This window comes from Paenibacillus sp. 01T431 (assembly GCF_056398625.1).
In genome coordinates, this window is record NZ_JBFTPT010000003.1 from 115,343 (window position 1) to 346,028 (window position 230,686).

Below are 230,686 nucleotides of genomic sequence, written 5' to 3' on the forward strand. Positions count from 1 at the left end.
TGTCAGCTCGCTATTGAAGCAGAGGGGCTCGGAAGCGTAGCGCTTAATCTTGCAGCGGATGATAGCAGCATGGCGCTGCCAAGCCGAGCGCTTATGGCAGCTCGTTTCCCGGAGGTCAATGATTTCCGCAAGCCGCTGGAGGGGCATGAAACATTGCTCTGCAATGAAAAGGCTAAACGTCTGCTCAACTGGAAGCCAAAACATCAATGGCGCGATTACGTCAACGGGTAAAGGGAAAGTCGTGTTGAGAAAAAAATTATTCGGTGAACGTTATTTTAGGACCGTTTTGGGGTAAACATGCTTATAAGCGAAAGGAGCTGATGAAGCATGTTAGATAATGAAAACAAGCCGCAGGAGGTTCCTGAGACAAGTCCAGGACAGGAGCCGGAAATTATACCCCCGGATTCGCCGGTAATTAAGCCCGACCAGCCTATTCCGGAAATTGAGCCGCAGACGATCCCGGAAATTAAACCGGAGGTTGAACCTGAGATCAAGCCGGACATTCCGCCTGAGGTTCCACCAAAGCAATACTAGAGTTAACGTTCATATGCAATCAACAATTAAGGCCGGATTTCTCCGTAAAAGGAGGAGCTCCCGGCCTTTTTTTGTTTGTATATTTGTCCAAACACCACAAGTTATGGCTCCATATACTGCTTAGAGAATAGGTTATGGAGGTGTGAAGCAATGATTACGATTAGTTTATGCATGATTGTAAAAAACGAGGAGCAAGTACTGGAAAAATGCTTAAACTCCGTCAAAGACCTAGTTGAAGAGATCATAATTGTAGATACGGGATCAACAGATAAGACAAAGGAAATTGCAGCTAACTACACAAGTCGAATCTTTCATATGGATTGGAATGACGATTTTTCGGCTGCGAGAAATTTTTCTTTCAATCATGCTACTCAAGATTATATTTTATGGCTCGATGCAGACGATTGGCTGCAAGAAAACGATAGAACGAAGCTCAGCTTGCTTAAACAAACGATAGATCCAACTGTGGACTCCGTCAGCATGGATTATTATGTTGGATTTGATCCTCTTGGACAGCCTACAGCTGTCATTCAAAGAAACCGGCTGGTGAAGCGTTCCAAGCAATTTCAGTGGCATGATCCCGTGCATGAATATTTGGCAGTTGAGGGAAATGTGATCTTCTCTGATATTGCTGTGAGTCACGGGCGCGTCCATACAAACTCGGAACGAAATTTGCGTATTTATGAAAGAATGCTTGCGAAGGGAGCCGTTCTCTCCAATCGGCAATTGCTGCATTATGCAATGGAGTTAACCGCTAATGATGATTTTGAAAAGGCAATTGAGATTTATGAAGCTATTATTTCTGATCGCGCAAGCTACTTTGAAGATCAATTGCTAGCTTGTGATCGAATGGCTCATTGTCATCATGAGCTTGGCAATAAAGAGCAGGAGCTGCTTTCTCTTATAAAAACATTCAACTATGATATCCCGCGTGCTGATTACGTATGCCGTATCGCTTATTATTTTCAGGAAAACCATGATTATGAGAAAGCGATTAACTGGTACCAATTGGCACTGAAGCTGGAAAAACCAGAAAAACGTCTGCTTGGCATTAATCACATGGCTTGGACATGGTTTCCCCATTTGCAGCTAGTGGCCTGTTACGGCAAGTTAGGAAAACTAGAGCATGCGTATACGCATAATGAGATTGCTCTTTCGTATGCTCCCACGGATACAAACCTATTAGACAACAAACAATTGCTAGAGAAACGACTGGGCAAAAGAAAGGCTGGAAGCTAGCAGGATCATATGAATTCTACTCTTTGTTTTTTAATAAAACAGCCTGTTTCATCTTTGCTAGACAAGTACCGTCTCTATTAAGCGAATCGATCCATATAATAATGTATTGCTAGAACAACTAGTTTTGTAACCAGCTAAATAAATAGGGTTAGAAGGAGGGAAAAGCATGACTGTTACAAGAGCAAGGAAGGTAAAACAGAGCAGCAAAAGACTTATCTGCAAAGAAGTTGTTTGCAAGCGACCTGTCAGCAAGAAATTGATCTGTAGGCCAGTGAGAAGACGCAAATCTGCGTTCAGAGCTGTTTCTGGAATCGATCAGAATCTTCTTGATGGTACAACTGCCAAAGTTCTTTATCAAGTGGAAGAGCTGGATCTCAACAATGAATACAACCCGGCAAACTCAACTTTCCGTCCAAAACAAAAAGGCGTTTACGCTCTTTTTGCAAGTGTCTTCTTTCAAACGGTTACGGTCACAACCTATACGCTTGATTTGGAGATAAGAGTAAACGGCGTGCCAAGAATTTCAGATCAAGAAGATTTTACAAATACAAGCGGCATTATTGAGGCCAGTGGTCTTGTACAATTGCAGGCTCGTGATCGAGTACAGGTTTTTGCCACCGTTTTGAATAAGAATGTCCAAATCCAGAGCGGTTTATCTACTCGGTTTGAAGGAGCAAGAATAAACTAAAAAAGTGCCTGGGGGTTTCCTCTAGGCACTTTTTTACAAGCTTAGCTAAAGTGAAGTGATTTCCTTCACGGATCGACGAATAATCAGCTCTGCCGGCAAAACGATTTTTTTCCATGGCAGCGCGGCTTCACGCTCTTGTATGCGGTCAACTAGCATTTGCATGCCCATGTAGCCGAACTGATAAGCCTGCTGAGCGGCTACGGTAAGGAATGGTTCTACTTCTGAATAAGGTCCAAGATCATCAAAGCAAACGATGGACATATTGTCAGGAACGCTCATTCCGCGTTCACGGAACAGTCGTAAAATTTCTACAGCAAGCACATTGTTGCCTGCAACGATAGCCGTTGGAGGAGGGGAGAGCTGATCGAACCACTGGCCCATTTCGGTCAAATCGTTTAAAGGACCAAAGCTGGTCTCAAATACATATTTCTCGTTGTAGTCCAGGTCATTGAGCTTCATGCCGTCTTGATAGCCTTGCAGTCTTAATCTCGCACTGGAGATGGAGGAAGAACCATTCACCATCGCTATTGTGCGATGCCCTTGTGAGGCTAGATGCTCAACAAGCCTTCTTGCACCGTCTCTGCTGTCACCAAGCACGATATCGCAATCAATGCCTGGCACCTCACGGTCGAGCAGCACAAATGGCACATTATGCTTGCGCAGCGAATTTAAATGAGGAAGAGAGGGATCGCCAGCAGGAGCGACAAGAACGCCGTCAACGCGAGTCGTCAAGATGGTCGTCACATAATCGGCTTCTTTTTCCAGATTTTCGTCGCTGTTCCCAAACAGCAGACGATAACCCGAACGTTTGGCAGCATCTTCCGCTCCGCGTGCGAGCGTCGTATAGAAAGGGTTCATAATATCAGTTATGAGCAGGAATAGCAGCTTCGTTTGTTGGAGTACGAGGCTTCGCGCCGTTTGATTCGGAACATAACCCAGCTCCTCCATAACACGAGTTACCTTCGTTCTCGTTTTTTCGCTTATTTTACCAGTGTTATTGATAACTCTGGAGACGGTCATAGCGGAGACGCCTGCCTTAGCGGCTACATCATATATTGTTACCATTTCGTAATCCCCTTATGGATAAATCGTAGATTCTATCATACAAAAAAGTAGTCATTGACAGCAAGCCTTATTGTTGTTATTTTAATGTTATCGGTAACATTATTATAACATAATGGAGGTTTTAATATGACAGATACTAGCTTTCGTTTTCAATCAGGGTTTCCAAAGATAGGTATTCGACCAACAATTGACGGAAGAAGAAAAGGCGTTCGCGAATCGTTGGAGGAACAAACCATGAACATGGCAATCGCGACAGCTAAGCTTTTATCGGACAATTTGCGTTATCCAAACGGCGAACCGGTTGAATGTGTCATCGCTGACAGCTGTATTGGCGGAGTAGCTGAAGCTGCAGCCTGTGCGCAAAAATTTGCAACCTCTGGCGTAGGGGTATCGATAACGGTAACGCCTTGCTGGTGCTACGGCACGGAAACGATGGATATGGATGCAAGCATTCCGAAGGCGGTATGGGGCTTTAATGGGACAGAACGCCCAGGCGCGGTGTATCTGGCAGCTGTACTATCGGGTTACGCGCAAAAAGGGCTTCCAGCCTTTGGCATCTATGGTGAGCATGTTCAAGATTCTGGCGATACTTCCGTTCCGTTTGATGTTAAAGATAAACTGATTGGATTTGCGAAAGCAGGCCTGGCGGTTGCTTATATGCGCGGTAAATCGTATTTGTCGATGGGTTCAGTATCTATGGGTATCGCCGGTTCAATCGTAAATGACGCTTTCTTCCAAGAATATCTTGGCATGCGTACCGAGTACATCGATATGACTGAATTTGTACGCCGTATGGAAGAGAACATATATGATACAGCGGAGTTCGAGAAAGCGCTTACCTGGGTGAAGGAGAACTGTATCGAAGGAGCAGATAACAATGCTGCGGATATCCAGACGTCAAGAGAGCGTAAAGATGAGGACTGGGAAACAGTTGTGAAAATGACGCAAATCGCCCGTGATCTGATGATTGGCAACCCTGAGCTTGCCAAACTTGGCTTCGGCGAGGAAGCTGGCGGCCATAACGCGATCGTAGCTGGATTCCAAGGGCAGCGGCAGTGGACGGATCATTTTCCAAACGGTGATTTCATGGAATCCATACTTAATTCATCCTTCGATTGGAACGGCATAAGGGCGCCTTATATGGTAGCTACGGAAAATGACAGCTTGAATGGCGTGGTTATGCTCTTCGGATATTTGCTTACGAATACCGCTCAAATTTTTGCCGATGTCCGTACGTATTGGAGCCCAGAATCTGTGGAGCGGGTCACGGGACACAAGCTGGCGGGTGCAGCTGAGAACGGTTTGCTCCATCTGATCAACTCCGGTTCAGCTACGCTTGACGGAACAGGAGAGCAGACGAAGGATGGCGAACCGGTCATGAAGCCGTTCTGGGAAATATCGGAGGAAGAAGCGCAAAAATGTTTGGCTGCTACGTCATGGCGGCCAGCTTCGGTCGAATATTTCCGCGGAGGCGGTTACTCCTCTGATTTCTTAACGCGCGGCGGCATGCCGATGACAATGTCTCGCATTAATTTGGTGAAGGGCATTGGCCCTGTACTACAAATCGCAGAAGGTTATTCGGTAGAATTGCCGCAGGATGTCCATGACACACTCGACAAACGTACCGATTCGACGTGGCCGACAACATGGTTTGCACCAATCTTGACGGGTGAAGGGGCTTTCGGTTCCGTTTATGAGGTAATGGATAATTGGGGTGCAAATCACGGCTCTATCAGCTATGGACACATCGGCGCTGATTTAATTACGCTCGCTTCGATGCTGCGGATTCCGGTTAATATGCATAATGTTTCGAGAGAACGTGTATTCCGCCCAAGAGCATGGGGATTGTTCGGTACGGCGAATCCAGAGAATGCCGATTACCAAGCTTGTCAAAATTTCGGGCCTATCTACAAATAAATCGGAGGTTTTACAATGAGCAGCACGGACATTCGCAACGAGCTATGCAAATATGCTCGCAAAACAGTAACGAACAAGCTGGTTGTAGGGCCAGGCGGCAATATTAGCGCGAAGTTTGAAGGCAAAATGTATCTTTCGCCAAGCGGATTTGCTCTTGATGAGGTTGAGCCGCATCAATGGGTCGAGGTAGATATTGAGACTGGGGAAATAACAGATATCGGTCTTCGTCCATCATCTGAGGTGCTGATGCATCTATATGCCTATCGTGCTAATCCGGATATTGGAGCAATCGTCCATACGCATCCGCCATATTGCATTGCATTCACGTTAGTTGAGCAGGAGCTTCCAATCATGTTTCCAGATCAAGCAGCGCTCGTTGGCAAGACGGTGTACGTTCCCTATGTGCTTCCGACGACGGATAAGCTCGCTGATGCATACGTAGCGAAAGTAAATGAAGCAAGCTCAGTACTGCTTGGCAACCATGGCTTAGTAACGTCTGGTCGCAATTTACGCGAGGCTTACTATCGTACGGAGGTCGTTGAGGAAAGCACAAAAATTTATTTGATTGCCAAGGCGATTCGTGAGCCGAAGGTGCTGACGACAGAAGAGTTTGAAGAGATCGCATCGCTGGAGAGCGAAGCTTACCGCATCGAATTACTGCAAAAGATGAAGTGAATCGATGCCCATTCGTGAAGCGCCAGCTTTAGTTAAAGGAGGCTTTAAGCATGACGAAGCTTGCGACTGTGCTCGCGTTTGATTTGGGCGCAAGCAGCGGCAGGGCGTTAATCGGCGAGCTGCTGCTTGATAAGGCAAGCGGTCAGCGCTCGCTGAAGGTGACGGAAATTCATCGTTTTCCGAATCAGCCGGTGGCTGTACACGGCCATTTGCACTGGGATATTTTACGCCTGCTGCAGGAGCTGAAGTTTGCCATTCGCAAAGCCTTTCAAGAAGGCTACGCTCCGCAAACGTTCGGCATTGATACATGGGGCGTAGACTTTGGGCTGCTCGATGATAATGGCGAGCTGCTTGGCAATCCATATCATTATCGTGATTCGCAAACAGATGGAATAGTAGAAGAGCTGCTCGAACGGTTTGGCAAAGACCGGTTATATGAGCAGGGCGGCTTGCAGTTTATGCCCTTTAATACGATAAACCAGCTGTATGCGATGAAGAAAGCGGCATCGCCGAAGCTTGCGGCAGCTAGAACGCTGCTGCTAACGCCTGATTTGCTTGCTTATTTCTTAACAGGCGTGAAGGTGTGCGAGTTTACGATGGCGACGACTACGCAGCTATACAAGCCTAAAGAACAGCAATGGAATATAGAGTTAATGGATGAGCTGGGCATTCCGAATCGGTTGTTTCTTGATCCCATTCATCCGGGTACGAAGATTGGGCAATTAACGGCAGAGGTTTGCGCCGAGCTGGATGTCCCTCCGATTACAGCCGTTGCTGTTGGAACGCATGATACCGAATCAGCGGTTGCAGCTGTTCCTGCGGATGGTGAATCGGGCTTTGCTTATCTAGTTTGCGGAACATGGTCGCTGCTTGGGACCGAGCTTGCAGGTCCAAACGTCTCAAGAGAAGCGCAAGATCTTGATTTCTCTAATGAAGGAGGCGCTCAGGGAACCTATCAGCTGCTCAAAAACATTATGGGACTTTGGATATTGCAAGAGTGCAAACGGGAATGGGAGGAGCAGGGGAACGATTGGACGTTTGCAGAAATCGTGACGCAAGCCGAAGCCGCTGAGCCTTTCCGCAGCTTTATCCATCCCGACGATCCGATGTTTTTTGCTCCTTCCGGCATGATCGGGCGCATACAAGCTTATTGCGAACAAACGTCCCAGAAGGTTCCTCAGTCTATTGGTGAAATTACACGCTGCATTTTGGAGAGCTTGGCATTAAGGTATCGGCAGGCGCTGGCTCAAATGGAAGAATTGACGAAGCAGCATTTTGATGGCTTGCATATGGTTGGCGGTGGCATTCAGAATAGGCTGCTTTGCCGCCTAACGGCTAATGCCATTGCCCGTCCGGTTTGGACGGGACCAGTAGAAGCAAGTGCGATTGGCAATATGCTCATGCAGCTCGTCGCGCTAGGCGAATGCGGCAATCTTCAAGAAGCAAGGAAGCTTGTAGCAGCATCGTTTAAGGTAGAGGAATTTGCTCCTGAGCAGCAGAATGAGTGGGATCATGCGTTCGAAGCTTATGAGCGTGTTGCTAGAGTTAAATAACTCATATGATTATATCGATACTGGGAGGAGGAGGTTAGCATGCTGATTGGGATATCGAAACTGATTTCTCCAGAGCTGCTGAAGGTGCTCAGCGAAATGGGACATAGCGACGAAATCGTGATTGCCGACGGCAACTTTCCCTCTGCAAGCCATGCAAAGCGGCTAATTCGTGCGGATGGGCATGATGTGCCAGCGCTGCTTGACGCTATTTTGCAGCTGTTCCCTTTAGATCAATATGTTGAGAAGCCAGCGGCGCTTATGCAGGTGGTTCCGGGCGATACGGTTGAAACCCCAATTTGGGAGCAATACCGCTCGATTATCGAGCAGCGTACCGGTCTATCGGAGCCATTTGAGCAGGTCGAACGTTTTGCATTTTACGAGCGTGCGAAGCAGGCTTATGCGGTAATCGCTACAGGCGAGAGTGCGCTTTATGCCAATCTTATTTTGAAAAAGGGCGTTATTTAAAAATAGCCGACTAATTATGCAACATATTATGGCTTCATATTTGGAGGCTGCCTTCACGGTTAATTACCGAGGGCAGCCTCTTTCTATCTCTACAACTAGACAGCAAGCCAGCCATCTACTATGATTTGTATATGAAACCGCTCTCATAAAAATATCCTATTTTGTCGGCAGGAGGAAAATAGGTTGCGCAAATCGATCATTGTTAGCTTGTTTGCAGTGTGCTTGGTCATCTTGTTTTTTACGCTGACCTCCATGGTCAAAGTGTTCTCCTCCGAATTGATTGAACCGGCATTGACGGCAGAGCAGCACAATAGCTACCGCCTTGTCCTCATAACGAGGGAGCTGGATACCCCTTTTTGGGCGAAGGTGGAACGAGGCGCTAAAGCTGCAGCAGAGCAAAATGGTGCAAGTCTCGAGGTATGGGGGACATATGGCACAAATCGGGATGATTTTCTGAAAAATATTGAGGTTGCGATTGCTTCTAAAGTAGATGGAATCATCGTGCAGGGGCTTGATACAGACGAATTTAAAAGTTTAACAAAGGTGAAGGCGGCAAGTAGAGGTATCCCCGTCATAACCGTAGCAAACGATGTGCCGATGAACGAGAGTTTGCGCAGAACGTACGTAGGCTCGGATCATTTGGAAGCGGGGAGCATGATCGCGCGGCAGATGGTGTCGGATATGGGCTTTGTGGGCAAAGTGATTTTGATGGTGTCGGATCGACAGGAATACTTCCAAAGAACGCGCTTAACGGGCATATTGAATGTACTGAACGCCTACCCGAAGATTATAACCAAGATTGTAGCTGCAGGAGATTCCCGTGAGGATGTGGCGGCGGCAACAAATGAACTGCTTAATGAGGAGCCGGATGCGGATGCGTTCATCGCCGTTTCGGCGAATCATGCGGGTTCGATTATTCAGGAAATAAGCAAGCGAATGCGAGTGGACAACTTTTTTATCTATTCGTTCGATGATTCACCGGAGACGCTTACTTTGATGCAGCAAGGAAAGATAGATGCCTTAATTGCGCAATCCCCAGAGGCGATGGGCGAGGAAAGTGTAGCTCTCATGATCAAATGGCTGACAGGCGAGCAGGTTCCGCTAAACCCTGACGGTTATTTCACAGATATTCGTGTCATGCGGGCGGAGGATGCCAAATGAACAGCATTCAGCGTAAAATATTGACGATGTCTTTAATTGTGCTGTTTATAATGGTTACGATTTGGATGGTGCTCACCTACTATAATCAGAAGACGCAGGAGCAATACAATGATATTTTACAGCGTTACTTGCGCATGAATGAGGTGACTGATCGCAGTCATCAGACGATTACGGCATTAAATGATTATTTGCAGAAGCCAACAGCACTCAAGCAGCAGACGCTGAATCAAAGCAAGGAAAACATAATGATGGCAAAGCAGCAAACGATAAGCCTTCGAAATAAGGATAATACGTTTACGCTGACGAGCTTCATCAATATGATTGATAGCTTGGTGGCGTCGGCGGATTTGTCAGTCATGTTTTTGGAGCAAGGCAATGGGGAGCAATCAGCTGAGAAATTTGAGGAAGCGACCCGCATCGACAAATACATAGCAGAAACCACAGTAACGCTCATCGACAAGGAAGTACGGACGTACGATGCTTTTTACCGCGGCATTATCGAACAAAGCGCGGAGCTGAAGCGGCTTGGCATATGGCTGCTTTCACTCATCACGATTATGCTGCTGCTGTTTACTTATTGGTTTTCGCTTAGCATTACAAGACCTATCCAGAAGTTGACGATAGCTGCAAAAGAATTATCGCGCGGCAGATTCGATAAGCCTATAGCAGTACACTCCAACGATGAAATTTCATTCCTCGCCAAAACCTTTGATCGCATGCGGATCAATATTAACAATCTCATCTCCGAGATTCAGCAGAAGGCACAGCTCGAAAGCGAGCTTCAGCAGAATAAGCTGCTCCTAAAGGAAAGCCAGCTTATTAGCCTCCAAAGCCAGATTAACCCTCACTTCTTATTCAACACCTTAGATATTTTATCCAAAAAAGCATACCTAGACGGCTCGGAGGAAACGAGCGATCTGATTGCCAACGTAGCAGGCTTGCTTCGTTATAATTTGCGACGACTAGACCGGGCAGTCACGCTTGAGGAAGAGCTGTCTGTCATATTGAAATACATCGAAATTCAAAGCGCGCGTTTTACAGATCGGCTTAGATTCGTACTGGAGGTGGATGAGAGCTGCCTGCAGCTGCTGCTGCCCTGCTTAACGCTTCAGCCCATTATCGAAAATGCAGTCATCCATGCGGTTGAGCCGCTTGAGGATGGAGGCACGATTTCACTTCGCATCTATGAGAAGGATAATCTTGTTCTCATTGAAATTGAGGATGACGGCACAGGCATGACGGCGGAGAAGGCCAATCATATTTTGACAGAAGGCGGAAATGCGGATGGCGTAGGCCATTCAACGGGGATCGGCTTCAGCAACGTAGTGAAACGGCTGCGGTTGTTTGTCGGTGACGACGACGTTATAGAAATTAGAAGTGCGCCGCAAAAGGGCACGAAGGTAACGATAAAAATGCCAATCGTAGGGAGTGCAGCTGAGCATGCTGAAATTGTTAATCGTTGACGATGAGCAAGTAGAACGGGAAGGCTTGCAGGCTATTTTGCAAAAAGGTTTTCCTTCTTGTCAATTTATGCAAGCAAAAAATGGGGCTAGAGCCATCGAGACGGCAAGCGAGTGGCAGCCTGATCTTATCTTGATGGATATCAAAATGCCCGGCGTTAACGGCATCGAAGCAATCGAGAGAATCTCGGTGTTTCTGCCTTCGGCCAAATTTATTATGGTCACCGCATACGACACGTTTGACTATGCAAGGCAGGCTATTAAGCTTGGGGTTAAGGATTATTTGCTAAAGCCAAGCAAGGCAAGTGAAATCACAACAACCATTGGCAAGGTCATAGAGGAGATTATGCGTGAGAAAAGCGAGCTTGCGCTCAGGCAATACGAGGAGGAAGCGCTTAGGAAAGTGATGCCTATTGTCGAATCAGATGTCGTGACACAGCTGCTCTTCGACCATGTGCATGATGTCCATATCGACGATATGCTGAGGCTGCTTGGCAGAGAGCGGACAAGCGAGGCATTTGTAATGCTCGTCATGCTGCCAATCCATTCAACGTCAGAAGTTCTGTATGGTGAGATTAAAGCGAAGGTGAGACAAGCTGGAAGCGGCTGGGTAGGCGCGATGTCTGCGCGGCAAATTCCAATCGTCATTTTTCGAGATGCCAGTAAAACCTATCGAGCTCAAGCAGCTTCGCTTGTCCAGCAGTTTTTACTGCTGCGGCAGCGCGAAGTTGGCGGAGATTTATTTGTTGGAATCGGAGATTCCTATAAGGGCTTAGAAAACGTGAAGTTGTCATATCAAGAGGCTTTGCTTGCAACGGCAAATGCCTCGCTTCCAGCGAAACATCAGTTTTATGGTGAAATTGAATCGCGCAGTCCCTTTGCGGGCGGGTATCAAGATAAACAGACGGAGAAACAATTTGTTGATCATATTCGATTAGGGAAATGGGATGTCGTACGCAAGATGGTGATGGAGCTAATTGTCGTCCATGATCAGCATCATGCTTCCTTGGAGCAATCTGCCCAATGGGTGCTGGAGCGATTGTGGATTATAGCCCGTGTCGCAGAGGAGATGGGGATCGAAGTGGAGAAGCCGTTATTTTCGTTCCAAGTGACGCAGTATCAGCAGCTGCGTACAGAAACGGAAAGCTTGCTTACTAAGCTGATCGAAGGTATCGTCACTCATCAGAGCAGAGTACAGCCCGATGCGGCTTTGCAAATGAAGCAGTATATCATTGAGCATTCAGAGAAGGATATATCGCTGGAGCTGATGGCGCAGCGATTTGGCTTAAGCCCTTTTTATATGAGCAAAATGTTCAAGGATCAGGAAGGCATGAATTATATCGATTTTTTAACCGAATGCAGAATTGAGAAGAGCAAGAAGCTGATGGCTGATCCCGATCGAAGCTTAAAGGAAATTACTTATGAGATTGGCTATAACGATCCTAATTATTTCAGCAAGGTGTTCAAAAAGGTATGCGGAGTATCGCCGACCGATTACCGTAGAGCCATCCTTGGCAAAAGAGCCTAAGCAGGGCTGTTCGCCTTAAAAAAATGCAGACGATAGCAAAAGAGTACTGGAAGATGGCGGCTCTCTGCTTCCAGCGCGATGTTATATTAGAAATGTAAGCATTTACATTTTTTATAAAAGGGAGCGAAGAAAATGGGGAAACGGTTTACAAGAGGCGGGGTTGTATCGCTTGTACTAGCTCTAGTCATCGTAATTTCGGCATGCTCTAGCGGCAATGGAAACAATGGGAATGCGGGGTCCAAGTCAACCGATAAAGAAGCAACAACAAAAACGAACAACGTAAAATCAGGCGACGACAAAATTGTAATCGGCCTTTCACTCGATACGCTGCAAGAGGAACGCTGGCAGCGCGACCGTGATTTGTTCATCGCAGCAGCCGAGGCGCTTGGCGCTAAGGTAGAGGTGCAAGCAGCAAACAGCGATGACGCGAAACAAATTTCTCAGGCAGAAAACCTAATAAGCCAAGGTGTAGATGTGCTGGTCGTCGTCCCTCATAATGCAGAAGCAACGGCAGCGATTGTAGAAAAGGCTCATGCGGCCGGTATTAAAGTGCTTGCTTATGATCGTTTAATCAAAAACTCTGATTTGGATCTATACATCTCCTTCGATAATGAAAAGGTAGGCGAAATGCAGGCTGAGGCGATTATTAAATTGGCTCCAAAAGGGAAGTTCGTATACATCGGCGGTGCCGAGACGGATAATAACGCCCATTTATTTAAAAAAGGCGCATTTAATATTTTGCAGCCGCTCATCGACAGCGGTGACATCCAAATCGTATTCGATCAATGGACGAAGGATTGGAACCCAGCTAACGCGCTGGCTAATATGGAGAACGCATTAACTGCTAATGATAACAAAATCGATGCTGTAGTCGCAGCGAATGATGGTACAGCAGGCGGTGTTATTCAAGCGCTTGCAGCGCAAGGGCTTGATGGAAAAATACCTGTTTCTGGCCAAGATGCCGAGCTTGCGGCAGCACAGCGTATCGTTGAAGGAACACAAACGATGACGGTATACAAACCAATTAAGGATTTGGCTGAGAAAGCGGCCGACCTTGCAGTGAAGATGGCCAAAGGCGAGGATGTAGGCGCTGATAAAACAGTTAACAATGGTAAAATCGATGTGCCGTCCGTGCTGCTTAATCCGGTAGCTGTAGACAAAACGAACATGGATGCTACCGTCATTGCAGACGGCTTCCATTCCAAGGACGATGTTTACAAAAACGTGAAGTAGCTGCTTGACCAGGTAAAGGGGAAGAAGCGGGGTGCCAAGACGCTCTTCCCCTCTTTGCCATTTACGGAGGTGAGGAAGGAATGACGGCGGCATTAGAAATGCGTAATATTACGAAGCAATTTCCTGGCGTTAAAGCGCTGAACGACGTGACCTTTTCGGTGAAAAAAGGAGAGGTGCATGCACTGTGCGGTGAGAACGGAGCAGGCAAGTCGACGCTCATGAAGGTATTGAGCGGTCTATACCCGCACGGCACCTACGATGGGCAAATACTCATTAACGGTGAAGAGAAGCGCTTCGATAAAATAAAGGACGCGGAAGAAGCGGGCATTGCAATCATTTATCAGGAGCTTGCTCTAGTGAAGGATTTATCGATTGGCGAAAATTTATTTCTCGGCAAAGAACCGGCGGTATTCGGAATTATTAACTGGGAGCGCGTATTCAAGGAGAGCGAACGGTGGCTGAAAGAAGTCGGCCTTCTCGATGTGAATCCAGAGCAATTGATCGGCGGCCTTGGCATCGGCAAGCAGCAGCAAATCGAAATTGCAAAGGCATTGTCCAAGAAGGCGAATATTCTTATTCTCGATGAACCTACAGCTGCTTTAACGGAGCAGGAAGTTGATATATTGCTTAATATTTTGCGTGAGTTTAAAAAACGCGGCGTTACTTGTATTTACATTTCACATAAGCTTAACGAGGTGTTTGCGATTGCAGATACCGTTACGGTACTGCGGGATGGTCTGGCGGTTGGCACATACGACGTGTCTGATGTGAATGAGGATAAAGTCATTTCACTGATGGTTGGACGCGAGCTCAAGGAGCGATTCCCGCGCGTGGAAGCAAAACCCGGCGAAGTCATGCTCAAGGTGACGGATTATACGGTTATGAATCCAGAGCGGCAAGGCAAAAAAGTGATCGATCATTTAAGCTTTGAGGTGCGTAAAGGTGAAATTTTAGGCATTGCCGGTTTGATGGGAGCGGGGCGAACGGAGCTGGTCATGAGCTTATTCGGCTCTTATCCAGGTCAAAGCAACGGATTGGTTGAGATTGACGGGAAACCTGTAAAGATTAAGCATACGCGGCATGCTATAAAAGCTGGACTGGCGCTCGTTTCGGAGGATCGAAAAAAGTATGGGCTTGTTCTTGGCATGGATATTAAAAGCAATGTCAGTCTAGCAAGCCTTGCAGCTATATCCTCAGGCGGGGTGCTTCGCCCTAATGAGGAGATTGCGGCAGGCAATCAATACTTGAACTCTTTACGAGTGAAAGCGAATTCAGTGGAGACGATTGTAGGAACTTTAAGCGGCGGCAATCAGCAGAAGGTCGTACTCGGCAAATGGCTGATGACGAATCCGAAAATTTTAATTTTGGACGAACCGACGCGGGGCATCGATGTTGGCGCCAAATTTGAAATTTATAATATTATGAACGAATTGCTTATGCAGGGCGTGTCCATCATTATGATATCGTCCGAACTCCCAGAGCTGCTAGGCATGAGCCACAGAATTATCGTCATCGCAGAAGGAAAGCAAACGGGTGAGTTTAAGGCAGAGGAAGCAACGCAAGAGATGATTATGACGGCTGCTACGGGAGGAAAAGGACGATGAGCATGAATCAAGAAACGGTGATAAGCCAGACAAAAACGAAGCAGCGGCCGCAATGGCTGAAATTTGACGCACGCGCATACACGATGATCGGGGCATTAATATCGATTTGGGTTTTATTCTCGCTGCTGCATGACCGGTTTCTATCGCCGACGAATATATCAAACTTGTTTCTACAAATGTCGGTTACTTCTATACTGGCTATCGGAATGGTGCTCGTCATTGTCGCAGGGCAAATTGACTTGTCGGTTGGATCCCTTGTCGGCTTGACGGGTGGTATCGCAGCAATTCTCAACGTGTGGTACGAGTGGAATACGATACCAGTTATTTTAGCTACCTTAGGTGTGGGAGCGGCGATCGGTTTTATTCAAGGCTGGATTATCGCTTATCGGGCAGTGCCGGCGTTTATTGTGACACTCGGCGGGATGCTCATTTTTCGGGGTATTTTGTTTGGTACAACCGGCAGCGTTACGATTGCTMCGCTAACGCCATCGGTGAAAGCGATTGGTCAATCTTATGTGGGGGATATTATCGGATGGATATTTGGCATTACTGCTTTAGCTGTTGCGGGATACCTTGTCATGCGGAAGCGAGCAGCAAGAGCTAAATTTGGTTTTGATGTTGAGCCGTTTGCCGTCAGCGTGCTGCGATTAGGCGTCATTGGTGCCATTGTTATTGGTTTCGTTTATTTAATGAACAGCTACAAAGGTATTCCTGTTCCATTTGTTATGGTTATTGTGCTGGCGCTTATTTTTACGTTTATATCAAAAAATACGACCTTTGGCCGTCAAGTATATGCGATTGGCGGCAATCCGGAGGCTGCGCGATTATCAGGCATTAATATTAAGCGCCGCATATTGCTTGTGTTTGTTCTCTGCAATACGCTAGCAGCCATAGCTGCACTAGTGCTGACTGCTCGCTTAAATGCAGCAACAATGAGTGCAGGTCAGAACTATGAGCTGGACGCCATTGCGGCATGTGTAATCGGCGGAACGAGTTTGATGGGCGGCACGGGCACCATCGTTGGCGCGATTATCGGAGCTCTCGTAATGGCCAGCTTGGATAACGGGATGAGCTTAATGAATCTTGAATCCTTCTGGCAGTATATCGTAAAGGGCGGCATACTGATTCTTGCGGTGTACGTCGATATTTACACGCGGCAGCGCAAGAAGGTTTAAGTGTGAATTCAGGTAATGAGCTAAGCTTGAGCATCAGGGAGTTTTGCTGGGAAACCGTTTCTCCCTGATGTCCTGCTAATCTATCATTTGAAATATTCCTCGCGCAAAAGACTGTAATAAGCGATGTCCTCATACACATCCCACTTTAGAAAATGCTGGCGGAAAGTGCCTTCGTATTGCATGCCATTTTTTTTCATAACGCTTGATGAGGCAGGATTTTTTGTCATGGCAGCTGCAACAATTTTATTAAGTGCAAGCTCCTCGAACCCAAACTGTAAAACTCGTTTGACGCCTTCCGTAACATACCCCTGATTCCAGTACCGTTTGCCTAACCAATAACCAAGCTCAGCTCTTTTATGATTATTATTTATTGTCATGCCGATGCTTCCCATAAACGTATGGTTTCCTTTATCGATCAGAGCAAATGTGTAGCTTGTCCCTTCTTGATCAATCTCAGCGCGACGGGCAATAAAGGCAGCAGCTCCGCCTTCTGGATAAGGATAAGGAATATTTAGAGTGGTGCTTGCAACATCAAAATCGTTTATTAGCTGCTGTAATTCCTCGGCATCTCCAGTCTCAAATGGTCTGAGTATTAATCTGTCGGTATGAAATACAGTCATAGCATGCACCTCCAAATTGTAAATTTAATTAAGTATAAAGAAAAATATGGAAGTTGCAAGGGTTTTTTATTGATTATTTAGAGCGATACAGCATTCGAAAGGCTTTTGGTTTCGTGCTCGTGTGTTTCGTGAAGCAGCGAACAAAATAAGGAAAGGAGCCGAAGCCTGTTTCTTCAGCTATTTTGCCGATAGGTTCATTCGTGTGGATAAGCAGCCGCTTCGCTTGCTCAATACGGTGGCGCGTGACGTACTCAAGGGGAGTGCACCCAAATGTTTTTTTCATACAAATCGCAATATAATTGGGGTGAAAATGCAGCTCCTCTGCCATTTTCTTATAACTAAGCGGGTCTTGATAGCTGCGCCGGAGGAACAGAGCGGTTGCTTCGGCAATTTGCAAATAAGGACTATCCACCGCCGATTGATTTTGATCCTGAAGCAGCTGGAGGAGGATGTGAAAAATTTGCTGCTGGGTCCACCGCGATTGGGCAGAGGGCTGCTCCTGCAGTTTCAGCAGCTCGCGTATTTTCTCTTCAATGGCATGAGGGACAAGCAGCCGCTTCTGCTTTGGAAGCTGGAAAGGGAAATACTCGATCGGAGCAAAGGGCTGCCCCTCCTGTGAAATGGAGAAAGGCAGCCGTTCATGTGATTCACTCCAATCACCGACCGTTTGAAAGTGCAGCCAATAAAAATGGGTTTCCTCGGTGCAGGGCATAGTCGTTCGATGAGAACGGTCAGGTCGAAAAATAGCATAATGGCCTGCCGAAATATTGAACTCCTGTCCTTCTTCCTCCATATATAAACTACCGCGTGTTACGTATATAAGATCGAATACGCCAATGTTTGAACGATCAGCATGTCTGCCAAGTATAGGATAAGTGTCCTCGCCGCCATGAATGAAATGAGGCATGGGGGGACAAATGAATTGTAACATTCAGGCTTCACTCCTTGCTTAGTCATTACGGGATAATCATATGCGATGATTGCAGTTTGAGTAAAGATGCGATAAAACAAAGATGTTGTGATTGGATAAAAAGTGGTTGAGATCAGCTATCCAATCGGGCAAGTCCAACATGGTATATTCGGTATGCATTCATCATGGCATGAAGGAGTGGTACAGAAGCATGGGACAATTACATGAAGCATTTGGGGCGCTGCCGCTTGGCAGCATTAAGGCGGAAGGCTGGCTGTATAATCAGCTTCGAATACAAGCGGATGGACTTACGGGTCATCTGGAGGAGCATTGGGCGGATGTAGGCCCGAACAATGGTTGGATAGGAGGGGGAGGAGAAAGCTGGGAGCGCGGTCCCTATTATTTGGACGGGCTGCTGCCGCTTGCGTATATACTGGGCGATGAGAAGCTGATCGCGAAAGCGAACCGTTGGATAGAATGGTCGCTCGCCAGCCAGCAGGAGAATGGTTTTTTTGGGCCTGCACATATTACGACGGTTAATAATGACCTGGATAAGAAGCAGGACTGGTGGCATTTCATGATTATGCTTAAGGTGATGATGCAATATGAGGAGGCAACGAGCGATGAACGAATCGTTCCATTCCTTAGCAAATTTTTCGGTTATGTAAGCTCGATTATCGAAGAGCAGCCTTTGCGCGGCTGGGCGAAGTCGCGCGGCTCCGAAATGCTGTTATGTATTTTATGGTTATATAAGAAGACGGAAGATGCCGAGCTGCTCAAGCTGGCTGATATTGTTGCCAGTCAAACACTGGATTGGACAGATATTTTCCATGACTTCCCGTTCTGGAGAAAAGTAGAGCAATGGGATTTTCGAACACATGTTGTAAATGTGGCGATGGGTATCAAGATGCCAGGCATCTTATATGAGCTGTATGGTGAGAGTGTTCAGCGTGATGCGGTTCATCGCGGCATAGACAGCTTAATGACTCATCATGGGCAAGCGCATGGCATGTTCTCCGGCGACGAATGGCTGTCGGGTACACATCCGAGCCAAGGGGTTGAGCTTTGCGCAGTCGTTGAGTATATGTATTCGATGGAGCAGCTTACTCGGATTTTTGGCGAAGGGCGATTCGGTGATATTTTGGAGAAGGTGGCGTTCAACGCGCTGCCAGCTACGATTTCCAAGGATTGGAGCGCGCATCAATATGATCAGCAGGTGAATCAAATTGTTTGCAATGTAGCGCCTAGAAATTGGAGCAATGGGCCAGATGCCAACCTATTTGGCTTAGAGCCTAATTTTGGCTGCTGTACATCAAATATGCATCAGGGATGGCCGAAGTTTGCTTCTCATCTGTGGATGACGGATGCAGCCGGAGGTTTGGCAGCGGTATCGTATGCTCCATGCCATGTCCAGACGTCAGTTGCAGACGGCGTTGCAGCTGAGGTGCGAGTAAGAGGACAATATCCGTTCCGTGATGAAGTGACGATAGAGCTAGTGCTTGAACGTTCCGCTACTTTTGCTATTTCGCTGCGTGTGCCGGAATGGTCCGTCAATTCGAGCCTGCTTGTGAACGGTGAAACTATTGTTTTAAACCCAGTAAAAGGTTACGCGCGAATTGAACGTGAATGGCAAGACGGAGATAAGCTACTGCTGAAGCTGCCTATGGAGGTTCGTACCGTTTCGCGCAATTTGTACGCAGTAAGCGTAGAACGTGGACCTCTAGTCTACGCTCTGCCGCTGGTGGAAAACTGGCAGCTGCTTAGGCCGCGTGAACGGTTTCATGACTGGGAAATATACCCGGGTTCTCCATGGAAGTATGGCCTGCTTGCGGACACCAGCTTTGAGGTAATGGTGAGCGAAGATGCGATTCCCTATCAGCCGTTTGATGCGGCTGCTGCGCCAATCCGCTTGAAAGCAAGCGGCAAGCTTGTTGCAGAATGGCGGATGGAAGGCAACAACGCGGGAACTCCGCCTCTCAATCCGGATACAGAGGGTCAGCCGGTGACTGAGCTGGAGCTGGTGCCATATGGCAGCGCGAAGCTGCGAATCGGTGAATTCCCGCTGCTTGGAGAGCGAAAGCCGGTTATTCGGAGATAAGCAAAGTGAGATCGAGCTTTACAACAAAATGGCGGTGCAGGAGTTGTTTCTGCACCGCCATTTTTCTATTAAGGCTATATTTTATACTTATTTCTCCATCATCATTTTTTCTTGAAAAACGCATTGAAAAGTTCAGCTGTTTTTTTCTGGTCAGGCGAGATAGAGAAAAGAACAAAATCTCCGTTGCGCAGGATTTGATAGTTTAAAGCTTGTTCGTATTGATCTTGCACATAGGTTTCGAATACTTTTTGCACAGCCTCGGCACGTTTCTTGAACAGAGCTTCAATGTCGGAAAAGTCTTTCTCTGACTTGAGCTGAACGACGGAAAACTCTCCAGCTTGAATCATTATCATCGGTTGATAGAAAATGCCGTCAATCAGCATCGTTTCCGGGTCTATGCCATAGCTGTCTTTTATTCGTTCGCCCTCAACTTCCGAAAGCGACCCAAGCCCTGCATCGGCTTTTATTTTGGCTGCGATATCAGCAACGGTGACCGCACCAGATGGATTGCCTGGATCTGGTTTCGTCGTCGGCTTCGGTGTAGGAGACGGCGTAGCAATCGGCAGGGTGGATGGCTTCGATGTAACCGTTGGTTTAATGATCGGCTTCTCGGTTGGTGTCTCAGTGTTTGGCTTCTCAGTCGGTACTGGAGAGGCTGGTTTCTTGGTCGGCTTTATGGTTGGCATAGGTTTAGCTGAGGCTGCAGGTTTCTTCGTTGGTTTCGCAGTCGCAGCAGGTTCATCAGTCTTTGCTGGTTGTTTAGTTGGTGCAGGTGTGGCCGTCTCTACAGCATCCGTTGGAGCTGTGGTGGCTGTCGGCGCTTCAGTAGTTATATCCTCAGTCGCAGTAGGGAGTGGTGCCTCGGTAGGCTTGTCCGTTGCGGTATTTCCACCTGATATTGAAGAACTGCTCTCATCATTATTTAATGGTTTGCCGGCGCTGCTGCAGGCAGCTGTAATGACCGTTATGAGTATAACCATGGATATGACGGAGAAGTATTTCGTTTTAAGCATAAACATCCAATTATCTCCTTTAATCATCGTTGTAAGTAAGACGCAGGGAAAGGCCAAAAGGTTGCTGTACGCTCATCTGCCGCTATTGCAGCTTACGTGCCTGCGAGGGGGTAATCCCTTTGTACTGCTTGTATAGCTTCGTAAAATAGTTCGGATTCTCACAGCCTACCTTTGCTGCAATTTCAGTAATCGTATCATTGCTTTCGCGCAGCAGCCGCTCGGCTTCGTTCATGCGATTGACATTGACATATTCGACGAAGGTGCGTCCTGTCAGCTTTTTGAACAGCTTGCAAAAATGATAGGGATTGAGGCTGACTTGCTTGGCGGCCTGCTCAATCGACATTTTTTCGCGAAAATCAGATTCAATACGCTGAATGAGCAGCTTGAAGCGGTCGCGATTGACAAAGTATGGTTCCGCCGGCATGCCTACCAGCTGACGCTCGATGAAAGTACGGGAAAGAAGCGTAAATAGAGCATACAGCTTTGATTTGACGATAAGCTGATAGGCTGGCGGTTTGGCAATCAGCTCGGTAATTGCTTCTTCCAGCAGCGAGTAATGCTGAAGACAGGACTCATCCTGCTCGGCCGGCTTTACGGGATAACGAAGCCTACCCTCCAAGTAAGGCGCAACAAACTGCGCATGCAGCGGATCATGCACCCAATCATTGAAGAGGGAAGCGTTGAAGACGATACAATCATAATAAATATTGTCGTAACCCAGTGCATAGCCGACATGAAGCCCGCCGCCTGGGATGAGCAGCACTTCTCCTGGCTTGACGACAAATGGACGGCTGTCGATATGGAAGAGAGCATTGCCTTCTCTCATGATGATAATCTCGAAATGCTCATGCCAGTGTAAATAAAGGAAACATTCATTTGGCGTTACATTATAGGCACGGTTTTGGAAGAGCTGAAATGGATACGCTTTTTGCTCTAGACGCGTATTTTCCCATAGCTCTTTCGGATAGCTCATCTACAGCACCTCCAACACAAGATTCGACTAGTATTGCGCAAGATTGTATAGAGAAATATGCAAAACTCCTAGTTATAATGAAGTTGTTGAGAATACTATAAGCCAATATTGGAGTGATATACAAGGATGAATAACAAATTGAGAATTGGAACGCTTGTCGGCGGAGGGAATGCGGATCAGATCATTCCACAAATCGTAAAGCACGGATTTGAATCGTTCAACTTAACTTTCTGGCAAACGACTGGTGAAACAGATCTTGTGGAGATGGCTAAACGGGTAAGAGCGCTCGCAGATGAACATGACTTTGTGGTTCCAGCTGTAAGCGTTTTCGGAAACCCGCTAACGGGAGAAGGAAACAACGCAGATACGCTTGCGAGCTGGGAGCGTCTGATTGATCATGCGCATCTGTTTGGAGCTGATATTGTATCTGGGTTCACAGGCCGCTTGACGAATCAACCGATTGACGAGTCCATTCCGAAATTCAAGGAAGTTTTCGGGGAGCTCACACGCAGAGCAGCGGATAAAGGTGTACGGATTGCTTTTGAAAACTGCGATATGGGCGGAACCTGGGCGACAGGCGATTGGAATATTGCCCATAACCCGGCAGCCTGGGAACTTATGTTTAATGCGGTGCCGCTGGACAACATCGGATTGGAATGGGAGCCTTGCCACCAAATGGTCAGCTTAATCGATCCGATTCCGCAGCTGCGCAAATGGGCGAATAAGGTGTTCCATGTGCATGGCAAAGATGCAACAATTGCATGGGATATCGTGAAGGAGCACGGGGTACACAGCAAACAGCAGTTTGTATGGCACCGTACACCTGGTTTTGGCGATACCAACTGGAAAGATATTATTACGATTTTGAGACAGAACGATTATAAAGGCACTATTGATATTGAGGGCTGGCATGATCCTGTTTATAAGGACGAGCTGGAAATGACGGGACAAGTACATGCGCTTAATTATTTGAAAAACTGCCGCGGCGGCGATTTTGTACCTAATCCGGTATAGAAAATAATAGAGTTCAAAAAAGGAGAGAATACAATGTCGATTAAGCATCGTGTAGTTATTGCCGGCTGCGGAGGCATGGCGAACACTTGGGTAGACTACGCCAAAGAACGGGAAGACACTGAAATTGTCGGGCTTGTTGATATTAAGGAAGAGTTTGCGCAAGCGATGGCTGAACGCAAGGGGCTTAATTGTCCAACTTTTACCGACATCAAAAAAGCGATCGCGGAGACAGATGCTACGATCGTATTCGATGTGACCATTCCTGCAAGCCATTATACAATCAGCACGACGGCTCTAGAGATGGGCTGCCATGTCTTCGGAGAAAAGCCGCTTGCAGAATCGATGGCTGATTGCAATGCAATCGTACGTATTGCTGCCACGTCGGACAGAACACATGCCGTAATGCAAAATCGCAGGTTTGACCCGCGCATTCGTGCATTTCGGCAATTGCTTGAGGATGGCACGATCGGCAAACCAGGTTTTGTAGGCGCAGACTTTTTTCTAGGCGCGCATTTTGGCGGGTTCCGCGATGCGATGGACAGCCCATTGCTGCTGGATATGGCGATTCATACCTTCGATCAGGCGAGATTTATTATTGGTGCTGATCCTGTTTCTGTCTATTGTCATGAATTTAATCCTCCAGGCTCTTGGTATGCAGGCAATGCCAACGCGATCAGTATCTTTGAGATGTCCGACGGCTCCGTATTTAATTATCGCGGATCTTGGTGCGCGGAGGGGGCGTCCACAACATGGGAGGCTACTTGGAGAGTAACTGGCGAGCATGGTACAGCGATTTGGGAAGGAGATAACAACCCATATGCCGAGATCGTGGTTAGCGGCGATCAGAGTGGGAAATTCATACGTGACTATAAACGAGTAGAATCCCAGCTTCCTGAAATGGAAAATACGCATCATAAAGGCTGTTTGGACAATATGTTCGCTTCGCTTGAGGCAGGCAGCAAGCCGGAAACGGATTGCAGCGACAATATTTATAGTATGGCGATGGTTCTGGCCTCACTTGAGAGTGCAAAAACCGGTCAAAAGGTACAAATTGCTGGTTTTATGGAAGCAGCCGCAGGCAAATAAATCATAGGTGAACAAAAGAGTGACTCCTAGCTGATGCAGCTGCGGGGTCGCTCTTTTATTTTGCATAAATGTCCGAATTCATTAAAAAAAGACCTATATTTCTAAATACGAACGATAGTCGTTTTTTCTACAATTGGAGGTGAAAACGGAAAGAGGTGAAGGACCATGGGCACCGATTATGTGCTGCATATGAAAGGAATTAGCAAATCGTTTCCTGGCGTCAAGGCGCTTTCAAATGTTGATTTTGGTCTCAGGAAAGGCGAGATCCATGCGCTCATGGGAGAGAACGGCGCAGGAAAATCGACGTTGATTAAAGTAGCGACCGGCGTGCACAAATGGGATGCTGGAGAGGTGTTGCTAGCTGGCAGGACGATAGCTCCAAAATCTCCGCTGGAAGCACAGCGGCTTGGCATAAGTACGGTATATCAAGAGGTCAATTTATGCCCAAATCTTAGCGTGGCTGAGAACATTTATATTGGTCGTCATCCAAGAAAACGCGGATTAATAGACTGGGAAAAAATGTACAACGACAGCGAGCGGCTGCTGGAGCGTCTAGACCTTGCGATTGATGTTAAGCAAACCTTATCGCATTATTCGGTCGCTATTCAGCAAATGGTAGCCATTGCGAGAGCTGTTGATATTTCGAACGGTATTCTGATATTGGATGAGCCTACGTCAAGCCTTGATGCGAATGAGGTTAAACAGCTGTTCAAAGTTATGCGCATTCTAAAGCAAGAGGGCATGGGCATCGTATTTGTTACTCATTTCCTAGACCAGGTATATGAAGTAACCGACCGGATTACGGTGCTGCGCAATGGGTTGCTCGTCGGCGAATACTTAACGAAGGATCTGACCAAAACAGAGCTTGTGTCCCATATGATTGGCAGGGAATGGAGCGTAGAAGAAGCAACAGGGAAAAAGGCAGTAGAGCGGACGGCTGGCGAAAACTTTTTGGAGGCCAGCTCGCTTGGCAAACGAGGCAGTATTAATCCTATCGATCTTCAGATCGGGAAAGGGGAGGTGCTTGGTCTTGCAGGACTTCTTGGCTCTGGCCGAACAGAAATTGCTAAGCTCATCTTTGGCATCGACAAAGCGGATGAAGGTAGCTTGACCATTGACGGCGAGCTTATTTCTTCGATGTATCCGCAGAAAGCTATTCAGAAAGGGCTTGGATTCACGCCAGAGGATCGCAAAGTAGCAGGCATTATAGGAGAGCTTACCATTCGTGAAAATATCGTCTTGGCGCTGCAAGCCCGTAAAGGCCTCTTCTCATTCATACCGCTGCGCAAGCAGAAGGAAATCGCCAATCATTACATTGATTTGCTAAAGATTAAAACGCCAAGCGCGGAGCAGAAGATTGAAAATCTAAGCGGCGGAAATCAGCAAAAGGTTATTTTGGCGAGGTGGCTTGCTACGCAGCCGAAGCTGCTTATTCTGGATGAGCCGACACGCGGAATCGATGTGGGTTCCAAGATGGAAATCCGCAAGCTCATTCTTGATTTGGCGGCTACAGGCATTTCGATCCTCATCATATCGGCGGAGCTTGAGGAAATTGTTCAATGCTGCAACCGGATTATCGTTTTACGCGATCGGATCAAGATCGGCGAGGTCGCCGGCGCAAGCATGCGCGAGAACATTATTATGGAAATGATTGCGAAGGGAGCGGAAATGTATGGCGGGTCTGACGGGATTGGCGCGTAGTTTAAGCAAGCAGAAAATCATTTGGCCGATTCTGGCACTCGCTGTATTGTTTCTTTTCAATTTGATCGTCATCCCTGATTTTTTTCGAATGGAATGGAAGGACGGTCATTTATTCGGCAATTTAATTGATATTTTGAAAAATGGATCGCCGCTCATCATTATTGCTATTGGCATGACTCTAGTCATTGCTAAAGAGGGAATTGATATATCCGTAGGATCAGTTCTCGCTATTTCGGGGGCTATCGCGGTATTTATGCTCGATGGTTATCCACTTTGGCTTGTCATTCTAGCGGGGGTATTTGCAGGATTATTATGCGGCTTATGGAATGGGATGCTCGTTGCGATGATTGGCATTCAGCCGATGGTGGCTACCTTAATTTTGCTGACGATTGGCCGAGGAATCGCTCAACTAATTACGAGCGGGCAAGTGCTTACGACTAACGATAAGGCGTATCAGTTTATTGGAAAAGGGCATTTGCTAGGGCTGCCATTTCCGCTGTTCATTGCGATGGCTGTATTTTTACTCGTATATCTATTCAAAACGCGTACCGCTTTCGGACTTTTTCTAGAGGCTGCCGGCGGCAATAAGACAGCGAGCAGCTATGCGGGTATACGTCCTAAAGTAATCTTCATGACCGCTTATACGATTACGGGCATTTGCGCAGGTATTGCTGGCATTATTATTAGCGCAAACGTAGCAAGTGCCGATGCGAACAATGCTGGACTGTGGATAGAGCTGGATGCTATTTTAGCTGTCGTAATTGGCGGAACCTCGATGCGTGGCGGACGCTTCTACCTTGGTGGAACGATCTTCGGAGCCTTGTTCATCCAAAGCTTAACGACGACGATTTATTCTTTGGGTGTCGAGCCTTCCAGCATTTTGCTCGTTAAAGCGGTTGTTGTTATTATCGTCTGCTTGATTCAATCCGACTTATTCCGGCAGTCATTCAAATTGGTGAAAAAGAAGGTGGCGGCATAATGAAGCTGATTTCTCTGAAAATTAGCCATAACAATATTATTGTATTGGCTACGCTGCTTCTTTTGTTTATTTTGTATGGATCAGGTGCTGCGCTTTACAAGGGCTTTTTCTCCATGCAAGTATTTTTGAATCTATTTATAGACAACGCCTATCTCATTATTGTGGCTACAGGCATGGCATTCGTCATTATTAAAGGCGGCATCGATTTATCCGTAGCTTCGGTCGTTGCGCTGATCAGCATGGTGTCGGCGTCACTCTTCCAGCATGGGGCAAACGCGCTTGTTGTAACGATCGTTGCTCTCGTCATTGGTACGCTGTTTGGGGCAGGGCAAGGGTATTTAATTCAGCGCTTTCAGCTGCATCCTTGGATTGTCACGCTGGCGGGAATGTTCCTCGCTAGAGGGATTAGCTTCCTCATCAGCACGGAGAGTATCGTTATTAGCAATTCGGTTTATGTGAAGCTCTCCCAATACAAAATTTATTTGTGGGGCGATCATTTTATAACGATTAGTGTCGTCATTGCGATTGCCGTTGTTATCGCTGCTCTCCTGATTGGGCGGTATTCCTCCTTTGGCAGGGCGGTGTATGCGATTGGCGGCAGTGAAAAGTCCGCTGTTTTGATGGGGCTGCCTGTTGCTCGAACGACGATTCTTGTATATACCTTAAGCGGTTTGTTCTCTGCAATTGGGGGCATCGTGTTTACACTCTATATGCTGTCGGGCTATTCGCTGCATTTGATGGGTATGGAAATGGATGCCATTGCGTCGTGCGTTATTGGCGGTATTTTGCTCACTGGCGGATTTGGTTATTTGATCGGGCCAACGCTCGGCGTGCTTTGTACAGGCATTATACAAACGATCATTATGTTTCAAGGGACGCTCAGCTCTTGGTGGACGAAGATTACTATTGGATTTTTATTGTTTCTTTTCATGGCTTTTCAACGAATTATTGTGATGAGAAAAGAAAAAAACGCTTTGCCAGCTTCCAAAAATAAACCGAAATTTGAAAATAAAGTCGTTAATTTGTAAATACAGAACATTTGCAACATTTGTATATTGAGAGTGTAGCCAATACAAGTTCGATAGGGAGGAAATAAGAATGAACAGAAAGAAACCGTTTATCGTCACGATGCTAGCTGCGATTATGCTGGTAGGCTTGATTGCCGGTTGTGGCAACAACAGCAATAATGGGGGCAACAAACCAGCAAGCGGAAATGCAACAAACAAGCCAACAGAGAATGCGGCAACGGAAGCACCACCGGAAGCGAACAAGAAGCTGGTTGTAGGATTCGCGCAAATCGGTGCGGAAAGCGGCTGGCGTGATGCTGAGACCGATTCGGTTAAAGCAACATTTAGCGAAGATCCGAACTTCGAGCTTAAATTCTCTGACGCACAGCAAAAGCAAGAAAACCAAATTAAAGCGATCCGTACGTTTATCGCCCAAAAAGTAGATGCCATTGGACTTGCGCCAGTCGTAGAATCAGGCTGGGAAACGGTATTGAAGGAAGCTAAAGATGCGAATATTCCAGTGTTTTTGCTAGACCGCGGCATTACAAAAGGCAATGAGGACTTGTATGTATCGTTTATCGGTTCCGACTTTATTCTCGAGGGTCAAAACGCAGCGAAATGGATGATCGATGAGTTTGGCGCTGGCGCTCAGGTCAACATCGTTCAATTGGAAGGCACAGTAGGTGCAAGCGCAGCGAATGACCGTAAAAAAGGATTCGAGGATGCGATTGCTGGCGAAGCCGGCTACAAAATCGTTTATTCCCAAACAGGCGATTTCACTCGCGCCAAAGGCAAAGAGGTCATGGAAGCTTATTTGAAAAAGGATAAAAACATCCAAGTTGTCTACGCACATAATGACGATATGGCGCTAGGCGCGATTCAAGCGATTGAAGAAGCGGGCTTGAAGCCAGGTACAGATATTAAAATTATAGGCGTTGACGGCATTAAAGCAGCTTTTGAAGCGATTGCAGAAGGTAAAATGAATGTAACTGTAGAATGTAATCCATTGCTGGGACCACAGCTGAAGCAAGCGATTCTCGATTACAAAGCTGGCACCACTCTCGAAAAATGGATTAAATCGGATGAGGACGTTTATTTCGGCCAAAAAGCAATCGATGCGCTGCCAAATCGCAAATATTAATCGTTATGGCAATTGAAGATAGGTAAATTACGAGACTGCAGAAGAGGAAAATCTCTTATGCAGTTTCGTTTTTCGCATTTCAAAGGAAATGATCACTATTTGATGAGGACGGATTGAATGTTTATGCTAAGCGGTTTATTTGCGAATCGTAGTATCCGTTTCAAGCTTTTATTTTATTTCGTCATCATTATTTTATTTTCAATCGCTGCGCTCAGCATTCTGGGCAGCACCTTATACAAAAATGCTATTGAAGAGGAAACGAACGCACATACGGTGCAAATGATGGATCAGGTAAAAAACCACATTGAAGTATACATAAAAGAAATGGATAACATTATTTATTATTTGTCGCAGGACGCGTCGGTCATCGAATTTATGAGAAGGTCGAATAACGAATCAGGGCAGCTGAAGCTGCTGGATTCTAAGGTGAGGAAACTTCAGAGGGTCTATATAGAGAAGCATGTAGAAATTGCGGGAGCAATGATTGTGAGCCGCAACAACCAATTCGCAAGCAGCGGCTTAGAGCCGATTACGAGAGATTTTATGACGGAAGAGCAGTGGTATAAGAAGGCAGCTCTTCAGCCGGAGCATATTCATTTGTTCAGCCATCCGATTGGGAGAAATATTAGAGCAGAGCAAAATTTAAGCGCCGATCAGGTGCTGTCATTCGTGCGGGCCGTAAAGGACCCGTTGACCGGCCAAGTGCTTGGCGTTATTTTGATCGATATGAAATTAGACATTATTCAGGCGATCGTAGAATCGGTATCGCTAGGGAAAAGCGGCTTTATTTTTATTATGGATGAGAATGGCGGTGTCGTGTATTCGCCAGTCAATCCGATTGTGTACCGCATTTCGGGCGATTGGATGGAGGGGCGCTCTGGCAAAGTCATTCGCCAAGTCAATGAGCTTGAATACCAGATGATCTATAATACCTTTCCAGAGTTTGATTGGCGAATCGTCGGCGTGTTTCCGCTTAAGGAGTCGCTTCAAGTCGTTGCGGACATTCAATTTTATACTGTTATTATTGCGCTGGTCACGCTGCTGCTGGCCTTTATGGCATCGTGGTATTTCACGAATGCGATCGTTCGTCCTGTTGGGAAGCTGCGCAGTTTAATGAAGAAGGTAGAAGAAGGCGAGCTTCATCTGCGCTTTCCTAGTAAAACGAAAGATGAGATCGGACAGCTGGGCAATAGCTTTAACCATATGGTGCAGGAAATTGATAATTTGATTCATCTCGTTTATTTGGAGCAAAGGGAGAAACGCGAGGCCGAGCTGAAAATATTGCAAGCGCAAATTAAACCCCATTTCCTCTATAACACGCTGGATACGATTCAGTGGATGGCACAGGACCGGGATGCCGATGATATCGTCGATATCGTTGTTGCCTTAACTCATCTCTTCCGAATCAGCCTTAGCAAAGGACGAGAGGTTATTCCGCTTAGCGACGAGATTCAGCATGTGGAGAGCTATTTGATTATTCAAATGGCCAGATATGAGGATAAGTTATCCTTCGAGATCGACATTCCGCAGGAGCTGCAGACGCTAAGCGTGCTCAAAATCATTTTGCAGCCGCTCGTCGAGAACGCGATTTATCATGGCATCAAAGAAAAGCTGGCTAAAGGCACGATTCGTATACATGGCTTTACAGAAGACAATAAGCTGGTTCTCGTCGTTGAAGATGACGGCGTTGGGTTTGAAGCGGAGCGGCTGATTCTGATGAATGAATCGTTTCATGCTATCCGGCAAAGCGGTGAGGATCGAGGTTATGGATTGTACAATGTGAATGAACGAATCAAGCTGTCATATGGCTCTGGTTATGGTCTTACCATTGAGAGCGAGCGGGGACAAGGCTCCAAAATCGTGGTAAAACTACCGTTAATGGTTGGATAACTTGAAATGGCTGGGGGTATGGAGATGTGGAAGCTGCTTATTGCGGATGATGAGCCGAAGATTCGCAGAGGATTAGCCAAGGTGCTTCCTTGGGAGGAGCTTGGCATAGAACTGGTAGGCGAAGCCGAGAACGGCTTGCAAGCGCTTGAGCTTGCGGAAGAGCGTAAGCCTGATATTTTGTTTGTTGATATTTGCATGCCATTTGTTGACGGGCTGGAGTTCATTGAGCGGCTGAGGCAAACGCTGGAACGCAGCATTGTCATTGTTATTTCAGGACATGATGAGTTTCGTTACGCACAGCAGGCCGTAAAGCTGCATGTATTTGAATATATGCTCAAGCCTGTAATGAAAAGCAAGCTGGAGACTGTTGTACGCAAAGCAATAAGCGAGCTTGAGCAGAAACGAGACAAGGAGCAAAAGCTGGAATGGATGGATCAGCAGCTCAAAACCAATTCCGTCGCGATTCGGGATACGTTTTTGTTGAAATGGCTGGAAGGCATTATTGCGCCTGAGGAAATTCATAATCAGACCGCCTTCCTAAGACTGGGCTGGGTAGATGCTGTCGGCATGATCGCCTTTAAGGTGATTCAAAACGTGGAATCCGGCAAGGCGATGCGCGTGTGGGACCGCGACCTTCTGGAGTTTGCTTTGAAAAACATTACAGAGGACCTGCTTGCTGGCAATGGAGCAGGCAATCATGTTGTGCTTAACGATAAGAAAGGCCAAATCATCGTCATGGGCTGTATAGAAAGCTATAACGAATGGCTCAAGTTAGGACAGAAAATTCAAGATAAAATGGAAGCGCTTCTTGAAAAAACGATTATTTTTGAGCAGCAGGCAGTGGAGAGTATCGAAGAGTTTCCGAAGCTGTACCGTACGTTGTCAAGAGAGCTTGGCAGCAAAGGCAGCTTGTCTCCGATCGTTATTTTGACGAAAAAATTTATTGATCGTAATTTCTACATGCCTTCGCTGACGCTTGGCGATGTCGCTGAAGGTGTGCAGGTGAGTCCTACTTATTTAAGCAAGCAGCTGAAGCGGGAGCTTGGCCTTTCATTTATCGATTATTTGACGGAGGTTCGAATTCGGAAAGCGATTCAATTGATGAGCGATCCCTTGTTCAAAGTGTATGAAATTGCGGAGAAGGTAGGGTATAGCAGCCAGCATTATTTCAGCAGCGCCTTTAAGAAGGTGACTGGAACCTCGCCGATGGTCTATAAGAAAGGGATACGTTCATGATTGGAAGAAAGGCAGCAGGTTTTCTTATCCTTTGCTTGATTTTTGTGGCTTTGGTAGTATGGACGCGGGCATGCGTAATGAACGAGAAGATAGTGAAAAATGACAGCGGATACAATTATTTGATCGGGGTGTCCCAGCCCAATTTGAGCGAGCCTTGGCGCGTGGCCATGAATGAGGAAATTCAGCAGGAGGTCAGCAGGCACTCGGATATGCGGGTCATCTTCACCGATGCCGCGCAAAGCAGCGAGCAGCAGGCGAAGGATGTGAAGAAGCTGGTTGGATATGGCGTCGATCTGCTCATCATATCGCTTGATGATCCAGTAGCTCTCACACAAACGGTAAGCTCCGTTTACGAGAATATTCCTGTTATCGTGCTCGGAAGAGGCGTGACAGGGTATGATTATACGCTTTATGTCGGTACGGACGATGAAATGATCGGCAGAAAAGCTGGCGAATTTGCAATGGAAACGCTGGGTGAGTCGGGCGGTAAAATTATTGAAATGCAAGGGCTGGCCGGTTCACCGACCGTTGAAGAACGCAGCAATGGATTTCGAGAAGCGATTCATAATTCCAAGCTTAGCATCGTGCAGACGATGAATGCGGATTGGCAGCGCGATCGAGCGGAGGATCTGCTAACGGATTGGTTAAAGGATCAACCCGAGGTTGACTTAATCTTTGCCCATAATGAAGCCATGGCGTTAGGCGCATATCGTGCAGTACAGAAGCTTGATAGGAATGATATTAATATTATTGGCATCGATGGCGTCAATTCTGAAAACGGCAGCCTGCAGCTCGTCTCGGAGAACAAGCTGACAGGCACTTTTACAAGCCCCCCTGGCGGCAAGGAAGCGATTCGTTATGCGGTCGATATATTGAATAAAGAAAAGGGAATTCCCAAAAAGGTTATTTTGCGCAGTCAGAAAATAACGAATCAACTGGAGGGGAAGGGTGAGCCGCGCGTTACGCATTCACCAGCGCCAACGCTCCAAGAGGCACAATCTCCGATTGTATTAGGGTTTGCACAGGTAGGTACGGAAAGCGGCTGGCGAATCGCAAATACAAAGTCGGTGATTAATGCGGCAAAGGAAGCAGGCGTGGAGCTGCTCTATGAGAATGCGGAGCAGTCGCAGGATAAACAAATTGAACTGATTCGGCAGTTTATAAACAAAAAGGTGGATGTGATCGCCTTCTCACCGAAGACGGAGACCGGCTGGGAAGAAGTATTGAAGGAGGCGAAGGAGGCAGGAATTCCAGTCATACTGTCTGATCGTGAAGTGAACGTAAGCGATGATACGCTGTGGACAGCTTACATCGGTTCAGATTTTCGCGAGGAGGGCAGAAGGGCGGCAAGATGGTTGATTCAAGAGGGAGAGGAAGGACGAAGCTATCAATTCGTCGAGCTGCAAGGAACAGCGCACTCTGCGCCAGCTGTTGGGCGTATGCAAGGGTTCAAGGAGGTTATCCAAACCGATAAAAACTTCACCTTGCTTGAATCATTGCAAGGCGACTTTACGAAGAAGAAGGGCAAAGAGCTGATGGCGGCGGCGCTGAAAAGGCATGGCTCTGCGATAAACGTCGTTTATTCCCATAATGATGATATGGCTTTAGGCGCTATTGAGGCCATTGAGGATTTTGGCTTGCGGCCGGGTAAGGACATTACGATCATCTCTGTTGATGCAACAAAGTCAGCTCTAAAAGCTTTAAGTATCGGAAAGCTTAACTTTGCAGTTGAATGCAACGCGCTGCTTGGTCCTCAGCTCATGAAGGCTGTTAAGGATTTGTCAGAGGGCAAAGAGCTTCCGATGAAGATTATTACTGCGGAAGGCGTTTTTACGCAGGAATCTGCCAAAATGGCGCTAGCAAGCCGTGAATATTAATAGAAGGAGAGACTGTTAAAGTTGACAAGGTATGCCATCAAGAGCAGAATAAAAATATTACACTACGAAATGAGGCATAGCCCATGTCAAACCTTATTGATAGAGTGCAAAAGCTAGCAGCAGGCTTTGATGAAGAAACGTTGCGAGCGATTGAAATAAACCCTTTGCTTGTCGAAGCGGGTGCCCTTCAAGCGGTAGCTCCATATATAAAGGAAAAGCAGTATAGTCAGGTTGTTATTGCTGCGGATGCGATTACATACAGCATTGCTGGGAAACAACTTGAGGAAGCCATTGCAGCGCAAGGTGTTTCTGTTCATGTGACGATCATAAAGGCGGACCGTCAAGGCGATGTCATTGCGGATGAAGCATCGATCGTGCAGCTCTTATTGGACATTCAACTGCGCAAAGCACAGGTAGTCATTGCAGCAGGCTCGGGAACGATACATGATATTTCTCGTTATGCCGCTTATACAGCGGGCATTCCCTTTGTATCTGTTCCGACTGCGCCATCTGTTGACGGCTTCAATTCCAAAGGAGCGCCGATTATAATTCGCGGCGAGAAGAAGACGATCGCGGCCATTGGCCCCGATGCGATATTTGCTGATTTGGAAATCCTCGCAGCGGCGCCAGCAGTCATGGTAGCTGCTGGTTTTGGCGATATGCTGGGAAAATATACATCGTTATTTGATTGGAGCTTTGGCGCAGCTGAAGGCGGTGAGCCCTATTCAGAAGAGGTTGCTGAAATTACGCGTATTGCACTTAACAAATGTGTAGAGAATGCTTCTTTAATTGCTACCCGGGACCAGCAAGGCATTCGCATACTTATTGAAGCGCTTATTGAGTCCGGCCTTGCCATGCTCTTATTCGGTCAATCGCATTCGGCGTCCGGATCAGAGCATCATTTGTCGCATTTCTGGGAAATGGAATATATTCGCCTTGGCAAAAGGCAGCTGCTGCACGGTGCAAAGGTTGGCGTAGCCTGCGCGGAAATTTCCAAGCTATATCACCAGCTTGCTGCTGAAGAAGAAGGTCTAGCTTTTACAGCTAATCCTGAGAAGGTACGGGAGTCCATTGCCGCACTTCCGGATGAAGCCCAAATTAGAGCGTGGCTAAAGCAGGTTGGCGGTCCGACAACGACGGAGGAGCTCGGGGTCGATACGGAGCTGCTCACGGCAAGTTTGCAGAAAGCCCATCTCGTTAGGCCAAACAGATATACGTTACTAAGCGTGTATAATTCCATTTAAGCAAAAAACGGCTCCATCCTTTGAAACAAGGATGGAGCCGTTATTATTTTGGAGTGATTTAATTTAGAAGTTGAAATTATCTGGATCTGGGCCAAAACGGTGATCTTGGTTAAGCGCGCTGATTTGAGCCATTTCCTCAGACGTTAGCGTGAAATCGAAAATATCTCCATTTTCTTTAATGCGTGCCGGAGTAATCGATTTTGGTATCGTAACGACCTCGTTTTGCAGATCCCAACGAAGCACCACTTGAGCAGGCGATTTGCCGTATTTGGCAGCAATATCAGCGAGCACGCTTTGATCCAGGTTTCCTTGCATAAGCGGGCTCCAAGCCATTAGCTGAATGCTGCGGCTCTTGGCAAAAGCGTGAAGCTCCGTTTGTGTAAGAAGCGGGTGGTATTCCACTTGATTGACCATAGGAACAAATTCACCTGCTGTAATGACATCCTGTAGATGATGGATTTGGAAGTTGCTCACGCCAATTGCACGTACATAACCGTCACGGTAAAGCTTTTCAAGCGCGCGCCAAGTTTCCAAGTACTTATCCTTTACAGGCCAGTGGATGAGCAATAGATCAACAACTTCAATGCCAAGTTTCCGTCTGCTGTCTTCAAAGGCAGTCAGCGTGGAATCGTAGCCTTGATGAGCATTCCAAATTTTTGTCGTTACAAAAATTTCGTCGCGCGCGATCCCGCTGTTGCGAATACCAGCGCCAACACCCTCTTCATTATTGTAAGCTGCTGCTGTATCGATGCTTCTATAACCAGCTTCAATCGCAGAGGCGACCGTTCTTTCCGCTTCGCCATCATCTTTCACTTTCCATACGCCAAGACCAAGCCAAGGCATTTTTACACCGTTACTTAATGTGGTATGTGCTGTTAGGGCATGAGTCATTTATCGTAACCTCCAGTTAAAGTGATAATTCCAAAATAGCTTTAACATCTTGTTTTTCCAAACGCTTGAATGAACCAATCGTGCCATAACGTACAGCTTCCTCAGCCATGCGATCCAGTTTGTCGCTTCCGATCTCGAAGTCGGCAAGACGTGACTCAGCACCAATTTTCGTGAAGAAATCACGAGTGGCTTGAATGCCTTCAAGAGCGATTTCGTTGTCTGATTTTCCTTCTGGATTCACATTCCATACACGAGTTGCATATTGAACGAAACGATCCACCCGCTCTTCATAAACGTACTTCATCCAGTTCGGGAAAATAACAGCCAAGCCTGCGCCGTGCGGAATATCGTAAATGGCGCTCACTTCATGCTCAATGCCGTGCGAAGCCCAGTCATTGCTCATGCCAACGCTGATAAGACCGCCATTCAAAGCCATCGTACCACACCACATAAGGTTCGCGCGAGCAGCCGCATCCTCAGGGTTTGCAAGAGCTAGCTCAACATTCTCAATTACCGTTTGCAAAATGGACTCGCAGAAGCGCTCCTGCAGCGGAGTATTTGGCGTTAAGCTGAAATATTGCTCGAACACATGTGACATGATGTCCACAGCGCCGTTAACGGTATGGTTGCGAGGAACCGTGTACGTAAGCGTAGGATCGAGAATCGAGAACGCCGGATACGTATGCGAGCTGCCAAAAGCACGCTTTAAGTTTTCTTCCCAGTTCGTAACGACCGAAGAGCCGTTCATTTCCGAACCTGTTGCAGCCAGTGTCAAAATCGTACCAAGCGGAAGCGCTTTTTGAATAACAGCTTTGCCTGTAAAGAAATCCCATACATCGCCTTCATAAGGAACACCTGCAGCGATAGCTTTGGCTGCATCAATAACGCTGCCTCCGCCAACGGCTAGAATGAAATCAACGCCTTCCGCGCGGCAAATGTCGATCCCTTTTTTGACGGTAGTTAAACGCGGGTTTGGTTCAATATTAGGAAGCTCGTGCACTTTGATGCCAGCTTCTTGAAGAAGGCTTACGGTTTGATCGTACAAGCCTGTTTTTTTGACGCTGCCTGATCCGTAAACGAGCAGGACCGTTTTGCCGTATTTGGAGGTTAATTGGCCTACTTGCTTGGCTGTACCTTCACCAAACACAATATGAGTTGGATTAACGAATTGAAATGAGTTCATCTTAATTCCTCCTAAAACTATTTAGATAACTAAAAAGGTAACTAAATATCTTTTGAGTTATGTATACGCCGTTTATTTTAGTGAATTCTACTCCATAAGTCAAGGTGGAGCAGGGAAGTGTTGAAAGGATAACTTTTTAGTTATATAATGATTTGAAATTAGCTAGAGACAGGGGAAGCAGCAATGGAAATTGAAGTGAGCAGCCGCAATATGAAGTTTCTTGAATGCTTCTCATCACACACACGGGTCAAAATGATTGAATTGCTAGGCGTGCAGCCTATGAATATAAAAAGCTTATCCGAGGCGCTAGATATAAAGTCTCCTATCGTTACAAGACATATTCATATGCTGGAGGAAGCCGGCATTGTTCGCAGCGAAAGCGTGGCGGGCAAGCGCGGCATGCAAAAGATATGCCATCTCCAGCTGTCGCAGGCGATGTTGGTTTTTAAGAGTGAACCCGTCACGGACGAAACGAAGCGTTACTCGGTTTCACTTCCCGTGGGACATTATTCATCGTACCAAATTAAACCAACCTGTGGACTGGCATCCGATACTCAAATGATCGGGATGTGCGATGATCCACGTTATTTTGCCGATCCAGAGCATGTCCATGCCAAAGTCTTATGGTTCGGTTCAGGATTTGTGGAATACCGTATACCTAATTATATGGTGAATAACGAAATGCCAGAGTCGCTCGAAATTGCGATGGAGATCTGTTCGGACACGCCTTGCAGCGTCAACCACCTGCCATCGGATATTGCTTTTACGATTAACGGTGTCGGTGTTGGAACGTGGACGTATCCAGGCGATTTTGGAAGCTCACGAGGGTTGTATACTCCCGAGTGGTGGCATAAAAATATTCAGTATGGATTTATGAAAACGATTCGCGTCAATCAGCAAGGATCTTACATTGACGGGATAAAAGTATCTGATGTTACGATTGGCGAGCTAATGCTCGCTTATGACAAAGAAATTTTATTCCGCATCTCATCCAGCACAACGACGAGAAATTGCGGCGGCGTTACGCTGTTTGGCAAAGGATTCGGGAATTATAACCAAGATATTGAAGTGACGCTGCGCTGCCAGTAAGGCATGCTGCGTAGTGTATATAATGAAGAGATGCCCCTTTAGGTTTTTTACAACCTTGAGGGGCATCTTTTTTTGTTTGTCCACTAAGTACATGCTTGCTGCCCGTAACTGTGGGAATAGCTTGTTTAGTCAAAAAAATAAAAAGAAAACGACAAATATACATTTTTGTTTGTGTTTGAAATAATCGTATTCAAACAGAAACAAATGTGATATGATCGATTCAAACAAATACAAAACATCATTCGGAGGTATATCCATGGTACAAAGTTTGTGGGAAAACGAAAAAGCATCGCAGTTGGAAGGCGGATTGGCTGAGCTCGTATATCGCTCCAACATCATTGGTGCAGATCGCAGAGTTTGCAATTACGGCGGCGGCAATACGTCTAGCAAAACAATCGTAAAAGATTTCCGCGGTCGCGACGTTGAAGTGATGTATGTGAAGGGCAGCGGTTCGGATCTTGCTTCTATGAAAGCAGGCAATTTTACTGGACTGCGGATGGATGATATCCGTCCATTATTTGAACGTGCTGAAATGCCGGACGAAGAGATGGTTGCTTACCTTGTCAACTGCATGATCGATTCGAAGCACCCGCGTGCGTCAATTGAAACGCTATTGCATGCTTTTCTTCCATTCAAACATGTGGATCATACACATCCCGATTCTATTATTAGCTTGTGCTGTGCGGATAACGGCAAAGCGCTTGCGAAGGAAATTTTCGGCGACCGTTTCGTCTGGGTTCCTTATGTACGTCCAGGCTTCAATCTCTCCAAAATGATTGCCGATGGTGTTCTTGCCAATCCAAATGCCGAGCTAGTGCTGATGGAAAAGCACGGCCTTGTTACTTGGGGCGAGACAAGCGAGGAATGTTACGCACAAACGATCAAAATCATTTCCGAGGCAGAGGCATTCATTGAATCTCGTTTTGACGAGGCTTCGTTGTTTGGCGGCGTGAAATACGAGGTGCTCGAAGCCGATGTTCGCAAAAGCGTAGCTGCACAGGTTATGCCTACAATTCGCGGCGCAGTGAGCGATGCGAAGAAGATGATTTTGACATTTGACGATGAAGCGGATGTGCTTGCATTCGTAAGCGGGAATAATTCTCCAACATTATCGCAGGTCGGCGCTGCATGCCCGGATCATTTGGTGCATACGAAGGTTGTTCCATTGTTTATTGACTGGAAGCCAAATGCAGAGGATATCGATGGTTTGAAGGCGAAACTATCAGAAGGAATCGCTGCATACAAAGAGCAATATAAAGCTTATTTTGAACGCAACAAAAATGAAGGCGACGTCATGTTTGAAGCAGCGCCTCGCGTAATTCTAATTCCGGGTATCGGTATGATCAACACCGGCAAGAGCTGGGCGATGGCACAAGTGAGCGGAGCGCTATACCACCGTGCGATTGCCGTGATGCGCGGCGCAACAGCATTAGGTGATTTCGTATCGCTTAGCGAGAACGAGTCGTACAACGTGGAATACTGGCCATTAGAGCTATACAAATTGTCTCTTGCTCCAGCTGAAACGGAATTTTCACGCAAGGTTGCTTTCATTACAGGCGGCGCTGGCGGTATCGGAAGTGAAACAGCACGCCGTTTAGTATCAGAGGGTGCGCATGTTGTGCTTGCAGATCTTAATCTTGAAGGCGCGCAAAAGGTTGCCTCAGAGATTAACGAGAAATTTGGCGAATGCCGAGCAACAGCAGTGAAAATGGATGTAACGAGCGAAGAGCAGGTCAAAACTGCTTATGCAGAGACAGCACTTGCTTACGGCGGCGTGGACATTATCGTAAACAACGCTGGTCTTGCGACTTCAAGCCCATTCGATGAGACATCGCTTAAGGAATGGAATTTGAATATGAATGTGCTTGGAACAGGTTATTTCCTGGTCGCTCGCGAAGCGTTTAAATTAATGAAGCAGCAATGCATTGGCGGCAACATGGTGTTCATCGGATCGAAAAACTCTGTGTACGCGGGTAAAAATGCATCAGCTTATAGCTCAGCCAAGGCGCTTGAAGCTCATTTGGCACGCTGCATCGCAGCTGAGGGCGGCGAATTCGGCATTCGTGTAAATACGATTTTGCCGGATGCGATTTTGCAGGGGTCGGCGATTTGGAACGGCAGCTGGCGCAATGAACGTGCAGCGGCTTATGGCATTGAGCCAGATCAGCTGGAAGAATACTACCGCAAGCGCACGACGCTGCTCGTCAACATTTATCCGCGCGACATCGCAGAGGGCATTGCATTTTTTGCCTCCTCCAAAGCAGATAAAACGACAGGCTGTATGTTAACTATTGACGGCGGCGTACCCGCTGCATTCACCCGTTAGGAGGTTAGGCGATATGATCCAAGGGAGAGGCGAGAAATCTTGGTATATACCGGATGGTTATATACCGCCAGACAGCACGGGAACGCTTACCAGCCATGAATCGATATGCGTGTTGAATTGCTCCACCGAAGAAGCCATTATTCATATTACGATTTATTTTGAGGATCGCGAGCCGATGGAAGATATTCAAGTTGTTGTTCCTGGCAGACGAACAAACCATATACGCACCAGCACATTAATGAAGGAAGGGGCGTCGATTCCAATCGGCGTTCCTTACGCCATTGAGGTGCTGAGCAATATTCCAATCATTGTACAATACAGCAGATTAGATTCGACGCAGGCAGAGAATACGTTGATGTCTACGATGGCTTTTCCAATCAAATAGGTTGAAAATATAAATGAGAGGGTGTTCCATAATGACTGATCGCGCTTATACGTTTTTTGAGGAGCAGCAGAAAGAAAGAGGCATTAACATTGAAGAGGTAAAAGCAAAATTGAAAGCGCTCAAAATCGAAACACCTTCATGGGGCTATGGTGATTCCGGTACTCGTTTTAAGGTATTTCAGAAGGAAGGCGTGCCTCGCAATCCGTTTGAGAAATTTGAGGATGCTGCACAGGTGCATCGTTTGACAGGAATCGCTCCGTCTATCGCTATCCATATTCCTTGGGATAAGGTAGAGGATTACGGCAAGCTTAGAAGTCATGCGGAAGATCTTGGACTCTCGATTGGAGCGGTAAATCCGAATCTATTCCAAGATGAAGACTATATGCTTGGAAGCGTAACGAATTCCGATGCTGCAGTGCGCCGGAAAGCGACTGATCACTTGCTTGAATGCGTGGATATTGCCAAGGAAACGGGCTCGCGTGAATTTAGCTTATGGTTCGCCGACGGTACAAACTATCCAGGTCAAGGACATATCCGCAAGCGTAAAGCTTGGATGCAGGAAGCTTTGGCCGAAATGTATAGTGCAATGACTCCGGACATGCGTATGCTCATTGAATACAAATGTTTCGAGCCGGCGTTCTACCATACGGATCTTGCCGACTGGGGCATGGCTTACAACTTGGCGCAAAAGCTAGGGCCGCAAGCGGAAGTGCTTGTTGATACTGGCCACCATCTGCCAGGCGCAAACATCGAGCATATCGTTGCTTATTTGCTGGACGAGAAACGTTTGGGAGGTTTCCACTTCAACAGCCGCAAATATGCGGATGATGATCTCATTGTAGGTTCTGTGAATCCTTATGAGCTGTTCTTGATTTTCTATCAAATCTTGAGTGCTGCAGGCGATGCGGATGCTGCTGTTCGCGGCAATGCAGAGAGCATTACTTATATGATTGACCAGTCGCATAATATCGAGCAAAAAATCCCTGCCATGCTCCGCTCCGTCCTGAATGTGCAAACCCAGCTGGCAAAGGCGCTRCTCATTAACCATGATGAAGTAAATGATGCTGCTGAACGCAATGATGTTCTTGGCGCTGAGGATGCTGTGCGCCGCGCATTCGAATTCGATGTTACACCGCTTTTGCACACGATTCGCGAAGAGCAGGGCTTGCCGCATGATCCAATGAAAGCATACCTAAGCAGCAGCTATGGCAAAGACATATTGGCGAGAGGCAAGGGCGGTGCCAGCTGGTGACCATCCTTGCTTACGATCTCGGAGCAAGCAGCGGAAGAGCGCTGCTTGGCAGGCTGAATAATGGCAAGATCGAGGTAGAGGAGCTGCACCGGTTCTCCAATGATCCGGTGCAGGTCGGCGATCGACTGCACTGGGATATTTTGCGACTGCTTCATGAGTTAAAGCAAGCGCTGCTGCTAGTTAAGCATCGCGATATTACGCTGGACAGCCTTGCGATTGATTCTTGGGCCGTTGATTTTGGCTTGATTGGAAGTAATGGGGAGCTGCTTGGCAATCCTTATCATTATCGCGATCATCATACTGATGGCGTAATGGAGCAGGTAGTAAAGGAATTGACGGCAACGGGGATATTTGCGAAGACGGGTATTCAGTTTCTGCCGTTTAATACGATTTACCAGCTGGCTGCTTTGAAGAAGGCAGATTCACCGCTGCTGCGGGATGCCAAACATTTTCTAATGATTCCGGATTTGCTCCGTTATTTTTTGACGGGTGAGAAATATAATGAATTTTCCAACGCAACGACAACTCAGCTGTATAACCCTGTTGCAGGCAGCTGGGACGAGGAACTGATTCGCTCGATTGGCATTTCGCCGGAACTGTTTGGTGAGGTTGTACAGCCAGGGGCGAAGGTTGGCAGCTTGCGAGCTTCCCTTTGCGAGGAGCTTGGCATAGAGTCCGTTCCTGTTTATGCAGCAGCGGAGCATGATACGGGCTCAGCGGTTGTCGCAGTACCTGCACTTGAAAAGTCATTTGCTTACTTAAGCTGCGGCACTTGGTCGCTTATGGGTACAGAAGTCGACGAGCCAGTCATTAATGAATTGTCGCAGAAGCTGAACTTTACGAACGAAGGCGGCGTTTATGGCACGTATCGTTTGCTGAAGAACATTATGGGGCTGTGGATTTTGCAGGAATGCAGACGTTCATGGGAGCGGGCAGGAATTTCTTATACGTTCCCCGAATTAGTAAAGCTTGCCGAAGAAGCTAAACCATTCGCTGCGTTTATTGATCCGGATGATCCGTTGTTTTTGCACCCGGGTGATATGCCTGCTAGAATAACGGAGTATTGTTTGCGCACAAGGCAGACGGCACCTGCTGATACAGGGGCGATTGTTCGGTGTATTTTGGAGAGCTTAGCCTTGAAGTACCGAAATGTGCTAGAGTTAACAGAGCAATTGTCTGGTCAAGCGTTCAGCGGTTTGCATATGGTTGGCGGCGGCATTCAAAATACGCTGCTTTGCCAATGGACTGCAAATGCGATTGGCAAGCCGGTATGGGCAGGACCCGTGGAAGGAAGCGCAATAGGCAACATGATTGTGCAGTGGATTGCCAATGGTCAGCTTGCTGACATTTGGGAAGCGCGCAAAGTGATACGCGAGTCATTCCCAGTTGATGTGTATGAGCCAGAGCAGCATGAGGCTTGGGAGAGCGCATATCGTGCTTTTAAAGAAACAACAGGAATCGCTTAAGCAGCGAATACAAATATAAGTAAGAAAGAGGTACGTTATGCTGGTCCATGAACGATACGATAAAATTGTACAGCTGGTAAATGAGAGAGGCAGCATCCGGGTTACGGAGCTGAGCGAGCTATGTCAGGTGACCGAGGAAACGATTCGGCGTGACCTTGACCGCTTGGAGCAAGCCGGACGTTTGCGCCGCTCCCATGGCGGTGCGGTTAGCGTAAAGGATCAGCAGCCGGAAATTCCGTATTTCGAGCGGGAGATTACGCATGCGGAGGAGAAAAAACGAATTGCTGTGGAAGCGATTAAGTTGATTCAGCCGAATGAGCGTATTTTGCTTGATGCGAGCTCGACGGCTTGGTATATGGCGGCAAGCATGCCGGATATTCCTCTAACGGTGCTAACCAACTCCATCAAAGTTGCGATGGAGCTGAGCAGCAAAGAGAAGATTGAAGTGATCTCGACGGGCGGCATTTTGGCTTCGCGTTCATTGTCCTATGTTGGTCCGTTAGCCGAGCGTTCTCTTGATGCATATCATGTGGATAAAGCATTTCTCTCCTGCAAAGGTGTTCATTTGGAGCGCGGCGTAAGCGAGTCGAACGAGCTGCAAGCACGCATCAAGCACAAAATGGTAGGTATGGCGGATCAAGTTATTCTGGTCGCCGACTCCAGCAAGTTCGGCGTTCAAGCATTTACCCATGTGGCGGATTTAGATGATGTGGATGCAATCATTACGGATGAGCGGCTGCCGGCAGCGATCTTATCACAGCTTAAGGAAAAACAAATTTCCGTTACAACGGTGTAGAGCATAGATGGCGCTGGCTTCAGTAGAAGCGCAGCGCCATTATTGTTGTATAGTATAGGGTTACTACTGGCGAAAGTGAGCTGTAAGAGTTTATATGTTCTTACAGCGGTAAAAGAGGCGTTTCTGAGTGTCAGTTAGCACCAATAGGCGCTTATTGAGCAAATTTAATTGGCAGGTTACCTACGAAAGAATGCTGTAAGCGCATATGTGTTCTTACAGCGGTAAAAGTGGCGTTTCTGAGTGCTTGTAAGCACATATAGGTGCTTATTGTGCAACTTAACTGGCTGGTTACCTACGAAAGAATGCTGTAAGCGCATATGTGTTCTTACAGCGTTAAAAGTGGCGTTTCTGAGTGCTTGTAAGCACATATAAGTTCTTATTGAGCAATTTAACTGGCAGGTTACCTACTAAAGAGAGCTTTAAGCGCATATGAGTTCTTACAGCGGTAAAAGATGCGTTTCTGAGTGCTTGTAAGCACAAATAGGTGCTTATTGAGCAATTTAACAGGCTGGTTACCTACGAAAGAATGCTGTAAGCGCATATGTGTGCTTACAGCGGTAAAAGATGCGTTTCTGAGTGCTTGTAAGCACAAATAAGTGCTTATTGAGCAACTTAACAGGCTGGTTACCTACGAAAAAATGCTGTAAGCGCATATGTGTTCTTACAGCGGTAAAAGTGGCGTTTCTGAGTGCTTGTAAGCACCTATCTATGCTTATTGAGCAACTTAACAGGCTGGTTACCCACGAAAGAGAGCTTTAAGCGCATATGTGTTCTTACAGCGGGAAATGTGGCGTTTCAGAGTGCTTGTAAGCACATATAGGTGCTTATTGAGCAACTTAACAGGCTGGTTACCTACAAAAGAATGCTGTAAGCGCATATGTGTTCTTACAGCGGGAAATGTGGCGTTTCAGAGTGCTTGTAAGCACCAATAGGTGCTTACAGAGCAACTTAACAGGCTGGTTACCTACGAAAGAGAGCTGTAAGCGCATATGTGTTCTGGCCGTAAAAGTTACATTGTTGAGAGTCTGTAAGCACCTATATGTGCTTACAGAATACAGCGGCAGTTTGGTTACCTACGAAAGAGAGCTGGAAAGCGCATATGTGTTCTTACATCTAAAACATTTATCACATAAAAAATTTTCACCAAACTTGTCTGACAACCTGATATTATAGAGGTATAAGTTACGAAAGGGGTGCGGGTATGAAGGTCTCATTATTTATTACTTGCTTAAGCGATGCGTTATATCCAAGGGTCGGCGAAGCGATGGTGCGCTTGCTGGCAAAGTACGGTGTTTCATTGGAGTTTCCGACGGTGCAAACCTGCTGTGGACAGCCGGCCTACAATAGCGGCTATTGGAAGGAAGCGAGGGAGTCTGCCAAAACGATATTGGATGCGTTTGAAGACAGCGACTTCGTTATTTCACCATCAGGCTCCTGCACGGGAATGATTCACCATTATCCGAAGCTGTTCGAGGATGATCCGGTCATGCTGAACCGGGCCAACAAGCTTCAGAGCAAGTCTTATGAATTCACACAGTTTCTGGTGCAGGTGCTTGGCGTTACCGATGTTGGCGCTGCATTTCCTCATAAAGTGACCTATCATCCTTCCTGCCATGGCAGTCGAATTCTTGGTGTAAAGGATGAGCCGCTTGCGCTTATTCAGAATGTGAAGGGACTTGAGCTCGTACCGCTCCCATTTGCTGAGGATTGCTGCGGTTTTGGCGGAACATTCGCTGTCAAGATGGCTGATATTTCTGGAGCAATGGTGACGGAGAAGGTCGATCATGTGCTGGAGACGGAAGCGGAAGTGTTGGTCGGGCTAGATATGGCTTGTTTACTCAACATTGCTGGAAACCTGCGTTATCGCAACGAACCCGTCCGTGTTATGCACTTGGCTGAGCTGCTATATGAAGGGGTGAAATAAGATGGCTGTCGTGAAAAAGGAAGCTACAGTAAAAGCAAGAGCGGATATTGCCCTCAACGACGAATTTTTGCGCAAAGCGGTGCGATTCACTACAGAACGGCTGCGCAATGGGAAGAAAAAAGCGACTGACGAGCACGGGAATTGGGAAGAATGGCGGGAGCGGGGCAGACAAATTCGTCTCCATACGATCGCGCATTTGGATTATTATTTGAATCTGTTTGTGAACAATGCCCGCGCAAACGGCGTTCATATTCATTTTGCGAGTACGGCTGAGGAAGCGGTCAAGCTGACGTTAGACATAGCAGAGCATGCGAATGCGAAGTCGGTCGTCAAATCCAAGTCAATGGTTTCAGAGGAGCTGCATCTTAATCATGCGCTTGAATCCATTGGCGTTGAAGCGGTAGAAACCGACTTAGGCGAATATATTATTCAGCTTGCAGGTGAAATGCCATCCCACATCGTCATCCCAGCCATTCACAAAAACCGTTATCAAATCGCTGAATTGCTCTCCAAAGAGGCGGGCTATACGCTGCCGCCGGATACGACGGCGCTTGCAGGCTTCGTTCGCAAAAAGCTGCGCGAGAAGTTTTTGGAGGCTGAGATCGGCATGACCGGCTGCAACTTTGCGATTGCGGAGACGGGATCGATGGTGCTTTTTGAAAATGAAGGCAATGCTCGAATGGTGAGTACCGTCCCTAAAACGCAAATTACGTTGATGGGTATGGAGCGAATCATTCCATCGTGGTCTGATCTTGAGGTGATGGCTACATTGCTGCCGCGCTCGGCAACAGGACAAAAGCTGACGATGTATATGAATGGCATTACAGGCCCGCGCCGCTCCGAGGATGCAGACGGCCCGGACGAAATGCACATCATTATAATTGATAATGGCCGTTCTTTGCAGCTTGGCGATCCGGAGTTCCAAGAGCTGCTCAATTGTATTCGCTGCGGTGCATGTCTGAATGCTTGTCCGGTATATCGCCACATTGGCGGTCATGCTTATGGCAGCACGTATAGCGGACCAATTGGAGCCGTGCTTACGCCGTCCTTGAACAAAAACATCGCCGAATGGGATGATGTCGCCAATGCTTCCAGCTTATGCGGCGCTTGCTATGAGGCATGTCCGGTCAAAATCCCCCTTCATGATATGCTTGTTTATTTACGCAGACGCAAGGTGGAAAGTGGAAATGGCAGCAAAATGGAGTCCATCGGTATGCAAGGCTTCGCCACCGTTATGGGAAATTCCTCGCGACTTGGCGGGGTACTGCGACTCGGTAAGCTCGGTCAGAAGCTCGTTGTACGAAGCGGCGTCATTAAGACGAAGCTTGGGCCGCTAAAGGGCTGGAACACCTATCGTGTGACACCTAGCCTGCCGAAGGAATCGTTCCGTGATCGCTGGGATACGCTTGATCAAGAGCTGAAGCAGGGTCTAAAACAGATGGAGCCGTCGATGCAAAATCGGATGGAGGAGCTTGTACGTAATCGTGAGCATGAGGAGAAGCAAGGTAAAGGAGGACATGGTCATGGCTGAGACACATAAACAATGGCTGGAAAAGCTTGAAGCCGATTCAAGGGCGAAACAGGAGCTTTTTATGAATGATATTGCGGCTAAGCTGAGACATCCGCGAATGACACATAAGCCGCAGCATCCATTTCGCGGAGCTCCCGATTTCTGGAACTCATTCGAATGGCCGGAAGAAGAGCGAATCAAACAATTTACAGACAATTTTCTTTCAGTAGGCGGTCATGTAGCACGTCTTCCATCGATGGATGATGTGAAATCCTTTATCGTTTCCAAAGCGGAGGAAATGAGTGCTAAATATATTATTCGTCAAAACCAGCCAGAGCTGGATGAGCTCGATCTTGAAGGCGCTTTGAAGGATTCGCAGGTATCGGTGTGGAATACGGATGTTGAGCAGCATTGGCGCGCTCGTGCAGCTGAAGCAGATTTTGGCATCGTGATCGCGGATCATGCTGTTGCCTATACGGGTTCGGTTACCGTATTATCAGCTCCGAATAAAGGGCGGTCCGTCAGTTTGCTGCCAACCGTACTTATTATTATTATCCCGATTGAACGTTTAAAAACGAGGCTTGGCGAAGTGCTCGTGACGTTTGATGAAGCGGGACGCGAGCAGCTGCCAGCAGGTATTCATTTTATTACTGGCCCAAGTCGCTCATCCGATATTGAGAATGATTTGACTATCGGTGTTCACGGACCAGGCATCGTGTATGCGCTGTTAGTCGGGTAGCTGTAAAGTAAGGTAGGAGAAGCGGCTTGACGTTGTTAGAAGGCAGTGCATGCCGTTTAAGGTTGGAGGTGAGAGGTTATTGCGTCATTAGAAGTAGAGAAGCTGTCAAAACGCAATCATTACGAGGAAATTACCGAGCAAGTGAAGCGTCTTATTATAGATGGCAAATTAAAAGTAGGAGATAAGCTTCCATCTACGAAACAAATGTCCGAACAATTTGGGGTAGGGCGATCGACTACCCGCGAAGCGCTGAGCGCACTTAAAGCGATGGGCTTGATTGAAATTCGGCAAGGAGGCGGTTGTCGCGTCATTCGCAGCGTACCGATTGATATGGAGCTGCCGGAGCTAGCGTCTCTTCGTATGAACCGAAAGACGGTGCTGGAATTACTGGAAGCTCGCGAATCTCTTGAGGTTTCCAATGCTGCAATCGCGGCTGTAAAGCATACGGATGAGGATCTTAAACAGCTGAGCCAAATTATCGATGAGATGGAGCGTGCCGCTGGTGATGAGTCCGAAGGTGAGAGACTGGATCTACGATTTCATCTCACGCTTGCCAATGCGACCCATAACACGATCATGGTACGTTTGTTCGAATCGATTATGAATCATATCGAAACAGCTATCCATGACATTAGGCGGGTGGAGCTTTATTCGAGCGCGGCTGTAGCGGAACGACTTTATAGGGAGCATTCTACAATAGTTGAAGCGATTGCGAAAAAGGACCCTGAGCTTGCAGCTGAGCGAATGAAGCAGCATTTGAAGCATGTTGAGAGCATCGTGCTGAAGCATTTGGGAGAGGGCTAGTTGAAGGAGAATCCTTGAATAGCATGCGATAAGATGTTTTTCAATAGTACTGTCGGCCAGTCAACATTTAAAAAGCCCGATTTCCGCACATACCATCATTATGGCTGTCGGAATCGGGCTTTTTTTGTTATTCTGCTATTTTATTGTAGCCAAGTATTTATTAATGAATGCTTTGGCTTTGTCTGGATTTTTGCTATCGACTCTGATGCCGATAATCATGTTTTCTTTGTACAGCGGAAGCTGGTTGACTAGTGCACTCTTGCTGAGGTCAATTCCGTATACATGCTCTTGTGTATCCTCGTCGGTCTTAAGCTTCTTCGAAAGGCTGTCAGTCATGTGCGGCTTGAACACTCCGTTAACATCGTCGTCTAGCTTCATAAGCATTCCCTGTACGCCGATCCAATCGAAAATGCTCTCATCCATAATATATACATCCGGATGCTCAGTAGCTAGTACGAGCACTGCTTTCTGCATATAGGCAAATTGCGATTGCTGGTCTTTAGGGACAAACGTAAGCGTAGAAACAAATCTTTTCCATTCGGGAAACGCTGTCAAAAGAGCGGTTTCAATCGGCTCTTTCTTAGGCGCATCATCCTTCAGCATGTAATTGCCCATAAATGAAACGTTTAAATCGACGGGCGGCAAATTAGCGAGCCGCTCTTGTTCTTCACGATAGTTCATGAAGCTGATTACACCATAAATAATAAGTGCTACCGCAGCGATGGCTCCGAGCGTGTGAAACTTGTAATAGCGCCAGAAATGATCCATTTTCTGAGCTTGTCCAGCCATCTTCTTGTATTTACCGTACTCTTGCTCGTTGAAGGCATCGGTTAGCTTGCGATCCTCGTACTCTAGAATCAGTCGATATGCTTTCGTAATCGTTGCAAAAGATTCATCCGCATCCCCCGCGTTATCCTTCTGCAGCTGTGCTCTGGAGCGTGATTGACGCATAAGTGTCGTATAACGCTTCTCCACTTCCTCTTTGGCCGCAAGTTCTGGCAGCCCCATCGTTTCATAGGCTTGTTTTAACTCGTCCACTTGTGTCACCTCAATTAGTAAATAGCTCCTATATGATTCCTATCTATTAGTATACGGAATTCCACGGGTAACGCAAATTTTGACGAATTTATTCGTATGGAATTTTTCTCGTATGCATAACTAGTAGAGAGCCATCGAGTGAAAAAGATAATGCACTGCGCTCTTTCATAAGGCAATCAAACGCAGGTGGACTGAATTTTGAACAAAAACCCCTTCTATTTAACTTCCTATCTTGTCGTATTTTGATATTCTAGAATGACATAAATAAACCGTTAGGATGGTGCCTTCATGACTGTTTCGCTTAAGTTTGATTTTGGGATCGGCAGCGCTCCCGCTTCACCATATATACAAGTACTGCCGAATACGATCTATAACAAAGATGCAGGCTACGGTTTTGAGTCAACCCTGCGTATAAGCTCACGGAATAGAGAGGAGGCGGATCGTCTTCGCGGAGCTTTCTGTATTCCACTTGAAGCCGCGTTTGTTGTTGATCTGCCAAATGGCTGCTACACGATAACAGCTACGATAGGCGATGCCATTGCTCCAACCTCTACTACTTTAAAATATGGCATAGGGCGCATAGTGCTGCACAAGGCCGTTACATCAGCAGGACAATATGCGGTGCACAGCTTCACCGTCAAAGTAACCGATGGACGGCTGCGGCTCGCCTTCTCAGGAGTAGCGCCGCGAATTAATGCACTTCAGATTGACGAGGCGAAGCAAGCGACGACGATTTATTTGGCGGGAGACTCAACCGTAACCGATCAAGATACGTTCCCATATGCCGGATGGGGGCAGATGCTTCCGCTTTATTTTAAGACGGATGTAGCGATTGATAATCATGCCATGTCGGGAAGAAGCTCACGAAGCTTTATTAACGAAGGGCGATTGGCAGCAATCATAGAGCAAATAAAGCCGGGCGACTATTTATGGATTCAATTCGGACATAATGACGAGAAGCCGGATGAAGAGCGGGCAACTGAACCGTTTGGCAGCTTTAAGGAGATGCTGGCCGTTTATGTAGAGGAATCAAGGGCACGCGGTGCAAAACCTGTATTAATTACACCGATGCATCGCCGCAAATTCGACGAGCAAGGCAGGATTATCGATACTCATGGTGATTATTTGCTCGGAATGAAGCAGCTTGCGGCAGAGCTGGATGTTCCGCTGATCGATTTGGCTGCAAAGAGTAAGGATTTGTATGAGCGTTTGGGAGACGAGCCCTCTAAGGCGCTGTTCATGTGGGCTTACCCGGGGGAATTTATTCATTTTCCTGATGGCGCTCAGGACGACACACATTTTCAAGAGCTGGGCGGCATTCAAATTGCTGGATTAGTAGCAGAAGGCGTGCGTGAGCTCGCTTTATCGCCGCTGCTTTTATATTTAAAGGGGCGTTAGAAGCGGCAGCGGTGGTGAAGCTAAATAGCTGAATTGACATACGAAGAGGCTGTTCCACATGTAGATAAATCTACTTGAGGAGCAGCCTCTGTAGCTTCTTTTATGCTGAGAAACGATGGATGATGGCTGGAATTTCACGTAAATCATGACATATCGCATCTGGAAATTTAATCGAGAGGTCATTGCTCTTCAAAATCGTTCGCATCCCTAATTCGTTCGCCGGAATAATGTCAGCCTTGAGATTATCGCCAATAAAAACGGACTGCGCAGACGAAGAGCTTAAATTAGAGAGCGACAATTGAAAAATAGCATGATCAGGCTTTCGCAAATTGACCGCACCTGAAATCACAATATCATCAAATAGCTCCATAATACCGAGAGCTGTTACTTTATTTCTCTGATAAAATTCCCTGCCATTCGTAATCATGCCTAATTTATATCCTCGCTGCTTTAAGGAGAGAAGCATTTCATTCATGCCGGGAAACCCGACGCTGTACTGATGAAAGTGATTGTTTAAATCATCGAGCAGCGGCGTAAATAGAGCATCTTCAATCTTGAAAAATCCGATTAACTCGTTATAAACATCTTCTTTGGGTATGAGCCTATTATTTAATTCAGTAAACTTCGCTATAAATTCATCTCTGTCTGCAATGAAGGTATGGAGTGCAAAACGTTCATACTGATACTTTGCAAAGTTGATCAACGATTGGTTTTTATCAAGCAAGGTCTGGTCTAAGTCAAAGATTATCGTATCAATGGTGCTCAATGAATCACCTCCGTCTGTTCTTGCGAAACAACATCGTATTTATTAGGTGGGGTTTAATAGATCGCTATGCCTTCCATTTCATAAGGGTAATCCATTTGTTTTTTAATACTTTTCACCTCATGCTCTTGTAAGAAAAAACCGATGATGTAAAGACCCAAGTCAATCGAGGTGGCGACTCCTCCGGCTGTAATGACATTGCCGTCCCGTACAATTCGCGAGCGAATAACCTCTTTGCAGTAGGGCTCTAATAAATCATAGGCGAACGGATGGGTGGTCGCGTTTTTATTGGTCAGATAACCAGCAGCTCCAAGCAGCAGCGATCCTGTGCAAACCGATACGATATACTCTGCCTGCTGAGCCTCCTTTATCCAAGCGGTGAACGATTCATCAAACCTTAACGCTCTTGTTCCAAGTCCACCGGGAATGAAAATGAGGTCATATTGCGAGAGATCCGGCTTGACTTGATTGACTTTAATCGTCATGCCAAGCTCATCCGTAACCTCATCCTGCAGCCCACAAATATCCCAAGAGAACTCTTTTGTTGATTCGTAGTACTTCAAGCGAGTGATGACATCATAGAAGCCGACAAAATCCAAAAAAGTAACGCCATCAAATAAAATAAAAGCTATTTTMATCGATGCAGCACCTCTTTTCTTTATTGCAATAATATTACAAATATGGACTTCGGTATAGATTAAAGTGTCAAAAAAGCGGATCGAAGGCTCGATTCTAATTCTCTTATCGACTACAATAGCAAAGACGATATTGTAGTATAAGTGAGGGAAATCGATGTTTGATCCAACTGTTTATGAAAATTTGAAAGTAGTCTTTGAGAATCAGCTCTATGATTTGGATACGCTCGACCGGAAAATTGATATTATCAACCGGGTAGATCGTCTAGAGCTGGCGGTTATGTCGCGAGAATTTATGCTGGAGTTTAAGCTTGCTGAATATGCAGGGGTGTCTGCGGAAATTCAGCTGACTGCTTCGCTTAAGGATTTGGCGGCGGAAATATTAGAGCTGACGGGCGAGACCCCTGCATGCTCGCTTCGAATTCGTTTCTTCATGGAAGTGACGGATGTCACAACGCAGTGCAGCCAAATTAAGCAAGTCATGCAGCGTATTTGGGAGCCGGATATAGAACCGACACAAACGATAAGCTACCTTTTTGGCACGGAGCTGCCTACCTATTCGAATGTAATCGAGCTTGGCTTTAGTCGCAAAATAGGCGAAGAGCAAATGGAGGATATTCCGGAGCTGATTAATTATGTCCTTAAGACATTGATGAAGCTGAAAGAGATTGCTGGATAGATGTTTTTTTATATTCCAGTCCTCTAAGTTCCTAATATTTACAGTGAAATACTGTCTGTTTCTTTAAGCATGAAGCTATGCTATAGTACTTGTGAATGAACAACTGAAGAAGAAACTCCGAAGCTGTTGTCTACGGACAATTCTAGCTCTCGGGAGAGGTTCGCGAACTCCCTCTATAAAAAACTATGCGAAACGATTGTCCCATTAGGTGACATCGTCGTTTTCGCGTTCGGCGCGAAGCGGGTTTTTAACGCTTCGCGCCGTTTCTTTGGTTTTTTATGTACATACGAAGGAATTCAAGCGATCTCGGTCTTCTCACATCAGAGAGGGAGATGCAGCATGAAATCAGAAAAAGCGATCGTTGTGTTTAGTGGCGGTCAGGACAGCACGACCTGTTTATTTTGGGCAATGGAACGATTCGCGGAGGTAGAGGCCGTTACATTCAACTATGGACAGCGCCATAAGCTTGAGCTGGATTGCGCGGCGGCTATCGCCAAGGAACTTCAGATTAAGCATCATATTCTTGATATGTCCCTTCTTAATCAATTAGCACCCAACGCACTCACAAGAGACGATATCGCGATTGAGCAAAAAGAAGGAGAGCTGCCTACAACTTTTGTTGATGGCCGCAATCTCTTATTTCTTACGTTCGCAGCAGTGCTTGCAAAGCAGCTTGGTGCGAAACATATCATAACAGGCGTATGCGAAACGGACTTTAGCGGATATCCGGACTGCCGGGATATATTCGTAAAGTCGTTGAATGTGACATTGAACTTGTCAATGGACTATCCGTTTGTGATCGATACGCCGCTTATGTGGCTGAACAAAGCCGAGACATGGAAGCTTGCGGATGAGCTGGGCGCCTTCGATTTTGTCCGTGAACGCACATTGACCTGTTATAACGGGATTATTGCGGATGGTTGCGGCGATTGTCCCGCTTGCCAGCTTCGAAAGAATGGGTTGGACGAATATTTAGTCCAGCGCATGTAGGGTGAAGCGATGATGCAGCAGATTTATCCGGCCGCACAGCATAGCTATAGTTATGAGCTTAATAAGGATTTTCACTTTGCTGCTGCTCACTTCGTACCGAGTGAAGAGGCTGGAAAATGCCAGCAGCTTCATGGCCATACGTATTATGCGAATGTAACAGTTGCAGGCGATGAGCTTGACGAGGCAGGTTTTCTTGTCAACTTCGCCATAATTAAAAGGTTGATTCATGATCGTTTTGACCATTCTTTGCTTAATGACGACAACGAACACTTTAGCAATGTGTTGCCCGATCGTTTTCCTACGACTGAAGTGGTAGCACGAACGATTAGCGACATCGTTCAGCGCCATTTGGATGGTACTGTAAATCGTCCGCAATGCGTTCAAGTCTTTTTGCGTGAAACGCCGACGAGCTATTGTATTTATCGTCCGAAGCGGGAGGCGGTCTAATGATGAAATCCAATAAACGAATTCCTGTAATGGAAATATTCGGCCCTACGGTCCAAGGAGAAGGTATGGTAATTGGCCGGAAAACGATGTTTGTTCGTACTGCTGGCTGCGATTACAGCTGCTCTTGGTGCGATTCGGCATTTACTTGGGACGGCAGCGGCAAAGAAGATATTCGCATGCTGACAGCATTTGAAATGATAGAGCAATTAAAAGAAATAGGTGGAAATGCGTTTGAGCATGTGACGATTTCCGGCGGCAATCCCGCACTGCTCCCGCAGCTGGGTGAATTTGTTGATGAGCTCCATAAACAAAACATCAGCGTTGCACTGGAGACACAAGGGAGTCGTTGGCAGGACTGGTTTTGGTCGATTGATGAGCTCACTTTGTCGCCTAAGCCGCCGAGCTCTGGCATGAAGACAGACTGGTCGAAGCTCGATGAAATCGTGTCCAACCTGAATCGGAAATCAACTAGTTTTTGCTTAAAAACAGTCGTTTTCGACGAGGATGATCTAGAGTACGCGACATACGTTCACCTCAGGTATCCAATGGTTCCATTTTATTTGCAGGCAGGCAATGGAAACTTGCAGGAAACAGAGCCGCAGCTCATGCTTCCTTATTTATTGGAGCGTTATGAATGGCTGATCGAGAAGGTTATGCCGAATCAGGATTTAAAGCGGGTGCACGTTCTGCCGCAGCTTCATACATGGGTATGGGGCAATAAGAAAGGCGTTTAATTCAAAACAGCTGAGAGAGGTGGAAACGAGCATGGAAGGAAGAAGCAAAGAGGAGCTGAGCGGTGTGACGCTGCTAGGCAATCAAGGAACACAATATTTGTTTAACTATGCACCGGAAATTTTGGAGGCCTTTGATAATAAGCATCCGAATCGCGATTATTTCGTGAAATTTAATTGTCCGGAATTTACGAGTCTTTGCCCGATGACGGGACAGCCGGATTTTGCAACCATTTATATATCATATATTCCAGGTGACAAAATGTTAGAGAGCAAGTCGCTTAAGCTGTATTTGTTCAGCTTCCGCAATCACGGTGATTTCCACGAGGATTGCATGAACATTATCATGAATGATTTAATTGCGCTGATGAGTCCAAGATATATAGAAGTTTGGGGCAAATTCACACCTCGTGGCGGCATATCCATCGATCCGTATTGCAATTATGGCCAGCCTGGCACAAAATATGAGCAAATGGCTGAGCATCGTCTCATGAATCATGATTTGTACCCAGAGAAAGTGGATAATCGTTAATTTAGAATTGCAGCTCAAATTAGTAAAAGAGATACATTTATGATAGATTTTTCTGAATTGCCCGACTAAGGTCTAGGTGAATTTCATCCCTGAAGTCCATTTCAATTATTCTATTAAAGTCTATACTTAGTTTAGAGTTATTAGAGAATAGGTGGACAAACGATGATTAAAAATGCGATTTGTATGTCTGTACTGCTTTGCACCATAGCATCTGCATTAACGAACTTTGGAGTATCTCCCGTTCGAGCGCTTGCAGCTCCAAGCGCGTCACAAGCTGAATATATTAGTATAGATAATATGATTGAGCCCTTCTTGTTGCAGCCAAAGCAGGATGAAAAGGCATGAAGGCTGTTTTAACACAAGCCTAAACTTGCATGAAAGCATGACTAATTAGTAAACGCCGCGACCTATATGGAAGCGGCGTTTGCTGTTTCTAATAGAATACAATCAGCTCAAGCGCTGTCTGTCCCTATAAGCAAAATGATTGGTTGGGCCATGACCGCTCCCAATCCCCAGCTTATCTTCAATAGCGGCTTGAATGAAGGCTTTGGCAGTTCTTATAGCTTCAAGTACAGGTTTGCCTTGAGCAATTTCTGCAGCAATCGCAGCGGAGAAAGTGCATCCAGTGCCGTGAGTATGCTTAGTGTCGATACGTTTGCTTTCCAAATATACAAATTGTTCTCCATCGTAGATGAGATCAACGAGCGGTTCGCTGCTTGAACCGTGGCCGCCCTTAATGACAACATAGCGGGAGCCCATCTGATGCAATATTCGGGCCGCTTCCTCTCGATCGCTTAACGTCCGGATCGGGATTCTTGCGATAAGCTCAGCTTCTGGAATGTTAGGAGTCGTTATAAGCGCGAGCGGCAGCAAATACGTAATCAGTGTCTGAATAGCTTCTTGCTGAAGCAGAGATGAGCCGCCTTTCGCCACCATGACAGGATCAATGATGAGATTATGCCAGTTATATTGCTTTACTTTCATTGCAACGATCTTTATAATCTCTGCGCTGAACAGCATGCCTGTCTTAACTGCGGATGGCTCCAGATCCTCGCCGATCGAATCGAGCTGGCAGCTAACAGCCTCAGCATCCAGCGGGTAGATGCCCTGAACGCCAAGCGTATTCTGCGCAGTCACTGCGGTAATAACCGACATGCCGTAGGTGCCGAGCTCTTGAAATGTTTTTAGATCAGCTTGAATACCTGCGCCGCCGCCGGAGTCCGAGCCTGCAATCGTAAGTGCTTGATATCTTCTCATCCGTGCATCTCCTTCGAAAGAGTAGAATTAATTTACAAGTTTGAAAAAGCATCCTCAGCCTTTATATTGTCTGGCAGCAAGTCGTTATCGACGAGCCAATCCCTAACATTAGACCAAGAAGCAGGCTCCTGATATCCAAATGATTGCTTCCCTGCATCCATGAGAGGCAGAAGAATGTCCAAGCTTTTTGTCTCGATTTCTTGATCGAGAGGGGAGGTCTGGTTCTCATGCTCAAATAAAATCGACAACGATTTTTGTTTATTTTCAGCTACAAATTGTTGACCCTCCGTAATGGCTGCGATGAAGCTTTTGAACAACACCTGCTTCTCAACTAGTCCTTGATCACTTGCTACAAGCACAAGCTCGTAATAATCTGGCACGCCAAAATCAGTTGGGTTTATCGCCGTCATGGGATGCCCTTCCTTGGCAAGCAGCAATTGCTCATGATTAATAAATCCGCCGATGATCGCATCTACTTTGTTGGTTGCTATAGCCGGAATAAAGGAAAAACCAACGTCAATCATTTCCACATTTTGCGGGTCGCCGCCGTCATGCTTAATCATGGTGCGCATCATTGCTTCATAGAGTGGGATGGAGGAGAAGCCGACCTTTTTACCAACAAGGTCCTTGGGTGATTTGGCGCTTCCGCCTTCTGGTACCATTAGATGATTAAGCGGATGCCTGACGATTGCTGCAATGGATTTAACAGGAATATCCTCGCCGCGAGCCATCAATACCTGTGGCTGGTAGCTGAGCGCCAAATCAACCTTGCCGGCAGCCACTAGCTTCAATGCATCATTCGTATCCGCGGGCATTTGAATGTTGACCTCTAAACCATGCTTCGCAAAATAACCGTTTGTTTGAGCCGCATAGAGGAAGGAATGCACCGCATTTGGATACCAGTCGAGCATAATGCTAATAGTCTGAGGATTTTGTTTTGCCGAAGTGTCCTCGGGTTTGTTTTCAGTGGGGGCTACGTTGCTACTGCACCCGTTAAGCACGAGCAGCAGAGAAGCAAGCATTGGAATTATCCATTTCATTTTTGCTTTGATGATCATGTATTGAACCTCTTTCTCTTTAGTATTGATTTCTCCAATAGGACAATGGAAGCAAATAATAAGATGCCAATGAGGGATAGCAGAAAAACGGATGCAAACATGGAATCGGCGTTCAAATTGCTGGACATTCGGCGGCTATAGTAGCCTAGGCCTTCACTGCCTCCAAGCCATTCACCGATGGTGGCGCCGACAACACAATAAACGATCGATAACTTAAGTCCTGAGAAGAAGGACGGTAGGGCGATGGGGACTTGTATTTTTCTGAAAATACCCCAGCGCGTTGCTCCCATTGTGAGCAGCAGCTCTTCATATTCGCTACCGCTTTTCTTAAGCCCGTCATAGGTGCTCACAACGATAGGGAAAAAAGCAGTCAAAAAAACAACAGCGACCTTGCTCCAAATCGTATAGCCAAACCACATAATGAAAATTGGCGACAGAGCGATAAGCGGGATGGTCTGACTGATGACGACAAACGGGTACAGCGCCTTCTCCAGTATTCGGAAAGTGTGCATGCCTGCTGCGAGCGTAGTCCCAATAATAATCGACAATAGAAAACCGAGGGACACTTCTTTAAGCGTAGCCAGCAGATGGTTGCCAAGCAGCAGATGGCCATCTTCGATTAATGCCTGAGCAATTGAGCTAGGTGACGGCAGTATGTAGGGTGGAACCAATCCGAGCTGTGCGACTGCTTGCCAAACGAGCAGTAAGCTAAAGAGCAGCAGTATAAATAGTCCGTAATGGCTCAGCCACTGGTTAATTAGAGGTTTGCGCATGCAGTCTTCGCTCCAAATCTTGCCGCAGCTTGATGAAGTCGGGTTCATAATTTTGCTCATAATGTCTTGGTCTCGGCAAAGGAACGACTATTTCCTGTATCCCTTGCGCCTCGTTAGCTGCACTTGGCAATAAATAAATGCGGTCGCTCAGCAATATCGCTTCCTCAAGATCATGTGTGATAAAGAGTACTGTTTTTCCAAGGTCGCTCCACAGCTCTAGCAGCCACTTATGCATACCGCGTTTGGTCATGGCGTCAAGCGCGCCAAACGGTTCGTCCAGCAGCAGCAGCTCTTGTCCGGTTACTAGCGTGCGCAGAAAAGCTGCCCGCTGTCGCATGCCGCCTGACAACTCGTCAGGGTAAGCTTGTTCATAGCCTGCCAGTCCGAAGCGCTCTAGCAGCTCCATGATTTGGATCGTGTTATAATGGGGATTGCTGCGTGTCAGCTCAAGTGGAAGCAGACAATTGCCGAGTATTGTTCTCCATGGCAGAAGAAGATCCTTTTGCGGCATATAAGCAATCTTGCCGAGACGATTGGGGGCAGGCTTGCCATGCAGCCTAATTTCACCTTGGCTAGGCTGAAGCAATCCGGCCATGAGCTTAAAGAGAGTGCTTTTGCCTGACCCGCTAGCACCGATGATAGAGACAAACTCACCTGAGTAGGCTTGAAGCGAAAGATTAGACAGTATAGATGTTTCAGCAAGCTTGTCGTAGGTGTAGCTTACTTGGTGAAGTGAGATTATAGCTGTAATACGCATCCCTCCGTAAACAAATAAAGACCCACCCATTTCCGAGGGGAAATGAGCGGGTCTAACGATCACACAAGGCTTGCGCGCATGAATGAATGCTTTGCTGCTCCACTTCCCTCCGCTGGAATGATCCAGATCAGGTTCCAAGGGTCCGGAGCAGATGCTCCATCTCAGCCGTTAGGCTCCCCTAGTGAAATAAATAGGTTTATATGCAATTTGTATTTTTTCTACTATAGCATACACTGGATAGATGTAAACCATAATTATCCGAAAAGGCGTTGGACAAATGAAAAATTTACTCGTAACGGGCTACCGAGCGCATGAGCTTAATATTTTTAGCCAGAAGCATGAGGGCATTGTTTATATAAAAAAAGCGCTGACAGGCAAGCTGGTTCCGCTTATAGAAGATGGGCTTGAGTGGGTGATTACCCCGGGTCAATATGGCGTAGATTTGTGGGCGTGCGAGGTCGTCATTGCGCTGAAGGAAATATATCCTCATTTGAGACTTTCAATTATTTCGGCATACAGCAATCCGGAAGAGAAATGGAAGGATGATAAAAAGGAGTTTTATCAGCAGGTTTTAAAAGGGGTCGATTATTACGCTTCGGTCAGCAACCAGCCGTATAATGGCATTTGGCAGTTTACGGCTAGGGACGAGCTGCTGTTTCGGAAAACGGACGGTATTCTGCTCGTTTATGATGAGGATGCAGGCGAGGGCAGCCCCAAGTTTTTTAAAGAAAAAGCGTTAAAGAAACAGCAGGCTGAGGGCTATGGTTATTTCAGCATAAGCTCGGAGGACATTCAGAGCATTGCGGATGATGACAACCTGTATTCGGAAAATTAACGATGCATGGGAGTTGAGTAAGAGGAGTTTATTTCATGCTGGCAGGCAGAGACCTGTCAGCTTTTTTTATGCGCAAGCTGACTGTTTGTATTTTCGAGATTATTGTGTTTGACAAATAATAGGTGGCGTATTATTATCTGATTAGATAAACATCTAATTAGATGTAAGTTAAATTTGTTTGGTGGAGGAAGAGGTGGCGAACGGTGCAATTAGATAAAGTGGTAGCCTATCATAAGGCATTATCCGATCCGACGAGAATTAAATTGTTGATTATGCTGGCTGAAGGTGAGCTTAACGGACAGGTGCTCGCAGAGAAATTAGGCGTGACGCCTGCTACGATTACGCATCATGCAACCAAATTAAGAGAGGCCAGCTTAATTAATGAACGCAGAGAGAAAAATGCGATTTATTTTTCGTTGAACCATTATTTTATTAAGAGCAACGCTAATGCGGCGGCGGAGCTCATTTATCGGAATGCAGGTGCAGAGAAGGGAGTGGACAACATGGAGGATAGCAATAAGAAACTGAAGGATTCAGTCATTCGCAACTTTTTTACAGCTGAGGGTAAGCTGAAGCATATGCCGGCTCAGCATAAGAAAAAATTGATCGTGCTTCAGCATATGGTTTCTCATTTGACGAGAGGGAAACAGTATACAGAGAAGGAGATTAACGAATTTATCAAAGGTTATCATGATGACTTTGCGACCATTCGCAGAGAGTTCATCATGCACCAATTAATGTTTAGAGAAAATGATATTTACGAATTGAATCCGCAAGAAATATGGGCGAAGTGGGAGATTCTTTCGTAAGCGGAAGTTGTTTTTGATAATAGCGGACATCAGATGCCTTATTTGCTTTATTCCTCTTCTATTGGCCGTGGTTGCGGACATGAAGGCCGTTATTTGGCTATAATCGTTATAAAAGGCTGCGATTTCTGCCAAATAACGGACTCTATGTCCGTTAGAAACTAATTTGGCCGTTAATATTGCAAATAAGGGCTTCTATGTCCGTTAAAAGTAAATATGAACTCATCGAGCGGTGATTGTGCTTACGCGTCATAAAGGAAAAGTAATTTTTTTATCGAATGTAGTAACTTCTGAAGGATATCTGAAAGATAAAGTACATAATAAGAGTGGATTACAAAAGGAGCGAATACATATGGCGTTGGCAGAAGGTACTAAAGAAAACCCATGGAAATTAAAAACACCCCCTCAGACATCTGAATATGAAATGTATAAGGATGAAAAAGATGGTAAAGAAATTTTAGTATGCACAGTTGGGAAGACGGTCTTGCATTATGATTTCCGCTGCATTGATGACTTAAGCGCGATGCTCAAACAACATGGTGACTGGATTGAGCTTGGCAGCGCCGATGAGCAGAAGCCTGCTAAAGAGGGTACTGTTGAAGCATGGGGACGCTCGTCTGAAAACCCGATTGGCGGCTGGTATGGATTGAAAAAAGGGTTGCGCGGCAGATTCGGAATGTATCTTCCACCATTAATGGAGAAGCTGGGACTTGCAGAAGTAGAGCATAATCCAAGGAATAATCGGATGAAGTCCATTTAATCGCAGTGGTGTGAAAACTTGAAATGGGACGAGAACCATACAATCCTATTGTGAATGATTATTGAGTTCGAGTGATTGGCTGCCGCAATGGCAGCTTTTTTTTATTGTAAGAGTGATTGAGAACTTACAAATATTTGTATATATTTATTTAAAAAGAATGATTAGGAGGGTTATTCCTTGACATCCTCACATTTGAAACCCGATAAACTAAAACCCGGAGATACCATTGGAATTGTTTCACCATCCTCGCCGGTTGCTTTTTATTGCCCTAACAGATTGAATCGTGGAATAAATGCTTTAGAAAATATGGGATTTAAAGTAATTACAGGACAGCATAGCAGGAAGAGAACAGGTCACACGGCTGGCAGCCTAAATAATCGTTTGGATGATTTTCATCATATGATTCGAGACCCGGATGTAAAAGCAATTATTGCTACAATCGGGGGATACAATTCACATCAACTGCTTGAAGAATTAGATTATTCGCTCATTAGCAGCCATCCAAAAATTATAATGGGGTATAGTGATATCACTGCACTTCTAGCAGGCATACATGCGAAAACAAATCTTATTACATTTATGGGACCCGCTATTATGCCGCAATTTGGAGAATTTGGTGGACTCATTGATTTTACATACCATTCCTTTGTAAGAACGCTAATGAAAGATACACCAATAGGAATGATTGACTCCAGCGATCATTGGACAGAGGAACATTTAAGCTGGGACATTGACGATTCACGCCCAAGAGCGACCGCCCCTAATACAGGCATGAAGATTTTAAAGCCAGGGCATGCGAGAGGGCCTATACTAGCTGCGAATATGGGTACACTTCTCCTGCTGGCAGGTACACCTTATTTACCAAGCTTCGAGGGCAAAATTTTGTGTCTAGAAGACGATGAGAGTGAGCAGCCAAGTACAATTGATAGATATGTTACACAATTTCGACAGATGGGTATTTATGATCAAATTTCCGGTCTGATTATTGGAAGATTTCATTCAAATGTAGGATTTAATGAAGAAGATTCATTACAAGAGTTGCTGCAAAATGCAACGAGAGGATATGATTTTCCGATCATATATGATGCGGATTTTGGCCACACGGACCCTATGATTGTACTTCCGAATGGTGTTATGGCAAGTTTGCAAGCCACTGAGGAACGAGGGATACTTTTTTCGATTGAAGAATCCGCCGTGCAATAATAAAATCTACTATATGTCATTTATTTAAGTACATGATATTGTGAATATTATTTTGGACAGAAATCAGCTGCTGTTTTAAACTAGAATAGAATTCAAACGATAATTTGGAGGGTAAAATATGAAATTAGATAATGAAAAAGAGATCCTGACAATCGTTAATTCAGATGTTACAGCTTCCAGCTTCAAAAATGTTCGGGCGGAACAGGTCACGCTTAACTGTTGTAATCTTAGCGGTATGAATATGAATGATGTGAATTTAACGGGATTACATATCTCCGATGCTAATTTGAGTGAGTTTGTCATTGACGGTGCACAGTGGGGCGGAGCCCATTTTCGCAACATTGGATTCGGTAATCCAAATCAGCCTGATGTTGAATTCAACAGAACACCTGTACAATTAACCAATTGTAATTTACATCAAAGCGTGTTTACGGATTGCAATTTGAAGAATGCTAAATTGGACAACTGCGATATTTCTGGTTTAACTATAAACGGAATTGATATCGAAAGTTTAATTAAACAGTTTAAAGCTATGGAGCAAAAATAAAAATAAAGCAACTTTATCCAGCGAGGCACGATCACTTAAAGCCGTAAAAAGTTCGCCAACAAGGCAGCCTTTTGCGGTTTTTTTTAGAATCAATGGGATGAGTTTTGCTAGTAGGAGTTGTTCACGATTTAGAAGTATCAGTAACGGACATAGAGGACGCTATTTATGCAGTTAACGTACAATCGGTTTGCTAACGGACATAGGATACGTTATGGCTGTGAAAAGGAGCATAAATATAAATTTTGAAGCTGAATAAGGTCCTCTATGTCCGTTAGTTTGCAAAAAAAGGTGGAAATGTGGCAAATAGAGTACCTGATGTCCGTTAGCAAAGCAACATTGATCTAAATTGTCACGTCTCTATAATATCTGATCGAAAAATAGGAGGAGAGCAGCTATTCGAAACCATATTTCAACTGCTTTGCCGATTCATTTGTTGGCATGGGCAATGATTCTTGCGGCAATGTTATTTGATCCATTTCGTTGGTTTTTAAACCCCATCGTTAATAACACTCCAGCATTTTTAACTGTTTCAAGATGGTTGGCTCAATCATTATTCATAACGGGCCTAATCGGCTTTTCCATATATAAGTTAAGAACGAGCCCCCAGCTCTCAAGAAAAGATTTGAATGTAGTTTCTGTACATGTTTTATTTTCTATTGTTCATATTACAGTCGTTAGTGCGGGTATTTTTATAGCGGTCGGCTTTGAAGATTTATAGTAAATCACTATCGTACATAAGCAAATAGATGCTGCGAATTAAATGTATTTCTGTATGAAGGCTGCCGAAGGGCAGTCTTTTTGTATTGTTAGGTCGGCCTGATTGAGCAGAAAATGATGACTAAATAAAGCCGATATTTCGAGTACTACGTAATAGAGCTACACGAATCCATAAATCTCTTATAAAGTGGAGTAATCGAAGGTAAGTTAATGATGGAAGGAGAGATAACGTTGAGTATAACGTCCAATAAAGATGGTTTTGAGCTATTGGCATGCCTGCCTATGAAAGAGGATGAGCTCAGAGAGGATGTACCTTTGGCGGGATCATACGCGGTAATCAACTGTGGCGAGCGATTTCTTATTTGTTTTAACAAATGGAGACAACAATGGGAAGTACCCGCAGGGGGAAGAGAGGAAGGGGAAACACCGAGGGAATGTGCAAGCAGAGAGTTATTCGAAGAAACATCACAAATCGTTAATGACTTCGAGTTCATCGGGTTGATAAAAGTGAAGAAGCCCAGTGGAGATATCAAATATAATCCCATTTATTATGCTAGTGTAGATAAGCTCGTCCCATTCCAAGCAAATGAAGAAACTGAGCAGATCGTACTTTGGGATTTAATTGAAGAAATTGGTCATATGGACGAAGTCGACAAAGCAGTTCTTGAGTGGTGCAAGGTTATCTCTGCTAAAGGTAAAAACGAATGAAATATTGTATGACAAAATAACGATGACAACCGAGCAAAGAAAAACTTAATAAATAAAATATATTTATTGACACTTTCATTTTTTAGCTGGTATACTATGGAACATTACACATACCCGATTAAAAACATCGGAATTAGAAACATGGAGGCAATGTTCATGAAAAACACAAAAGCATCATACACAAAACTGCTAGTAGCACTCCTCTTATCTTTCTCTGTTATCTTTACACAATCAGCAGCCTTTGCGGCTCCGTCTGAAGCAGCGGCATTAAAGGAAGATGGCGCAGCGCAGTATAAGCAGTTTTTGAAAGAAAAATTTAATGTCAGCCTCTCCAGCAAAGTGACGAAGGGTGAATTCATTGAAGCAGTAGCTGATATTCTTGGTTACGAGCCATCAGGCAAAGAGGTCACTTTCTCCGATGTAAAGTCAGATAACAAGCTTTATCCGGCAGCGGCGGCTTTGTATGAGAAAGGCATTTTGTCTGGCCCGGCCATTCAAGGCGATCAAGTGCTTACAAGCGCTGTAGCGATTTCCATTGCGGTAAGAGCAGCAGATTTGAAGGAGCTTGCTTATACATACCCGGCTGTTAAAGTAAACAAAGTACTAACGAAGCTGAACGTTAAAAGCAGCGTGCTTGGCACAAAAGGTGCGCAAGAAGTTGCAGCAGCAGTAGATACTGGCTTGCTGCCAGCTGAATTTTACACAGGCTTCAAACCAAAAAATGCAGCAAGCGATCAATTGATCCACACGCTGCTTGGTAAAGTGCTTATTACAAAAGGTCTTTACAAAAAGTATATCGGTTATGTTAACGACAACGATATTTTCCAAAAGCTAAGCAGCGCTTACGAAACTTCTGATATTATCGATGCGCCAAAGCTGCAAAAGCTGGTAAATACTGCTTTGGAGCAAAGCTTGATCACAGGCTACAACATCAAGGACTCCCGTTTCAATGCTAACTTCATCGATTCTTTGTCTCTGATTTACGGTCATTCCGATTTTAATCATGCGATTCAGCTTATTGGTTTGCTTCGCAGTGAAGGCCTAAATGCGAAAGTGCAATTTGAGCCAAAAACATCCGCATTTATTTTTCTAGCAGAATGGGGCAACCCTGGTCCAAACGTAGTTAAAATTGCAAATGGCAACTATATTTCGTATTCCAAAGAGTATGACCTTGAATTTGAATTTGCAACTGCGGCAGATAAAGCAGCTTTCCAAGATGTTGTTCTAGCTTATGCGAAGAAAGATGAAGAGGACCAAGCAGGACTTATCGTTGCTTCATGGTGGCAGCCGCTTTACTACTCACAAACTGCACTGAAGGATTATGAAATTATAACGAACAATTTTATTACAGATCCAGACAGCCCTTATACAGTAAACCCGTTCTCGCTTAATGAGGATTCTGCGAAGGTCGTTGCAGGATTTAAAGCCATTGATCCTAATGTCAACATTACGCCTACTCAATTTTGGGTAGATAAGCCATTCTTTAGATATTTGCATAACGAAGCGGCTTAATAAGATTATTTGGCAAAATAGTTACGATGAAGCAGCCCTGACCATCATTGATGGTTAGGGCTGCTTTGTGTTATCGTTCAAGAAAAGGAGCTGGTATTTGATGACTGCAATTGCGCATGCTTTGGAAGCAAAGTTCAGGAAGCACGCCAATCCGGAGACGGCTCAGCCTATGGAGGCTTACATGCGCGGCCAATTTATTTTTCTTGGCCTAAAGACTCCAGAGCGAACGCAGCTGCTGCGCGAGTTTTGGAAGTAAAATGAAAAGCCAAAGGGCGAGGAGCTGCTGCAAACGGCAGAGCAGCTATGGCAGCTGAACGAGCGAGAGTTCCATTATGTGGCGATGGGTTTGATGGAAAGATACAGCAAAGAGGCCGAGCCTTCACATATCGACAGGCTGGAGCGGTGGGTAACGACCCATTCTTGGTGGGATACCGTTGATTTTCTGGCAGCGCATTTAGTCGGCAGTCAGCTCTCGAAATATCCGGAATTAACAGCGGAGTATACGGAGCGCTGGATCGATTCAGATCAGATGTGGCTCCGGAGAACTGCTTTGTTGTTTCAGCTTAGGTACAAGCATGATACGGATACAGATCGGTTATTTGACTACATACGCCGCACGAAGGACGAAAGCGAGTTTTTCATTCGCAAAGCGATCGGCTGGGCGCTTAGAGAATATGCAAAAACCGATGCAGCCTGTGTGCATCGGTTTGTAGAAGAAACGCCGCTCTCGCCGCTTAGCAAGAAGGAGGCGTTAAAGCATATCGTTTAGCTTAACGTCGATTTGACTCATCAAGCTGCTGCTTTGAAGAGAAATAGTACAGCCACGATGCTGCAATGGCGAAGGCGGCAATGACGCCCATTCCCCAAAATATATTTGAAAATGCGCGGCCAAGCGGAACATTGCTTTGTGCCGCGAGAACGATACCGCTAATCGCTACGCTGAAAGCACCGCTAATGAATTGCGACAGCTGGAATAAGCCCATTCCAGCACCTACATGCTCACTTGGTAAAATTCTTGACAGCTCGTTCGAAACGCCCGAGTTTAACGCGGAGAAACTAACGCTCATCACGATATAAATTGCCATGACAACGTAGATGGATTGATCCGCGAACAAGGCGAAGGAAACAGCAGCGAGCAAGAGAAAGCAAGGAGTTAGTCGAAGCAGCAAGCTGTTGCCGTGTTGATCAATGATTTTTCCAATGCGATTGGAGGAAAGCATAGCTACAATGGCTCCCGGAAAAATAATGAGACCTGCTTGACCTGGTGTCAGCTTGAACAGGTGAATCAGCACCTGAGGCAGCAGAAAAAGTGTAGAAAAATTGTTAATGTAAGATACGACACCAAGTGTAATCAGACGAATATACCTTTTATTGCGGAACAGAGTAGGCTGAACAAAAGGATTTACTGCACGATTAATCCGTATCCAGAATAAGATTAGTGCAAGTATTCCGCCAATAAGAGCAATTAAGAAATGGTTCGTAATATAGAGCAGAACTCCTGTGGAGCCAATTCCGACAAGCGCGGCACCGAGAATATCGAAGGACCCCTTGTTCGATGGTTCAACCGGCAGCAGTCGATAAAACACAGGAATGAGTAAAAGTGAGATTCCGGTAACGATAAACAGATCGTTCCAGCCTAAATATTGTGTTATAGCACCGCCGATGACGGGGCCTAGACCAAGGCCGAGTGACGCAGCCGAAGTAATAAGTGCCATGGATTTGCCCCGGCGAGCAAGTGGAATGAATCGTGTAATGAGCACGATGGTTAAACTAAGGACGGAGCCCGCTCCGCAAGCTTGAATCAGGCGCGCGACAAGCAGCAGTACATAATGATGACTAAAATAACCAAGCACAGATGCGCCGCCCATGGCGATTAAGCCAATCGTGAGCAGCAGACGAATCGGAACAAAGTCAGAGAGTCTGCTGAAGGTAATCGATGAAATGGCAAATATAATGGAATAACCCGTTATGATCCATGAAGCTGCCGATGGGGATAGCATAAACTGAGCCGTTACTTGGGGCAAGGCCAGATTAAACATCATCGTATTCATGATCACAATAATTACGGTTAAACCTAGCAGCGGGATAACGAGACCGTCTCTAAAGGCGGGCCGCTCCTCGGTGAATACGGGTGGGACAGTAACAGCGGCACTGTTTCTCATATAGAACCTCCAAAGTTGTCTCTTTATCTATTTTCATTGTACGAATATTATCGTACAATGAAAATATAGCATGAGCTATGGTATAATGCAATAAGTACTTAATGAGAGAGGTGCGAATGCCTTTGAAAATATTATTCCATCCCAATCGTGAGGATATTGAGCTTACTTCTGTTTTATATGCATTAAGTGATCCTATTCGGTTTAGCATTGTTGTCGCTATTGTTAAGCATGGCGAGCAGTCCTGCGGCCACTTTGATCTTCCTGTCGTAAAGTCTACAATGACGCATCATTTCCGTACATTGCGTGAAGCGGGTATAGTGAATGTTAGAAAGCAAGGCACCCAGCATTTTTTGACGCTGCGCACAGAGGATCTGGATGCTCGCTTTCCAGGCCTGTTAACGGCCATTCTTCAACCGGCTTCTGTATAGACGAAAGTAAGGACTATTTCTTTTCTCGCCCATATACGCTAAAATAAGGCTGTACTTTGGCAACGAGAGAAGGAACAACTGTGGGTACACGCAAAGGCTTAAAACTTCGATTCGTCTTGGGACTGTTCGTAATCGGCTCTGTTATCTTAACCGCCATCATCGGCGGTTATTTTGCATGGACGACAAATAAGACTTCACTAACGTCGGGTTATTTGGAAAGCAATTATCAATATGCGCAAAAGCTGTCCTCTAATACGAAAGAATTATTGGATATTATTGGGAACAATGTTGATGCCATAGCTGCAAGAGCAGGTATACAAAATATATCGCAAAAGGAATTGGATAGCTGGTACGATGCGAATGAGCAATATTTTAATGCGATTATCATTGTGGATTCCAATCGTAAAGTGATGTTATCTAGTTTTTCAAGCGGAGGAGTCAAGGCAGGGGCAGTGCTGAACTCTTATGCATCGAAGCAAGCGGTTGAACAGAAAAGACCGCTTATTTCAGAGCCTTATGTGGGGACAACAACGAACCAGCTTCTTATGCTAATTTCTTCACCCATATTCAATGAACATGGCGAATATGAAGGTTTTGTAGCTGGAACCATTTATTTGAGCGAGAGCAACGCGCTTAGCAAATTGCTCAACGAACATTTTTACGGAAACGGATCTTACGTCTACGTAGCAGATAAGCAAGGCCGCCTTATTTTCCATCCGGACCATCAGCGAATTAATGAAATAATTGCTTCAAATGAGGTTATTAATAAGGCGTTAGCTGGCCATAGCGGATCGCAGGAGATCGTTAATTCAAAGCAGAATCGTTATTTTGCGGGTTATGCGAACGAGTCGATAACCGGTTGGGCCATCGTAGCACAAACGCCTGCTTCAATTATTGATAAGCCGTTAAATGAATTGATATGGAGTATACTGCTGCAATTTCTCCCGTTATTTATCGTAATCCTGCTGCTTGCGTGGTATGTTTCCCATTTAATATCGAAGCCTCTATTTGAACTAGCTGCTTTCTCAGAGGAAGCGATTTTATCAACAAAGGCGATACGTTCCAAAATGCCCAAAACAAATTCTTACATCTATGAAGTGAGACAGCTTAATCAAAGTATAAATAACCATTTTAATTTACTGAACAAGGAAATTCGATTGGATGGGCTTACGGGACTTGCGAATAGGAAAACATTTGATTTGACCATTCAGGAGTGGATTGCCGAGGATATACCGTTTGCGCTTATACTGCTGGATGTTGACCATTTCAAAAAAATTAACGATCAGCACGGGCATCTTATAGGAGATGAAGTATTAATCTATACAGCTGCGCAAATAAAAGCATTTTCCAGAAGTCACGATCTTAGCTTCCGCTACGGCGGTGAAGAGTTTGGCATACTGGTTAAGCTAGGAAGCATTCCTACGGCAACCAATATTGCGGAGCGGCTTAGAGAAGGAATCGCTGCTGGCGCGAGTCCGACTGGCAGTCCAATCTACGTTTCAATCGGCATTTCAATGTCGAGTGGGAAGGCGAAGGATGCGAAGGAAATAATTGAAATGGCGGATCAAGCGCTTTATCGCTCGAAGGAAACAGGCAGAAACCGAACAACGGTTTACGACAATAAGCCATTAAGCGGACGAGAGGATTAGTTGTTCGGTTAAGGCTGCTCTGCTCCATACGCCATTCATCCTAAATAGAAAATCATACTGGTTTGTTTAACAGTACTCTAAAGCAATATAACGTTCCCCACATATTTGAACTAATTGCAGTAGAGCTGGGCGTCGCCTCAAATTCGCCGCCATATGTGAGTCCTGCGGATTCGGCGGCGCGTTTGAGCTGCTGCAAGTCAACGGTCGGATAATCGAAGGTTAGCGCGATCTGGCCTCCTGGTTTCACTGTTCTTGCGAATTCTTTTAAGCTGAGGTCCTGATCTACATGTCTTAGATGCTCAAGCACAGAAATACAGAAGATGATGTCAAAATAATTATCCTCATAAGGAAGGTCAGTTATACTTGCCTGAGCATATTGAACCTTGGACCAACCCTGGTGGTTGGTTATTAACTGGAGAGCTGGCTGTCCTACGTCCTGAATAACTTCCTGAGAAATAGCCTCCCACGAGCTAATGCGCGCATCGAAATCGCAAGCATGCACTTCCTTGCAAACGCCGCCCAAATAAAATTTTAATGGGTGCGAAATGCCGCAGGCTGCATCCAGTACGATATCATTTGGTGAAATGAGCGTTCGGCACCATTCATACTCATAGGGACGGCTCCACCAGGTTTCAGGCAAAGGATAGATAAGCGTATCTATCCTCGGATCAGTCGATGTGAAGAAGCGTGCTTCTTCGCGGCTGTGTTCATTTGGATTTAACATGCATTATTTTCCTCCCGCAAACGTGATTATATGGCAAGTTCACATGCAAGGCTCATTTTTCAAGCTTATGATGCAAGGGGAAGATTATGTATTTTACGTGTTTGTATGATGGGAAAAGGGGTTGAATAGATGGGTGCGTCATTCTCATTTCAGACGTTTCCGCGAATAGAGACGGATCGTTTTATTTTGCGAAAAACAGAGCAGCGGGATGTGCATGAATTGTTTGAGCTCTATTCCAATGATGATGTTGTCAAATATACACCGCTGCTGCCTTTCTCGGCAGAAGACGAGGCATGGCAGGAAATGAATTGGCATTTGGAGATTTACACTCTACAAATAGGCATCAGATGGATAATTGAAGAGAAGAGCTCGGGTAAAGTAATCGGCACCTGTGGGTTTTTACATTATTTGAAGGAGCATGCGCGTACGGATTTAGGTTATGATCTATCTCCAAGCTACTGGCGGAAAGGGATTATGAGTGAGGTAGCGGCTCCCATTATCGCTTTTGGCTTCAACAGCATGAAGCTGCATTGCATCGAGGCAAAGGTAGATCCGTCAAACACTGCATCGATCAACTTGCTCTGTAAGCTCGGTTTCAAACAGGATAGTCAGCCAAGGGAATTTGAGTTTGAGGATGGGAATTTTATTGAGCTGCTTGTATTTACGATGCTGCGCAAGGAGTTTGAATTATTGCACGCACGTTAGCGTCTTTCGCAAAGGACGTTTTCATCGTATAATAGGAGGAAGCGAGCCGCAGGAAGCTAAATGTATACTTGCTCGGCGGTGCTGCTTTATAATACTTTTTTTGGGAGGCATTACTAATGTCTATTAGCAAGGCGAGAAAAGCAAGGCAGAAGCTGGCGCAGCAAGGGCGCATGACGCCGGATGCACTGCGGGGCAGCTGGCTGGGCGTCAATCCAACGATCAAACGTACACCTACTTTGCAGGAGAAGCAGGCGAAGCTGAATAAGAAACACCGAAGGAATCACGCGAATTACAGCGATGGTTCCTTTTGTATTTATAGGGGTTGTTTGGTTTGGGAGAAGCAGGTTAGCTGCCTTTGAATTTCGTGATTTTACTATGGTAATATGAAGACGTACATAATGAAAGCATGTTGCATTACATTGGGTTTGGTAAAAATTGATTTATGCCTATGTCATGCAACGGATACGAATCAATGACTCACAAACAGTCGTGCCAAGCAGGATTAAAAGTTAACTTTTGGGTAATAGTAAATTAACTTGCATCAAATCCTCGCTCCTCGCTATAATAAGAACAAACGTTCTTATTTGGAGGGGTGGCAATGGCCGCTAAAGAGGAAGAAGCCCGCGGAAAAGTCAGAATGGCAGCTAATCCACCGATACAGACCGAGGAAGAGCTTGTGCTGGTGAAGCATTACGTTTTGCTTGGCATTGTTATGCGTATTTTGGATCATGATATACGTGTGATCGGCACTTCAGCCATTAAACTGCCGCGGTTTTATGAATCGATGATGCGCGGCATGCAGGATCGGGTGCTGCTTGACCTCGCTGGAATTAGAAGGAAATTCCGCGAAACAGGAATAAAGGTGTATGAGGAGAAGCGCGAAGCCGATGGTTTGCATGCCGAATATGTGTGCAGAGGGTACCATCATCGTTTTTTTATGCTCTGGGGCTTTGTAAAAGCGGAGTCTGAACGGGTGTTAAAACAGTATTTGTCCAGCTAATTTTGTAATTGTTCATGGTTTTGTCAAAATAACAAAAAAACTTTTCAGCTTTCCGTAGTTTAAGGTTGAGAACTTCGGACGATCTTATGTAATATAAGAGGTAGACATTATGATCGCAAAGGGGAGCACATAGCAATGCATAAGTGGATTATGTTTACTGTATTCGCAGCGGCGTCTTTGCTGGGCTTATATTTGCTCACATTCGCACTGCCAGCTAAGCCGGTTGATGAGTCTGCCTCGTTGCCAGAGGGCATGACTTTATTGAAGGTTGTAGCGTCCAACGATTTTGTATTTGATCAAAAAGAGTACAAAGTTAAAGTTGGAGACAAAGTTAGACTAAAACTTTCCAACAAAAGCGGTATCCACGGGATGCATATTGACGAGCTTCAAGTAGCTTTGGATAACGATCACCCGGAAACAGATTTGGAATTTAAAGAGCCAGGTACTTACAGAATCTATTGTTCCATTCCATGCGGTCAAGGACATACAACGATGGAATCGACTTTAGTGGTTGAAGCAGCCTAGTGCGTAATTGATTCATGTGCTGTAGAAATGAGAAAGGAGCCGAAAGGCTCCTTTTTGCCTAAAATAAAGCTATCGTGCTGAACGAGGATGATGCTCTTTATCACGACTGCGTACGATTAGAACGTCGGCGAGAAAGCCAAGCAGCGCCCATGTAGCAACAGTAAGCACATACATGAGCAAGACGTTAACCTCGTGCACGTCAACAAATAAATCAACGACCCAAGCGGGAATGCTAAACATGAAGAAAACAAGATTGTGCGGGTCGTAACCCGTGGAGTTGAACAAGCAGATAGCTAGTCCAATAACTGTTGCAACAATTGTAACCGGATAGCGCATAACGTACACCGTGCCCCTTCGTGTTAAAGATTGCCGTAATGCGACTGCATAGGTTATTATGTGACAAATAGACAAAAGTTATGCGTCAATATTAGAGGAGGAACTAAATAATGCTTACTCATATCGTATTTTTCAAATTAAAAGATGGCAGCGCAGAGAGCGTAGCGCGTACCGCACAAGTGCTTAGGGATATGGAAGGGCAAATCGAAGTATTAAAGTCGATTGAGGTTGGCGTGGACGTTGTGCATTCGGAGCGTTCTTACGATATCGCTCTTATTACGAAGTTCGAATCTTTGGAAGCGCTAGAAGTGTATCAAGTGCATCCTGTACATAAAAAAGTAATTGAACACATGATGCAAGTTCGTGAAGCTTCCGTCAGCGTTGATTTTGAAAGCTGAGAGGCAGGTTGAGCAGTTATGAGCGACATGAGGGACGTATACGAAATATTTACTTATTTGCTTGTTATCATATTTAGCAGCATTATTATGGTGGCGTGGCTGAAACGCAAAGGGAAAAAAAAGAAGCAAGGCTGAAAGCGGGCGACTGATTGATGTATTATGTGAATCGTGAACAAATAGCGGTAAGGTTGAATTCGATTACTGAAATTGCTTCGGCGCTGGACTCGCTTGCCGCTAATTGGCAGGGAACGGTGCTGGAGGGGCTGGCGCAGGAAAGAGCGCTGCATCTGGCTATTGAAACCGTAACAGATGTTGGTAGCTTCTTGATCGACGGGTTTATTTTGCGGGATGCGAGCAGCTATGAGGACATCATCGATATTACTGGCGAGGCAGGCGCGTTTCCGCTTGAAATGCAGGCGACGCTGACGGAGCTGGTGAAGCTTCGCAAGCCGTTAGTGCAGGACTATTATGTTTGGCCGAGAACTGAGCTTCATCCGCTTACGAAGACGCTAACTACTCTGCTGCCTGCCTTTAAGCAATCGATTGATGATTATTTAGAACGCGAGCTGTAGGCGTTTTTGCTATTTGCATGTAAACCATTACGATTGCAGAGCAAGCATAGATTATGACTTTATGATTGTTTTACGCTTGATTTACGAAAAACTAAAAATACGTTACAATGACGCTATCAAGCCTGCAAAGGTGGTGAAGGGTTGAAGCGGATGAAAACGGCAAGTGCATCAGATATAACGGCAGCTTCGCGCGGCGATCATTCCACGCGAGAGCGCATATTGATGCTGCTGAAAACAGGCGGCAGATTGAATGCTGGTTCCTTGTCAAGCGAGCTCGGACTGACGGAAATGGCAATCAGGCGGCATATGTATGCACTAGAGAGCGAAGGCAGCGTGAATATCGTATCGGTGCGGCAAGCCATGGGCAGACCGCTCCATGCGTATGAGCTGACAGCTGAGGCGGATGAGCTTTTCCCGAAAAATTATCATATGCTCGCACTCGACTTGCTGGGCGAGCTCGCTGATGACCCGGATACCGCAGCGCTTATTGACCGGATGTTTGATGGACGCAAGAACAAGCTGCTCGAGCGTTATGAGCCGCGAATGGCGGGCAAGAGCTTAGAGCAGAAGGTGAGTGAGCTCGCAGCGATTCAGAACGCTGGAGGATATATGGCTGAAGTGGAACCACAAAGCGATGGCAGCTATATGTTGTATGAGTATAATTGTCCGATTGCTCAGGTAGCCGGCAAATATTTGCAAGCTTGCAAATGTGAGCTCTCCTTGTTTAAATCGCTGCTTGACGTGCCTGTTGAACGAACGGAATGTTTAGCGAAGGGCGGCGGCAAGTGCAGCTACCATATCGGTTAATGAAATAAATAGAGGTTGTCTTTGCAAATCGGAGAAGATTTGCTGAGGCAGCCTTTTTTTGTTGCCAATGTGGAAAAAGCAGTGATGCTTTATCATTTTTATTTCGGTTGTGTCATGACAAGCCCATGCTGCTTATACTGTCATTACGCAAGTGGGCATTCGTCTAGGAGCATATACGTATGATCCTGCAATTGATAGAGGAGGAGGGATGCAGGCATGGTCATGATGTGGAGCACAGCGGTAGTTGCTGGAGCATTTGTCATTCTAGTTGGCGGTATACTCATTGCCTTGCGGTCGGCGCTAAGCAGAGTGAAGCAAGTGCAGGCTGAAGCGGAGGTTATGAGGCAGGACCTCAGTAAGTTATCCGCTGAGATTGGCGGGCTTGTGCAGCCGACCGAGGAAGCGATTCGCGCGGTACACCGTCAGCTGCAAGCCATGAGCAAGCTATTTGAAGCGGCAGGGCAGGTCGGCGGAGCAATTGCCCACACGACATCGACGGTTGAGCGGGTAACGTCTATATTATCGGAGTCGGCTGAGCAGCATGCGAAGCGGCACGAGACGAAGCGGCAGGTCGGTGAGGCGCTTGAATGGGCAGAGCTAGGGATGGCGGCATGGCAGCTGTGGCAAACTAGCCGAAAGGCAGCAACGACTGCCGAAGATGAGCATGGACCTGTATTCGAATCGGAATCTTAAGTCAAGGTGCTAAGGTCGAAGAGCACGCTAAACACGAAAGGAGCAAAAACAATGACAACACGTAAACAAACAAAAGGATTTTTTCTCGGCGCATTAGCTGGAGGTGTTGTAGGCTCGATTGCTGCATTGTTGCTAGCACCGAAGCCGGGCAAGGAATTGCGTCAGGATATTTCAACAGGCGCGCAGAAGGTTGGAGAAACGACGGTTAGAGTTGCAGGTCAAGTAGGCGATACGACGGGCCGTATTGCTAAACAGATCAGCGGCCAAGCGATTCAAATTGCCGATCGTACGAAACAAGCGGCAAGCAGCGTTGTAAGCACGGTAAGAGGCCGCAACAAGGGTACCGAGGAAACAGAAGCGGTTAGTGGCGATATTGCTTTTACAGAAGAGGGCAATGAGCAAGCAGCAAGCGCAATTGAAGCAGTAGAAGCCGGAGAAACAGAAGCTGCTACAGCAAAGGAACAATAGAGACTTAGCGGTAGTTGCAACATGCGTAAATTAGGCAATAGGTAAAATGGTTCACTCGTATAATACAAAAAAACAAACGGCAGGGAGCGAAGTCTCCTGCCGTTTGTTTTTTTATTCACGTGTATGGATAGGGGTTAGCCAACAATATGGTTGTGAACGTAATTGGATACGGGACGAAGCAAGCTTGCGAGCGGCTCCATATTGTAGTCGTTCATCGATGGTGAAGTTGCGGTAATGGCTTCACCTGGCCCTACTACAGAAATTTCATCATCTAATCGACCGACGAACGCGCCGTCATGAATGATAGCACCTTCACCGATAATGGCGCGATGGAGCGTAACATTTCTTCCAATTCTGGCTCCCGGCATGATGATGCTCTCATAAATTTCGCTGTTTACGCCTATCGTAACGCCTGAGCAAATGATGGAGCGTGTTACTTCTGCTTCCACAGCGCAAGCGGGGTGGAGGATGGAGTCGGTAATTGATGCTTCGGGGCTTAAGTAAAGCTTTTCGCTAGACTGGTTTGTTCCGGATTGAGCTGTCCACTTGGTTGCGCCAAGCTTTAGCTCGCCATCCAGCAGATCCATGTTGGCTTCCCATAGGCTGTTGATTGTGCCGACATCCCGCCAGTAGCCGTTATAAGGATAAGCGATCATATTGGTTTTGGAGGAAAGAAGAGCAGGAATAATATCTTTGCCAAAATCATGAGTTGACGCTTCCGAAGCAGCATCTTCAATGAGTATTTTTTTCAAGTCTGCCCAGCGGAATAAATAAATGCCCATGGAAGCTAAGTTGCTGCGAGGATCCGAAGGTTTCTCATGAAAGGAATTGACCCGAAATTGTTCATCAGTTTCTAAAATGCCGAAGCGGCTTGCTTCGCGCCAAGGAACTTGTTTAACGGCGATCGTAACGGCTGCACCGCGATTTTTGTGAAATTCAAGCATAGGCTTGTAGTCCATTTCGTAAATGTGGTCGCCCGAGAGGATTAGTACATGCTCAGGAGCTTTCTCATCGATAAAGTCGATGTTCTGATAAATAGCATCGGCCGTTCCTGCATAGCCCTCTAAACATTTGCTTGAAGAAGGGAGGAAGGCTACTCCGCTATTCGCTTGATCCGTTTGATAGCCGTTCGTGGATTGATTTACATATTTATGAACGCTTTCGGCGCAGTACTGCGTAAGCACGCCAATCGTAGTAATATTTGAGTTTGCACAATTGTTAAGTGGAAAATCAATCATTCGGAAGCGATCGCCAAAAGGTACGACAGGTTTGGCAAACTGACTTGTGAGCGGGGCTAGGCGCCGCCCTTCTCCACCGGCTAACAGCATAGCAATACATTCAGTATGGTTCTTCAATTCAATTTCCCCCTGACCAGTAAGTGTAGTAGTGTTGGCTCTGTTTCTTATATGGAGTCATTAACCTTTCATGGTGACTTTGAAACCGATACGGAGAAAAAAAGGGGGAAATAGATAAGTGAAAAGGGCTCTTGCTCCGCCAGAAAGACGGTGCAAAAGCCCTCAAATGATTAGATATTTCTATACAAAATTCGGAAGTCATGCGGACTGAGCTCAAGCTGAAGCTGCTCTTCGAATGTGGTTACTTCTTCATTCGAGAGCGCATCTTTCCAGTCGTCCGCCTCCATTGGATGCGTAAGCTTAACGGTTTCTTCGGTATTGTTAATCCAGATGGTGAAATGTTGATTGGCGTTTAAGCGTTCATAAATGAAGGCGCCACGTTCGTTATCTGCAAATAAGAAGCGGAATCGTCCATCACGAAGGACGGTATGCTGCTTGCGTAGGGCAATGAGGAGCTGATAGAAATCAAACAGCTCGCGGTCCTGTTTGTCCGCATCCCATTCCATGCATTTGCGGCAGTCCGGATCATCGCCGCCATCCATTCCAATCTCGTCGCCATAATAGATGCAAGGGATACCCATAGAAGTCATCATGAATACAACGGCTTGCTTTAAACGCTGCTTGTCTTCATTTAAACGAGTTGACGCACGAGGTGTGTCATGACTGGATAGGAGGTTGAACATCGCCTCATTCGTTTGCTGAGGATATCGCATAAGTAAACGGTTGATTTGATCGGCGAAATCCGATGCTTTTCCTTCGGAGGAAGCAAAAAAATCCAAGATGTGCTGCGCAAATGGGTAATTCATCGAAGAGTCAAACTGATCGCCGTGCAGCCAGTTAAGCGCATTGCTCCATACCTCGCCGATAATAAAAGCATCCGGCTTTTCAGCCTTAACGGCATGACGGAAATCCCGCCAGAAAGCATGATCAATTTCGTTGGCAACATCGAGCCGCCATCCGTCGATATCTGCTTCCTTAATCCAGTGCACAGCAACATCAAGCAAAAATTGTTTTACTTCTGGGTTTGCGGTATTCAGCTTCGGCATATTGCCATAAAATCCAAACGTAGCATAATTTGCTGCACCGTCTTTGACCTCTACAGGGAAGCCATTCAGATGAAACCAATCCTTGTACTTCGAATTTTCTCCATTTGCCAGCACGTCTTGGAAAGGTGGAAACTGCTCGCTCGTATGATTAAAGACAGCATCCAAGACAACTCGGATATTTAGATCATGACAAGTGCTAACCAGCTTCTTAAGCTGCTCGGCATCTCCGAACTGCGGATCGATTTGCATATAATCGACCGTATCATATTTGTGATTTGACGGTGCTGTAAATAAAGGCGTCAAATAAATCGCCGTAACTCCGAGGTCCGTCAGATGCTTGAGATTATCCATTATGCCTTGCAGATCGCCGCCAAAGTGGCTTTCGCCGCTCGGCGCTTCACCCCAGGGCTGTATGTGGTCGGGGTCGTTGGCCGTATCGCCATTTGCGAAGCGGTCGGGCATAATTTGATAGAAAACAGCTTCCTTTGCCCATTCAGGCGCATCAAACAAATCGACCGTATGAATAAAAGGAATTTCAAAATATCCGCCAGCTGGGGTGGGCTGCTCCTCAAAGATGCCATTCTCGATGAGCCATAACGTTTCTTCGCCGCTGCGTACACGAAAGCCGTACGAAAAACGCCGAAACTCCGGCTTGATGGCAGCTTCCCAATAATCAAAGAGGGAATCGGCAGCTATTTTTTCCATCGGAACATCATGATGATGCTGATCCCAATCGTATTTATCTCCTGTTACCGCAACAGCCTCTTCAACGTCATTTCTTTTGGTGCGAAGTCTAAGATGGAAAGTATCACGATCGTATGCATATGCCCATTTCAGATCCGATGAATGATGTAAACATTCTTTAAACAATGGCGTTCGCCCCTTATCATATGGTCTTCTATCTATTCTTAATAATTGCTATCCGCGCAGCAAGGATTCTGCTCCGTCTATGTAAACAGTGGTACCTGAGACATGGTCCGAATCATCAGATGCGAGGAATAATGCAAGCTTGGCCACTTGAGCTGCGCTGCCAGGCCCATCTTCCAGCGGCTGGCTGCCATCTGGATATTCAACGGGAATCGACACACTCTCGAGCTCTGGCGTACGCTCTGTATTTTGCTCGATATTCGTCTCAATAGCTCCGGGGCAGATGGCATTCACGCGAATTTTGTACTGGGCAAGCTCCAAAGCAGCCATCTTGGCAAAAGCGACCTGTCCAGCCTTCGTGCTGCTGTAGGCGCTGAAACCGATATTCGAGAACACCCGATTACCATTTATGGAGCTGGTGATAATAATGCTTCCGCCTTTATCCTTTAACAATGGAATAGCGTGTTTTACAGTCAGGAATGTGCCGGTGAGATTAACTTGAAGCGTCGTATTCCAGTCTTCGATATCCATCAGTTCAATCGGTGTTAATACACCGTTAATACCTGCATTGGCAAATACAATGTCTAGGTGTCCATAATGCTCGCGTGCTTGTCGATAGGCGTCTGCAAGCTGAGCTTCATTGGAAATATCAGTTTCAATAGGCAGGCAGTCGACATTGTATTCTCGAACACTGCGGCATACCTGCTCCATGGCGGATTCTTTAACATCAAGCAGAACCAAATTGGCGCCTTCCTTCGCGAATTTCAAAGCTGCTGCCCTGCCAATACCAGAGCCTGCCCCGGTAATGAGAGCGACCTTTTCTTGTAAACGGCCGATCGGATATTTCACTTTTGTCATCTGAACGCCCTCCTTTTTGTTTTCAATCCAAATGCAATGCTCCACATTGTTTCTACACGTATGTACCCGATCCGAGATGATCTAAACCGAATGCAAAAGGCTGCACCCATTTATTCCTCTGCATTATTGCTGGATTAACCAAAAAAGGACTGTCAATGCTACGTAACGTAGTCATTGACGGTCCTTTGTCATTTACATTGAGCTTTCAATTTTAAATTTCAGACCGCTTGTCCGAAATGTCGATAAGATACTGGTACGTTTTTGTGCCTGTATTCATATGCTATTTTGTCTCTATTCATCACATTATGTTTAGGAAAGCGGTGTGTTTGTGCAGCAACCGATTGCAATACTGGACTCAGGCGTTGGCGGCCTCACCGTTGCCAAGGAAGTTATGCGCCAACTGCCGCGAGAAAAAATCCTTTACTTTGGAGACACGGCTCGAACGCCTTATGGACCGCGTTCTTCAGAAGAGATTGTTCGTTTTACGAGGGAAATCGTCGATTACTTAATTCAGTTTAATCCGAAAATGATTGTTATAGCATGTAACACAGCAACAGCGGCCGGACTTGAAGACATTCGCTCAAGAGTCGCGATCCCGGTTGTTGGCGTCATTGATCCTGGTGCAAGAGCAGCTATCGGCCTTACAGCTACGGGTTATGTTGGTGTCATCGGCACAGAGGGAACGATCAAAAGCGGTGCTTATGAGCAAGCTTTAAAGACGTTGTCGCCGAATGTGCAAGTGATAAGCGAAGCGTGCCCGAGATTTGTGCCGCTAGTGGAAAAGGGGAATTTTCGTTCCTTTGAAACGTACGAAACGGTGCAGAGCTCCATTGGGCATTTGCGGCTTTTTCCAATGGATACGTTAATACTTGGCTGCACGCATTATCCTTTTCTAGCGGAAACCATATCCGAGGTGATGGGTCAGAGCGTGAATCTCATCAGCTCAGCGGACGAGACGACACGCGAGATCAGGAGTATTTTGGAAAACAATGACCAGCTTGCGAGCGAGGAGAGGGAACCGGTGCATCAATTTTTTTGCAGCGGAGATCCGCGGATGTTTCAATCCATTACTCAGCAGTGGCTTGGGAAGCAGATTGAACTGACGCCTGTAGTTTGGCAAATACCCAATATCATTTAAATGATAAGAAACTGAAGCCGGGCTTAAACATAGCAAGGCTTCTTTTTGTTGATTGCTACATAGGACAAATAAGACCTTGCATAGCATGATAGGAGCAAATTTATGCAGCTGGGGGCGATGGTTATATACTCCTTACAAACGTATGGCTATCTTGATTTAGTGGAGGGTGTTCGGCAGCTATCAGGCAGATACTCGTTTTTATCGGCACATATTATTGGGGGGAGCGTAATGGGCAAGCCGTTATTGGCGCTCCGCTGCGGCAACGGCCCGCGTCAAATTCATATGAACGGCTCTTTTCACGCAAATGAATGGATTACCTCTGCACTACTGATGCGCTTCGTTGCTGATTTGTCGGCAGCTTATTGCAGCGGGGAGCGAATGGGTGGACAGCAAGTGGCGGATTTGTGCAAAGACGTGACTTTATGGGCTGTCCCGATGGTAAACCCAGATGGTGTAGAGCTCGCACAATACGGAGCATTGCCGAGGCATCCTTATTATCAGCAGCTAATGGAATGGAATGGCGGCTCCGATCAGTTCAGCAACTGGAAGGCCAACATTAGAGGTGTTGACTTAAATGATCAATTCCCTGCGTTTTGGGAAGAGGAGTGCAAGCGCAGAGGGGTAGAAGGGCCTGGACCACGCGACTATCCAGGACCGTATCCGCTAAGTGAGCCGGAGGCGAATGCCATGGCTCAATTTACGAGTAGAATCGGTTTCGATGCGGTTCTTGCTCTTCATACGCAGGGGCGGGAAATCTATTGGAATTATCGTGATTATGAGCCTGCAAATGCAGAGCAGCTTGCCAAACGGCTCGCTCAGGCAAGTGGATATGAAGCGGTAAAGCTGACAGGCAGCGATGCGGGATATAAGGACTGGTTCATTCATCAGTTCCGCAGACCTGGCTTTACAGTGGAAGCGGGCTATGGCGAAAATCCGCTGCCGATGAGTAATTTTGATCAAATTTATGTGGAGCTGCAGCCGCTGCTGCTAGAGGCGCTTCGCCTTTAGCGGCCGCTGGCCTCTAGTAGTTAATTACGCCATGCTTATGCTATACTAATCGGAAAAGGTCAGCAAAGGTGGGATTTCATGCGTAAGTTGCTGTCGCTGCGCCATTGGCAGCGTACGTTTGTCCGTATTTTTCAGCTGCTTCGATCAAAGGATGTTTCACTGCTGGACAAGCTGATTTTTTCCGTGCCTGTTTTTCTTTACTGGGTTTTGCCGGACGTCATGCCGTTCATGCCGATTGACGACATCGCGGTTACGATGGTGCTTGCCGAATGGTTTGCCCGTAGAATGGAGAGCAAGTATAATATAAAATAATAACGATTGCCGAAAGGCCTAACGATAAGAGGAGCTGGATAATTTATGAACTGCAAAATTTCAAAAAATGCTGCTAAAGTTCTACAAGTAGAGCTGGACAAGCCTGAAAACGAAGGTAAAAAGCTGCGTATTTATGTCACTCATTCGCACGGCGACCATGCTCATTACGGTATGGGAATCGACGAGCCGACTGAGAAGGATATTGTTGTATCCACTGACAAAGGGATCGATGTTATTTTGGAGAAAGACAATGCTTTTCTGGACGGCGTTCGCATCGATTATTTCTATGTGCCTGAAGAAGGTTTTGCCGTTACGAATCCAACCAAGGGCAACCACGGTGATCACTAGCATTTTTCCGTATTCGGTTGAGACAGGACGATGAATAATGGCTAACGATATAATGGTTTGCGACAAATGCAAGCATACGAAGATCAAATCGATTTTGCCCAAGCTGCAGAAGCTGGCGCCGGACACAGAGGTTCGTGTAGGCTGCAAGTCGTACTGCGGGCCATGTGCCCGCTATGCATTTATTTTTGTTAATGGACGGTACATTAAGGCGCCTTCAGAGGATGAGGTCATCGAGAAGATCATTCCTTACATCAAGAAATAAATAACAATATTAATATTATAGAACGACATACACGACAAGACCCTGCGACAGTTTGATTTCGTAGGGTCTTTGTATTTTCATACGAGGAGCCAAACGAAAGGAGTGCGAGCGTGGACATAACGACGCCTCAGCTTTTATATCATGGAACCACAAGCAACACTGTGCAATCATTTGGGCAGAAGCTGTTGAATTCACCCTATTGGCGGCCGGGGAAAGATTTTGGAGAAGGATTTTATACGACAATATCGGCTGAGCAAGCACGCAAATGGTCGCATAAGGCAGCAAAGGAGTCATGGGACGGCGGTCGTCCATGCGTGCTTGTCGTAGAACTGACCTCGGTACCGGAACAGGTCGAGCCTCTTTTGTTTTTATCCGATTCACCGGCATGGGCGTCCTTCATTCTTGCTCACCGCAAGGCAGCGGTCAAAGGTGCTGATCCCTGTGATGCACATCCAGATATCATCATCGGTCCTATGGCGGACAATGACACTGGAAAAATCGTACATAAAGCAGTACAATTAAAGAAAGATGAGCAATGGTTTTATGAGCAAATTACAGTGTCGCGCAAAGGCAGGAAGCTCGATTCGCTGCGGCTCGGCAATCAGGTCGTTTTTTGCTCCGAACGGTGGGAATCTCATTTGAAACTAGTCGGCTACCATATTTATACGGGAAGCAGGTGGATGTATCATGAAAGTGAAAACACAGGTCAGGTTAAGCTTATATGAACGCGGAATTGCTGAGGCTTTAGCTGCCGAATACGGCTATACCGCAGCGGATGCAAGAGAACTTGTCGTCGAATATATTCAGGTTATCCGCAAGCTTAGCGGGTATGACAATTGTGCCCAGTATGCTCAACTGCTCGATCGTGCACGTCGTATGAACCATTCCCCAGCGCAGTGGCTTGAACGTATCCAAAGCGTGGAGAAAGGCGAAATGAGAGACAGAGGCATTGATTCGGAACAGCGGCAATATTTGCAAATGAAATAGGACCCCGCGATGTGTATCGCCCGGGTCCTTTGTTTATCCTAAAAGAAATACATATGCTTCGTTTGAGAAAGCTTAGGGGGAAAAGAATGCTGAGGCCAGCACGTTATTACCTATTTGGACTAGTCCTAGCGCTTGTCTGTTTGGCTGCAGCAGAGCTCATTTGGCTGCCGGCCCCGCTGAAGACATCCGGCGGGATACAGTGGATAGAAATGATCGATTGGTTGTTCAATATATTAGCCCTTATACCGATTAGCTGGGCGGCTGGTGCCTTGCTCGGGGTTTGGCAGCAGCGGAAAAGAAAAGGCTGGACGCTTATTTTACAGCTAGTACGCATTATAATCGCTGGACTAGGCATAATCGGAGCAGGTTATGTGCTGTTTGCGCCAGAGATGCTGTTCCAGATGCTGCTGGTTATCGGCGCTGCTGCACCGCTAGTGTTTGTAGATATGCTTCTTACTGAAGCGTTAGAGCGGTCGCGAGCGGCGAGGGCATTGAATATAGGAGGGAATCGTTCGAACGCTCCCAAGAGGCTTCTAAGCCCTCTGTGGCTGCCAAAGCGCGGGGTGGTCACTCTAACGATTACGATAGTGCTTCTATTGGTTTTGCTCTGCCCTACCGGCTATCGCGTCACATACCCGGGGATGACGCTCAATATGAATCGTTATGCGCATGTAGAGAAGAGCGAAAACAGCGGAGGAACGGTAAACGGCATACTCGTATTCGAGAGGCCGGCCGTACCTGCTGATTGGCTGTATGCCAAGCTGCTTCCGATGTATAGCTTCGAGAAAATACCAGAAAATGAACCGCCGCTGACGGAATCGTACACACAAGTCGTTAATATGAAAACAGATGCGAATCGTGTTGCAGCAGCTGTTGCCATGCAGAAAGCAGGCGTTGGAGGCGGAATTAAGCCAGATGGCATTCGACTTGTTGCCATCGTAAAGGATAGTCCAGCCGAGCAGAAGCTGCAAGCTGGCGATATTATTGATGCGATGAATGGGCAAGCGGTTAAATCGATTGGCGAGATGACCGACTACATGGAGAAAGCGGTAAAGCCTGGCGAGTCCGTACAGATTACGCTAAGGAGAGCAGGGGTTCAGACACAAACGGAGGTTAAGACGAAGGCCTCAGCTGATTCGCCAGACCGAGCAGTGTTCGGCATTTCGGTGCAAACAGAGCTGCTTCTCGATATCCCGCTTAACATCGATTACAAACGCTTTATGGCGCATATTGGAGGTCCATCTCATGGAGCGATGCTGACGCTGGCTATTATTGATCAGCTGACACCAGGCGGCGTTACGTATGGCAATCAGGTGGCGGGTACAGGTACAATTGAAGCAGATGGCTCGATTGGATTAATTGGCGGCATCAAGCAAAAGGCTTATGCAATCAGCCGGACGGATGCGGATGTGTTTTTTGTGCCGGCAGAGCTGGAAGGAGACGCTCGCAGCGGAGCGCCTGATCTCAATATTGTGCCAGTGAACACGATTGACGATGTGCTGAATTGGCTGTCTGAGCATAAAAAGTAGCTAAATGTGTAGGAATGTTAGGTATACCGAATATAAAAAAGAACCTTTAAATCCACTATTGAATGTCGATTTGAAGGTTCTTTTGTTTTGCTTTTTCATAGCTTACTAAGCTGCAACGTTAACGACCAGCTGTCTCAAGCCCATTGCTGCTGCGAGCTTCTGTAGCGGTTTGCTCCTTGAAGTCAGCGATGAGATTGTTCATGACGATTTGATCCGACATGTTCAGCTCGGTGCGCGAGTCTTCAAAGGCACTTATGCAGCCGCTGACTGGTATGGATGCATTGTCTTGGATGTTCCAGCATGCTCCGTTCTCAGCGATGCCATCCGCTGAAGGCATAAAGTAGAGGGTACCATCAGTGAAGGCACCGTTTCTTTGCACGACCTTCTTGCCAAGAAGAGGATTCTCTATAAGCAGAGGCATGCCAATTAAATATTGATCAGCCGTCGAGATGCCGAGCAGATGCATAATCGTAGGCGATACATCAAGCTGACCACCTACATTCGTATACGTTCCTGCGTGCTCGTTCTTAGGCAAATGTATGAGCAGAGGTACCTGTTTCACAATCATTTGACGCTCTAAATCATTCAGCGGTTTGCCAAGGAAAGACTCAAACAACGACCAGTCATTAATTGAGTTGTCGTGATCCCCGTACATGACGAGAATCGTATGATCCCAAAGCCCTTCTGCTTTCATTCGATCAACCAGCTCACCGAGCGCGGCGTCTACATAATGAATGGACTGCAAATAATCCCCCATTAACGTACCATCCAGCTCGCCAAGGTTAAGCTTTTGCTCCTCTTCCGGCATCGTGAACGGATAATGGCTGGAGAGTGTGATCAGAAAGGAGTAAAAGGGCTGTTTCTGATCGGCAATGACGTCAAAGGATTGTCGGAAGAAAGACTTGTCACCGAGAGCCCAGCCGATTTTTTCATCTAGTTGAAAATGCTTTAAGCTGTAAAACTGATCATATTGCATGTTTTTGTACATCGTATTTCGGTTCCAAAAACCACCCTCATAAGAGTGGAAGACGGATGTCCCATAATCGTTTGCTTTCAAGGTGCTGGACATGCAATCGAATTCGTTTGGTGCATATTGGATGAAAACCGAGCCGTTCGTGACGGGCTGCATGGAGCAGTTTGCCATGAAATCGGCATCCGAGGTTCTGCCTTGAGCGGTTTGTTGATAAAATTGACTGAAATAAGCGCTCTGCTCGATTAAATCGTTTAAATTCGGGGTAATTTCTTGACCGCCGATTGATTTATTAACCATGAAGTTTTGGAAAGCTTCGAGCTGAAGCATAATGACATTGCTGTTTTTATATGCGCCAAATAAAGCATCCTGCTCGAGTATTTTCCGCTGGTCGGCGCGTTCTTGAATCCAGTTTTTTGCACCTGAATACTGCTCAGCGGTAACCGTCTCCGCATCCAGCCAGTGTTGTTTGACATAACGATACACATCATAGCCATGAAAACCAAGCGCACCCGTCATGTTGTAGATGGACAGATTCCACCAATTGCCGACCAAAATACCTTGTCCCCACGTACGCTTCGCTTCATTTACGTTTGTGAAAACAAGCGATGTTCCGATGCCAAAAATCACAGCGCTTAGAACGATGCGGACGATAGCCTTTTGCATGCCAGCAGGCTTGCGACGATACTCATTCGCTTGACGAAGATCGCTCCGCCCTCGCCATAATGCGTAAATCGCAAAGGGAATGATAACAATCCAATCTAGGAACAAAATAAAATCCGTCATTCGGAGAAGTGTGCCGATACTCTCGCCTAGGGAGTCCACTTGACTGAACTGAAGCAATACGGGAACGGAGATCAGATCTTGAAAGTAGCGATAATAAATAATATCGGCATACAAAACAAAGGATGCGATCAGGTTCAACACGATAAGTGCAACGATCCGTCCGCGTGCAGGCAGCCATATAGTCCAGAAGCTGAACAATAAAATGGCTCCGAGCTCGATAAGGGCATCTTTATCGGTCATTTTCATTTTTGGTACGTCAAGAATGGCATTGAATAGATAAACCTTAGCCATCATCACAGCCACAAATAAAAGCAAGTCTACAGCCTTCAGCCGCTCGAGCCCTATCAAAATCTTGCTCATCAAGCGGCGTAAAGCCGAGTGGTTATTATATAACATCTATAAAATATCCTTCCTCTTTCGTTACTATCGATTTCCGCGAGGGGGAAGCGGTCCAAAAAATTGCAAGTAATTACACTCGATACGCCCATTAAACAGCTTCCGCTTCTTATCCGCAGGACGTCCGAAATAGTGCTCGATTGTCGTTGATGGGCTAATCGAGAAATACGACCAAGTTGGGTAATGGAGCGCAGTCAATCCGAACTGACGCAGCGCAGCCTCTGCTTGTACATCATCGCCGAGACGTTCGCCGTATGGCGGGTTCGTAATAATAACGCCGTAATCGCCTTCAAGCTTCACTTTGGCAACGGGTTGTACAGTAAGCTTGATTTCTTTGCCGAAACCCGCTTTCTTAATAGCAGCTTCTGCGATTTCAATCGCTCCTGGATCAATATCAGAACCTGCAATTTGAAGTGGAACATCATCTTTTACCAAATCAAATGCCTCATCGCGCGCTTCATCCCACAGCTCATTCGGAATAAGCGGCCAGCCTTCGCTGTTAAAGCTTCTGCGAAGGCCAGGTGCGATGTTCCAGCCAATCATTGCTGCTTCAATCAATATCGTACCGGAACCGCAAAATGGGTCGTAAAGCGGCCGATCAGGACGCCAGCGGCTAAGCTGAACGAGAGCAGCGGCAAGCGTTTCCCTAATTGGAGCTTCGGTAGCTACTTTCCGGTATCCACGTTTATGCAAGCCATCACCTGTAGTGTCCAGCGTCAGCATGGCACGGTCATTCATAAGCGTAACTTCTATTACATAACGTCCGCCGTTTTCGGGAAACCATTCGGTACCATAACGTGCAGACATTTTATCAACGACCGCTTTTTTTACGATACTTTGGCAGGCGGGTACGCTTGTCAGCTGAGATTTTTGCGAGCGGCCATTTACAGGGAATTCACCGTCGTTCGGAATCCATGTCGGCCAATCAAGCGCTTTGGTGCCCTCAAACAATTCATCGAAGGTGGTAGCAGGGAATTCTCCCATTTTGATTAGAATTCTGCCTGCTGTGCGCAGCCAAAGATTGGTGCGGCAAATATCGATAGGACCGCCTGTGAAATTAACGCGTCCGTTCTCTACCTGAAGATCGGTATAACCTAGATCCTTCAATTCACGTGCAACAACCGCTTCAAGCCCCATTGGCGCAGTTGCGATCAATTGTAACTTTTCCATTTTACACTCTCTTTTCATTAATTCTTGGTGACCTTAGCTTCATATCTAAAGCATAAGCTTGTAACCCCGTGAACAAAAACATACAATCAAGTATAGGACAAACTAGCTTGTTTTTACAAATTGTAAAATTGGAGAGAGTAGAATGACGTTGCAAAATGAACAATATGTGGATTCGCTTTATGTGGCAGATGCTGATCTTGAGCGTACAAAAGCAGGCATAGCGGCTAATGGAATGCCGGATATATCAGTTGCTGATGGGTATGGCAGGCTGTTAACGATGCTTGTATCGCTGTCGAAAGCACAAAATATTATTGAAATTGGAGCACTAGGCGGCTATAGCGGCATTTGCTTGGCACGGGGCCTGCAAGAGGGCGGTAAATTAGTATCGCTTGAGCTGCTGCAAAACTATGCTGATCTAGCCAAGCTGCATATGGAAGCAGCTGGACTCGGAGATAAGGTAGAGTATATGGTTGGTGATGCGAAGCAAAGCCTTGCGGAGCTGAAGTCTGCCGGCAGGAAGTTTGATTTCTTTTTTATCGATGCAGATAAAGAAGGATATCCCATCTATCTGGACTACGCGATTGCACTCGCTAATCCGGGAGCGATTATTGTAGGCGATAATATTTTACTGCGCGGAAGAACGATCGATCCAGCCAAGGAAGGTCCAGCGGTTCGTGCCGTGCGCTCTTTTAATGAGATCATCGCAACAGACGATCGTTTGCAGAGCACGATATTGCCGGGCTACGATGGATTAGCGATAGCGATTGTGAAGTAATAGAGCAAGCCCCGACCCCCTTCGGTATAATGCTGGAGGGGATCAGGGCTTTTTTTTGATAGTTGGTGGGAGTTAGGTTTGTTGGAAATACTCGAAGTAGGTTTTAAGAGCATATGTGTGCTTATGGGGTAGGAGTAACGTTGATTTGTGAGCTGTAAGAACCTATGTGTTCTTACAGCTTCTATTTGGTGTGTTGGGAGTGCTCGGAGTAGGCTTTAAGCGCACATGTGTGCTTATGGGGTAGGAGTAACGTTGATTTGTGAGCTGTAAGAACCTATGTGTTCTTACAGCATCTATCTGGCGTGTTGGGAGTGCCCAGAGATGGCTTTAAGCGCAAATATGTGCTTATCGGGTGAAAGTAGCGACGATTTGTGAACTGTAAGAACCTATGTGTTCTTACAGCTTCTATTTGACGTGTTGGGAGTGCTCGGAGTAGGTTTTAAGCGCAAATGTGTGCTTATCGGGTGAAAGTATCGACGATTTGTGAGCTGTAAGAATCTATGAGTTCTTACAGCTTCTATCTGGCGTGTTGGGAGTGCTCGAAGTAGGCTGTAAGCGCATATGTGTGCTTATCGGGTAAAAGCAGCGTCAATTTGTGAGCTGTAAGAACCTATGTGTTCTTACAGCTTCTATTTGGCGTGTTGGGAGTGCTCGGAGTAGGTTTTAAGCGCATATGTGTGCTTATGGGGTAGGAGTAACGTTGATTTTTGAGTTGTAAGAACCTATGTGTTCATACAGTTTCTATCTGGCGTGTTGGGAGTAATCTTTAAGCGCATATGTGTGCTCATACGTAGATGTCGCATGTGTCGTATCGTTTGAACTCATTAAGAACCTATGTGCATGTACAACGAGGGTACAACATTAATCTAAAAAAGGGTCATGAAGGAATTCGCATTCTCCTTCATGACCCTTTGCTGTCTCCATGTAATCGATCAGCCGTCCTTGACCGGCTCTTTTGGCTGTGGCCGCTTGCGGAGCAGCGACTGCCACACCCATCCAGCGTTAATCATGAGCATGACCGCAGATAAAAGAAATAAACCTTTAATGCCGATCCAACCGGAGAGGGCCCCACCCGTGATCGGGCCAATCATGTTGCCTAGACTCATTGTGCTGGTGTTGAAGCTGTAGGAACGGCTCTCCATGCCGTCAGGTGTGTATTTTCGAATAAGGGAGTTTACGGCTGGGATAAGCCCCCCGAGAAAGATGCCAAGAAAAAAGCGGGCAATGAGCAATTGCCATACGGTGCCTGCCATCGCTTGTGGAACAAAGGCGAGCGACGAACCAACAAGCGCTACGCCAAGTACACGTTCTGCGCCGATTCGGTCACTAAGCTTACCGAGCAGCGGCGAGGACACGAGATTGGAGAGACCGGTGACTGATCCGACGAAACCTGCCAAGAAAGCAAGGTTGGCCGTTGTCCCGTGAAGCTCCTGAACATAAAGCGGAATAAGCGTCATGGGGCTCATCATAGCGAATTGAATGAGAAAAGTGACGGCAAATAACGCAGTAAGCTGAGGAATGCCGCTTAATTTCCGAAAACCTTCGATGACGGAGGCTTGCACGCGAGCAGCTGCTTTCATGCGGTCAAACGGTTCTTTTACAACAAATAGAGCAAGCAGCGAGGCTGCGAACAGCAAAGCTCCTGTCAGGTAGAAGATCGGCCTAAAACCAATAGAATCCGCGAGCAAGCCGCCAATAAATGGGCCAAGTATCGTTCCGGCAATGCCTCCTGATTGAATCGTTCCCATCGCGAAGCCCATCTTGTTTTTTGGCGTTGTTGCTGAAATTAATGCGATAGATGCAGGGTTGAAGCCAGATATTGTCCCATTCACCATACGAAGCAGCAGCAAGTGCCATGGAGTTGTGGCAAACCCCATCAATACCATAACGATGGACATACCGAAACCAGAGCGGAGCAGCATCATTTTGCGACCGTACCTGTCAGCCATCTTTCCCCATATGGGTTGAAAAATAAATGACGTCACAAAGTTGCCCGCAAAAATAAGCCCAGCCCACACGCCGATCTCATGCTTATCGGTTAAACCTAAATCAAATTGCAAATAGAGGGACAGGAACGGAATGATCATCGTCATCCCAGCCATAACGAGAAACTGTCCGAACCACAACACGATCAGATTTTTTTTCCATTGTTCCATAAGAAAATTATAACATATGTGATCGGTTCGAAAAAATTGCTTCTAATAAAATGATTAAAATGTACGATTTAAAAATATTGATTAAGTAATTTTTCTTCGTATTAAACGTTTATATTTATAATGGGATGATTTTCATAGGTCAAAAGACCTTGTTGAAATAGTTGTCCACTTTACTAGGCTAAAATACTTATATATTAGAAGAAAATATAGTTCTAAAGTCATTGACAGACATGCTAGAACTTGATTTAATTAAATCAAGTTCCAAATTGTGAGAATATCTTTAGTATATCTACAAATTTATCGATAGATGGTGATGAGTTATGTCAGGTTTTCGTAAGCGAATAGGAGATTTGCTAGTCGAGTCTGGCGTAATTAGCGAAGAACAGCTGCAGCAGGCATTAATTCAGCAACGGGAATTAAAGACTAGGCTTGGCGACGTATTGATTTCAAAAGGTTACATAACACAACAGCAGTTTATTGAAGCGTTGGAATTTCAGCTTGGCATACCGCATGTACAAATCTATCGCCAGAAGATAGATCCTAAGATTATACAACTTATTTCTCAGAAGCTGGCCGACCAGCATTGTGTCATGCCGCTTCGCATGGAAAGCAATAAGCTGATTCTAGCCATGGCTGATCCGCTAGATTACTTCGCAATTGATGAAATACGTATTGCTACGGGGCTTCGAATTGAGCCAGTAATCGCTTCTAAAGATGAGCTTGTACGTGCCATTAACCGTTATTATGGGCTGCAAGATACAATCGAGCAGATCAGTCAAAATTTGCAGCTAAAAGATATAGACGAAGATCACGCGATTTCGGATGAGGATTCTCCTGTCGTGAAAACCGTCAACCAAGTTATTGTACAAGCTGTGCAATTGGGTGCAAGTGATATTCATCTTGATCCGCAGGACGGAAGCTTCCGCATACGTTATCGTGTGGATGGTGTGATGAGAACGGAGCGAACGCTCCCGCCTAATATGCATGGCATTATTGTAGCCCGAATTAAGATTATGGCTAATTTGAACGTTGCTGAGCGACGTCTTCCGCAAGATGGACGAGTAGAGCTCGATATTGATTTTCGAAAGGTTGATGTCCGGGTTTCGACTTTGCCGACGATTCATGGTGAGAAGGTTGTTATTCGAGTATTAGATCTTGGAAATTCATTGGCAGATATTTCAAAACTAGCGTTATCCGAGCGTAATGAACAGGTCTTTCGCAAAAGCATTGAAATGGCTTATGGGGTAGTACTTATAACAGGTCCGACAGGAAGCGGTAAGTCTACAACACTATATTCAGCGCTTGCCCATTTAAACAAAGAAGACGTGAACATCATTACAGTAGAGGACCCGGTAGAATATCAGCTTGAAGGTGTAAATCAGGTTCAGGTTAATTCTACTAGTGGTTTGACATTCGCGAGAGGATTACGGGCTATTTTGCGGCAGGACCCGAACATCGTAATGCTAGGAGAAATTCGTGACACAGAGACAGCAGAAATTTCAGTACGTGCCGCAATGACTGGACATCTGGTTCTGAGTACATTACATACGAATAACGCAGTGAATTCAATTACAAGATTAATAGATATGGGAGTAGAGCCCTTTCTTATTTCGTCTTCTGTCAATTGTATCGTGGCACAGCGGCTTGTTAGACGAATTTGTAAGCATTGCAAGCAGAGATACACGCCGATTGATAAGGAATTAGAACTTATAACAAGCTATGGCATTCGAACGGATCGCCTATACAAAGGTGCGGGCTGCGGAGAATGCGGTCGCACCGGCTATAAAGGCAGATTAGCCATTCATGAAGTGTTGCTTGTAGATAATGAACTTCGCTCCTTCATTATTTCTAAGCGATCTGACAATGAGTATTATGAACATGCACTCAAGCAAGGAATGATCCCAATCATGGTGGATGGATTAAGTAAAGCAGCAGAAGGGCTTACAACGGTTACTGAGGTTTTTCGTGTGTTAGGACTTGGAGAATAAAGGCTAGTTAGTTATTGCCAGGAGGGGGGCTGTACATGCAGGCAGAGGAAATGCTTCGCTTAGCTCATTCCAAACAAGCATCTGATATTCACATCACAGTTAATTCTCCCATCATATTCCGAATTCACGGAGAATTACTACCCATAAATGATGAGTTACTTAAGCCGATTGATACGCTCGAGCTCGCTAAGCAATTCATGAATGAAGAACAGTATACTGCGCTTCAACAAAACGGTGACGTTGACTTTTCTTACGGAGTAGCAGGACTAGCCAGATTTAGAATAAACGCGTATAAGCAGCGAGGCAGCGTTGGACTAGCTATTCGAATAGTGCCCAGCCGAATTCCTACTATGGAGGAGCTGCGGCTGCCGCGGATGGCGTCTGAATTTGCGAAGAAACCACAAGGTTTACTACTAGTAACTGGGCCTACGGGAAGCGGGAAGTCTACCACGTTAGCATCCATCATCGACCATCTAAACCGAACGGAAAATGCTCATATTATAACACTTGAGGACCCTATAGAGTTTATATATGATCATAAGAAATCGATGGTCAATCAGCGTGAGGTTGGTCTGGATACGCCGTCCTTCTCTGATGGTCTGCGAGCGGCGCTCAGGCAGGATCCAGATATTGTACTCGTAGGTGAGATGCGAGATTTAGAAACGATAAGTACAGCAATTAGTGCAGCAGAAACCGGACATCTCGTATTCGGCACCTTACATACTGCGGACGCACCGCAAACGATAGATCGCATTATTGATGTTTTCCCGCCTGCGATGCAGGCGCAAATTCGAATTCAGCTTGCAGCCGTTTTACTAGGCGTCATCTCACAACGTCTATTGCCTAAGTCCGACGGACAAGGAAGAACAGCTGCCTTTGAAGTGCTTGTCAATACGCCCGCTGTTTCAAATCTAATACGATCTGAGAAGATTTATCAAATACGTTCTGTTATGCAGACTGGCAAGGCGCTAGGCATGCAGACAATGGAGTATGCGCTGCGGGAACTCGTGCAGCAGGGTCAGGTTAGAATAGAAGCTGCACGTGAAGCGTTATTCGGATTCGGTGAGTTATAAATTTAATATTCGAGTTTCATTGGAGTGGGTAAAATGCCGAAATATCGGTACAAAGCGATTACTTCCAGTGGCAAGAAGTCAATTGGAATTCTTGAAGCGAATACGATGCAACGTGCACGCGAGGCTCTGAACGAGAAGGGCTTGTGGGTCACGGATATATTAGATACGAATGAAACGACGCTATACAAGGATATATCGTTTGGCGGGCCGCGAGTCAAGATGGTTCAGTTTACTGTCTTTTGCAGGCAGTTGGCGACTTTGTATCAAGCTGGTGTTAGTTTAGTTGAGGCTGTTCAAATTTTGAGTGAACAGACAGATAGCAAAACCTTATCTAAACTTCTCGCAGCCATTGCTGAAGAAATGAGAGGCGGCAAACAGTTCTCTGAATCAGTATCCGCATACCCTACCGTATTCTCGCCCATATTTGTCAGTATGGTTCAGGCGGGTGAAGTGGCAGGAAATCTGGATACGATGCTGCATCGGTTGGCTGTATTCTTCGAGAAAGAACGCAACACAAGGGAAAAGGTAAAGTCAGCAATGGTTTATCCGACGGTGATGCTCGTAATGATGGTTCTCGTCGTTATTTTCATGATGCTTTTTGTTATTCCTCAGTATGTGACAAGCTTTGCGGGAATGGGAATCGAGCTGCCATTGCCAACGCGCATCGTTATGTCAGTTAGTGAATTTATGCAGAACTTCTGGTATATCGTAATTGCTGCAATGTTTGTGCCTAGCTTATTATGGAAATTTATTAGACGCACAGCTTCCGGCAGACAAAAGTTGGACTACATGCTTCTCAAAATACCGGTATTCGGCACATTATGGCATAAGCAGGCAATTGCCCGTTTCTCAAGAACGTTTAGTTCGCTTATAGCTGCTGCTATTCCGCTTACGCAAGGCTTGTCTATTGTCTCAAACGTTGTAGGAAATGAGGCAATGGGGAAGGTGATTTCGGATACTCGGGAAAAGGTTCTAAGTGGGGAAACGATGTCAGATACACTTAAACAATCCAATCTTTTTCCCCCTATGGTTGTTCAAATGATGGCTATCGGCGAGCGTTCAGGTTCAACTGAGGACATGCTGGATAAGGTTGCTGATTTCTATGAGTCAGACGTCGATCAGATGGCGGATCGTCTCAAGGCGCTTTTAGAGCCGCTTATGATTGTTTTGCTAACTGGAGTAGTAGGTGTCATCGTTATGGCTGTCATGATGCCGACTTTTAAGATGATGCAAAGCTATTTATAGATTGATGTTTCCAAATTACGGAGAATAAGCGTTATCCACTCTGAGCATAGATGTACCCCTTGCTCAGAGCTGCTTAAATGTAGTACAGGTTTCTTGGTTTTAATTGTTTTAAATATGCTTTAAAAATTGAGAGGAGAATGTTTATGTTGATGGCTTTGAAACGGAATCAAAAGGGTCTTACGCTTATCGAGTTGCTTGCGGTGTTAGTTATTGTTGGGATTATTGCTGCGATTGCTATCCCGGCTATTGGGAACACGATTAACAATTCAAAAATAAAAGCAGACGCTGCTACCGACCAAATTATTATCGAATCTGTGCTACGGTACGTGGTTGATGAAGAGAAAACTGCAACTGTGACAGATGCGGTTATTGACACAGAATTAGTAACTAAGGGATATTTAAATGCTATGCCTACTTGGAAAGTAACAGGTAATGCTAAGACTAAATTTACTGCAACGCTTAACGAAAATAAATGGACAGTAACCTTAAGCAAATAACAGTAGTATAGAAAGGCAACCTCCAAGGTTGTCTTTCTATAAATTTTCCAAGCAAAGAAGGGTCAAAATGATTACACCAGCTATTATCGCATTCGCGTTTTTGGGGCTGCTTCTTAGCGGTGTGCTTAACGCTGTTGCTATCCGATGGGATGAACGGCTTCTTCCTGTTTATCCACCTACATACGAACTAAACAATAAAGTAAAGCCGAAATGGTATGCTATTGTGCCATTGTTATCTGTACTAATCTTGACGCTCAAGAGCAAAGTAAGTAACAAAACTATTGTGTGGCGTTACCCCGTAGGCGATCTCATAACGACCGTTCTGTTTGCTCATGCCGCCAATTACATAGGATGGAAGCTCGAATTGTTCGCAGCACTGTTCTTCATTAGTATTCTAGTTATCATCGTACAAACAGATCTTACCGATATGATTATTCCAAATAAAGTGGTGGTGGTTGGTGTCGTCGGTGCAATATGCATCCGATTACTCGTTCATCCGCTTACGTTATTGAATTATGGCATCGCTGCTATTACGGGCAGCGGGGCGTTATTAATCATAGGCATCATTGGAGATAAGGTGTTGAAGAAAGAAACGATGGGTGGCGGAGACATCAAGCTTTATGTGTTCATTGGCTTGATCTTAGGCGTTAAGCTTACCTTGCTCAGTTTGTTTCTCGCCAGTTTATTTGGATTAATCGGAGGGCTTGCTTTGATTGCAACAGGGGCACAGTCCAGAGGCAAAACGATACCGTTCGGACCCTATATCGCTGCAGGTGCGTTAGCGGCTTATTATTGGGGGAACGGCTTGATTGGATGGTATTTATCTTTGCTGAAGTTTTAGCTGATTCGTTGAGTAGTATAAACAACTGTTGATGTTTTTTTGATCGAATTGTTGGGCAGCTTCATCTCAAGCGTAATCTCTATTCGACCGTCTTTGGCATCAAATAGAATACTTTCAACCTTATCAGAGAATTTGAAGCTTGAAGTTGGGGTTGCGGATACAATGTTTGCAACAATTGGTTTATACGAGACTGTAAGTGATTTCGAAGAACTATCATATGTGTAATCGACTGCCTCATCATTTTCAGAACTAACGAGTCGCAAATGGCTAGTTTTACTCACTAGTGGTACTGGCGAATAGCCTTTACGGACGGCTTTCACAAGTTGGCTCATGATATCCCTTTGTTGTTGGAGTGTTTTCTCTCTAGCAGATACTTGATTTAGACTCATATTTGAATAGTTTAGCAGGTAAATTAAGAAGCCTAAAATAATGACCGAAAGAACAAGAACGGCAGTAACTTCAACAAGCGTCAAACCTTTTTCATTTTTTAAATAATATCGCACTTCCGTTCACCTCAATCGAAATTATTTGTATTCAACATACGCTTCTAATTCGAATTTTTTAGAAGAAGAGACCTCGATACAATTAACGGTAACTCGGCGGAATATGGAGTCTAAGTCGGATACTGCTGTATCTGTAAGAGCTACTGTTCCTAATGAAGCTGTATGAGATTGAATGTCCAGTTCATACCGCCGATCAATGGCATCCGGATAATAAATGGTTGTTGAGGCAAGATTCCGCAGATTCTCTAGTGAGATGGCTTGTCCATATACAGTAGTTTGTGCACTGTTCGTTTTTAGTTTGTTTTTGATTTCTTCCATCACATTTCTAGCCACTACAACTGCTTCATCTGATTTTTCATTTGATTTGGTATCTAATGCGGTTTGCTGCAAAATGAATGTGATACCTAGAACTGCGATGCCTAGTAAGACGATGGAACCCAAAACTTCTATCAATGTTAGTCCTTTTTGATTGCGCATCGGGCAGCTCCTTTAAAGTTAAGTAGTCGGATCGATTTACTCATAGAATAATATGTTTAAGGGGGAAAAGGCAATGATTAAATCTTTTCAGTCCGAAAAAGGCGGAACGTTAATGCTTGTTTTTGGATTTATCGTAATGATTTCCATTGTAATAGCTCCGCTTGCTATGAGTACGAGTGTTGGATTGTTGCAAGCCAAAACAAACGCAAATTCAGAGAAGTCTTTCACAGATGCTCATTCAGGTATGACCGTGTTCGCTAGAATGTATGAGGATATGAAACAGATTGATGAAACGAACAATACATTGCCAAACATCGAACGGTTGGTTCAGATTGTCAATGGAATGCACCAATTAAACGTCCAAGCGGATATTGTGAATGACAGCGATAATAAGCCGATTGCTGTAGTCTTTAAAGCAGGTTACGGAAACGGAAATCAGGTTCGTGCAAGCGAGCTAAGGTATAATTTAGTTCCGTTTCATGAACCTACTTCTCCTCCAATCATCGTTGTTCCAACACCAACGCCGACGCCGACGCCAACTCCAGGCTCTACACCATCACCAACCCCGCCGGTCCCTTCAACTGGCAATAAGGTCATTATGAAAAATAGTCACAATACTTCAGATAATAAGGATAATAAAAACAATAAAGTTTTTGCAGCATGCTATATATTGCCTGCAACGGGTCAAGCGTTGCCGACGTCGCATATTTTAAATGATTATACGGACACTCAGTTTAAAGATTGGTTTGCTCCGACAGCGGACTATTATATCAATCATTCTTCTAACGTAATCTCAAACGCATTCCAGAATGTGTTCTCGGATAAACGGTTTAGTGAGGTTGCTGCACTGGTAAGTAAAGTTACATCAATTGAATTGTCTAAAAGTGAGTCAGGATCCGCAATTATTAATGCCGAAAATGTCAATATAGGAGGTACGTCAAGCACTATTATCACAAAGGATATAGTTATTGATTCCGATAGTAACGGGAATTCTGTTGTGGCAAATGGGGATTTGTATTTCAAGGATATCATCAAAGCAGAGATCCTATTTAAAGGCGACGTACGTGTCGGAGGGAATTTGAGATTTAGAGAACTCGCTGCTGACAAATCGATTACTTTTAAACAAGATGTTCTTGTAAAAGGAAATGTCGTCATTGGTGATACGGGAACGAATGGCACAATCGTTATTGATGGTGATCTAATTGTGAATGGTAATTTAGTGGTAAATAATACACTGACAAACTTTTTTGTCAAAGGCGATATTATAGTGAATGGTGACATTGAGTATAAGAGTACCGTTCTAAGATGGCATGTCGACGGCGGTATGGTTGTGAAAGGAAGTATAAATGCAACGAACGGTATTACTAGCTTTGATGTGAAAAAGGATATTGTTGTTCAAGGCGGGATGCTCTTCACCAATCCTGTTGCAGAGTCAAGAGATGGTGTAACAGGATTATTCTCCATTGGGGGGGCCTTGAAGGTGAAAGGAATCCTTCAAATTAAAAATACAATTTATAGCTTTGTCGTCGCAGGAGATGTCATTGCTAATCATAATTTAATCATTAATGATGTCATTAAGAAAAACTTTCAAGTGGGCGGCTCTATCTATATAAAAGGGAATATGCTACTAGCAAATACAGTTTTTGATTTTAATGTTCTTGGCAATGTAATTGTGGAAGGAGATTTTACTGTTAATAGTACTATCGAGAAAGCATTCAATATTAAAGGCTCATTAGTGTCAAAAGGAAATATTGTTTTTAATAATACTATACAAACGGATGCGTTTATAAAGATTGGTGGAAATCTAATTTCTAAAGCAGATTTAAACTTTGGTGAATGGCGACTAAATGGGAGTCTAGATGTTGGTGGTATGCTTTTAGTATTTAAAGACGCTACCTTTGGTGACTTAAAGAAGGACTGGAATAGTAATCAAACCAAAGGTTTTTACGTAGGTGGTACAACGAAGTTTAATTCGGAGTATGCAACCTCTACATATCTAGATGGTCTTGTTAAAGGACACATACAAGAACGTATCTGCATTAAGTAACTACATTATGCACTGCCGGAAGGGGGATGAGAAATGAATCAGTCCATACTTAGAAAACTAACTAATGGTCATCAAACCCTTGGTATTGAAATCACAGACAGCTATGTTAAGGTTTGTGAGATTCAACAAAAGGGCAAGAAGGCTGTTCAATTAATGAACTATTCCTCAAGAGAGCTGCCAGTGGGTGTTGTTGACGATGGAAAGGTCATGGATAAGGAAAAGCTGCAAGCTGTATTGAAAATAGTGTTGGACTCCAGGCGCTTTGGAAGTCGATACGTTCATTTCGCCATTCCTAGTCAAAGAGTGATGGTAAGAAGTCTCAAGCTGCCGGATATCGTAAATGTTGAGCTTAAGAAGCTTGTACAGTTCGAAGTGAAAAATAACTTGAGTATGGCATTTGACGATCCTTATTACGATTTCATTAAGCTGCCGAAGGCTGTTAACGCTCAGGCAGTGCTACCATCGGAAGAAGCGAATTTATGCGAGGTGTTGGTGGTGGCTGCATCAACGAGCATATTGCAGGATTATGTAGATATTTTTGAACAACTGAAATTAATTCCTTGCAGCATTGAGATCAAGTCATTCTCCCTACTGCGGTTAGTAGAATGGGGGCATATCGATGTTGAAGGAATTAATATTATCGTTAATGTAAATGAACTAAACAGTGAGATAACTATTATAGAAGATGGACATTTCAAAATTACCCGTAATGTTGAGGTATCCTTCAAATCCTTAGTCACAGAACACGACATTGAGCAAAATCTTTGGCTAGATAACTACTCAAACCCTGAGCAATTTTTCATGAATGCTGCACAGGATTTAATAGCAGAGCTAGAGCGGTTAATGAATTTTTACTACTACAATATCAATAAGAGTGAACGTACATTCAGCCGAGTAATAGTCTCAGGTGATATTTTACAACTAGATAAGCTTGTTTCTTTAATGGAGGATAGTCTAACCCCGCCTGTAACGCTGCTGAATTTGGATCTAATATCTGAAGCAGGAAAAGACAGTAGCTTCAGTATTCCAATGTATGCCGTGCCGCTTGGTTTAGCTTTGAGGGGGAAGGAAACATGAAATCAATAAATTTACTGCCTATGAAGCAAAAATCAAACTCCAAAAATCCAAAGCTGCTGCCGCTGATGTTGTTATTAATGTTTATTTTGTTAAGCGCGCAGCTGTACTATACGAAGACTTGGCAAGCGGAAGCTAGCAGATTTCAACAGGAGAGCTTACGATCGGAGCAGGAAGCCGACAAAATCCGTAATAACGGCGATTTGAAGGTTAAGGTGGACGCATATAAACAAGCTGAGCAAATGATTGCCCAATTAGAGCTTAATCGAACGGAATGGAAGTCGTATTTGGCGGCCATTATTGGAAATCTGCCTTTGACAACAAAAATAGTGACGATATCCGCTAGTGATGATCTGAAAATTAGTATGGAGCTCGATTTTGTAAATGCATCTGAGGTGATTCAATATATGAAGGTCTTGGAGGATAATGATAAGCTTCAAGGTGTTGTATTATCTTCTTTCTATAAGAAAGCGGACGAGCAAACGTCTGCGGAAGCTGTTACTTCAGGTACAAATGGCGAAACCGTCATAGAAATGAAAAGAAAAGAAGTTTATAAGCTAACCTTAGTCATTGAGCTTAATAAGGAAAAAGGAGCTCAATAAATATGGAGATCAAATTGAAAGTTGCCAAGCCGTCGCTTACTAAATTTCAGATTTATTTTATCATTGGGATTGCTATATTGGTATTGGTGAACGCAGTATCTTTGTATGTTTACCTATTACCTGAGCTAGAGAACTTGAAGCAAGTTAAACAAGTGTTAGTACAAAAAAAACTGACGCTGCAAAGTGTGAGAAACGAATATTCCGATGAGAAAATATCAGAGAAAGAGATAGAACAATTAACGAACCGTGTGCCTGTAAGAAGAACTGACTCAGATAACCTCATTTTTTTTCAAGATTTAGCGTTGCTCTCTATGGCACCGCTAGCTTATGTAAAGCAATCGAATGAGGATGAAAATATTCCACAAACCTCTGAGACTGCGGTGCCAAATTTAAATACCATTACTAATAACCTCGAAGTGGTTGTCGTTGGTCATCTTCCTAGTCTATTGCTCTATATCGACAATATGCAGAAGCATGAACGGTTGTTCACATTACAAAAATGGAACTTGACGGAATTAACTAAAGAAATCGTTAGTAATGATTATCCAGATTTATATTCGCATCCTTTCATTAAGAAAGATAAACCGATTCTTTCCTTGCGAATGAACATTCAAACGTACATATTTCCTCAATATGCAGACGTTTTCCGTAAAGTCAGTGATACGGAGAAAACTCAGGAGCAATCAGCCTAATTCAAGGGTATGTCATAAGTACAAGATGGCTTATTAGTTAGAGTGCTACAGCTCTTATTAATGAAGCCATCTTTTTTTCATACATCCTTCATGCAACCTGCTGCTGATTGTCATACTATTGTCATAGGAAGTGGAGTGTCGGCGGTTGTTAGGTTTGCGGAAAAAGGGCATAATGGAAGCATAGGAAAATACATAGAAATGGGGAACGGGAATGTCTTATAACGACCGTTTCATACGGGCTTGCCGGAAGGAACAAGTAGATCAATTACCTGTATGGTACATGCGACAAGCGGGACGATATGATCCTGAGTATCGCAAAATAAAAGAGAAGTATTCTTTGCTTGAAATATGCAAACAGCCGGAGCTTGCGGCTGAAGTAACGATGATGCCGGTTCGTAAGCTGGGCGTCGATGCAGCTATTTTGTATTCTGATATTATGAATCCAGTAGCATCTATCGGAATTGATTTTGATATCGTAGCTAATATTGGGCCCGTAATTGCGAACCCGATTCGTTCGGCTGCTGATGTTGAGCGCTTGAAGCCGATTGATGTGGAAGGCGATCTAGGCCATGTCATCGAGACGATTCGGATACTAGACCGTGAGCTGGAAGTGCCGTTAATTACGTTCGCTGGTGCGCCATTCACCATTGCCAGCTATTTAATTGAAGGAAGACCATCCAAAAACTATTTGCGTACGAAAGAAATGATGTACAGCGAGCCGGAGCTATGGCATGAATTGATGCGTAAGCTTGGCGACATGGTCATCACTTATTTGCGCGCGCATATCGCGGCAGGCGGTAAAGCCTTTCAATTGTTCGACAGCTGGGTAGGCGCTTTGACGCCAGCGGATTTCCGGAAATTCGTCTTGCCGACGATTGAACGTATTTTTGCAGAATTGTCAGACTTGCCGCAGCCGAAAATTTACTTCCCAGGCGTAAGCTCAGGAGAGCTGCTTCCGGAACTATTAAATGTCAAAACAGATGTCATCGGTCTCGACTGGCGGGTTTCGATTGCAGAAGGCCGTCGGAGACTGGATCATGGCTTTGCCGTGCAAGGCAATCTAGATCCTACAATTCTGACTGCGCCAATTAGCGTGATTGAGTCGTATGCGAAAGAGATCATTGATAGCGGAATAGAGGAGCCAGGATTTATTTTCAACCTTGGTCATGGTTTGTTCCCTGAAGCATCACTTGAGAAGCTGGCTCAGTTAACTGCATTCGTACAATCGTATTCTAAAAAGGCAATCGCTGCACGCAGCCATAAGGAGACTAGTCATGTCTGAGCATAAAGCGAAACAAATAGGCGTACTTGTAATGTCCTACGGAACGCCGGAATCGATGGATGATGTTGAAACGTATTACACGCATATTCGCCGCGGCAATGCACCAACGCCTGAGCTGCTTGCTGAGCTTAAGGTTCGTTATGAAGCGATTGTTGGCGGGGTTTTCCCACTGCGTGAAAATACGAACGGTCAGGTTGCCGGCTTGCAGGACAAACTAGAGCAGCTGGCTCCTAACAAATTCACATGCTACCAGGGCTTGAAGCACGCAAAACCGTATATTGAAGACGGTGTTGAGCAAATGGCGAAGGACGGCATCACACAAGCGGTAGGAATCGTACTTGCGCCACATTTTTCAACGATGAGCGTGGGCAGTTATATTAAGCGTGCGGAAGAAAAGGCGAAAGAGCTAGGTATCGCGATGACTTTCGTAAAGCAATACCATATGCATCCAAAATTGCTTGAGGCGCTTACGGATCGCGTTGTAGCTGGATTAGAACGCTTGGATGCTGCTACAGATGGTGAAGAGCGTGTGAAGGTGCTTTTTAGCGCGCATAGCTTGCCTGAAAAAATTCGTGAGCTTGGTGATCCTTATGAGCAGCAGCTGCTTGAAACTTCTGCAGCGGTTGCGAAGGCAGCTAATGTGAAGGATTGGCAGTTTACTTGGCAAAGCGCAGGACGGACAAGAGATCCTTGGCTAGGCCCTGATATTTTGGAAACATTGCCAGTGCTCGCAGAAGAGGGCGTAAAAGCGGTACTTGTTGCACCCGTTGGTTTCGTATCAGATCATTTGGAAGTGCTGTACGATCTTGATATTGAAGCCCAAGCTGCTGCGAAAGAGCTGAATATGACTTTGGATAGAATTGCGATGCTGAATCGTGATCCTTTATATATGGAAACATTGGCAGAATCGGTCATCGAGGCTTTGGACAGCCAAGGGAAGGAATGAATGAGATGCGGAGAATCGGAAAACCTGATCGAATTGTCATTATTGGCGGAGGGATCAGCGGACTGAGCTCCGCTTTTTATTTGCAGCGGGAAGCGGAGCGGCAAGGCAGGGAGCTGGAGATAACCATCGTAGATGGGGCTCCTGCCTTAGGCGGAAAAATTAATACGCTGCAGCGTGACGGGTTCGTCATTGAGAAAGGGCCGGATTCTTTTTTGGCGCGCAAGCTTGCCATCATTGATTTGGCGGAGGAGCTTGGCATAGCGGACGAGCTTACGACAACGAATCCAGGAGCGAAAAAAACATATATTTTGCATCAAAGAAAGCTGTTTCCGATGCCAGCGGGACTCGTGCTTGGGGTTCCGACTGAAATTGGGCCGTTCGTGAAAACAGGCTTATTGTCATGGGGCGGCAAGCTGCGGGCGCTGATGGATTTGGTGCTGCCTGTTCGCAAGGAGCAAAGCGATGAGTCGCTTGGCGGTTTTTTGGAACGGCGAGTGGGCAATCAAGTGATGCGGCGCATCGCGGAGCCGCTGCTTGCAGGTATTTATGCAGGTGATTTGAAAAAGCTAAGTCTGCAAGCTACGTTTCCGCAGTTTGCCGCGTCAGAGCGCAAGCATGGCAGCCTGATTCGCGGCATGCAGCATAACCGTAAAGTGAGTGCTGCTGCAGGAGCGCTTCCAGCCGTCGCAAAGGGTGGAACTTTTTTGACGTTCAAGGGTGGTTTGTCTTCGCTAGTTAACGCACTAGATAAAGCTTTGAGCAAAGTGCAGCGACGACTCAGTACAAAGGTTGTGGAAATTAAACGATGTGCGGATCTAGCATTAAGCAGCGATCAAGCTGTTTCGAATGCGTCAGAGGGAGCTCGTTATGAGGTTGTCCTTGATAGCGGCGAGACGCTGTGGGCGGATCAAATCGTGATGACGGCACCTGCATATAACGCGGCAGAGCTGCTTGCGCCTTTGACAGAAGTTAATGAGCTGCGCGCTATTAATTATGTATCGGTAGCGAACGTCGTACTGGCATTTGATAAAGCGACGTTTGGGCTCGATTTTGACGGATCGGGATTTGTAGTGCCTCGCTCAGAAGGATTGCAAATTACTGCTTGCACATGGACATCAAATAAATGGCTGCATTCGAGTCCGAATGACAAGGTGCTGCTACGCTGCTATGTCGGACGGTCGGGTGATGAAGAAAGCGTTAGGCTTCCGGATGCTGAGCTTATTAAGGCTGTGCGGCGAGATATTGAAGAAACAATGGGCATAAAAGCAGAGCCTTTGTTTGTTGAAATTACGAGGTTGCCGCGCTCCATGCCGCAATATCCGGTGGGTCATGTTGAGAATATGAAACAGCTGCGAGAACGCTTCGAAAAGGAGCTGCCAGGAGTTTGGATTACAGGTGCAGCGTTCGATGGAGTAGGTCTTCCGGACTGCATAAGACAGGGCAAGGAAGCTGCTCAAGAACTATTAAAGTAAGCTCGCAATAATAGTTCTCCCCGCGAAGGTGGATCATTGCTATAATGGAAGAGTCTAGCTATTCATAGACTTTGATTCTATTAAAGAGGAGCCATCTTCCATGCACATATCACGTTCTGAAACGCATCAGCAGGATAGGTCTAAACGTAAAAAGAGGCTTCGAAGACTCATTTTCGTTAATTTGTCGCTGCTAGGCATCATTATAATCGTATTAGGTGCCTGGCTTGCGGCTGAAAATTCAGATAAGCTAAAAGGTTTGTTAAGCTTCGCAGGTGATTGGAATAAAGGACAAAATCAAACGGTTAACACAGGTGATAAAGGGTCAGAAAACGAGCTGGATTTAACAGAAGACGTCGATTTGTCTGGAAATGACACAGAATCCAATCTACCGAATGAAGAGGAAGATACTTCTGCTATAACGGATCCTAACGGAGCCGGCAGCGAGGAAGAGAGAGTCAGCCTTTCCTTTGTAGGGGATTTACTCGTTGCTGATTATGTGAGCGCCATCACTGCCCGTGAAGGCTATGAGTATCTCTATCAACCTGCCATGCTGTACTTAAGCGAGCCGGATCTGACGGCTGGCAATTTGGAATTTCCAGTAACGAAGCGTGGTACTCCGGTAACAGGAACGCCTTATGTGTTTAAAGGTTCGCCTGATGTTCTTCCATCGATACGCAATGCAGGCTTTGATGTTTTGAGCTTAGCCAATAACCATGCGCTTGACCAAGGCGTTGAGGGTATGCTCGACACGATGAAATATTTGGATGAAGCAGGCCTATCGCATATGGGGGCGGGCAATAATGATACCGAGGCTTTTACTCCTGTTATCAAAGAGGTTCGGGGCATTAAGGTAGCTTACATCGGACTGAGTAAAGTGGTTCCGTTTTCTTCATGGAAAGCGGATAAAAATACAGCAGGATTAGCTGAAACCTATGATACTCGGCGTGCGACGGAAGCGATTGCGAAAGCAAAGAAAGAAGCAGATATCGTTGTCGTGATGGTGCACTGGGGCAAGGAACGAGTGGATCAGCCCGAGCCGTATCAAAAGGATTTTGGCAAACAATATATCGATGCGGGAGCAGATCTGGTGATCGGAAGCCACCCGCATGTGCTGCAAGGCTTCGAAATGTATAAAGGCAAATGGATTGCATACAGTTTAGGAAACTTTATTTTTAGCTCATATCCCAAGGAGACAGCGGGCGAGACCGGTGTTCTTGACGCTTTATGCACTAAAAACGGGGATTGTGAGATGACGTTTCATCCGATGTTTACAGTTAATGCGCAGCCTACTCCATTAGAGGGAGAAAAAGCAAAAGCGTTACTCGATCGGCTAACATCGGTCTCCTTTGGCGTAAAGCTGAATGAGGATGGACGCATTGCACCTGAACAATGAGCCGAGTGAGAGGATGATCGTTTAATGAAAAATCCGTGCGTAGCGCACCGAGGCTGGTCTAGCCGCGCGCCGGAAAATACGATGGCAGCTATACGGTTGGCGCTCGCTGATCCACTAATTGAATGGATTGAAATTGATGTTCATCTTTCAAAGGATCATGTACCGATGGTTATTCATGATTACACGCTGCGCAGAACGACAGATGGAAAAGGCGATGTGAAAAAAAAGACGGCTGACGAGCTTGCAGCACTGGATGCGGGCAATTGGTTTTCACAAAAGTATCAAGGCGAGCATATTCCGACCCTTGCTCAGGTGCTTAAAGAATCAGTCGGACACTGCAAGCTTAACATCGAGCTGAAGACGGACGGCATCCGTTATCCGTTGATCGAGCAGAAGGTGCTTGAATGTATACAGGCATATCAAGCGGAAAGTGAAGTAGTCATCACGTCCTTTCATGAAGGTACATTATACCGAATGAAGCGCCTATGCAGCCAAATTCGTACCGGTATTATTATTGACGGCTGGCGGAATTCGCTGCCTAAAGAGCTAAAAGAGCTTGGAGCAGATTTTTTGTCGATCAGCTATTCCAAGCTAAACAAGGAACGAGTCGAACTATTGAAAAATGCAGGCATTCAAATTATGGCCTGGACGATCAATGAGAAACGTGCGATCCGTAAAATTGCTGCACTTGATCCGGAATTATTAATATGTACAAATTACCCGGAACGCTGGCATGAGCTGCGGGCTGAAAGCATGGAATTAGAAGTAGTAAATAGAAAAAAATGATTAAAAATAATAAATAGAGTGCAAGGAATAAGATAGCAAGCATGTATGGGTTGTGTATAAGCAGGAGGTTGCTCGCTAGATGGTAGGATGGATAGATGAATGGTGGTTGCGTCTGATTATCGGCTTAGTGGGCAGTTGCTTTATTGCAGCAGCAGCCTATCATGTGAAATCATTGTCCGCTTCAGGCGCGTGCTCGGCGATCATAATGGGAACCGGCTTCGTAACACTAGGTGAACCGGTCTGGTTTGGGTTATTGATCGGTTTTTTTGTTTCATCAAGTGTATGGTCGAAGTGGAAGAGAAAACATAGAGCGAAGGAAGCTGCCGAAGCCAAATATGCGAAGACTGGCCGCCGTGATGCAGGGCAAGTATGGGCAAATGGCGGCGTAGGACTCCTATTATGCGCCGCTCATGCAATCTGGCCTGATGAGGGGTGGCTGTTCGCTTACATAGGCGTGATGGCTGCTGTAAACGCGGATACATGGGCCACGGAGATCGGGGCCTTAAGTAAGACGGCGCCGCGATCGGTGACGAGCGGCAAGCCGGTCACGCCTGGAACGAGCGGCGGTGTCACGCCGCTCGGCAGCGCAGCAGCGCTCGCAGGCGCCGTGTTCATCGGCGCCGTTGCCGCGCTGCTGCTTGCGGCCCCGCAGCCAGCAGAGGCTGCTGCGGGTACGCTTGGCGGCTCGGCGGCGGTATATATCGCCGCCGCAGCCGCCGCTGGCCTGGCCGGGGCGTTCGCCGACTCTTTGCTCGGCGCAACCGGCCAGGCCATGTATCGCTGCCGGGTATGCGGCAGCGAGATCGAGCGCGCCGCGCATTGCGGCAGTGCGGCGGAGCAAGTGCGCGGCTTCGCCTGGCTGAACAACGACAGAGTGAACCTTCTGTCGTCGTTATTCGCAGGCGTGCTAGCATGGGGGATCGGTCAAGTTTTTCTGTGACCGATGCGAGTAGTTATTGTGAAAAGACTGATCAGGATGAAGAAATTCTCCTGATCAGTCTTTTTTTCAATCTACACGATGATCAACCCTATCAATAACCACAAAAAAAGGTAATCTATGTTATTGTTATCCTATATCTATCTCGTTAAAATTTACATAAATATGTAAATGAAAAGACTTCCAATACACAAGGAGGGACTCTTATGAACGATAGTTTTAATCGAGAGTGGTTAACCAATAAATTTGAAGAAATCAGAAAAAGAATGCTGAAGGCGATCGAACAGCTTGATGATGACCAGTTGAATTGGCAGCCTGATCCATCAAGTCACAGCATATCGATGTTGATCAATCACATAGATGGCAATATTGAAGAGAGAATCGTAAAAGGTATTTTACGTGTAGATATTAAGAGAAGCCGTGACGATGAGTTCAAAGCTGAATATGTAAAGAAGGCAGCCTTGCAAACGATCATTCAGGATAGGCTGCAGCTGGTCATCGATACGATTCAGACGATTTCGGATGAAGCGTTGGGACAAACCCAAACAGTGAGGAACCGGGAAAGAACGAACTTGGATATGCTGCATCAATGTGCTGCCCATTATTCTGAACATATGGGACAACTATTCTATATTGCAAAACTATGTTTGAAAGAGGAATACACATCCACATCAGTGGTTCGCCCAAAGTCATACGAATAGATTTCAGAACCAAAAGATTCCTTGCCATTGCTAAGGAATCTTTTGGTGTTATCCGAGCTCTACAAAATACCTGCTTAACGCAAAATATATCCGCCATCAGGGAAAAGGGTGCTTCCAGTTGTATACGCATTAGTCATTAAATAAATCGTAGTATGGGCTGCATCGTCTGCTTGACCGATTTTGCCTAACAGATTGATTTTTGCATAGGCATCATAAGACTGGTCTCTGACTTCCTGTTCTGCACCTTCCCAGTTGAAATTCGTATGGATGGTGCCGGGAGATATAACGTTGACACGTATGGGAGCAAGTTCAACCGCCAGCGCTTTGCCAAGACTTTCGATAGCCCCGTTGCAGGCAGCATAGGAAGCGCCGCCCTCAAGCGGCCGTTGGCCAAAAGCACCGGACATGAGCACGATTGAGCCATTCGAGTTAATAAATGGAGCAGCGTATTTCACCGCATTGTACTGCGGCCAAAATTTTGAATTAAAGCAGCTGTGTGCAACCTCAGCACTTGATGTAATTGGACCTCGAACGTAGGAGGCACCCGGTGTAAATAAATGGTCGAAATGACCGATCTGCTCGAAAAAAGACTGAAGCGCCAGTTCATTCTTGTTATCTAATGCATAGGCTTCAACATGCTCATGACCTAAGTACTGCCGTGCAGCATCCAACCTTTCTTTGGACCGGCCGGCAATGACAACTTGAGCCCCTTGCTCTATTGCTTGTTTTGCAGTCGCTAAGCCAATTCCTGAGCTTCCTCCGATAATGACGATCCGTTTATTTTTTAATGAAAAATTAGACATGATCATATTCTCCTTTTGCAGTCAAATCACTTCTAATGTTTATTATTCATGACAAAAACAAGACTGCCAAGTACGCACTTTGTTCGTACTTAGTACGAAAAATCGTACTAATCATAAAAAAATATAATGACTGGAACAAACGTGCACATGCAAATAACATGCGATATGATGATAGTGGAGGTGATACGATGATTACGGATTTGAAGGAACCGAGGCTAAAAGGTGTACTTACCACCCTTCATATGATTGGCGGGAAATGGAAGCCGCTTATATTGTTTATTTTATTAATTGACGGGACCAAACGATTTGGTGAACTAAGACGGCTTATTCCTGAAGTCTCGCAAGGCACGCTGGCGAAGCAGCTTCGAGAGCTCGAAGAGGATGAGCTCATTACCCGTGTTATCTATCAAGAAGTGCCTCCGAAGGTGGAGTACAGCATTTCTGAACACGGGAGAACACTGACCTCGGTGCTGGACAGCATGTGCGGCTGGGGTAGGGAACATTTGGCTTATGTTAATACGAAGGAAATGAAATAATCAATCCAGCTCCTCAAAAATAAACAGCAAAAAGACCGTCAAGCAGGCTTGACGGTCTCTTTGCGTATTTCGGTTATTTCGTCAATTGCTCCATTTGACCAATAAGCTCTTCAAAGACGCTCATTGCTTGCTCAATTGGCTCAGGTGAAGACATATCCACGCCGGCTTTTTTCAAGATATTAATCGAGAAGTCTTTGCCGCCGCTTTTGAGGAAGCCAAGATAACGCTCAACCGCAGGCTCGCCTTCCTCCAAAATTTGCTTGGAGAAGCTGGTTGCAGCTGAGAAGCCCGTTGCGTATTTGTACACATAGAAGCTGTTATAGAAATGGGGGATACGAGCCCATTCCATTTCAATGTCTTTATCTACGACCATGCCTGAGCCGTAGTACTGAACGTTAAGATCATAATAGATTTTGCTAAGGTCTTGCGGCGTTAACGAATCGCCTTGCTCCGTGCGCTCATGGATGATTTTCTCGAACTCTGCAAACATCGTTTGACGGAATACGGTTGTGCGGAACTGATCCGCATAATAAGTGAGCAAATACATTTTTTCTTTTGGATCAGTTGATTTGTTAAGGAGATAATCCATCAACAAAGCTTCGTTTAATGTTGAAGCAACCTCAGCAAGGAAAATCGTATATTGTGCGTCGCGGTAGTTCTGATTTGTATCCGAATAATGGGAATGCAGAGCATGACCCATTTCGTGCGTCAATGTGAACATGCTGTTCAAGTTGTCATTATGATTGAGCAATACATACGGATGCGTGCCGAAAGCGCCCCAGCTATAAGCACCGCTGCGTTTGCCTTCATTCTCGTACACATCAATCCAGCCATTGTCGAAGCCCTCTTGCAGCACCTTCAAATAATCTTCGCCCAGTGGCTTCAAGCTTTCTTTTACTGTTTTTTTGGCTTCCTCATACGTAATGTCCATTTTGAACTCGTCAACGAGCGGTGCGAACAAGTCGTACATATGCAGCTCATCCAAACCGAGCAGCTTTTTGCGAAGCTCCATATAACGATGCATCAACGGCAGGTGCTTATGAATGGTGTTGATGAGGTTTGTATATACTTCCTGCGGAATGTTGTCACCATAAAGGGACATATCCAGCACGGAGTCATATTTGCGAGCTTTTGCATAAAAGCTGTTTTTTGTAACGTTAGCCGTCAATGTTGTAGCAAGTGTATTTTTTAACTTGCCGTATGTTTCGTACACTGCTTTAAATGCCTCGCGGCGTACGTCTTGGTTTTTGCTCTCAAGGAACTGTATGTAACTGCCGTGTGTCAGCTCAACCAATTCGCCTTTTTCGTTTTTCACTTTTGGGAATTTGAGGTCTGCATTGTTCAGCATGCTGAAGATTGTGCCGGGAGCGGAGCTCATATTGCCTACTTGTGCAAGCAGCGCTTCCTCGTCTTTGGATAAAATATGAGCTTTCTGGCGACGCATTTCTTCGAGCGTATGGCGGAATTTGGCAACGGATTCGTTCGTTATCAATTGCTCCAGCTGCTCATCGGATAGACTGAGAACTTCAGGTGTGATGAATGATAATGCTTCGCCGGATTCCACACTTAGTTTTTTGGATTTCTCGGATAGAGCCTGATAAGTAGGTTCAGCCGTATCCTCATGATGCTTCATATTTGCATATACATAAAGCCGTTCAACATGCAGTGACAATTCGTCTTCAAGCTCGAAGCAAGCTTTAAGCTGCGCGACGTCGGCTAATTTGCCTTGGTATTCGGATATTTTTTTGATTAATCCTTTTGCTTCTGCATATTCCTTGTCCCATGCCGCTTGGCTTGCAAAAATATCCTCTAGCTTCCAGCGGGTCTCAGGTGCCGATTCTGAACGTTTAGGTACGTGATTCATCGAATTCCTCCTTGGTATGGATAAGGTTGGTAAAGCATGCTCTGCATGTGCCGCGGTCTCATTTGTAGCGGTAGCACCTGGCACGAGGCTTAAAACAAGCAGCAGGGGAAGCCATTTCATCCAGTTATCACCTCAGGACACAGTTTGTTTCTACTATGTCCGTACGGGATAACGAATATTCAGCTGCCTGCCGGCTAAGCTGTACCCATTGTGAAAAAAGCATATACGATCAGAAAAAACGCAAATGCAATAAATCCAATGGATACAAGTGCAAGACCTCTGCGTATGCCAGGAGGCAAGGTATCTCGTTTCATGATAACGATGGCTCCTAGCGCGAAGGCTGCAATAATGAAAATAACTGAAGCGGTAGCATCCATTTGAAGGTAAGTCCTCCTGATTGTAAGCTGGCCTCAAAAGGCAGCATTCTAATTTTACCTATGCACAAATGCGTAACGATATGTTCGCCGCGCTGTGTGAAATATCCTGCTGATTGGTTAGAAATAGACTGCTTATACTTCCTTTAGCGCACTCATAATGGATGCTAGTTCATCTTCGCGTCCAACAAAGTCGGCTGCGCGAAACCGATTCTGTGCCCAGTGAAGCATCTCAGGGCGGCTAATAAAAGTATGTGTGTCCTCGCCCCATTGATCAGAAATTTCCCGAACAATAAGTGTTTTGCCTTGAACTTCAACCGTCAACATATTGTATTTGTCGGTCTTGTAAATTTCGTGTTTCTTAAACATGCGTAAATTCCACCCTTATAGTAGTTAATTATGGTATTCTTATCATCATAGCCATTATGGCGGCGGTAATCAATACGACGCTGCAAGAAGAAGCTATAGCTGTAACGAGAAAAGTTGAGATGAGACGAGCAGAGGAGAGTGCAAGAATGAGTAAACAGGGCTATGAGCAAATGGGAGTCGCTATGACTTGCAGAAGCTACGAAGAGTATTTAAGGATGTTTGATTTACAGCAGGAGGATCTTGCTAAAGGGGAAATTCTTGATGTTGCAGCCGGGGGTTCGTCATTTACTGCAGAAGTAAATGAGAGAGGTTTTTCAGCAACTGCTGTTGATCCGCGCTACGGGGCAGGAATTGAGCAATGGATCTCTGAGGCAGCTGGGGAAATCGAAACATCAACGGCGAAGATTGCAAAAATTCAGGTGCATTTTGACTGGAGCTATTACGGGTCGGTTGAGAATCATCGAGCTGGACGCGAAGCATCCATTGAACGATTTAAAGCCGATGTATTAAGAAACGAGAATAAACAAATCTATATAGATGGCAAGCTTCCAGAGCTGCCCTTCAAGGAGAATCGCTTTTCACTCATTTTGTGCAGCCATTTTATGTTTTTGTATGCGAATCAATTTGGTCATGAATTTCATTCGCAGGCTGTTCTGGAACTGATGCGTATTTGTAAGCCAGGCGGTCAAATTCGAATTTATCCGCTTATATCGCTTAACTGGGAACCTTATTCGGAACTAGATAACCTGATTGCGATGATAGCTGCTAACGGAGGGCGCACAGAGCTTGGAGAATCCAACCTTCCGTTTATCCCTGGATCTAGTCAATATTTGAAAATTTTACTTTAATTGCTTTTTTGAAATGGGATAGCTATAATAATTTTACTCGCACGTTCAAATAAAACGGCGGTCATATTTAGGAGGTTGTTCAATTGAAAGGAACAGTTAAATGGTTTAATGCAGAGAAAGGCTACGGCTTTATCCAAACAGAGGGCGGAGAAGACGTATTCGTGCATTTCTCAGCGATTCAAAGCGATGGCTTCAAATCTTTAGATGAAGGGCAAGCGGTTGAATTCGACATTACTGAAGGTAACCGCGGTGCTCAAGCGGCCAACGTCATTAAACTATAGGAAAATGTGCGAATGGAGAGGGCTCCCTGGAAGCGGGGAGCCCTTTTTTAATATGAACATATTACCATTATTAGTATTTTTAAATTTTATTGTCAGCCTTTTATAAATAATCAAAGCATTTTTTATATATTTTGAAGCTGGGCTATTAAACCATCATTAGGATACGAATTTCTAAGCCATAATCAGATCAATAGATAACGTGAAATAACCGCCGTTTGCGCTTGCTTTCATTGACCAAGACCTATTTGCAATGATAAACTGTTGCTTGGAAACTTTGTCAGGGGAGCGAGCATAATGAAATTTAAATTGTTCAAAGACCGTAAAGGAAAGGCCGATCAGGCTAAAAATAACAAGTTCGTCAAGCTTGGACGTGAAATTTATGTACAAGCCCGCAGAGGCGGACCAAACCCAGATTCGAACTTTGGTTTGAAAACAGCGATTGCCAACGCAAGAGCGGAGCAAATGCCAAACGATAATATCGAGCGTGCGATCAAGAAAGCAGCTGGTGCAGGCGATGGCGTCGAGTACGATGATATTATGTATGAGGGTTATGGCCCAGGCGGCGTAGCTATTATGGTTAAATGCTTGACGGATAATCGGAATCGTACGGCAGCTGACGTTCGTTCTGCGTTTAATAAACGTGGCGGCAATATGGGTGAGAGCGGCTGTGTAGGTTATATGTTCGACCATAAAGGATTGCTTGTTGTCGATCGTGAAGCCCATGAGACAGATGAGGATACGATGATGATGGTTTCGCTTGAAGCCGGAGCTGAGGACGTTATTGTCAATGACGACAGCTTTGAGATTTTGACACATCCGCATGAGTTCGAGCAGGTGAAAAATGCGCTTGAGAAGGAAGGCTACTCCTTCGTAAATGCTGGCGTGCGCTGGCTTCCGCAAACGATTGTTAAAGTCGATGGCGAAAATGCGGAGAAGCTGCTTAAGATGATGGATGCTTTTGAAGACAACGACGATGTGCAGGATGTATACTCCAATTTTGAAATTGTAGAATAGTATCTGCTTAAGCAATAAAAAAGGGCTGTTCCAAGCGTAGGTGATACGCCTTCTGGAGCAGCCTTTGTTTAACTATAAGAAATGATTTCATTTGTGACGCGGAAGTCATATTGCTTGGTAGAAATAGAGATCGTTATCGGTTCGTACGACTGAAAAAATATCTTGTTAGGAAGGCAGCCGCTGCAACCAGTGCTAAGGCAGCTCCCATACGGAAGAAGGTCTCGCGTCCGAAATGCTCATAAATATAACCGCCAAACATACCGCTGATCACACCGGCAAGTCCAGTCCAGACAACGGCATAAACGGCTTGGCCGGATGCGCGGAACTCGTCGGGAATCAGGTGGGACAAATAACGCAGCGCAGTTGAAAAATAAATGCCGAACGAAACGCTGTGCATGGCTTGGGTAGCAATTACCCAGCGTGGATCTTGAATATCGCTAAGCAGCCATAGTCTGACAGCATACATGATGGATGCGATCATAAGCAGCGGCAGCTCCTTAAATTTATGGCCGTATTTGCCGAGTAGAAACAAGATCGGAATCTCGCTCATCGCGGACACGAGCCATGCAAGTCCAACCAAAGAATCGCTTGCTCCCATTTGGCGCATGGTGACGGCAAGAAATCCTTCGTACATACGGTGCGGGATCGAAATGGTCAAAATAATTAAAAAGAACAATAGGACATCGCGCTGGCGAATAAGCTTAAAGAATCCAGAAAAATCGATTTTCCGAGCGCTTCCTTGATAGTCTCTAATTCTCGTCGTTAAGGCGAGGGTGATGGCTATGGTACAAAGTGCTAGCGGAAGCGTCCACTGTGAGCCAATTTCTTTTAGAATAAGTCCGAACGTATAAGCCGTTACTGCAAAGCCAAGCGAGCCGAATATGCGTATTAAAGCGTATGGCGTTCCGGTGTATTGACTTGATAATAAAAGCAGACTGTCACTTAATGGATTAATAGGTGTCTGAAAAAAATAAAAGCCCATCATAACTAGGCAAACAAGAGCAAAGTTTTCAATAGGGAAAAGCAATGAAATCATGACAAGCTGTCCAAATAACAGAATCATAAGCAGTTTTTTTATCGTTCTGAATTTGTCGCTGGCTATCCCAAGAAGGATATTCGCAAAGATTGATATGAACGGTCCTGTTGAGTAAATAATTCCAATTTGCTGCTCAGAGAAACCTCTATCCAAAAAGTATAACGGGATAAAGGAAACAACCATCGCAGCGGTAGAATAAGAAGAGAAGCTGTAAATTCGTAGTGAAAGTGTTTCCTTGCGTGCAGTCGAAGAGCGCTCTGCTGGCGCAATCTCAGATGTGTCCATCTTTTAAAGCTCACTCCATCTCTTTACAAAAACAATATGGTTCTCAGTATAACATGGATTAGTTATCGAACCAATGAGATTTGAAGCTGGATTATTATGAGCTGAGATGATACATTTAGAGGCGGAGGTTTACAATGGGTGCTTATCGTTTTGACTGGAATGAACGGCTTCGGATCCGTATTCCCGTGCTGGAAATGGAATGGGAGCAGTATGCAGCAGCTGTGCAGCTTGCGATCGTAGAGCAGTGGGAACTCATTCGTGGGACGATCCCCGATCGCGTGAAAGAGTTTGAAGCGTTCATCAATGAAAAGCAGGCAAAGCTGTTTGAAGAAGATAGCTTTGAGCAATCCTGTATACTAAACTATGAAATTGCCGATTATGCAAGTAGGATAAACGACCTTCATATTTGGTATCGCCTAGAGCAGCAATTAGAGCCGCGCTGGCATTCATGAACGATTTTGAGGAGAGGTGCATCATGAGATTGACGACTTTGACAGGCCATCGAGTGCCCCAGAGCCCACTAAAGCTCATGCATCGCGTATATAAATATGTACTTCCCGAAGTGGCGCGAGAGCTCAAGCAACATCGCGTATTTGCACTGCGAATACCAGATGCTGAGCTGCGAACACAAGCTCTTAGCAGTATGGATAGCAAGAAGTTTCATTGCCAAGGCGGCGGAGTATATGCAGCGGCGAACTTAGAGCACAGACATGTGCTCATACCGTTAATTGTTGCGCTGCAGACCATTAGCGACTATTTGGATAATCTATGTGATCGCAGCACTTCTCTTGATCCGAATGATTTTCGATTATTGCATCAATCGATGCTCGATGCCGTCAATCCCGAAGCTCAGCTTCAGGATTATTATGCATTTCGCGATGAAAAAGATGATGGGGGTTATTTGCATCACCTGGTACGAACTTGTCAGATCCATGTCGCGCAATTGCCTTCCTATGGAAGTGTTCAGCAGCATGTGATCGAGCTAGTCACTTTATATGGCGATTTGCAGGTGTACAAGCATATACGCAAGGAATTGCGTGAGGAGCATTTGTTTGCATGGTGGGAGCAGCATCGAGGGAACTATCCAAACCTGAAATGGAATGAATTTGCTGCGGCATCAGGTTCGACGCTGGGCATGTTTATGTTGTTTCTAGCCGCAAGCGAGCCATGCTTATCCACGCAGGACGCTGCAGCGATCAAAAATATTTATTTTCCGCATGTTTGCGGACTTCATATCCTGCTCGATTATTTAATCGATCAAGAAGAGGATCAAGTAGGCGGAGACCTTAATTTTTGCAATTATTATGATAATGACAGTCTGCTTGTTGAGCGTCTCGGTACGATTGTGAACCGAGCGCGTGAGGATGTGAAGCAGCTTCCTGCTTCTCGTTTTCATCGTTTGATTATTGAAGGGCTCTTAGCCTTATATTTGTCAGACCCGAAGGTTCGCCACCAGGCGGATGTCAGAAATGTTTCTAGGAGGCTAATGAAGAACAGCCCGCTTACGCGTCTGTTTTTCCTTATTAACAGCATCTGGATTCGGAAACAACAGGCTTAACTATAAATAAAAAATGTGGAGGAATGACCATGTCTGCAGTCAAATCAATCGCAGTATTGACAAGCGGAGGAGATTCGCAAGGAATGAACGCAGCCGTTCGTGCTGTTGTAAGGAGTGCACTATATCACGGTTTAGATGTATATGGTGTTCAAAGGGGTTACCAAGGGCTTATCAATGACGACCTTAGACAAATGGATTTGAGAAGCGTTGGCGATATTATTCAACGCGGCGGTACAATTTTGCAAACAGCTAGATGCAAGGAGTTTATGACACCTGAAGGCCAACAGCGCGGTGCCGAAGTGCTTCGTGCTAGAGGTATCGACGGTTTGGTCGTTATTGGCGGCGACGGCTCGTATCATGGCGCTAATAAGCTAAGCAAGCTGGGCATTAAAACGATGGGACTTCCAGGAACGATTGATAACGATATTCCGTTTACGGATATTACAATCGGCTTTGATACCGCGGTTAGCATCGTAGTAGATGCGATTAACAAAATTCGCGACACGATGTCATCGCATGAGCGTTCATCCGTCGTTGAAGTTATGGGACGTCATTGCGGCGATATCGCTTTGCATGCTGGTCTAGCAAGCGGTGCGGAGACGATTCTTGTACCAGAGGTTCCTTTTGAACTGACTGAGGTTGCAGAGCGTATGAAGACGAATTTTGCCAAAGGCAAGCGTCATTCAATTATTGTTGTAGCAGAAGGTGCGGGCAAAGGTGAAGAGGTAGCAAGACAGATTACAGCTAATAGCGGAATTGAGCCGCGTGTAACTGTACTTGGACATATCCAACGCGGCGGTACGCCGACGGCAATCGATCGTATTCTAGCAAGCCGTCTTGGTGACTTTGCCGTTAGACAGCTAATGGCTGGCGATTCAGGCAAAGGCTGCGGCGTTGTTAAAGGCGAGCTCGTAACGACTGATATTGATCTTGTTGTCAATACGAAGAAACCATTTGACACTGATATGTACGAGCTGGCACTTCGTTTATCCCAATAAAAATAAATATAAAAAAAGTCCACCGCCGCTTTGTTAGCGAAGGTGGACTTTTTTGTGTCTAAATAGGATTTAAGCTAATCATATTCCACGTTAGGAGTGTATTTATTTCCGGCATTCCATAGGAGAAACTCCTTGATTCCTGTTTCTTTCAAAGCTCTAATCTGAGCTTCGACTTCCGTTTTGCCATACTTCACAAAATGACCAGCGCCTAACCAGCTTGCAGTGAAATCTTGAATCCACGGCCGAATAATCGGTTTAACCTCCGTACCCGGATCAAGCTTCTTATGCGTATCAAGCATGGCGCCTTTTATAGTCTCATATGGGCTTTTGTCAGGATCCTTTTGTTTAAACCATCCCGTACTATAGTGACTAGGATAAACCATAGGCGAAATGACATGCACATCATTTGAAATTTTCACAAAATCTTGGCCAATGCCTTCGGCTGTCGGTACGGATGCCGCATAACCAAATATATCTACCGAAACCCTAACACCGAGCGGCTGAAGCTGTTCTCTAGCATATTTGACAAATCCAGCGACTGTGTCCACGCGGCTCTGATCAGCCTTGCTGAAGGTCAGTGTATCTGATTTGTTATCAAAGCCCTCTGGGAACCGAACATAGTCGAATTGGATTTCCTTAAAGCCAAGCTTTGCTGCTTCCTTGGCGACAGCAATATTATAATCCCATACTTCTTTGCGATAAGGATTTACGAAGCTCTCACCGCGATTATTTTTCCATATCGTTCCGTCTTGCTGGAGGAAAGACAGCTCAGGCTGCTTTCGGGCAAGTACCGTATCCTTAAAAACTACAATTCTGGCTATCGGATAAATATTATGTTTTTTTAAAGTAAGCATAAGTTCATTAATATCTCGGATATATTTCTTCGAAGCGCCAACCTCTAGCAGTTCGGGTGTTGTAGTAGGATATGTAATGTAGCCGTTGTCATCTTTAATGTCGATCACCATACTATTGAGGTCCGTGTCGTCAAGCAGCTTTAAAAGCGATTCCATGCGCGCACCGCCTGCGCTGTGAGCAGTTACATAGATTCCTTTGATCGGCGGTGTTTCAGGCTGCGGGTCTTTTATGATGAGTCCAGCGTGATTTTTTCCTGAGATTTCGCCTCCATTTGCAGCTGCATCCGGATCAATGATGGTTTGGCCAGCTGCGGAATTTAAGTATGCAATTGCTAGCTGCTTCACTGCGGTGTTATGCTCTCCGCTTCCAGTGAGCAAGCTGTACAGCAGCAGCAATGTTGAAATGATGTTGTCCATTTTGCTCTCTCCCCGTTAGCTATTCTGTTCAAATTATAAAGCAGATGGCATGTCTGGGTCATTAACTTTTTTACAATTGTCATAAAACTCATATTGAAAATTTGCTAAAAAGCTGAAATAAAGACTTGCGAATAGGTGATTATCGCCGCCGTTTTCCTGCAAAACAAACAAAAGCCAGCCGAGTGTGACTCGACTGGCGCATAAATAATCCGTGTGTGTCCCGCATTGTCATTGTAACAAAGCTTCTCTCTGCTGATTGCAAATACTGTGCTGCACAATTTCCATTGCGTCAGCAGGCTCTAATACTGCAAGACCGTCACGCAGCACAATGCTGATGTCCAATTCGCGTTTCGTAAGAAAAGGACTGAGCTCTGGGGCTAGCTTCTCTACAATTTGAGACAATTTGACCGTTTCCATATCCACCTGAGCCTCACCCTTTCATATCTAATGTTTAGGGGAAATCATATGGCAAGAAACCAAACTACGGGATACAAACATTATATCAGGATCATTTTCAAAAACATAGGGATACGGTGTAAAATCCATACCTGCGTATATGATTTAGTCTTTTGGCTTGTAAAAATCGCCGATGACACCAACCGTTTCTACGATGTTAATGAATGCACGCGGGTCGATGGTGGTAATCGTTTTGCAAAGCTCTGCTATTTCATATTTCGTTCTTACAGTCATCAGCATATCGCGATCACCCGAAGAATATGCACCGCGTGTTTTTATTATTGTAATTCCGCGCGGGTGCAAGAGCAGCTTTGCGAGCAGCTCTTCGGTTTTGGTCGTGATGATGAAGGCCGTAAGTTTAATATGCCTCACGTGGATGAGATCTACTACTTTTCCAGCGGAAAAAATAGCGACGAGCGAGTATAAGGCTAAATTCCAGTCCTTCGTAAACAAAATCAACACTGCAATGACTACGCCATTCAATAAAAATATAATCATGCCTATTGGCCAATCGTGTTTTCGCGTTGCAATCGAGGCAATAATATCGAAACCGCCTGATGAGCCGCCGTACCGAAGGGTTAAGCCGCTGCCAAACCCGACTATAATCCCGCCGAATACAGCGCCAAGCATAAGGTCATCCGCAATTTTCATGACGGGTATAACCTGTAGGAATACCGTAGAGGCGACAACGGTGTAGACGCTCCATATAATAAAGCGATGACCTACGATAAACCATCCCCATAATAGCACCGGCACATTGAGGATAAAATAAAGCAAGGCGATGTTTCCGCCCGTAATATAGCCGACCATCATGGAAATACCAGATATTCCACCGCTAAGCAGCTGGTGCGGAATTAGAAAAAAATTGAAGCCCAGTGCGATAAGGAAGGCGCCTACCGTCATCATTGGGATTGTAAAAAGGTAACGCAGGGAATGCGGATTCAATAAAATCGCTCCAATGCAACCGACTTGTTTAATTCCTTTATTTTGGCATGCTTAGTATGTCTTAAATTGGTTTGCTGGTATTCACGATTGATTGTGTGCTATAATGATTTGGATATTCTTAAGTAGGCTGCAGATAAAAGGAGTTTGAGAAAAGTTTGAAAACATTTGCTGAATTTGGCTTGGAACCAAAAGTGTTACAAGCAATTACCGAACTTGGATTCGAGGAATCTACCCCGATTCAAGACAAAGCTATCCCTATTGCTATGGCGGGACAAGATTTAATTGGCCAAGCACAAACGGGTACAGGAAAGACAGCGGCATTCGGAATTCCGCTCATTAACAAAATTCCGACAAGCGAGGAACGCATTGTCGCATTAATAATGACGCCAACCCGTGAACTCGCTATTCAAGTGGCTGACGAGATCGGGAAGCTGACAAGGTACAAAGGTCTTCGCTCGTTGCCGATTTATGGCGGACAGGAAATTGGTCGTCAAATCCGTGCATTGAAGAAGAAGCCTCAAATTATTATTGGTACACCAGGACGTTTGCTTGATCACATCAACCGCAAAACAATCCGTCTTGAAGATGTACAAACCGTTATTTTGGATGAAGCAGATGAAATGCTTGATATGGGCTTCATGGAGGATATTCAATCTATCCTTAAGCAAGTGCCAGACGAGCGTCACACCATGCTGTTCTCTGCAACAATGCCAGCAAACATTCAGAAGCTTGCACAGCAATTTCTGAAAAACCCTGAGCATGTTTCAGTTATTCCAAAACAAATCACAGCTCCACTTATTGAGCAATCTTATATTGAAGTGCATGAGCGCCAGAAGTTCGAAGCGCTTAGCCGCTTGCTTGATATGGAATCCCCTGAGCTAGCTATCATTTTCGGTCGTACAAAACGTCGGGTTGATGAGCTTAGCGAAGCGCTTCAAAAACGTGGATATACTGCAGACGGTTTGCACGGCGACTTGTCGCAGAACCAACGCGACAGCGTAATGCGTAAATTCCGTGATGGCAGCATCGATGTATTGGTAGCGACTGACGTTGCTGCTCGTGGACTTGATGTATCCGGCGTAACGCATGTTATCAACTTTGACCTTCCGCAAGATCCTGAGAGCTATGTTCACCGTATCGGTCGTACAGGCCGCGCAGGTAAAGAAGGTACAGCTTGGTCATTCGTTACACCTCGTGAAACGGACCACTTGCATTTCATCGAGAAAGTCACGCGTCAGAAGATGAACCGCAAGCCGCTTCCAAGCATCGCAGAAGCTATTGAAGGCAAACAACGCGTAACAGCTGAACGTCTTCTTGAAGTCGTTCAAAACGAAGAGTTCTCTGAGTACAAAGCGATTTCGATTCAATTGCTTGAGCAATATGATTCCGTTCACTTGCTCTCAGCAGCAATTAAATTGCTGACTGGCGAGAAGAAAAACGTAGAAATCGAATTGACACCGGAAGATCCGCTTCGCGCGAAAAAACGCAAGCCGGACATTCGTTCAAACGGTCGTCCATTCAACCGCAGCGGTTCGTCCTCTTCATACGGCGGCAATCGCAGCAGCAGCACTGGCGGCAGCGGTGGCGGCGGATATCGCGGTCGCGATGACAGACGCAGCAGCGGCAGCAGTACTGGCGGCAGCTCACGCGGTGGCTATGAGTCCCGTGGCGGCAGCAGCAGTGGCGGCGGCTACGCTGGTAAAAGAAGCAGCGAAGGACGTCCAGAAAACCGTCGTCCAAAAAGCTCTTCCGACGGTTATGTAAATAACTAATAATCGTTTCCCTTGTGTAACCAAAAAAATCGAGGAAGTCCGTGATCCCTAACGGGCATCTGGACGACCTCGATTTTTTTATTATTATTCTATTGGTTGTCTTATTACAAAACAGATATACGAATTCCGCTACACTTTGTAGTCTAGTGGGAGTAATCTTACTTTTCTGGAGGCAGATCCGATGGAACCAAAGGGGCTAATGGGTGGGTTTTACCGAATTTCGGAATGGATCATGAGATTGGCAGTTATTAATGTTTTGTGGTTGATCTGTTCGATTCCATTCGCTTTTTTTGCATGGGGATTGGTTTTGTCACAGGATGTCAATCAAATCTATTCCGCTCTTATTGCGATGGCAGTCGTCGCGCCGTTCTCCTTATTTCCAGCAACAGCAGCTATGTTTGCGGTTGCGCGCAAATGGGTAATGGGAGAGAGTGACGTTGCGCTGTTCAAAACGTTCTTCCGCGGCTACAAGGAAAATTATAAGCAAAGTATGCTAGGCGGTATTATTTATACAATACTGCTTGCGATTATGGTTGTTGACTTTATCGTATATCGTGAACAATTGAATTTGCTTTCATACATTTTCATTGCATTTTTGCTGCTGTTAATCGTATCGCTATTTAATTTTTTCTCTATGCTTGTCCACTATCATATGAAAACGTTTCAATTACTGAAAAACGCTGTTCTCATTACGATCGGCAAACCTTTCCGTTCGCYTTCTACAGCGATTATGAGCGGCGCGGTTATGTATTTCAGTACTAGATTCACTTTTCTTATTCCTTTCTTTATGGGCAGCATCATCGCTTACCTGGCGTTCTGGAACTTCAACTTGATTTACCAGAAGCTTCAAGACCAAGCGGAGAAAGCGCGTTTGGCAGAGGAAGAAGAAGCAGAGAAGGCAGCTGAGCTAGACCGTATCGATTTAGTTAAGGAAGATTCGAGCGGCTCCAGTAAATAACAGCCCATCAAAGTTTACTTTTTCTTTTGTTCAGTCTATAATAAGCAATACCTCCTGCGATGCTCGTTACGGCTTTACGCTGTTTTGAACCAATGGCTGTTTCACGGGAGACCAACATCGAGACGCAGCTGACATGCCCCCGAAAGGGGATCTCAAAAGCGGTTCTGCGGTCACCCACCTGCGTAAGCGGGTTCAGAAACATGTGAGTCGGACGGCATAGGCGGGTTCTCATTTTCAAATAAAGAGCATTTGCTGGTTAAATCCAGTGATAGCTCTTTTTTCATGGGACAAATCATGGTATCATATAGAGTAATGTACATAGATGCCGGAGGGGGAGATCGTTGTTGTTGAAGCGGACCTTGATCGGGCTGCTGCGCAGTCATGAACAGACGGGCGACAGGGCTAAGGATCCAATGCTCAAATCTCATTTCTACAAGCTGTCGAAAGATAAGGCTTGGGAAGAAGTGATATCGACTCTTAAGAAAATGCAAGGATATAAGGTGCTTCATGAGGTGCAATCCGTAGGGGAGATTGTGCTGGAGAAGCGCACAGCATTTGGAAGAACGATGGACATTACCGTTTCCGTTATTAGCGTAAATCCGCTCCAATCAGCTGTCGATATTTATTCAGCATCCCGCGGCTCATTAGGGGATCTTGGTTCTAATTACAGAGTCATTATGGATTTATATCGTACGCTTGATAAGAAGCTAGCTGCATTTAAAGTAAATAATTAATTCATAAACAAAGCGAGGAAGGGTAGCCTTCACTCGCTTTGTTTGCAATAGTGCTGAAAAACTTCTTTGTTTTGAATTTACACGAGTGCTTTTACAGCGTTGATTGCTTGCTCGTAATTCGGGTGCTCTGTCATTTCAGGCAAATATTCAACATATTGGATCGTATCATTAGCATCGATAACGAAGATCGAACGTTGATCCAAACCAAGTTCTTTAATATATACGCCATATGATTCACCAAAGCTATGCGCTTTGTAGTCAGACAGCAGCACAACTTTGTCGATACCTGCAGCACCGCACCAGCGTGCTTGTGCGAACGGTAGGTCAACGCTGACCGTTAGGACAACAACATTGTCGCCTAGTTCGCCAGCAGCTTCGTTAAAGCGACGAGTTTGTGCATCGCAAACGCCAGTGTCGATTGAAGGCACAACGCTGATTAGTTTGATCTTACCGGAGTAGTCCTTGAGGGAAACATTTTCAACAAGTGATTTGTTAAGATTGAAATCTGGGGCTTTGTCCCCTGCTTTAAGTTCTGGTCCTACTAATGTGATCGGGTTGCCTTTGAATGTGGCAGCTCCATTACGTTCTTGTGTCATTTGTAAATTTCCTCCTCTAATAAGATATGGTCAATACCAGATTTATTATAATCGTTATGAAACAACCTTGTCCAATTGTTGGATTGAGAAAGGGGATGTACTCGTGATCTTCTTGCGATATGAGAGCTTTCGCTCTTACTTAAAGATGTATCCCGTAACATCAATATTAATTTTATTGAATATTATTTATTTTATTGTCGTATTATGGAATGGCGATCCTAATGATCAATTGCATGCATACAATTATGGTGCGTTTTATACTGACCCTGTGAATGATCCATTTGGATTAGAACAGCCATGGCGTTATATAACAAGCATGTTCATGCATGCGGGATTTGAGCATTTGCTCTACAATATGTTTGCTTTGCTCGTGTTTGCACCGCCGCTAGAGTATCTGCTTAAACAAACGAGATATATTATATTTTATTTGCTTTGCGGGATTGCGGGAAATGCGATGAGCGCTTTCGTAAATGTGCTGCAAGACGATCTTTATGGTCATGTGGGTGTAGGAGCCTCTGGGGCTATTTACGGCGTGTATGGCGCCTTTCTGTTCATATCGTTGTTCCGCAAGGCTCAGCTTGACGAGAGCTCTCGTAAAACGGTGTACACGATATTAATATTTGGGGTTATTTATTCGATTGTAGTTGCCAAAGTGGATTTATGGGCACATGTTGGCGGCGCTCTTGCAGGCTTCTTGCTCTACCATTTCTTTGACCGAATAAAGACTCAAAAGAAACAGCGATACTCATAAAAACTATGTAAGTACGGGAGAGAATTGAACCGGTATGGAACTTCGTCAGCTTCATTATTTTGTAAAAGTAGCGAAAAAAGAGCATGTAACGCAAGCGGCGGAAGAGCTGCATGTGGCGCAATCTGCAGTAAGCCGGCAGATTCATCAGCTTGAAGAAGAGCTTGGCGTAAAACTGTTCGTTCAAAAAGGTAGAAATTTGCAGCTCACACCAGTCGGTCAGCTTTTTCTAAAGCGGGCTGAAGTGATATTGGCTGATCTGGAACGTGCTGTCATTGAAATACATGAATTTCTTGACCCCGAGAAGGGTGAAATTAGACTGGGCTTCCCGCATAGCCTTGGGATCTCATTAATTCCACAGGTTGTGGCAGCTTTCCGCAAGCTCCATCCGAATGTGAAATTTAAATTTAAGCAGGGGATGTATCCATCGCTTATTCGTGACATGGTGAAAGGCGAGATTGACTTGGCGTTTATATCTCCTTTCCCTGATGAACATGAATTCGTTTGCGGCGAAGTATTGCTGACAGAGGAGCTATATGCGATATTGCCGCCGGGGCATCGTTTATCAGACAAAGCATCGATTGAACTGAAAGAGCTGGAGCATGAGACGTTCGTATTGTTCAGCGAAGGGTATTCGCTTAGGCCGATCGTTTGGGGAGCTTGCCAAGAGGCAGGTTTTACGCCGAAAATCGGTTTTGAAGGGGAAGAGACGGATACGATTCGCGGTTTGGTAGCCGCTGGGATGGGCGTAAGCCTTCTTCCAGAGATGGCGCTTCACTATACAGGGCCATTGCAGCCGACTAAAGTAAGGGTGATCGAACCTCAGGTGACTCGTACGATCGGACTTATTCAGCGTTCAAATGAGAAATTGCCTTTAGTTGCGAAAGTGTTTCACGGTTTTCTGCTTCGTTATTTCCAGAACACGATAAAATAGATAAAAGAACAAACAAAAGAGGAGCAGTTCCTGTCGGTCGATGAAGACCGAAGGGGAACTGCTCCTCTTTTGTTTAGCTATAAGGCACGGAAGCTTATTCCTGACGGCTGCCGCCTACGAAGATTAAGATATATCTGACAAGCTCCAGCAAGGACAAGAGAGCCGCTGCTACATACGTTAAAGCCGCTGCGTTAAGCACCTTTGCGACCCCGCGTTCCTCATCATTCGTTATGAACCCTTCAGCAACCATAATGTCTCTTGCTCGGTTGCTCGCATTAAATTCAACCGGAAGTGTAATGACCTGAAAGGCAACTGCTACTGAGAAAAATATGATGCCAAGCCCAATTAGGTTAAGTGCTGAGAATAGAATACCGGCAATAAATAAAAATGGTGCTACGCCGGATGCAAAATTCACGACTGGGAATATACGATGTCTGAGCACGAGCATTGGGTAATGCTCCGCATGCTGTATGGCATGGCCGACTTCGTGACAAGCGACTGAAATCGCTGAAATTGAATTTTCATAATACACAGGCTCCGACAAACGTACAACTCGGTGAATCGGATCATAATGATCGGTTAGTGTACCGCGTACTGGCTCGATCGGAACATCATGAAGTCCGTTAGAATCAAGCATTCTTCGTGCTGCCTGGTAACCGGTCAAACCACTGTTGGCTTGAACTTGCGTCCATTTTTTAAACGTTCCTTTGACTCGGAATTGAGCCCAAATTGTTAGTATAAATGCAAGTACGATTAAAACATAGATAAACGCCATTGAGTCATTCCTCCAATTTTTGATGAAATGTATAGCTACATGAGGGAGCTTTTGTTAATGAGAAGCATAAGTGCCTCTATGCAAGCTGCGGTTTGCGGCATAAGACGCGTGTAGAGGTGATTGGCTTGACGAGGCTTGAGCTTCTTAATAACAGGCTCTAACTCCTTCACTTCACGCTCGAGCTGGCTTAGATGGTACTGCAAGTCCGTAAGCTTACGTGAGACCTGCTCCTCAGGTGTAATCTTGCTCCAGCTTTCAATTGTGGCCTTAATCTCATCTAATGTATATTTATCTTTTTTCATCTGTTCAATACGTTCCAGACGCTGCAAAGTTTCATCAGAATAGAGGCGATAGTTTTTGGCGGAACGCTCTGCAGGCTCTATTAGACCGATTGAAGTGTAATAATCAATGGTTCGTGCACTGATTTGCGCAAGCTTGGATAGTTCTCCGATACGATACATTTTCAAATCCTCCATTCGTTCAAAATATAAGTAAACTAGATTCCGCTTGCGTACTAAGCTTATGTTTCATCTCATTCTGAGATGATGTGTCGACAAAGAACAGGTTTGTTGTTTTAGCTCGTCATGTCTAAAAGAACATCATTACCTATTGAGGTGAATTTCACAATCACCATCTTATGGGAAAACGTATAACTATTGTTCCTCTAATGATAATAGGAAAGTAACCATACAGTCAAACGTGTTACATGACTATACAATTTTAGTGTCAATTTTCAATTTCGACAGGGCGTTTTCATGTGTTTCTTCTATATAACGTAATTTAGGTGACATGAAACGGGTGTGAGTCATAGTGATTTGCGTTTTTAACTAGAAAAAGTAGGAACCAATACCTATATAGAGTGAAAATGCGAAGAATAAGGAGTTTCAGCTGACGATTTTGGCGTTGATTTGCCTCATTTCTTAACGTTCGTGTTAGATTATATGCCGAACGTTTGATTTTTTTTATAAAAATAGTTAAAACGTATTGTCAAATTGAGCACTACTGACTATAATGACATTAAGTCTTTCTTAACGTGTAAGGAAATATAACATTTAGGGAGTGGTCGTAATGATTAAGAAAACGATGTTAGCTTTAGGAATCTTCACCTTATTGTTCCCGGTAATGGCGTTTGCAGAGGATCCTTCCGCAGCAACGTTGAACATGGGTCTCAACTCTCTATGGGTTATGCTCTCATTCATTCTTGTTCTTCTCATGCAAGGCGGTTTTATTCTTCTTGAAACAGGCTCAACACGGATGAAAAATGCTGGTCACGTTGCTGGCAAAACGATTTTCACAACGGGTTTGGCAGCACTTATTTATTGGGCTTTCGGCTACGGCATCGCATTTGGCGGCGATAGCGGAATTAACGCATTGATCGGCTGGGGCAATTTCTTCTTCGATCCATCCCTAGCAGCTGGTGAAGGCGAGAGCTATCCAAGTACTGTATTCTTCTTGTTCCAATTAGCATTTGCAGCGGTTTCGCTTTCCATAGCATGGGGCGGTTTTGCAGAAAGAGCTAAACTTTCAGCTTATATCGTATTTACTGTATTCTTCATTGCCATAATCTACCCTGTAGTAGCTCACTGGATCTGGGGCGGCGGTTGGCTCGCTGAAGATGGAGCACAAGATTTTGCGGGCTCCACAGTTGTTCACTTAACGGGTGCGCTTGCAGCATTTGCAGCGACTGTACTACTTAAACCTCGTATTGGTAAATTTAACAAAGACGGCTCTGCGAATGAGATTTTGGGACATAACCAAGTATTCACAGCACTTTCTGTATTGCTTCTATGGGTGGGCTGGTTTGGGTTCAACGCAGGCAGCACGGTAGCGATTGGCGATGGATTTTTTGGATATGTAGCATTCAACACGATGCTTGGAGCAGGCGCAGGCGGCGTTGCAGCACTTCTTATTTCTTGGGCAGTAACAGGCAAAGCTGACATTACGGCTATGCTGAATGGTACGCTAGCAGGTCTAGTTGCAATTACAGCTTCTTGTGCTTACGTCGCTCCTTGGGCGGCAGTTGTAATCGGTTTAGTGGCTGGCGTGCTCGTGTTCTACAGTGTGAAATTTTTCGAGAAAGTTAAAGTTGATGATCCTATCTATGCTCTATCTGTACACGGCGCGGCTGGTGTGTGGGGTACGCTTGCCAACGGGATCTTTGCAACACAAGAACTCGCTGATAAAGTGGGCGTAGGCACAGGCGGCTTGGTCGACACAGGCAGCTGGAAGCAACTTTGGGTTCAATTCGAATCGGTAGTAGTCGTTGGCGCATTCGTACTCGCTGCATCATTCCTTATTCTAGGTATTATGAAGCTTGTGATGGGCTTCCGCGTAACAGAGGAGCAAGAAATTATCGGTCTTGACCTGAGTGAGCATGGAGCTTATGGTTATCCTGAGCAAATGAAAAAAGCTGGTCAAAACATTCAAGGCTAATAGAAGATACGCGATGGACTGACCGAAAGGAGAGAGCGTCGCATGAGTGATCCGGTGCGATTGCAGCTGCTTAAGCAGATTGGTTCAGCTGATCATGTGGATAGGCTGCGAAACTTGCGGGATCAGGTTCACGAGCATATGGAGGCTCTTCTCCCAACGCGTCCAGTCGAACAATTTAATGAACAATTAAATGAGGTGCACGATGCGGTGATTCAGCGCTCGATTATCCTCGCAGAAGCGGAAATGGCACGGAGGGGGAATGGTTCTCCCCCCGTGCCTTACGCATATGTATTGTTCGGCAGCGGCGGTCGGCAAGAGCAAACTTTGTCAAGCGATCAAGACAGCGGAGTTGTCTATCAGGATCCAGTGGCTGATTCAACAGAAGTTAAGAACTATTTTTTGAATTTAAGTGCGCTCATTGTAAAAAATCTCCAAAATGTAGGTTACCCGCCTTGTGAGGGCAATGTGCTTAGCAGCAACTCCGACTGGTGTTTGTCCATTTCGGAGTGGGGCGTTAAACTGGGTGCTTGGTTTGAAGAGCCTGCTTGGGAGGCAGTGCGCTATTTGCTTATTATTGCTGATGGCCGCTGTATTTACGGTGATTATAAGCTCGTTGAACAGCTTAAAGAATTGTTTTTTATTGATATGCTTAACCACCAGATCATCCTGCAGCGGATGCTGGATAATACGCTTCGGCATAAGGTGCTGTTAGGCTTTTTTGGCCAATTGCTAAAGGAGCAGTATGGCGAGGAAGCGGGAAGCTTGGATATTAAATATGGCGCCTATATTCCTATGGTTAATTCGATTCGGCTATTATCCATACAAGAAGGCATCCGTGAAACCTCTACGCTTGAAAGAATTAGAATGCTTGTAAAGGCAGGGAAGATGTCATCAGCTGACGGGGCTATTTATGATCAAGCTTTTCGGATTTTTCTCCGGCTCCGTCTAATGACGACTGAGAAAAACGCAGATGGCTTATATGCCAACAATGGAAAGCTGTCGAGCCATAAGCTTACGAAGGAAATGACGGATGAGCTTAAGAGCGGACTGCGTCTTGGCAAGAGGCTGCAACGAACGGTTTTTAAGCAAACAATGGGCAGGTTTACGTAAGGCGGTGGAGAAATGAAGGAACAAAAAGGCGTCGGTCGCATGTGGAACCTATACAAAATGGGAGGATTTACGCCTGCCATCGCTTCTATGCTAGGCTCGCAAAATGCGCAGCAAATGGCGTTTATTCGGAATGTCAACAAAGAGCAGCGCAAGCAGTCAATGTTCGATATGCCTCTTCGAGAGCTGGAGGTCATTGTTTTTGATCTAGAGACAACGGGCTTTTATCCGAATAACGGAGATGAAATTATTTCATTTGGCGCTGTATTGTTTCGAGATGGCGAACTTGTTGAAAGTGAAACCTTCTATAGTCTCGTGAATCCTAAACGAAGAATTCCGAAAGCGATAGTCGAACTAACCGGCATTACGAATGAAATGGTACAGGATGCTCCTGATTTGATGCAGGTGCTTCATGATTTTATGGAGTTTGTCGGCAGAAGGCTGCTTATCGCTCATGCTTCCGGCCACGATAAGCAATTTCTGAACGCGGCATTGTGGAGGACGTCAAAGATTAATTTGAACCACAGAGTGCTGGACATGATGATGGTGGCCAAATGGCTCGAGCCCAATCTGGAAGGATACAGTCTCGATGATTTGCTTGAGAGCTGCTGTATTCCAATTACAGAGCGGCATCATGCTTTGCAGGATTCAATCATGACAGCAAAGCTGTGGCGGAACTATTTGACGCGTATTTTGGAACGAAATATTACGACACTCGGCGATCTGTATGCCTACTTAAGCAAGCACTAGCTGCAGTGGAATAAATGAACCTTCCGAGCGGCGATAGGGCTTAACGTCAGGCGATTTCATGTTCTCCAGTGAAACAATCCAATAGGAAAGCTCCGAAGCGGGCAGGAAACCGTCAGTATCGCTAGAAGACGGAATAGCCTTAGTACGCGGATGCGAATGAAATAAGCCGACAAGCGTTTGTCGGTTTTTTTGCATGTCATAATAAGCAGCGGTCCACTCGGTCGGGTCAAACGAGAACGAATGCATGGGATCGTTATGATTATTAGTTATGGGGATAACGATATCTATAATGGCTTCATTTTGATCAGTGGCAATGGAATGTAAGGATTGGCTGCTTGCCATAATGCCGCATGCCTCTAAAGGTTGAGCATCCGCACATATTTGAATAAGCCGCTCGTATGCCGATTTGGTTATGCATCCACGCGTTTGCTGTGATTCCAACACAATGCCTCCTTTTTTATAATGCGAATGAATTAAGTATAACGAAATAGGCTTAAGTCCGCTAACTTCAATAAGGCTGGGTATGAATAATACTTAACTTACCCATAATAGTCGTCAGAGAATAGATAAGAACCATTTCTTTAAAAATGACGTTTTGATGGCTAATTTGTCCTGTGTATTGAGCTTCTATACGGTGCATGATACCATGAAGCGATATAGGCATTTGAAAATGTGAAAAAAAGGATGGAACCTCATGAAGCGTGTCGCAGCACTATTTACGATTGCGTTGCTGTTTGCAGGATTAGCTGTATTTCAATATAAAAATGATGACTCGGATTCAGCAGCGCTAGCAGCCACTTCAGTCGATTTTAAGCCGAAAGCAGGATTTCAAGCGACAACCTTTAAACTCCCTGATCTTGATGAGAAGTCCTATGAAATAGGGGGCAAACAGGATAAACTGACCTTCGTTAATTTCTGGGCATCTTGGTGTGGCCCTTGTGAGCTGGAAGCGCCGGATCTGCAGCGGCTGCATGAGCAATACGGGGAAAAAATTTCACTCGTTGGCGTTAATGCTACGAAATTCGATAAAGAACGGGCAGCTAGAGACTTTGTCAAAGAATATGAGTTCACGTTTCCAATCTTAATGGATCGGGTGGGCGATGTGACGAAGCAGTATAAGGTAGATACGTTTCCAACAACGTTCCTTATTGACAGTGAGGGTGTCATTAGAGAGCGGATCAATGGCGTCATTCCTTATGCGGAGTGGGAACGCATGATTGAGAAATGGATGTAGTCGGCAGCAACAACAAAAAAAGAGTCGAGCAGGCGTGAACAGCCTGTTCGACTCTTTTTGTTGTTTTAATGATTGACAAGGCCCATGCGATCGTGAGGATCAACTAACGTGCTGTCAACCTTTACCATGTTAAGCAGGGCATAACGAATGCTGTCTACGAGAGCTTCCCAGCTTGCTTCGATAACGTTGTTCGATACGCCAACTGTGCTCCACGTATTGTTTAGTCCAGTCGACTCGATTAGAACTCGCACCTTAGCTGCTGTAGCGTCCTTCTCGTCGATTACACGGACTTTATAATCGGATAGATGGATATCAACGATTTCCGGATAAAACTGCACCAGCGCCTTGCGCAGGGCGTTATCGAGGGCGTTGACAGGTCCGTTGCCTTCAGCAGCCATATAAACTTGCTGGCCGCCAACGTTGATTTTTACAATCGCTTCTGAAATCATTTGGCCGTTTGTTTTTTCTACGAGCATTTTGAAGGATTCAACCTTGAACAATTCTTTTACTTCACTGCCGAATGCTTCACGAAGCAGCAGCTCCATGGAAGCGTCGGCGCCTTCAAATTGATAGCCTTGATGCTCGAGCTCTTTAATTTGATCCATAATGAGCTTTGTTTTCTCATTATTTGCGTTGACATCAAGTCCAAGCTCTTTCGCCTTGGATATGATATTGCTTTGTCCTGCGAGCTCAGAGACTAGAATACGCTGCTTGTTGCCAACAAGCTCTGGTTGAATATGCTCATAGGTTTTGGAATCCTTCATAATGGCGGAGACATGAATGCCGCCTTTGTGAGCAAATGCGGCATTGCCGACATAAGCTTGACCAACAGGCATGTGGACATTCGCAATTTCACTGATATATCGAGCAGTACTCGTCAATGTGCGAAGCTTATCCTCTGGCAAAACGTCATAATTCATTTTGATTTGTAAGTTAGGGATGATGGAGCATAGGTTCGCGTTCCCGCAGCGCTCGCCGTAGCCGTTAATCGTGCCTTGTACTTGACGTGCTCCGGCTTCGATTGCTGCTAAAGAGTTTGCGACAGCCAGCTCACAGTCATTATGTGTATGAATGCCGATAGGAGCCGTTAGCTCCTGCTTCACGCGTGAAACGATTTCATGGATTTCACTAGGCAATGTGCCGCCGTTCGTATCGCATAGGACGAGCCAGTTGGCGCCAGCCTCCTGTGCTTTCTTCAAAACAGCAATGGCATACTCCGGATTGTTCTTGTAGCCATCGAAAAAATGCTCGGCATCGAACAAGGCTTCCATTTGATTCTGCTTTAGAAAAGCAATGGAATCAAAAATCATCGACATGTTTTCTTCTAAAGTCGTTTGCAGGGCTGTATGTACATGGAAATCCCATGACTTGCCTACAAGCGTAGCGGCCGGAACACCGGACTCCACGATGCGAACAAGGCTGGCATCCTGCTCTGCCAAACTGTTTTTGCGACGAGTGCTGCCGAAGGCAGTAATTTTGGCGCTTAAATTGAAAGCTTTGATCCGCTGAAAAAACTCAATATCCTTACTGTTGCTTCCAGGATTTCCGCCTTCAATATAATGAACGCCCAACGTGTCGAGCTTCTGGGCAATTTTTAATTTGTCATCTGCCGACAGGCTGATCCCTTCACCTTGAGTACCGTCACGCAGCGTCGTATCGAATATAGATATGTTTTTTGTCATTAACGGGACGCCTCCTTCACTGAATGCCTTTTCAAATCATAATTTAGTATTATAACACTTGTCGCCTTGAAAGTAGAGGGGGCAAAAGGAATTTTTGTCAGCTCACGCGTGCTTCGTTGACTTGACCCTATTGGAATTGTATGCTTGGGTGGATAAGCTTATGTAGGCTTATGGCTTAGGTTAGGCGGTGTGTTGCGCGATTATGACGAATACGAATGAGTTCTATCCGGCTAAGGGCCGAGTTATCATTCATTTAGATATGAATGCTTTTTATTGTTCCGTACATGAGGCTGAGGAGCCGGAGAAATATAAGGACAAACCAACTGCGGTGTCCGGCAGCGTTGAGCAGCGAAAGGGCATCCTCGTCACTTGTTCTTATGCAGCACGGAGCAGAGGGATAAAGACGGGAATGACAGTCAGACAGGCACTAACACTTTGTCCTGAGCTTATATTAATCAAACCGGACTTTTCATTATACCGCAAATATTCACATGGCTTTATGGCAATCGCTAGACAATATACGCCGCTCGTTGAGTCTGTTTCGATTGACGAATGTTATATGGACATTACCGGTTCGAAAATGTTCGGCTCGCCGCTTGATATTGCGGCTTCGCTGCAGCAGCGGATCAAGTCTGAGTGGTCTCTTCCTTGTTCAATTGGTTTAGCTCCAAATAAGCTGCTTGCAAAGATGGCATCCGACATGAAAAAACCAAACGGGCTGACTGTGCTGCGGATTCGTGATGTGCAAAAGGTGCTTTGGGATAAGCCGTGCGATCATTTGTTTGGCATCGGCAAAAAAACGGCTGATAAGCTTAGCAAGCTGAATATTCGGACGATTGGCCAGTTGGCGGCATCGGAAGAAACGATGCTGAATAAGCATTTTGGCGTAGTTGGCTCTTGGATGAAATCAGCTGCCCATGGACTAGATTATTCTGAAGTTAACCCAAATCGGGAACGGAACAAATCGATCGGTCATACGACCACGCTTCCAAGCGATATTACATCGCGGGACGACGTTTTCCGGGTGCTGCTTAATTTGGCGGATCAGACAGGTCGCAGGCTGCGAAGGCAGAAGATGGTCGCAACCACGGTTCAAATCACAATACGCAAGCCGGATATGACGACGATTGCCCGCTCCCACACCCTTGCAGCACCTACGGAATCGAGTGAAGATTTCTATAGGGAGGCTTGCAAGCTATATGACCGGCATTGGAAGGAAGGCGAACCGATTCGGCTGCTTGGCATAACGCTCCAGAACCTCACTTTGCTTGCCGAAACTGCCTTGCAGCTTGATTTGTTCAGCTACGAGAAACAGCCGAGAAAAGAAGCATTGACTAAAGCGATGGATCAGCTCCGCGACAAGTATGGAGAGGATGCTGTTTTGACGGCAGGAATGCTTGGTGATGATCCTTCAACCTTAATTAGGAATAAACGAATTCGCGGTACATCCTTGCAAAAGGACGATAGTTTGTTATATATTGATGAATGAAGCTTGACTGTACAGAGACGAGATTATTCCGTTTATTTATTTGGGAGGGGATTTCCATGGGTAAGTTTACTTGGGTTGAAAAAGATACGTGCATCGCTTGTGGAGCTTGCGGAGCAACTGCTCCTGACATTTATGATTATGATGACGAAGGTCTTGCAGAAGTTATTTATAAAGCTGACGGTAATACAGGCAACACTGAAATTCCTGAAGATTTGTTCGATGATTTGCAGGATGCAGCTGACGGCTGTCCGACAGATTCAATCAAAATTGCAGACGTTCCTTTTAATTACTAATTTTTGAGTGATGATAAAAAAGTTCCTCCTCGCTGGCCTATGCAGCGGTGAGGAGCTTTTTTTGTATATGCAGCAATAACAGAAATGGACTCGGGATTACAATCAAACTCCCTGCCTGCCGATATAGAGGATATATACCACATGTCGGGAGGATGGGGGATGGACTCTCCGGAAGATATTTTTTATTTGAAGCAATTTGTAAAGCAGCACCCTGATAACCAAATGGGATGGTATTTGTTAGGCAAGCAATACAAGCTCGCTGGCAAGGAGGGCAAAGCGAATTATTGCTTCCTGCAAGCTGGTGAAGTATACGATGCCTTCGAGCATGAAAGTCATCCGTTATCGGAAAATCAATTGCAGCTGCTTAAAGATTGGGATTTGCAGCAAAAGAAAAAAAGACGAGCTCGCAAATTAGGAGCATTAGCTCTATTGTTCCTGCTCGTTGCAGTGTTTGCTCCAGCTAGCACTTCCGTATTCAAGGAAAGGCCAGAGCAGCCCGAGCCTATTGCCTTAGTTGAAGTGAATCCAATTGGCGTTGTGTTTATACCGCGTAAAGAACGAAATCCAGTCGGCAGCGCATGGAACAGTCTCATTGCAGCCGGCAAGCAAGCACCTCTTCATACCATTGCAGCTCGCCTTGAGGAAGATGAGGGCTGGCGGAAATGGACAGGGAACACTAGACTGCTCATGTCTATAGAAAAGGAAAACGGAAGCAGTAAGCTGGATGTAACGATGTATGACCGCCTTACCTGCGAGTGTGAGCCTTCTGAGGCGAGCTCGGCAGCAGCACAATATAAAGAATGGAGCGTGCAGCAAGAGACGCACTGGACGCTTGCAAGCGGCATCTATCAATATGAGAAAAAATATAAAAAGTGGCCGGAGCAACTGGATGATCTCATTCAATCTTATCCGAACAATGTTCTTTCCGGGGAACGCAGCGGTATGCGCTCTATGTTTCCTGCTGTATTGCGAAAGCTGAAAGCCGCGCAAGCACAAAAAAACAGTTCAATTCAAGAGCAAGAGCAAGCAGCAGGAAATCAGCAGCAAGAGGAAACTGAAAAAAGAACGAGTCCGATAGTAGGCACAAATGGAATTTTGGATAAACAGTGGAGCCAGCCGCTAGAGGTCGTGGTAGATAAAGCGAGTTATCGGCTTGCTGTTATTCAAGGGGATATCATTGTGCGCAGCTATAAGGTGGGCCTCGGAGGCGATGCAACGCCTGAGGGAAGCTTCTACATAAGTGAAAAGGTTAGAAATCCGAATGGGCGTGACGATGGAAACTTCGGAAGCCGAGGAATGACATTATCGAATACGCTGTACGCGATTCATGGAACGGATGAACCCGGCAGTATTGGCAAGGACGAATCACTTGGCTGTATCCGCATGGGTAAAGCTGATGTGGAGGAGTTGTTTGATATGGTGCCGCTAGGAACGGTTGTCAAAATAAAAAATGGGACGCTTCCGTCTAAGGTGCAGCAGCCAGCAGAACGCTTTCAGCTGGAGCCGCTCCAAAACGAAACCAATCCCTTGAAAATCTATAAATGGTTGACGTAGACCGCTTACGAAGTGAAAATAAGAAGCAGCGCGACAGCTACAACAACTACGCCGACGATTGAACCAATCCATACAAGCGCTTTTTTGTTTACTTCATCCTTCGGTTTCGCTTTTATTGTAGCCGGTCTTCTTTTTGGTGAACTCATCGTCAATCAACCTCTCTATTTCATAGTAATAAATAATATGATCTCATTGTAATCGTTTTCTAGACAAGCCGCAATACAATGGAAGCTTGCACCTTGCGTGCAGGCTCTTTTCTTTTTGCTGCAAAAAAGATAAACTGTCAGATAGAGCATACATCTAAGATCGGAGTGAGTAAGTTGATTTATTCTTCAATTTTAAAACCTATTTTTTTTCGAATGGATCCTGAGAGGGCCCATCATCTTGTGATTGACGGCTTAGCTGCCGGCGGTGTAGTTCCAGGGCTGAATGGTCTGATGAATGCGATGTATGGCGTAGCAAAGTCGCCTGAGCTTGCTACAGAACTATTCGGACTGCAATTCCCGCACCCTGTCGGACTTGCTGCTGGACTTGATAAGAACGGCAAAGCCGCGGACGGTTTCTCAAGCATAGGTTTTGGTTTTGCTGAGGTAGGAACGGTAACGCCAAAAGGACAAGCAGGCAATGAGCAGCCGCGATTGTTCCGCCTCCCATCAGACAAAGCGCTTATTAATCGGATGGGCTTTAACAATGATGGCACAGCGGCAATGGCAGAGAAGCTGTCACGCCGCAAAATAAATAGAATCCCGATAGCGGTTAACATTGGCAAAAACAAGATAACGCCAAATGAACTTGCCCATGAGGACTATCAGACCTGCATACGCGAATTGTATACATACGGCGACTTTTTTGTCGTCAATATCAGCTCTCCGAACACCCCGGATTTGCGTGATTTGCAGCATGGTGAAGAACTGAGAAATTTACTTGCCGCTGTAAAAAAGGAAATAAACACGCAAGCGGCGAAAACAGGAGCAAAAGCAAAACCTGTTCTCGTCAAAATTGCGCCTGACATGACAGATGAACAGCTGGAGCTTACCGTTGCGACTATTATGGAAAGCGGAGTCTCAGGTATAATTGCAACAAACACAACATTATCGCGCCAAGGCCTTCAGCATTCGAATGCTGGCGAAGCGGGCGGGCTCAGCGGCAAGCCGCTGCGAGATCGTTCAACGGAGGTCATTCGGGCGGTATATCGCCAAACCGGGGGCAAGCTGCCCATTATTGGCTCGGGCGGCATTTTTACAGCACAAGACGCATACGATAAAATCCGCGCGGGAGCTTCACTTGTAGAAATCTACACGGCGCTTATTTACAAAGGGCCTGGAGTGCTGCGAGAGCTAACGAGTGGATTGAAGGAATGTTTACGCAAAGATGGCTACCGCAATATTGCCGAAGCAGTTGGTGCAGATCACGTTTAAGAACAGGAGGCGGCCGGATGGACGGTAGAGACTGGAATCTTTTTTTACAGCCTTATGAACAAGCGGTTGAAGAACTTAAAGTGAAATTTAAAACGATGCGGGTCGAACTGAAGATACGAGAAGCTTACGCGCCGATAGAATTCGTCACCGGCCGGGTTAAGCGAATTTCTAGTATTCTGGAAAAGGCCAAGCGTCTCAAAGTCCCCTCGGATCAATTGGATACGGGTATAGAGGACATTGCAGGTATTCGCATTATGTGCCAGTTTGTGGATGATATTCACCGCGTAGCTGGCTTGATTCGCACGCGTAAAGATCTTTCCCTTGTATATGAGAAGGATTATATTACGAATTTCAAAGACAGCGGCTACCGAAGCTACCATATGATTGTTGAATATCCGGTTCAAACAGCACTAGGATACAAAATCGTGTTGGCTGAAATTCAAATACGGACGTTAGCGATGAATTTTTGGGCGACAATCGAGCATTCATTAAACTACAAGTTTAAAGAAAGCTTGCCTGAGGATGTGCGTGAGCGGTTGAAGAAAGCGGCTGAAGCCGCATCACAGCTGGATACAGAAATGACCAGCATACGCAAAGAGATTTTGGATGCGCAGACCGAGTTCGAGGAGCAGTCCAATGTGGTCTCGAAGGTGCTTAAAGGCATTCAAGATTTGTATTTTTATAATCGGGTTCGTGAAGCTGCTCAATTTCAAATGAAATTTAACGAGAAATTTGAAAAAGAGGACTATCATGAGCTTAATCAGCTTTCGCTTGATATTCAAACAGCCATTGGGAAAGCTAAGAAAGCAAACCAAAGCTAGCATAAAAGCAGGCGTAAAACCAATGTGAATTGGATTTAGGATAGTTAGGCAAAATGAACATTGAAGACGACTTTCACTCCATTATAGAGTGAGAAGTCGTCTTTTTTTGTTGTCCAAGGGAGGTGGCGCCATTCCATCATTTACAATAAACAAACGTTAAAATGACTTCTGTTTAACAATACAACCAATCAAAACATATATAATGCACATGAAACAAGAAATTTAAAGGAGTGATTGATTTGTTTTTTAAGTGGAGGAGAAGTTTAGCGGTTTTCATAGTTATGGCTGTTTTATGTTCCAATGCACAAGGGTTCATTCGATCAGCAAGCGCTGCTGATGGTGCGGTACTAGCACCTGAAGCATCTGTCGCTGGAGGACGTTACGAGGCTGCGATAGCGGTTGTATTAAGCTCTAAAACAAGTGATGCTAGCATTTACTACACACTTGACGGAACGCTGCCTAACGAGAAAAGCAAAAAAGCTGACAATAATCCAATCACGATTGCCAAAACCACAAACCTTAGCGCGATTGCGATAAAGGATGGCGTGGCGAGCAATGCGGTAACGTTTGGCTACATGATTAAAACAAGTGAAAAGCCGCTGCTGCAGTTTGTAGCGATGTCAGACGTTCATGTAGGCTCGCGCACGACAGGCGATCCAAGATATGAAAGCTATTTCGATACTATCGCATCGATCTTCCCAAATCCTGATGCCATCCTAGTTGTGGGTGATATGATCAACGATAACGGGGGAGACAAACCGAACGATCATCAAATGGTAAGGGAAATTTTCCAAGCGAATCTAGCTAGAAAAAATATGACCAATACAAAGATGCATGTTGCAATGGGAAATCATGACGCGACAGTTGCAAAAGTGAATGAGCATTATCCAGCGGATTGGTTCACATCACAAGCCAACGGCTATTATGAAACTCAAATCGGCGGTTATTATTTTTTCTTCTTGAACGGAAACAACTACAACTCGGATACAGGCCAGCGCAATTGGCTTAAGGGCAGATTGGCAGAAATTACGGCTGATCCATTAAACAAAAATAAACCGATCTTTGTAGGCATTCATCAGCCGATCACAGGAACGGTAATGGATGGACAGCAGGCGTCCAATCCGAACCTAAACAGTGATCTGGCGGGTTACCCGCAGGTTATTACGTTGTCGGGGCACTCCCATCTGACCAACAGCGATGAACGCTCTATTTTCCAGAAGGATTATACGGCTCTGAATCTTGGCTCGATGTCGTACATTGAAGCAGAGCATGGCTACTCTGCTGTAACGAATGCAGGGCTTGTCAGCCGCTTTGAATTTCCGGTATCTCAGGCTGATTTTATTGAAGTGTATGCGGATCGGATTGAAGTGGATAGAATTGCTTTTAATGCAGATCCAGCAGATATTATGGATGATTGGACACCGGTTCCCCCATTCAACAGCGTCGGTACAATTGCTGGCGAGAAATGGGTTATTGAACTGAAAGGCAGCACGATTCAAGAGATCAAAAGCAATTTCAAGTATACGAGTGCAAATCGCAATAAAATAGCACCACAATTTCCTGCTGAGACGGATCTGAAAGTGACGGATCTGGATGGCACGCCTAAGCTGAGCTTCAATCAAGCGAAGGATGACCAAAACATGCATCATTACGAGCTGACGCTAACGAACAAAAGGACGGGTACGACCGCAAAATCGGTTAATGTGTTCTCCGACTATTTCTTTACGCCGATCCCGAATGCGATGACGATTCCCCTGGACGGACTTGATCCACAAACGACCTATACTGCGGTCATTTATGCCGTTGACAGCTACGGGAACAAGTCTAGCGCGATCCAGCATACATTCCGTACGGGAGGCACGCTGCCTGAGCTTACGCCGATTGATCCTGAAACGATGTGGAAGGACCTTGTCGTTGATATGAAGTTTGACGACAACTTAAACGATGATGCGAGCGGCGTGACGGGTTCGGCTGTATCACGCGGAAGCGTTGCGTACGTGCAGGGCAAATCGAATAAAGCAGCTTACATTCCGGCAGGCAATGCGAATTATATTGATCTGGGCAGCCGCAGCGATCTGAAGTTTGGCAGTGGCAGCTTTACGGTATCGTTCTGGCATACAGGCAATTTATCTGGTGATCAGACGGTCATTTCGAATAAAAACTGGAACAGCGGCAAAAACGTCGGTTGGTATATCGGACCTGCTGTAGCCAATGCAATGACGTTAAACATTGCAGACGGCACGAACCGAATGGATACTTCGGCGGGTAGTGTAGGAAGTGAATGGCATTTGCTCACGGTCACCGTCGACCGAGCAAATCAAGTTGGCAAAGTGTATGTCGATGGGGTGGAGAAGGCCTCTAAAGAAATGACTGCACTTGGCACGAGCAGTATAGACACAGCATTTAATACGATTATTGGCGCGGATGGCAACAAAGGGAACGGCGGTGCCAATGTTACGATGGACGATTTGAAAATTTGGAAACGGACGCTCACTGCAACGGAGATCAAGGCTTTATCTGATTCCTACAAAATCATTCCTGCCTATACGTATGAGCAGCTTAACAAGTTGAAGGTTGATGCTTCGGCCTTTGATGCTGCCAGTGAAAGTGTAGTAGGCGTCACCTATTCCGCTGCCAAGCTGATGGAGCTTCGTTCTGCTTTAAGCAGTGCATCGGCGCTTACTCCTGAAAGCCCAGTTAACGAAATCGATGAAGCTTATGTGAATCTTATGCTCGCTTTGGAAGCGGCAAAGGAATCTGTGACTTATCAGTTCCTATCGAAATCGGCATTTGCAATCGAATCATTCAGCTCTTATGCGGATAATGAAGATGCATTTGCATCAAATATTCTTGATGGTGATTCGGCGACCATCTGGCACTCCAAATGGGAGGCACCTGCGGCAGATTTCCCTCATTGGGTTATTATTGATTCAAAGAATAGCCATAGCTTGAGCGGCATTCAAAGAACAAGCAGAATGAATCAAACTGCGCTGGAATTTCCGAAAGACTTTGAGGTATACGCATCTGATCGCTTGTCAGATCTAAGTGACGCGGCGTTCCTTGCGAATGAAGCCAATAAAGCGACAGGCACCTTTGGCAAATCGTGGACAGGCAGTACGTATAAAGACTTTACACCGCTTAACAAAACGATTTCCGGCAGATATATCAAATTTGTTGTAAAGAGCACTTATAATGCAGCAGGCACCTTTACGAGCATGAGTGAAATTGATTTTACAGGTACCGTGAAGGACAAGCAGACGGAAAAAGCCAGCTTAAAAGGTGAAACAAAAGTAACAGTGGGTGGTTCCATTGCGCTTACTTACGGTCTAGAAAACGTAGTGGGTCCCGTTATGGCAGAGGACATTACGATTGAATATGATCCTTCCAAGTTAACCTTTGTTTCGGCAGTATCCATGGATGAAACTAAATTTTTGATCCCAGAAACGAAGGATAAGGATGGACAAGTAAGATTGATTGCAGTCCATTTGAATGAAGCGCAGACGAATGCGAATGGGGATTGGATGAAGCTCACATTCCAAGCTAAGGCAGGAGCTTTGGCAGGCCCAACTCAAATTACAGTGAAAAAAGCAGTATTATCCGACAGTGTGGAAGAAGTAACGATAGCCGGCGATTCGCATACACTTGAGGTTATTAATATCCCTGGCGATTATAACAATGATGAGAAGGTAAGCATCGTTGACTTAGCAATCCTCGTAAAATCATATGGTGCGAAGGAAGGCGACAGCAACTGGAATGCAGTTAAATCTGGGGATTTGAACAACGACAAGGTCATTGATATTCTCGATCTCGTATTAATGGCCAAATTAATCGTTGATTGGAGCAAATAAGAAAGAATAAGTAAATAAAGCCTTAGTTGCATTACATGTTTGAAAAAAAGAAGCTGTCCAGCAAGGTCGGAGTAGACCTAGCTGGACAGCTTCTTCAACTTATACAGCAGATGAGCGTTAACTAATCTGTTGATTTTTTTGGTTTGTACAGTTTATCGATGGCTGCACGTATTTCTTCCTTGGTCTTGCCTTGCTTGCTTAAGGCGATTACTTCTTCCATCTCTTTCTTACAAATGCCGCAGCTGGTACTGTGATTGGTCCATGTGACAGCGCCCTCGTCCGCAGGATGTTCGGCAACGTAGCAGCGCAGAAGCGAGTCATGCGGGGTTTCAACTGCTAACCCATCTGAGCAACCGCAATAACAAGTGATACCGCTCATAATGTCGGCGTGAGCATGGACTCCTTTATATAGCTCGCTCGTATGCGGCGTATAGTCCGCTAAAAAACCAGGCAGCTCATCATAGGATGCTGTTGTTTGCCATGTTTCGGAACCGTGTTGATGCTCAGCGCCTGCCTTGTCGTCGTTCGCTAAGCCGCATGCGGTGAGCAAAGTAATAAAAGCGAATGCGAGCAGCAAAGCATACATGATGCTGCGAATGCGTGAATTTTTTTGCTCCTCCGTAATCTGCTCAGCCGTTTGGCGCTGACGCTTCATCATTTGGTTTCAGCCCCCGAATATTTATTGAAAAACGCTCTAAAATCATCTAGTTTATAGCCGGTAGTTCCTTCTTCAGCAAGTCCGCCCTCTAGCTTGTCAATTTGAACGCCATCTTTGAAATAAGCAAGGGTAGGCGTAAACTCGACATTATATTTGTTGAAATAGCTTGGGAATTCTCTTAAGTTGAATTGCGGAAGGTCAATTCCGAGCTCATCAACAAGCGGCATAAGCTGTGGCGTCGTTCTTTGGCAATGAGGACAATCAGAAGCGAATAGGTAAACGAAGAAATCTTCCTTATCGGCCACTTTCTTGTCTAATTCAGCAGGCAAAATGATATTCTGATAGTTGGGATCATTAAGCAGCTTGCGTGTTTCTGGGTTCAGCTCGGAGAGGGGCTTGTCATATACGGCGTTTACCTTGCCACTGTTGTTTAAAACGGTAATAAGACCGAATAAAATAACAACGATACCGATATAGACGTAAATCATTTTCAATTTCTTTTTCTTCTTCATGTAAGCAACTACCTCCGAAACAGGTTTAAGTGGACAAGCTATGAAAGAACAGCATGTCCTTACTTAAATATATTATATAACAAATCCGTATTGGTATGTAAGAGCTTGAACACCAATGTCATACAACATTCGGATTTAGAGAATGAAAGGAAATATACGGATAAAATGTTGGATATTACTGGTTGTCTGATCTGGCGTTAATTGCTTGGGGATATTGCATGGCTTCTCGCTGTTCAATGTATAACGAATGATCAGAGATGCCATAGGTTTTAACTATTTCCTGCATTTTTCCCATAGCTGCTTCTTCACTGCTATAATATCCAGCTTCGACAAAGTAACCCCCTTAGCGTTCGTACTCCTTCAAGACCTGCTAACATTTCTTCGTAGATGCCTTGCGTTTCTCCAAATGCGGAAGAAGCGGTACGGAGCGAATAAACGGTGGGAGGATTGGTTTCTGCAGAATCCCGCTTTATCGTAAGAACAACTTGTGCCGGTTCTTTATATTCCTTGACCTCGTAACTTATATTGCTCTTAAATGTTATGTTAAAGCGAACCAGCGAGTCGTCGAGCGAAATTAATGGATATGCTTCCGCGATTAAACTGCTTTTCTTTAGCTCCGCTAAGTCCTTCTCGGCTGAGAATCGTCTAACACCGCCAATTGAAAAAGTCATCGTATTAGGATATTGGCTATAGTTTACGGTAAAAGAATTCGTCATTTGCTGATCTTTATTGTTTTGCTGAAAATGAATGACAATATGCTCAAGATCGCCTTTTTTCTCGAGTGAAATGACATTAATAGCAGTGGAGTCCGTAATTGTACCGCCACCTGCGCTTCCTTTGTTAAACTGCATAGTACGTACGAGTTGGCCAAGTCCAGGTATTTTTTCTAAGCTGCTAGCGAAAGCGGGCATCGTATTAATGCTGATTGTAAAAAGAATAAAGAGGGCTGCTGCACCAGCAACTACACGTTTCGCCCAGCGGATTGAGTTTGCTTGTTTCGTGCGCTTGCGCTCGATTTTGCCTCTTTGAATAGCTGCATCGGCAACGGCAGCAAGCTGATCGGGAATATCGATTTCATTATATGTTTTTTTAAATAAATCCATTCGGTTACTCATCGTCTTCCCCCTCGTTTAGATGAATATTCAGCTTTGCTAAAGCCCGGTAGACGATCGATTTCACCGAGCTTAACGGCATATCGACAATTTCAGCAACATCTTTTAAGGGCAAATCTTCAAAATACCTAAGGATGATCACCGTTTTGGACTTCTCTTCAAGACTGCTGAGTGCCTGATGCAGATCGATTTGTTCTTCGGTTCGTTCAGGAGCGTAACCTGCTTCATAATCGCTGCCGATATAGACTGTTTTTTTAGCTTTTCGAATATATTCAAGCGCATAATTGACGGCGATCTTTGTTAGCCACGTATGAAAGTATTGCGGATCACGCACTTTTTTGACAGAAATAAAGGCGCGATATATGGTTTCTTGTACAATTTCGAGAGCATCGTCCTTGTTGCGAACATAAGTATAGGCGATTCGGTAGAGCCGATCCTGCCGACTCGAGATCAACTTGGAGAAGCTTTCGTCATCGCCGGCTATCGCTTTTTTTACAAGTTCAATTTCATTTGAAATGGCGGTCGGCCTCCTTATGAGTAATAGTCGTGCTCTGGTTATGCTCTCCCACACGATTCTGATCATACTGAACCTTGCCCCAGTCAGGTGCGCCGATAGAGGATGTTCCAAAACCTGAGGCAAGCACTTTTTCGCCATGTTTTAGGGTATAATTATAGGTGCCCTCTGAAAGCCTCGCCTCGCCCTTTAAGGAATAATCGACGGATACAGGAGTGATCATCAGGTTGCGAAATGATTCGTTATCGACTTTTTTGCTGTTTGCGTACATCGTTAGCGGCATGTTGATTTTGCGAACTTGTTCGCCGTTCTCTTGATCAATTTCATATAGCTCGATATGGAGCGGGATGTCGAGTGACAACTTATTTACCGGAACGATAATGGTCTGATTCACTTTGCCCCATTCCGGTCCGCCTACAGAAGCAGTTCCAAAATCAGTCATGATGATTTTATCGCCTTGCTTGATTGTGAAATGGTAGGTGCCTTCGAATAAGCTTGCTTCGCCATTAATTTCAAATACTAAACTTTGCTTCGCGGCTTCAATGTTGCGGAACGAGTCGTTGCTAATGCTTGCATTGGGCTGTTTCACATGCTGCTGCGTTATTTGGTTTACGTTTTCCTTGGCTTGAACGATGCTGCGGTCGCTGACCGAATTCGTCAGCAACCCGATAAGGGTTACACCGGCAATGACTGAAGTTACGACTGTACCTATTACTATTTTTTTCATATGAATAATCTCCTTATGGCTTTTTCGCCGTGTATTATTGTTAAACGATAGTTGCTGTTTGCTTCATGAAGGCTACATAGGTTAGATGGGCGAGATGGTCATAAAGACGCAAGGAAGTATATTCCATTAATCGGCTATGGAATGCGACCAACTTTTGTATAACGAATAGCGTTTCGGAGCTTGTCTACCTTTTCAACAATTTTAATGGCGCTTCATTATTCCGTGCGTTGTATAATGAATTCTTAAGCTTTGTGTACGAATGCCTCGGCGAATGCTGAGAGGCTATTTATTTGGCAGGAGGAAATAGCATGAACGGCAATTTGCCGCGTAATTTCACAGAAAAAATGGAAAAGCTGCTTGGTGATGAGTTTGATAGCTTTATGTCTTCGTATGATGCACCGAGAGTATACGGTCTTCGAATCAATCGATTAAAGCTAGGTGTCGAGCAATGGAAAAAGCTATCTGACATGGGCGAGGAGGTGCGTGAAATACCTTGGGCACCGGATGGTTTGTATTACAAAGAGGGTGAACGGCCAGGCAAACATCCGCACTATCATGCGGGGCTTTATTATATTCAAGAACCGAGTGCGATGGCTCCGGTAGAACTGCTGGACGTTCAGCCTGGTCAACGCGTACTTGATCTATGCGCGGCTCCAGGAGGTAAATCGACGCAAATTGCAGGGAAGCTGCAAGGAAGCGGAGTGCTCGTCACGAATGATAACGCCAGAGAAAGAACAAAGGCTTTGGCCAAAAATATAGAGCTTGCCGGCGTACGCAATGCTGTCGTACTTAACGATGAGCCCGCAGCAATTGCCGCTGTTTTTCCACAATGGTTCGATCGTATTCTCATTGATGCACCATGCTCCGGCGAGGGCATGTTTCGCAAGGATGATTCGATGATCGCAGAATGGGAGAAGCACTCAATTGAAAAATGCTCCTTAATGCAGCGCGATATTATGYAGCATGCCGCAGCGATGCTGGCACCTGGGGGGAGAATGGTCTATTCGACATGCACGTTCTCGCCGGAGGAGAACGAGCAGCAAATGGCTCAGTTTTTAGCCGAGCATGAAGATTTTTTTGTTGAAGCTATTTCTCCTCAGCATGGCTGGAGGGCGGGCAGAGCGGATTTAGCAGAAGGCATGGCGCAGCTTGATGAAGAGCGTCTGCAATCCATTCAAGGAACGGTAAGGCTATGGCCGCATTTAATTGAGGGAGAAGGTCATTATGCGGCTGTCCTTAGACGCAGCGGGGAGCGGACAAGCATCATGGAAGAAGAGCTGGCGGTTGCTGCTTCTGTAAAGCGCCAGAGCGTCCAGTCTGCTGGCGGAAGCTTAAAACGCGAAGTCGTGCCAAGCAGCGGGAAAAGACAAGAAAAGAAACAAGATCATAGGGATGAGCGCCGCGCAGCTAAACGGCAAACGAGAAATGATTGGGCCAACGCTGGATTGGAGCGCCCTGCAAACAAGAAAGGAGCAGGGAGTGGTCGTGATGGAGCCGCGATGAACCTCACTGAAGAAGCAAGTCCAATTGAGCTGTGGCACCAGTATGCAGAACAATTTGCGATAAATGCACGAAGCTGGCCAGGGCGTGTTGTAGCCTTTGGTTCTCGCGTATATATTCAGCCTGCCGAACTGCCATCGCTCGATGGCTTGCGCGTGGTTAGAGCCGGCTGGTATGTAGGTGAAGCTATTCGAGGTCGATTTGAACCTTCACACCCGCTAGCCATGGGGTTAAAGAAAGATGAAGCCGTGCGCTCCGTTAATTGGAGCTCGTCTGATGAGCAGACGATTCGATATCTCAAAGGGGAAACCTTGTTTGTTGATGAATCGGAATTAACGGTGCATGCTGGCACCGCCTCAAAAGGATATATATTAGTTTGCACAGACGGTTTCCCGATAGGTTGGGGGAAATATGCCGCTGGAATGATCAAAAATGAACTGCCTGCAGGATGGAGATGGATGTAGAATGAGTAAACGTATTCGAATTGACAAGCTGATCGCCCATATGGGACTGGGTACGCGCAGCGAAATTAAACGAGCTGTGAAGCTCGGCATGGTTGTTGTCGATGATAAAGTAGTGAAAGACAGCGGACTAATCGTTGACCCTGATACAGCAAAGGTTTATTTTGACGGCGCACCTGTCGTGTATCGTGATGTCGTTTATTTCATGTTGAATAAGCCGCAGGGCGTTATTTCTGCTACAGAAGATAGTCGTGAACGCACGGTAATCGATTTACTTGAGCTCTCCGATCGGCAGCGAGATCCATTTCCAGTCGGACGACTGGATAAAGACACGGTTGGCTTGCTTCTGCTGACGAACGATGGGCAGCTTGCTCATGAACTGTTGTCTCCGCGCAAGCATGTTGCGAAGACCTATGAAGCATTGGTTCTTGGCGATGTTGGCGAAGAAGACCAGCAGCTTTTTTTGGCTGGCGTTGCATTAGACGACGGATATGTTACGATGCCGGCTGAGCTACACATCAAGAGTCGTGAACAACGGGATGATGAAATATTTTCGAGTATCTCCCTTACCATTATGGAAGGTAAGTTCCACCAAGTGAAAAGAATGTTTGAAGCTGTCGGCAAAAAGGTCGTATACTTGAAAAGAGTATCGATGGGTGCGCTTAAGCTTGATGAAACTCTTGAAGAGGGCTCCTATCGGGAGCTGACGGAAGAAGAACTAGAGCTTCTGCGCTCGCATAAACGGAAGACGGATTAAACATTGTATCTAGTGTTTGCTGTAATTAAGACATAGAGAGAGCACTTACAGAGTTTGGAATAGGAGTGGAGACATGAGCCTTAATTATGACTTAATTGCTTTAGATGTGGATGGGACGCTGCTTACAGATGATCATGTGCTGACGAAAGCTATTCGTGAGTCGGTACATGAGGCTGCCAATCGCGGAGCTCAAATCGTATTATGTACTGGGAGAGGACCATCAGGCGCACTTCCTGTGCTGAAAGAGCTTGGACTTAGCGGGACGGTGATTACTCATAACGGAGCAGCAACGATTAATGCGGATGACCATTCCGTTGTTCACCAATTCGATATGGTACCTGAGCATTTATTGCGTTTTATTCAATATTGCCGCGAGAATGGCATTCATTTTGATTTGAATACTGCTTTTGAAATGATGGTCGAGAGCATGACGCCGGAAGTGGAAGCGATGTATGGTCATTTTCAAGCTAAACCATCGATTCATGATTTCCGCCTGGGCTTGCCTAGCGGCCTTGTGAAATTTACAGTTTTCGGAACGAAGGATCAGATGGATGTCGTACAAACGGAATGGTCGGGATGGCCTAAGCAGCTTCATTCGATTCGGAGCGGTGACTTTTTTATCGATGTGCATCATAGTGAAGCCAATAAAGGAAAAGCGTTGCAGCAGCTTGCAGCAATTAAAGGCATTGATCGCAGCCGAATTCTAGCAATCGGCAATTATCATAATGATATAACGATGCTTCAATTTGCAGGCATGGGCATAGCAATGGGCAATTCTCCTGAGGAAGTGAAGCTGGCAGCTAATGCAGTTGCACTTTCGAATAGCGAGGATGGCGTGGCTAGAGCGCTTTATGAGCACGCTTGGAGCTAATTAAACAAGAGGGCTGTTTCAAAAGTGAAAACTTTTGAAACAGCCCTTTTTCTTTGGGATATTCGTAAAGTATTTAGGAAATGTTTTTGGACAGATGAATTTTCCTGGTACAAACGGTAAGGTGAAATATGTATGGCTGGATAATGCACCTGGAAAATTCAGCTTTGCAAGCATAAGCCTGCTTAAAAATTTGGACCCTAGCTATTATTATATTATTGATTGCCATTGGCCGCTGAAGGTAAGCGGAATTACAGTAGATCCTACACATTTTTACGTTTGCGGATGCAGCGGCGCGTATAAATGCCAATGCAATTCTGCTAGCTGCGGCAGAGGATATTATGAGGTGGCATTGACTATCAATAATAATCAGTATGATCTAACGGTTAACGAAGTAAGATCTTGACGGAATGATATAGAAAAAGAAAGAGCGGTCAGCACTAGGAATAAGTTCCTGTGTTGACCGCTCTTTCTTTTAAAGTTGTTTACCGATTGCGTCCGCCGCCACCGCGCGGTTTGCTCGAAGAGCTTCCGCCACCACGCGGGCTGTTGCCGCGACCGCCGGCAGGTGAGCCGCTGCGTCCGCCTGACGATGATTTGCCGCGCTTGCCTGTTCCACGGCCGTTTTCGTGCTCATTTAGTGTTTTCGCTTTGAAATCACTGCGCGCTGCTTCCCAAGGGCTATCCACCTTGGACGAGGCACGGCCTGCTACATGCTCTGCGCCGCGAGGACTGCCGAAGCCGCCGGTGCGACTTGCACCACCGCGAGCTGAGCCGCCACGACTCTCGGAGCGTTCGCCACCGCGAGCTGAACTTCCGCGACTTTCGGAACGATCACCGCCGCGAGTGGAACTGCTGCGGCTTTGGGAACGGTCATTACCGCGAGCAGGGCTTGCGGATTCGAATCGGTCCCCACGGTTGGCTGACCAGCCTGTGCTCTCGCCAGCTGCTTCGGAAGCTTGACCGCGAATCTCAGCTGTTCTGCCTGTTCGTTTGCCAGCATTAGGACGAACGGTCTCGCGTTGGCCTCTGCGTCCGCCTGGCTTCGCATTGCGATCGCCTTGAGCAGAACGGTCACGACCGCCGCGGCGTCCACCCTCGGATGGCTTGCTGCTTCCGCCGCGTGTACCGCTTTTGCCAGCTGCACTGCGTGTTCTCTCTGGACGATCGCCGGATTGTGCGCGTACAGATGTTTCGTTTCCTTCGCTGTCAATCGCACGGCGTGCAAGCTTAGCATTTATGCTTTGTTCAATAAGAATCAAATGGTTTTTGTCATAAGGAGTTGCGAGTGTAATGGCTGCGCCATCTTGCCCAGCGCGACCTGTTCTGCCAATACGGTGAATATACAGCTCGCCGTCTTGTGGAACGTCGTAGTTGTAAACATGGGTAACCCCTTCAACATCGAGTCCGCGAGCAGCAACGTCAGTCGCTACGAGCACCTGCAGTCTTGCATCTCTGAAGCGCTTCATTACTTGCTCACGCTTCGCTTGCGTAAGATCGCCGTGCAGCTCATCCGATTCGATGCCGATCTCTTGGAGTTCCTTGTTTAATTTTTTCGCGCGAACTTTAGTCCGGCAAAAAATAACGGCCAAATAGGGCTGATGACGCTCTAGCAAATGCACGAGAGTTTGCTGCTTGCTTCTATCCGTTGTTTCATAGACGATTTGTGTAATGCTGTCGAGTGTGACGTTAGTACTGCGTACCCGAATATCGACAGGCGTCTTCATGTAATCAGCAGCCAGCTTGCGAATAGCATCAGGCATTGTAGCTGAGAACAACATCGTTTGACGAGCTTTCGGCGTTTGTGAAATAATGCTTTCTACATCTGGCAGGAAGCCCATGTGAAGCATTTGATCAGCTTCATCGAGAACAAGCATTTGCAGCTTGCCTAGGCTGACGGTTTCACGTTTCATATGATCGATTAGACGACCAGGTGTTGCAACTACGATATGGGGCGAGCGCTGCAGCTTGCGAATCTGAGCATCAACGTCTTGGCCGCCATAGGCAGCAAGCACGCTTACGCCAACAGCGGGAACAAGTTTTTTGAGCTCGCTCGTAATTTGAATCGCAAGTTCCCTAGTTGGAGTTAATATGAGAGCTTGGACTTGTTCTTTCTCTATATTAATACGTTGCAAAATAGGCAAAGCAAACGCAATCGTTTTGCCTGTGCCCGTCTGAGCTTGTGCAATAACATCCTGCCCGTTGAGCAGAAGTGGAATCGCTTGCTTTTGAACCGGAGTCGGCTCGATAATTCCATCATGGTGAAGCAATTCGCTTAGCTTGGGAATTATACCCAAAGCGTTAAATGCGTTAGACATTAATACATTTCCTCATTTCGTTTACATCTTTTGATGTTAAGTATAACAGCTGTCCTTATAATGTGCATCTTTACTTTGCTTATGCTATGCTAAAAGCCGACATTAGAGCAGCAGAGGAATGGTAAATATGAATGGAACAGAGCGTTCCGCGATCAAAGCGGGCCTATCGGTAGACATTGTTTTGAAGCAGGATCAACGGACTGGCAAGCTGACACGAGGTGTCGTGAAAGATATTTTGACGAATTCGCCTAAGCACCCTCATGGCATTAAAGTGAGACTGGCTGATGGGCAAGTAGGGAGAGTCAAGAACATCCTTACTTAAAGAGTCCATATCTAGTCAGGAAGGAATGTTCAACGTTAAAGGAGCGATGTGCTGTGGCCTTTGGCATAAAAAGAAAAGAGTTGCAGCGATGGAAGGAAGCCGTTGCCCGCGGAGAAATTGCATTTCTGACGCACTACTGGCTGGATTCGAGGTTTCCAGACATGAAGACAGTAACGAAGGTAGGCTGCTCCGATATGGAGAAGCTCTCGCGCTGGTGCCTCGATAACGGACTTAATCCTCGCTATATTCATGCGCGTTCAGAGTATCCGCATTTTGATTTGCTTGGACCGATGCAGCGTGAAATATTGAAGCGAGAAAATCAGCTGGAACAGCTTGAACGATTTGATATGTTATGAGGATCAGAATCGCAATTAGCTGCTCATGAGGCGGCTTTTTTTATTTCAAAAATGGAAAAAAATCTTTCTCCTTAATGAATCATCCTTTATGATAAATGGAAGCTTGGATGATTATGCCAGTTTAAGGGGAGTGGAATTTGCATATGGTTACCGAGAAATTGCAGCTGCTGGACACCTTCAAAGAATGGATAACGTTTGTAACCGATTTGGCGCGTTACGACGAACGTATTTGGAATCAGAGCATTGCCGCAGGAAAGTGGTCGGTTCGAGACGTCACAGCCCATATTTTACGTTGGGATATTTATTTTTATGAAGAAGCAATCTTAAAGGTGCGAGCTGGCCTGCCGCTTACGGTTAAACATTTGGATTATAATGAGTTTAACGAACAAGCAAAAATATACAGCAAGTCAACTTCGATCGCTGAGCTCGTTCATGAAGCTGCAAGCATACGTGAGCGGATTATTGACACGATAGCACAGTTAGCAGATGAGCAGTACAAAGCTGAATATGTAGATGCGGACGGCCATGCCTTTGAAGTGAGTCAGTATATAAAAGATTTTATATGGCATGATCAGCATCATATGGAGCAGATTAAACGACTGTTGCATTTTCGCATAGAGGAAATGAGCTTGAATGGCTGGCCAGCTTTGCAAACGGTTGTCTACGACGGCTGGCTGCTTCGTTTTGCAGAAGGTTATACGAAACGTTCCAATTCGATTAATCCTGTATACGGCAGCACGCTTCAGCTTGATGCAAAAATCAGCTCCTGCGAGGAACTGTATGAAAACAAGGGAATACGCTCTGTTTTTAAAATAACACCCTTTGTCCAGCCAACCTCGCTTGATGATGAACTGGCGACTCGCGGTTATGAGCTTATCGACCGGACGATTGTAAAGACAATACATCTCTCTGACGCTCTATCCCCGAAGGCTGCTGAAATTTGGCTCGAACAGGAAGTTTCGGAGAACTGGCTGGATGCGGTTGCGGTTTTTAGTCGTTTAACGGATGAACAGCGGTCAACTACACGTAAAATGTTAGAACAGTCACCGCTGGATAAATGCTGCGCAATCTTGCACGACAATGGAATACCGGTAGCATGCGGCTATGCGGTGATTGAGGATGGTTGGATTGGTATTTATGATATTGTGACCGATCCTAACTATCGAAATAGAGGTTTTGGCGAGCAGCTAGTGCTGCATCTTCTACAATGGGGCAAGGGACATGGAGCGACTGAAGGTTATCTGCTCGTCGTAAAAGATAACGCAGCAGCTAATCGGCTGTACGATAAAATCGGGTATGTCCCGCAATACGAATATTGGTATCGAGTAAAAAAATAAAAGCTGCTATTTGTTATTTGTAATAATCGTATAAGGCGACTTGTTGAATGTTTAAGGCGCTTATATGGGAAACTAAACAACTTAGATTGATCAGCATGAGAAAGAAGGATTATTTCGTGAAAATCAGCAATTCAAATTTATCATCAGCATCTACATCTTCTGCGCCAATTGCAATAACAAGCTCATGGCTGCTGCTTCTTGGCATTTTGCTAATAGCCGCTAATTTGCGAGCGCCATTAACAGCGGTTGGACCAATCGTATCTGAAATTCAGCGTTCGTTCGGCATTTCCAGTGCGCTCACTGGGCTGCTGACGACATTGCCGCTGCTAGCATTTGCACTTATTTCTCCGCTTGCGCCACGAATTGCTCAGCGCATAAGTATGGAAAACACATTATTTATTGCAATGGTCGTGCTGACTGGCGCGATTGTAATTCGATCCCTTCCGGCGATAGCCGCTTTATTTGTTGGAACGATCTTGCTTGGCATGGCGATTGCAGTTGCAAACGTACTGCTTCCGAGCATGATAAAAAGAGATTTTCCTGCCACCGTCGGTTTAATGACTGGTTTATATTCGGTCGTGATGAATTTAGGCGCTGCTTTAGCTTCAGGATTCAGCATTCCCATTACAGAGAAGATTTCCTTTGGCTGGCAAGGGATGCTGGCCTGCTGGGCACTGCTCGCTCTAATTGCCACGATTGCTTGGGTGCCGCAACTTCGTTCGTTTACGAAGAAGGACAACAACAAAGCAGCAACGAATGGCGAGAAGAACGGTGGTCTGCTGCGCTCAGGCTTAGCTTGGAAAGTAGCATTATTTATGGGTCTTCAATCATTTTGTTTCTATGTCAACATATCATGGCTGCCTGAAATTTTGTCTGACCGCGGCATGAGTCACGTTGATGCGGGATGGATGCTGTCACTGCTGCAATTTGTCAGCTTGCCCGCGACATTTATTATCCCTGTCATTGCGGGAAAGCAGGCAAGCCAAAGGCTGCTTGTGATTCTTACAACGATCTTGCTGCTCCTAGGATACCTAGGTCTTCTTAGCGGGAATGTGGATCTTATTCCGATTTGTATGATTTTACTCGGAATTGCCGGTGGTTCCGGCTTTAGTCTCGCAGTTATGTTTTTTGTACTGCGGACAAGCAGCACAAGGCAGTCGGCTCAGTTGTCGGGGATGGCGCAGTCACTTGGTTATCTGCTTGCCGCTGCCGGACCGCTGTTGTTTGGACTCATTCATGATTTGACGAATAATTGGACTGTTTCATTAGTTATGCTAGTAGCCGTTGCCGTTATTTTTGGATATATAGGCTTCGGAGCTGGAGCGAATAAAACCATATCAGGAGCACAAGAAAAATAAATGTGTTGTGCAAATTGATTAGTATACGCTTGAAGTTCAAGTTCGTTCTCTTGACACCGAACCGTGTGATCTTTATAATCGAAACTAACGATTTTATGCATATGGAGCGTTGAAGAGGAACAGTAATTTCGTTTGTCAGGCCTAGAGAGCCGGTGATGTATGGTGGAAGCCGGACCTGCAGCGAAATGAAGCTCGCCTTGGAGCTGTGCGATTAACGAAAGCGATGTTTACGAAACATCGCTTACGCGAAAATCACCGTTTGGCCCGCGATAAGGGCGACAAGTGAGCGATCGGCAAAGCATGTCTTTCGCTAACTAGGGTGGTACCACGGGAGAACAACCTCTCGTCCCTAGCGATAATTCGCTAGGGGCGAGAGGTTTTATGTTTTTTTGTACAATTATGCATTCAGCATTTATTTGAGAGAGGATATGAGCACATGAGTCAAGAACAGCAATTTCACGGCTATAACCCGCTTGTTGTGGAGCCGAAATGGCAGCAATTTTGGGATAAAAACAAAACGTTTCAAACGACAGAGGATGCTGAAAAACCAAAGTTTTACGCATTAGATATGTTTCCATATCCATCTGGAGCTGGCTTGCATGTAGGACATCCAGAAGGTTATACAGCGACGGATATCGTGTCTCGCTACAAAAGAATGAAAGGTTATAATGTCCTTCATCCAATGGGCTGGGACGCGTTCGGATTGCCTGCTGAGCAGCATGCGCTTGATACAGGAAAGCATCCGCGCGATATTACGTTTGTAAACATCGATAATTTCCGCAGACAAATAAAATCACTTGGCTTCTCATACGATTGGGATCGCGAGATTAGTACAACCGATCCTGAATATTATAAATGGACGCAATGGATTTTTATCCAATTGTACAACAGAGGACTCGCTTATGTTGCTGAAGTATCAGTTAACTGGTGTGAGGCTCTTGGAACGGTGCTTGCCAATGAAGAGGTTATTAACGGCCTAAGCGAGCGGGGCAATCATCCCGTTGTTCGCAAGCCTATGCGTCAGTGGATTTTGAGAATTACAGAATACGCAGATCGTTTGTTGGATGATTTGGAAGAACTGGACTGGACAGAAAGCATTAAGGATATGCAGCGCAACTGGATTGGAAAATCCAAAGGAGCTGAGGTTACCTTTGAGATTGACGGTCATGATTCCGCATTGGTCGTATTTACGACTCGTCCAGATACATTGTTTGGCGCGACTTATTGCGTACTCGCTCCTGAGCATGAGCTTGTTGCAAAAATCGTAACGGCAGAGCAAAAAGAAGCAGTTGAAGCTTATCAACTGGCAGCATCGCGCAAGAGTGATTTGGAGCGTACTGATTTGGCGAAAGACAAGTCAGGCGTGTTCACAGGAGCTTATGCCATTAATCCCGTTAATGGCGTGAAAACACAAATCTGGATCGCAGATTATGTTCTTGCTGGTTATGGAACGGGTGCTATTATGGCTGTTCCAGGTCATGACGCTCGCGACTGGGAATTTGCTAAGCAATTTGATTTGCCAATCGTTGAGGTTGTGCAAGGCGGAGATGTTACGAAAGAAGCTTATGCAGGCGACGGCATTCATGTCAATTCCGATTTCTTGAACGGTTTGACGAATGAAGAAGCGATTGCGAAAATGATAGAGCATCTGGATGCGTCGGGCAAAGGAAAAGGGAAAATCACTTACCGCCTGCGCGATTGGTTGTTCAGCCGCCAGCGCTACTGGGGTGAGCCGATTCCGATCCTTCACTTGGAGGATGGTACGATGAAGACTGTTCCTGAGGATCAGCTTCCGCTTCTGCTGCCTGATGTTGATGCTATCACTCCTTCAGGAACTGGGGAATCACCGCTTGCCAGCGTTACGGAATGGGTGAACACGATCGATCCTGAAACGGGCATGAAGGCTCGCCGTGAAACGAACACGATGCCGCAATGGGCTGGCAGCTGCTGGTACTACCTGCGCTTCATCGATCCTAAAAACGACAAACAGCTTTGTTCGCCAGAGAAGCAAAAGCAATGGCTACCGGTTGACCTTTACATCGGTGGCGCTGAGCATGCTGTACTGCATCTGCTTTACGCTCGTTTCTGGCACAAGGTGCTTTATGATATCGGCGTTGTAGATACAAAGGAGCCGTTCCATAAGCTTGTCAACCAAGGCATGATCCTTGGAAACAATAACGAAAAAATGTCCAAATCGCGTGGAAATGTTATCAATCCAGATGATATCGTAAACGAGTTTGGCGCAGATACGCTACGTATGTACGAAATGTTTATGGGTCCGCTTGAAGCAACGAAACCTTGGAATACCAATGGTGTGGAAGGAACATATCGTTTCCTTAACCGTGTATGGCGTTTGTTCGTGAACGAGGATGGCAGCTTGAATGCCAAAATCGGCAATGGCGAAACAAGTGATGCATTCAAGCGCACATGGCATCGTTCAATCAAAAAAATTACGGATGATTATGAGGGACTTCGCTTCAACACCGTAATCAGCCAGCTCATGATTTTTGTAAACGAAGCCTACAAAACAGATGTGCTTCCGCAAGCAGCAATGGAGCAATTCGTTCAATTGATTTCTCCAATTGCGCCGCATATCGCGGAAGAGCTATGGGAGAAGCTGGGACGCACGGATTCGCTTACGTATGCAGCGTTCCCGACGTTCGAAGAAGCTTGGACGGTCGATCAAGAGGTTGAGATCGTCGTACAAGTAAATGGTAAAATCGCAGATCGCATCTCCATTGCAGCTGATATGGACGTTGCTGAGATGGAAAGCATAGCGAAAGAACTTGAGAAGGTGCAAGAGCTGATTGCCGGCAAAACAATCCGTAAAGTCATTGCGGTAAAAGGCAAGCTAGTCAATATCGTTGCCAATTAAGACAAACAGAAGAGGTGAGCGGGCATTAGCTGAAGAACAGCTATTGACCGTTCACCTCTTCGCCTATAAAGGCGGTCGAAACCTTGACCACATCTTCATCGAACTTTGCATGTGTCGTACGGATGAGTTGATTGAATACTCCTTCTGTCTCGCGGCGCAGCAGGTTTAGCGCTTTGGCTGTAATGCCGCCAGGGACGGCAACTCTCTCTTGCACCTCTGCTGGTGTAAGGCCGCCTTCGGTCAGCAGCAAGCCGGTTCCGAGCAGCATGGCGCTTGCAACACGCAGCGCTTCATCACGGCTTATACCTGTTTCTGCAACCGCAGCATCCACAAATTGCTCAAGCAGGAAAGACATAAAAGCTGGTCCGCAGCTTGAAATGTCGGATACGATGCGTGTGTAATTCTCATCTATTCGCAGCGGCTGACTAATATGGGATAATAAGTCCTCCAGATGAGCCATATCATTCTCATCAATCGTTTCCCCATAAATACAAAGCGATGCTCCGCTCCATACATAATTTGTAATGCTCGGAATAACCTTAGCTACCTTGCAATCGAGTTCCCCTTCGAGATGAGAGATAAGGACAGGACTCGTTATAGATACGACAATCTGATTTGGTCGAATAGTTGCCTTCAAATCATCGACCACTTTTTTAAACTCCAAAGGCTTTACGCACAAAAAAACAATATCGCAGCCGCAGGCAGCCGCAGCATTCGTATATTCGGCTCTCATGCCGGAATAACGGTTGGCCAAGGCTTGCGCTTTTGCAAAGGTGCGGTTGCTGACGGCAATTTGTTTTGGTGATAATGCACCAGATGCGATCAAAGCTTCAATGAGCAGGCTTCCCATTGTGCCCGTCCCGATAAATCCGACATTCATGCTGAACCCTCCTATAGGTTTGGCGCGCACATAACCTGCTTTAACTTGTAGAGAAAGGTTATATGCGAACAAATCCCGAGTGAAAATTTCAATAGCCGTACTCATTTCGTGTGCTCTCTTACCTTATTCCGCAGGACTTGTTTCATATGTCACTAATTACCAAATAATTCGTCGCTTTCAAAGGAGAGTGAAGAAGTGAAGCCTTTAACTGGAACGATTTCTAGCAAAGCCATTATATTTGCTTCTATTTTAATACTTGCTGCAGCTATATTGCTGGCAGCTGCTTTTATGGAGCCTAAGCAGAAGGAAACAGGTGATTGGGTACCTTTAAACGATGCTGTGAAATCTGCATTCGCTGCAATTGATGCAGCAGATGCGGGTGAAGAAGACGTAAAGAACAAGAAGGATACTGAGATGATCCCGGAAAAGGAGCAAGAAGCATCGGCTGCGGGTGTTGATCATCGGAATGAGCCGGATGGGAGAGCTGCTTTAAAGGAAGATACGATTGTATCCACTGCGCCAGCAGCACCGATTGCTGATGCGGACATGGATGATGCAGCAAAGCTTGATATAAACCGCGCAACGGAGGCAGAACTTGATGATTTGAAAGGAATCGGACCGTCCAAAGCAAAAGCAATTATTGAAGATAGAGAAAGAAACGGCAAATTTGCAACCGTTAATGATTTACTCCGTGTCAAGGGAATTGGAGAAAAACTATTAAAAGGATTGGAAGACAGCATTGTAGCTCGTCCATAATTGTGAGAGAATGGAAAGAAGCGGACATTTACAACTTCCGTTTGCCATTATCTATTAACTCATTTGAAGGAGTCGAGAAAATGTCAGAACAACGCAAGCTTTCCCTTGATACACTATCCGTCCACGGAGGTCAGCAAATCGATCCGACTACGTTGTCGCGCGCGGTACCTATCTACCAGACGACATCTTACGGATTCAAAGATACAGATCATGCAGCGAATCTATTTGCATTGCAGGAATTTGGAAATATTTACTCCCGAATTATGAACCCGACATCGGATGTTTTTGAGAAACGTGTAGCTGAATTAGAGGGTGCTCCGGCAGCATTGGCAGTTGCTTCTGGTCAATCGGCTATTACATACGCGATTCTAAATATTGCAGGAGCTGGCGATGAGATCGTTTCCGCTACAAGCCTGTACGGAGGCACTTACAACTTATTCTCAATGACGCTTGCAAAGCTTGGCATCACTGTAAGATTTGTTGATCCGTCGAATCCGGAAAACTTCCGCGGAGCAATCAACGAGCGTACGAAAGCAGTATATGCTGAAACGATCGGAAATCCGAAGGGCGATGTGATCGATCTTGAAGCGGTTGCTGCAATTGCACATGAGAATGGCATTCCATTTATCGTGGACAATACATTCCCGAGCCCTTACTTGTGCAGACCAATTGAACATGGAGCAGACATTGTGGTGCATTCCGCGACCAAGTTTATCGGCGGACATGGAACATCAATCGGCGGTATCATTGTAGACGGCGGCAAGTTTGACTGGAAAGCCAGCGGCAAATTCCCTGGTCTTACTGAGCCGGATCCAAGCTACAATGGCGTTGTTTATACCGATGCAGTTGGCCCTGTCGCTTATATCATTAAAGCACGCGTCCAATTGCTAAGAGATATGGGTGCTGCCATTTCACCTTTCAACTCCTTCCTATTGCTTCAAGGACTTGAGACGCTGCATCTTCGGATGGAACGCCATAGCTCAAACGCGCAAAAGGTAGCTGAATATTTGGAAGGCCATGAAGCGGTTGAGTGGGTTAGCTATCCAGGACTTCCAAGCCACCCATCCTATGACCTTGCACAAAAATATTTGCCGAAGGGCAAAGGCGCTATTATGACATTCGGCATTAAAGGCGGAGTCGAAGCGGGCAAAAAAGTAATCAACTCCGTTCAGTTGTTCTCGCATTTGGCGAATGTTGGCGATTCCAAGTCGCTAATTATTCATCCGGCAAGCACAACACATCTGCAATTGTCAGAGGAACAGCAAGCTAATGCAGGCGTTTCTCCAGGCATGATTCGTCTATCGATCGGTACAGAAGGCATTGATGATATTTTGGCGGATATTGAGCAAGCCATTGCTGCCAGCCAAGCCTAAACTTTTTAGTAAGAAGTTTTAAAGAAGAAATATACGATAAACAGGAGCAATTGTTATGTTTCTTATATTTCAACGAATTTAAACGACAAATAAATGCAACCAGAGATCATCAGATGCAGCATGAGAGAGGAAGTTGAGTTATGAGCACCCAAACGAAGGATGCCGACCGCAAGGACTGGGACACCTACTTCATGGATATTGCCTATATGGTTTCGACGCGCTCGCGTTGTCCGCGCAGACATGTTGGAGCTGTTCTTGTACAAGGAAAAAAACTGCTTGGCACAGCGTATAACGGTGCTCCGATGGGCGTGCAGGATTGTCTCGAGGCAGGCTGCATGATTTCGGAGGAAGTTGAGATGAAGCTGGTCGACGGCAAGGAGCAGCTATTCAAGAAACAACGCTGTATTCGAACGATACATGCGGAGCAAAACTTGCTGCTGTTCACCGATCGTACCGATCGCGAAGGATCAACCGTTTATGTAACCGACCAGCCTTGCTGGACATGCGCTAACATGCTTGCAAACAGCGGTGTTATCGAAATCGTCTATCATCGCAGTTATCCGAAAGACAGTGAAAAGGTGAGCAATATGATGGCCCAGAAAGGTATTGTTTTCCGTTGTTTGGATCATTACGAGCCACCTGCTCAGGCGCATATGGATGTAACATCATAGCGTTGATCATTAAATAGTAGAAACGAGGAGGAACCTCTGATTGCATCTTTTGATGCGACAGAGGTTCTTTTTTTTGTTATGAGGCTTTGCGAATTGGAGGGAGCTAGAGGTGAATCGACGTCCTTTAATTTGGTTTGCGATTTGTTGGGTATTTGGGGGTGCGGCTGCTGCTGGATTGAACAGCAGCGGCGTTTGGCTTGCGGCGGGAGCGGGAATATTGCTCGCAACCGCCGCAGTGCTTGGCAAGCAAGCGACGTGGCAGCTCGCGGCGGCTTGTGCTTTGGCAGTGTGCCTTGCCGCAGGAGAGCGGTTATGGGCGGATGCCCGCAACGTGACTGCGCTGCCAGCGCTGCTTGCCGCCGCTGAGGCGGATGGACCGCGAGCTGCGTATGCGGCGGAAGCGGAGGGCGTTATTGTATCGGCGGTGGAGGTCGACGGCGACCGCGCGATGTTTCGCGTGGAGGCGCACAGCATCCACTTTCAAGGTGAAGCCGCTGCACAGCCGTTGCGCGAGCGGTTGATCGTGCATGTCCGGCTGATGGAACAGCCGGAGCAGGCCATCGCCGCGGCTTGGCAGCGCGGCGCCAAAGTGCGCCTTGCCGGCGAGCTTACGCGGCCGGCAGGCGCATCCAATAGCGGCGGATTTGATTACCGCCGCTACCTCAGCAGCCAGAGAATCCACTGGCTGCTCAAAGTGAAGGGCACCGCCGCCGTAAAGCCGGCGCCGGGCCCCAAGTGGACCGCGGCCGCGCTGCTTGGCCGCGTCGACAGTGCGCGCGCATGGCTTGGCGCGCGGATGGAACAGCTGTATCCGTCCTCGCAGTCCGGATACATGAAGGGGCTGGTCCTCGGCATTCGCGAGGACCTCGATCCAGAGCAGTTCCAGCAATTTTCAAGGCTTGGTTTAACGCATATTTTAGCGATTTCGGGCCTCCATGTTGCTGTATTCCTTTATGCGCTTAGCGGTCTGCTGCGCCTCGCACGTATAAGCCGCGAACGAATGCTGCTCATCCTCATGTTGTCCGTTCCCTTGTATGTACTGCTTGCCGGCGCGTCCCCTTCGGTTGTCCGCGCAGGTCTAATGTCCGTTCTTGGGCTATTGGCAGCCCGGATGGGCAAGCTGAAGGATGGGCTGCATCTTTTAGCTGCTGCTGCGGTGCTCATGCTTATTTATGATCCCTATTTTATCGAGGATGTCAGCTTTCAGCTGTCGTTCATTGTAACAATCGGTCTAATTGTCGGAGTCCAGCCTGTACGGCAAGCGATGCCGAGGTGGCGCAGAGGAAAATCGCTGCTTGATCTGGCAGCGGTTACGCTCGTAGCACAGATTGTATCTTTTCCACTGACGATTTATTATTTCAATCAGTTTCATGTGTTGTCTATGCTCGCGAATTTTGTGCTCGTTCCGTTCATCAGCTTTGTCGTTATGCCGCTAGGCGCAGTATCGCTCCTGCTTGCAATACCTTGGGAGGGCGGCGGCAAGCTGCTGGCCTATTTCTCGCATTTCGCGAATGAATGGACGTTTGCTTTCGTCGAGCAGCTGTCCGAAGTGGATTCACTAAGGACGATTTGGGCAACTCCGCCTCTTTGGTGGGTGGCAGCTTGGCTGGTTATATTTGGTGTTATATTTCGAATTTTGCGCAGTTGGACGATGCAAATCGCTGCGAAACATGAGGAAGAAGCAGCGACCATAGAGGAGACAGCGCCAATTGGAGCGGTTCATCCTTACATAGTGGTTAAAGAAAACAGTAAAAAGCTAAGGATCAGCCTATATCTGCTGTTAGCTTTAGTTTTGATTATGATTTTTTATGCCTTTAAACCTGATTTATTTAACCGTCAGGCAGAGGTTAGTTTTATAGATGTTGGTCAAGGTGATGCTGTACATATCCGAACACCCGGCGGCAAGCATATTTTAATCGATGGCGGAGGTACGATGAGCTTCCGCAAGCCGGGAGAAGAGTGGAAGGAGCGGAGCGACCCTTTTGAAATTGGGAAAAAGGTGCTTGTGCCTTTACTTATGAAAAGAGGCGTGCGCGAGATTGACATCCTCGTCATTTCACATTTGGATAGCGATCATATCCGTGGTTTAAAAGCGGTTTTGGAGACGATTCCAATACGCAGCATTTGGTGGAATGGAACGGTGAAGGAAGCAGATGATGCTCAGCAGCTTATTAAGCAGGCAATTGCGCTGGGAATTCCAATGTACAGCGCGTCTGCGGGCATGAAGCAGCAGGTAGATGCAAATACCAAGATAAGCGTTCTGTGGCCATTGGCGCAAAAAGAGGAAGCGGTGGCTCACCTTGAGGAGCAGAATGAAGCCAGTGTTGTGCTTAGTGTTCAGCTGTTTCAGTCGGTCTTCTTGTTTACCGGTGATATTAATGCAGCCACGGAACGCGCCATTATACGAAATGAGCGGCAGCAAAATATAATGGATTCAAATGAAAAGACTGTCTCAGTTATGAAGGTTGCACATCATGGCAGTCGTTTTTCAACAAGCACAGAGTGGCTCGATTATTGGCGTACGCTTGGAGCAGTAGCTTCTGTTGGAGCGACAAATACCTACGGCCATCCTAGTCCAGATGTGATTTCTCGATTAAATCAAGCGGGAACCGCTTTGTGGCGAACAGATCGTGATGGCGAGGTACGTTTTATTGTAACCAGCCAAGATTTATTTACGTATACAAAAATTAAGTAAGGCGGACATCGAAAAAATGCGAATAAAAAGCTTGCTTTCATCTTTCCGTACCTAAATTCGCATATCATATGAAAATCATTCATACTTAGGAATAAAGAAGTCGAGCCGTTTTCAGAGGTATTCGACTTCTTTCTATATACGAGTTAGTTGAAATTTGGTATCCTTTAATGTGGAGTTTATTTCGATTCTTTCACAGCATAGCGAGTATCTGTAAATTTTTTATAGTTTTTTCCTGCTTCGTGCATTCAAGACGGTCCGCTTGGGGACAATCGCTCTGCTTGTTAAAACTTACTAAAAAAAATAAAGTAATAATTCTAATTTATCTGCAACTTTTACCGCAACCAGTTCGTCAGAATGGTTGCAAGAGAGGGGGATCCTTCGTGGTGGAGCCGGAGCTTATAAGAGCCGCTCAGTCGGGAGATCGCGACGCTTTAATTACTCTATTGCGAGAGATTGAAACGCATGTTTATCGGACAGCCTATTATATATTAAACAATGAACAGGATGCCCTTGATGCAGCGCAAGAAGCGCTAATTCGCATCTATACAAAAATAGGCTCGTACGAAGAAAAAGCGCAGTTCAAAACATGGATTCAACGTATTGTAACCAACATTTGCATTGACAAGTTTCGGAGAAATAAACCGACCGTCTCAATAGATGAGCACGACATGGTATTCCACGAAAAACAAAACGTGGAGGACGAGGTAATGTCTGCTTACGCTGTTAAAGACATTCAAGCCGCTATCGACAAGCTTCCTGAGCATCATCGTGCGGTCGTCGTCCTTCGGTATTTACAGGATTTCTCTTACAATGAAATTGCAGATTCGCTCGATTTGCCGCTCAATACAGTGAAATCCTATTTATTCAGAGCTAGGCAACAGCTGCAGACTTTACTCCATGATTATCAGAAAGGTGGTGTCCGGGGATGAATTGTCAAGAGGTGATGGAATTAATGCAAAGACAGCTAGACAACGATCTCGATGAAAGCGAAATCGAAGTCTTGATGAATCATACTAGACAGTGTCCGGACTGTGCAGCCATGTTCGAGCGGTTACAGCTATTGTCCGCCGAGCTTACCAGTTTGCCAAAAGTTATGCCGAGCTATAGCTTAGTCGATGCGATTATGCCTCAATTAGAGCGGATGGAACTGTTTGGTCAGGCTGAAGCGGAACCGCCATCCATGGTTAGCAGAACGGAAGCAACAAAACGTCTTTCGAAGCGTCAACGCCGCTGGCCATCCATGCGCATTATGAGTGGTGTGATCGCAGCCGGAATCGTTGCAGGGCTGTTTCTCGTAACGTATAATTCAGGCTCGATTGGCGATATGAATGCATCACAATCTTCAGCCAAGCGATCGAATAACGTCGCGGCTGATATGATGAACGATACGCCAGTGGAAATGTCTTATAAAGCGAGCGCTAACGGTGCTGAAGACCCGGAAGTGAAGACAGAAACGGCAAAAAAAAGTGATGAAGCCGATTCATCGCCATCGTCCAAGAGTACCGCAATAAATCCTTTAACCAATGAAGACAAAGCGCCTGATGGTGGGTCATTTGAGGATGGCTCAATCAAGGGCTTAACTTCGAATCCTTCTGAAGGATTGGTTGAAAACGAAGGCGAGAATGGTTTGGGTGCGAATGCGAACAGCACAGCAACGGTTTCACCCGATGGCCTTTATAGCGGCAAGGCTGACAATTTTAAAATTAAAGTAGTTGCTGCTGCCGATCAATCTGTCGTCTTCACATCACCGCGCAAAAACGGTGAGCTGCTCAATCTGGCCTGGTCTGAGGACAGCAAAAAGCTGACCTACGAGGTTCATGTTGAACAAGGAGCAATTGAGAAGTATGTGATCGATTTATCTACGCTGACGGAGCAGAAGGCAGGGCATTAACTTGGAGACTGCTCGCTTCGGTCTGCAAAAATTAAGGGTTATTACGCACATTTACATCGATTTATGCGTATAATGTTAGCAGCGATAGTGTCTGCGACGAATCCTTAACGTCGTATGACCATCCGCAGGGCGGTACCATGGACCTGCCTGCGAATGTTTATATAGATGTTCGGCAAAGGGATGAGGCTTTATATGGCTCATCCCTTTGTTGCCGTCTAATTGTACTTACTCGTGACGAGGTGAAGGTATGGATGCAAAGGAAGCATTAAAAGAAATAAAGGGCGGACGCTTCCGTCCCATTTATGTGCTGTATGGCAAGGATCGTTATCGGATGCAGCAATTTATTAACGTATTGACCGAGGCGATGTTTACAGCTGAGGAGCGAGAGCTTGGCATTGTTAAATTTGATACAGCGGAAACCTCGATTGAAGAAGCGGTTCTTGAAGCGGAAACCTCGCCTTTTTTTGTGCAGCGGAAGCTGATTTTGATACGAGATGCGACTGTGCTGTGTGCTGGAGGCAAGGAAGGCGGAAAGCTTGAGCATCGTCCTGAGAAGCTGATTCAGTATATGGAGTATCCTTCAGAGACATCCATTATCGTTATTTCTGTCCAATCAGAGAAGCTGGATGAACGTCGAAAGCTTGTAAAAACGTTAAAGGATCGTCATTCCTTAGTTCCGTTCCCTGAACTCGACGCGGCTCAGCTTAAGCAATGGATGATTAAGCGGGCAACAGATCAGCAAAGAACCTTGTCTTCAGATGCGGCTGAGCTGCTCCTATCACGTGCTGGAGCGAATATGCAGCAATTGTCGCAGGAAGTGGACAAGCTGTGCTTGCACGCGGGAACAGGCGGTGTCATTGATGTAGAGACGGCATCTATGCTAACTGCAGCAACAGTTGAGGAGGACGTATTTGCGCTTGTGGATGCGATCGCTGAGCTTCGCATTGACAAGGCAATTCGTCTGTACAGAGAACTGCTGGTTCGTCGTGAAGAACCGATTAAGATCGCCGCTCTTATCGCTAGGCAATTAAGAATCATGCTGCAAATCAAAGAGCTGGAGCAGCATCACTATTCCCCTCAGCAAATGGCTGGCCAGTTAGGCTTGCATCCATACGCAGTCAAGCTTGCCGCGGAGAAAAGCCGGAAATTTCAAGTGGCTAGACTTGGCAGGCTGCTGGCTTCACTTGCAGATCTCGATTATAAAATGAAAACCGGAGCAATTGATAAAACGCTCGGTTTAGAGCTGTATTTGCTTTCACTTGGCATGGAGAAGGGCGCATAGCGTTCTTTCCATTGCCTTTTTTTATGTGAAAAGCTGATAAGCAGCATGGAACAACAAAAAAGCTTCACCGCTCGATAAGAGCAGTGAAGCTTTTTTTGTTGTGCTAAACGAATTTCAGTTGACCAGATGGACAACGTCATTCGTATGAGCGGTTATCTTGCTTAGGCTTGAGCCGAAAGGGCATTCAGACGTTTAGCAAGACGAGATTTTTTGCGGGAAGCCGCATTTTTATGAATCAGGCCTTTAGTTGCTGCTTTGTCCAACTTTTTCGTTGCAGCGATAAGAGCTGCTTTAGCAGCATCTACATCAGTGCCAGCGATAGCTTGGTCAGCAGATTTAACGGCCGAACGAAGTGCGGATTTTTGGGATGCATTCAAAGCACGACGCTTTTCACTTGTTTTAACGCGTTTAATCGCGGATTTAATATTTGGCATGGAATTCACCTCCTAAACTGTTTACAACGGTTTATCTACATCATAAACCTAGACAACACAACTTAAAGTATATTATCATGCCACTCCTCAAAAAGCAATAGCAGGAAGCTCCTTATAAAAACTGTATTCCGTAAGGATGAAGGCTCATCTACGAGTATGAAAATAATCCATCTGCAAACAATAACATCAGAACTGGTGTTTGAAGGGAGAATGAGCAATGGAGAACGAACTTGATTTGCAAAAATATAATGTTAGAACAGACTTGGCGCTTGAAGCGAAGGAGATGGCAGAGGCGCCAAGCGGCGGGCCTATACCAGGCATACAATCCGAAACTTCGGAAGATGAAGGAATAACGATTACGCAGTTGCATGTTCAAAACGAACAAGGCGCTCAGGCCATTGGCAAAATGCAAGGGCATTATGTGACGATTGAGGTTCCGGAGCTGCGAAAAGGGGATACGGGACTGCAGGATAGGGTGGCGACACAGTTTGCCAAACATTTTGAAGCTTTCCTTGAACGGTTGTCCATAAGTAAAACAGCGCGAGTTCTAATTGTAGGTTTAGGCAATTGGAATGTTACGCCTGATGCGCTTGGTCCAATTGTTGTTGAGAATGTAATGGTCACTCGCCATTTTTTCGAACTAATGCCTGATCAAGTGGCGCCTGGTTATCGCGCGGTAAGTGCGGTAGCGCCTGGAGTGCTTGGCATAACGGGTATAGAATCCAGTGAAATCGTTCAAGGTATCGTTGAGAAGACGAGTCCGGAACTCGTCATTGCGATTGATGCATTGGCATCTAAAGCATTAGAGAGAGTGAATACAACGATCCAAATTGCAGATACAGGAATTCATCCAGGCTCTGGCATCGGGAATAAACGAAAAGGGCTTACAAAAGAAATTTTAGGTGTCCCGGTCATTGCGATCGGAGTGCCTACCGTTGTTTATGCTTCGACCATCGTCAACAACACACTTGAGATGATGAGCAGTCATTTTAAGAAACAAAACGCAAACTCGGATCAAATTTTAGGTTTGGTAAATCAGATGGAAGAAAACGAGAGGCTGCAGCTTGTCAGGGAAGTGCTCAGTCCGCTTGGCTATGATCTTCTGGTTACGCCAAAGGAAATTGATGAATTTATAGAGGATATCGCCAACATTATAGCAAGCGGGCTAAATGCATCGCTGCACGAAGCGGTTGATTCAAGCAATGTTGCGGCGTATACGCATTAAATACCTATGATAATTAAGAAGGAAGCTTTCTAAAGGCATAGCCTTTGGACAGCTTCTTTTTTTTGCGCGATTCGCTATTTTGTATCCCTATAACTCTATCAACGCTAATTATTCCACATAGATTTGGTTCTATGAACTCTATCACTCTCATAGTTTAGTAGTGACTAATGCGGCTAGCACTATGAAGCGGGAGGTAATAAACCAATGAAAAGAAAAATTATGCTGCTTGATATAGGGAAGGAAAGTAGACGAGTGAGACAATTGCTAGTAACGGGACGTACATTCGCGTTGCTCTCATTTTGCTCAATGGTATTTTTTATTTTGTTAGGAGCAGCGGGTATGGCGCATCAGCAAACGACAGCTTCGCCTGTAAATTCAATGAAAGGTTTTGCTGCTGCTGTATCGAGCGGTTTTTTTGGGGATATGCTAGAGATGGAGATGCCTGCATTTCAAAGCAGTCGAGAGACAGATACGTTTACATCAAAGCAAATTAGCGCGTTTCTTATGAGAGCTTTAACAGATATTAATCCTAACGATCCCAAAAGCCTGCTTGCAGGCGAGCTGCCTGGCATAGGGGTTAATGATGCTTACTTAATACGCAAAGGCATCGGTACGGATACAGCGGTGGGGCCGGAAGATAATGCACCGATTACATATGATCCGCTTGGCGAATTGCATGAGGATACAGGAACAGATGTATCGAATAATGGGACGACAGAAGGAAATGAGGAGGAGCCGCTGCCGGTACAGACAGACAAGCCATCTTCAGGAACTGGCGAAGGTGATAACGGGGAGCCGGCGAAACCTACGACTGGCGGAAAAAAAGTGGCTTTTATCTATCACTCGCATAATCGCGAATCCTGGTACCCTGAGCTGACAGACAAGAAGAAAGATCCGAATTCTAGTACAAAAAATATTACGCTGGTTGGCAAACGACTTGCCCAGAAGCTGGAGGAGAAGGGTGTAGGCGCACAGCACTCGAACACCGATTATCCAACGGCGATTAAAGGTTATGATTGGAACTATTCCTATAAATATTCGATGAAGACGGTGAAAGAAGCCATTGCCAGCAGCAAGGATTTGATGTTTTTCTTCGATCTTCACCGGGACTCGCAGAGGCGGAAAGAAACGACCATCGATATTGATGGCAAAAGCTATGCGCAGGTTTATTTCATTATCGGCCATAAAAATCCCAATTGGGAAAAAAACGAAGCCTTTGCGACTAAAATTCACGAAGCGCTCGAAAAAAAATATCCAGGCATCTCTCGCGGTATTTGGGGCAAAACAGCCTCATCAGGCAATGCCGAATACAATCAATCGCTAGCTGAGGATAATGTGCTTATAGAAGTAGGGGGCGTAGACAACACCCTCGAAGAGTCCTATCGAACAGCGGATGCGCTGGCAGCAGTTATTTCCGAAATTTACTGGGCAGACGAGAAGGCATCAACAAAAAAGTAGGAGGGGGCGAAGAATAAGTGAAACGAAATGCGCTAAAATGGACGGTGCTGGGCGGTGCTTTGGCGATAATCATCATGTATGGCATTGATATGTCCTCTTCGGGCATCGAGCGTATATATGGACCTATAGAAGGCTCAAGCGGGTACACAGAGATTCCGCAGACAGAGCAGAATGTGCAGCCAGTTAATGATTTTCAGAAGGAACAGCAGCAAAAGATTGCCCAGCTTGAGCAGGAGCTTAAAGAACTAAAGCGACTTGCTGCATATGATGACGAAACTATAGGAGAAACTGCCGAAACCTTTCCTGCCGAAAATGAAAGGATGCCTGGTCTTCCCCTTAAGAGTGACCAGCCAGCAGTAAATAAGATCGCAGATTCAACCTCTGGTTTGCTGCAAAATATGTCAAGTGAAGGCATTCGAATGGTCGTATCTATATTCGATGGGCTGACGAAGTGATAATGAACATTGCTGGTCTTCCCCTTAACTGATATAATAGGAGGAATGATTAGCATTATTGGAAATTGTGGGGGTTAGGCATGACTGACGTACGTGACCGACAAAAGAGAATTAGGAATTTTTCCATTATCGCGCATATAGACCACGGAAAGTCTACGCTTGCTGACCGGATCTTAGAATTTACCGGCGCTTTGACATCTCGAGAGATGCAAGAGCAGGTTCTTGACAAAATGGATTTGGAGCGGGAACGCGGAATTACCATCAAGCTGCAAGCGGTACGCTTGGCATATAAGGCAGATGACGGGATCGAGTATATACTCAATCTGATTGACACGCCTGGACACGTCGACTTTACATACGAGGTTTCACGCAGTCTCGCTGCTTGTGAAGGCGCTTTGCTCGTTGTTGATGCTGCGCAAGGCATTGAAGCGCAAACGCTGGCTAACGTATACTTGGCGTTAGACAACAATTTGGAGATCGTACCTGTTATTAACAAGATCGATTTGCCAAGTGCGGAGCCTGAACGGGTAAAACAGGAAATCGAAGATGTCATTGGATTAGACGCCAGCGACGCGGTACTTGCTTCCGCAAAAGCGGGAATCGGCATTAAGGAAATACTGGAGCAGGTTGTTACGAAGATGCCTTCACCAGAAGGAGATCCAGATCAGCCGCTTAAAGCGCTTATTTTTGACTCCCATTATGATCCCTACAAAGGCGTTATCGTTTATGTACGAGTTATGGATGGAAGCATCAAAGCAGGCAATAAAATTAAGTTTATGGCAACGGGAGCAGAATTCGAGGTCATCGAGGTTGGGGCATTCATGCCGAACATGGCGATCGTGAAGGAGCTTGCGGTTGGTGATGTTGGTTTTGTCGTTGCGGGCATCAAGAATGTGAAGGACACGCGTGTCGGTGATACAATTACGGATGCGAAGAAACCTGCACCTGAACGTCTGCCAGGCTATCGTCAGATTAACCCGATGGTATTCTGCGGACTCTATCCAATCGAGACACAGGACTATAATGACTTGCGTGATGCGCTTGAGAAGTTGGAGCTTAACGATGCATCACTCAAATATGAGCCGGAATCATCAACTGCTTTGGGCTTTGGTTACCGCTGTGGATTTCTTGGCTTGCTTCATATGGAAATTATTCAAGAACGGATTGAACGGGAATTCAACATCCCGCTTATTACGACAGCACCAAGCGTAGTTTACAAAATTACACTGACAAATGGCGAAACGATGGAGATTGATAATCCATCGAACTATCCTGAAGCAGGCAAGCTTGACTTCGTAGAAGAGCCTTTCGTTAAGGCTGCGATCATTGTCCCAAATGACTATGTCGGCGCAATTATGGAGCTTTGCCAGAACAAGCGTGGCGAATTCGTGAATATGGAATATTTGGATTTGAATCGTGTAACGCTTACGTATCAATTACCTTTGTCAGAAATTGTGTATGATTTCTTCGATCAGTTGAAATCAAGCACAAAGGGTTATGCATCGTTTGATTACGAGATATCGGGCTACCGCAGATCCAATCTGGTCAAAATGGACATCATGCTTAACAATGAACAGGTTGATGCTTTGTCTGTCATTGTCCACCGCGATCGTGCTTACCAACGCGGCAAGGTTATTTGTGAAAAGCTGAAGGAACTTATTCCGCGTCAAATGTTCGAGGTGCCGATTCAAGCATCTATCGGCAACAAAATCATATCGCGTGAGACAGTAAAAGCAATGCGTAAAAACGTTCTTGCCAAATGCTACGGCGGTGACATTAGCCGGAAGCGGAAGCTGCTTGAGAAGCAGAAGGAAGGCAAGAAGCGGATGAAGCAAGTAGGTAGTGTAGAAGTGCCGCAGGAAGCGTTCATGGCGGTACTCAAAATCGGCGAGGATTAAAACGTACGAGGATGAGGGAGGGCGCAGCTCTCCCTCTTTTCTATTTTTATGTGAACTGTATTTACCGACTTATATTTCAACGCGGGACGTGAGCCTGCCGCTTTAATGCAGTGCCAGCCGTTTACGCTTGAAGGAGAATGTTAACGATGAACATTACGCAATCACCACGCGCTTTATATATACACATCCCTTTTTGCACGAATAAATGTCATTATTGCGATTTCACTTCCTATGTATTAAAGGGACAGCCTGTTGATCAGTATCTCGATGCGCTTGAGCAAGAAATGCAGCGTACAGTTGCTGAATGGCCGCCAGTAGAAATTGATACTGTTTTTGTTGGTGGAGGTACGCCTACCGTACTGACTCCTCCGCAAATGGAAAGATTTCTAAAAGCAGTACGCACTTATTTTCCGCTTGCTCCAGATGTGGAGTTTACGATGGAAGCGAATCCAGGCACTACGGACATAGACAAGCTGACAGCTATGAAGGAAGGCGGCGTGAACCGGATCAGCTTCGGGGTTCAATCCTTTGATAATGGATTGTTGGAGCGTATTGGCCGCATTCATAGCGTAGATGATGTATATCGCAGTATCGAGAATGCACGCAAAGTTGGATTTACTAACTTATCAATCGATTTGATGTTTGGCCTGCCAGGTCAAACGGTTGAGCTGTTAAGAGACAGTGTGAACAAAGCGATGGAGCTGGGATTGCCCCATTACTCCATCTACAGTCTAAAAGTAGAAGAAAATACGTTGTTCCATAAGCTCTATGAGCGCAACGAGCTGCCTTTGCCTCCAGAGGAAGAAGAGTTTAATATGTTTATTTTGCTAATGGACATGTTGAAACAAAATGGATACGGACACTATGAGATTAGCAATTTCGCCGAACCAGGTTATGAGAGCCGCCATAATTCCACCTACTGGCGCAATGAGCCGTATTACGGCCTCGGAGCGGGCGCGCATGGCTATGTCAATCGCATGCGTCATGTCAATTTGAAAGGGATTACACCGTATATCGATGCGGCATCAAGCAAGCTTCCGCGCCTTGAAACGTTTGAAGTTACTGAAGCTGAAGCGATGGAGGATTTAATGATGGTTGGGCTCAGGCTGCTAAGCGGAGTACCGGCATCACGCTTCTCGAACCAATTTGAAGGCCAGAAGCTGGAGGACAAGTTCGGTGATGTTATTCATAAATTAATGAAGGATGGCCTGCTGGAAGCTGAGCAAACAGAAGACGATATCATTTATCGGTTGACTGACAAAGGTGTGCTTCTCGGGAACGAAGTTTTTGGTGCTTTTATCGGATATAACGGCTAAAATACTCTTGAGAAAAAATTCGTTGTGGTGTATATTTATTCATATTGATTTTGATCTTGCACCGGGTGGAGGCGAATGCACAAATGCAGGCAGTACAGGTCGTATGTCGAAAAGCAACGTCTAATGATATCGAGACATTGTTTGAATTAATTAAAGGTTATGCAGAGCAAGGCATTATGCTGCCTCGCACTCGGGAAGCGCTCGAATATATGATAGATACATTCGTCGTCGCGGAAATTGGGGAAGAAGTTGTTGGCTGCGGTTCACTGCTGCGGCTAGGAAAAGAATTGGTTGAGATTCGCTCTCTTGGCATGTCGGATGGCTACAAGGGCGTAGGGATCGGCAGCAAGCTGGTAGAAGCGTTGATCGAGCAGGCTAGAGAGCAGCAAATTCCGAAGGTGATGGCTTTAACTTATGCCGTGTCCTTTTTTGAGAAAAATGGCTTCCAGGTCGTTGATAAGGAAATTTTCCCGGAAAAGGTTTGGAAGGATTGCATCAACTGTCCAAAGCAGCTTGCTTGCGATGAAATAGCCGTTCTGAGAATGCTGAATTAAACACATTTTCTGAACGCATCTTCTTTTAATGAAAATAAACCACTCTCCTTTAGCGCTTGCATTAGGACTATTGGGAAAGTGGTTTTTTTGTTTCATTCAACTAATATGTTAGTTTGTCCGAACTCGTTGATAGTAATGCTGCGCGTTTTGGTATATAGTCAAGGTAGATGTTTATTGTCATATAGAGGAGAAATAAAAATGAGCCAAAAAAAAGATCAAATCGTAGCAGTAGAGGATAAGCTAAAGCATGTAACGACAGTGCTTTTGAAGAAATGGGCAGGATTTAGCGGGTTTTATGGTTTTAAAGCAATGGGTTACGATGAACTGTTCGCTTTGCTAAATACAAATGGCTGGAAAGTTATTATAGATGACTCTGTTTCACCTTATCGTATTGTAGAGCTGTACCAAGGTGAAAATCGCGTGAGAAGAGAAAAGTTTGCAACAGATGAAGCAGGAAGAGTTCATAAAGTGTAATTGTTTGTAGAATAAGCCGCTGTGCCAACATATATTGCTGGCAGAGCGGCTTTTCTTTAAGCCACAGCGGTGTTTCCTTGGGTGATTAAATCGTTTATAAGATGTTTAAATTGAATTAGGCGCATGAAAAATGCCGAACTGACTTGACAATCGACAAGCTGGTTTGGTATTTTTGTAGTAATGATTAGCACTCGATCGGATTGAGTGCTAACGAAGGTACATCGAAATAACGGATTTGACATTTACGTAGGGGGAATTCGAATGCTGACGGAGAGACAACGGATGATTTTACATGCAATTGTGGATGATTATATTCGCTCGGCTGAACCAGTAGGCTCACGCAGTATTTCGAAGCGCGGCGACGTTGGCTTTAGTCCGGCAACCATTCGCAATGAAATGGCGGATTTGGAGGAGCTAGGCTTCTTAGAGCAGCCGCACACGTCAGCAGGGCGTGTTCCATCAACGAAAGGTTACCGTTATTATGTCGACCATTTAATAAAGCTTAGCGAAGTAGATGAGAAAGACATTGGTGTGGTTCGCTCGTTCGTAACGGACAAAATGAATCAAATGGAGCAGGTTATTCAACAAACGGCGATGATTCTCTCCAATTTAACCAATTACACATCTATTTTGCTTGGACCTGAAATGTTCAGCACATCGCTTAAGCATTTTGGCCTTGTGCCGCTTGATCAAACATCAGCCGTTGCTATTATTGTGACGAACACTGGACATGTTGAAAATCGGACGATTTCAATTCCTGACGGCCTGAAAATGGACGATATGGAAAAGGTCGTTAACATTTTAAACACAAGATTGGTTGGCGTTCCGCTGATTCGTCTAAGGTCGAAGCTTTACACTGAAGTTGGGCAAGAGCTTGAAAGGCATGTTGATCATTATGAACAGCTGCTGCAGGTACTGGATCATGCATTGCAGAATGAGGATGAGCACCGAATCTTCTTAGGTGGAACAACCAATATGCTGACACAGCCTGAATTCAAGGATGTAGACAAAGTAAAAACGATTTTGGATTTGCTTGATGAGACACCAGCCATAATGAAAATGTTTTCCGGCCTTCCGTCAGGTATACAAGTACGTATCGGGACAGAAAATGACCATAAGGCAATTAGCGATTGCAGTCTTATCACAGCAACCTATGCCATTGATGGCCAATCGCTGGGAACGATCGGCATTCTAGGACCAACGCGAATGGAATACGGCAAAGTCATTAGCTTATTGGATATTATATCCAAGGATATGGCGGTTCTTCTTGGCCGCTGGTACAAGTAATTAATGATATTTTGCCAAGTTTACTTCGTAAACTTTTTTAGGAGGTGATTGCATGAGTACGAAAGAACAACATAATGAGGCAGCCGAGGCTGTAGAAGAAGTGGTATCTGCTGAGCAATCAGATCAAGCAAGCGAGGATACTGTAAACGAGGTTGTGGAAGAAGATTCGCGTTATGCGGAGCTTGTGAAGCTGGCTGAGGAGAAAGAGCAGCGCTTCTTGCGCGCACAAGCGGATTTCGATAACTTCCGCCGTCGTACAATGAAAGAAAAAGAAGAACTCGGACAGTACGCATCGATGAAGCTGATCGGTCAACTGCTTCCGGTTGTAGATAATTTTGAGCGCGCTGTAGCAGCCGCATCCGTTAACGGTGATTTTGAATCACTTGCGAAGGGTGTAGACATGATTTTCCGTCAGCTCGAGTCAACACTTGAGCAGGAAGGCCTTAAAGCTATGAACGTAGTTGGCGAGCCTTTTAACCCTGAATTCCATCAAGCGATTATGACAGTAGATTCCGATGAGTATGAAGAGGGTATCATTGTTGAGGAAGTTCAGAAGGGCTATATCTTGAAAGACAAGGTATTGCGTCCAGCGATGGTTAAAGTAAGCAGTTAAACGGTAAAACTTTTTCTCGATAAATGAGACAAAGCAAGCTGTTATTAGGATAAAATATAAAAATTGTAGGAGGAACTATAGCTATGAGTAAAGTAATTGGTATTGACCTTGGTACAACAAACTCTTGCGTAGCAGTAATGGAGGGCGGAGAAGCAGTTGTTATTCCTAACCCGGAAGGCAACCGCACAACTCCTTCCGTAGTAGGTTTCAAGAAAGATGGCGAGCGTGTTGTTGGTGAAACAGCAAAACGTCAAGCGATCACAAACCCTGATCGTACAATCAGCTCGATTAAACGCCACATTGGTACGAACCACAAAGAAAAAATTGACGATAAAGATTACACACCACAAGAGATTTCTGCAATCATTTTGCAAAAATTGAAAGCTGATGCTGAAGCTTACTTGGGTCAAACGGTAACGCAAGCCGTTATTACGGTTCCTGCTTATTTCAATGACAGCCAACGTCAAGCGACTAAAGATGCTGGTAAAATTGCTGGTCTTGAAGTTCTTCGTATTGTCAACGAGCCAACAGCTGCAGCACTGGCATACGGCCTTGAGAAAACAGAAGATCAAACGATTCTTGTTTATGACCTTGGCGGCGGTACATTTGACGTTTCCATTCTTGAGCTTGGCGATGGCTTCTTCGAAGTTAAAGCGACAAGCGGCGACAACAAACTAGGCGGAGATGACTTTGACCAAGTTGTCATCGATCACCTTGTTGCTGAATTCAAGAAAGAGCAAGGCATTGATCTTTCCAAAGATAAATCAGCTGTTCAACGTTTGAAAGATGCTGCTGAGAAAGCGAAAAAAGAACTTTCCGGCGTATTGACTTCAGCTATCTCTCTTCCGTTCATTACAATGGTTGACGGCGTTCCTCAGCATTTGGAGCTTAGCCTTACTCGCGCGAAATTTGAAGAGCTTGCAGCTTCCCTTGTAGAGCGTACGCTTGGACCTACTCGTCAAGCGCTTAGCGATGCAGGAATGTCCCCAAGCGATATCGATAAAGTTGTACTCGTGGGCGGATCGACTCGTATTCCAGCGGTACAAGAAGCAGTTAAAAAATTGATCGGCAAAGAACCGCATAAAGGTGTTAACCCGGATGAGGTTGTAGCTCTTGGCGCAGCTGTACAAGCGGGCGTATTGACTGGCGATGTGAAAGACGTTGTATTGCTTGACGTTACTCCATTGTCGCTTGGTATTGAAACAGCTGGCGGCGTGTTCACTAAGATGATCGATCGCAACACTACGATTCCTACAAGCAAATCGCAAGTGTACTCCACATATGCAGACAATCAACCAGGCGTAGAAATTCACGTCTTGCAAGGTGAGCGCTCGATGGCGGCAGGCAACAAAACGCTTGGTCGTTTCACATTGAACGATATTCCTCTTGCACCACGCGGCGTTCCGCAAATCGAAGTTACTTTCGACATCGATGCGAACGGTATCGTAAACGTGTCTGCTCTTGATAAAGGAACAGGCAAGAGCCAAAAAATTACGATTACATCTTCAAGCGGCCTGAGCGATGATGAAATCAACCAAATGATGAAAGACGCTGAGCTTAACGCTGAAGAAGATCGCAAACGTCGCGACCTTGTTGAAGCGAAAAACAGCGCTGACCAATTGGTTTACTCCGTTGACAAAACAATTAAAGATCTTGGCGATAAAGTTGATGCTGCTGAAATCGAAAAAGCTAACGCTGCAAAAGAGAAAGTAGTTGCAGCACTTGCAACAGACGATCTTGAACAAATCAATGCAGCAGCTGAAGAGCTGACTGAAATCGTTCAACAGCTTTCAGTTAAGCTTTATGAGCAAGCTTCACAAGCAGCTGAAGGTGCTGGCCCAGAAGCTGGCGGCGCTGCAAAAGGCAAAGACAATGTAGTAGACGCTGACTATGAAGTGGTTGACGATAATAAATAAAGTGTAGCGAGCGAGAGGTCAAAGACAGGCGCTACCTGGCTTTGACCTCCTTTCGTGCTTATAGAGGAATCATAGGATATATAGCGGAGGTGAGAACAGGTGGCAAGCAAACGCGATTATTATGAGGTTCTTGGTGTTGGCAAGGATGCTTCAGCAGACGATATTAAAAAATCATACCGTCAGCTAGCACGTCAATATCATCCCGATGTAAATAAAGCTGCAGATGCAGAAACGAAGTTCAAGGAAGTTAAAGAAGCTTACGATGTACTAAGTGACGATGGAAAACGTTCAACGTATGACCGGTTCGGCCATGTTGATCCAAACCAAGGTATGGGCGGCGGAGGCGGCGCTGATTTCGGCGGAGGCTTCGGCGATATTTTCGACATGTTTTTTGGCGGCGGAGGCGGTCGTCGTGATCCGAACGCACCGCAGCGCGGCAATGACCTGCAATATACAATGACAGTTGAGTTTAAGGAAGCGGTATTCGGCAAAGAAACTGAAATTACGATTCCTAGAACAGAAACTTGCGATACCTGTCATGGCGATGGAGCTAAGCCGGGTACGAAGCCGGAGAGCTGTTCGGTTTGTAAGGGCAGCGGACAGCAGGAGGTTGTTCAAAATACGCCATTTGGCCGTATGGTCAACCGTCGTGCTTGTACGAATTGCAGCGGAACAGGCCGCGTAATAAAAGATAAATGTACAACTTGCCATGGCGCGGGTAAAGTGAAGCGTCAACGCAAAATCAACATCCGTATTCCAGCCGGCGTAGATGACGGAGCTCAAATCCGTATGTCTGGCGAGGGTGAGGGCGGTCTTCGCGGCGGTCCTGCGGGCGACTTGTATATTGTTATCCGTGTGAAGCCGCATGAGTTTTTCGAACGTGAAGGCGATGATATTTATTGCGAAGTTCCGCTTACATTCGTGCAAGCAGCTCTTGGCGATGAAATTGAGATTCCTACGTTAACGGAGAAAGTGAAGCTCAAGGTGCCAGCTGGCACACAAACAGGCACTTACTTCAGACTCAAAGGCAAGGGTGTTCCTAAGCTTCGTGGATACGGTCAAGGCGATCAGCATGTGAAGGTTACTATCGTAACACCAACGAGCTTGACGGATGATCAGAAGGACCTGCTTCGTCAGTTTGGCGGGCTAAGCGGCGATTCCGTATCGAATGATCAAGAACATCATGAATCTATATTCGAAAAAATGAAAAAGGCGTTCCGCGGTGAATAACCCGGCACGTCTTTTTTTCTTCCCACGGCTGTATAGAATGGGGTGGATTAACATACTCTATTCGGGTAGGAAAACCATACATCAACACACAACCGGAGGGAACTAATACGATGACAAACAATAACAACAACAATAACAGCTTGGAGAAAACAAACTTTGGCAACCTGCCTGTAGGCGAAAACGAAGATGTGGAATTTTCTGAAGAGCTTGCTGACGAAGCAGATCGCAAAGCTGCTCAGCGTGCAGCTGCAGCTGATGAGCGCAACGAGCAGGCATAATGAGCCATATTGAAATCCAAGCGACCTTCGAGGGTGAGGGTGCTGCTCAGGAGACGATGCGGAAGCTTCAAGCGCTGCGTGCAATTGAAGTGAACGGGTTGCTTGACAGCGGATTGCTGACGGCAACCATAGATGATGAAGTCGCCGAACGCGCGCTTCATCTTATTAAACAAATGGGCGGCAACGCAAATACAATTATTACTTAAACATAAAAAGGGACTGCGGGCTAGTATAGCCTTCAGTCCCTTTTATTCGTTTGAACCATTAAATATGAGCTGCTACTAGAAGCTCCAGCTGTGCAGGGCGCAGCGATTGGACGAGAATGTCACGCCATTCGCTGTACTTGCTATGCTTTCGAACCGCAGTGAATGGTTCAGCTCGTTTCGTTAGCGGATTTGCCAAATCCAGCTCAATTCTGCCAGGAGCGCCTTGCATCGTTATGATTCTTGTGCCAAGCAGCAAAGCTTCGTCAACATCATGGGTAATGAAAATGATCGTTTTTCCCGTTTCGAGTGCGATTTGTCGGATTAAATATTGAAGTGATTCACGTGTTATGGCATCGAGTGAAGCAAACGGTTCATCCATCAAAATGATTTGCGGATTCGTCGCTAATGTGCGTGCAATTGCGGTACGCTGCTTCATTCCGCCGGATAGTTGAAATGGAAGCAGGGAAGAATGTGCGGTTAATCCTACTACAAGAACAGCTTATCATAGGGCGGAACCGGCATTTGCTGCGCCTGCTCAACGAACTCTCTGTATTCTTTTTGGCCGCTTTCTAACAGCGCTTGGAATATGTCCTCTTTTGAGCGAAAATATTTATAAACGTTGCCAACGCTAATGCCGGCCGTTGCAGCAATATCAGCTATCTTGGTTGCTGGCAATCCTCGCCGCGCTATAACATGCATCGCTGCTTCTAGTATTTGGCGCTGCCGCTCATCACGCAGCTTCTGATCTTTTTCAATATTTCTAGGTGACATAATTGCAGTAAACCTCCCGACGATAAAAAGCTTGCTGGAATTGTAATTATCCTCTTCCAGATTCCGTAACGATTGTAGCATAAATACAGCAGTCGGTCTCTTGTGTCATTTTTTTGTGCAAAGGCACTACTCTGGTGTACAATAGATGTTAGGTTTTTAAAGCGAAACGTTTGTCTAGTCGACCGCGGTCGGCGATAGCCGTTTACGATTGGCATTGGAGGATATTACATATGAAATGGTTTGAACTTACAATTTCAACAACTGAAGAGGCGCAAGAGATGATATCCAACTTTTTGCATGAGATGGGAGCAGGAGGCGTATCCATTGAAGAATCGGGTACACTCAGCAAACAGCGTGATACATCATTTGGACAATGGTACGAAACGCCGCTTAACGATATTCCAGAAGGCCAAGCGATCATCAAGGGCTATTTTGGAGAAGACACCGATACCGATGCGCTAGTTGCAGCGATTAGACCTCGTGTCGAAGAGCTTCGTGAATTTGATATTGATCCCGGAACTGTAGAATATATCGTTGCAACTGTAGATGATGAGGATTGGGCGACTGCATGGAAGCAATATTTCAAGCCGATTCGCATTTCAGATAAGTTAACGATTAAACCAACTTGGGAAGAGTATGAAGCAGGTCCGGATGAGCGCATAATCGAGCTGGATCCAGGAATGGCTTTTGGAACAGGGACACACCCTACGACCTCATTGTGTCTGCAAACGCTTGAGACTGTCATTCGCGGCGGAGAAGAAGTCATTGATGTCGGCACAGGATCGGGAATACTCGCTATTGGAGCTTGTCTGCTTGGCGCGAAGAGCGTGCTTGCTGTTGACCTTGATCCCGTTGCTGTTTCCAGTGCCAAAGAGAACGTGTCGCTAAACAATCTTTCGGAGAAAGTTGAAGTGCGGCTTAGCGATTTGCTTGGTGTAATTAAGGAAGAATCTGCTGGAGGAGAACAAGCAGCTGCGAATGGCGCTTTCAGAGTTACCGTGCCCGTAGATCTTGTTGTTGCTAATATTTTGGCAGAAATCATCCTGATGTTTGTGGACGATGTATTTGCGGCATTAAAACCAAACGGAATTTATATTGCTTCCGGCATTTACAAAAATAAAGAAACCGATGTAGAAGAAGGATTAATTCGTCATGGATTTGAAATTATTGAAAAGCGCCGCGATGAGGATTGGATCGCAATCGTAGCGAGAAAGCCACAGGTGATTTAATGGACTTGCAAAGCTTTTTGCGATTTCCGCTGGAGGATTTGCCATTTATCGTATTGGCTTTAATTATTGCTTTTACCGTGCATGAGTTCGCTCATGCTTACAGCGCTTATAAATTTGGTGATGATACTGCTTATAATGCTGGACGTGTAACCCTAAACCCGCGTGTGCATCTGGATGTACTAGGGACGCTGTTGATTCTCATTGCCGGATTTGGATGGGCGAAGCCCGTACCGGTAAATCCAAGCAAATTCAAAAGTCCGAGAATGATGAGCATTGTAGTGACCGCAGTAGGACCGTTAAGCAATTTGCTCATGGGTACGATAAGCATTTTTATTTATGTTGCGATTTTGGCTTCAGATATTTTAAGCGGAGCATCTGTCGGTGTGGATGCAGCTGTACATCGATTTTTTGATTATTTTATTTGGTATAATTATTTGTTGTTTATTTTTAACCTTATTCCGCTTCCTCCGCTTGACGGCTACCGGATCATCGCAGATCTGTTGCCGCTAAAGCTTCGTTACAAAATGGATCAAAATGTGCAGTGGGGAATGTTTATCTTTTTATTAATCGTATTTATTCCGCCGCTTCGTAAAGTAACACTTGATCCTGTACTTGGGTTAGGCGCAGATCTAATGAACAATACGTTTGCGTGGGTTTACCAGATTTTCTTATAGAGGCTAGGCGGCCGTTCGCAGGCTGCTGGCAACGGTTTCTGATAGATTTAGTGAAGACAAACATGTTATTATGAAGGATGGAATTTGTTTAAGGGTGGTTGGAAAAAGATCATGCAACGATATTTCATAGCGGCGGAGCAATTTAGCGACTCTGAAATCCGCCTAATCGGCGACGATGCGCATCACGCCGCAAGGGTTATGCGCACGAAGCCAGGCGATAAGTTTATTGTAAGCGATGGGGAGTCGCGCACGGCGCTTGTCGCTGTGCTTGAAGCATCTGCAACACTCGTAACAGCAGAAATTGTTGAGATGCTAGGCAATGATAGTGAGCCGAAATGGGCAATAACGCTCGCTCAGAGCTTGCCTAAGGGCGACAAAATGGAGCTTGTGATACAGAAAGGAACAGAGATCGGTGCTTATGCATTTGTTCCCTTTCAGTCCGAGCGCATGGTCGTTCAATATGATGCAAAGAAGGAAGCAAAGCGCATAGAGCGATGGAGTAAAATTGCGAAGGAAGCGGCAGAGCAGGCACATCGCAACCGTGTTCCGGCGATTGAGCCGCTGCATAGCTGGCGTGAGCTCATAAAGTCTATGTCCAATTATGATTTGGTTTTATTTTGTTATGAGCGTGAAGGACATCTTGCCCATGGCAGAGGCGTTCGCACAGCGATTAACGAATGGACCGCACAAGCAGGCGAAGTGAGCTCGCCGAAAGTGCTGCTCATTATTGGTTCTGAGGGCGGCTTCACGGATCGTGAAGCGGACGAGGCAGAAGCAGCTGGTGCTGTGCTGGTTGGACTAGGCAGAAGAATATTACGAACGGAAACAGCGGGCATCGTAGGATTAAGCTGCTTATTATATGAATCCGGTGAAATGGGAGGAGCGTAACAACTATGCCAACAGTCGCATTTTATACGCTGGGCTGCAAAGTAAACTTCTATGATACAGAAGCGATATGGCAGCTATTTAAAAACGAAGGTTATGAACAGGTCGATTTCGAATCGACTGCTGATGTTTACTTAATTAATACATGTACGGTAACCAATACGGGAGACAAGAAGAGCCGTCAAATCATTAGACGCGCTGTTCGACGCAACCCCGATGCTGTCATTGCGGTCACGGGCTGTTACGCTCAGACCTCTCCAGCAGAGATTATGGCTATTGAAGGCGTCGATCTTGTCATCGGGACACAGGACCGGGAGAAAATTATGACGTTCGTGAATCAAATTCACGATGATCGTCAGCCGGTTAACGCCGTCCGCAACATCATGAAGACTCGTGATTTTGAGGAACTGAATGTACCGGACTTCTCGGAGCGGACGCGTGCTTTCTTGAAAATTCAAGAGGGCTGCAACAACTTCTGTACGTTTTGTATTATTCCATGGTCACGCGGTTTATCTCGCAGCCGTGCTTCAGAAAGCGTGCTAGAGCAAGCTAGACAACTCGTTGCATCCGGCTACAAGGAAATTGTGCTGACGGGTATTCACACTGGCGGCTATGGCGATGATATGGAAAATTACAATCTAACAAGTCTGCTATGGGACTTGGACAAGGTAGAGGGACTAGAGCGCATTCGAATTAGTTCGATCGAAGCAAGTCAAATCGACGATGCGATGATTGATGTGTTGAACCGTTCCAGCAAAATGTGCCGCCATCTGCATATTCCACTCCAAGCAGGTGAAGACTCCGTATTAAAGCGGATGCGTCGTAAATATACGACTGCAGAATTCGCAGCAAAAATTAAAAGATTGCATCAGGCAATGCCTGGCGTTGCCATTACAACGGATGTTATTGTCGGTTTCCCAGGAGAAACGGAAGAAATGTTCGAAGAAGGCTTCCGCTTCATGGAAGATTTGAAATTTGCTGAAATGCATGTGTTCCCTTATTCAAAACGCACAGGTACGCCTGCTGCTCGAATGGACGAGCAAGTGGATGAAGAAGTGAAAAATGAGCGCGTGCATAAGCTAATTGATTTGTCTGAGAAAATGCAGCTTGCTTACGCAGAGCAGTACGTTGGCCATGTTCTCGATGTTATCCCAGAGCGCGATTACAAGGGTGCCCCGGGTACTGGGCTTGTTATGGGTTATACGGATAACTATATCCAGGTCGTATTCGACGGCACAGAATCGCTGATCGGCAAGCTTTGCCGAGTGAAAATCACGGAAGCAGGCGTCAACGAATGTCGCGCCAAGCTTGTTCGCGTGATGGAAGATCATCCTGCCGCAGCAAGCAGCATGGAGCAGCACACCTTCGTGCTGGAGCGTCCGGAAGCGATAAGAGCCTAGCTATAGCTTGACAAAATGCGGGGATTCCTTTGCTTATCGATTCCTTATGTGGAAAAGATGGAGGAATCCTTTGCTGCATATACAATTTGTTTAATGCTGCAAGGGGGAAACGGACATGAAGGAAATTTCAGCAGGCGGTGTCGTTTATCGCCGCACCGAGGAAGGAAAGCTGCAAATCCAGCTCATTCAGGATCGTTACGGAAAAGTTTCGCTGCCAAAAGGAAAAATGGAGCCCGGCGAAACGATTGAACAAACCGCTTTGCGTGAAATCGTCGAAGAAACGGGTCTTGAAGGGGTGATCATCGCTCCGATTGATCAAATTAAATATAAATATGAGCATGAAGCCTTCGGGATGGTCGATAAAGAGGTTCATTATTATTTAGTTGAGGCTGTTGGAGGATCTCTGCATGCGCAAGTAGAAGAGATCCGCGGCGTCGATTGGTTTGAACCTGGAGAAGCGTGGAGACGTCAAAAGCAATCCGGATACGATAACAATCATCGCATCGTTGCAGGAGCATTCCAGCTGCTCGGTTTGCAAACGGATTAGTGCTAAGTAACGGGATCAAGGCGCCTAAATGCGGGCAGATAACAAAATGGCAGAGCGATCAATGAGCTTAGAATATTGAAAATTGTTTGCGTATGAGCGATTTGCCCTGCTGCAGACGAGGATATCCATTCCGATATCGTCGCAAGCTCGCCGATGAACGGCATAAACAGCAATGCGCCTCCAGCGTTTAAGATGACATGCGACCATGCCACATACTGCCCGGCCTTAGTCCCGCCTATAGAGGCTAACAATGCTGTCGCACAAGTCCCGATGTTTGCGCCGAGAACGACGGCGATACCAAGTTCAATAGGCATCGCGCCTATAGATACGAAACCCATAATGATACCAATAACGGCTGCGCTGCTATGAACAGCAGCTGTAAGAAGCGCACCCGCTGCGAGCCCCCACCATAAGCTCTCATTTGCTTTTCCAAGAAACCAGCTGAACATGGGACTGTCTTGGACGGCAGAGCCTACGCCTTGCATCATCGTCATCCCAGTAAGGAGCAGAGCGAAGCCGCACAGCACGACAGAGGTCGAACGAACTGCTGGAAGCCAGCGCGCATTCCGAACAGCAGGAAACAGACGTAATTCTCCTAGTAAAGCCGTTGCCAGCCACATTCCGATCGAGAGGATGAGCAAGGGGACGGCAAGTTTATTTAAATTTAGACCGATTAGCTCTGTCGTTATGCAGGTGCCAATATTCGTACCGAGTATTATGCCTAGTGTACGCGGGAATGTAAGCAAGCCGGCATTGACCATTCCAATGGCAATAACCGTTACGGCTGTGCTGCTTTGTAGAAAAGCAGTCGTGACCGTTCCGATTGCTAGTCCGTGAATCGGGGTTGCGGTTGATCGTTTTAGGATTCCGGTCAAATAGGGACCGGCTAATCGATGCAGCGCCAGCTCCATCAGCTTCATGCCGCACATGAAAACAGAAAACCCAAGCAGCATTGGAATGAGTATAGTCTGAACCATGGTTTGGACTCCTTATTATTTATTTCAAGTTTTGATTCGTAAATATACATATGCTGCAAGCAAGACAAGCATGACTAGCAAGTCCAATGAGGGGAAGCGAGATAAACGTGAGCAATCCAAAAATATTTCTTCTAAAAGCAAGGAAAAAGAGGCTGGAGCAAGGACATCCTTGGGTCTATGCGACAGAAATTGATCGTTTGGAAGGCGATGCAGAGCCGGGCGATTTGGTTGATGTTGTTAACCATCAAGGACGTTATTTAGCAACAGGCTATTGGAATCCAAAATCACAAATTACAGTAAGAATCGTTGCACATACGCCAATCGCTGCGATGGATGCAAGCTTTTTCCGTGATCGCCTTCGTCAGTGTCAAGAGCATCGCCGTCGCTTCGTTGCGGATGCCGATTGCCGCTTAGTTTACGGGGAAGCGGATTTTCTTCCTGGGCTTGTTGTTGACCGTTTCAACAATGTGCTGGTGCTTCAGCTTTTGACTCTTGGGATGGATGTAAGAAGAGAAGCGCTGATTGAGGCGTTGATTGACGTATTTCAGCCTGTCGGCATCTATGAGCGCAGTGATGTAGGTGTTCGAGTGCTTGAAGGATTGGAAGAGCGGACGGGCGTGCTTTACGGCGACTGCCCATCCATTATTGAAATTGAGGAAAACGGCTTGAAGCTTGAGGTTGATATTGTTGAAGGCCAGAAAACAGGCTATTTCTTCGATCAACGTGAAAACCGTGCTGCCATTGCTCCGCTTATGAAAGGCTGGGGAGGCCGGAGCGGTATTCATCTCATAGAGCGTGAAGCACTGGAATCAGGCTCTGTTCAAACCGAGGCAAGCGTTGTAAGAAAATCATCTGGTACATCCGATTTAGTGCCGGTGAACGCGAATGGCAAAGTAGTCACTTTTCCTTTCTGGGATGGCGCATCGGTGCTTGAATGTTTTGCCCATACAGGAAGCTTCACACTGCATGCTTGCAAATATGGCGCCAAGAAAGTAACATGCTTGGATGTTTCGGAGCACGCCATCGAAACCGCAAAGCGCAACGTTGAGCGCAACGGGTACTCAGATCGGGTCGAGTTTGTTGTCGCAGACGCTTTCGATTATTTGCGCGTTCAAGTGAAAGGGCTCGACGAGAGAAAACAGCGCGCTCTTGGCGGCGTAGATACGTCTAAGAAGATGGAAGGCGGAGCGGGACGGACCTGGGATGTTGTTATTCTTGATCCGCCGGCATTTGCAAAAACGAAGAGCGCAGTAGCAGGCGCATGCCGCGGCTACAAAGATATCAATTTACAAGGCTTAAAGCTTGTGAATGAGGGCGGATATTTAGTTACGGCAAGCTGCTCGTATCATATGCGTCCTGAGCTGTTTCTGGAAACGATCCAAGAAGCGGCTGTAGATGCAGGCAAGCTTCTTCGTTTGGTTGAATGGCGCGCGGCAGGCAAGGATCATCCTCAGCTGCTCGGCGTGAATGAAGGACATTATTTGAAATTCGCAATATTTGAAGTACGAAGCAAATAATTGATTTAAACGAATAGACGGGAGAGTTGCACATGTCGCTTCGCTTTGTCATCGGGCGTTCGGGAGCCGGAAAAACATCCTATTGCTTGAATGAAATAAGAAAGCAACTGCAAGGTCAACCGGACGGACCGCCGCTCGTCATGCTTGTACCGGAACAGGCTACTTTTCAAACCGAATATGCGCTGCTGCAGAGCAGTGAATTAAACGGGACGATCAGGGCACAGGCGCTTAGCTTTCGGCGCCTTGCCTTTCGGGTCATGCAGGAGACGGGCGGAACGGCGCTCGTTCCGATTAACGATACGGGGAAGCATATGCTTCTCTACAAGATCGTACATCGGCTAGGAAAGCAGCTTGAGCTGTTTCAAAACGGTGCGGAACAGCCTGGATTCATCGATAGGCTTGCAGAGCTTCTAACAGAGTGGAAAAGGTACGGAATAGATTCCGAGCTCTTACAGGACAAGCAGGACGCTTCTAAGGCAGAAGCAGGCCAATCAACATTGCTAAAGCGCAAGCTGCATGATTTGCAGCTCATTTATAGTCAGATGGAGCAGGAACTCGCGGGCATGTATATTGACGCCGAGGATTATTTGCGTTATTTGCAAAATGGTTTTGCTAATGCCTCTGCTATGAACGGCGCGCATATATGGGTGGATGGATTTTATGGATTTACGCCAACGGAGTACGAAGCGCTAGGAACGTTGATCGGTTCATCCGCTCAGGTGACGGTCACACTTACACTAAACAGAACTTATGGAATAGGCGAGCTGCCGCATGAACTGGATCTGTTTCATCCAACAGCAGAAACCTACAATAAGCTGATGGAGCTGGCTGCACAATATGAGGTTGAGGTCGATTCTCCCATATTGCTAGACGAAATTCCTCCTGTTCGGTTTAAAAGCAGTCCAATGCTTGCTCATCTTGAGAAGCATTATAGCGAGAGAATACCGATGCTTATCGCTGACAAAACGATATTGGACGCAGAAGATGCTCGCTGCGGCTTATCGCTGCATGCCGCTGCGAATCGACGTGCCGAGGTTGAGGCCGTTGCACGCGATATCGTTCGCAGAGCACGTAAAGAAGGGCTGCGCTGGCGGGATATTGCGGTTATGGTACGTAATGCAGAGGATTATACCGACTATATCGGACTAGTCTTTGCTGATTACGGCATTCCTTATTTTGTCGATCAGAAGGAGAAGGCCATCCATCATCCATTGGTTGAGTTTATTCGGTCTGCGCTTGAAACCGTCTTGTTTGGCTGGCGATACGATGCGGTGTTCCGCTGCATTAAGACGGAGATGTTGTTCAAGGTTGACGGAAGTTTGCCTAGAGATTGGTTCGATATGCTGGAAAACTATGCGCTCGCTGCAGGGATTGATGGTTGGAAATGGCTTGACAATAAGCGTTGGCATCCGTTAGTTCCTGTTTCGCTTGATGATGACGAGGATATAGAGACCAAAATCAGCGAAAAGGCGCAGCGTGAATTCAAGATTGTACTTGCAGCCAGAGAGGTTGTTGTTCCTCCTCTTCGCCGCTTCTCCGATGCACTGAATAAGGCCGAAAATGTTCAAGGGATGTGCGAGGCTTTATATCGTTTGCTCGATGAATCCGAAGCAGCAGATAAGCTCGAGCGCTGGAGCATTCAAGATACTGGAGCCGGGAAAACACAAAGAGCAAGAAGCCACAAGCAGCTTTGGGACAGTGTCATGCAGCTTTTGGATCAATTAGTTGAACTGGCTGGAAAACAGACCGTAACACCAGAATTGTTCGCCGGCATGATTGAGGCGGGGCTTGACAGCTTGAAGCTTGCTGCGGTACCTCCAGCGCTGGATCAAGTATTGATCGGCAGCATGGACCGAACAAGGTCGGGGCATATACATGTATGTTATGTATTGGGCGCAAATGATGGCATCATGCCTATGCGTGTGAAAGAAGACGGCATTCTTACCGAATCGGAACGGGAACGTTTGGCTGATGATGGAATCGTAATGGCGCCAGGGGTGCGCAGGCGCCTGCTTGATGAGCGATTTATGATCTATAACGCATTGACCACGCCAAGCAAGCATTTATGGCTTAGCTGGGCACAAGCCGACGAGGAAGGGAAAAGCTTGCTGCCTTCGGAGATTGTAAGGCATGTCCGTCAGTTGTTCCCGGGCATAGCCGTTCAAAGTATCGCGGCAGAGCCATCGCCAAGCTTGCCATTGTCCGAGCAAAGAAAGTTCGTATCGCAGCCGCAGCGTACGATGTCCTATTTGATCGGAGCTATTCGGAAATGGCAGCAGGGAGCAGAGATTGCGCCTTTCTGGTGGGATCTATACAATTGGTACGCGGTTCGACCGGAGTGGCAGCAGAAGCTTCAGCTGCTGACAAGCTCCTTAACTTATGAGAACCAAGAGCAGTTCCTTTCTAAGGATACAGCGCGAGAGCTTTATGGAGCGAGGCTGCAAGTTAGCGTATCGCGCATGGAACGGTTCGTATCGTGTCCATTTCAGCATTTTGCCATACACGGCCTAAAGCTGAGGGAAAGAAAGCTTTACCGGCTGGATGCCCCTGATGTTGGTCAATTGTTTCACGCTGCTCTAAGTAAGGTGGCGACGAGCTTTGGAGGACGCTGGGGAAAAACATCGGAAGCGGAGCTTAAGGCGGTCGTCTCGCAAACGGTCGATGATTTGGTTCCTAAGCTGCAATCACAAATCTTGTTAAGCAGCAGTCGTTTTCAATATATCGCTCGCAAGCTGAAGGAAATTGTTGGCCAAGCAGCGCTTATGCTGGGTGAACATGCGCGAAGGGCGCAATTCCATCCCGTAGGCACCGAGGTCGATTTTGGCCCTGATGGGAAGCTGCCGGCACTCCGCATTCCGCTTGAGGCTGGCGGTGAGATAGAGATTATCGGCAGGATCGACCGTGTTGATGCTGCAGAAACGGAGGAAGGTCTGCTGCTGCGTGTGCTTGATTACAAATCGAGTTCGACGCATCTTAGACTTGAAGAAGTTGCCCATGGGCTTTCCCTGCAGATGCTGACTTATTTGGATGTACTGGTTACACATGCATCGGCATGGCTTGGTCGACCTGCTTCTCCGGCCGGTGTACTTTATTTTCATGTGCATAATCCAATTCTGGCGCTGACCAACAGCATTAGCCCTGCTGAAGCAAACGGTCAGCTCTTAAAGCGATTCAAAATGCGTGGACTGGTTACGGCTGATTCGGAAACCGTTAGACTGATGGACGATGAGCTGGACACTGGCTATTCAGAGCTGCTGCCCGTTGCTTTGAAGCGGGATGGAAGCTTTTATAGCAGCTCTTCGGTCGTCTCGAATGAACAATGGGATGTGCTTCGCCATTCTGTTAGAAATACAATCAGCCGAATTGGCAGCTCGATACAGTCGGGTGATGTTTCAATTGAGCCTTATCGTATCGGAACAAAAACACCTTGTCAGTATTGCGATTATAAAGCGGTTTGTCAGTTTGATGCTCAGTTCGACGGAAATGAGTATAGAAAGCTGAGCAAACCTTCTAAGGAACATATATGGCAGCAGCTAGAGGGGGAGTAATGGATGATGCACACTGCAAAGGATTCGCCCAAGCCGGAAAATAGTACATGGACCGATGATCAATGGGATGCAATCGTTACAAGCGGCTCGAACATCCTTGTAGCTGCTGCAGCGGGTTCTGGTAAAACAGCCGTTCTCGTTGAGCGAATCATCCGTAAAATATCAGCGAACGCCGATGTTGACCGTCTGCTCGTTGCAACCTTTACGAAGGCGGCTGCAGCGGAAATGAAGGATAGGATTCGAAACGCTTTAGAGCTTGAATTGGAAAAGCAACCCGATTCGGAGCATTTGCGAAGGCAACTTGCCCTAATGAATAGAGCATCGATTACGACACTACACTCATTTTGTATGGACGTCATTAGGCGTTACTATCCGTTAATCGGGCTTGATCCTGGCTTTCGTATTGCAAACGAGACCGAAAGCGAGCTAATGCGCCTTGACGTTCTCGATCAGCTATTTGAGCAAAAGTATGAAGGGGCTGGCGATAACGGCGCTTTTCTAAGGCTTGCCGATCGTTATGGCGGTGAGCGCGGCGATGAGCCTTTGTATCGGCTGGTTCAACAATTGTTCGACTTTGCGCAAAGCCATCCATGGCCTGAATATTGGCTTAGGCAAACCGCAGATGCCTTTAATATCGAAGATGTCGCAGCGCTGCAAAACAGTACGTGGGTTGTCAGTTTAATAGGCGATATTGAGATGGCTTTAGAAGGAGCGAGCTCGCTGCTGCACCAAGCCTTAGAGCTAACGCGACAACCTGCTGGCCCAGCACCTTATGCGGCTACCTTTGATGATGATTTGCAAATCATTAGCAGTCTCTCGGAACTGGTACATTCCATGCCCTGGGAAAGTTGGATAGCGCCTTTTCAGTCCATCGAATTCGGCAAGCTGAAGGCGATGCGCGGCGATGAATATGACAAGTCCCTTCAGGAGCAGGCGAAGGAGTTGCGCGATCAAGCGAAGAAGCTGATCACTTCACTTTCTGATGAGTTATTTGGCAGAACTGCGGAGCAGTTTTTGGAAGAGCTTCAGGAGCTTGCTCCACTGATGAAGGCGTTATCCGAGCTCGTTATCGAATTTGGTCAAGGCTATGAAGCGGCTAAACGCGCGAAAGGGATGCTCGATTTTGGTGATTTGGAGCATTATTGCTTACGAATTTTGCGTGATCCGTCTTCTACACCAGAACAAATGCTGCCTTCGATTGCAGCGATTGAATTCCAGCAGCAATTTGATGAAATATTGCTTGATGAATATCAAGATACGAATATGGTGCAGGAAGCAATCGTTTCGTTAATTGAACGGCCAGGTGCTGGCAACCGGTTTATGGTTGGCGATGTTAAGCAAAGCATTTACGGCTTCCGCCTTGCTGAGCCGAAGCTGTTTTTGCAAAAATATAAATCGTATCTGTCTCGTCATGAGATGAACAAGCGATCGGAAACAGATGAGTCCAACGCTCTGCGCATCGATTTGGCGCGCAACTTTCGCAGTCGATCGGAAGTTGTTGATGGCGTGAATGCGGTTTTCCGCGCCATCATGCGCGAGACTGTAGCTGAAATGGATTACGATGAGCGAGCAGAACTCGTATGTGGCGCTACCTACCCAGATCCAGTGCCAGCCGATCGTTGTCAAGTTGAGTTTGCCGTATTGAATAAAGCGGATGCAGATGACGAAGAGACAGCTGATGCCGATAACTCAGAGTCATCAGAGGGACAGGGTGAGGGAGAGCAAGGAGAAAATGGAACGCTCCTCGAATCAGCTTCCGAGCTAAAGGCGGCGCAGTTGGAGGCGCGCTGGATCGCTCAGCAGCTGCAATCTCTTATCGACAGCGGATTCCAGGTTTATGATGGCAAACGGCGTGAGAATCGACCTATGCAATGGCGGGATGTCGTTATCTTGTTAAGAGCGACCCAGCAGTGGGCGCCAATTATCATTGAGGAGCTGCAAGGAAGCGGTATTCCTGCATATGCGGAGCTGAGCAGCGGCTATTTTGAAGCGACGGAAGTCGAGACGATGCTTTCCTTGTTAAGAGTTATCGATAATCCGTATCAGGATATTCCGCTTGCGGCTGCATTGCGATCGCCATTATTTGCATTAAACGGTGAGGAACTTGCAAGAATACGCATCCAATCTGCGAAATCAACGTATTATGATGCGGTTCTTCAAGCAGCAGGCGATTTGTTTATGGATGAGGACACGCGCAGGAAGCTTTCGCTTTTCTTGGACAGCTTGGATCGCTGGCGTGAGGAAGCAAGGCAGGGCTCGCTTGCTAATTTGCTATGGGAAATCTACCGCGAGACCGGGTATTACGATTTTGTAGGCGGCTTGCCGGGAGGGACGCAGCGTCAAGCGAATTTGCGTGCGCTGCATGACCGGGCTCGGCAGTATGAAGCGACCTCGTTCCGCGGTTTGTTTCGATTTCTAAGATTTATCGAACGTATGCGCGATAGCGGCGGCGACTTGGGTACTGCAAGAGCGCTCGGCGAACAAGAGGATGTCGTTCGCATCATGTCCATTCATAAGAGCAAGGGGCTTGAATTTCCGGTTGTATTCGTAGCAGGTCTAGGCAAGCTGTTCAATCAGCAGGATGTGCGAAGTGCGTTCTTGAAACACAAAGAGCTCGGTTTCGGGCCTCGTTTTGTTGATCCTGCTCTTCGCATTAGTTATCCTACACTTCCTTATTTGGCTATCCGAAGAGCCATGCGTAAAGAAATGCTAGCAGAGGAAATGCGTATTTTGTATGTTGCGCTAACCCGGCCAAAGGAAAAAATGTTTCTCGTCGCGACTGTAGCGGATGCCGAAGCCAAGCTTAAGCGATGGCTTTCTTCCGTCGATGCTTCAGGTAAAATGACTGATTTCCGGGTTGCTGCCGCACGCTCATTTATCGATTGGCTAGGTCCGCTAGCGGCTAGGCAAATCAATGACAGTCAGCTGGCTGACTACAATGCTCCGAACTGGCATGCTGGTGTTGTTTCTGCTTCTATATTTGGCACTGAAGCCGCAGCAGCGTCAGAGACGGAGCTGCAGGACCAGGACAAGGAAGATCGGCTTCAAGCGGTTACTTCACTTTCGCTTCTTGAGCATGTAGAAGCAGATGATGAGCTGCGTGAGCGGTTGGAATGGCATTATCCGCATCAAGAAGCTGCGGCACTCGCTGCCAAAACATCGGTTACGGAAATGAAGAGGCTGTATTCGGAGGAGCAGGAGGATGCGGTTCCATTGGACGAGCTGAATCAGCATCAGGCGAATACACATCTTCAAGAAGCTGCAACTGCTCCAGAAGCATCGTATACGTTCCGACTGCGACGTCCAGCCTTTATGGAGGAAAAGTCGCTTACAGCAGCTGAGAAGGGCTCTGTTAATCATTTGCTTATGCAGCTTGTCTCCCTCACAGAGGAAATAGATGAACCGATGCTTAAACAAACGCTTGATCATATGATTGAACGGCGTTTATTAACAGTAAAGCAATCGGAGGCAATCGATTTGCCGAACGTCGCAGCTTTTTTCCGAAGCGAGCTGGGACAGCGGTTGTTAAACGCTGACTGGGTGCGAAGAGAGGTTCCGTTCAGCTGCATGTTCCCTGCTAAACGTGTTTATCCGAATTCAGATCTAGATGAGCCGATATTGATTCAAGGGGTAATAGACTGTTTGTTCGAGGATGCTGCTGGCGTCGTACTGCTCGATTATAAGACGGATCGAATTTATAAGGAGCAATGGGTGGAAGCAGCGGAGCGGCATCGTTTCCAGCTGGAGCTGTATGCCGAAGCAATCGAATCTGTTCTCGGGAGAAAAGTGGATGAGAGCCATGTCTTTTTCTTTGACGGGGGTCAATCCGTTTACCTTAAGAGAACTAACCAAATCTAAAAGGAGGCTGTGAAGTTGGAACCACAGCAAACGGGCAAACGCTCTATCGCGCTGCCGATAACTCTCGTTATTCTTGTATTCAGCTTAATCGGCAATGTTTTTTTGTACTCGCAATTTTTACAAAATAAACAAGAAAACAATTATGTAAAAGGCCAAAAAATATTTGAAGCAGCGATTGGTTCTAAAGATTATGTAGAAAAAATGCTTCCGCAGCTGGATGCTTTGCTTCAAAGTAAAACTTTAGACGAACGGTATGCCATTGCATTTCTTTCAGGTCAAGCAGCTGCGAGCGGCCATGCTTTGGTGGAATTTACTGCAGAAGCAGCAAGCGTGAATGCAGAGCCGGAAAAAATCAATAAAGAGCTTACCTCAGCCTATGTAACTGATGTCGTTAAAGGCTTGCAAACGATTGGTCACTATGATGGTGCTCTGAACGAAACCGATGCAGCGTACATTCAGGGATTAAAAAGTGCGTTTGAAACCATATCAGGTATTATGAGTGGTTTTAATGCAAATATCGGGGAGAGCCGCATTGCAATTATTCGATTGTCCAGCGGGCTTGAATGGGCTCAGCTTGTTGAACAGATGCAGGCTGTTATGAAGGAAAAATCAGCTGAGATTTCGAAGTAGCAGCATGGATTCTGTCGTTTTTTTGGAAGGGTGCCTTCGAAGTTTTTGCGGGTTATCTTTAATGATTGGACGAGCGGCTAAAATTTCGGTATGATATGGTAAGGAAAGCGAATAGGGGGTGAAACCTATGGACTGTATTTTCTGTAAATTAATCGAGGGTGCAATACCTTCGAAGAAGGTATTTGAGAATGACAGAATTCTCGCATTCCACGATATACAGCCAGCTGCTCCTGTACATATTCTTATCATTCCTAAGAAGCATATCGCAACGATGAATGATGTTACCGATGAAGATGACGAGGTCATAGCCGAGATGTTCGCGGTAGCTCGTCAAATCGCAAAGGAACAAGGAATTGCGGAGTCAGGCTATCGACTGGTCAACAATGTTAATGCCGACGGAGGACAGCTTGTTTATCATCTGCATATCCATGTATTGGGGGGAACGAAACTTTCTTCTCGGGTTGTAGATATCTAAAGTTGACACTGCCTTTTGGTTTGACATATAATGAAATTTGATAAACCGTGTTATAGCTCTGGACGGTCTGTTTCGGAGGGAGGGAAAACTGGTGTCTGAAACTAAAGTTCGCAAAAACGAAACTATTGATGCTGCGCTTCGCCGCTTTAAACGTTCCATCGCTAAAGATGGTGTTCTAGCTGAGGTGAAAAAACGCAAGCATTATGAAAAGCCAAGTGTAAAGCGCAAGAAGAAGTCTGAGGCTGCGCGCAAGAGAAAGTTTTAGGAGGATCCTTCCATAATGAACCTGAGCGAAAGATTGACCGATGATATGAAGCAAGCCATGAAGAATCAGGACAAGTTTAAACTTTCCGTTATTCGTATGATGCGCGCGTCAGTGAAAAACTTGGAAATCGATCTCAAGCGTCCATTGGACGATAACGAAGTGCTTGATATATTGAGTCGCGAAATCAAACAACGTAAAGATTCCCTCCAAGAATTTAAAAAAGCCAGCCGCGATGATTTAGTAGCGGGTCTTGTGGTCGAAATTGAAATTATTAGTCAATACCTTCCCGAACAGCTGACTGAAGAAGAGATTCAAGAGATAGTAACGCAGACCATCCATGAACTCGGTGCTTCTTCCAAAGCCGATATGGGAAAAGTTATGAGTGCCCTTTTGCCTAAAACAAAAGGACGCGCTGACGGTAAACTAGTAAATCAGCTCGTTCAGCAACATCTCAACTAACTAAACATACGGACTCACAAAACACCCCTTAACGGGGGTGTTTTTTTGTACGTTTCAAGTGTAAATGGTATGATATGGAGAAGGCTGCCTGAAACGTTTTCATTTGTCAAACGTAGTAGAAAGCAAACACGAAAAAAAGGAGGAACCTTCTTGCACATGAATCGATGGCGAAGAAGTATGTCCGCCACTCCAATCGCATTGATCGCAGCGGTGTTAATGGTGACGCTTGCAGCATTATTTGGTTCACCGGGGGGGAAAGCAAAGGCAGCAAATGAAGTTGGCCCAGCAGTGTATGTGATTCCCGTCAAACAAACGGTGGAATCGGGGCTTCAATCCTTTTTGGAGAGAGCCTTTAAAGAAGCTGAGGAAGCAAAAGCTGAGCATGTGATTCTCGTTATTAATACGCTTGGCGGCAAAGTCGTAAACGCAGAGGAAATTGGTCATCTTATAAGGGAGAGCGCCATTCCTACTACGGCTTTTGTTGAGGGGAAAGCCGTATCAGCAGGCACTTATATTGCTTTAAATGCTGATAATATCATCATGCAGCCGGGCAGTACGATTGGTGCAGCTGCTGTAGTGGATGGCTCAGGGACATTAGAGGATAATCCCAAAACGATTTCCTATTGGACCTCTGAAATGAGTGAGTCAGCAGGATTGCAGGGTCGCGACAAGAGTATCGCTGTCGCTATGGCGGATCCGAATGCAATGGTGGAGCTGAAAGACAAGCTTGGCAGAGATAAGCTGAAGGGAGAAATTCTTACCCTGTCAGCAAGTGAAGCTGAGAAAGTCGGATACTCTGAGCATACAGCAGCAAACGTTGATGAAGCAGTCAAATGGCTGGGCTTGGAAGGCAGAACACAAATTGAGGTTGTTCCGTCACTTGCGGAAAATGTAGCTAGATGGCTGCTCAATCCAATCGTTATGACGATTTTGCTCATACTTGGCATTGCTGGTATCGTTATTGAAATGATCATTCCAGGCTTTGGAGTACCGGGCGTTGTTGGAATATTATCGTTTGCCCTTTATTTCTTTGGCCACTATGTTGCTGGATTTGCCGGTATGGAGTCGGTCGTGCTGTTCGTAATTGGAATAGCCTTGCTCATAATCGAGGTGTTTGTACCAAGCTTTGGGATTTTGGGCTTGCTCGGCAGTGCTGCGTTGGTAGCAGGAGTCGTTACCGCAGCTTCAGACCCAATGACGGCTTTCATATCGATCGTCATTGCGTTAGTTGTAGCCACCATTCTAATCGTTATTTTTATTAGAATGAACAAATCCAGAGGTATTTGGAACAAATTTATATTGCGCGAGAAGCTGACAACGGAGCAAGGTTTTGTTTCTGCGGATATAAAGGATTCACTGCTCGGATTGCAAGGGACAACAATTACTCCGCTGAGACCGGCAGGAACAATTGTTATTAATGACAAGCGAATTGATGTCGTTACCTCTGGTGAGTTTATCGATACGAACCGAACGGTGACCGTCATTAAAGCGGAAGGTACTTGGGTCGTTGTCAAAGAAGTAACAAAATAGAGAAAACGAATATACAAATGGAGGTTGGAACAAATGGATCCTATCGTATCTTTTTTAATTTTGGCTGTCGTTGTTATTATCGTACTGTCCGTATTCTTAAGCTTTTTCCCGATTATGCTGTGGGTATCTGCATTAGCATCGGGCGTTAGAGTTGGAATTATTACGCTCGTTGCCATGCGTCTTCGCCGCGTCGTACCAAGCAGAATCGTCAACCCGTTAATTAAGGCAACAAAAGCAGGGCTGGGACTTAACATAAACCAGCTTGAGAGTCACTTCTTGGCAGGCGGTAACGTCGATCGGGTTGTCAATGCGTTGATTGCAGCGCAACGTGCGAACATTCCACTTATATTCGAACGCGCGGCGGCTATCGATTTGGCTGGTCGTGATGTACTACAAGCCGTACAAATGAGCGTTAATCCGCGCGTTATTGAAACACCAATCGTAGCTGCGGTTGCGAAGGATGGTATTGAAGTGAAAGTAAAAGCTCGTGTTACAGTTCGTGCCAACATTGAACGCCTAGTCGGTGGTGCTGGTGAAGAAACTATCATTGCTCGTGTTGGTGAAGGGATTGTAACGACTGTAGGTTCTGCTGGCTCACATAAAGACGTTTTGGAAAATCCGGACATGATCTCTCGCACTGTGCTTGGCAAAGGGCTTGACGCAGGTACAGCGTTTGAAATATTGTCAATCGATATCGCGGACGTTGATGTAGGCAAAAACATTGGTGCACATCTTCAAACGGAACAAGCGGAAGCGGACAAAAAAATCGCTCAAGCAAAAGCCGAGGAGCGCCGTGCGATGGCCGTTGCTCACGAACAGGAAATGAAAGCAAAAGTCGTTGAGATGGAAGCGCGCGTAGTAGAGTCGGAATCACAAGTTCCACTTGCCATGGCTGAAGCGCTTAGAAGCGGGAAAATTGGCGTTATGGACTATATGAACTTGAAAAACATCGAAGCGGATACCCATATGCGCAGCTCTATCGGCAAGCAGGACAGTTCTACGGACATTAAAGACGGCCGATAAAGTCGATGGCTCAGTTATTTGGTCGGATCAAGTAGGATCAACGTAACTGAGCCTTGGAGGTGAAGGCAAGTTGAAGATTATAGAATTTCTGATGAATAACATATTTATCGTTGTCGTTATATTGGGTGCGCTGGCTTCGATATTCGGCAAATCCGGCGCGAAGAAGAAGCCTGGTCAAATGCCTGACTTTGGCGGCGGAGGGCTGCCGCGTTCATTGTTCCCGCAGTCCGGAGAACAGGAGCGAGAGGTAGAGCGCCCGCAACCGCAACCGCCGCAGGCAGCTGGAGGAACGGTTTATCGCTCTGTAACTGACGTTGAGCGTTCTTCTGATATGAATTCGACACGTTCTAGCAGAGAGAGCGCAGAAGCGCCGCAAACAGCTTCTCTGCAGCGCGCGCTTCAAAGAGCAGCAGCTAACAAAGAAACAGCACAGGTTGCAGCACAGCGCAATTATGGAAGCCAGAGCATCAACACAGCATCCATTCGATCCGATGATTTGCGGAAAGCAGTTATTTGGGCCGAAGTATTAGGACCGCCTCGCTCGAAAAAACCTTTTCGAAAATAAATTTAAACCGCCTAAGCGCTGCGCTTAGGCGGTTTTTTTATTTTGGAGCCATAATTATCGAGCGGTTCGCATATTTTGGTACAGTACATGAAAATCGCCATTCCTTTGCTTTACTTTTAGCAAACCTTGAAGGAGGCAAAGAATCGTACATGCGCCACATAAAAAAGAGATTTCGCAAAATGACAGCAGAGCTGCTTGATATGCCGCATGATGTCGTATTTGATTTGCCGCGATTAACAATGATTGGAGACTGCCAATTATATATCGAGAACCATCGTGGTGTTGTTCATTTCTCTAGTGAGCGATTGAGACTCGCACTAAGCAAAGGCCAGTTGGAGGTTACGGGAAGCTCTCTAGTTATCCGCACCATTTGGACAGAAGAAGTGTTTATTGAGGGACAAATTACGAATATTCAATTGATTCCATGAAATAGATAAGGCGATTTTCTATATTAATAGCTGAGGTAATGGAGGGGAATGGACGTGAGCGGACAAGGTGCAAATTGGTTAAAGGGTATGGTCACCATTCATATTCGGGGGGGACAACCTGAGCAGCTCGTCAACCGAGCGCTGGCTGGCGGCTTGCAGCTGTCTTCCATCAGATGGACAAGCAGCGGCTTGCTTGAATGTGAGCTGTCAATCAGTGATTTTTTTGGCCTTCGTCCGTATTTAAAAGAGACAGGCTGTCGTGTTCATGTTACGAAGCGCAAAGGATTGCCTTTTCTGCTTGTCAAAGCAGAGCGCAGAAAGCTGTTTGCGGCTGGCATCGTGTTGTTTTTTGCGATTATCTTTATGCTGTCCTCGCTCGTATGGAGCATCGAAGTGCAAGGCAATGTCAAGCTGACGGAGGATCAAATAAGGGCTGCTGCCAAAGAGGAAGGCTTATATCCTATGCAGTGGTCTTTCCGTTTAACCGATGCTGATGTGCTGTCCAAGCAGCTTGTTCGCAAGCTTCCAGGCTCAACCTGGGTTGGTGTGGAGAAAAAGGGGACAAAGGTTATTATTCAAGTGGTTGAATCAACGATACCGGATAAGGCTTCCTTGAATACACCTCGACATTTGGTGGCATCTGATGATGCTGTAGTTACCGAAATTATAGCAGAGGCGGGACGGCCCGTCGTTCGAAAAAATACGAAAGTGAAAAAAGACCAAATTTTGATCTCGGGAACGATTGGGGGAGAAATGAATTCGCGCACTGTCGTTGCCAAGGGCAATGTTCGTGGGCTTGTTTGGTACGAATTTGAAATTTCTTCACCGCTTGTTCAACAGGTTAAGGTGTATACTGGAGATAAAGAGACGAAATGGTTTGCAGTCATCGGCTCGAGAGCGCTTCAGCTTAGCGGGTACGGTGATTCTGCTTTCGGAAAATCCGAATCGATTAAGCATGAGGAGAAGGTTTCCTGGCGCAATTGGTCTCTTCCAATTGGTAGAATGAAGGAGACCATAATGGAAACCCGTATGGAAGACCGCACGCTTACCGAAGAAGAAGCGAAGAACGTCGGCATTCTGCAGGCTAAAGCCAAATTGCTGCTTAAAACAGGCAGCGATGCAGTCATCCGCGATGAAATTGTTTTGCATGAAAAGGCGGACAATGGTAAAGTTTATATGAAAGTTCTTTTTGAAGTCGAGCAATCTATCGTTAAGGAAATGCCACTAGTCCATATGCAGGGAGAATGAGGATTGTTGCAAATTGAAACGAAAGTAGTAAAGATACCGCTCGGCAACGCAGCGGAAGGACTTGGAGTGTTCGGACCACAGGATAATTTTTTGCGTCTCATTCAAGCGCAAGTAGAGTCTTCGATTACATCGCGTGAAGCGGAAATTGTCATATCAGGTCCTGTAGAAGAGGTTGATTCGTTAGAACAACTATACAATGTGCTCTTACAGCTCGTTCGCGGGGGCTATAAGCCATCAGAGCGTGATGTTGCATATGCACTTGAGCTCGCCAGATCGATGCAGGCAGAAGAGCTGTTGGACTTGTTTAAGAAAGAAATTACAACTACCTTCCGTGGTAAGCCGATTCGGGTAAAGACGATCGGTCAACGCCATTATGTGAAGACGATCCGCAAGAAGGATATCGTGTTTGGAATAGGTCCAGCCGGAACAGGTAAGACATATTTGGCCGTTGTGCTCGCTGTCGCTGCTTTGAAGGAAGGCTCGGTAAAAAGAATTGTTCTTACGAGACCTGCCGTAGAAGCGGGAGAAAATCTCGGCTTTTTGCCAGGCGATTTGCAGGAGAAGGTCGATCCTTATCTTCGTCCTTTGTATGATGCACTGCATGATGTGCTTGGACCTGATCAGACGGTCAAAGCGCTTGAGCGCGGTATGATTGAAATTGCTCCGCTTGCTTATATGCGGGGCAGAACGCTTGACGATGCGTTTATTATTTTGGATGAAGCACAAAATACGACGCCTGAGCAAATGAAAATGTTTCTAACAAGACTAGGATTTAGTTCTAAAATGGTTATAACGGGAGACGTTACGCAAATCGATTTGCCGAGGGGCAAAAACTCAGGCTTAATTGAAGCTCAGCGGATTCTGAGAGACATAGAGGAAATTGGCATCATCCTTTTCTCAGAGCAAGACGTCGTTCGTCATTCGCTCGTTCAAAAGATTATTGTTGCCTACAACTGGGATGCTGAAAACAAAGCCTAGAAAGGGATGTCTGCTGCATGAACCAAAACCAGACCGGAAAACAAGGGAACTTGCGGCCGTCCAAAACGGCGGGTTGGAAGCAGAGTGCAGCCGTTCGCTGGGTGCTGATGTTGATGTTTGTGCTGCTATTCTATTTCAGCTTAGCTCCGCATCTCGTTCCTGAAACCTATGATATTCAGGAGGGCGCTGTAAGCGAGAAGGATATCAAAGCGCCCTTCCAAATTAAAGACGAGAAGGCGACTAGACAAGCGGAAGAGGATGCAGCCGAGAAAGTCGATGTCATCTATTCGATAGTACCGCTACGCAACGAGGTGCTTGTCGACCAAATCTTTGTTCGAATAGAGCAGCTGAATCAGGACGACCAAGTAACTTTGCAAAATAAGATTGATATTTATCGCAATGAAATCCCAGGCCGTTATTCGGAGTATATTGATACCTTTGTTAAGCTGAATAAGGGCCGTGGAACGTATAACAACACGCTGCTTGAGGAAATGGCGCTTATTGCGAAGGAGCAGCAATACACCATTCCGGAAGAAACCTTTTACAAGATGCCCAATCTAACAGCAGAAACGCTAACCGAGATGCGCGATGTAGCTCGGGATATTGTGCGTAAACTGACAGTAGAGCAGCTTCGTGATGCGGAAACCGCTCGAACACAGGTTGCGGAACTTGTTAATGCAAGCTCGCTATCCAGCCGGACAAGCAGAGAAATTGTGCAGGAGCTTGCGAGATTTGCCATCATGCCAAACAAGTTTCTGGATAAGGAAGCGACGGACGAGGCTAAAGTGCAGGCTAAGCAAAACACGCCGCCTGTCGTAATTAAAGAAGGTGAGCTGATCGTGAAGCGCGGTCAGACGATTACGCCTGAATTGTACAAGCTGCTCGTTGATTCTTCGCTGCTGCAGGATCGTAAGACTTATTGGCCGCAGTTTGGATTGCTAATCATGTCTGTGATGTTTATCGTCGTCATTTACGCGTATTTGCATCAGTCTGGAAGTATCAATGGGATAAAGCCCAAATATAACAACTCTTCTCTTTTGATGTTGTGGCTCATCTTTCTGATCAATATTATTACGATGGAGATTACTTCGTTGACGCAGACGGATGCTGCCCCTTATGCGGGTTATTTGGCTCCTGCTGCTCTCGGAACGATGCTGATTACCTTGCTGCTAGATATGCATCTAGCCATGATCAGCTCCATAATATTTGCAATAATGGGCAGTATTATATTGAACACGAGCCAGCATCAAATTTTTGATTTCCAGTATGGCTTTGTCATTATTGTCGTTTCGTTTGCTGCCATCTTCTCGATTCATAGAGCGAGTCAGCGATCAACAATATTGAAGGCCGGAATAATGGTGAGTTTATTTGGCTCCTTGTCCGTTTTATCCATTTTACTGCTGTCTGAACAGCTGGAACGTGCTCATTTTATCTACTCCGTTGCTTTTGCGTTTGCTAGCGGTTTGATTACTGCGGTGCTCGTCATTGGCTTGATGCCGTTCTTTGAAGTTACATTCGGCATTTTATCTGCGCTTAAGCTTGTAGAGCTTTCGAATCCCAATCACCCGCTGCTTCGCAAGCTGTTGACTGAAACGCCGGGAACCTATCACCATAGCGTAATGGTGGGCAATTTGTCAGAGGCGGCAGCAGAAGCAATTGGGGCAGACGGCTTATTATGCCGGGTTGGCTCGTTTTACCACGATATTGGGAAGACGAAGCGGCCGAATTATTTTATCGAAAACCAATCCAATATTGAAAATCCGCATGATACGATTGATCCTAAGTTAAGCAAATCAATCATTGTTGCTCATGCGAGAGACGGCGTCGATATGCTTAAAGGGCATAATATCCCTAAGCCGATTCGCGATATTGCAGAACAGCACCATGGAACAACATCGCTGAAATTCTTTTATTACAAAGCGATAAAACAAGCGGAAGAACAAGGTGTCGAACCTGCGTTTACGGAAGATGATTTTAGGTATCCTGGTCCGAAGGCACAGTCAAAGGAAGCGGCTGTTGTTGGCATTGCTGATTGCGTGGAAGCAGCGGTTCGCAGCCTTCGCAACCCGACAGTAGAGCAGGTAGAAGCAATGATTAACAAAATTATTAAAAGCAGGCTGGATGACAATCAATACAATGAATGTGATTTAACGTTGAAGGAGCTGGACAAAATTGCGCATTCACTAAAGGAAAGCGTAATTGGCATCTTCCATTCACGTATTGAATATCCGGATGATGTGAAAACAAAGGAGCGTTTGTCATGAGCTTGCAACTCGGTTGGAGCAATGAGCAGGAAAAGCTGGAAATACCCGAGGATTGGATTACAAAAATAGAGCAATTGCTGCAATTGGCTGGTGAAGCGGAAGGCATTTCCGATGGTGAGGTGTCTTTAACATTCACAAACGATGAGGAAATTCATCAGCTGAATCGTGAATATCGCGGAATTGATCGTCCAACCGATGTATTGTCATTCGCTATGCAAGAAGATGGCGTGGATGAGCTTGATATTATTTTTGAAGTGGACAGCGAGGATGAGAAGGACCCGATCTCAGGCATGCTTGGCGATATTATAATAAGCGTGGATACGGCTCTTGCTCAAAGCGAGGAGTACGGTCATTCCTTGGAACGCGAAATCGGCTTTTTGTTTGTACATGGTTTTTTGCATTTGATCGGTTACGATCATCAGGATGATGAAACCGAAGCCGAAATGACCGCTAAGCAAGAAGCGATTTTGCAGCAGGCTGGCTTAACTCGTTAATGCGAAAAGTTATATCTAGTTTCGCAGTTGCAATATCCGGCATAGGTTATGCTCTTAGGACTCAAAGTCATATGCGGTTTCACGCAATTGCCGCCGCAGTGGTGTGCTGTTTAGGATTTATGCTATCACTTAAGCCGCTTGAATGGGCGATTATTTTAATGGCGATCGCCCTCGTGATAAGTGCTGAAATGATAAATACGGCAATTGAACAGGCGGTTGATCTAGCAAGCCCCAATATTCATCCAGTAGCTAAAGCTGCTAAGGATGTTGCTGCTGGGGCGGTGTTAGTTGCTGCTGCAATTTCTGCAATTATAGGGCTGCTCATACTTGGGCCGCCCTTATGGCATTTAATAATGGATTAAAAAACGGGGAATGGCGGGATATTTATGGTGGTTTTTGAAGGATTGTCGGAGTCTTACACTTCGCTAATGAATGCGGCTAAGGAAGCGATGTCAAGAGCATACGTTCCTTATTCAAATTTTCAGGTTGGAGCAGCACTGCTTGACGATGAGGGCCAAGTCCATTATGGTTGCAACATAGAGAACGCAGCTTACAGTCCAACAAACTGTGCGGAGCGTACCGCATTATATCGCGCAGTAGCGGATGGAAAGCGACCAGGACAATTCCAAGCAATAGCTGTTATTGGCGATACGGATACTCCAATCGCGCCATGCGGCGTTTGCCGCCAGGTTCTAGTTGAGCTATGTTCACCAGAAATGCCTGTCATTATGGGGAATTTAAAAGGTCAATGGACGATCTCAACCGTTTCAGGCATATTGCCGGGTGCCTTCACGCCGGCTTCATTAGATAATAGGGAGCGTTAAACAAGAATATGAATCAAAAAACATCAAATGAACGCAGCAACAAAAAATTTCGGTCCGGTTTCGTAGCTATAATCGGCAGGCCAAATGTTGGTAAATCAACGCTGATGAACCATCTTATCGGTCAAAAAATTGCGATTATGTCAGATAAGCCGCAAACGACACGGAATAAAATTCATGGTGTTTATACGACAAATGACACACAAATTGTGTTTCTTGATACACCTGGTATTCATAAACCACAATCCAAGCTTGGGAATTATATGATGCAAACCGCGGAAAGCGCGCTTCGTGAAGTGGAAGCAGCGCTCTTTCTAATCGATGCGTCAGAGGGACTAGGCGGCGGTGACCGTTTTATTATTGAACAGCTGAAAAAAGTGAAAACACCTGTTTTCCTAGTAATGAACAAAATCGATAAAGTAGAGCCTGAACAGCTTCTGCCGATGATTACACAATATAATGCATTGCATGAATTTGCGGAAATTATCCCAATTTCAGCGCTTAAGGGCAATAATGTGGAAACCTTGCTTGAACAGCTGACTCGTTATTTGCCAGAAGGACCACAGTATTATCCAGCTGATCAAATTACTGATCACCCTGAGCAATTTGTTTGTTCGGAGCTTATTCGCGAGAAAATATTGCATATGACGCGTGAGGAGATTCCGCATTCAATCGCAGTGACCATTGAGGATATGCGCGTAAAGGAAAATGGAGTCGTCTATATCGGCGCTGTTATTTTTGTAGAGCGTGATTCTCAGAAGGGGATCATCATCGGCAAAAAAGGCGATCTGCTGAAGGAAGTTGGCAAACAAGCGCGAAAAGATATCGAAGCGCTCCTTGGCTCACGCATCTTTCTTGAGCTTTGGGTAAAAGTGAAGAAGGATTGGCGCAATCAGGAGCGTGTGCTGAAGGATCTTGGTTACCGGAACGAATAAGCATAATTGACGTATTTTGTTAAGGATAGACATGAGCGGTTTATCGCATCCTATTAACGTCTGAAGCAGCATTTCAGGGGACGGAAAGGGATGAATACGTATGCGGAATTTTTCGTGGAAGTATTTTACGTTGACCGGGGATGTCGAGTCTTTCATGTTATACAAGGAAATACACCAATACGGAGCAGAAGGCAGCTCCGATGCGTTAGTAGGAAATCAGGATGAGCTTGCCGAGCTGGACCTTGAGGACACATCTGTCTAACGTATCAATGGCATTATTTGAATCGGTTGATCAAGTATAGAGCTTTTGTGTTTTTAACAGCTAAACGTATGTTTGCCGCCATGGGACGGTAAACATACGTTTCTGCTTTCAGGGGAGAGTTTGCATTATGTTGTATCGTGTCGAGGGAATTGTGCTGCGAAGCATGGATTACGGGGAAGGCAATAAAATTGTTACACTGCTGACGAAGACAAATGGAAAAGCGGGTGTACTTATACGCGGAGCGAAAAAGGTGAAAAGCAAACATTCTTCGCTCGCACAACCGTTTACATATGGAGAGTTTGTTTATTTCCGAAGCAGCGGGCTTGGCACGCTTAATCATGGTGAGATTATTGAATCTCACCATGTTTTGCGTGAGAAGCTTGATTTGGCTGCTTATTCCTCTTACGTAGCAGAATTGACGGATCGTTCAATACAGGACGACGAGGCAACGGGCTTTCATTTTGAACAGCTAAAAGCATGTCTTTCTGCACTTCAAGAAGGCAAAGACCCGCAAATCGTTTCTCATCTTTATGAAATGCGCATTTTGGACTTGTCTGGTTATGCTCCTGCACTTGATGAGTGTGTAAGCTGCGGTAACGTTGTAGGTCCTTTTAAACTTTCTCCCTATGCGGGTGGAATATTATGCTCACGATGTACTGGCAAAGATCCTCATGCGGTTTCGCTAGGGGAGGGCGCTTATAAGCTGCTTCGTTTGTTCCGCAGGATGGATATGAGAAGACTTGGTTCTATTCAAGTGAAGCCTGAGACAAAAGCAGAGCTGAAAATTGCTATGCGTAAGCTGTTAGATACTCATTTAGGAATGCAGTTGAAGTCGCGTAATTTTCTTGATCAGCTCGATAAATTGATGTAAAGAAATTCATTTCTTGAAATGGGTGCTTTTGGTTTGTTATCGGTCTCAAGACGGAGGGAAGGCTCATTCCTCTGCATGATTTCATCATCTAAGAAATTGATTTATGATAGATGAGGTTGTTGAGATTCATAGTAATTGGAGGGGTTGACCTGATGTCTACAGGACAAAATAGACTGGGCTTTGTTGTGGCCGGACTTTTGCTTGGTATACTGGTCGCATCAATCGATAATACGATTGTATCGACAGCAATGGCAACGATTGTATCCGATCTTGGCGGCTTGGACAAATATGTGTGGGTTACATCTGCATATTTGGTAACAGAGATGGCAGGCATGCCGATTTTCGGGAAATTGTCTGACATGTATGGGAGAAAACGTTTTTTCGTTTTAGGTATTTCTTTATTTTTAATCGGCTCTGTTCTTTGCGGAACGGCTGAATCGATAACACAGCTGACCATTTACCGTGCTATTCAAGGTATTGGCGGCGGTGCGATGATGCCAATTGCCTTCGCAATCGTATTTGACATTTTTCCAGCAGAGAAACGCGGTAAAATGGGTGGATTGTTCGGTGCTGTATTTGGTACCTCAAGCTTGTTTGGACCGCTTGCAGGCGCATACTTAACGGAATATATCAATTGGCGCTGGATCTTTTACATCAATGTACCCATTGGTCTTGTGGCACTTGCTTTTATCGTTATTTATTACAAAGAGTCGCTTTCTCATTCCAAGCAAAAGATCGACTGGTGGGGAGCAACGACACTTGTGGGCTCTATCGTCTGTCTCATGTTTGCACTCGAGCTCGGTGGAACTGAGTTTGCTTGGGATTCAGCGCAAATTATTGGTTTATTTGCTGGCTTTGCGGTTTTACTCGGCATCTTTCTTTTCGTGGAAACCAAGGCAGCAGAACCAATTATTTCGTTTAATATGTTCAAACAAAGACTGTTTGCAGCAAGTACGGGAGCGGGCTTATTCTACGGAGCGGCGTTTATTACAGCAGCTTTATATATCCCGATGTTTGTCCAAGGCGTATTCGGCGGAACAGCGGTCAGTGCAGGTTTAACTTTACTGCCTATGACCTTGGGATCAGTTATCGCGGCGCAGCTCGGTGGTTTATTAGTCAACAAAATGTCCTACCGCAGCGTCATGATGATTTCAGCTGTTATATTTATTACAGGTATTTTCTTGCTATCCACCATTACGCCGGAAACAACAAGGTTTATGTTGTCCGTGTATATGTTCTTAACTGGATTTGGTATCGGCTTCTCATTCTCTGTGCTTGGAATGTCCTCCATTCATGGATTCGATATGCGGCAAAGAGGAAGCGCCACATCTACGATGTCCTTCATTCGTTCATTAGGCATGACAGTAGGGATTACGGTATTCGGCATTATTCAGCGCAACCACTTTACAAAGGGTATGACTGATGCTTTCGCAGGTGGAGAAGGAGCGGCTCCGATGACGGAAAATGCACGTGAGCTGTTATCACCGGAGAAGCGTGCGGAAATACCGGCTCCTGTCATGGAGAAGATTGTTGCCGCTTTGTCAGATTCAGTTTCAACCACGTTTGTTTGGTCTATTGTTCCCGCAGGCTTAGCATTAGTTTGTGTTTTGATGATGGGGAATACGGGTATGAAAGATATTATCGGCAAACGTGATGGAAAAACGGCAAATACAGATGAGATTCGTGCACATTAGCGGCTTTATTATGATACCAAGGAACGATGTTTGACAATTGGCATAAAGAAGCATAAAATAATGCAATATGAATATTGGGCAGTGATGGAGAAAGTAATCGTTTTAAGCCGACTTGGTTAGCGAGCTGGGGAAAGTGAAAGCCCAGACGGTCAAAACGATGAAAAGGCACTCCGGAGTCGTATACAAGCAAAGAGGGTTTGCTCTTAAGGAGCTGACCAAGTAGGGTGGAACCGCGGGATTACAACTCTCGTCCCTACGTCTGGGAGCAGGCGTAGAGACGGGAGTTTTTTGCGTATAAACGCCTTTGCCTGCTTCGCTTTTACGGACACAAAACAGAGGAAGAAGGAGAGGGTCAGTTATGAATTTTCAAAAAATGATTTTGACTTTGCAGCAGTTCTGGGCTGAACAAAATTGTATTCTCGTACAGCCTTATGACGTTGAGAAGGGTGCAGGAACGATGAACCCTATGACGTTTCTACGCTCGATTGGTCCTGAGCCTTGGAATGTTGCCTATGTGGAACCATCAAGACGTCCAGCGGACGGTCGATACGGTGAGAACCCAAACCGTTTATACCAGCATCATCAATTCCAAGTTATTTTGAAGCCATCGCCTGACAATATACAGGAGCTTTATTTGGAAAGCTTGAAGCAGCTAGGCATTGATGCACTTGAGCATGATATCCGTTTCGTTGAGGATAACTGGGAATCGCCAACTCTTGGCGCTTGGGGTTTAGGCTGGGAAGTATGGCTGGACGGCATGGAAATTACGCAATTCACATATTTCCAACAGGTTGGCGGCATTGATGCTAATCCTGTCGCTGTTGAGATCACATATGGTATGGAGCGTTTGGCTTCTTATATTCAACAAAAAGAGAATGTTTTTGATTTGGAATGGGTTGAAGGAGTAACCTACGGTGACGTCTTCAAACAACCAGAGTATGAGCATTCCAAATATACATTCGAGACATCGGATACAGCAATGCTGTTCTCTTTATTTAACATGTATGAGCAGGAAGCTCAAAAAACGATGGAGCATCATCTTGTGTTTCCAGCGTACGATTACGTATTAAAATGCTCGCACACCTTTAACCTGCTCGATGCGCGCGGCGCAATCAGCGTAACGGAAAGAACGGGCTATATTACACGGGTAAGAAATTTAGCGCGTGCATGCGCATCGACATACTACGAGGAAAGAGAACGTCTTGGATTCCCTTTGCTGAAGAAAGGAGTGGAGCAGCATGACTAGAGATTTGTTGCTTGAAATCGGACTTGAGGAAGTGCCTGCTCGGTTCGTGCGCGGTGCGATGAACCAGCTAAAGGATAAAATGGTGAAGTGGCTTTCGGACTCAAGAATCGAACACGGCGCTGTAAATGTGTATGCTACACCACGTCGAATTGCTGTTCTAATCAACGACGTAGCTGAGAAGCAAACGGATATGAATGAAGAAGCTAAAGGCCCTTCTCGTAAAATTGCTCAAGACGACCAAGGCAATTGGAGCAAAGCTGCTCTTGGATTTGCTAGAAGCCAAGGCGTTGAGCCTGAACAGCTGTATTTCCAAGAACTAGCTGGCGTTGAATATGTTTATGCTACCAAAAGCAGCATCGGTACAGACACAGCAGCGGTACTGCCAGATGGCTTGCTCAGCTTGATTACTTCGATGTCTTTCCCGAAAAACATGCGTTGGGGCAATCATGAGCTAAAGTTTGTTAGACCGATCCGGTGGTTGGTTGCACTATTTGGTCAAGATGTGATTCCTTTTGAAATTACAGGGGTACAAACTGGCAATACAACACGCGGACATCGTTTCCTTGGCAATGATGCTATTGTACAAGAACCTGCTCAATACGCTCAGCGCCTGCGCGAGCAGCATGTTCTTGCTGATGTCAGCGAACGTGAAGAGCTGATTGTAGCTCAGATCGATCGTCTAGCCAAAGAAAAAGGCTGGGAGATTGCAATCAAGGAAGATTTGCTTGAAGAGGTTGTTTTTCTAGTTGAATATCCAAACGTATTGTTTGGCGGCTTCGACCCAGCATTTCTACACATTCCGCAGGAAGTGCTTATTACATCGATGCGTGAGCATCAGCGGTATTTCCCGGTATTCAACAGCGAAGGTGAGCTTCTTCCGTTTTTCGTTACGGTTCGCAACGGCGATCTTAAGTCGATCGAGCTAGTATCGAAAGGTAACGAGAAAGTACTGCGCGCAAGACTTTCGGATGCCAAATTTTTTTATGAAGAAGATCATAAGCTGACGATAGAGCATGCTCTATCGAAGCTTGAGAATATCGTATATCACGAAGAACTGGGCTCAGTAGCTGACAAAGTAAGACGCATTCGTGCAACAGCTGATCTTCTGAGCAAGCATTTGCTGATCGATGAGCAAACGTCCAGCGACATTAGCCGCTCCGCTGATATTTGCAAATTCGATCTCGTATCCCAAATGGTTTATGAATTTCCTGAACTGCAAGGCATTATGGGGGAAGATTATGCTCTAAAAGCAGGAGAGCGAGCTTCAGTGGCGAAAGCCATTAATGAACATTATCAGCCGCGTTTTGCCGGAGATCTAGCTCCATCTGAAATAACAGGTGCCATCGTAAGCTTAGCGGACAAAATCGATACAATCGTTGGTTGTTTCTCGATCGGCATCATTCCGACAGGCTCGCAAGATCCTTATGCCCTTCGCAGGCAAGCAGCAGGTATCGTTCAAATTATTTTGGCGCACGGCTTGAAGCTGGAGCTAAACGATTTGTATGATGCTGCGCTATCCGTACATGAGAACCGCGGCCTTAAACGCGACGCTGCTGAAATCCGCAAAGATCTTTCTGATTTCTTTGCGCTTCGCGTTAAGAACGTATTGTCCGAGCAAGGCGTTCGTTATGATGTTGTAGATGCCGTTATGGCTTCTGGTTTTGCAGATCTGAAATCGACCATCGAGCGTGCGAGCGTCGTTCAAGCGCTTGCTGCAAGCAGCGATCGTACTGAATTTAAGCTAACTGTCGAGCAGTTTAACCGTGTCAGCAATTTGGGTTCCAAAGCTGCTGGTGCAGCGGTTGATCCAGCTTTGTTCGCAGAACAGGTGGAAACAGAGCTGTATCAAACATGGCTAGCGCAGCGTCCAACGTTTAAACAAGCGATTGATGAGGGAGATATTTCAAGAGCGGTACAATCTTTATCATCGTTGAAGCCGTTTATTCATAACTATTTTGAGAATGTTATGGTCATGGCGCCTGATGAGGCTGTTCGTGCGAATCGATTGTCAACGCTTGCTGGTATCGCAGAAGATATTGCGATTATCGCAGATTTCTCGAAGCTCGTTTGGTAATTGAGTCCGTAAGGAGGATGATAGATCATGTCTCGTTCTAATCCCGAAGTAATCGTATATGTCGTCTCCGATGCAGCTGGTGATACAGGGGAGCTTGTTGTACGCGCAGCAATCGCGCAATTTCATCCACTTCATACCGATATCCGCAGAGCCCCTTTTGTAACGGAAGAGGCAGGCTTGCTGCGAATTATTGAGCAGGCGCAGCAAGTTGATGCAATAGTGATCTATACACTCGTTATTCCGCATCTTCGCGACAGCATGAAAAAGTTTGCAGAGGCATACAGCGTTACCGCAATCGATCTTTTGGGATCTTTTATCGAGACGCTGGAGAAGCGGACTGGGCGGAAATCACGTCAAGAGCCTGGTCTTAATCATGTGCTTGATGCGAATTATTTCAAAAAGGTAGATGCTGTAGAATTTGCGGTAAAATATGATGACGCGAGAGATACATCCGGCGTACTAAAAGCAGATATTGTACTCGTTGGCGTATCACGCACGTCAAAAACGCCTTTATCGATGTACCTCGCGCATCAGAAGTTCAAAGTTGCTAATGTGCCGCTAGTCCCAGAGCTAAAGCCGCCAGACGAATTGTTTAAGCTGCCAAAACGCAAAATAATCGGGCTTACAATAGGTGTTCCATACTTAAATACAATACGGAAAGAACGCCTTAAAGCACTTGGCTTGCCGAATAATGCATCTTATGCGACTCCTGATCGTATTGAAAAGGAACTGCTTTATGCCGATACTATTATGAAGCAGCTAGGCTGCGTTGTGATTGACGTATCACATCGAGCCGTTGAAGAGACAGCAAGTTTGATTATGGAATATGTACGTTTGCCATAATGTCAAGCGGAAGGATTTTTTAGAGTTATGCCGTATATAATAGTATAGGAAAAGAATTTGAAACCGAGCGGTGATTTTCTATTCGTCAACAAAAACCTACCATTGTGGTCGATGCGGATGCATGTCCGGTAAAAACGGAAATAGGTGAAACGGCAAGACTCTTTTCTGTAGCAGTACTTATGGTTGCTTCTCACGACCATCGGCTGGAGCCTCAGCCTGGAGTAGATATTGTACAGGTGGACCGAAGCAATCAATCTGTCGATCTATACATTGTGAACCATATTGTGCGTGGAGATATTGTCGTTACACAAGATTTTGGACTGGCATGCATAGCAATCGGCAAAGGCGCTGTCGTATTGTCTCCTCGCGGAGAACAATATACCGATGAGAACATTGATTATTTGATGGAACGTAGACACGAACTTGCGAAACGTCGCCGTACCGGAGGCAAAACAAGAGGGCCAAAAGCGATGAACAACGACGATCGTGCACGGTTTCAACAAAAGTTGACAAAAGTTTTACGAAATGAGCAGGAGAACCATGACGTATAGCGAATATTATTTACGTGTTACTAGGATGAAGGTGATGAACGATGACATACGGTAATAAAATACCGGAAGAGGTCATTGATGCGGTTCGCAAGCATTATGACATCGTAGAGACGGTCGGGAAATATGTTCATCTCACGAAGCACGGCAAATATATGAAGGGGTTATGTCCGTTCCATTCGGAGAAGACTCCCTCATTTACAGTGACGCCGGAGCTCCAAATTTACCATTGCTACGGCTGCGGTAAGGGCGGCAACGTTATTCGTTTTTTTGAGGAAATGGAAGGTTATTCGTTTCCTGAAGCTGTTCGAGTGCTGGCGATGGATGCGGGAATGCCTGTAACCTGGGCATCACCAGATGGAGTGAAATCCACGCCGCATGATGCAGACCGAGCCAAGATCATTGAGGCGCATGAGCTGACAATTAAGTTATATCATCATGTGCTGAATAACACGAAGCAAGGACAAGCGGCAAAGCAATATTTGCGGGATCGCGGACTTAGTGATAAGCTGATTGATCATTTTATGATTGGTTACGCTCCTGAGGAATGGGACTTGCTGGCCCGGTTTTTAACGAATCGTGGGTTTGATCTTGCATTGATGGAAAAAGGCGGATTGCTTTCGGCTAAATCTGACGGGAGTGGATATGTGGATCGGTTTCGAAATCGCATTATGTTTCCGATATGGGATCGAGACGGCAAAGCTACCGCGTTTGCGGGTCGCATTATAGGCGAAGGACAGCCGAAATACTTGAATACCTCGGAAACGATGCTGTTTACGAAAAGCAGAACACTTTACAATCTGCACTATGCGCGGCCATCTATTCGAAAGAGTAAGCAAGTTGTATTGTTTGAAGGTTACATGGACGTCATTAAATCATGGAGCGCTGGCGTAAAAAATGGAATTGCCACGATGGGAACGGCTTTGACCGAAGAACATTGCGCTATTCTAAAACGGCAAGCCGAAGAAGTCATTGTATGTTATGACGGTGATGATGCAGGACAAGCAGCAGCATTCAAATCAATTCCGATGCTTGAAAGCGCAGGCCTCAAAGTATCGGTGGCGATGCTTCCGAAAGGAAAGGATCCCGATGATTATATAAGCGAATATGGTCCGGAACATTTCTTGCGAGAGATAATGGATCAGCCGGTATCGGTGACAAAATTTAAGCTTATATATTCAAGGAAAAACCATATACTGCTAAAAGAAGAAGGTAGAAAGAACTATCTGCTTGAGGCGGTACAAATTGTTGCAGAGCTTGATTCTTCAACGGAACGCGAAGTCTACCTGAAGGAAATTTCACGAGAGTTCGAAATCTCACTGGATGCTTTGAAACAGGACTGTCATCAAATTAGACAGGAGCTGCAAAAAAAGAAACCGCAAGGGGATAATAACGACAATTCGTGGAATAATGGTAGGAATGAAAAGCCCCGAAAGTCTGGACCACCTACTCTTATGCCTGCTTACACACATGCAGAACGAAGGTTGCTGCACGTTATGATGCGGGATCGAGAGGTAGCGCAATCGGTTCATGAACGACTCGGCGATGCGTTTAATGTAGAGGATCACGCAGCTCTTGCTGCTTATTTATACGCTTATTTTGCCCAAGGCTATGATCCGGATGTCAGCCGCTTTATTGCAACGCTGCATGATGACCGATTAGAACGTACAGCTGCATCGATTTTGATGATGGACGGTGACTTTCCGTTCGATGATACGACGATGGACGCATATATCCAAGACATTATTAAAGTACCGCAGTATCGTGATATTGAACGCAAGAAAGAAGAAATGGTGCGTGCTGAGCGTACCGGAGATTTTTTGGCAGCAGCACAAATAGCAAGTGAGATTATAACCCTAGAGAGACAGCTCAAAGGACGACAGGAAGATCGTTTCTAGGGGGGAGGGAGTCGGAATATGGCGAATGATCAACATACTGAACTAGATACCGAACAAAAACTGGATCATGTGAAGGATCAATTGATTGAGCAAGGCAAAAAGAGGTCATCTTTGACGTATAAAGAAATTATGGATAAGTTGGCTCCGTTCGATCAAGACCCTGAACAAATTGATGAATTTTTCGAACAGCTCGATGATTTTGGGATTGAGGTACTGAACGAAAATGACGAAGAAAATCCACTCGCTGCCCAAGGGGAAGAACAAGAGCGCGAACAGGACGACTTTAACTTTGATGATGATCTAGCTTTGCCGCCGGGTATAAAAATTAATGACCCGGTACGTATGTATTTGAAAGAAATCGGTCGGGTTCCACTTCTTTCTGCAGATGATGAGGTTGAACTTGCACAACGTATTGAGAATGGTGACGAGGAAGCAAAACGTAGACTTGCGGAAGCGAACCTGCGGCTTGTTGTCAGTATTGCGAAACGTTATGTAGGTAGAGGCATGTTGTTCCTTGATTTGATTCAAGAGGGCAATATGGGACTTATTAAAGCAGTTGAGAAGTTTGACCATCAGAAGGGCTTCAAATTCAGTACGTATGCAACATGGTGGATTCGTCAAGCGATTACTCGCGCCATTGCTGACCAAGCACGAACCATTCGTATCCCGGTTCATATGGTGGAAACGATTAACAAGCTCATAAGAGTATCACGTCAATTGCTCCAAGAACTTGGACGCGAACCGACACCGGAGGAAATTGCTGCGGAGATGGAGCTAAGCACCGAGAAGGTTCGCGAGATTATGAAGATCGCACAAGAACCAGTATCGCTCGAAACTCCAATCGGGGAAGAAGATGATTCTCACCTAGGTGATTTCATTGAAGACCAAGAAGCTCTTGCTCCAGCAGATGCTGCTGCGTATGAGCTGCTTAAAGAGCAACTGGAAGACGTACTCGATACATTGACTGAAAGAGAAGAAAATGTACTTCGTCTTCGCTTCGGACTTGATGATGGACGCACGAGAACGCTTGAGGAAGTTGGCAAAGTATTTGGTGTTACGCGTGAGCGTATTCGTCAAATTGAAGCCAAAGCACTTCGCAAACTGCGTCATCCAAGCCGCAGCAAACGTTTGAAAGATTTCCTTGAATAAAAAAACTTGATGTTTAGTATATTGACCTTTCTGCTCGTGCAGCGAGGTCTTTTTTCTAAAATGCCAACCTCATACATACGGACTTGTGCAGGCAAGACAAGTCGACCGAAAGGATAGCGGGATTTTATGAATCAGGATCGTCGGCAAATTATCGTGAAAGAAATTGATCATTGGCGCCGAAGCAAGCTGCTGCCAGATCAATATTGTGACTTTCTGCTGAATTTGTATGCTGATCAAGATACGATCCAAACAACTAAAGAACAGCATCATACAGTTGGAAAAGCAATCGCCGCAGTACAACGAGCTACAGGTATGCAATGGCTACTTACATTTGGAACTTTTACCTTAATTTCCTTTGTTGTGCTTTATTTTAACGAATTTCATCCGTTATTGCAAATGGCTGTTGTGGTCGGCGCGGTGGCTGTTTTTTTACTTACGGGACAGCGACTTCGCAGCCGCAATGAGTCAGCTGGATTGGCAATAACAAGTACGGGAATGCTCCTCCTTCTAGGCGGGGGATTGTATATGTTGAATCTGCATGCTTTTGATCATTGGGGCTGGAAAACAGGCTTGTTAGCCTTTTGTTCGATCTTTTGGGTTGTTTACGGAATAAAGGCTCGCATTCCTGCCCTTCATTTAAGTGGATGGTTGGCGGCTATACTTGTTTATGCGTGGCTGCTGTCACAATTTATGCTGGATTCGAAATGGTATGAGGTGCAGCTGTACTGGCTGCCTATCGCTTGTTTATTTGGCTGGAGCAGTTGGTTCGTACATCGCTGGTCGAAGCCGGTATCTGCTGTTTTGTTTGCAACCTGCGCGCTCGTGTGGTTTATGCCGGAGCTATACTCGGTCATGTTCGTAAATGATGCGATTTTGTTGCAGCTGCAGCTCATTGTCAAAATAGCGATAGGCGGCATAATATTATTTTCAATGCGAAAACAATGGATGGTGTGGGTTGTATAATGTTAAAACTATCAAGGCGTCTGCAGAAGATTGCAGATTACGTAACCGCGGGCTCGCGTGTAGCTGATATAGGCTCGGATCATGCGATGCTCCCCGTATATTTGCTGCAAATCGATAAGTGCCCTACAGCGATCGCAGGAGAGCTGAACCTCGGTCCCTATGAGGCAGCGAAGAAGCAAGGGGCTGCTGCTGGAATGACTGCTCGTTTGACAGTGCGGCAAGGCGATGGCCTGAACGTGCTTCAGCCTGGTGAGGCTGACACGGTCACAATCGCCGGTATGGGCGGCAGCCTTATGAGCGATATATTGGAGGCAGGTCATGCGGCGGGCAAGCTAGAAGGGGTTGTAGAGCTTGTACTGCAGCCTAATGTAGGTGAAGAAGTCGTACGCGAATGGCTATTGAAACATAATTGGTATTTGGCTGCAGAAAGCATTCTTGAAGAAGACGGAAAAATTTATGAAGTGATGCACGCCATACGTGTATCGGATGCTAAAGCGCGCAATAGCGAGCTTTATGATGGCAGCTTCCTGAAGGTTAAGTTGGCGAATGACAAGCTATTTGGTGTTTTGAAGCAAATGGGTCCGTATTTGCTCCGTGAGCCGCAACCTGTATTGTTTAAAAAATGGCGTCATGAGCTGAATAAGCTTGAGCGTATTTGTGAACAGCTGGGTGGATCTGATCTTGCTGAATCAGCGAGTAAACGCGAGCAGTTTCAGGCGGAGATGAACGTGATTGAGGAGGTTTTACAATGCTTGCCAATGGACAAACCGTGATCCAGTTAATGGAGCAGCTTGCGCCTAAGCATTATGCGGTTGAGAATGACAAAATCGGCTTGCAGCTTGGCACATTAAATAAACCGATTAAGAAGATCCTCGTTGCATTGGATGTGACGGATGCTGTTGTTGATGAAGCGATCGAGCAAGGTGCTGAGCTTATTATCGCTCATCATGCGATCATATATCGGCCGCTTGCCAAGCTGGATACATCAACTGCGGCAGGGCGCCTATACGAGAAGCTTATCAAAAACGACATTGCCGTTTATATTTCACATACCAATCTTGATGTGGCAGATGGCGGAATAAATGATTGGCTCGCTGATTTAATCGGTATCGTGCCGGATAACCGCCAGTGTTTGGAGGAAGTGCATACGGATAAGCTGTACAAGCTTGTTGTATTTGTACCAGAGAGCCATCACGAGCAAGTGCTTGAGGCTATGTGGCGCGCAGGAGCAGGTAAAATTGGCAGCTACAGCAACTGCAGCTTCAATATAAAGGGGACAGGAACATTTATTCCTGGACCAGGAACGAACCCGTTCATTGGCGAGGAAGGAAAGCTGGAGCGTGCTGATGAGATTCGGATTGAAACGATCGTGCCTCACAGCGTCCACCGCAAAACGGTCCAAGCTATGCTCAAAGCACATCCGTATGAAGAGGTTGCTTATGATTTATATTCAGTCGATTTAAAGGGCAGATCGTTTGGACTGGGCAGAGTCGGCAAGCTAGCCGAGCCGAAGACACTGGGTGAGCTTGCAGAACAAGCGAAGCAATTATTTGATGTTCCAGCGGTGAGAGTCGTTGGAGCACTCGACCGAGTCATTCGCAAAGCCGCTGTACTCGGTGGAGCAGGCGGCAAGTATGTACGCCATGCTGTATTTTCTGGCGCTGATGTGCTTGTTACTGGAGATATTGATTATCACACGGCACATGATGCGCTGGCTGCAGGAATGACGATCATCGACCCTGGTCATAACATTGAAAAAGTGATGAAGCAGAAAGTTGCAAATTGGTTGAATGAACAGCTTGTGAGCAGTAAATATGAAACGACAGCGGTTGCTTCTTCCTTGAACACAGAACCGTTTACTTTTGTATAGTTAAATTATTGTTAGATTGGAATGGCATTGAGGGTTGAGCTTTTGTGAAATACCTTGTATACTTAACGATGCCACGGAAAGTTTGACAGACAATCGCTGGCGGCCTTGTTGCCGCGAGAGGAAAGTCCGGGCTCCGCAGGGCAGGATGCTGGATAACGTCCAGTCAGCGCGAGCTGAAGGATAGTGCCACAGAAATGGACCGCCGATGGCCGGCTTTTAGCCGGAACAGGTAAGGGTGGAACCGTGGTGTAAGAGACCACGAGGAGCATAGGTGACTACGTTCCTGGTAAACCCCATCTGGAGCAAGACCGAGAGGACGCCGCAGCCCCTAAGCTGCAGCCTTAGCCTGAGGCGCGTCCGGGTTGGTTGCTGGAGCCGTATAGCAATGTACGGCCTAGATAGATGATTGTCGCTTCATCGTGGGAGGGTCGTTCCCGTTTGGACCACCAGAAGTACAGAACCCGGCTTACGACAAACTTTCCGCACGACCTTACACTTACAAAACAAAGAGCACCCATCGCATGCGATGGGTGCTTTATTGTGTTTGCTGAATTACTTCCCGTACTTATTCATAATCCGATCAAGCCTTCTTTTTACCTGATCGGGATAAGTTTGCAGCGCTCCACCGTATTTTGAAGCAGCTTGGAGTGCTTTATCAACATCGATTTCTCCATAGCCAAAATAATCGTCTTTTCCTTTGGCGCCTAAATCTATAGCTGATTTTCTCATAATTTCCATAACCTCAACGTTGGATAGCTCAGGATTAATGGACCGAATCAATCCTGCCAATGCCGCGACATGGGGACTTGCCATAGATGTGCCGGACAATGCTGCATATTGACTGCCAGGATAGGTACTCGCAATGCTGTCGCCAGGTGCTGCAACGTCTATATAATCGCCATAGTTGGAAAATGAAGCTTTTTCTTTGCTGCTGTTGGTAGCCGCAACAGCGAATACTTCCGGATATGCGGCTGGATACCCCGGTCGATCCGTATTATCGTTACCGCTGGCTGCAATCATGACGACGTCATGGTCATAGGCGTATTTAATCGCGTCATGAAGAAAATCTGCCTGCGCATAGTTGCCTAAGCTCATATTAATGACCTTGGCTCCATGATCGACGGCCCAAATAATACCTTGAGCGACGGAATAAGTGGAGCCTGCACCGCTGCTGTCCAATACTTTAACAGGCATAATTTTGTTATACCATGATAAACCGGCAACACCTTCATTATTGTTGACGGTAGCGCCAATGATGCCAGATACATGGGTTCCGTGGCCAACATCATCATCGGGAGCCGCATTTTCGTCTACAATATTTTTGCCTTCAGCAAGCTTTCCCTTCAAATCCGGGTGATTGCTTTGCACGCCGGTATCAAGCACAGCAATAATAACCTTGTCACTGCCTTTAGATAAACTCCAGCCCTTTTCCGTCTCAATTGATGGCAAATTCCATTGGTACTCTGAGTACAAAGCGTCGTTTGGAACGATTGCGGCTGAGCTCTCATTTGTCATATACAAATAATGTGGTTCTGTATATTCGGTATTCCACGTTTGCTTGAAATAACGGACTAGCTGATCCGTTTCAATATTTCTTGAGCGGAAAATAAAAGTATCTCCGACTTGTTTAACCCACTCCGCATTTATATCGCGTTTTACCTGTTCAAGCTCGCTGCCCGAAAGAGGCTTAACGAAATGTACAACGACGTCACGAACATGATAATGACTGGCATTACCGTTATCCTCGCCAGTACGAACAGTCGTATCGATCGTTGAGTTTGGTTTCACGGATTCGATTTTGTAATTTCCTTCAGCCGGGTAAGGTACAAGTCTAAGGTTGCGCATTTGATGATGTTCTACGGATTTCAAAATATCTTGTTTGATGACACCGACCACACCGATTCCACTATGCTTGGAGTCTGGCACACCCAGCACCATATAACGGCTGCCATTTTTGGCTGTGAAAGAAGGGGATTCAAACTTGGCCCCTTTGCTAACTTGTGATTTTGCTTCAGAAACATAAGATTTCACTTTCTGATCCTCTGTTTGTGGGAGGGCTCCTCGATCAACGCTGCGATTGCCCGAAATCCAGCTAATATAAGCCATGTGCGCATGCTCATGCATCATATGCTTGATTTGTTGATCCGCTTCGTTTTTTGATCCCATACTGGAGCTCATCAGCTTCTGAAAATCTTTGGAGCACTCCGTGGAGCAAAGCATCGCTGTCGCTTTCATATCGGATTGCAGCGCAGCAATTTTGAGCGTATGCTCGCGTTTTGCAGAAAAACTAGACGTTTGCGGCGGTTTTTTGACGTCTTTAGGGGCAAATATCGGCGTCATTGGTATAAGCAGAGCAGCTAAGGCTAAAATTGTAAGGCCACCAATCCATTTTCTATGCATGCCTGAAACCCTCCATTGATCGTTCTAATTAGAGCTAAGTCTAATCTATAGGTTCGGATTCCAAGGCTCAAAATATGCGAACGAAAGCGTGAATCGCCAGTACCACTTAAATGTAATTTGTGGTACGATAGTGATGATTGTAGTTTTTACGTGTGTTTGGATTATGAAAGGGGAACTACCTATATGCCAACTGCCAACGTCAAAGCACTAACGGAATCAACTCGCACAAAGCTAAAGGATGCGTTAAGCCAACTGGAACCGTTTCTGAATAACAATTCCTTGCCCCAATTAACCGGCGAAGATGATGGAGAAGAAGCACATACTTTTTACAAAGGCCTTTTATCCGATTTGAGACATTTATTGGTCTTTTCTGAAGTCTCGGTTGAAAAGCTGGGAGTATTGCTCAGACGGCC

224 protein-coding genes, 2 other RNA genes, 1 pseudogene, 2 riboswitches and 1 other annotated feature (2 of these 230 cut by a window edge) are annotated in these 230,686 nt (G+C 45.8%); of the genes and pseudogenes, 176 read left to right on the top strand and 51 right to left on the bottom strand.

Going from position 1 to position 230,686, the window contains the following annotated elements; all coding sequences use genetic code 11:
• The 4 genes from AC1DM9_RS05545 to AC1DM9_RS05560 all read left to right on the top strand — a co-directional run.
• A protein-coding gene (locus tag AC1DM9_RS05545; RefSeq protein ID WP_477578979.1) for an NAD-dependent epimerase/dehydratase family protein crosses the window boundary here: on the top strand, positions 1 to 231 show its 3' portion. It extends 618 nt beyond the left edge of the window; 231 of the gene's 849 nt are visible here — the last part of the coding sequence; its start codon lies off the left edge, out of view; the stop codon is at positions 229 to 231.
• A 96-nt stretch (positions 232 to 327) separates the two neighbouring features.
• Positions 328 to 534 carry a hypothetical protein gene (locus AC1DM9_RS05550; RefSeq protein ID WP_477578981.1) on the top strand — a complete coding sequence of 69 codons (207 nt, stop codon included), beginning with the start codon at positions 328 to 330 and terminating at the stop codon, positions 532 to 534.
• 150 nt (positions 535 to 684) lie between these two features.
• Positions 685 to 1,773: a tetratricopeptide repeat-containing glycosyltransferase family 2 protein gene (locus tag AC1DM9_RS05555; RefSeq protein WP_477578983.1), complete on the top strand. Its 1,089-nt coding sequence runs from the start codon at positions 685 to 687 to the stop codon at positions 1,771 to 1,773.
• Positions 1,774 to 1,939: 166 nt separating this feature from the next.
• The gene (locus AC1DM9_RS05560) at positions 1,940 to 2,461 is read left to right on the top strand and encodes an ABC transporter permease (RefSeq protein ID WP_477511333.1); all 522 of its coding nucleotides are present in this window, start codon (positions 1,940 to 1,942) and stop codon (positions 2,459 to 2,461) included.
• Between the two features lie 45 nt (positions 2,462 to 2,506).
• On the opposite strand, the gene AC1DM9_RS05565 is transcribed toward AC1DM9_RS05560, so the two are convergent.
• Positions 2,507 to 3,526, bottom strand: coding sequence for a LacI family DNA-binding transcriptional regulator (locus AC1DM9_RS05565; protein WP_076266721.1), 1,020 nt, complete (start codon positions 3,524 to 3,526; stop codon positions 2,507 to 2,509).
• A gap of 126 nt (positions 3,527 to 3,652) precedes the next feature.
• Between AC1DM9_RS05565 and AC1DM9_RS05570 the strand changes: the two genes are divergently transcribed.
• The 10 genes from AC1DM9_RS05570 (at position 3,653) to AC1DM9_RS05615 (ending at position 16,297) form a co-directional block, all read left to right on the top strand.
• The gene (locus AC1DM9_RS05570; RefSeq protein WP_477578986.1) at positions 3,653 to 5,443 is read left to right on the top strand and encodes an L-fucose isomerase; all 1,791 of its coding nucleotides are present in this window, start codon (positions 3,653 to 3,655) and stop codon (positions 5,441 to 5,443) included.
• A gap of 15 nt (positions 5,444 to 5,458) precedes the next feature.
• The gene (locus AC1DM9_RS05575; RefSeq protein ID WP_339203676.1) at positions 5,459 to 6,118 is read left to right on the top strand and encodes a class II aldolase/adducin family protein; all 660 of its coding nucleotides are present in this window, start codon (positions 5,459 to 5,461) and stop codon (positions 6,116 to 6,118) included.
• Between the two features lie 50 nt (positions 6,119 to 6,168).
• On the top strand, positions 6,169 to 7,671 hold the full coding sequence (locus tag AC1DM9_RS05580) for a rhamnulokinase (protein WP_477578988.1): 1,503 nt from the start codon (positions 6,169 to 6,171) through the stop codon (positions 7,669 to 7,671).
• A gap of 39 nt (positions 7,672 to 7,710) precedes the next feature.
• The gene (gene fucU / locus AC1DM9_RS05585) at positions 7,711 to 8,136 is read left to right on the top strand and encodes an L-fucose mutarotase (protein WP_076266725.1); all 426 of its coding nucleotides are present in this window, start codon (positions 7,711 to 7,713) and stop codon (positions 8,134 to 8,136) included.
• Between the two features lie 183 nt (positions 8,137 to 8,319).
• A complete protein-coding gene (locus AC1DM9_RS05590; RefSeq protein ID WP_477578991.1) occupies positions 8,320 to 9,297 on the top strand; it encodes a substrate-binding domain-containing protein in 978 nt (325 codons plus the stop codon).
• Positions 9,294 to 10,760 carry a sensor histidine kinase gene (locus AC1DM9_RS05595; protein ID WP_477578993.1) on the top strand — a complete coding sequence of 489 codons (1,467 nt, stop codon included), beginning with the start codon at positions 9,294 to 9,296 and terminating at the stop codon, positions 10,758 to 10,760. The genes AC1DM9_RS05590 and AC1DM9_RS05595 overlap by 4 nt, the downstream gene beginning before the upstream one ends.
• Positions 10,738 to 12,285: a response regulator gene (locus tag AC1DM9_RS05600; protein WP_477578995.1), complete on the top strand. Its 1,548-nt coding sequence runs from the start codon at positions 10,738 to 10,740 to the stop codon at positions 12,283 to 12,285. Before AC1DM9_RS05595 ends, AC1DM9_RS05600 begins: the two co-directional genes overlap by 23 nt.
• Before the next feature lie 132 nt (positions 12,286 to 12,417).
• Positions 12,418 to 13,518, top strand: a complete 1,101-nt coding sequence (gene xylF / locus AC1DM9_RS05605) for a D-xylose ABC transporter substrate-binding protein (RefSeq protein ID WP_339203670.1) — start codon at positions 12,418 to 12,420, stop codon at positions 13,516 to 13,518.
• Positions 13,519 to 13,598: 80 nt separating this feature from the next.
• Entirely contained in the window at positions 13,599 to 15,122 is a 1,524-nt protein-coding gene (locus AC1DM9_RS05610) for a xylose ABC transporter ATP-binding protein (RefSeq protein ID WP_477549999.1), read from the top strand.
• 2 nt (positions 15,123 to 15,124) lie between these two features.
• A complete protein-coding gene (locus tag AC1DM9_RS05615) occupies positions 15,125 to 16,297 on the top strand; it encodes a sugar ABC transporter permease (RefSeq protein WP_477579309.1) in 1,173 nt (390 codons plus the stop codon).
• 83 nt (positions 16,298 to 16,380) lie between these two features.
• Here the strand turns inward: AC1DM9_RS05615 and AC1DM9_RS05620 are convergent, their stop codons facing one another.
• Both AC1DM9_RS05620 and AC1DM9_RS05625 read right to left on the bottom strand, forming a co-directional pair.
• Positions 16,381 to 16,917: a GNAT family N-acetyltransferase gene (locus tag AC1DM9_RS05620; protein ID WP_477550000.1), complete on the bottom strand. Its 537-nt coding sequence runs from the start codon at positions 16,915 to 16,917 to the stop codon at positions 16,381 to 16,383.
• Positions 16,918 to 16,990: 73 nt separating this feature from the next.
• Complete coding sequence (locus AC1DM9_RS05625; protein ID WP_339203667.1) at positions 16,991 to 17,848, bottom strand: helix-turn-helix transcriptional regulator; 858 nt, start codon at positions 17,846 to 17,848, stop codon at positions 16,991 to 16,993.
• Positions 17,849 to 18,038: 190 nt separating this feature from the next.
• Here AC1DM9_RS05625 and AC1DM9_RS05630 point away from each other — a divergent pair, with 190 nt between their 5' ends.
• The gene (locus AC1DM9_RS05630; RefSeq protein ID WP_477578997.1) at positions 18,039 to 19,925 is read left to right on the top strand and encodes a beta-L-arabinofuranosidase domain-containing protein; all 1,887 of its coding nucleotides are present in this window, start codon (positions 18,039 to 18,041) and stop codon (positions 19,923 to 19,925) included.
• Positions 19,926 to 20,026: 101 nt separating this feature from the next.
• Here AC1DM9_RS05630 and AC1DM9_RS05635 read toward each other — a convergent pair whose 3' ends face one another.
• Positions 20,027 to 20,944 (bottom strand): DUF4358 domain-containing protein, encoded by a 918-nt coding sequence (locus AC1DM9_RS05635; protein WP_477550003.1) that lies wholly within the window; start codon positions 20,942 to 20,944, stop codon positions 20,027 to 20,029.
• A gap of 76 nt (positions 20,945 to 21,020) precedes the next feature.
• Complete coding sequence (locus tag AC1DM9_RS05640; RefSeq protein ID WP_076266735.1) at positions 21,021 to 21,911, bottom strand: helix-turn-helix transcriptional regulator; 891 nt, start codon at positions 21,909 to 21,911, stop codon at positions 21,021 to 21,023.
• 126 nt (positions 21,912 to 22,037) lie between these two features.
• On the opposite strand from AC1DM9_RS05640, the gene AC1DM9_RS05645 reads away from it, so the two are divergent.
• From AC1DM9_RS05645 to AC1DM9_RS05690, 10 genes are all read left to right on the top strand, one after another.
• Positions 22,038 to 22,925, top strand: a complete 888-nt coding sequence (locus AC1DM9_RS05645) for a sugar phosphate isomerase/epimerase family protein (RefSeq protein WP_339203663.1) — start codon at positions 22,038 to 22,040, stop codon at positions 22,923 to 22,925.
• Between the two features lie 33 nt (positions 22,926 to 22,958).
• Positions 22,959 to 24,011, top strand: a complete 1,053-nt coding sequence (locus tag AC1DM9_RS05650; RefSeq protein WP_477578999.1) for a Gfo/Idh/MocA family protein — start codon at positions 22,959 to 22,961, stop codon at positions 24,009 to 24,011.
• A gap of 165 nt (positions 24,012 to 24,176) precedes the next feature.
• Complete coding sequence (locus AC1DM9_RS05655; protein ID WP_477579001.1) at positions 24,177 to 25,712, top strand: sugar ABC transporter ATP-binding protein; 1,536 nt, start codon at positions 24,177 to 24,179, stop codon at positions 25,710 to 25,712.
• On the top strand, positions 25,684 to 26,691 hold the full coding sequence (locus AC1DM9_RS05660) for an ABC transporter permease (protein WP_441881494.1): 1,008 nt from the start codon (positions 25,684 to 25,686) through the stop codon (positions 26,689 to 26,691). Before AC1DM9_RS05655 ends, AC1DM9_RS05660 begins: the two co-directional genes overlap by 29 nt.
• Positions 26,691 to 27,719, top strand: a complete 1,029-nt coding sequence (gene yjfF / locus AC1DM9_RS05665; protein WP_076266740.1) for a galactofuranose ABC transporter, permease protein YjfF — start codon at positions 26,691 to 26,693, stop codon at positions 27,717 to 27,719. The genes AC1DM9_RS05660 and yjfF overlap by 1 nt, the downstream gene beginning before the upstream one ends.
• Positions 27,720 to 27,789: 70 nt before the next feature.
• The gene (locus tag AC1DM9_RS05670) at positions 27,790 to 28,839 is read left to right on the top strand and encodes an ABC transporter substrate-binding protein (RefSeq protein WP_441881490.1); all 1,050 of its coding nucleotides are present in this window, start codon (positions 27,790 to 27,792) and stop codon (positions 28,837 to 28,839) included.
• Between the two features lie 117 nt (positions 28,840 to 28,956).
• Positions 28,957 to 30,729: a cache domain-containing sensor histidine kinase gene (locus AC1DM9_RS05675; protein WP_441881488.1), complete on the top strand. Its 1,773-nt coding sequence runs from the start codon at positions 28,957 to 28,959 to the stop codon at positions 30,727 to 30,729.
• A 24-nt stretch (positions 30,730 to 30,753) separates the two neighbouring features.
• Positions 30,754 to 31,965: a response regulator transcription factor gene (locus tag AC1DM9_RS05680; RefSeq protein ID WP_441881485.1), complete on the top strand. Its 1,212-nt coding sequence runs from the start codon at positions 30,754 to 30,756 to the stop codon at positions 31,963 to 31,965.
• Positions 31,962 to 33,842, top strand: a complete 1,881-nt coding sequence (locus AC1DM9_RS05685; protein ID WP_477579004.1) for a substrate-binding domain-containing protein — start codon at positions 31,962 to 31,964, stop codon at positions 33,840 to 33,842. The genes AC1DM9_RS05680 and AC1DM9_RS05685 overlap by 4 nt, the downstream gene beginning before the upstream one ends.
• Before the next feature lie 83 nt (positions 33,843 to 33,925).
• Positions 33,926 to 35,086 (top strand): sn-glycerol-1-phosphate dehydrogenase, encoded by a 1,161-nt coding sequence (locus tag AC1DM9_RS05690; RefSeq protein WP_477579006.1) that lies wholly within the window; start codon positions 33,926 to 33,928, stop codon positions 35,084 to 35,086.
• 63 nt (positions 35,087 to 35,149) lie between these two features.
• On the opposite strand, the gene AC1DM9_RS05695 is transcribed toward AC1DM9_RS05690, so the two are convergent.
• Positions 35,150 to 35,977, bottom strand: a complete 828-nt coding sequence (locus AC1DM9_RS05695) for an aldo/keto reductase (protein ID WP_441881476.1) — start codon at positions 35,975 to 35,977, stop codon at positions 35,150 to 35,152.
• A 16-nt stretch (positions 35,978 to 35,993) separates the two neighbouring features.
• Positions 35,994 to 37,160, bottom strand: coding sequence for an iron-containing alcohol dehydrogenase (locus AC1DM9_RS05700; protein ID WP_477550009.1), 1,167 nt, complete (start codon positions 37,158 to 37,160; stop codon positions 35,994 to 35,996).
• A gap of 183 nt (positions 37,161 to 37,343) precedes the next feature.
• Between AC1DM9_RS05700 and AC1DM9_RS05705 the strand changes: the two genes are divergently transcribed.
• From AC1DM9_RS05705 to AC1DM9_RS05750, 10 genes are all read left to right on the top strand, one after another.
• Positions 37,344 to 38,249, top strand: coding sequence for an ArsR/SmtB family transcription factor (locus tag AC1DM9_RS05705; RefSeq protein WP_076266748.1), 906 nt, complete (start codon positions 37,344 to 37,346; stop codon positions 38,247 to 38,249).
• Between the two features lie 256 nt (positions 38,250 to 38,505).
• Positions 38,506 to 40,575 (top strand): bifunctional aldolase/short-chain dehydrogenase, encoded by a 2,070-nt coding sequence (locus tag AC1DM9_RS05710; RefSeq protein ID WP_477579009.1) that lies wholly within the window; start codon positions 38,506 to 38,508, stop codon positions 40,573 to 40,575.
• 13 nt (positions 40,576 to 40,588) lie between these two features.
• Positions 40,589 to 40,960 (top strand): sensory rhodopsin transducer, encoded by a 372-nt coding sequence (locus tag AC1DM9_RS05715; protein ID WP_477511317.1) that lies wholly within the window; start codon positions 40,589 to 40,591, stop codon positions 40,958 to 40,960.
• A 31-nt stretch (positions 40,961 to 40,991) separates the two neighbouring features.
• Positions 40,992 to 42,212, top strand: coding sequence for an L-rhamnose isomerase (rhaI, locus tag AC1DM9_RS05720; RefSeq protein ID WP_441881464.1), 1,221 nt, complete (start codon positions 40,992 to 40,994; stop codon positions 42,210 to 42,212).
• Complete coding sequence (locus AC1DM9_RS05725) at positions 42,209 to 43,678, top strand: rhamnulokinase (protein WP_477579011.1); 1,470 nt, start codon at positions 42,209 to 42,211, stop codon at positions 43,676 to 43,678. The genes rhaI and AC1DM9_RS05725 overlap by 4 nt, the downstream gene beginning before the upstream one ends.
• Before the next feature lie 37 nt (positions 43,679 to 43,715).
• Entirely contained in the window at positions 43,716 to 44,474 is a 759-nt protein-coding gene (locus tag AC1DM9_RS05730) for a DeoR/GlpR family DNA-binding transcription regulator (protein WP_430054191.1), read from the top strand.
• 1,201 nt (positions 44,475 to 45,675) lie between these two features.
• Complete coding sequence (locus AC1DM9_RS05735) at positions 45,676 to 46,398, top strand: (Fe-S)-binding protein (protein ID WP_477579014.1); 723 nt, start codon at positions 45,676 to 45,678, stop codon at positions 46,396 to 46,398.
• 1 nt (position 46,399) lies between these two features.
• Entirely contained in the window at positions 46,400 to 47,929 is a 1,530-nt protein-coding gene (locus AC1DM9_RS05740; protein ID WP_477579016.1) for a LutB/LldF family L-lactate oxidation iron-sulfur protein, read from the top strand.
• Positions 47,922 to 48,647: a LutC/YkgG family protein gene (locus tag AC1DM9_RS05745; protein ID WP_477579018.1), complete on the top strand. Its 726-nt coding sequence runs from the start codon at positions 47,922 to 47,924 to the stop codon at positions 48,645 to 48,647. The genes AC1DM9_RS05740 and AC1DM9_RS05745 overlap by 8 nt, the downstream gene beginning before the upstream one ends.
• A 129-nt stretch (positions 48,648 to 48,776) precedes the next feature.
• Positions 48,777 to 49,451 (top strand): FadR/GntR family transcriptional regulator, encoded by a 675-nt coding sequence (locus AC1DM9_RS05750; protein ID WP_477579311.1) that lies wholly within the window; start codon positions 48,777 to 48,779, stop codon positions 49,449 to 49,451.
• Between the two features lie 135 nt (positions 49,452 to 49,586).
• On the opposite strand, the gene AC1DM9_RS05755 is transcribed toward AC1DM9_RS05750, so the two are convergent.
• Positions 49,587 to 50,489: a hypothetical protein gene (locus AC1DM9_RS05755; RefSeq protein ID WP_076266758.1), complete on the bottom strand. Its 903-nt coding sequence runs from the start codon at positions 50,487 to 50,489 to the stop codon at positions 49,587 to 49,589.
• 288 nt (positions 50,490 to 50,777) lie between these two features.
• Between AC1DM9_RS05755 and AC1DM9_RS05760 the strand changes: the two genes are divergently transcribed.
• Positions 50,778 to 51,887 (top strand): rhamnogalacturonan acetylesterase, encoded by a 1,110-nt coding sequence (locus tag AC1DM9_RS05760; protein ID WP_477550016.1) that lies wholly within the window; start codon positions 50,778 to 50,780, stop codon positions 51,885 to 51,887.
• A gap of 100 nt (positions 51,888 to 51,987) precedes the next feature.
• On the opposite strand, the gene AC1DM9_RS05765 is transcribed toward AC1DM9_RS05760, so the two are convergent.
• Together AC1DM9_RS05765 and AC1DM9_RS05770 are read right to left on the bottom strand one after the other, a co-directional pair.
• Positions 51,988 to 52,653, bottom strand: coding sequence for an HAD family hydrolase (locus AC1DM9_RS05765; RefSeq protein WP_477579021.1), 666 nt, complete (start codon positions 52,651 to 52,653; stop codon positions 51,988 to 51,990).
• A 53-nt stretch (positions 52,654 to 52,706) separates the two neighbouring features.
• Positions 52,707 to 53,288: a DJ-1/PfpI family protein gene (locus AC1DM9_RS05770; RefSeq protein ID WP_477579313.1), complete on the bottom strand. Its 582-nt coding sequence runs from the start codon at positions 53,286 to 53,288 to the stop codon at positions 52,707 to 52,709.
• Positions 53,289 to 53,442: 154 nt separating this feature from the next.
• On the opposite strand from AC1DM9_RS05770, the gene AC1DM9_RS05775 reads away from it, so the two are divergent.
• The 6 genes from AC1DM9_RS05775 to AC1DM9_RS05800 all read left to right on the top strand — a co-directional run bounded on the left by AC1DM9_RS05775 (position 53,443) and on the right by AC1DM9_RS05800 (position 57,009).
• The gene (locus tag AC1DM9_RS05775) at positions 53,443 to 53,964 is read left to right on the top strand and encodes a hypothetical protein (RefSeq protein WP_477579023.1); all 522 of its coding nucleotides are present in this window, start codon (positions 53,443 to 53,445) and stop codon (positions 53,962 to 53,964) included.
• A 149-nt stretch (positions 53,965 to 54,113) separates the two neighbouring features.
• Positions 54,114 to 54,157: riboswitch (PreQ1 riboswitch) on the top strand.
• Between the two features lie 146 nt (positions 54,158 to 54,303).
• Positions 54,304 to 54,954 carry a 7-cyano-7-deazaguanine synthase QueC gene (queC, locus tag AC1DM9_RS05780; protein WP_477550020.1) on the top strand — a complete coding sequence of 217 codons (651 nt, stop codon included), beginning with the start codon at positions 54,304 to 54,306 and terminating at the stop codon, positions 54,952 to 54,954.
• Between the two features lie 9 nt (positions 54,955 to 54,963).
• On the top strand, positions 54,964 to 55,401 hold the full coding sequence (gene queD, locus AC1DM9_RS05785; RefSeq protein WP_076266764.1) for a 6-carboxytetrahydropterin synthase QueD: 438 nt from the start codon (positions 54,964 to 54,966) through the stop codon (positions 55,399 to 55,401).
• Positions 55,401 to 56,135 carry a 7-carboxy-7-deazaguanine synthase QueE gene (gene queE, locus AC1DM9_RS05790; RefSeq protein WP_477550022.1) on the top strand — a complete coding sequence of 245 codons (735 nt, stop codon included), beginning with the start codon at positions 55,401 to 55,403 and terminating at the stop codon, positions 56,133 to 56,135. Before queD ends, queE begins: the two co-directional genes overlap by 1 nt.
• A 31-nt stretch (positions 56,136 to 56,166) precedes the next feature.
• On the top strand, positions 56,167 to 56,664 hold the full coding sequence (gene queF / locus AC1DM9_RS05795; RefSeq protein WP_477579025.1) for a preQ(1) synthase: 498 nt from the start codon (positions 56,167 to 56,169) through the stop codon (positions 56,662 to 56,664).
• A 162-nt stretch (positions 56,665 to 56,826) separates the two neighbouring features.
• The gene (locus AC1DM9_RS05800; protein WP_076266766.1) at positions 56,827 to 57,009 is read left to right on the top strand and encodes a hypothetical protein; all 183 of its coding nucleotides are present in this window, start codon (positions 56,827 to 56,829) and stop codon (positions 57,007 to 57,009) included.
• 102 nt (positions 57,010 to 57,111) lie between these two features.
• Here AC1DM9_RS05800 and thiD read toward each other — a convergent pair whose 3' ends face one another.
• The 4 genes from thiD to AC1DM9_RS05820 are packed head-to-tail and all read right to left on the bottom strand — an operon-like array spanning position 57,112 to position 60,509.
• Positions 57,112 to 57,921 (bottom strand): bifunctional hydroxymethylpyrimidine kinase/phosphomethylpyrimidine kinase, encoded by an 810-nt coding sequence (thiD, locus tag AC1DM9_RS05805; RefSeq protein WP_477511303.1) that lies wholly within the window; start codon positions 57,919 to 57,921, stop codon positions 57,112 to 57,114.
• A gap of 32 nt (positions 57,922 to 57,953) precedes the next feature.
• Entirely contained in the window at positions 57,954 to 58,979 is a 1,026-nt protein-coding gene (locus AC1DM9_RS05810) for an ABC transporter substrate-binding protein (RefSeq protein ID WP_477579027.1), read from the bottom strand.
• Positions 58,976 to 59,752 (bottom strand): ABC transporter permease, encoded by a 777-nt coding sequence (locus AC1DM9_RS05815; protein WP_477579029.1) that lies wholly within the window; start codon positions 59,750 to 59,752, stop codon positions 58,976 to 58,978. The genes AC1DM9_RS05810 and AC1DM9_RS05815 overlap by 4 nt, the downstream gene beginning before the upstream one ends.
• A complete protein-coding gene (locus AC1DM9_RS05820) occupies positions 59,733 to 60,509 on the bottom strand; it encodes an ABC transporter ATP-binding protein (RefSeq protein WP_477579031.1) in 777 nt (258 codons plus the stop codon). Before AC1DM9_RS05820 ends, AC1DM9_RS05815 begins: the two co-directional genes overlap by 20 nt.
• Positions 60,510 to 60,596: 87 nt before the next feature.
• A riboswitch (TPP riboswitch) is annotated at positions 60,597 to 60,699 on the bottom strand.
• Between the two features lie 87 nt (positions 60,700 to 60,786).
• On the opposite strand from AC1DM9_RS05820, the gene AC1DM9_RS05825 reads away from it, so the two are divergent.
• From AC1DM9_RS05825 to AC1DM9_RS05865, 9 genes and pseudogenes are all read left to right on the top strand, one after another.
• Positions 60,787 to 61,344: an SLOG family protein gene (locus AC1DM9_RS05825; protein ID WP_076266769.1), complete on the top strand. Its 558-nt coding sequence runs from the start codon at positions 60,787 to 60,789 to the stop codon at positions 61,342 to 61,344.
• Between the two features lie 203 nt (positions 61,345 to 61,547).
• A complete protein-coding gene (locus AC1DM9_RS05830) occupies positions 61,548 to 62,153 on the top strand; it encodes a DUF2087 domain-containing protein (protein WP_477579033.1) in 606 nt (201 codons plus the stop codon).
• Positions 62,154 to 62,502: 349 nt separating this feature from the next.
• Positions 62,503 to 62,910, top strand: a complete 408-nt coding sequence (locus AC1DM9_RS05835) for a DUF6855 family protein (RefSeq protein ID WP_477579035.1) — start codon at positions 62,503 to 62,505, stop codon at positions 62,908 to 62,910.
• A gap of 177 nt (positions 62,911 to 63,087) precedes the next feature.
• Positions 63,088 to 64,113 (top strand): S66 family peptidase, encoded by a 1,026-nt coding sequence (locus AC1DM9_RS05840; RefSeq protein WP_477550028.1) that lies wholly within the window; start codon positions 63,088 to 63,090, stop codon positions 64,111 to 64,113.
• Between the two features lie 118 nt (positions 64,114 to 64,231).
• Complete coding sequence (locus tag AC1DM9_RS05845) at positions 64,232 to 64,660, top strand: pentapeptide repeat-containing protein (protein ID WP_477579037.1); 429 nt, start codon at positions 64,232 to 64,234, stop codon at positions 64,658 to 64,660.
• 433 nt (positions 64,661 to 65,093) lie between these two features.
• Positions 65,094 to 65,378, top strand: coding sequence for a hypothetical protein (locus tag AC1DM9_RS05850; protein ID WP_477579039.1), 285 nt, complete (start codon positions 65,094 to 65,096; stop codon positions 65,376 to 65,378).
• A 230-nt stretch (positions 65,379 to 65,608) separates the two neighbouring features.
• Complete coding sequence (locus AC1DM9_RS05855) at positions 65,609 to 66,085, top strand: NUDIX domain-containing protein (RefSeq protein WP_477579040.1); 477 nt, start codon at positions 65,609 to 65,611, stop codon at positions 66,083 to 66,085.
• Positions 66,086 to 66,241: 156 nt separating this feature from the next.
• Positions 66,242 to 67,597: a hypothetical protein gene (locus tag AC1DM9_RS05860; protein WP_477550030.1), complete on the top strand. Its 1,356-nt coding sequence runs from the start codon at positions 66,242 to 66,244 to the stop codon at positions 67,595 to 67,597.
• Between the two features lie 100 nt (positions 67,598 to 67,697).
• A pseudogene (locus tag AC1DM9_RS05865) lies at positions 67,698 to 68,366 on the top strand (DNA alkylation repair protein).
• A gap of 1 nt (position 68,367) precedes the next feature.
• Here the strand turns inward: AC1DM9_RS05865 and AC1DM9_RS05870 are convergent.
• Complete coding sequence (locus AC1DM9_RS05870) at positions 68,368 to 69,759, bottom strand: MFS transporter (protein ID WP_477511289.1); 1,392 nt, start codon at positions 69,757 to 69,759, stop codon at positions 68,368 to 68,370.
• Between the two features lie 122 nt (positions 69,760 to 69,881).
• On the opposite strand from AC1DM9_RS05870, the gene AC1DM9_RS05875 reads away from it, so the two are divergent.
• Positions 69,882 to 70,187, top strand: a complete 306-nt coding sequence (locus AC1DM9_RS05875) for an ArsR/SmtB family transcription factor (RefSeq protein WP_477579043.1) — start codon at positions 69,882 to 69,884, stop codon at positions 70,185 to 70,187.
• A gap of 80 nt (positions 70,188 to 70,267) precedes the next feature.
• The gene (locus tag AC1DM9_RS05880) at positions 70,268 to 71,836 is read left to right on the top strand and encodes a sensor domain-containing diguanylate cyclase (RefSeq protein ID WP_477579045.1); all 1,569 of its coding nucleotides are present in this window, start codon (positions 70,268 to 70,270) and stop codon (positions 71,834 to 71,836) included.
• Between the two features lie 52 nt (positions 71,837 to 71,888).
• Here AC1DM9_RS05880 and AC1DM9_RS05885 read toward each other — a convergent pair whose 3' ends face one another.
• Positions 71,889 to 72,560 (bottom strand): class I SAM-dependent methyltransferase, encoded by a 672-nt coding sequence (locus AC1DM9_RS05885; RefSeq protein ID WP_477579047.1) that lies wholly within the window; start codon positions 72,558 to 72,560, stop codon positions 71,889 to 71,891.
• A gap of 129 nt (positions 72,561 to 72,689) precedes the next feature.
• Between AC1DM9_RS05885 and AC1DM9_RS05890 the strand changes: the two genes are divergently transcribed.
• The 4 genes from AC1DM9_RS05890 to AC1DM9_RS05905 all read left to right on the top strand — a co-directional run bounded on the left by AC1DM9_RS05890 (position 72,690) and on the right by AC1DM9_RS05905 (position 74,790).
• Positions 72,690 to 73,265: a GNAT family N-acetyltransferase gene (locus AC1DM9_RS05890; protein ID WP_477579049.1), complete on the top strand. Its 576-nt coding sequence runs from the start codon at positions 72,690 to 72,692 to the stop codon at positions 73,263 to 73,265.
• A gap of 116 nt (positions 73,266 to 73,381) precedes the next feature.
• Positions 73,382 to 73,624, top strand: a complete 243-nt coding sequence (locus AC1DM9_RS05895) for a hypothetical protein (protein WP_477579051.1) — start codon at positions 73,382 to 73,384, stop codon at positions 73,622 to 73,624.
• 239 nt (positions 73,625 to 73,863) lie between these two features.
• Positions 73,864 to 74,265 (top strand): YhjD family protein, encoded by a 402-nt coding sequence (locus tag AC1DM9_RS05900; protein ID WP_477579053.1) that lies wholly within the window; start codon positions 73,864 to 73,866, stop codon positions 74,263 to 74,265.
• Between the two features lie 135 nt (positions 74,266 to 74,400).
• Positions 74,401 to 74,790 (top strand): cupredoxin domain-containing protein, encoded by a 390-nt coding sequence (locus tag AC1DM9_RS05905; RefSeq protein WP_441880990.1) that lies wholly within the window; start codon positions 74,401 to 74,403, stop codon positions 74,788 to 74,790.
• Positions 74,791 to 74,859: 69 nt separating this feature from the next.
• Here the strand turns inward: AC1DM9_RS05905 and AC1DM9_RS05910 are convergent, their stop codons facing one another.
• Complete coding sequence (locus AC1DM9_RS05910) at positions 74,860 to 75,126, bottom strand: hypothetical protein (protein ID WP_339203605.1); 267 nt, start codon at positions 75,124 to 75,126, stop codon at positions 74,860 to 74,862.
• Between the two features lie 110 nt (positions 75,127 to 75,236).
• Between AC1DM9_RS05910 and AC1DM9_RS05915 the strand changes: the two genes are divergently transcribed.
• The 5 genes from AC1DM9_RS05915 (at position 75,237) to AC1DM9_RS05935 (ending at position 78,064) form a co-directional block, all read left to right on the top strand.
• Positions 75,237 to 75,524 (top strand): Dabb family protein, encoded by a 288-nt coding sequence (locus AC1DM9_RS05915; RefSeq protein ID WP_076266783.1) that lies wholly within the window; start codon positions 75,237 to 75,239, stop codon positions 75,522 to 75,524.
• Between the two features lie 152 nt (positions 75,525 to 75,676).
• A complete protein-coding gene (locus tag AC1DM9_RS05920) occupies positions 75,677 to 76,096 on the top strand; it encodes a DUF86 domain-containing protein (protein WP_441881081.1) in 420 nt (139 codons plus the stop codon).
• 150 nt (positions 76,097 to 76,246) lie between these two features.
• A complete protein-coding gene (locus AC1DM9_RS05925; RefSeq protein WP_339209688.1) occupies positions 76,247 to 76,903 on the top strand; it encodes a helix-turn-helix transcriptional regulator in 657 nt (218 codons plus the stop codon).
• A gap of 216 nt (positions 76,904 to 77,119) precedes the next feature.
• Positions 77,120 to 77,596 (top strand): DUF948 domain-containing protein, encoded by a 477-nt coding sequence (locus AC1DM9_RS05930; RefSeq protein WP_477579056.1) that lies wholly within the window; start codon positions 77,120 to 77,122, stop codon positions 77,594 to 77,596.
• Positions 77,597 to 77,647: 51 nt separating this feature from the next.
• A complete protein-coding gene (locus AC1DM9_RS05935; protein WP_441880991.1) occupies positions 77,648 to 78,064 on the top strand; it encodes a YtxH domain-containing protein in 417 nt (138 codons plus the stop codon).
• 134 nt (positions 78,065 to 78,198) lie between these two features.
• On the opposite strand, the gene AC1DM9_RS05940 is transcribed toward AC1DM9_RS05935, so the two are convergent.
• From AC1DM9_RS05940 to AC1DM9_RS05950, 3 genes are all read right to left on the bottom strand, one after another.
• Positions 78,199 to 79,419, bottom strand: coding sequence for a sugar phosphate nucleotidyltransferase (locus AC1DM9_RS05940; RefSeq protein WP_477579058.1), 1,221 nt, complete (start codon positions 79,417 to 79,419; stop codon positions 78,199 to 78,201).
• 170 nt (positions 79,420 to 79,589) lie between these two features.
• Positions 79,590 to 81,335 carry an alpha-glycosidase gene (locus tag AC1DM9_RS05945; protein WP_477579060.1) on the bottom strand — a complete coding sequence of 582 codons (1,746 nt, stop codon included), beginning with the start codon at positions 81,333 to 81,335 and terminating at the stop codon, positions 79,590 to 79,592.
• A gap of 48 nt (positions 81,336 to 81,383) precedes the next feature.
• Positions 81,384 to 82,190, bottom strand: a complete 807-nt coding sequence (locus tag AC1DM9_RS05950) for an SDR family oxidoreductase (RefSeq protein WP_477511284.1) — start codon at positions 82,188 to 82,190, stop codon at positions 81,384 to 81,386.
• Positions 82,191 to 82,518: 328 nt separating this feature from the next.
• Here AC1DM9_RS05950 and racE point away from each other — a divergent pair, with 328 nt between their 5' ends.
• The 8 genes from racE (at position 82,519) to AC1DM9_RS05990 (ending at position 87,774) form a co-directional block, all read left to right on the top strand.
• Positions 82,519 to 83,328, top strand: a complete 810-nt coding sequence (racE, locus tag AC1DM9_RS05955) for a glutamate racemase (protein WP_477579315.1) — start codon at positions 82,519 to 82,521, stop codon at positions 83,326 to 83,328.
• A gap of 102 nt (positions 83,329 to 83,430) precedes the next feature.
• Entirely contained in the window at positions 83,431 to 84,336 is a 906-nt protein-coding gene (locus AC1DM9_RS05960) for a M14 family metallopeptidase (protein WP_477579062.1), read from the top strand.
• 78 nt (positions 84,337 to 84,414) lie between these two features.
• A complete protein-coding gene (locus AC1DM9_RS05965) occupies positions 84,415 to 84,648 on the top strand; it encodes a hypothetical protein (protein WP_076266789.1) in 234 nt (77 codons plus the stop codon).
• A 45-nt stretch (positions 84,649 to 84,693) separates the two neighbouring features.
• Entirely contained in the window at positions 84,694 to 84,996 is a 303-nt protein-coding gene (locus tag AC1DM9_RS05970; protein ID WP_339203589.1) for an iron-sulfur cluster assembly accessory protein, read from the top strand.
• 37 nt (positions 84,997 to 85,033) lie between these two features.
• A complete protein-coding gene (locus AC1DM9_RS05975; protein WP_076266791.1) occupies positions 85,034 to 85,258 on the top strand; it encodes a YuzB family protein in 225 nt (74 codons plus the stop codon).
• A gap of 110 nt (positions 85,259 to 85,368) precedes the next feature.
• Positions 85,369 to 85,983 carry a DUF3990 domain-containing protein gene (locus AC1DM9_RS05980; RefSeq protein WP_477511282.1) on the top strand — a complete coding sequence of 205 codons (615 nt, stop codon included), beginning with the start codon at positions 85,369 to 85,371 and terminating at the stop codon, positions 85,981 to 85,983.
• On the top strand, positions 85,946 to 86,245 hold the full coding sequence (locus AC1DM9_RS05985) for a hypothetical protein (RefSeq protein WP_076266793.1): 300 nt from the start codon (positions 85,946 to 85,948) through the stop codon (positions 86,243 to 86,245). Before AC1DM9_RS05980 ends, AC1DM9_RS05985 begins: the two co-directional genes overlap by 38 nt.
• Positions 86,246 to 86,331: 86 nt before the next feature.
• Entirely contained in the window at positions 86,332 to 87,774 is a 1,443-nt protein-coding gene (locus tag AC1DM9_RS05990) for a PDZ domain-containing protein (protein ID WP_477579064.1), read from the top strand.
• A gap of 118 nt (positions 87,775 to 87,892) precedes the next feature.
• On the opposite strand, the gene AC1DM9_RS05995 is transcribed toward AC1DM9_RS05990, so the two are convergent.
• Both AC1DM9_RS05995 and AC1DM9_RS06000 read right to left on the bottom strand, forming a co-directional pair.
• Positions 87,893 to 89,890, bottom strand: a complete 1,998-nt coding sequence (locus AC1DM9_RS05995) for an LTA synthase family protein (protein WP_477579066.1) — start codon at positions 89,888 to 89,890, stop codon at positions 87,893 to 87,895.
• Between the two features lie 63 nt (positions 89,891 to 89,953).
• The gene (locus AC1DM9_RS06000) at positions 89,954 to 91,096 is read right to left on the bottom strand and encodes a THUMP domain-containing class I SAM-dependent RNA methyltransferase (RefSeq protein ID WP_076266796.1); all 1,143 of its coding nucleotides are present in this window, start codon (positions 91,094 to 91,096) and stop codon (positions 89,954 to 89,956) included.
• 142 nt (positions 91,097 to 91,238) lie between these two features.
• Here AC1DM9_RS06000 and AC1DM9_RS06005 point away from each other — a divergent pair, with 142 nt between their 5' ends.
• Complete coding sequence (locus tag AC1DM9_RS06005; RefSeq protein ID WP_477551455.1) at positions 91,239 to 91,871, top strand: O-methyltransferase; 633 nt, start codon at positions 91,239 to 91,241, stop codon at positions 91,869 to 91,871.
• Positions 91,872 to 92,803: 932 nt separating this feature from the next.
• On the opposite strand, the gene AC1DM9_RS06010 is transcribed toward AC1DM9_RS06005, so the two are convergent.
• On the bottom strand, positions 92,804 to 94,027 hold the full coding sequence (locus AC1DM9_RS06010; protein WP_477579068.1) for an MFS transporter: 1,224 nt from the start codon (positions 94,025 to 94,027) through the stop codon (positions 92,804 to 92,806).
• A 320-nt stretch (positions 94,028 to 94,347) separates the two neighbouring features.
• On the opposite strand from AC1DM9_RS06010, the gene AC1DM9_RS06015 reads away from it, so the two are divergent.
• The 5 genes from AC1DM9_RS06015 (at position 94,348) to AC1DM9_RS06035 (ending at position 99,671) form a co-directional block, all read left to right on the top strand.
• Positions 94,348 to 96,015 carry a GspE/PulE family protein gene (locus AC1DM9_RS06015; RefSeq protein WP_477579070.1) on the top strand — a complete coding sequence of 556 codons (1,668 nt, stop codon included), beginning with the start codon at positions 94,348 to 94,350 and terminating at the stop codon, positions 96,013 to 96,015.
• Between the two features lie 35 nt (positions 96,016 to 96,050).
• Positions 96,051 to 97,088 carry a type IV pilus twitching motility protein PilT gene (locus AC1DM9_RS06020; RefSeq protein ID WP_477579072.1) on the top strand — a complete coding sequence of 346 codons (1,038 nt, stop codon included), beginning with the start codon at positions 96,051 to 96,053 and terminating at the stop codon, positions 97,086 to 97,088.
• A gap of 33 nt (positions 97,089 to 97,121) precedes the next feature.
• The gene (locus AC1DM9_RS06025; RefSeq protein WP_477579074.1) at positions 97,122 to 98,333 is read left to right on the top strand and encodes a type II secretion system F family protein; all 1,212 of its coding nucleotides are present in this window, start codon (positions 97,122 to 97,124) and stop codon (positions 98,331 to 98,333) included.
• Positions 98,334 to 98,476: 143 nt separating this feature from the next.
• A complete protein-coding gene (locus AC1DM9_RS06030) occupies positions 98,477 to 98,830 on the top strand; it encodes a prepilin-type N-terminal cleavage/methylation domain-containing protein (protein ID WP_477579077.1) in 354 nt (117 codons plus the stop codon).
• A 67-nt stretch (positions 98,831 to 98,897) separates the two neighbouring features.
• The gene (locus AC1DM9_RS06035; protein WP_477579079.1) at positions 98,898 to 99,671 is read left to right on the top strand and encodes a prepilin peptidase; all 774 of its coding nucleotides are present in this window, start codon (positions 98,898 to 98,900) and stop codon (positions 99,669 to 99,671) included.
• Here AC1DM9_RS06035 and AC1DM9_RS06040 read toward each other — a convergent pair.
• Both AC1DM9_RS06040 and AC1DM9_RS06045 read right to left on the bottom strand, forming a co-directional pair.
• Entirely contained in the window at positions 99,668 to 100,174 is a 507-nt protein-coding gene (locus tag AC1DM9_RS06040) for a hypothetical protein (protein WP_477579081.1), read from the bottom strand. The genes AC1DM9_RS06035 and AC1DM9_RS06040 overlap by 4 nt on opposite strands.
• 21 nt (positions 100,175 to 100,195) lie before the next feature.
• Positions 100,196 to 100,651: a type IV pilus modification PilV family protein gene (locus AC1DM9_RS06045; RefSeq protein ID WP_076266805.1), complete on the bottom strand. Its 456-nt coding sequence runs from the start codon at positions 100,649 to 100,651 to the stop codon at positions 100,196 to 100,198.
• Between the two features lie 73 nt (positions 100,652 to 100,724).
• Between AC1DM9_RS06045 and AC1DM9_RS06050 the strand changes: the two genes are divergently transcribed.
• The 11 genes from AC1DM9_RS06050 to AC1DM9_RS06100 all read left to right on the top strand — a co-directional run bounded on the left by AC1DM9_RS06050 (position 100,725) and on the right by AC1DM9_RS06100 (position 112,583).
• Positions 100,725 to 102,698, top strand: coding sequence for a hypothetical protein (locus AC1DM9_RS06050; RefSeq protein WP_477579083.1), 1,974 nt, complete (start codon positions 100,725 to 100,727; stop codon positions 102,696 to 102,698).
• A gap of 33 nt (positions 102,699 to 102,731) precedes the next feature.
• The gene (gene pilM / locus AC1DM9_RS06055) at positions 102,732 to 103,775 is read left to right on the top strand and encodes a type IV pilus biogenesis protein PilM (protein WP_477579085.1); all 1,044 of its coding nucleotides are present in this window, start codon (positions 102,732 to 102,734) and stop codon (positions 103,773 to 103,775) included.
• A complete protein-coding gene (locus tag AC1DM9_RS06060) occupies positions 103,772 to 104,374 on the top strand; it encodes a hypothetical protein (protein ID WP_477579087.1) in 603 nt (200 codons plus the stop codon). The genes pilM and AC1DM9_RS06060 overlap by 4 nt, the downstream gene beginning before the upstream one ends.
• A gap of 2 nt (positions 104,375 to 104,376) precedes the next feature.
• On the top strand, positions 104,377 to 105,066 hold the full coding sequence (locus tag AC1DM9_RS06065; RefSeq protein WP_477551464.1) for a hypothetical protein: 690 nt from the start codon (positions 104,377 to 104,379) through the stop codon (positions 105,064 to 105,066).
• Positions 105,067 to 105,277: 211 nt separating this feature from the next.
• A complete protein-coding gene (hemE, locus tag AC1DM9_RS06070; protein WP_441881012.1) occupies positions 105,278 to 106,348 on the top strand; it encodes a uroporphyrinogen decarboxylase in 1,071 nt (356 codons plus the stop codon).
• A complete protein-coding gene (gene hemH, locus AC1DM9_RS06075) occupies positions 106,341 to 107,294 on the top strand; it encodes a ferrochelatase (RefSeq protein ID WP_477579089.1) in 954 nt (317 codons plus the stop codon). The genes hemE and hemH overlap by 8 nt, the downstream gene beginning before the upstream one ends.
• Positions 107,295 to 107,299: 5 nt before the next feature.
• Positions 107,300 to 108,766 carry a protoporphyrinogen oxidase gene (hemG, locus tag AC1DM9_RS06080; protein WP_441881014.1) on the top strand — a complete coding sequence of 489 codons (1,467 nt, stop codon included), beginning with the start codon at positions 107,300 to 107,302 and terminating at the stop codon, positions 108,764 to 108,766.
• A 100-nt stretch (positions 108,767 to 108,866) separates the two neighbouring features.
• A complete protein-coding gene (locus tag AC1DM9_RS06085; RefSeq protein ID WP_477579091.1) occupies positions 108,867 to 110,159 on the top strand; it encodes a CapA family protein in 1,293 nt (430 codons plus the stop codon).
• 24 nt (positions 110,160 to 110,183) lie between these two features.
• Positions 110,184 to 110,945 carry a glycerophosphodiester phosphodiesterase gene (locus AC1DM9_RS06090; protein WP_441881016.1) on the top strand — a complete coding sequence of 254 codons (762 nt, stop codon included), beginning with the start codon at positions 110,184 to 110,186 and terminating at the stop codon, positions 110,943 to 110,945.
• Between the two features lie 79 nt (positions 110,946 to 111,024).
• The gene (locus AC1DM9_RS06095) at positions 111,025 to 111,885 is read left to right on the top strand and encodes a DUF92 domain-containing protein (protein WP_477579093.1); all 861 of its coding nucleotides are present in this window, start codon (positions 111,025 to 111,027) and stop codon (positions 111,883 to 111,885) included.
• Positions 111,886 to 112,088: 203 nt separating this feature from the next.
• Positions 112,089 to 112,583, top strand: a complete 495-nt coding sequence (locus tag AC1DM9_RS06100; RefSeq protein ID WP_441881018.1) for a DinB family protein — start codon at positions 112,089 to 112,091, stop codon at positions 112,581 to 112,583.
• A 74-nt stretch (positions 112,584 to 112,657) separates the two neighbouring features.
• Here AC1DM9_RS06100 and AC1DM9_RS06105 read toward each other — a convergent pair whose 3' ends face one another.
• A complete protein-coding gene (locus AC1DM9_RS06105; protein WP_441881019.1) occupies positions 112,658 to 113,386 on the bottom strand; it encodes an SDR family oxidoreductase in 729 nt (242 codons plus the stop codon).
• Positions 113,387 to 113,574: 188 nt separating this feature from the next.
• Here AC1DM9_RS06105 and AC1DM9_RS06110 point away from each other — a divergent pair, with 188 nt between their 5' ends.
• The gene (locus AC1DM9_RS06110; protein WP_430058049.1) at positions 113,575 to 113,922 is read left to right on the top strand and encodes a winged helix-turn-helix transcriptional regulator; all 348 of its coding nucleotides are present in this window, start codon (positions 113,575 to 113,577) and stop codon (positions 113,920 to 113,922) included.
• Positions 113,923 to 113,995: 73 nt separating this feature from the next.
• Here the strand turns inward: AC1DM9_RS06110 and pepF are convergent, their stop codons facing one another.
• The 3 genes from pepF to AC1DM9_RS06125 all read right to left on the bottom strand — a co-directional run bounded on the left by pepF (position 113,996) and on the right by AC1DM9_RS06125 (position 116,529).
• Positions 113,996 to 115,786 (bottom strand): oligoendopeptidase F, encoded by a 1,791-nt coding sequence (gene pepF, locus AC1DM9_RS06115; protein ID WP_076267058.1) that lies wholly within the window; start codon positions 115,784 to 115,786, stop codon positions 113,996 to 113,998.
• 194 nt (positions 115,787 to 115,980) lie between these two features.
• The gene (locus AC1DM9_RS06120) at positions 115,981 to 116,163 is read right to left on the bottom strand and encodes a hypothetical protein (RefSeq protein ID WP_076266818.1); all 183 of its coding nucleotides are present in this window, start codon (positions 116,161 to 116,163) and stop codon (positions 115,981 to 115,983) included.
• Positions 116,164 to 116,295: 132 nt separating this feature from the next.
• The gene (locus AC1DM9_RS06125; RefSeq protein ID WP_076266819.1) at positions 116,296 to 116,529 is read right to left on the bottom strand and encodes a hypothetical protein; all 234 of its coding nucleotides are present in this window, start codon (positions 116,527 to 116,529) and stop codon (positions 116,296 to 116,298) included.
• A gap of 56 nt (positions 116,530 to 116,585) precedes the next feature.
• Between AC1DM9_RS06125 and AC1DM9_RS06130 the strand changes: the two genes are divergently transcribed.
• From AC1DM9_RS06130 to AC1DM9_RS06140, 3 genes are all read left to right on the top strand, one after another.
• Positions 116,586 to 117,377, top strand: coding sequence for a class I SAM-dependent methyltransferase (locus AC1DM9_RS06130; protein ID WP_477579095.1), 792 nt, complete (start codon positions 116,586 to 116,588; stop codon positions 117,375 to 117,377).
• Positions 117,378 to 117,460: 83 nt separating this feature from the next.
• Positions 117,461 to 117,658, top strand: a complete 198-nt coding sequence (locus tag AC1DM9_RS06135; RefSeq protein WP_054024152.1) for a cold shock domain-containing protein — start codon at positions 117,461 to 117,463, stop codon at positions 117,656 to 117,658.
• A 294-nt stretch (positions 117,659 to 117,952) separates the two neighbouring features.
• A complete protein-coding gene (locus AC1DM9_RS06140) occupies positions 117,953 to 118,672 on the top strand; it encodes a YebC/PmpR family DNA-binding transcriptional regulator (RefSeq protein WP_441881021.1) in 720 nt (239 codons plus the stop codon).
• 133 nt (positions 118,673 to 118,805) lie between these two features.
• On the opposite strand, the gene AC1DM9_RS06145 is transcribed toward AC1DM9_RS06140, so the two are convergent.
• Positions 118,806 to 119,993 carry an MFS transporter gene (locus tag AC1DM9_RS06145; RefSeq protein ID WP_083681702.1) on the bottom strand — a complete coding sequence of 396 codons (1,188 nt, stop codon included), beginning with the start codon at positions 119,991 to 119,993 and terminating at the stop codon, positions 118,806 to 118,808.
• Between the two features lie 134 nt (positions 119,994 to 120,127).
• Here AC1DM9_RS06145 and AC1DM9_RS06150 point away from each other — a divergent pair, with 134 nt between their 5' ends.
• Genes AC1DM9_RS06150 through pfkA form a run of 3 tightly spaced genes read left to right on the top strand, consistent with a single transcriptional unit; the run spans position 120,128 to position 122,549 of the window.
• A complete protein-coding gene (locus AC1DM9_RS06150) occupies positions 120,128 to 120,445 on the top strand; it encodes a hypothetical protein (RefSeq protein WP_076266822.1) in 318 nt (105 codons plus the stop codon).
• A gap of 23 nt (positions 120,446 to 120,468) precedes the next feature.
• Complete coding sequence (locus AC1DM9_RS06155; protein WP_441881022.1) at positions 120,469 to 121,551, top strand: tetraprenyl-beta-curcumene synthase family protein; 1,083 nt, start codon at positions 120,469 to 120,471, stop codon at positions 121,549 to 121,551.
• 29 nt (positions 121,552 to 121,580) lie between these two features.
• Positions 121,581 to 122,549 carry a 6-phosphofructokinase gene (pfkA, locus tag AC1DM9_RS06160; RefSeq protein WP_076266824.1) on the top strand — a complete coding sequence of 323 codons (969 nt, stop codon included), beginning with the start codon at positions 121,581 to 121,583 and terminating at the stop codon, positions 122,547 to 122,549.
• 74 nt (positions 122,550 to 122,623) lie between these two features.
• Here the strand turns inward: pfkA and AC1DM9_RS06165 are convergent, their stop codons facing one another.
• The 3 genes from AC1DM9_RS06165 to AC1DM9_RS06175 all read right to left on the bottom strand — a co-directional run bounded on the left by AC1DM9_RS06165 (position 122,624) and on the right by AC1DM9_RS06175 (position 125,182).
• A complete protein-coding gene (locus AC1DM9_RS06165) occupies positions 122,624 to 123,820 on the bottom strand; it encodes a putative glycoside hydrolase (protein ID WP_441881023.1) in 1,197 nt (398 codons plus the stop codon).
• Between the two features lie 228 nt (positions 123,821 to 124,048).
• Complete coding sequence (locus tag AC1DM9_RS06170) at positions 124,049 to 124,237, bottom strand: hypothetical protein (protein WP_076267060.1); 189 nt, start codon at positions 124,235 to 124,237, stop codon at positions 124,049 to 124,051.
• A gap of 144 nt (positions 124,238 to 124,381) precedes the next feature.
• Positions 124,382 to 125,182: a YitT family protein gene (locus AC1DM9_RS06175; RefSeq protein ID WP_441881083.1), complete on the bottom strand. Its 801-nt coding sequence runs from the start codon at positions 125,180 to 125,182 to the stop codon at positions 124,382 to 124,384.
• A 194-nt stretch (positions 125,183 to 125,376) separates the two neighbouring features.
• Here AC1DM9_RS06175 and cshA point away from each other — a divergent pair, with 194 nt between their 5' ends.
• The 4 genes from cshA to AC1DM9_RS06195 all read left to right on the top strand — a co-directional run bounded on the left by cshA (position 125,377) and on the right by AC1DM9_RS06195 (position 128,685).
• Entirely contained in the window at positions 125,377 to 126,993 is a 1,617-nt protein-coding gene (gene cshA, locus AC1DM9_RS06180; RefSeq protein ID WP_339203532.1) for a degradosome RNA helicase CshA, read from the top strand.
• 181 nt (positions 126,994 to 127,174) lie between these two features.
• The gene (locus tag AC1DM9_RS06185) at positions 127,175 to 127,951 is read left to right on the top strand and encodes a YesL family protein (RefSeq protein WP_477579098.1); all 777 of its coding nucleotides are present in this window, start codon (positions 127,175 to 127,177) and stop codon (positions 127,949 to 127,951) included.
• A gap of 48 nt (positions 127,952 to 127,999) precedes the next feature.
• Positions 128,000 to 128,182: non-coding RNA, 6S RNA (ssrS, locus tag AC1DM9_RS06190), on the top strand.
• Between the two features lie 113 nt (positions 128,183 to 128,295).
• Complete coding sequence (locus tag AC1DM9_RS06195; RefSeq protein ID WP_083681704.1) at positions 128,296 to 128,685, top strand: DUF1499 domain-containing protein; 390 nt, start codon at positions 128,296 to 128,298, stop codon at positions 128,683 to 128,685.
• A 77-nt stretch (positions 128,686 to 128,762) separates the two neighbouring features.
• Here AC1DM9_RS06195 and tpx read toward each other — a convergent pair whose 3' ends face one another.
• On the bottom strand, positions 128,763 to 129,281 hold the full coding sequence (tpx, locus tag AC1DM9_RS06200) for a thiol peroxidase (RefSeq protein WP_076266829.1): 519 nt from the start codon (positions 129,279 to 129,281) through the stop codon (positions 128,763 to 128,765).
• A gap of 103 nt (positions 129,282 to 129,384) precedes the next feature.
• On the opposite strand from tpx, the gene AC1DM9_RS06205 reads away from it, so the two are divergent.
• Positions 129,385 to 130,032 (top strand): rhomboid family intramembrane serine protease, encoded by a 648-nt coding sequence (locus AC1DM9_RS06205; RefSeq protein WP_477512223.1) that lies wholly within the window; start codon positions 129,385 to 129,387, stop codon positions 130,030 to 130,032.
• A 34-nt stretch (positions 130,033 to 130,066) separates the two neighbouring features.
• The gene (gltC, locus tag AC1DM9_RS06210; protein ID WP_076266831.1) at positions 130,067 to 130,963 is read left to right on the top strand and encodes a glutamate biosynthesis transcriptional regulator GltC; all 897 of its coding nucleotides are present in this window, start codon (positions 130,067 to 130,069) and stop codon (positions 130,961 to 130,963) included.
• Positions 130,964 to 131,057: 94 nt separating this feature from the next.
• On the opposite strand, the gene AC1DM9_RS06215 is transcribed toward gltC, so the two are convergent.
• Positions 131,058 to 131,738, bottom strand: coding sequence for a zinc metallopeptidase (locus AC1DM9_RS06215; protein ID WP_076266832.1), 681 nt, complete (start codon positions 131,736 to 131,738; stop codon positions 131,058 to 131,060).
• Between the two features lie 35 nt (positions 131,739 to 131,773).
• The gene (locus AC1DM9_RS06220; RefSeq protein WP_372238962.1) at positions 131,774 to 132,199 is read right to left on the bottom strand and encodes a MerR family transcriptional regulator; all 426 of its coding nucleotides are present in this window, start codon (positions 132,197 to 132,199) and stop codon (positions 131,774 to 131,776) included.
• A gap of 607 nt (positions 132,200 to 132,806) precedes the next feature.
• Between AC1DM9_RS06220 and AC1DM9_RS06225 the strand changes: the two genes are divergently transcribed.
• From AC1DM9_RS06225 to AC1DM9_RS06235, 3 genes are read left to right on the top strand one after another with little or no spacing between them, the layout of a single operon-like run.
• Positions 132,807 to 134,171 carry an ammonium transporter gene (locus AC1DM9_RS06225; protein WP_441881028.1) on the top strand — a complete coding sequence of 455 codons (1,365 nt, stop codon included), beginning with the start codon at positions 132,807 to 132,809 and terminating at the stop codon, positions 134,169 to 134,171.
• A 42-nt stretch (positions 134,172 to 134,213) separates the two neighbouring features.
• The gene (locus tag AC1DM9_RS06230) at positions 134,214 to 135,281 is read left to right on the top strand and encodes a DUF294 nucleotidyltransferase-like domain-containing protein (protein WP_441881029.1); all 1,068 of its coding nucleotides are present in this window, start codon (positions 134,214 to 134,216) and stop codon (positions 135,279 to 135,281) included.
• Between the two features lie 12 nt (positions 135,282 to 135,293).
• Complete coding sequence (locus tag AC1DM9_RS06235; protein WP_076266836.1) at positions 135,294 to 136,028, top strand: 3'-5' exonuclease; 735 nt, start codon at positions 135,294 to 135,296, stop codon at positions 136,026 to 136,028.
• Here the strand turns inward: AC1DM9_RS06235 and AC1DM9_RS06240 are convergent.
• Positions 136,014 to 136,469 (bottom strand): M67 family metallopeptidase, encoded by a 456-nt coding sequence (locus AC1DM9_RS06240; RefSeq protein WP_441881030.1) that lies wholly within the window; start codon positions 136,467 to 136,469, stop codon positions 136,014 to 136,016. The two genes, AC1DM9_RS06235 and AC1DM9_RS06240, sit on opposite strands and share 15 nt — an antisense overlap.
• A 253-nt stretch (positions 136,470 to 136,722) precedes the next feature.
• Here AC1DM9_RS06240 and AC1DM9_RS06245 point away from each other — a divergent pair, with 253 nt between their 5' ends.
• Complete coding sequence (locus AC1DM9_RS06245; RefSeq protein WP_441881031.1) at positions 136,723 to 137,262, top strand: TlpA family protein disulfide reductase; 540 nt, start codon at positions 136,723 to 136,725, stop codon at positions 137,260 to 137,262.
• 65 nt (positions 137,263 to 137,327) lie between these two features.
• Here AC1DM9_RS06245 and cimA read toward each other — a convergent pair whose 3' ends face one another.
• Positions 137,328 to 138,944 carry a citramalate synthase gene (gene cimA / locus AC1DM9_RS06250; RefSeq protein ID WP_076266839.1) on the bottom strand — a complete coding sequence of 539 codons (1,617 nt, stop codon included), beginning with the start codon at positions 138,942 to 138,944 and terminating at the stop codon, positions 137,328 to 137,330.
• Positions 138,945 to 139,146: 202 nt separating this feature from the next.
• Between cimA and AC1DM9_RS06255 the strand changes: the two genes are divergently transcribed.
• From AC1DM9_RS06255 to AC1DM9_RS06265, 3 genes are all read left to right on the top strand, one after another.
• Positions 139,147 to 140,433: a DNA polymerase IV gene (locus tag AC1DM9_RS06255; protein ID WP_441881032.1), complete on the top strand. Its 1,287-nt coding sequence runs from the start codon at positions 139,147 to 139,149 to the stop codon at positions 140,431 to 140,433.
• Between the two features lie 56 nt (positions 140,434 to 140,489).
• The gene (locus AC1DM9_RS06260; RefSeq protein ID WP_053376893.1) at positions 140,490 to 140,726 is read left to right on the top strand and encodes a ferredoxin; all 237 of its coding nucleotides are present in this window, start codon (positions 140,490 to 140,492) and stop codon (positions 140,724 to 140,726) included.
• 159 nt (positions 140,727 to 140,885) lie between these two features.
• On the top strand, positions 140,886 to 142,280 hold the full coding sequence (locus AC1DM9_RS06265; protein WP_477579102.1) for a L,D-transpeptidase: 1,395 nt from the start codon (positions 140,886 to 140,888) through the stop codon (positions 142,278 to 142,280).
• A 5-nt stretch (positions 142,281 to 142,285) separates the two neighbouring features.
• Here AC1DM9_RS06265 and AC1DM9_RS06270 read toward each other — a convergent pair whose 3' ends face one another.
• On the bottom strand, positions 142,286 to 142,426 hold the full coding sequence (locus tag AC1DM9_RS06270; protein WP_179089760.1) for a hypothetical protein: 141 nt from the start codon (positions 142,424 to 142,426) through the stop codon (positions 142,286 to 142,288).
• A gap of 174 nt (positions 142,427 to 142,600) precedes the next feature.
• Here AC1DM9_RS06270 and AC1DM9_RS06275 point away from each other — a divergent pair, with 174 nt between their 5' ends.
• The 3 genes from AC1DM9_RS06275 to AC1DM9_RS06285 all read left to right on the top strand — a co-directional run bounded on the left by AC1DM9_RS06275 (position 142,601) and on the right by AC1DM9_RS06285 (position 148,367).
• Positions 142,601 to 143,698 carry a quinone-dependent dihydroorotate dehydrogenase gene (locus AC1DM9_RS06275; protein ID WP_477551473.1) on the top strand — a complete coding sequence of 366 codons (1,098 nt, stop codon included), beginning with the start codon at positions 142,601 to 142,603 and terminating at the stop codon, positions 143,696 to 143,698.
• Positions 143,699 to 143,715: 17 nt separating this feature from the next.
• Positions 143,716 to 144,519 (top strand): GTP diphosphokinase, encoded by an 804-nt coding sequence (gene yjbM / locus AC1DM9_RS06280; protein WP_076266843.1) that lies wholly within the window; start codon positions 143,716 to 143,718, stop codon positions 144,517 to 144,519.
• A gap of 281 nt (positions 144,520 to 144,800) precedes the next feature.
• Complete coding sequence (locus AC1DM9_RS06285) at positions 144,801 to 148,367, top strand: LamG-like jellyroll fold domain-containing protein (RefSeq protein ID WP_477579104.1); 3,567 nt, start codon at positions 144,801 to 144,803, stop codon at positions 148,365 to 148,367.
• Positions 148,368 to 148,488: 121 nt separating this feature from the next.
• On the opposite strand, the gene AC1DM9_RS06290 is transcribed toward AC1DM9_RS06285, so the two are convergent.
• From AC1DM9_RS06290 to AC1DM9_RS06310, 5 genes are all read right to left on the bottom strand, one after another.
• Positions 148,489 to 149,025 (bottom strand): PCYCGC motif-containing (lipo)protein, encoded by a 537-nt coding sequence (locus tag AC1DM9_RS06290; RefSeq protein ID WP_339203518.1) that lies wholly within the window; start codon positions 149,023 to 149,025, stop codon positions 148,489 to 148,491.
• On the bottom strand, positions 149,022 to 149,537 hold the full coding sequence (locus AC1DM9_RS06295) for a thioredoxin family protein (RefSeq protein ID WP_076266845.1): 516 nt from the start codon (positions 149,535 to 149,537) through the stop codon (positions 149,022 to 149,024). The genes AC1DM9_RS06290 and AC1DM9_RS06295 overlap by 4 nt, the downstream gene beginning before the upstream one ends.
• A 311-nt stretch (positions 149,538 to 149,848) precedes the next feature.
• Positions 149,849 to 150,652, bottom strand: a complete 804-nt coding sequence (locus AC1DM9_RS06300) for a DUF4179 domain-containing protein (RefSeq protein ID WP_477579106.1) — start codon at positions 150,650 to 150,652, stop codon at positions 149,849 to 149,851.
• Positions 150,645 to 151,232: a sigma-70 family RNA polymerase sigma factor gene (locus tag AC1DM9_RS06305; protein WP_477579108.1), complete on the bottom strand. Its 588-nt coding sequence runs from the start codon at positions 151,230 to 151,232 to the stop codon at positions 150,645 to 150,647. Before AC1DM9_RS06305 ends, AC1DM9_RS06300 begins: the two co-directional genes overlap by 8 nt.
• The gene (locus tag AC1DM9_RS06310; protein WP_477579110.1) at positions 151,156 to 151,890 is read right to left on the bottom strand and encodes a Gmad2 immunoglobulin-like domain-containing protein; all 735 of its coding nucleotides are present in this window, start codon (positions 151,888 to 151,890) and stop codon (positions 151,156 to 151,158) included. Before AC1DM9_RS06310 ends, AC1DM9_RS06305 begins: the two co-directional genes overlap by 77 nt.
• Before the next feature lie 308 nt (positions 151,891 to 152,198).
• On the opposite strand from AC1DM9_RS06310, the gene AC1DM9_RS06315 reads away from it, so the two are divergent.
• The 4 genes from AC1DM9_RS06315 (at position 152,199) to AC1DM9_RS06330 (ending at position 155,882) form a co-directional block, all read left to right on the top strand.
• Positions 152,199 to 153,854, top strand: a complete 1,656-nt coding sequence (locus AC1DM9_RS06315; RefSeq protein ID WP_477579112.1) for an RsmB/NOP family class I SAM-dependent RNA methyltransferase — start codon at positions 152,199 to 152,201, stop codon at positions 153,852 to 153,854.
• 1 nt (position 153,855) lies between these two features.
• Complete coding sequence (locus AC1DM9_RS06320; protein WP_477579114.1) at positions 153,856 to 154,608, top strand: 16S rRNA pseudouridine(516) synthase; 753 nt, start codon at positions 153,856 to 153,858, stop codon at positions 154,606 to 154,608.
• A gap of 73 nt (positions 154,609 to 154,681) precedes the next feature.
• A complete protein-coding gene (locus AC1DM9_RS06325; RefSeq protein WP_441881042.1) occupies positions 154,682 to 155,479 on the top strand; it encodes a Cof-type HAD-IIB family hydrolase in 798 nt (265 codons plus the stop codon).
• Between the two features lie 94 nt (positions 155,480 to 155,573).
• Entirely contained in the window at positions 155,574 to 155,882 is a 309-nt protein-coding gene (locus tag AC1DM9_RS06330) for a hypothetical protein (RefSeq protein ID WP_477579116.1), read from the top strand.
• A 79-nt stretch (positions 155,883 to 155,961) separates the two neighbouring features.
• Here AC1DM9_RS06330 and AC1DM9_RS06335 read toward each other — a convergent pair whose 3' ends face one another.
• On the bottom strand, positions 155,962 to 157,794 hold the full coding sequence (locus AC1DM9_RS06335) for a DEAD/DEAH box helicase (RefSeq protein ID WP_477579118.1): 1,833 nt from the start codon (positions 157,792 to 157,794) through the stop codon (positions 155,962 to 155,964).
• A gap of 127 nt (positions 157,795 to 157,921) precedes the next feature.
• Here AC1DM9_RS06335 and AC1DM9_RS06340 point away from each other — a divergent pair, with 127 nt between their 5' ends.
• The 5 genes from AC1DM9_RS06340 (at position 157,922) to leuS (ending at position 164,042) form a co-directional block, all read left to right on the top strand.
• Positions 157,922 to 158,116: a YwbE family protein gene (locus AC1DM9_RS06340; protein ID WP_076266853.1), complete on the top strand. Its 195-nt coding sequence runs from the start codon at positions 157,922 to 157,924 to the stop codon at positions 158,114 to 158,116.
• Between the two features lie 53 nt (positions 158,117 to 158,169).
• Positions 158,170 to 158,472, top strand: a complete 303-nt coding sequence (locus tag AC1DM9_RS06345) for a hypothetical protein (protein ID WP_441881045.1) — start codon at positions 158,170 to 158,172, stop codon at positions 158,470 to 158,472.
• A 143-nt stretch (positions 158,473 to 158,615) separates the two neighbouring features.
• Positions 158,616 to 159,809 carry a GNAT family N-acetyltransferase gene (locus AC1DM9_RS06350; protein WP_477579120.1) on the top strand — a complete coding sequence of 398 codons (1,194 nt, stop codon included), beginning with the start codon at positions 158,616 to 158,618 and terminating at the stop codon, positions 159,807 to 159,809.
• A 95-nt stretch (positions 159,810 to 159,904) separates the two neighbouring features.
• Positions 159,905 to 161,167 (top strand): CynX/NimT family MFS transporter, encoded by a 1,263-nt coding sequence (locus AC1DM9_RS06355; protein ID WP_477579122.1) that lies wholly within the window; start codon positions 159,905 to 159,907, stop codon positions 161,165 to 161,167.
• A 100-nt stretch (positions 161,168 to 161,267) separates the two neighbouring features.
• Positions 161,268 to 161,521 (top strand) — a binding site (T-box leader).
• Positions 161,522 to 161,603: 82 nt separating this feature from the next.
• Positions 161,604 to 164,042 carry a leucine--tRNA ligase gene (leuS, locus tag AC1DM9_RS06360; protein WP_441881047.1) on the top strand — a complete coding sequence of 813 codons (2,439 nt, stop codon included), beginning with the start codon at positions 161,604 to 161,606 and terminating at the stop codon, positions 164,040 to 164,042.
• A 40-nt stretch (positions 164,043 to 164,082) separates the two neighbouring features.
• Here the strand turns inward: leuS and comER are convergent, their stop codons facing one another.
• Complete coding sequence (comER, locus tag AC1DM9_RS06365; RefSeq protein WP_477528888.1) at positions 164,083 to 164,922, bottom strand: late competence protein ComER; 840 nt, start codon at positions 164,920 to 164,922, stop codon at positions 164,083 to 164,085.
• A 195-nt stretch (positions 164,923 to 165,117) separates the two neighbouring features.
• Between comER and AC1DM9_RS06370 the strand changes: the two genes are divergently transcribed.
• From AC1DM9_RS06370 to holA, 7 genes are all read left to right on the top strand, one after another.
• Positions 165,118 to 165,678 carry a ComEA family DNA-binding protein gene (locus AC1DM9_RS06370; RefSeq protein ID WP_477579125.1) on the top strand — a complete coding sequence of 187 codons (561 nt, stop codon included), beginning with the start codon at positions 165,118 to 165,120 and terminating at the stop codon, positions 165,676 to 165,678.
• Positions 165,679 to 165,758: 80 nt separating this feature from the next.
• The gene (locus tag AC1DM9_RS06375) at positions 165,759 to 167,051 is read left to right on the top strand and encodes a homocysteine synthase (RefSeq protein WP_076266859.1); all 1,293 of its coding nucleotides are present in this window, start codon (positions 165,759 to 165,761) and stop codon (positions 167,049 to 167,051) included.
• A gap of 140 nt (positions 167,052 to 167,191) precedes the next feature.
• A complete protein-coding gene (locus tag AC1DM9_RS06380) occupies positions 167,192 to 167,722 on the top strand; it encodes a deoxycytidylate deaminase (protein ID WP_477551481.1) in 531 nt (176 codons plus the stop codon).
• A 109-nt stretch (positions 167,723 to 167,831) separates the two neighbouring features.
• The gene (locus AC1DM9_RS06385; protein ID WP_477579127.1) at positions 167,832 to 170,417 is read left to right on the top strand and encodes a DNA internalization-related competence protein ComEC/Rec2; all 2,586 of its coding nucleotides are present in this window, start codon (positions 167,832 to 167,834) and stop codon (positions 170,415 to 170,417) included.
• 380 nt (positions 170,418 to 170,797) lie between these two features.
• On the top strand, positions 170,798 to 171,346 hold the full coding sequence (locus tag AC1DM9_RS06390) for an RNA polymerase sigma factor (RefSeq protein WP_053376850.1): 549 nt from the start codon (positions 170,798 to 170,800) through the stop codon (positions 171,344 to 171,346).
• Entirely contained in the window at positions 171,343 to 172,308 is a 966-nt protein-coding gene (locus AC1DM9_RS06395; protein WP_441910462.1) for an anti-sigma factor family protein, read from the top strand. The genes AC1DM9_RS06390 and AC1DM9_RS06395 overlap by 4 nt, the downstream gene beginning before the upstream one ends.
• Positions 172,309 to 172,555: 247 nt before the next feature.
• Positions 172,556 to 173,590, top strand: coding sequence for a DNA polymerase III subunit delta (holA, locus tag AC1DM9_RS06400; protein WP_477551483.1), 1,035 nt, complete (start codon positions 172,556 to 172,558; stop codon positions 173,588 to 173,590).
• 161 nt (positions 173,591 to 173,751) lie between these two features.
• Here holA and rpsT read toward each other — a convergent pair whose 3' ends face one another.
• Entirely contained in the window at positions 173,752 to 174,024 is a 273-nt protein-coding gene (rpsT, locus tag AC1DM9_RS06405) for a 30S ribosomal protein S20 (protein WP_053376847.1), read from the bottom strand.
• A 217-nt stretch (positions 174,025 to 174,241) separates the two neighbouring features.
• On the opposite strand from rpsT, the gene gpr reads away from it, so the two are divergent.
• The 13 genes from gpr to AC1DM9_RS06470 all read left to right on the top strand — a co-directional run bounded on the left by gpr (position 174,242) and on the right by AC1DM9_RS06470 (position 186,934).
• Positions 174,242 to 175,249, top strand: coding sequence for a GPR endopeptidase (gpr, locus tag AC1DM9_RS06410; protein WP_477551484.1), 1,008 nt, complete (start codon positions 174,242 to 174,244; stop codon positions 175,247 to 175,249).
• A 204-nt stretch (positions 175,250 to 175,453) separates the two neighbouring features.
• Positions 175,454 to 176,707, top strand: coding sequence for a stage II sporulation protein P (gene spoIIP / locus AC1DM9_RS06415; protein ID WP_477579130.1), 1,254 nt, complete (start codon positions 175,454 to 175,456; stop codon positions 176,705 to 176,707).
• A 17-nt stretch (positions 176,708 to 176,724) separates the two neighbouring features.
• A complete protein-coding gene (locus tag AC1DM9_RS06420) occupies positions 176,725 to 177,162 on the top strand; it encodes a hypothetical protein (protein WP_339203482.1) in 438 nt (145 codons plus the stop codon).
• Positions 177,163 to 177,242: 80 nt separating this feature from the next.
• Positions 177,243 to 179,060 (top strand): translation elongation factor 4, encoded by a 1,818-nt coding sequence (gene lepA, locus AC1DM9_RS06425; protein ID WP_441881053.1) that lies wholly within the window; start codon positions 177,243 to 177,245, stop codon positions 179,058 to 179,060.
• A 146-nt stretch (positions 179,061 to 179,206) separates the two neighbouring features.
• Positions 179,207 to 180,376 (top strand): radical SAM family heme chaperone HemW, encoded by a 1,170-nt coding sequence (gene hemW, locus AC1DM9_RS06430; protein ID WP_477579132.1) that lies wholly within the window; start codon positions 179,207 to 179,209, stop codon positions 180,374 to 180,376.
• 83 nt (positions 180,377 to 180,459) lie between these two features.
• The gene (locus AC1DM9_RS06435; RefSeq protein ID WP_477579134.1) at positions 180,460 to 180,930 is read left to right on the top strand and encodes an N-acetyltransferase; all 471 of its coding nucleotides are present in this window, start codon (positions 180,460 to 180,462) and stop codon (positions 180,928 to 180,930) included.
• A gap of 198 nt (positions 180,931 to 181,128) precedes the next feature.
• Positions 181,129 to 181,404 carry a hypothetical protein gene (locus AC1DM9_RS06440; protein ID WP_076266870.1) on the top strand — a complete coding sequence of 92 codons (276 nt, stop codon included), beginning with the start codon at positions 181,129 to 181,131 and terminating at the stop codon, positions 181,402 to 181,404.
• 261 nt (positions 181,405 to 181,665) lie between these two features.
• Positions 181,666 to 182,691, top strand: coding sequence for a heat-inducible transcriptional repressor HrcA (gene hrcA, locus AC1DM9_RS06445; protein ID WP_076266871.1), 1,026 nt, complete (start codon positions 181,666 to 181,668; stop codon positions 182,689 to 182,691).
• A 52-nt stretch (positions 182,692 to 182,743) separates the two neighbouring features.
• Positions 182,744 to 183,304 (top strand): nucleotide exchange factor GrpE, encoded by a 561-nt coding sequence (gene grpE, locus AC1DM9_RS06450; RefSeq protein WP_477511355.1) that lies wholly within the window; start codon positions 182,744 to 182,746, stop codon positions 183,302 to 183,304.
• 83 nt (positions 183,305 to 183,387) lie between these two features.
• The gene (gene dnaK / locus AC1DM9_RS06455) at positions 183,388 to 185,220 is read left to right on the top strand and encodes a molecular chaperone DnaK (RefSeq protein WP_076266873.1); all 1,833 of its coding nucleotides are present in this window, start codon (positions 183,388 to 183,390) and stop codon (positions 185,218 to 185,220) included.
• A gap of 99 nt (positions 185,221 to 185,319) precedes the next feature.
• Positions 185,320 to 186,450: a molecular chaperone DnaJ gene (dnaJ, locus tag AC1DM9_RS06460; RefSeq protein ID WP_076266874.1), complete on the top strand. Its 1,131-nt coding sequence runs from the start codon at positions 185,320 to 185,322 to the stop codon at positions 186,448 to 186,450.
• Positions 186,451 to 186,560: 110 nt separating this feature from the next.
• Positions 186,561 to 186,728, top strand: coding sequence for a YfhD family protein (locus AC1DM9_RS06465; RefSeq protein WP_076266875.1), 168 nt, complete (start codon positions 186,561 to 186,563; stop codon positions 186,726 to 186,728).
• Positions 186,728 to 186,934, top strand: coding sequence for a hypothetical protein (locus tag AC1DM9_RS06470; RefSeq protein ID WP_076266876.1), 207 nt, complete (start codon positions 186,728 to 186,730; stop codon positions 186,932 to 186,934). The genes AC1DM9_RS06465 and AC1DM9_RS06470 overlap by 1 nt, the downstream gene beginning before the upstream one ends.
• Positions 186,935 to 186,992: 58 nt before the next feature.
• Here the strand turns inward: AC1DM9_RS06470 and AC1DM9_RS06475 are convergent, their stop codons facing one another.
• Together AC1DM9_RS06475 and AC1DM9_RS06480 are read right to left on the bottom strand one after the other, a co-directional pair.
• Positions 186,993 to 187,397, bottom strand: coding sequence for an ATP-binding cassette domain-containing protein (locus AC1DM9_RS06475; protein WP_477579317.1), 405 nt, complete (start codon positions 187,395 to 187,397; stop codon positions 186,993 to 186,995).
• 23 nt (positions 187,398 to 187,420) lie between these two features.
• Complete coding sequence (locus AC1DM9_RS06480) at positions 187,421 to 187,705, bottom strand: TetR/AcrR family transcriptional regulator (protein WP_441881059.1); 285 nt, start codon at positions 187,703 to 187,705, stop codon at positions 187,421 to 187,423.
• A 230-nt stretch (positions 187,706 to 187,935) separates the two neighbouring features.
• Between AC1DM9_RS06480 and prmA the strand changes: the two genes are divergently transcribed.
• The 5 genes from prmA to AC1DM9_RS06505 all read left to right on the top strand — a co-directional run bounded on the left by prmA (position 187,936) and on the right by AC1DM9_RS06505 (position 192,440).
• Positions 187,936 to 188,934 carry a 50S ribosomal protein L11 methyltransferase gene (prmA, locus tag AC1DM9_RS06485; RefSeq protein ID WP_441881060.1) on the top strand — a complete coding sequence of 333 codons (999 nt, stop codon included), beginning with the start codon at positions 187,936 to 187,938 and terminating at the stop codon, positions 188,932 to 188,934.
• A complete protein-coding gene (locus tag AC1DM9_RS06490) occupies positions 188,934 to 189,608 on the top strand; it encodes a site-2 protease family protein (RefSeq protein ID WP_076266879.1) in 675 nt (224 codons plus the stop codon). The genes prmA and AC1DM9_RS06490 overlap by 1 nt, the downstream gene beginning before the upstream one ends.
• Before the next feature lie 111 nt (positions 189,609 to 189,719).
• The gene (locus AC1DM9_RS06495) at positions 189,720 to 190,496 is read left to right on the top strand and encodes an RsmE family RNA methyltransferase (protein WP_477579138.1); all 777 of its coding nucleotides are present in this window, start codon (positions 189,720 to 189,722) and stop codon (positions 190,494 to 190,496) included.
• A 5-nt stretch (positions 190,497 to 190,501) separates the two neighbouring features.
• Entirely contained in the window at positions 190,502 to 191,893 is a 1,392-nt protein-coding gene (mtaB, locus tag AC1DM9_RS06500) for a tRNA (N(6)-L-threonylcarbamoyladenosine(37)-C(2))-methylthiotransferase MtaB (RefSeq protein WP_477511358.1), read from the top strand.
• 115 nt (positions 191,894 to 192,008) lie between these two features.
• A complete protein-coding gene (locus tag AC1DM9_RS06505) occupies positions 192,009 to 192,440 on the top strand; it encodes an NUDIX hydrolase (protein WP_076266880.1) in 432 nt (143 codons plus the stop codon).
• A 2-nt stretch (positions 192,441 to 192,442) separates the two neighbouring features.
• On the opposite strand, the gene AC1DM9_RS06510 is transcribed toward AC1DM9_RS06505, so the two are convergent.
• Positions 192,443 to 193,417 carry a Na/Pi cotransporter family protein gene (locus AC1DM9_RS06510; RefSeq protein WP_477511359.1) on the bottom strand — a complete coding sequence of 325 codons (975 nt, stop codon included), beginning with the start codon at positions 193,415 to 193,417 and terminating at the stop codon, positions 192,443 to 192,445.
• A gap of 86 nt (positions 193,418 to 193,503) precedes the next feature.
• Here AC1DM9_RS06510 and AC1DM9_RS06515 point away from each other — a divergent pair, with 86 nt between their 5' ends.
• From AC1DM9_RS06515 to rnpB, 31 genes are all read left to right on the top strand, one after another.
• Entirely contained in the window at positions 193,504 to 194,934 is a 1,431-nt protein-coding gene (locus AC1DM9_RS06515) for a class I SAM-dependent rRNA methyltransferase (RefSeq protein WP_477579141.1), read from the top strand.
• A 32-nt stretch (positions 194,935 to 194,966) separates the two neighbouring features.
• Positions 194,967 to 198,482 carry a helicase-exonuclease AddAB subunit AddB gene (gene addB, locus AC1DM9_RS06520; protein ID WP_477579143.1) on the top strand — a complete coding sequence of 1,172 codons (3,516 nt, stop codon included), beginning with the start codon at positions 194,967 to 194,969 and terminating at the stop codon, positions 198,480 to 198,482.
• Between the two features lie 3 nt (positions 198,483 to 198,485).
• A complete protein-coding gene (addA, locus tag AC1DM9_RS06525) occupies positions 198,486 to 202,340 on the top strand; it encodes a helicase-exonuclease AddAB subunit AddA (RefSeq protein ID WP_477579145.1) in 3,855 nt (1,284 codons plus the stop codon).
• Positions 202,341 to 202,355: 15 nt separating this feature from the next.
• Positions 202,356 to 202,970 carry a hypothetical protein gene (locus tag AC1DM9_RS06530; protein ID WP_477511363.1) on the top strand — a complete coding sequence of 205 codons (615 nt, stop codon included), beginning with the start codon at positions 202,356 to 202,358 and terminating at the stop codon, positions 202,968 to 202,970.
• A 127-nt stretch (positions 202,971 to 203,097) separates the two neighbouring features.
• Positions 203,098 to 203,445: a histidine triad nucleotide-binding protein gene (locus tag AC1DM9_RS06535; protein ID WP_076266885.1), complete on the top strand. Its 348-nt coding sequence runs from the start codon at positions 203,098 to 203,100 to the stop codon at positions 203,443 to 203,445.
• 91 nt (positions 203,446 to 203,536) lie between these two features.
• Positions 203,537 to 203,710, top strand: a complete 174-nt coding sequence (gene rpsU / locus AC1DM9_RS06540) for a 30S ribosomal protein S21 (protein ID WP_005547957.1) — start codon at positions 203,537 to 203,539, stop codon at positions 203,708 to 203,710.
• Between the two features lie 15 nt (positions 203,711 to 203,725).
• Positions 203,726 to 204,169, top strand: a complete 444-nt coding sequence (locus tag AC1DM9_RS06545) for a GatB/YqeY domain-containing protein (protein ID WP_076266886.1) — start codon at positions 203,726 to 203,728, stop codon at positions 204,167 to 204,169.
• Positions 204,170 to 204,325: 156 nt separating this feature from the next.
• Entirely contained in the window at positions 204,326 to 205,699 is a 1,374-nt protein-coding gene (locus AC1DM9_RS06550) for an NfeD family protein (protein WP_477579319.1), read from the top strand.
• Between the two features lie 33 nt (positions 205,700 to 205,732).
• A complete protein-coding gene (gene floA / locus AC1DM9_RS06555) occupies positions 205,733 to 206,722 on the top strand; it encodes a flotillin-like protein FloA (protein ID WP_076266888.1) in 990 nt (329 codons plus the stop codon).
• Positions 206,723 to 206,792: 70 nt separating this feature from the next.
• Entirely contained in the window at positions 206,793 to 207,287 is a 495-nt protein-coding gene (locus AC1DM9_RS06560; protein WP_477511366.1) for a hypothetical protein, read from the top strand.
• A 149-nt stretch (positions 207,288 to 207,436) separates the two neighbouring features.
• The gene (yqfC, locus tag AC1DM9_RS06565) at positions 207,437 to 207,715 is read left to right on the top strand and encodes a sporulation protein YqfC (RefSeq protein ID WP_076266890.1); all 279 of its coding nucleotides are present in this window, start codon (positions 207,437 to 207,439) and stop codon (positions 207,713 to 207,715) included.
• Positions 207,716 to 207,763: 48 nt separating this feature from the next.
• The gene (gene yqfD, locus AC1DM9_RS06570) at positions 207,764 to 208,963 is read left to right on the top strand and encodes a sporulation protein YqfD (RefSeq protein WP_076266891.1); all 1,200 of its coding nucleotides are present in this window, start codon (positions 207,764 to 207,766) and stop codon (positions 208,961 to 208,963) included.
• A gap of 6 nt (positions 208,964 to 208,969) precedes the next feature.
• Entirely contained in the window at positions 208,970 to 209,941 is a 972-nt protein-coding gene (locus tag AC1DM9_RS06575; RefSeq protein ID WP_054026960.1) for a PhoH family protein, read from the top strand.
• A 17-nt stretch (positions 209,942 to 209,958) separates the two neighbouring features.
• Positions 209,959 to 212,205 carry an HD family phosphohydrolase gene (locus AC1DM9_RS06580; RefSeq protein WP_339203443.1) on the top strand — a complete coding sequence of 749 codons (2,247 nt, stop codon included), beginning with the start codon at positions 209,959 to 209,961 and terminating at the stop codon, positions 212,203 to 212,205.
• Complete coding sequence (gene ybeY, locus AC1DM9_RS06585) at positions 212,202 to 212,699, top strand: rRNA maturation RNase YbeY (RefSeq protein ID WP_339203441.1); 498 nt, start codon at positions 212,202 to 212,204, stop codon at positions 212,697 to 212,699. Before AC1DM9_RS06580 ends, ybeY begins: the two co-directional genes overlap by 4 nt.
• Positions 212,699 to 213,061, top strand: a complete 363-nt coding sequence (locus AC1DM9_RS06590) for a diacylglycerol kinase family protein (protein ID WP_477579148.1) — start codon at positions 212,699 to 212,701, stop codon at positions 213,059 to 213,061. The genes ybeY and AC1DM9_RS06590 overlap by 1 nt, the downstream gene beginning before the upstream one ends.
• Before the next feature lie 24 nt (positions 213,062 to 213,085).
• On the top strand, positions 213,086 to 213,523 hold the full coding sequence (gene cdd / locus AC1DM9_RS06595) for a cytidine deaminase (RefSeq protein ID WP_441881069.1): 438 nt from the start codon (positions 213,086 to 213,088) through the stop codon (positions 213,521 to 213,523).
• 8 nt (positions 213,524 to 213,531) lie between these two features.
• The gene (era, locus tag AC1DM9_RS06600; protein ID WP_054024225.1) at positions 213,532 to 214,455 is read left to right on the top strand and encodes a GTPase Era; all 924 of its coding nucleotides are present in this window, start codon (positions 213,532 to 213,534) and stop codon (positions 214,453 to 214,455) included.
• A gap of 100 nt (positions 214,456 to 214,555) precedes the next feature.
• The gene (locus tag AC1DM9_RS06605) at positions 214,556 to 214,717 is read left to right on the top strand and encodes a YqzL family protein (RefSeq protein ID WP_076266896.1); all 162 of its coding nucleotides are present in this window, start codon (positions 214,556 to 214,558) and stop codon (positions 214,715 to 214,717) included.
• Positions 214,718 to 214,844: 127 nt separating this feature from the next.
• The gene (gene recO / locus AC1DM9_RS06610; protein ID WP_076266897.1) at positions 214,845 to 215,588 is read left to right on the top strand and encodes a DNA repair protein RecO; all 744 of its coding nucleotides are present in this window, start codon (positions 214,845 to 214,847) and stop codon (positions 215,586 to 215,588) included.
• A 152-nt stretch (positions 215,589 to 215,740) separates the two neighbouring features.
• The gene (locus AC1DM9_RS06615; RefSeq protein ID WP_441881072.1) at positions 215,741 to 217,282 is read left to right on the top strand and encodes an MDR family MFS transporter; all 1,542 of its coding nucleotides are present in this window, start codon (positions 215,741 to 215,743) and stop codon (positions 217,280 to 217,282) included.
• 358 nt (positions 217,283 to 217,640) lie between these two features.
• On the top strand, positions 217,641 to 218,528 hold the full coding sequence (gene glyQ, locus AC1DM9_RS06620; RefSeq protein WP_076266899.1) for a glycine--tRNA ligase subunit alpha: 888 nt from the start codon (positions 217,641 to 217,643) through the stop codon (positions 218,526 to 218,528).
• Complete coding sequence (gene glyS, locus AC1DM9_RS06625; RefSeq protein WP_477579151.1) at positions 218,521 to 220,602, top strand: glycine--tRNA ligase subunit beta; 2,082 nt, start codon at positions 218,521 to 218,523, stop codon at positions 220,600 to 220,602. The genes glyQ and glyS overlap by 8 nt, the downstream gene beginning before the upstream one ends.
• A gap of 27 nt (positions 220,603 to 220,629) precedes the next feature.
• On the top strand, positions 220,630 to 221,445 hold the full coding sequence (locus tag AC1DM9_RS06630) for a pyruvate, water dikinase regulatory protein (RefSeq protein WP_076266901.1): 816 nt from the start codon (positions 220,630 to 220,632) through the stop codon (positions 221,443 to 221,445).
• Between the two features lie 101 nt (positions 221,446 to 221,546).
• The gene (locus AC1DM9_RS06635) at positions 221,547 to 221,996 is read left to right on the top strand and encodes a YaiI/YqxD family protein (protein WP_339209682.1); all 450 of its coding nucleotides are present in this window, start codon (positions 221,547 to 221,549) and stop codon (positions 221,994 to 221,996) included.
• A 41-nt stretch (positions 221,997 to 222,037) separates the two neighbouring features.
• Positions 222,038 to 223,891, top strand: a complete 1,854-nt coding sequence (dnaG, locus tag AC1DM9_RS06640; protein WP_441881074.1) for a DNA primase — start codon at positions 222,038 to 222,040, stop codon at positions 223,889 to 223,891.
• Between the two features lie 18 nt (positions 223,892 to 223,909).
• On the top strand, positions 223,910 to 225,040 hold the full coding sequence (rpoD, locus tag AC1DM9_RS06645; RefSeq protein WP_053376806.1) for an RNA polymerase sigma factor RpoD: 1,131 nt from the start codon (positions 223,910 to 223,912) through the stop codon (positions 225,038 to 225,040).
• A gap of 126 nt (positions 225,041 to 225,166) precedes the next feature.
• Complete coding sequence (locus tag AC1DM9_RS06650) at positions 225,167 to 226,003, top strand: hypothetical protein (protein WP_339203430.1); 837 nt, start codon at positions 225,167 to 225,169, stop codon at positions 226,001 to 226,003.
• The gene (locus AC1DM9_RS06655) at positions 226,003 to 226,776 is read left to right on the top strand and encodes a tRNA (adenine(22)-N(1))-methyltransferase (RefSeq protein WP_441881076.1); all 774 of its coding nucleotides are present in this window, start codon (positions 226,003 to 226,005) and stop codon (positions 226,774 to 226,776) included. The genes AC1DM9_RS06650 and AC1DM9_RS06655 overlap by 1 nt, the downstream gene beginning before the upstream one ends.
• Positions 226,752 to 227,873, top strand: a complete 1,122-nt coding sequence (locus AC1DM9_RS06660) for a Nif3-like dinuclear metal center hexameric protein (protein WP_477579154.1) — start codon at positions 226,752 to 226,754, stop codon at positions 227,871 to 227,873. The genes AC1DM9_RS06655 and AC1DM9_RS06660 overlap by 25 nt, the downstream gene beginning before the upstream one ends.
• Positions 227,874 to 227,950: 77 nt before the next feature.
• Positions 227,951 to 228,357: RNase P RNA component class A (gene rnpB, locus AC1DM9_RS06665), an RNA gene on the top strand.
• Positions 228,358 to 228,425: 68 nt separating this feature from the next.
• Here rnpB and AC1DM9_RS06670 read toward each other — a convergent pair.
• Positions 228,426 to 230,273, bottom strand: a complete 1,848-nt coding sequence (locus AC1DM9_RS06670) for a S8 family peptidase (RefSeq protein ID WP_076266907.1) — start codon at positions 230,271 to 230,273, stop codon at positions 228,426 to 228,428.
• Between the two features lie 183 nt (positions 230,274 to 230,456).
• Between AC1DM9_RS06670 and AC1DM9_RS06675 the strand changes: the two genes are divergently transcribed.
• Positions 230,457 to 230,686, top strand: partial view of a YpuI family protein gene (locus tag AC1DM9_RS06675; RefSeq protein WP_076266908.1) — the beginning only. It continues 271 nt past the right edge of the window; only the first 230 of its 501 coding nucleotides appear in the window; it begins with the start codon at positions 230,457 to 230,459; the stop codon falls past the right edge of the window.

Coding starts and splice junctions, on each gene's coding strand:
- AC1DM9_RS05550 (WP_477578981.1), top strand. CDS start 328: ATGTTAGATAATGAAAACAAGCCGCAGGAGGTTCCTGAGACAAGTCCA.
- AC1DM9_RS05555 (WP_477578983.1), top strand. CDS start 685: ATGATTACGATTAGTTTATGCATGATTGTAAAAAACGAGGAGCAAGTA.
- AC1DM9_RS05560 (WP_477511333.1), top strand. CDS start 1,940: ATGACTGTTACAAGAGCAAGGAAGGTAAAACAGAGCAGCAAAAGACTT.
- AC1DM9_RS05565 (WP_076266721.1), bottom strand. CDS start 3,526: ATGGTAACAATATATGATGTAGCCGCTAAGGCAGGCGTCTCCGCTATG.
- AC1DM9_RS05570 (WP_477578986.1), top strand. CDS start 3,653: ATGACAGATACTAGCTTTCGTTTTCAATCAGGGTTTCCAAAGATAGGT.
- AC1DM9_RS05575 (WP_339203676.1), top strand. CDS start 5,459: ATGAGCAGCACGGACATTCGCAACGAGCTATGCAAATATGCTCGCAAA.
- AC1DM9_RS05580 (WP_477578988.1), top strand. CDS start 6,169: ATGACGAAGCTTGCGACTGTGCTCGCGTTTGATTTGGGCGCAAGCAGC.
- fucU (WP_076266725.1), top strand. CDS start 7,711: ATGCTGATTGGGATATCGAAACTGATTTCTCCAGAGCTGCTGAAGGTG.
- AC1DM9_RS05595 (WP_477578993.1), top strand. CDS start 9,294: ATGAACAGCATTCAGCGTAAAATATTGACGATGTCTTTAATTGTGCTG.
- AC1DM9_RS05600 (WP_477578995.1), top strand. CDS start 10,738: ATGCTGAAATTGTTAATCGTTGACGATGAGCAAGTAGAACGGGAAGGC.
- xylF (WP_339203670.1), top strand. CDS start 12,418: ATGGGGAAACGGTTTACAAGAGGCGGGGTTGTATCGCTTGTACTAGCT.
- AC1DM9_RS05610 (WP_477549999.1), top strand. CDS start 13,599: ATGACGGCGGCATTAGAAATGCGTAATATTACGAAGCAATTTCCTGGC.
- AC1DM9_RS05620 (WP_477550000.1), bottom strand. CDS start 16,917: ATGACTGTATTTCATACCGACAGATTAATACTCAGACCATTTGAGACT.
- AC1DM9_RS05625 (WP_339203667.1), bottom strand. CDS start 17,848: ATGTTACAATTCATTTGTCCCCCCATGCCTCATTTCATTCATGGCGGC.
- AC1DM9_RS05630 (WP_477578997.1), top strand. CDS start 18,039: ATGGGACAATTACATGAAGCATTTGGGGCGCTGCCGCTTGGCAGCATT.
- AC1DM9_RS05635 (WP_477550003.1), bottom strand. CDS start 20,944: ATGTTTATGCTTAAAACGAAATACTTCTCCGTCATATCCATGGTTATA.
- AC1DM9_RS05640 (WP_076266735.1), bottom strand. CDS start 21,911: ATGAGCTATCCGAAAGAGCTATGGGAAAATACGCGTCTAGAGCAAAAA.
- AC1DM9_RS05645 (WP_339203663.1), top strand. CDS start 22,038: ATGAATAACAAATTGAGAATTGGAACGCTTGTCGGCGGAGGGAATGCG.
- AC1DM9_RS05650 (WP_477578999.1), top strand. CDS start 22,959: ATGTCGATTAAGCATCGTGTAGTTATTGCCGGCTGCGGAGGCATGGCG.
- AC1DM9_RS05655 (WP_477579001.1), top strand. CDS start 24,177: ATGGGCACCGATTATGTGCTGCATATGAAAGGAATTAGCAAATCGTTT.
- AC1DM9_RS05660 (WP_441881494.1), top strand. CDS start 25,684: ATGGCGGGTCTGACGGGATTGGCGCGTAGTTTAAGCAAGCAGAAAATC.
- yjfF (WP_076266740.1), top strand. CDS start 26,691: ATGAAGCTGATTTCTCTGAAAATTAGCCATAACAATATTATTGTATTG.
- AC1DM9_RS05670 (WP_441881490.1), top strand. CDS start 27,790: ATGAACAGAAAGAAACCGTTTATCGTCACGATGCTAGCTGCGATTATG.
- AC1DM9_RS05675 (WP_441881488.1), top strand. CDS start 28,957: ATGTTTATGCTAAGCGGTTTATTTGCGAATCGTAGTATCCGTTTCAAG.
- AC1DM9_RS05680 (WP_441881485.1), top strand. CDS start 30,754: ATGTGGAAGCTGCTTATTGCGGATGATGAGCCGAAGATTCGCAGAGGA.
- AC1DM9_RS05685 (WP_477579004.1), top strand. CDS start 31,962: ATGATTGGAAGAAAGGCAGCAGGTTTTCTTATCCTTTGCTTGATTTTT.
- AC1DM9_RS05690 (WP_477579006.1), top strand. CDS start 33,926: ATGTCAAACCTTATTGATAGAGTGCAAAAGCTAGCAGCAGGCTTTGAT.
- AC1DM9_RS05695 (WP_441881476.1), bottom strand. CDS start 35,977: ATGACTCATGCCCTAACAGCACATACCACATTAAGTAACGGTGTAAAA.
- AC1DM9_RS05700 (WP_477550009.1), bottom strand. CDS start 37,160: ATGAACTCATTTCAATTCGTTAATCCAACTCATATTGTGTTTGGTGAA.
- AC1DM9_RS05705 (WP_076266748.1), top strand. CDS start 37,344: ATGGAAATTGAAGTGAGCAGCCGCAATATGAAGTTTCTTGAATGCTTC.
- AC1DM9_RS05710 (WP_477579009.1), top strand. CDS start 38,506: ATGGTACAAAGTTTGTGGGAAAACGAAAAAGCATCGCAGTTGGAAGGC.
- AC1DM9_RS05715 (WP_477511317.1), top strand. CDS start 40,589: ATGATCCAAGGGAGAGGCGAGAAATCTTGGTATATACCGGATGGTTAT.
- AC1DM9_RS05730 (WP_430054191.1), top strand. CDS start 43,716: ATGCTGGTCCATGAACGATACGATAAAATTGTACAGCTGGTAAATGAG.
- AC1DM9_RS05735 (WP_477579014.1), top strand. CDS start 45,676: ATGAAGGTCTCATTATTTATTACTTGCTTAAGCGATGCGTTATATCCA.
- AC1DM9_RS05740 (WP_477579016.1), top strand. CDS start 46,400: ATGGCTGTCGTGAAAAAGGAAGCTACAGTAAAAGCAAGAGCGGATATT.
- AC1DM9_RS05745 (WP_477579018.1), top strand. CDS start 47,922: ATGGCTGAGACACATAAACAATGGCTGGAAAAGCTTGAAGCCGATTCA.
- AC1DM9_RS05760 (WP_477550016.1), top strand. CDS start 50,778: ATGACTGTTTCGCTTAAGTTTGATTTTGGGATCGGCAGCGCTCCCGCT.
- AC1DM9_RS05775 (WP_477579023.1), top strand. CDS start 53,443: ATGTTTGATCCAACTGTTTATGAAAATTTGAAAGTAGTCTTTGAGAAT.
- queC (WP_477550020.1), top strand. CDS start 54,304: ATGAAATCAGAAAAAGCGATCGTTGTGTTTAGTGGCGGTCAGGACAGC.
- queD (WP_076266764.1), top strand. CDS start 54,964: ATGATGCAGCAGATTTATCCGGCCGCACAGCATAGCTATAGTTATGAG.
- queE (WP_477550022.1), top strand. CDS start 55,401: ATGATGAAATCCAATAAACGAATTCCTGTAATGGAAATATTCGGCCCT.
- queF (WP_477579025.1), top strand. CDS start 56,167: ATGGAAGGAAGAAGCAAAGAGGAGCTGAGCGGTGTGACGCTGCTAGGC.
- AC1DM9_RS05800 (WP_076266766.1), top strand. CDS start 56,827: ATGATTAAAAATGCGATTTGTATGTCTGTACTGCTTTGCACCATAGCA.
- thiD (WP_477511303.1), bottom strand. CDS start 57,921: ATGAGAAGATATCAAGCACTTACGATTGCAGGCTCGGACTCCGGCGGC.
- AC1DM9_RS05810 (WP_477579027.1), bottom strand. CDS start 58,979: ATGATCATCAAAGCAAAAATGAAATGGATAATTCCAATGCTTGCTTCT.
- AC1DM9_RS05815 (WP_477579029.1), bottom strand. CDS start 59,752: ATGCGCAAACCTCTAATTAACCAGTGGCTGAGCCATTACGGACTATTT.
- AC1DM9_RS05820 (WP_477579031.1), bottom strand. CDS start 60,509: ATGCGTATTACAGCTATAATCTCACTTCACCAAGTAAGCTACACCTAC.
- AC1DM9_RS05825 (WP_076266769.1), top strand. CDS start 60,787: ATGAAAAATTTACTCGTAACGGGCTACCGAGCGCATGAGCTTAATATT.
- AC1DM9_RS05835 (WP_477579035.1), top strand. CDS start 62,503: ATGGCGTTGGCAGAAGGTACTAAAGAAAACCCATGGAAATTAAAAACA.
- AC1DM9_RS05845 (WP_477579037.1), top strand. CDS start 64,232: ATGAAATTAGATAATGAAAAAGAGATCCTGACAATCGTTAATTCAGAT.
- AC1DM9_RS05860 (WP_477550030.1), top strand. CDS start 66,242: ATGAAAAACACAAAAGCATCATACACAAAACTGCTAGTAGCACTCCTC.
- AC1DM9_RS05870 (WP_477511289.1), bottom strand. CDS start 69,759: ATGAGAAACAGTGCCGCTGTTACTGTCCCACCCGTATTCACCGAGGAG.
- AC1DM9_RS05885 (WP_477579047.1), bottom strand. CDS start 72,560: ATGTTAAATCCAAATGAACACAGCCGCGAAGAAGCACGCTTCTTCACA.
- AC1DM9_RS05890 (WP_477579049.1), top strand. CDS start 72,690: ATGGGTGCGTCATTCTCATTTCAGACGTTTCCGCGAATAGAGACGGAT.
- AC1DM9_RS05895 (WP_477579051.1), top strand. CDS start 73,382: ATGTCTATTAGCAAGGCGAGAAAAGCAAGGCAGAAGCTGGCGCAGCAA.
- AC1DM9_RS05900 (WP_477579053.1), top strand. CDS start 73,864: ATGGCCGCTAAAGAGGAAGAAGCCCGCGGAAAAGTCAGAATGGCAGCT.
- AC1DM9_RS05905 (WP_441880990.1), top strand. CDS start 74,401: ATGCATAAGTGGATTATGTTTACTGTATTCGCAGCGGCGTCTTTGCTG.
- AC1DM9_RS05910 (WP_339203605.1), bottom strand. CDS start 75,126: ATGCGCTATCCGGTTACAATTGTTGCAACAGTTATTGGACTAGCTATC.
- AC1DM9_RS05915 (WP_076266783.1), top strand. CDS start 75,237: ATGCTTACTCATATCGTATTTTTCAAATTAAAAGATGGCAGCGCAGAG.
- AC1DM9_RS05920 (WP_441881081.1), top strand. CDS start 75,677: ATGTATTATGTGAATCGTGAACAAATAGCGGTAAGGTTGAATTCGATT.
- AC1DM9_RS05925 (WP_339209688.1), top strand. CDS start 76,247: ATGAAAACGGCAAGTGCATCAGATATAACGGCAGCTTCGCGCGGCGAT.
- AC1DM9_RS05930 (WP_477579056.1), top strand. CDS start 77,120: ATGGTCATGATGTGGAGCACAGCGGTAGTTGCTGGAGCATTTGTCATT.
- AC1DM9_RS05935 (WP_441880991.1), top strand. CDS start 77,648: ATGACAACACGTAAACAAACAAAAGGATTTTTTCTCGGCGCATTAGCT.
- AC1DM9_RS05950 (WP_477511284.1), bottom strand. CDS start 82,190: ATGACAAAAGTGAAATATCCGATCGGCCGTTTACAAGAAAAGGTCGCT.
- AC1DM9_RS05960 (WP_477579062.1), top strand. CDS start 83,431: ATGCAGCTGGGGGCGATGGTTATATACTCCTTACAAACGTATGGCTAT.
- AC1DM9_RS05965 (WP_076266789.1), top strand. CDS start 84,415: ATGCGTAAGTTGCTGTCGCTGCGCCATTGGCAGCGTACGTTTGTCCGT.
- AC1DM9_RS05970 (WP_339203589.1), top strand. CDS start 84,694: ATGAACTGCAAAATTTCAAAAAATGCTGCTAAAGTTCTACAAGTAGAG.
- AC1DM9_RS05975 (WP_076266791.1), top strand. CDS start 85,034: ATGGCTAACGATATAATGGTTTGCGACAAATGCAAGCATACGAAGATC.
- AC1DM9_RS05985 (WP_076266793.1), top strand. CDS start 85,946: ATGAAAGTGAAAACACAGGTCAGGTTAAGCTTATATGAACGCGGAATT.
- AC1DM9_RS05990 (WP_477579064.1), top strand. CDS start 86,332: ATGCTGAGGCCAGCACGTTATTACCTATTTGGACTAGTCCTAGCGCTT.
- AC1DM9_RS05995 (WP_477579066.1), bottom strand. CDS start 89,890: ATGAGCAAGATTTTGATAGGGCTCGAGCGGCTGAAGGCTGTAGACTTG.
- AC1DM9_RS06000 (WP_076266796.1), bottom strand. CDS start 91,096: ATGGAAAAGTTACAATTGATCGCAACTGCGCCAATGGGGCTTGAAGCG.
- AC1DM9_RS06005 (WP_477551455.1), top strand. CDS start 91,239: ATGACGTTGCAAAATGAACAATATGTGGATTCGCTTTATGTGGCAGAT.
- AC1DM9_RS06010 (WP_477579068.1), bottom strand. CDS start 94,027: ATGGAACAATGGAAAAAAAATCTGATCGTGTTGTGGTTCGGACAGTTT.
- AC1DM9_RS06015 (WP_477579070.1), top strand. CDS start 94,348: ATGTCAGGTTTTCGTAAGCGAATAGGAGATTTGCTAGTCGAGTCTGGC.
- AC1DM9_RS06020 (WP_477579072.1), top strand. CDS start 96,051: ATGCAGGCAGAGGAAATGCTTCGCTTAGCTCATTCCAAACAAGCATCT.
- AC1DM9_RS06025 (WP_477579074.1), top strand. CDS start 97,122: ATGCCGAAATATCGGTACAAAGCGATTACTTCCAGTGGCAAGAAGTCA.
- AC1DM9_RS06030 (WP_477579077.1), top strand. CDS start 98,477: ATGTTGATGGCTTTGAAACGGAATCAAAAGGGTCTTACGCTTATCGAG.
- AC1DM9_RS06035 (WP_477579079.1), top strand. CDS start 98,898: ATGATTACACCAGCTATTATCGCATTCGCGTTTTTGGGGCTGCTTCTT.
- AC1DM9_RS06045 (WP_076266805.1), bottom strand. CDS start 100,651: ATGCGCAATCAAAAAGGACTAACATTGATAGAAGTTTTGGGTTCCATC.
- AC1DM9_RS06050 (WP_477579083.1), top strand. CDS start 100,725: ATGATTAAATCTTTTCAGTCCGAAAAAGGCGGAACGTTAATGCTTGTT.
- pilM (WP_477579085.1), top strand. CDS start 102,732: ATGAATCAGTCCATACTTAGAAAACTAACTAATGGTCATCAAACCCTT.
- AC1DM9_RS06060 (WP_477579087.1), top strand. CDS start 103,772: ATGAAATCAATAAATTTACTGCCTATGAAGCAAAAATCAAACTCCAAA.
- AC1DM9_RS06065 (WP_477551464.1), top strand. CDS start 104,377: ATGGAGATCAAATTGAAAGTTGCCAAGCCGTCGCTTACTAAATTTCAG.
- hemE (WP_441881012.1), top strand. CDS start 105,278: ATGTCTTATAACGACCGTTTCATACGGGCTTGCCGGAAGGAACAAGTA.
- hemH (WP_477579089.1), top strand. CDS start 106,341: ATGTCTGAGCATAAAGCGAAACAAATAGGCGTACTTGTAATGTCCTAC.
- hemG (WP_441881014.1), top strand. CDS start 107,300: ATGCGGAGAATCGGAAAACCTGATCGAATTGTCATTATTGGCGGAGGG.
- AC1DM9_RS06085 (WP_477579091.1), top strand. CDS start 108,867: ATGCACATATCACGTTCTGAAACGCATCAGCAGGATAGGTCTAAACGT.
- AC1DM9_RS06090 (WP_441881016.1), top strand. CDS start 110,184: ATGAAAAATCCGTGCGTAGCGCACCGAGGCTGGTCTAGCCGCGCGCCG.
- AC1DM9_RS06095 (WP_477579093.1), top strand. CDS start 111,025: ATGGTAGGATGGATAGATGAATGGTGGTTGCGTCTGATTATCGGCTTA.
- AC1DM9_RS06100 (WP_441881018.1), top strand. CDS start 112,089: ATGAACGATAGTTTTAATCGAGAGTGGTTAACCAATAAATTTGAAGAA.
- AC1DM9_RS06105 (WP_441881019.1), bottom strand. CDS start 113,386: ATGTCTAATTTTTCATTAAAAAATAAACGGATCGTCATTATCGGAGGA.
- AC1DM9_RS06110 (WP_430058049.1), top strand. CDS start 113,575: ATGATTACGGATTTGAAGGAACCGAGGCTAAAAGGTGTACTTACCACC.
- pepF (WP_076267058.1), bottom strand. CDS start 115,786: ATGAATCACGTACCTAAACGTTCAGAATCGGCACCTGAGACCCGCTGG.
- AC1DM9_RS06120 (WP_076266818.1), bottom strand. CDS start 116,163: ATGGATGCTACCGCTTCAGTTATTTTCATTATTGCAGCCTTCGCGCTA.
- AC1DM9_RS06125 (WP_076266819.1), bottom strand. CDS start 116,529: ATGTTTAAGAAACACGAAATTTACAAGACCGACAAATACAATATGTTG.
- AC1DM9_RS06130 (WP_477579095.1), top strand. CDS start 116,586: ATGGCGGCGGTAATCAATACGACGCTGCAAGAAGAAGCTATAGCTGTA.
- AC1DM9_RS06140 (WP_441881021.1), top strand. CDS start 117,953: ATGAAATTTAAATTGTTCAAAGACCGTAAAGGAAAGGCCGATCAGGCT.
- AC1DM9_RS06145 (WP_083681702.1), bottom strand. CDS start 119,993: ATGGACACATCTGAGATTGCGCCAGCAGAGCGCTCTTCGACTGCACGC.
- AC1DM9_RS06150 (WP_076266822.1), top strand. CDS start 120,128: ATGGGTGCTTATCGTTTTGACTGGAATGAACGGCTTCGGATCCGTATT.
- AC1DM9_RS06155 (WP_441881022.1), top strand. CDS start 120,469: ATGAGATTGACGACTTTGACAGGCCATCGAGTGCCCCAGAGCCCACTA.
- pfkA (WP_076266824.1), top strand. CDS start 121,581: ATGTCTGCAGTCAAATCAATCGCAGTATTGACAAGCGGAGGAGATTCG.
- AC1DM9_RS06165 (WP_441881023.1), bottom strand. CDS start 123,820: ATGGACAACATCATTTCAACATTGCTGCTGCTGTACAGCTTGCTCACT.
- AC1DM9_RS06170 (WP_076267060.1), bottom strand. CDS start 124,237: ATGGAAACGGTCAAATTGTCTCAAATTGTAGAGAAGCTAGCCCCAGAG.
- AC1DM9_RS06175 (WP_441881083.1), bottom strand. CDS start 125,182: ATGATGACGGTAGGCGCCTTCCTTATCGCACTGGGCTTCAATTTTTTT.
- tpx (WP_076266829.1), bottom strand. CDS start 129,281: ATGACACAAGAACGTAATGGAGCTGCCACATTCAAAGGCAACCCGATC.
- gltC (WP_076266831.1), top strand. CDS start 130,067: ATGGAACTTCGTCAGCTTCATTATTTTGTAAAAGTAGCGAAAAAAGAG.
- AC1DM9_RS06215 (WP_076266832.1), bottom strand. CDS start 131,738: ATGGCGTTTATCTATGTTTTAATCGTACTTGCATTTATACTAACAATT.
- AC1DM9_RS06220 (WP_372238962.1), bottom strand. CDS start 132,199: ATGTATCGTATCGGAGAACTATCCAAGCTTGCGCAAATCAGTGCACGA.
- AC1DM9_RS06225 (WP_441881028.1), top strand. CDS start 132,807: ATGATTAAGAAAACGATGTTAGCTTTAGGAATCTTCACCTTATTGTTC.
- AC1DM9_RS06230 (WP_441881029.1), top strand. CDS start 134,214: ATGAGTGATCCGGTGCGATTGCAGCTGCTTAAGCAGATTGGTTCAGCT.
- AC1DM9_RS06235 (WP_076266836.1), top strand. CDS start 135,294: ATGAAGGAACAAAAAGGCGTCGGTCGCATGTGGAACCTATACAAAATG.
- AC1DM9_RS06245 (WP_441881031.1), top strand. CDS start 136,723: ATGAAGCGTGTCGCAGCACTATTTACGATTGCGTTGCTGTTTGCAGGA.
- cimA (WP_076266839.1), bottom strand. CDS start 138,944: ATGACAAAAAACATATCTATATTCGATACGACGCTGCGTGACGGTACT.
- AC1DM9_RS06255 (WP_441881032.1), top strand. CDS start 139,147: ATGACGAATACGAATGAGTTCTATCCGGCTAAGGGCCGAGTTATCATT.
- AC1DM9_RS06260 (WP_053376893.1), top strand. CDS start 140,490: ATGGGTAAGTTTACTTGGGTTGAAAAAGATACGTGCATCGCTTGTGGA.
- AC1DM9_RS06265 (WP_477579102.1), top strand. CDS start 140,886: ATGGACTCTCCGGAAGATATTTTTTATTTGAAGCAATTTGTAAAGCAG.
- AC1DM9_RS06270 (WP_179089760.1), bottom strand. CDS start 142,426: ATGAGTTCACCAAAAAGAAGACCGGCTACAATAAAAGCGAAACCGAAG.
- yjbM (WP_076266843.1), top strand. CDS start 143,716: ATGGACGGTAGAGACTGGAATCTTTTTTTACAGCCTTATGAACAAGCG.
- AC1DM9_RS06285 (WP_477579104.1), top strand. CDS start 144,801: ATGGCTGTTTTATGTTCCAATGCACAAGGGTTCATTCGATCAGCAAGC.
- AC1DM9_RS06290 (WP_339203518.1), bottom strand. CDS start 149,025: ATGATGAAGCGTCAGCGCCAAACGGCTGAGCAGATTACGGAGGAGCAA.
- AC1DM9_RS06295 (WP_076266845.1), bottom strand. CDS start 149,537: ATGAAGAAGAAAAAGAAATTGAAAATGATTTACGTCTATATCGGTATC.
- AC1DM9_RS06300 (WP_477579106.1), bottom strand. CDS start 150,652: ATGAGTAACCGAATGGATTTATTTAAAAAAACATATAATGAAATCGAT.
- AC1DM9_RS06305 (WP_477579108.1), bottom strand. CDS start 151,232: ATGATCAGAATCGTGTGGGAGAGCATAACCAGAGCACGACTATTACTC.
- AC1DM9_RS06310 (WP_477579110.1), bottom strand. CDS start 151,890: ATGAAAAAAATAGTAATAGGTACAGTCGTAACTTCAGTCATTGCCGGT.
- AC1DM9_RS06320 (WP_477579114.1), top strand. CDS start 153,856: ATGAGTAAACGTATTCGAATTGACAAGCTGATCGCCCATATGGGACTG.
- AC1DM9_RS06325 (WP_441881042.1), top strand. CDS start 154,682: ATGAGCCTTAATTATGACTTAATTGCTTTAGATGTGGATGGGACGCTG.
- AC1DM9_RS06330 (WP_477579116.1), top strand. CDS start 155,574: ATGAATTTTCCTGGTACAAACGGTAAGGTGAAATATGTATGGCTGGAT.
- AC1DM9_RS06335 (WP_477579118.1), bottom strand. CDS start 157,794: ATGTCTAACGCATTTAACGCTTTGGGTATAATTCCCAAGCTAAGCGAA.
- AC1DM9_RS06340 (WP_076266853.1), top strand. CDS start 157,922: ATGAATGGAACAGAGCGTTCCGCGATCAAAGCGGGCCTATCGGTAGAC.
- AC1DM9_RS06350 (WP_477579120.1), top strand. CDS start 158,616: ATGGTTACCGAGAAATTGCAGCTGCTGGACACCTTCAAAGAATGGATA.
- AC1DM9_RS06355 (WP_477579122.1), top strand. CDS start 159,905: ATGAGAAAGAAGGATTATTTCGTGAAAATCAGCAATTCAAATTTATCA.
- leuS (WP_441881047.1), top strand. CDS start 161,604: ATGAGTCAAGAACAGCAATTTCACGGCTATAACCCGCTTGTTGTGGAG.
- comER (WP_477528888.1), bottom strand. CDS start 164,922: ATGAATGTCGGATTTATCGGGACGGGCACAATGGGAAGCCTGCTCATT.
- AC1DM9_RS06375 (WP_076266859.1), top strand. CDS start 165,759: ATGTCAGAACAACGCAAGCTTTCCCTTGATACACTATCCGTCCACGGA.
- AC1DM9_RS06380 (WP_477551481.1), top strand. CDS start 167,192: ATGAGCACCCAAACGAAGGATGCCGACCGCAAGGACTGGGACACCTAC.
- AC1DM9_RS06395 (WP_441910462.1), top strand. CDS start 171,343: ATGAATTGTCAAGAGGTGATGGAATTAATGCAAAGACAGCTAGACAAC.
- holA (WP_477551483.1), top strand. CDS start 172,556: ATGGATGCAAAGGAAGCATTAAAAGAAATAAAGGGCGGACGCTTCCGT.
- rpsT (WP_053376847.1), bottom strand. CDS start 174,024: ATGCCAAATATTAAATCCGCGATTAAACGCGTTAAAACAAGTGAAAAG.
- gpr (WP_477551484.1), top strand. CDS start 174,242: ATGGAGAACGAACTTGATTTGCAAAAATATAATGTTAGAACAGACTTG.
- spoIIP (WP_477579130.1), top strand. CDS start 175,454: ATGAAAAGAAAAATTATGCTGCTTGATATAGGGAAGGAAAGTAGACGA.
- lepA (WP_441881053.1), top strand. CDS start 177,243: ATGACTGACGTACGTGACCGACAAAAGAGAATTAGGAATTTTTCCATT.
- hemW (WP_477579132.1), top strand. CDS start 179,207: ATGAACATTACGCAATCACCACGCGCTTTATATATACACATCCCTTTT.
- AC1DM9_RS06435 (WP_477579134.1), top strand. CDS start 180,460: ATGCAGGCAGTACAGGTCGTATGTCGAAAAGCAACGTCTAATGATATC.
- AC1DM9_RS06440 (WP_076266870.1), top strand. CDS start 181,129: ATGAGCCAAAAAAAAGATCAAATCGTAGCAGTAGAGGATAAGCTAAAG.
- hrcA (WP_076266871.1), top strand. CDS start 181,666: ATGCTGACGGAGAGACAACGGATGATTTTACATGCAATTGTGGATGAT.
- grpE (WP_477511355.1), top strand. CDS start 182,744: ATGAGTACGAAAGAACAACATAATGAGGCAGCCGAGGCTGTAGAAGAA.
- dnaK (WP_076266873.1), top strand. CDS start 183,388: ATGAGTAAAGTAATTGGTATTGACCTTGGTACAACAAACTCTTGCGTA.
- AC1DM9_RS06465 (WP_076266875.1), top strand. CDS start 186,561: ATGACAAACAATAACAACAACAATAACAGCTTGGAGAAAACAAACTTT.
- AC1DM9_RS06470 (WP_076266876.1), top strand. CDS start 186,728: ATGAGCCATATTGAAATCCAAGCGACCTTCGAGGGTGAGGGTGCTGCT.
- AC1DM9_RS06480 (WP_441881059.1), bottom strand. CDS start 187,705: ATGTCACCTAGAAATATTGAAAAAGATCAGAAGCTGCGTGATGAGCGG.
- prmA (WP_441881060.1), top strand. CDS start 187,936: ATGAAATGGTTTGAACTTACAATTTCAACAACTGAAGAGGCGCAAGAG.
- AC1DM9_RS06490 (WP_076266879.1), top strand. CDS start 188,934: ATGGACTTGCAAAGCTTTTTGCGATTTCCGCTGGAGGATTTGCCATTT.
- AC1DM9_RS06495 (WP_477579138.1), top strand. CDS start 189,720: ATGCAACGATATTTCATAGCGGCGGAGCAATTTAGCGACTCTGAAATC.
- mtaB (WP_477511358.1), top strand. CDS start 190,502: ATGCCAACAGTCGCATTTTATACGCTGGGCTGCAAAGTAAACTTCTAT.
- AC1DM9_RS06505 (WP_076266880.1), top strand. CDS start 192,009: ATGAAGGAAATTTCAGCAGGCGGTGTCGTTTATCGCCGCACCGAGGAA.
- AC1DM9_RS06510 (WP_477511359.1), bottom strand. CDS start 193,417: ATGGTTCAGACTATACTCATTCCAATGCTGCTTGGGTTTTCTGTTTTC.
- AC1DM9_RS06515 (WP_477579141.1), top strand. CDS start 193,504: ATGAGGGGAAGCGAGATAAACGTGAGCAATCCAAAAATATTTCTTCTA.
- addB (WP_477579143.1), top strand. CDS start 194,967: ATGTCGCTTCGCTTTGTCATCGGGCGTTCGGGAGCCGGAAAAACATCC.
- addA (WP_477579145.1), top strand. CDS start 198,486: ATGATGCACACTGCAAAGGATTCGCCCAAGCCGGAAAATAGTACATGG.
- AC1DM9_RS06535 (WP_076266885.1), top strand. CDS start 203,098: ATGGACTGTATTTTCTGTAAATTAATCGAGGGTGCAATACCTTCGAAG.
- AC1DM9_RS06545 (WP_076266886.1), top strand. CDS start 203,726: ATGAACCTGAGCGAAAGATTGACCGATGATATGAAGCAAGCCATGAAG.
- AC1DM9_RS06550 (WP_477579319.1), top strand. CDS start 204,326: ATGAATCGATGGCGAAGAAGTATGTCCGCCACTCCAATCGCATTGATC.
- floA (WP_076266888.1), top strand. CDS start 205,733: ATGGATCCTATCGTATCTTTTTTAATTTTGGCTGTCGTTGTTATTATC.
- yqfC (WP_076266890.1), top strand. CDS start 207,437: ATGCGCCACATAAAAAAGAGATTTCGCAAAATGACAGCAGAGCTGCTT.
- yqfD (WP_076266891.1), top strand. CDS start 207,764: ATGGACGTGAGCGGACAAGGTGCAAATTGGTTAAAGGGTATGGTCACC.
- AC1DM9_RS06580 (WP_339203443.1), top strand. CDS start 209,959: ATGAACCAAAACCAGACCGGAAAACAAGGGAACTTGCGGCCGTCCAAA.
- ybeY (WP_339203441.1), top strand. CDS start 212,202: ATGAGCTTGCAACTCGGTTGGAGCAATGAGCAGGAAAAGCTGGAAATA.
- AC1DM9_RS06590 (WP_477579148.1), top strand. CDS start 212,699: ATGCGAAAAGTTATATCTAGTTTCGCAGTTGCAATATCCGGCATAGGT.
- cdd (WP_441881069.1), top strand. CDS start 213,086: ATGGTGGTTTTTGAAGGATTGTCGGAGTCTTACACTTCGCTAATGAAT.
- era (WP_054024225.1), top strand. CDS start 213,532: ATGAATCAAAAAACATCAAATGAACGCAGCAACAAAAAATTTCGGTCC.
- AC1DM9_RS06605 (WP_076266896.1), top strand. CDS start 214,556: ATGCGGAATTTTTCGTGGAAGTATTTTACGTTGACCGGGGATGTCGAG.
- recO (WP_076266897.1), top strand. CDS start 214,845: ATGTTGTATCGTGTCGAGGGAATTGTGCTGCGAAGCATGGATTACGGG.
- AC1DM9_RS06615 (WP_441881072.1), top strand. CDS start 215,741: ATGTCTACAGGACAAAATAGACTGGGCTTTGTTGTGGCCGGACTTTTG.
- glyQ (WP_076266899.1), top strand. CDS start 217,641: ATGAATTTTCAAAAAATGATTTTGACTTTGCAGCAGTTCTGGGCTGAA.
- glyS (WP_477579151.1), top strand. CDS start 218,521: ATGACTAGAGATTTGTTGCTTGAAATCGGACTTGAGGAAGTGCCTGCT.
- AC1DM9_RS06630 (WP_076266901.1), top strand. CDS start 220,630: ATGTCTCGTTCTAATCCCGAAGTAATCGTATATGTCGTCTCCGATGCA.
- dnaG (WP_441881074.1), top strand. CDS start 222,038: ATGACATACGGTAATAAAATACCGGAAGAGGTCATTGATGCGGTTCGC.
- rpoD (WP_053376806.1), top strand. CDS start 223,910: ATGGCGAATGATCAACATACTGAACTAGATACCGAACAAAAACTGGAT.
- AC1DM9_RS06650 (WP_339203430.1), top strand. CDS start 225,167: ATGAATCAGGATCGTCGGCAAATTATCGTGAAAGAAATTGATCATTGG.
- AC1DM9_RS06655 (WP_441881076.1), top strand. CDS start 226,003: ATGTTAAAACTATCAAGGCGTCTGCAGAAGATTGCAGATTACGTAACC.
- AC1DM9_RS06660 (WP_477579154.1), top strand. CDS start 226,752: ATGCTTGCCAATGGACAAACCGTGATCCAGTTAATGGAGCAGCTTGCG.
- AC1DM9_RS06670 (WP_076266907.1), bottom strand. CDS start 230,273: ATGCATAGAAAATGGATTGGTGGCCTTACAATTTTAGCCTTAGCTGCT.